Source organism: Kribbella sp. VKM Ac-2568 (genome assembly GCF_004345365.1).
Classification (GTDB): Bacteria; Actinomycetota; Actinomycetes; order Propionibacteriales; family Kribbellaceae; genus Kribbella; species Kribbella orskensis.
This window is the reverse complement of record NZ_SLVF01000006.1, coordinates 109,756-334,029: the sequence shown is the minus strand read 5'-3', so window position 1 is coordinate 334,029 and position 224,274 is coordinate 109,756. Positions and strand designations below refer to the sequence as shown.

Annotated in this window: 223 protein-coding genes, 3 tRNA genes and 2 pseudogenes (2 of these 228 cut by a window edge); 117 read left to right on the top strand and 111 right to left on the bottom strand. The window is 68.5% G+C overall.

Features of this window, described 5'->3' with window-relative positions:
- From EV648_RS19535 to EV648_RS19525, 3 genes are all read left to right on the top strand, one after another.
- On the top strand, positions 1-685 hold the 3' portion of the coding sequence (locus EV648_RS19535) for a LysR family transcriptional regulator (protein ID WP_132293428.1). The gene continues 218 nt to the left of window position 1, outside the view; the window shows 685 of its 903 coding nt (coding positions 219-903); the start codon falls outside the window, past its left edge; its stop codon occupies positions 683-685.
- Between the two features lie 149 nt (positions 686-834).
- Positions 835-1,911, top strand: a complete 1,077-nt coding sequence (locus EV648_RS19530) for an ABC transporter ATP-binding protein (RefSeq protein ID WP_132293425.1) — start codon at positions 835-837, stop codon at positions 1,909-1,911.
- 108 nt (positions 1,912-2,019) lie between these two features.
- A complete protein-coding gene (locus tag EV648_RS19525) occupies positions 2,020-2,448 on the top strand; it encodes a protein phosphatase (protein ID WP_132293422.1) in 429 nt (142 codons plus the stop codon).
- A 157-nt stretch (positions 2,449-2,605) separates the two neighbouring features.
- On the opposite strand, the gene EV648_RS44765 is transcribed toward EV648_RS19525, so the two are convergent.
- Complete coding sequence (locus EV648_RS44765) at positions 2,606-2,734, bottom strand: hypothetical protein (RefSeq protein ID WP_255512853.1); 129 nt, start codon at positions 2,732-2,734, stop codon at positions 2,606-2,608.
- Between the two features lie 39 nt (positions 2,735-2,773).
- On the opposite strand from EV648_RS44765, the gene EV648_RS19515 reads away from it, so the two are divergent.
- The 3 genes from EV648_RS19515 (at position 2,774) to EV648_RS19505 (ending at position 4,910) form a co-directional block, all read left to right on the top strand.
- The gene (locus EV648_RS19515; RefSeq protein WP_132293419.1) at positions 2,774-3,397 is read left to right on the top strand and encodes a TetR/AcrR family transcriptional regulator; all 624 of its coding nucleotides are present in this window, start codon (positions 2,774-2,776) and stop codon (positions 3,395-3,397) included.
- Positions 3,398-3,519: 122 nt separating this feature from the next.
- Positions 3,520-4,449, top strand: coding sequence for an alpha/beta hydrolase (locus EV648_RS19510; RefSeq protein ID WP_132293416.1), 930 nt, complete (start codon positions 3,520-3,522; stop codon positions 4,447-4,449).
- 47 nt (positions 4,450-4,496) lie between these two features.
- Positions 4,497-4,910 carry a RidA family protein gene (locus EV648_RS19505; RefSeq protein WP_241995376.1) on the top strand — a complete coding sequence of 138 codons (414 nt, stop codon included), beginning with the start codon at positions 4,497-4,499 and terminating at the stop codon, positions 4,908-4,910.
- Here EV648_RS19505 and EV648_RS19500 read toward each other — a convergent pair.
- Complete coding sequence (locus EV648_RS19500; protein WP_132293410.1) at positions 4,894-6,222, bottom strand: FAD-binding oxidoreductase; 1,329 nt, start codon at positions 6,220-6,222, stop codon at positions 4,894-4,896. The two genes, EV648_RS19505 and EV648_RS19500, sit on opposite strands and share 17 nt — an antisense overlap.
- Before the next feature lie 63 nt (positions 6,223-6,285).
- Between EV648_RS19500 and EV648_RS19495 the strand changes: the two genes are divergently transcribed.
- Genes EV648_RS19495 through EV648_RS19485 form a run of 3 tightly spaced genes read left to right on the top strand, consistent with a single transcriptional unit; the run spans position 6,286 to position 8,934 of the window.
- Positions 6,286-7,281, top strand: a complete 996-nt coding sequence (locus EV648_RS19495) for a YafY family protein (RefSeq protein ID WP_199234701.1) — start codon at positions 6,286-6,288, stop codon at positions 7,279-7,281.
- Between the two features lie 44 nt (positions 7,282-7,325).
- Complete coding sequence (locus EV648_RS19490; protein ID WP_158294026.1) at positions 7,326-8,165, top strand: NAD(P)-dependent oxidoreductase; 840 nt, start codon at positions 7,326-7,328, stop codon at positions 8,163-8,165.
- Positions 8,166-8,214: 49 nt separating this feature from the next.
- Entirely contained in the window at positions 8,215-8,934 is a 720-nt protein-coding gene (locus EV648_RS19485) for a hypothetical protein (RefSeq protein WP_132293404.1), read from the top strand.
- A gap of 30 nt (positions 8,935-8,964) precedes the next feature.
- Here EV648_RS19485 and EV648_RS19480 read toward each other — a convergent pair whose 3' ends face one another.
- Positions 8,965-9,372 carry a hypothetical protein gene (locus tag EV648_RS19480; protein ID WP_132293401.1) on the bottom strand — a complete coding sequence of 136 codons (408 nt, stop codon included), beginning with the start codon at positions 9,370-9,372 and terminating at the stop codon, positions 8,965-8,967.
- Positions 9,373-9,420: 48 nt separating this feature from the next.
- Positions 9,421-9,957: a hypothetical protein gene (locus tag EV648_RS19475; protein WP_132293398.1), complete on the bottom strand. Its 537-nt coding sequence runs from the start codon at positions 9,955-9,957 to the stop codon at positions 9,421-9,423.
- 85 nt (positions 9,958-10,042) lie between these two features.
- Here EV648_RS19475 and EV648_RS19470 point away from each other — a divergent pair, with 85 nt between their 5' ends.
- On the top strand, positions 10,043-10,684 hold the full coding sequence (locus EV648_RS19470; RefSeq protein WP_132293395.1) for a MerR family transcriptional regulator: 642 nt from the start codon (positions 10,043-10,045) through the stop codon (positions 10,682-10,684).
- 12 nt (positions 10,685-10,696) lie between these two features.
- On the opposite strand, the gene EV648_RS19465 is transcribed toward EV648_RS19470, so the two are convergent.
- Positions 10,697-14,542, bottom strand: a complete 3,846-nt coding sequence (locus EV648_RS19465) for a replicative DNA helicase (RefSeq protein ID WP_199234722.1) — start codon at positions 14,540-14,542, stop codon at positions 10,697-10,699.
- 567 nt (positions 14,543-15,109) lie between these two features.
- Between EV648_RS19465 and EV648_RS19460 the strand changes: the two genes are divergently transcribed.
- Positions 15,110-16,477 carry an MATE family efflux transporter gene (locus EV648_RS19460; protein ID WP_370452730.1) on the top strand — a complete coding sequence of 456 codons (1,368 nt, stop codon included), beginning with the start codon at positions 15,110-15,112 and terminating at the stop codon, positions 16,475-16,477.
- 115 nt (positions 16,478-16,592) lie between these two features.
- The gene (locus tag EV648_RS19455) at positions 16,593-17,318 is read left to right on the top strand and encodes a hypothetical protein (RefSeq protein WP_132293389.1); all 726 of its coding nucleotides are present in this window, start codon (positions 16,593-16,595) and stop codon (positions 17,316-17,318) included.
- Between the two features lie 60 nt (positions 17,319-17,378).
- Here the strand turns inward: EV648_RS19455 and EV648_RS19450 are convergent, their stop codons facing one another.
- The gene (locus EV648_RS19450) at positions 17,379-17,768 is read right to left on the bottom strand and encodes a YrdB family protein (RefSeq protein ID WP_132293386.1); all 390 of its coding nucleotides are present in this window, start codon (positions 17,766-17,768) and stop codon (positions 17,379-17,381) included.
- A gap of 128 nt (positions 17,769-17,896) precedes the next feature.
- On the opposite strand from EV648_RS19450, the gene EV648_RS19445 reads away from it, so the two are divergent.
- Positions 17,897-18,586: a TetR/AcrR family transcriptional regulator gene (locus EV648_RS19445; protein ID WP_132293383.1), complete on the top strand. Its 690-nt coding sequence runs from the start codon at positions 17,897-17,899 to the stop codon at positions 18,584-18,586.
- 64 nt (positions 18,587-18,650) lie between these two features.
- Here the strand turns inward: EV648_RS19445 and EV648_RS19440 are convergent, their stop codons facing one another.
- The 9 genes from EV648_RS19440 to EV648_RS19400 form a co-directional block, all read right to left on the bottom strand.
- Positions 18,651-19,025, bottom strand: coding sequence for a DUF4913 domain-containing protein (locus EV648_RS19440; protein WP_132191759.1), 375 nt, complete (start codon positions 19,023-19,025; stop codon positions 18,651-18,653).
- Positions 19,015-20,874 (bottom strand): type IV secretory system conjugative DNA transfer family protein, encoded by a 1,860-nt coding sequence (locus EV648_RS19435; protein ID WP_132293381.1) that lies wholly within the window; start codon positions 20,872-20,874, stop codon positions 19,015-19,017. The genes EV648_RS19440 and EV648_RS19435 overlap by 11 nt, the downstream gene beginning before the upstream one ends.
- Positions 20,875-21,037: 163 nt before the next feature.
- A complete protein-coding gene (locus EV648_RS19430) occupies positions 21,038-22,648 on the bottom strand; it encodes an ATP/GTP-binding protein (RefSeq protein WP_132293377.1) in 1,611 nt (536 codons plus the stop codon).
- Between the two features lie 16 nt (positions 22,649-22,664).
- The gene (locus EV648_RS19425; RefSeq protein ID WP_241995374.1) at positions 22,665-24,185 is read right to left on the bottom strand and encodes an SCO6880 family protein; all 1,521 of its coding nucleotides are present in this window, start codon (positions 24,183-24,185) and stop codon (positions 22,665-22,667) included.
- Entirely contained in the window at positions 24,160-25,683 is a 1,524-nt protein-coding gene (locus EV648_RS19420; RefSeq protein WP_132293373.1) for a hypothetical protein, read from the bottom strand. Before EV648_RS19420 ends, EV648_RS19425 begins: the two co-directional genes overlap by 26 nt.
- A gap of 1 nt (position 25,684) precedes the next feature.
- Positions 25,685-26,557 carry a hypothetical protein gene (locus tag EV648_RS19415; RefSeq protein WP_132293370.1) on the bottom strand — a complete coding sequence of 291 codons (873 nt, stop codon included), beginning with the start codon at positions 26,555-26,557 and terminating at the stop codon, positions 25,685-25,687.
- Complete coding sequence (locus tag EV648_RS19410) at positions 26,557-27,402, bottom strand: hypothetical protein (RefSeq protein WP_132293367.1); 846 nt, start codon at positions 27,400-27,402, stop codon at positions 26,557-26,559. The genes EV648_RS19415 and EV648_RS19410 overlap by 1 nt, the downstream gene beginning before the upstream one ends.
- A gap of 50 nt (positions 27,403-27,452) precedes the next feature.
- Positions 27,453-27,719 carry a TrbC/VirB2 family protein gene (locus EV648_RS19405; RefSeq protein ID WP_132293364.1) on the bottom strand — a complete coding sequence of 89 codons (267 nt, stop codon included), beginning with the start codon at positions 27,717-27,719 and terminating at the stop codon, positions 27,453-27,455.
- Positions 27,720-27,734: 15 nt separating this feature from the next.
- Positions 27,735-28,370 (bottom strand): DUF6668 family protein, encoded by a 636-nt coding sequence (locus tag EV648_RS19400; protein WP_132293362.1) that lies wholly within the window; start codon positions 28,368-28,370, stop codon positions 27,735-27,737.
- A 246-nt stretch (positions 28,371-28,616) separates the two neighbouring features.
- Between EV648_RS19400 and EV648_RS19395 the strand changes: the two genes are divergently transcribed.
- Entirely contained in the window at positions 28,617-30,023 is a 1,407-nt protein-coding gene (locus EV648_RS19395) for a hypothetical protein (protein WP_199234700.1), read from the top strand.
- A gap of 6 nt (positions 30,024-30,029) precedes the next feature.
- The gene (locus tag EV648_RS19390; RefSeq protein WP_132293357.1) at positions 30,030-30,314 is read left to right on the top strand and encodes a hypothetical protein; all 285 of its coding nucleotides are present in this window, start codon (positions 30,030-30,032) and stop codon (positions 30,312-30,314) included.
- A 119-nt stretch (positions 30,315-30,433) separates the two neighbouring features.
- Here EV648_RS19390 and rplI read toward each other — a convergent pair whose 3' ends face one another.
- From rplI to EV648_RS19360, 6 genes are all read right to left on the bottom strand, one after another.
- Positions 30,434-30,880: a 50S ribosomal protein L9 gene (gene rplI, locus EV648_RS19385; RefSeq protein WP_132293354.1), complete on the bottom strand. Its 447-nt coding sequence runs from the start codon at positions 30,878-30,880 to the stop codon at positions 30,434-30,436.
- Positions 30,881-30,894: 14 nt separating this feature from the next.
- On the bottom strand, positions 30,895-31,128 hold the full coding sequence (gene rpsR, locus EV648_RS19380) for a 30S ribosomal protein S18 (RefSeq protein WP_012924539.1): 234 nt from the start codon (positions 31,126-31,128) through the stop codon (positions 30,895-30,897).
- A 73-nt stretch (positions 31,129-31,201) separates the two neighbouring features.
- Entirely contained in the window at positions 31,202-31,777 is a 576-nt protein-coding gene (locus EV648_RS19375; protein ID WP_132293351.1) for a single-stranded DNA-binding protein, read from the bottom strand.
- Positions 31,778-31,867: 90 nt separating this feature from the next.
- Positions 31,868-32,158: a 30S ribosomal protein S6 gene (rpsF, locus tag EV648_RS19370; RefSeq protein WP_132191772.1), complete on the bottom strand. Its 291-nt coding sequence runs from the start codon at positions 32,156-32,158 to the stop codon at positions 31,868-31,870.
- 198 nt (positions 32,159-32,356) lie between these two features.
- Complete coding sequence (locus EV648_RS19365; RefSeq protein WP_132293348.1) at positions 32,357-33,163, bottom strand: DUF4241 domain-containing protein; 807 nt, start codon at positions 33,161-33,163, stop codon at positions 32,357-32,359.
- 26 nt (positions 33,164-33,189) lie between these two features.
- On the bottom strand, positions 33,190-34,383 hold the full coding sequence (locus EV648_RS19360) for an MFS transporter (protein WP_132293345.1): 1,194 nt from the start codon (positions 34,381-34,383) through the stop codon (positions 33,190-33,192).
- Positions 34,384-34,477: 94 nt separating this feature from the next.
- Between EV648_RS19360 and EV648_RS19355 the strand changes: the two genes are divergently transcribed.
- From EV648_RS19355 to EV648_RS19340, 4 genes are all read left to right on the top strand, one after another.
- A complete protein-coding gene (locus EV648_RS19355) occupies positions 34,478-34,975 on the top strand; it encodes an Lrp/AsnC family transcriptional regulator (protein WP_132191775.1) in 498 nt (165 codons plus the stop codon).
- Between the two features lie 43 nt (positions 34,976-35,018).
- Positions 35,019-35,822, top strand: coding sequence for a deoxyribonuclease IV (locus tag EV648_RS19350; protein WP_132293342.1), 804 nt, complete (start codon positions 35,019-35,021; stop codon positions 35,820-35,822).
- 102 nt (positions 35,823-35,924) lie between these two features.
- Entirely contained in the window at positions 35,925-36,335 is a 411-nt protein-coding gene (locus EV648_RS19345; protein ID WP_132293339.1) for a hypothetical protein, read from the top strand.
- Positions 36,336-36,372: 37 nt separating this feature from the next.
- Positions 36,373-36,906, top strand: coding sequence for an NUDIX domain-containing protein (locus tag EV648_RS19340; RefSeq protein WP_132293336.1), 534 nt, complete (start codon positions 36,373-36,375; stop codon positions 36,904-36,906).
- Here the strand turns inward: EV648_RS19340 and EV648_RS19335 are convergent.
- Positions 36,875-38,083 (bottom strand): MFS transporter, encoded by a 1,209-nt coding sequence (locus tag EV648_RS19335; RefSeq protein ID WP_132293333.1) that lies wholly within the window; start codon positions 38,081-38,083, stop codon positions 36,875-36,877. The two genes, EV648_RS19340 and EV648_RS19335, sit on opposite strands and share 32 nt — an antisense overlap.
- A gap of 35 nt (positions 38,084-38,118) precedes the next feature.
- Complete coding sequence (locus tag EV648_RS19330) at positions 38,119-38,841, bottom strand: SDR family NAD(P)-dependent oxidoreductase (RefSeq protein ID WP_241995372.1); 723 nt, start codon at positions 38,839-38,841, stop codon at positions 38,119-38,121.
- A 56-nt stretch (positions 38,842-38,897) separates the two neighbouring features.
- On the opposite strand from EV648_RS19330, the gene EV648_RS19325 reads away from it, so the two are divergent.
- Positions 38,898-39,647 (top strand): class I SAM-dependent methyltransferase, encoded by a 750-nt coding sequence (locus EV648_RS19325; protein WP_132293327.1) that lies wholly within the window; start codon positions 38,898-38,900, stop codon positions 39,645-39,647.
- A 13-nt stretch (positions 39,648-39,660) separates the two neighbouring features.
- Here EV648_RS19325 and EV648_RS19320 read toward each other — a convergent pair whose 3' ends face one another.
- Positions 39,661-40,227: a TetR/AcrR family transcriptional regulator gene (locus EV648_RS19320; RefSeq protein ID WP_132293324.1), complete on the bottom strand. Its 567-nt coding sequence runs from the start codon at positions 40,225-40,227 to the stop codon at positions 39,661-39,663.
- Between the two features lie 147 nt (positions 40,228-40,374).
- Here EV648_RS19320 and EV648_RS19315 point away from each other — a divergent pair, with 147 nt between their 5' ends.
- The 3 genes from EV648_RS19315 (at position 40,375) to EV648_RS19305 (ending at position 43,553) form a co-directional block, all read left to right on the top strand.
- A complete protein-coding gene (locus EV648_RS19315; protein ID WP_132293321.1) occupies positions 40,375-41,304 on the top strand; it encodes an SDR family NAD(P)-dependent oxidoreductase in 930 nt (309 codons plus the stop codon).
- Positions 41,305-41,413: 109 nt separating this feature from the next.
- Positions 41,414-42,544 (top strand): peptidoglycan bridge formation glycyltransferase FemA/FemB family protein, encoded by a 1,131-nt coding sequence (locus EV648_RS19310; protein ID WP_132293318.1) that lies wholly within the window; start codon positions 41,414-41,416, stop codon positions 42,542-42,544.
- A 7-nt stretch (positions 42,545-42,551) separates the two neighbouring features.
- Positions 42,552-43,553: an alanine racemase gene (locus tag EV648_RS19305; RefSeq protein ID WP_132293315.1), complete on the top strand. Its 1,002-nt coding sequence runs from the start codon at positions 42,552-42,554 to the stop codon at positions 43,551-43,553.
- Positions 43,554-43,616: 63 nt separating this feature from the next.
- On the opposite strand, the gene EV648_RS19300 is transcribed toward EV648_RS19305, so the two are convergent.
- The gene (locus EV648_RS19300) at positions 43,617-44,000 is read right to left on the bottom strand and encodes a VOC family protein (RefSeq protein ID WP_158294025.1); all 384 of its coding nucleotides are present in this window, start codon (positions 43,998-44,000) and stop codon (positions 43,617-43,619) included.
- A 123-nt stretch (positions 44,001-44,123) separates the two neighbouring features.
- Here EV648_RS19300 and EV648_RS19295 point away from each other — a divergent pair, with 123 nt between their 5' ends.
- A complete protein-coding gene (locus tag EV648_RS19295; protein WP_132293309.1) occupies positions 44,124-44,870 on the top strand; it encodes a methyltransferase domain-containing protein in 747 nt (248 codons plus the stop codon).
- Here the strand turns inward: EV648_RS19295 and EV648_RS19290 are convergent.
- A complete protein-coding gene (locus EV648_RS19290) occupies positions 44,847-46,151 on the bottom strand; it encodes an MFS transporter (RefSeq protein ID WP_199234699.1) in 1,305 nt (434 codons plus the stop codon). The genes EV648_RS19295 and EV648_RS19290 overlap by 24 nt on opposite strands.
- 116 nt (positions 46,152-46,267) lie before the next feature.
- On the opposite strand from EV648_RS19290, the gene EV648_RS19285 reads away from it, so the two are divergent.
- Positions 46,268-47,191: a LysR family transcriptional regulator gene (locus EV648_RS19285; RefSeq protein WP_158294024.1), complete on the top strand. Its 924-nt coding sequence runs from the start codon at positions 46,268-46,270 to the stop codon at positions 47,189-47,191.
- A gap of 3 nt (positions 47,192-47,194) precedes the next feature.
- Here EV648_RS19285 and EV648_RS19280 read toward each other — a convergent pair whose 3' ends face one another.
- A complete protein-coding gene (locus EV648_RS19280) occupies positions 47,195-48,352 on the bottom strand; it encodes an NAD-dependent epimerase/dehydratase family protein (RefSeq protein WP_132293303.1) in 1,158 nt (385 codons plus the stop codon).
- Between the two features lie 148 nt (positions 48,353-48,500).
- Between EV648_RS19280 and EV648_RS19275 the strand changes: the two genes are divergently transcribed.
- The gene (locus EV648_RS19275) at positions 48,501-49,220 is read left to right on the top strand and encodes a bifunctional 2-polyprenyl-6-hydroxyphenol methylase/3-demethylubiquinol 3-O-methyltransferase UbiG (RefSeq protein ID WP_241995370.1); all 720 of its coding nucleotides are present in this window, start codon (positions 48,501-48,503) and stop codon (positions 49,218-49,220) included.
- Here EV648_RS19275 and EV648_RS19270 read toward each other — a convergent pair.
- Together EV648_RS19270 and EV648_RS19265 are read right to left on the bottom strand one after the other, a co-directional pair.
- Positions 49,184-51,424 (bottom strand): glycosyltransferase family 2 protein, encoded by a 2,241-nt coding sequence (locus EV648_RS19270; protein ID WP_132293297.1) that lies wholly within the window; start codon positions 51,422-51,424, stop codon positions 49,184-49,186. The two genes, EV648_RS19275 and EV648_RS19270, sit on opposite strands and share 37 nt — an antisense overlap.
- Positions 51,421-52,347, bottom strand: coding sequence for an NAD(P)-dependent oxidoreductase (locus EV648_RS19265; protein WP_132293294.1), 927 nt, complete (start codon positions 52,345-52,347; stop codon positions 51,421-51,423). Before EV648_RS19265 ends, EV648_RS19270 begins: the two co-directional genes overlap by 4 nt.
- Positions 52,348-52,634: 287 nt before the next feature.
- Between EV648_RS19265 and EV648_RS19260 the strand changes: the two genes are divergently transcribed.
- Both EV648_RS19260 and EV648_RS19255 read left to right on the top strand, forming a co-directional pair.
- A complete protein-coding gene (locus EV648_RS19260; protein ID WP_241995369.1) occupies positions 52,635-56,597 on the top strand; it encodes a GH92 family glycosyl hydrolase in 3,963 nt (1,320 codons plus the stop codon).
- A 275-nt stretch (positions 56,598-56,872) separates the two neighbouring features.
- On the top strand, positions 56,873-58,147 hold the full coding sequence (locus EV648_RS19255) for a transglutaminase domain-containing protein (RefSeq protein ID WP_132293288.1): 1,275 nt from the start codon (positions 56,873-56,875) through the stop codon (positions 58,145-58,147).
- Here EV648_RS19255 and EV648_RS19250 read toward each other — a convergent pair.
- Together EV648_RS19250 and EV648_RS19245 are read right to left on the bottom strand one after the other, a co-directional pair.
- Positions 58,125-59,234 (bottom strand): mannosyltransferase family protein, encoded by a 1,110-nt coding sequence (locus EV648_RS19250; protein ID WP_241995368.1) that lies wholly within the window; start codon positions 59,232-59,234, stop codon positions 58,125-58,127. The two genes, EV648_RS19255 and EV648_RS19250, sit on opposite strands and share 23 nt — an antisense overlap.
- A 220-nt stretch (positions 59,235-59,454) precedes the next feature.
- The gene (locus EV648_RS19245) at positions 59,455-61,671 is read right to left on the bottom strand and encodes a transglycosylase domain-containing protein (RefSeq protein ID WP_132293285.1); all 2,217 of its coding nucleotides are present in this window, start codon (positions 61,669-61,671) and stop codon (positions 59,455-59,457) included.
- A 489-nt stretch (positions 61,672-62,160) separates the two neighbouring features.
- On the opposite strand from EV648_RS19245, the gene EV648_RS19240 reads away from it, so the two are divergent.
- The 7 genes from EV648_RS19240 (at position 62,161) to EV648_RS19215 (ending at position 67,579) form a co-directional block, all read left to right on the top strand.
- On the top strand, positions 62,161-62,742 hold the full coding sequence (locus tag EV648_RS19240) for a PadR family transcriptional regulator (protein ID WP_132293282.1): 582 nt from the start codon (positions 62,161-62,163) through the stop codon (positions 62,740-62,742).
- A 10-nt stretch (positions 62,743-62,752) separates the two neighbouring features.
- Positions 62,753-63,832 carry an inositol-3-phosphate synthase gene (locus tag EV648_RS19235; RefSeq protein ID WP_132293279.1) on the top strand — a complete coding sequence of 360 codons (1,080 nt, stop codon included), beginning with the start codon at positions 62,753-62,755 and terminating at the stop codon, positions 63,830-63,832.
- A gap of 120 nt (positions 63,833-63,952) precedes the next feature.
- Positions 63,953-64,804: a DUF72 domain-containing protein gene (locus EV648_RS19230; RefSeq protein ID WP_132293276.1), complete on the top strand. Its 852-nt coding sequence runs from the start codon at positions 63,953-63,955 to the stop codon at positions 64,802-64,804.
- 90 nt (positions 64,805-64,894) lie between these two features.
- On the top strand, positions 64,895-65,071 hold the full coding sequence (locus EV648_RS42660) for a hypothetical protein (RefSeq protein WP_158294023.1): 177 nt from the start codon (positions 64,895-64,897) through the stop codon (positions 65,069-65,071).
- A complete protein-coding gene (locus EV648_RS19225) occupies positions 65,068-66,174 on the top strand; it encodes a hypothetical protein (protein ID WP_199234697.1) in 1,107 nt (368 codons plus the stop codon). Before EV648_RS42660 ends, EV648_RS19225 begins: the two co-directional genes overlap by 4 nt.
- Before the next feature lie 212 nt (positions 66,175-66,386).
- Positions 66,387-66,680, top strand: coding sequence for a transposase (locus tag EV648_RS19220; RefSeq protein WP_132293273.1), 294 nt, complete (start codon positions 66,387-66,389; stop codon positions 66,678-66,680).
- 2 nt (positions 66,681-66,682) lie between these two features.
- Complete coding sequence (locus EV648_RS19215) at positions 66,683-67,579, top strand: IS3 family transposase (RefSeq protein WP_241995367.1); 897 nt, start codon at positions 66,683-66,685, stop codon at positions 67,577-67,579.
- A 171-nt stretch (positions 67,580-67,750) separates the two neighbouring features.
- Here EV648_RS19215 and EV648_RS19210 read toward each other — a convergent pair whose 3' ends face one another.
- Positions 67,751-69,430, bottom strand: coding sequence for a PEP/pyruvate-binding domain-containing protein (locus EV648_RS19210; protein WP_199234696.1), 1,680 nt, complete (start codon positions 69,428-69,430; stop codon positions 67,751-67,753).
- 311 nt (positions 69,431-69,741) lie between these two features.
- Between EV648_RS19210 and EV648_RS19200 the strand changes: the two genes are divergently transcribed.
- Complete coding sequence (locus EV648_RS19200; RefSeq protein WP_241995366.1) at positions 69,742-70,194, top strand: hypothetical protein; 453 nt, start codon at positions 69,742-69,744, stop codon at positions 70,192-70,194.
- A 53-nt stretch (positions 70,195-70,247) separates the two neighbouring features.
- Positions 70,248-70,934 (top strand): transcriptional regulator, encoded by a 687-nt coding sequence (locus tag EV648_RS19195; protein ID WP_241995428.1) that lies wholly within the window; start codon positions 70,248-70,250, stop codon positions 70,932-70,934.
- A gap of 68 nt (positions 70,935-71,002) precedes the next feature.
- Here the strand turns inward: EV648_RS19195 and EV648_RS19190 are convergent, their stop codons facing one another.
- The 4 genes from EV648_RS19190 to EV648_RS19175 all read right to left on the bottom strand — a co-directional run bounded on the left by EV648_RS19190 (position 71,003) and on the right by EV648_RS19175 (position 74,174).
- A complete protein-coding gene (locus EV648_RS19190) occupies positions 71,003-71,368 on the bottom strand; it encodes a hypothetical protein (protein WP_132293264.1) in 366 nt (121 codons plus the stop codon).
- A 65-nt stretch (positions 71,369-71,433) separates the two neighbouring features.
- Positions 71,434-71,847, bottom strand: coding sequence for a hypothetical protein (locus tag EV648_RS19185; RefSeq protein WP_132293261.1), 414 nt, complete (start codon positions 71,845-71,847; stop codon positions 71,434-71,436).
- 229 nt (positions 71,848-72,076) lie between these two features.
- Entirely contained in the window at positions 72,077-72,616 is a 540-nt protein-coding gene (locus tag EV648_RS19180) for a pre-peptidase C-terminal domain-containing protein (protein ID WP_241995365.1), read from the bottom strand.
- Between the two features lie 112 nt (positions 72,617-72,728).
- A complete protein-coding gene (locus tag EV648_RS19175; protein WP_132293255.1) occupies positions 72,729-74,174 on the bottom strand; it encodes a pre-peptidase C-terminal domain-containing protein in 1,446 nt (481 codons plus the stop codon).
- Between the two features lie 316 nt (positions 74,175-74,490).
- On the opposite strand from EV648_RS19175, the gene EV648_RS19170 reads away from it, so the two are divergent.
- On the top strand, positions 74,491-75,126 hold the full coding sequence (locus EV648_RS19170) for a dihydrofolate reductase family protein (RefSeq protein WP_132293252.1): 636 nt from the start codon (positions 74,491-74,493) through the stop codon (positions 75,124-75,126).
- Between the two features lie 101 nt (positions 75,127-75,227).
- On the opposite strand, the gene EV648_RS19165 is transcribed toward EV648_RS19170, so the two are convergent.
- Entirely contained in the window at positions 75,228-76,358 is a 1,131-nt protein-coding gene (locus EV648_RS19165; protein WP_132293249.1) for a zinc-dependent alcohol dehydrogenase family protein, read from the bottom strand.
- Positions 76,355-76,771: a thioesterase family protein gene (locus EV648_RS19160; protein ID WP_132293246.1), complete on the bottom strand. Its 417-nt coding sequence runs from the start codon at positions 76,769-76,771 to the stop codon at positions 76,355-76,357. Before EV648_RS19160 ends, EV648_RS19165 begins: the two co-directional genes overlap by 4 nt.
- Before the next feature lie 272 nt (positions 76,772-77,043).
- On the opposite strand from EV648_RS19160, the gene EV648_RS19155 reads away from it, so the two are divergent.
- On the top strand, positions 77,044-77,976 hold the full coding sequence (locus EV648_RS19155; RefSeq protein WP_132189883.1) for an acyl-ACP desaturase: 933 nt from the start codon (positions 77,044-77,046) through the stop codon (positions 77,974-77,976).
- A 1-nt stretch (position 77,977) separates the two neighbouring features.
- Here the strand turns inward: EV648_RS19155 and EV648_RS19150 are convergent, their stop codons facing one another.
- Positions 77,978-78,607 (bottom strand): MerR family transcriptional regulator, encoded by a 630-nt coding sequence (locus tag EV648_RS19150; RefSeq protein WP_132293243.1) that lies wholly within the window; start codon positions 78,605-78,607, stop codon positions 77,978-77,980.
- A gap of 77 nt (positions 78,608-78,684) precedes the next feature.
- On the opposite strand from EV648_RS19150, the gene EV648_RS19145 reads away from it, so the two are divergent.
- Complete coding sequence (locus EV648_RS19145; RefSeq protein ID WP_132293240.1) at positions 78,685-79,161, top strand: DUF4188 domain-containing protein; 477 nt, start codon at positions 78,685-78,687, stop codon at positions 79,159-79,161.
- Positions 79,162-79,220: 59 nt separating this feature from the next.
- The gene (locus tag EV648_RS19140; protein ID WP_199234695.1) at positions 79,221-80,501 is read left to right on the top strand and encodes an MFS transporter; all 1,281 of its coding nucleotides are present in this window, start codon (positions 79,221-79,223) and stop codon (positions 80,499-80,501) included.
- Between the two features lies 1 nt (position 80,502).
- Here the strand turns inward: EV648_RS19140 and EV648_RS19135 are convergent, their stop codons facing one another.
- The 4 genes from EV648_RS19135 to EV648_RS19120 form a co-directional block, all read right to left on the bottom strand.
- Positions 80,503-81,711, bottom strand: coding sequence for an ABC transporter permease (locus EV648_RS19135; RefSeq protein ID WP_132293237.1), 1,209 nt, complete (start codon positions 81,709-81,711; stop codon positions 80,503-80,505).
- Positions 81,712-81,839: 128 nt separating this feature from the next.
- Positions 81,840-82,532 (bottom strand): ABC transporter ATP-binding protein, encoded by a 693-nt coding sequence (locus EV648_RS19130; protein WP_132293235.1) that lies wholly within the window; start codon positions 82,530-82,532, stop codon positions 81,840-81,842.
- A complete protein-coding gene (locus EV648_RS19125; protein WP_132293232.1) occupies positions 82,529-83,827 on the bottom strand; it encodes a peptidoglycan-binding protein in 1,299 nt (432 codons plus the stop codon). The genes EV648_RS19130 and EV648_RS19125 overlap by 4 nt, the downstream gene beginning before the upstream one ends.
- The gene (locus tag EV648_RS19120; protein ID WP_132293229.1) at positions 83,824-84,939 is read right to left on the bottom strand and encodes a hypothetical protein; all 1,116 of its coding nucleotides are present in this window, start codon (positions 84,937-84,939) and stop codon (positions 83,824-83,826) included. Before EV648_RS19120 ends, EV648_RS19125 begins: the two co-directional genes overlap by 4 nt.
- 111 nt (positions 84,940-85,050) lie before the next feature.
- Here EV648_RS19120 and EV648_RS19115 point away from each other — a divergent pair, with 111 nt between their 5' ends.
- From EV648_RS19115 to EV648_RS19100, 4 genes are all read left to right on the top strand, one after another.
- Entirely contained in the window at positions 85,051-85,764 is a 714-nt protein-coding gene (locus EV648_RS19115) for a response regulator transcription factor (RefSeq protein ID WP_132293226.1), read from the top strand.
- Entirely contained in the window at positions 85,754-87,640 is a 1,887-nt protein-coding gene (locus EV648_RS19110) for a cell wall metabolism sensor histidine kinase WalK (protein WP_132293223.1), read from the top strand. The genes EV648_RS19115 and EV648_RS19110 overlap by 11 nt, the downstream gene beginning before the upstream one ends.
- Positions 87,641-87,674: 34 nt before the next feature.
- Positions 87,675-88,097 (top strand): MmcQ/YjbR family DNA-binding protein, encoded by a 423-nt coding sequence (locus EV648_RS19105; protein ID WP_132293220.1) that lies wholly within the window; start codon positions 87,675-87,677, stop codon positions 88,095-88,097.
- Positions 88,098-88,164: 67 nt separating this feature from the next.
- Positions 88,165-88,860 (top strand): hypothetical protein, encoded by a 696-nt coding sequence (locus EV648_RS19100; protein WP_132293217.1) that lies wholly within the window; start codon positions 88,165-88,167, stop codon positions 88,858-88,860.
- 33 nt (positions 88,861-88,893) lie between these two features.
- Here the strand turns inward: EV648_RS19100 and EV648_RS19095 are convergent, their stop codons facing one another.
- Positions 88,894-89,304 carry a MarR family winged helix-turn-helix transcriptional regulator gene (locus EV648_RS19095; protein ID WP_132293214.1) on the bottom strand — a complete coding sequence of 137 codons (411 nt, stop codon included), beginning with the start codon at positions 89,302-89,304 and terminating at the stop codon, positions 88,894-88,896.
- Between the two features lie 52 nt (positions 89,305-89,356).
- On the opposite strand from EV648_RS19095, the gene EV648_RS19090 reads away from it, so the two are divergent.
- On the top strand, positions 89,357-89,761 hold the full coding sequence (locus tag EV648_RS19090; RefSeq protein ID WP_132293211.1) for an SRPBCC family protein: 405 nt from the start codon (positions 89,357-89,359) through the stop codon (positions 89,759-89,761).
- 4 nt (positions 89,762-89,765) lie between these two features.
- Here the strand turns inward: EV648_RS19090 and EV648_RS19085 are convergent, their stop codons facing one another.
- From EV648_RS19085 to EV648_RS19060, 6 genes are read right to left on the bottom strand one after another with little or no spacing between them, the layout of a single operon-like run.
- On the bottom strand, positions 89,766-90,710 hold the full coding sequence (locus EV648_RS19085) for an LLM class F420-dependent oxidoreductase (protein WP_132293208.1): 945 nt from the start codon (positions 90,708-90,710) through the stop codon (positions 89,766-89,768).
- Positions 90,710-91,459, bottom strand: coding sequence for an SDR family oxidoreductase (locus tag EV648_RS19080; RefSeq protein ID WP_132293205.1), 750 nt, complete (start codon positions 91,457-91,459; stop codon positions 90,710-90,712). The genes EV648_RS19085 and EV648_RS19080 overlap by 1 nt, the downstream gene beginning before the upstream one ends.
- A 9-nt stretch (positions 91,460-91,468) precedes the next feature.
- Positions 91,469-92,152: a histidine phosphatase family protein gene (locus EV648_RS19075; protein WP_132293202.1), complete on the bottom strand. Its 684-nt coding sequence runs from the start codon at positions 92,150-92,152 to the stop codon at positions 91,469-91,471.
- Entirely contained in the window at positions 92,153-93,217 is a 1,065-nt protein-coding gene (locus tag EV648_RS19070) for a phosphotransferase family protein (RefSeq protein WP_132293199.1), read from the bottom strand. It lies immediately after the preceding gene.
- Positions 93,217-94,020, bottom strand: a complete 804-nt coding sequence (locus EV648_RS19065) for an SDR family NAD(P)-dependent oxidoreductase (protein WP_132293196.1) — start codon at positions 94,018-94,020, stop codon at positions 93,217-93,219. The genes EV648_RS19070 and EV648_RS19065 overlap by 1 nt, the downstream gene beginning before the upstream one ends.
- Positions 94,017-95,276: an acyl-CoA dehydrogenase family protein gene (locus EV648_RS19060; RefSeq protein ID WP_132293193.1), complete on the bottom strand. Its 1,260-nt coding sequence runs from the start codon at positions 95,274-95,276 to the stop codon at positions 94,017-94,019. Before EV648_RS19060 ends, EV648_RS19065 begins: the two co-directional genes overlap by 4 nt.
- 62 nt (positions 95,277-95,338) lie before the next feature.
- Between EV648_RS19060 and EV648_RS19055 the strand changes: the two genes are divergently transcribed.
- Positions 95,339-95,974, top strand: coding sequence for a TetR/AcrR family transcriptional regulator (locus EV648_RS19055; protein ID WP_241995364.1), 636 nt, complete (start codon positions 95,339-95,341; stop codon positions 95,972-95,974).
- A gap of 36 nt (positions 95,975-96,010) precedes the next feature.
- On the opposite strand, the gene EV648_RS19050 is transcribed toward EV648_RS19055, so the two are convergent.
- A complete protein-coding gene (locus tag EV648_RS19050; RefSeq protein ID WP_132293076.1) occupies positions 96,011-97,093 on the bottom strand; it encodes a LacI family DNA-binding transcriptional regulator in 1,083 nt (360 codons plus the stop codon).
- Between the two features lie 153 nt (positions 97,094-97,246).
- On the opposite strand from EV648_RS19050, the gene EV648_RS19045 reads away from it, so the two are divergent.
- Entirely contained in the window at positions 97,247-99,205 is a 1,959-nt protein-coding gene (locus tag EV648_RS19045) for a glycoside hydrolase family 30 beta sandwich domain-containing protein (protein WP_132293073.1), read from the top strand.
- Positions 99,206-99,257: 52 nt separating this feature from the next.
- Here the strand turns inward: EV648_RS19045 and EV648_RS19040 are convergent, their stop codons facing one another.
- The 3 genes from EV648_RS19040 to EV648_RS42655 are packed head-to-tail and all read right to left on the bottom strand — an operon-like array spanning position 99,258 to position 101,084.
- Positions 99,258-99,632, bottom strand: coding sequence for a glyoxalase/bleomycin resistance/extradiol dioxygenase family protein (locus tag EV648_RS19040; RefSeq protein WP_132293070.1), 375 nt, complete (start codon positions 99,630-99,632; stop codon positions 99,258-99,260).
- Between the two features lie 17 nt (positions 99,633-99,649).
- Positions 99,650-100,918, bottom strand: coding sequence for an amidase (locus EV648_RS19035; protein ID WP_132293067.1), 1,269 nt, complete (start codon positions 100,916-100,918; stop codon positions 99,650-99,652).
- 10 nt (positions 100,919-100,928) lie between these two features.
- A complete protein-coding gene (locus EV648_RS42655; protein ID WP_158294022.1) occupies positions 100,929-101,084 on the bottom strand; it encodes a hypothetical protein in 156 nt (51 codons plus the stop codon).
- Between the two features lie 68 nt (positions 101,085-101,152).
- On the opposite strand from EV648_RS42655, the gene EV648_RS19030 reads away from it, so the two are divergent.
- Complete coding sequence (locus EV648_RS19030; RefSeq protein ID WP_132293064.1) at positions 101,153-101,602, top strand: GNAT family N-acetyltransferase; 450 nt, start codon at positions 101,153-101,155, stop codon at positions 101,600-101,602.
- On the opposite strand, the gene EV648_RS19025 is transcribed toward EV648_RS19030, so the two are convergent.
- Positions 101,603-102,232: a hypothetical protein gene (locus tag EV648_RS19025; protein WP_132293061.1), complete on the bottom strand. Its 630-nt coding sequence runs from the start codon at positions 102,230-102,232 to the stop codon at positions 101,603-101,605.
- Between the two features lie 54 nt (positions 102,233-102,286).
- On the opposite strand from EV648_RS19025, the gene EV648_RS19020 reads away from it, so the two are divergent.
- Complete coding sequence (locus tag EV648_RS19020) at positions 102,287-103,120, top strand: aminotransferase class IV (protein WP_158294021.1); 834 nt, start codon at positions 102,287-102,289, stop codon at positions 103,118-103,120.
- On the opposite strand, the gene EV648_RS19015 is transcribed toward EV648_RS19020, so the two are convergent.
- Positions 103,117-103,890 (bottom strand): hypothetical protein, encoded by a 774-nt coding sequence (locus EV648_RS19015; RefSeq protein ID WP_132293055.1) that lies wholly within the window; start codon positions 103,888-103,890, stop codon positions 103,117-103,119. The genes EV648_RS19020 and EV648_RS19015 overlap by 4 nt on opposite strands.
- 159 nt (positions 103,891-104,049) lie before the next feature.
- The gene (locus EV648_RS19010) at positions 104,050-105,510 is read right to left on the bottom strand and encodes a CCA tRNA nucleotidyltransferase (RefSeq protein ID WP_132293052.1); all 1,461 of its coding nucleotides are present in this window, start codon (positions 105,508-105,510) and stop codon (positions 104,050-104,052) included.
- A gap of 24 nt (positions 105,511-105,534) precedes the next feature.
- On the opposite strand from EV648_RS19010, the gene EV648_RS19005 reads away from it, so the two are divergent.
- The 8 genes from EV648_RS19005 (at position 105,535) to EV648_RS18970 (ending at position 115,663) form a co-directional block, all read left to right on the top strand.
- The gene (locus EV648_RS19005; RefSeq protein WP_199234693.1) at positions 105,535-107,967 is read left to right on the top strand and encodes a hypothetical protein; all 2,433 of its coding nucleotides are present in this window, start codon (positions 105,535-105,537) and stop codon (positions 107,965-107,967) included.
- Positions 107,960-109,615: a murein biosynthesis integral membrane protein MurJ gene (gene murJ / locus EV648_RS19000; protein ID WP_132293049.1), complete on the top strand. Its 1,656-nt coding sequence runs from the start codon at positions 107,960-107,962 to the stop codon at positions 109,613-109,615. The genes EV648_RS19005 and murJ overlap by 8 nt, the downstream gene beginning before the upstream one ends.
- A 174-nt stretch (positions 109,616-109,789) precedes the next feature.
- Positions 109,790-111,460, top strand: a complete 1,671-nt coding sequence (locus tag EV648_RS18995) for a protein kinase family protein (RefSeq protein ID WP_132293029.1) — start codon at positions 109,790-109,792, stop codon at positions 111,458-111,460.
- Positions 111,457-112,140 (top strand): RNA polymerase sigma factor SigM, encoded by a 684-nt coding sequence (gene sigM / locus EV648_RS18990; RefSeq protein ID WP_241995363.1) that lies wholly within the window; start codon positions 111,457-111,459, stop codon positions 112,138-112,140. The genes EV648_RS18995 and sigM overlap by 4 nt, the downstream gene beginning before the upstream one ends.
- A 112-nt stretch (positions 112,141-112,252) precedes the next feature.
- Positions 112,253-113,014: an anti-sigma factor gene (locus EV648_RS18985; protein WP_132293026.1), complete on the top strand. Its 762-nt coding sequence runs from the start codon at positions 112,253-112,255 to the stop codon at positions 113,012-113,014.
- A gap of 121 nt (positions 113,015-113,135) precedes the next feature.
- A complete protein-coding gene (gene trxB, locus EV648_RS18980) occupies positions 113,136-114,122 on the top strand; it encodes a thioredoxin-disulfide reductase (RefSeq protein WP_132293023.1) in 987 nt (328 codons plus the stop codon).
- 32 nt (positions 114,123-114,154) lie between these two features.
- On the top strand, positions 114,155-114,484 hold the full coding sequence (trxA, locus tag EV648_RS18975) for a thioredoxin (protein WP_132189913.1): 330 nt from the start codon (positions 114,155-114,157) through the stop codon (positions 114,482-114,484).
- Between the two features lie 51 nt (positions 114,485-114,535).
- Positions 114,536-115,663 carry an N-acetylmuramoyl-L-alanine amidase gene (locus EV648_RS18970; protein ID WP_132293020.1) on the top strand — a complete coding sequence of 376 codons (1,128 nt, stop codon included), beginning with the start codon at positions 114,536-114,538 and terminating at the stop codon, positions 115,661-115,663.
- On the opposite strand, the gene EV648_RS18965 is transcribed toward EV648_RS18970, so the two are convergent.
- The gene (locus tag EV648_RS18965; protein WP_132293017.1) at positions 115,653-117,839 is read right to left on the bottom strand and encodes an MMPL family transporter; all 2,187 of its coding nucleotides are present in this window, start codon (positions 117,837-117,839) and stop codon (positions 115,653-115,655) included. The two genes, EV648_RS18970 and EV648_RS18965, sit on opposite strands and share 11 nt — an antisense overlap.
- Before the next feature lie 87 nt (positions 117,840-117,926).
- Here EV648_RS18965 and EV648_RS18960 point away from each other — a divergent pair, with 87 nt between their 5' ends.
- Positions 117,927-118,253 (top strand): PadR family transcriptional regulator, encoded by a 327-nt coding sequence (locus EV648_RS18960; RefSeq protein WP_132189916.1) that lies wholly within the window; start codon positions 117,927-117,929, stop codon positions 118,251-118,253.
- Positions 118,254-118,277: 24 nt separating this feature from the next.
- Here the strand turns inward: EV648_RS18960 and EV648_RS18955 are convergent, their stop codons facing one another.
- From EV648_RS18955 to EV648_RS43305, 4 genes are all read right to left on the bottom strand, one after another.
- Positions 118,278-118,955, bottom strand: coding sequence for a permease prefix domain 1-containing protein (locus tag EV648_RS18955; RefSeq protein ID WP_132293014.1), 678 nt, complete (start codon positions 118,953-118,955; stop codon positions 118,278-118,280).
- Positions 118,956-119,024: 69 nt separating this feature from the next.
- The gene (locus EV648_RS18950; protein ID WP_132293011.1) at positions 119,025-119,402 is read right to left on the bottom strand and encodes a DUF2784 domain-containing protein; all 378 of its coding nucleotides are present in this window, start codon (positions 119,400-119,402) and stop codon (positions 119,025-119,027) included.
- Positions 119,403-119,421: 19 nt separating this feature from the next.
- Entirely contained in the window at positions 119,422-120,078 is a 657-nt protein-coding gene (locus EV648_RS18945) for a GNAT family N-acetyltransferase (RefSeq protein WP_132293008.1), read from the bottom strand.
- Between the two features lie 91 nt (positions 120,079-120,169).
- Positions 120,170-120,346 carry a hypothetical protein gene (locus EV648_RS43305; protein ID WP_199234692.1) on the bottom strand — a complete coding sequence of 59 codons (177 nt, stop codon included), beginning with the start codon at positions 120,344-120,346 and terminating at the stop codon, positions 120,170-120,172.
- Between the two features lie 231 nt (positions 120,347-120,577).
- Between EV648_RS43305 and EV648_RS18940 the strand changes: the two genes are divergently transcribed.
- The 5 genes from EV648_RS18940 to EV648_RS45240 all read left to right on the top strand — a co-directional run bounded on the left by EV648_RS18940 (position 120,578) and on the right by EV648_RS45240 (position 124,712).
- Positions 120,578-121,888 (top strand): PLP-dependent aminotransferase family protein, encoded by a 1,311-nt coding sequence (locus EV648_RS18940; RefSeq protein WP_132293005.1) that lies wholly within the window; start codon positions 120,578-120,580, stop codon positions 121,886-121,888.
- A gap of 120 nt (positions 121,889-122,008) precedes the next feature.
- Positions 122,009-122,956, top strand: a complete 948-nt coding sequence (locus EV648_RS18935; protein ID WP_132293002.1) for a D-alanine--D-alanine ligase — start codon at positions 122,009-122,011, stop codon at positions 122,954-122,956.
- Positions 122,957-122,963: 7 nt separating this feature from the next.
- On the top strand, positions 122,964-123,812 hold the full coding sequence (locus EV648_RS18930; protein WP_132292999.1) for an SURF1 family protein: 849 nt from the start codon (positions 122,964-122,966) through the stop codon (positions 123,810-123,812).
- The gene (locus EV648_RS18925; protein WP_132292996.1) at positions 123,809-124,162 is read left to right on the top strand and encodes a DUF3817 domain-containing protein; all 354 of its coding nucleotides are present in this window, start codon (positions 123,809-123,811) and stop codon (positions 124,160-124,162) included. Before EV648_RS18930 ends, EV648_RS18925 begins: the two co-directional genes overlap by 4 nt.
- Positions 124,163-124,319: 157 nt before the next feature.
- A complete protein-coding gene (locus EV648_RS45240; protein ID WP_132292993.1) occupies positions 124,320-124,712 on the top strand; it encodes a class I SAM-dependent methyltransferase in 393 nt (130 codons plus the stop codon).
- Positions 124,713-125,432: 720 nt separating this feature from the next.
- Here the strand turns inward: EV648_RS45240 and EV648_RS44760 are convergent.
- Positions 125,433-125,558 (bottom strand): hypothetical protein, encoded by a 126-nt coding sequence (locus EV648_RS44760; protein WP_255512852.1) that lies wholly within the window; start codon positions 125,556-125,558, stop codon positions 125,433-125,435.
- 1,807 nt (positions 125,559-127,365) lie between these two features.
- Here EV648_RS44760 and EV648_RS18915 point away from each other — a divergent pair.
- Positions 127,366-127,590, top strand: coding sequence for a hypothetical protein (locus EV648_RS18915; protein WP_199234691.1), 225 nt, complete (start codon positions 127,366-127,368; stop codon positions 127,588-127,590).
- 1,239 nt (positions 127,591-128,829) lie between these two features.
- On the opposite strand, the gene EV648_RS18910 is transcribed toward EV648_RS18915, so the two are convergent.
- The 8 genes and pseudogenes from EV648_RS18910 to rpmH all read right to left on the bottom strand — a co-directional run bounded on the left by EV648_RS18910 (position 128,830) and on the right by rpmH (position 135,287).
- Positions 128,830-129,783 (bottom strand): ParB/RepB/Spo0J family partition protein, encoded by a 954-nt coding sequence (locus EV648_RS18910; RefSeq protein ID WP_132292990.1) that lies wholly within the window; start codon positions 129,781-129,783, stop codon positions 128,830-128,832.
- 364 nt (positions 129,784-130,147) lie between these two features.
- Entirely contained in the window at positions 130,148-131,083 is a 936-nt protein-coding gene (locus tag EV648_RS18905; RefSeq protein ID WP_241995361.1) for a ParA family protein, read from the bottom strand.
- 851 nt (positions 131,084-131,934) lie between these two features.
- A complete protein-coding gene (gene rsmG / locus EV648_RS18900) occupies positions 131,935-132,606 on the bottom strand; it encodes a 16S rRNA (guanine(527)-N(7))-methyltransferase RsmG (RefSeq protein ID WP_241995360.1) in 672 nt (223 codons plus the stop codon).
- A 16-nt stretch (positions 132,607-132,622) separates the two neighbouring features.
- Positions 132,623-133,138 carry a R3H domain-containing nucleic acid-binding protein gene (locus tag EV648_RS18895; RefSeq protein WP_132294068.1) on the bottom strand — a complete coding sequence of 172 codons (516 nt, stop codon included), beginning with the start codon at positions 133,136-133,138 and terminating at the stop codon, positions 132,623-132,625.
- A gap of 339 nt (positions 133,139-133,477) precedes the next feature.
- A pseudogene (gene yidC / locus EV648_RS18890) lies at positions 133,478-134,458 on the bottom strand (membrane protein insertase YidC); the annotation flags it as partial.
- A gap of 9 nt (positions 134,459-134,467) precedes the next feature.
- Positions 134,468-134,779, bottom strand: coding sequence for a membrane protein insertion efficiency factor YidD (gene yidD, locus EV648_RS18885; protein WP_132292984.1), 312 nt, complete (start codon positions 134,777-134,779; stop codon positions 134,468-134,470).
- Positions 134,776-135,120, bottom strand: coding sequence for a ribonuclease P protein component (rnpA, locus tag EV648_RS18880; RefSeq protein ID WP_132292981.1), 345 nt, complete (start codon positions 135,118-135,120; stop codon positions 134,776-134,778). Before rnpA ends, yidD begins: the two co-directional genes overlap by 4 nt.
- 29 nt (positions 135,121-135,149) lie before the next feature.
- Positions 135,150-135,287 (bottom strand): 50S ribosomal protein L34, encoded by a 138-nt coding sequence (gene rpmH / locus EV648_RS18875; RefSeq protein ID WP_077018336.1) that lies wholly within the window; start codon positions 135,285-135,287, stop codon positions 135,150-135,152.
- 688 nt (positions 135,288-135,975) lie between these two features.
- Between rpmH and dnaA the strand changes: the two genes are divergently transcribed.
- The 6 genes from dnaA to EV648_RS18845 all read left to right on the top strand — a co-directional run bounded on the left by dnaA (position 135,976) and on the right by EV648_RS18845 (position 143,388).
- Complete coding sequence (gene dnaA, locus EV648_RS18870) at positions 135,976-137,541, top strand: chromosomal replication initiator protein DnaA (RefSeq protein ID WP_370452733.1); 1,566 nt, start codon at positions 135,976-135,978, stop codon at positions 137,539-137,541.
- A 511-nt stretch (positions 137,542-138,052) separates the two neighbouring features.
- Positions 138,053-139,198 (top strand): DNA polymerase III subunit beta, encoded by a 1,146-nt coding sequence (gene dnaN / locus EV648_RS18865; protein WP_132292975.1) that lies wholly within the window; start codon positions 138,053-138,055, stop codon positions 139,196-139,198.
- Between the two features lie 35 nt (positions 139,199-139,233).
- A complete protein-coding gene (gene gnd, locus EV648_RS18860) occupies positions 139,234-140,151 on the top strand; it encodes a phosphogluconate dehydrogenase (NAD(+)-dependent, decarboxylating) (RefSeq protein WP_132292972.1) in 918 nt (305 codons plus the stop codon).
- Between the two features lies 1 nt (position 140,152).
- Positions 140,153-141,295: a DNA replication/repair protein RecF gene (gene recF / locus EV648_RS18855; RefSeq protein WP_132292969.1), complete on the top strand. Its 1,143-nt coding sequence runs from the start codon at positions 140,153-140,155 to the stop codon at positions 141,293-141,295.
- Complete coding sequence (locus EV648_RS18850) at positions 141,288-141,983, top strand: DUF721 domain-containing protein (protein WP_370452729.1); 696 nt, start codon at positions 141,288-141,290, stop codon at positions 141,981-141,983. Before recF ends, EV648_RS18850 begins: the two co-directional genes overlap by 8 nt.
- Positions 141,984-142,038: 55 nt before the next feature.
- Complete coding sequence (locus tag EV648_RS18845; RefSeq protein ID WP_132292966.1) at positions 142,039-143,388, top strand: hypothetical protein; 1,350 nt, start codon at positions 142,039-142,041, stop codon at positions 143,386-143,388.
- A 42-nt stretch (positions 143,389-143,430) separates the two neighbouring features.
- Here EV648_RS18845 and EV648_RS18840 read toward each other — a convergent pair whose 3' ends face one another.
- The 3 genes from EV648_RS18840 to EV648_RS18830 are packed head-to-tail and all read right to left on the bottom strand — an operon-like array spanning position 143,431 to position 145,195.
- Positions 143,431-143,988 carry a hypothetical protein gene (locus tag EV648_RS18840; protein ID WP_132292963.1) on the bottom strand — a complete coding sequence of 186 codons (558 nt, stop codon included), beginning with the start codon at positions 143,986-143,988 and terminating at the stop codon, positions 143,431-143,433.
- Positions 143,988-144,572: a hypothetical protein gene (locus EV648_RS18835; RefSeq protein ID WP_132292960.1), complete on the bottom strand. Its 585-nt coding sequence runs from the start codon at positions 144,570-144,572 to the stop codon at positions 143,988-143,990. The genes EV648_RS18840 and EV648_RS18835 overlap by 1 nt, the downstream gene beginning before the upstream one ends.
- Entirely contained in the window at positions 144,569-145,195 is a 627-nt protein-coding gene (locus tag EV648_RS18830) for a hypothetical protein (RefSeq protein WP_132292957.1), read from the bottom strand. The genes EV648_RS18835 and EV648_RS18830 overlap by 4 nt, the downstream gene beginning before the upstream one ends.
- Positions 145,196-145,475: 280 nt before the next feature.
- Here EV648_RS18830 and gyrB point away from each other — a divergent pair, with 280 nt between their 5' ends.
- The 6 genes from gyrB (at position 145,476) to EV648_RS18805 (ending at position 151,880) form a co-directional block, all read left to right on the top strand.
- Positions 145,476-147,551 carry a DNA topoisomerase (ATP-hydrolyzing) subunit B gene (gyrB, locus tag EV648_RS18825; protein ID WP_370452728.1) on the top strand — a complete coding sequence of 692 codons (2,076 nt, stop codon included), beginning with the start codon at positions 145,476-145,478 and terminating at the stop codon, positions 147,549-147,551.
- Positions 147,552-147,659: 108 nt separating this feature from the next.
- Positions 147,660-150,305, top strand: coding sequence for a DNA gyrase subunit A (gene gyrA, locus EV648_RS18820; protein WP_132292951.1), 2,646 nt, complete (start codon positions 147,660-147,662; stop codon positions 150,303-150,305).
- Positions 150,305-151,453 (top strand): DUF3566 domain-containing protein, encoded by a 1,149-nt coding sequence (locus EV648_RS44155; protein WP_132292948.1) that lies wholly within the window; start codon positions 150,305-150,307, stop codon positions 151,451-151,453. The genes gyrA and EV648_RS44155 overlap by 1 nt, the downstream gene beginning before the upstream one ends.
- A gap of 105 nt (positions 151,454-151,558) precedes the next feature.
- A tRNA-Ile gene (locus tag EV648_RS18810) sits at positions 151,559-151,632 on the top strand.
- A gap of 33 nt (positions 151,633-151,665) precedes the next feature.
- Positions 151,666-151,797 carry a DLW-39 family protein gene (locus tag EV648_RS44150; RefSeq protein ID WP_241995359.1) on the top strand — a complete coding sequence of 44 codons (132 nt, stop codon included), beginning with the start codon at positions 151,666-151,668 and terminating at the stop codon, positions 151,795-151,797.
- 10 nt (positions 151,798-151,807) lie between these two features.
- Positions 151,808-151,880: transfer RNA gene (locus EV648_RS18805), tRNA-Ala, on the top strand.
- Positions 151,881-152,985: 1,105 nt separating this feature from the next.
- Here EV648_RS18805 and EV648_RS18800 read toward each other — a convergent pair.
- Positions 152,986-153,924, bottom strand: coding sequence for a PrsW family intramembrane metalloprotease (locus tag EV648_RS18800; protein ID WP_158294020.1), 939 nt, complete (start codon positions 153,922-153,924; stop codon positions 152,986-152,988).
- Positions 153,925-154,164: 240 nt separating this feature from the next.
- Between EV648_RS18800 and EV648_RS18795 the strand changes: the two genes are divergently transcribed.
- Positions 154,165-154,638 carry a carboxymuconolactone decarboxylase family protein gene (locus tag EV648_RS18795; RefSeq protein ID WP_132292942.1) on the top strand — a complete coding sequence of 158 codons (474 nt, stop codon included), beginning with the start codon at positions 154,165-154,167 and terminating at the stop codon, positions 154,636-154,638.
- Between the two features lie 181 nt (positions 154,639-154,819).
- Here EV648_RS18795 and EV648_RS18790 read toward each other — a convergent pair whose 3' ends face one another.
- From EV648_RS18790 to EV648_RS18780, 3 genes are all read right to left on the bottom strand, one after another.
- The gene (locus EV648_RS18790) at positions 154,820-155,302 is read right to left on the bottom strand and encodes a GNAT family N-acetyltransferase (RefSeq protein ID WP_132292939.1); all 483 of its coding nucleotides are present in this window, start codon (positions 155,300-155,302) and stop codon (positions 154,820-154,822) included.
- 358 nt (positions 155,303-155,660) lie between these two features.
- Positions 155,661-155,882 carry a hypothetical protein gene (locus EV648_RS18785; protein WP_132292936.1) on the bottom strand — a complete coding sequence of 74 codons (222 nt, stop codon included), beginning with the start codon at positions 155,880-155,882 and terminating at the stop codon, positions 155,661-155,663.
- A gap of 183 nt (positions 155,883-156,065) precedes the next feature.
- On the bottom strand, positions 156,066-156,677 hold the full coding sequence (locus EV648_RS18780) for a pentapeptide repeat-containing protein (RefSeq protein ID WP_132292933.1): 612 nt from the start codon (positions 156,675-156,677) through the stop codon (positions 156,066-156,068).
- Between the two features lie 119 nt (positions 156,678-156,796).
- On the opposite strand from EV648_RS18780, the gene EV648_RS18775 reads away from it, so the two are divergent.
- Positions 156,797-157,516 carry an NAD(P)-dependent oxidoreductase gene (locus EV648_RS18775; protein WP_132292930.1) on the top strand — a complete coding sequence of 240 codons (720 nt, stop codon included), beginning with the start codon at positions 156,797-156,799 and terminating at the stop codon, positions 157,514-157,516.
- Positions 157,517-157,628: 112 nt separating this feature from the next.
- Positions 157,629-158,408 (top strand): protein phosphatase 2C domain-containing protein, encoded by a 780-nt coding sequence (locus tag EV648_RS18770; protein ID WP_132292927.1) that lies wholly within the window; start codon positions 157,629-157,631, stop codon positions 158,406-158,408.
- Here the strand turns inward: EV648_RS18770 and EV648_RS18765 are convergent.
- The 3 genes from EV648_RS18765 to EV648_RS18755 form a co-directional block, all read right to left on the bottom strand.
- A complete protein-coding gene (locus EV648_RS18765; protein ID WP_132292924.1) occupies positions 158,382-159,497 on the bottom strand; it encodes a DUF4328 domain-containing protein in 1,116 nt (371 codons plus the stop codon). The two genes, EV648_RS18770 and EV648_RS18765, sit on opposite strands and share 27 nt — an antisense overlap.
- 108 nt (positions 159,498-159,605) lie before the next feature.
- Entirely contained in the window at positions 159,606-161,147 is a 1,542-nt protein-coding gene (locus tag EV648_RS18760) for a glycerol-3-phosphate dehydrogenase/oxidase (RefSeq protein ID WP_132292921.1), read from the bottom strand.
- On the bottom strand, positions 161,144-161,761 hold the full coding sequence (locus EV648_RS18755; protein WP_132292918.1) for a TetR/AcrR family transcriptional regulator: 618 nt from the start codon (positions 161,759-161,761) through the stop codon (positions 161,144-161,146). The genes EV648_RS18760 and EV648_RS18755 overlap by 4 nt, the downstream gene beginning before the upstream one ends.
- A gap of 13 nt (positions 161,762-161,774) precedes the next feature.
- Between EV648_RS18755 and EV648_RS42650 the strand changes: the two genes are divergently transcribed.
- The 3 genes from EV648_RS42650 to EV648_RS43295 all read left to right on the top strand — a co-directional run bounded on the left by EV648_RS42650 (position 161,775) and on the right by EV648_RS43295 (position 164,058).
- Positions 161,775-161,912, top strand: a complete 138-nt coding sequence (locus tag EV648_RS42650) for a hypothetical protein (RefSeq protein WP_158294019.1) — start codon at positions 161,775-161,777, stop codon at positions 161,910-161,912.
- Between the two features lie 123 nt (positions 161,913-162,035).
- A complete protein-coding gene (locus tag EV648_RS18750; RefSeq protein ID WP_132292915.1) occupies positions 162,036-163,676 on the top strand; it encodes an FAD-binding oxidoreductase in 1,641 nt (546 codons plus the stop codon).
- Between the two features lie 124 nt (positions 163,677-163,800).
- A complete protein-coding gene (locus EV648_RS43295) occupies positions 163,801-164,058 on the top strand; it encodes a hypothetical protein (RefSeq protein WP_199234690.1) in 258 nt (85 codons plus the stop codon).
- Between the two features lie 188 nt (positions 164,059-164,246).
- Here the strand turns inward: EV648_RS43295 and EV648_RS18740 are convergent, their stop codons facing one another.
- A complete protein-coding gene (locus EV648_RS18740) occupies positions 164,247-165,044 on the bottom strand; it encodes an alpha/beta hydrolase (protein WP_132292912.1) in 798 nt (265 codons plus the stop codon).
- Between the two features lie 104 nt (positions 165,045-165,148).
- Between EV648_RS18740 and EV648_RS18735 the strand changes: the two genes are divergently transcribed.
- On the top strand, positions 165,149-165,868 hold the full coding sequence (locus tag EV648_RS18735; protein WP_132292909.1) for an SDR family oxidoreductase: 720 nt from the start codon (positions 165,149-165,151) through the stop codon (positions 165,866-165,868).
- Positions 165,865-166,899, top strand: a complete 1,035-nt coding sequence (locus tag EV648_RS18730) for an S-adenosylmethionine:tRNA ribosyltransferase-isomerase (protein ID WP_132292906.1) — start codon at positions 165,865-165,867, stop codon at positions 166,897-166,899. The genes EV648_RS18735 and EV648_RS18730 overlap by 4 nt, the downstream gene beginning before the upstream one ends.
- A gap of 10 nt (positions 166,900-166,909) precedes the next feature.
- Here the strand turns inward: EV648_RS18730 and EV648_RS18725 are convergent, their stop codons facing one another.
- The 3 genes from EV648_RS18725 to EV648_RS18715 form a co-directional block, all read right to left on the bottom strand.
- Entirely contained in the window at positions 166,910-167,113 is a 204-nt protein-coding gene (locus tag EV648_RS18725) for a hypothetical protein (protein WP_132292903.1), read from the bottom strand.
- Between the two features lie 206 nt (positions 167,114-167,319).
- Positions 167,320-168,255: an aldo/keto reductase gene (locus EV648_RS18720; protein WP_132292900.1), complete on the bottom strand. Its 936-nt coding sequence runs from the start codon at positions 168,253-168,255 to the stop codon at positions 167,320-167,322.
- Positions 168,255-168,485 carry a TetR/AcrR family transcriptional regulator C-terminal domain-containing protein gene (locus EV648_RS18715; protein WP_158294017.1) on the bottom strand — a complete coding sequence of 77 codons (231 nt, stop codon included), beginning with the start codon at positions 168,483-168,485 and terminating at the stop codon, positions 168,255-168,257. The genes EV648_RS18720 and EV648_RS18715 overlap by 1 nt, the downstream gene beginning before the upstream one ends.
- A 40-nt stretch (positions 168,486-168,525) precedes the next feature.
- On the opposite strand from EV648_RS18715, the gene EV648_RS18710 reads away from it, so the two are divergent.
- Positions 168,526-168,726 carry a hypothetical protein gene (locus EV648_RS18710; protein ID WP_241995358.1) on the top strand — a complete coding sequence of 67 codons (201 nt, stop codon included), beginning with the start codon at positions 168,526-168,528 and terminating at the stop codon, positions 168,724-168,726.
- Here EV648_RS18710 and EV648_RS18705 read toward each other — a convergent pair.
- The 6 genes and pseudogenes from EV648_RS18705 to EV648_RS18675 form a co-directional block, all read right to left on the bottom strand.
- Positions 168,689-169,270 (bottom strand): cysteine hydrolase, encoded by a 582-nt coding sequence (locus tag EV648_RS18705; RefSeq protein WP_132292897.1) that lies wholly within the window; start codon positions 169,268-169,270, stop codon positions 168,689-168,691. The two genes, EV648_RS18710 and EV648_RS18705, sit on opposite strands and share 38 nt — an antisense overlap.
- Positions 169,267-169,539: a substrate-binding domain-containing protein gene (locus tag EV648_RS18700; protein WP_132292894.1), complete on the bottom strand. Its 273-nt coding sequence runs from the start codon at positions 169,537-169,539 to the stop codon at positions 169,267-169,269. The genes EV648_RS18705 and EV648_RS18700 overlap by 4 nt, the downstream gene beginning before the upstream one ends.
- Entirely contained in the window at positions 169,539-169,835 is a 297-nt protein-coding gene (locus EV648_RS18695) for a LacI family DNA-binding transcriptional regulator (RefSeq protein WP_132292891.1), read from the bottom strand. The genes EV648_RS18700 and EV648_RS18695 overlap by 1 nt, the downstream gene beginning before the upstream one ends.
- 9 nt (positions 169,836-169,844) lie before the next feature.
- A pseudogene (locus EV648_RS18690) lies at positions 169,845-171,815 on the bottom strand (DUF2264 domain-containing protein).
- 3 nt (positions 171,816-171,818) lie between these two features.
- On the bottom strand, positions 171,819-172,610 hold the full coding sequence (locus EV648_RS18680) for a sugar phosphate isomerase/epimerase (RefSeq protein ID WP_132292882.1): 792 nt from the start codon (positions 172,608-172,610) through the stop codon (positions 171,819-171,821).
- The gene (locus tag EV648_RS18675; RefSeq protein WP_241995357.1) at positions 172,607-173,068 is read right to left on the bottom strand and encodes a carbohydrate ABC transporter permease; all 462 of its coding nucleotides are present in this window, start codon (positions 173,066-173,068) and stop codon (positions 172,607-172,609) included. Before EV648_RS18675 ends, EV648_RS18680 begins: the two co-directional genes overlap by 4 nt.
- Here EV648_RS18675 and EV648_RS45235 point away from each other — a divergent pair.
- A complete protein-coding gene (locus EV648_RS45235) occupies positions 172,956-173,204 on the top strand; it encodes an NAD(P)-dependent oxidoreductase (protein ID WP_370452727.1) in 249 nt (82 codons plus the stop codon). The two genes, EV648_RS18675 and EV648_RS45235, sit on opposite strands and share 113 nt — an antisense overlap.
- A 34-nt stretch (positions 173,205-173,238) precedes the next feature.
- On the opposite strand, the gene EV648_RS18670 is transcribed toward EV648_RS45235, so the two are convergent.
- Positions 173,239-175,314 (bottom strand): DUF4328 domain-containing protein, encoded by a 2,076-nt coding sequence (locus tag EV648_RS18670; RefSeq protein ID WP_241995353.1) that lies wholly within the window; start codon positions 175,312-175,314, stop codon positions 173,239-173,241.
- Between the two features lie 226 nt (positions 175,315-175,540).
- Positions 175,541-176,284, bottom strand: coding sequence for a DUF4328 domain-containing protein (locus EV648_RS18665; RefSeq protein ID WP_132294062.1), 744 nt, complete (start codon positions 176,282-176,284; stop codon positions 175,541-175,543).
- A gap of 271 nt (positions 176,285-176,555) precedes the next feature.
- Here EV648_RS18665 and EV648_RS18660 point away from each other — a divergent pair, with 271 nt between their 5' ends.
- Positions 176,556-177,035, top strand: a complete 480-nt coding sequence (locus EV648_RS18660) for a methylated-DNA--[protein]-cysteine S-methyltransferase (RefSeq protein ID WP_132292873.1) — start codon at positions 176,556-176,558, stop codon at positions 177,033-177,035.
- Positions 177,036-177,379: 344 nt separating this feature from the next.
- On the top strand, positions 177,380-177,700 hold the full coding sequence (locus tag EV648_RS18655; protein WP_132292870.1) for a hypothetical protein: 321 nt from the start codon (positions 177,380-177,382) through the stop codon (positions 177,698-177,700).
- 132 nt (positions 177,701-177,832) lie between these two features.
- Here the strand turns inward: EV648_RS18655 and EV648_RS18650 are convergent, their stop codons facing one another.
- Entirely contained in the window at positions 177,833-178,663 is an 831-nt protein-coding gene (locus EV648_RS18650) for a DUF5324 family protein (RefSeq protein WP_132292868.1), read from the bottom strand.
- Positions 178,664-178,905: 242 nt separating this feature from the next.
- Here EV648_RS18650 and EV648_RS18645 point away from each other — a divergent pair, with 242 nt between their 5' ends.
- Positions 178,906-179,448 carry a peptidylprolyl isomerase gene (locus tag EV648_RS18645; protein ID WP_132292865.1) on the top strand — a complete coding sequence of 181 codons (543 nt, stop codon included), beginning with the start codon at positions 178,906-178,908 and terminating at the stop codon, positions 179,446-179,448.
- A gap of 46 nt (positions 179,449-179,494) precedes the next feature.
- Positions 179,495-180,256: a rhomboid family intramembrane serine protease gene (locus tag EV648_RS18640; protein ID WP_241995351.1), complete on the top strand. Its 762-nt coding sequence runs from the start codon at positions 179,495-179,497 to the stop codon at positions 180,254-180,256.
- A 38-nt stretch (positions 180,257-180,294) separates the two neighbouring features.
- Here the strand turns inward: EV648_RS18640 and EV648_RS18635 are convergent, their stop codons facing one another.
- The gene (locus EV648_RS18635; protein ID WP_132292862.1) at positions 180,295-180,963 is read right to left on the bottom strand and encodes a TetR/AcrR family transcriptional regulator; all 669 of its coding nucleotides are present in this window, start codon (positions 180,961-180,963) and stop codon (positions 180,295-180,297) included.
- Between the two features lie 109 nt (positions 180,964-181,072).
- Here EV648_RS18635 and EV648_RS18630 point away from each other — a divergent pair, with 109 nt between their 5' ends.
- Together EV648_RS18630 and EV648_RS18625 are read left to right on the top strand one after the other, a co-directional pair.
- A complete protein-coding gene (locus EV648_RS18630) occupies positions 181,073-182,224 on the top strand; it encodes an NAD(P)/FAD-dependent oxidoreductase (protein ID WP_132292859.1) in 1,152 nt (383 codons plus the stop codon).
- 16 nt (positions 182,225-182,240) lie between these two features.
- The gene (locus EV648_RS18625) at positions 182,241-182,486 is read left to right on the top strand and encodes a hypothetical protein (RefSeq protein WP_132292856.1); all 246 of its coding nucleotides are present in this window, start codon (positions 182,241-182,243) and stop codon (positions 182,484-182,486) included.
- Here EV648_RS18625 and EV648_RS18620 read toward each other — a convergent pair.
- Positions 182,483-183,484 carry a LacI family DNA-binding transcriptional regulator gene (locus tag EV648_RS18620; RefSeq protein WP_132292853.1) on the bottom strand — a complete coding sequence of 334 codons (1,002 nt, stop codon included), beginning with the start codon at positions 183,482-183,484 and terminating at the stop codon, positions 182,483-182,485. The genes EV648_RS18625 and EV648_RS18620 overlap by 4 nt on opposite strands.
- A 171-nt stretch (positions 183,485-183,655) precedes the next feature.
- On the opposite strand from EV648_RS18620, the gene EV648_RS18615 reads away from it, so the two are divergent.
- The 6 genes from EV648_RS18615 to EV648_RS18590 all read left to right on the top strand — a co-directional run bounded on the left by EV648_RS18615 (position 183,656) and on the right by EV648_RS18590 (position 191,512).
- The gene (locus EV648_RS18615; protein WP_132292850.1) at positions 183,656-185,158 is read left to right on the top strand and encodes an alpha-N-arabinofuranosidase; all 1,503 of its coding nucleotides are present in this window, start codon (positions 183,656-183,658) and stop codon (positions 185,156-185,158) included.
- Positions 185,155-186,492, top strand: a complete 1,338-nt coding sequence (locus EV648_RS18610) for an ABC transporter substrate-binding protein (RefSeq protein ID WP_132292847.1) — start codon at positions 185,155-185,157, stop codon at positions 186,490-186,492. Before EV648_RS18615 ends, EV648_RS18610 begins: the two co-directional genes overlap by 4 nt.
- A gap of 2 nt (positions 186,493-186,494) precedes the next feature.
- A complete protein-coding gene (locus EV648_RS18605; RefSeq protein ID WP_132292844.1) occupies positions 186,495-187,436 on the top strand; it encodes a carbohydrate ABC transporter permease in 942 nt (313 codons plus the stop codon).
- A complete protein-coding gene (locus EV648_RS18600; protein ID WP_132292841.1) occupies positions 187,433-188,260 on the top strand; it encodes a carbohydrate ABC transporter permease in 828 nt (275 codons plus the stop codon). The genes EV648_RS18605 and EV648_RS18600 overlap by 4 nt, the downstream gene beginning before the upstream one ends.
- A 25-nt stretch (positions 188,261-188,285) precedes the next feature.
- Positions 188,286-190,526, top strand: a complete 2,241-nt coding sequence (locus tag EV648_RS18595) for a family 43 glycosylhydrolase (RefSeq protein ID WP_241995350.1) — start codon at positions 188,286-188,288, stop codon at positions 190,524-190,526.
- An 83-nt stretch (positions 190,527-190,609) separates the two neighbouring features.
- Entirely contained in the window at positions 190,610-191,512 is a 903-nt protein-coding gene (locus EV648_RS18590) for a glycoside hydrolase family 43 protein (RefSeq protein WP_241995348.1), read from the top strand.
- Between the two features lie 4 nt (positions 191,513-191,516).
- Here the strand turns inward: EV648_RS18590 and EV648_RS18585 are convergent, their stop codons facing one another.
- Positions 191,517-192,869 carry a PLP-dependent aminotransferase family protein gene (locus EV648_RS18585; protein ID WP_241995345.1) on the bottom strand — a complete coding sequence of 451 codons (1,353 nt, stop codon included), beginning with the start codon at positions 192,867-192,869 and terminating at the stop codon, positions 191,517-191,519.
- Between the two features lie 76 nt (positions 192,870-192,945).
- Here EV648_RS18585 and EV648_RS18580 point away from each other — a divergent pair, with 76 nt between their 5' ends.
- Positions 192,946-193,653, top strand: coding sequence for a pyridoxamine 5'-phosphate oxidase family protein (locus tag EV648_RS18580; RefSeq protein ID WP_241995343.1), 708 nt, complete (start codon positions 192,946-192,948; stop codon positions 193,651-193,653).
- On the opposite strand, the gene EV648_RS18575 is transcribed toward EV648_RS18580, so the two are convergent.
- The 3 genes from EV648_RS18575 to EV648_RS18565 all read right to left on the bottom strand — a co-directional run bounded on the left by EV648_RS18575 (position 193,650) and on the right by EV648_RS18565 (position 196,102).
- Positions 193,650-194,441: an ABC transporter permease gene (locus EV648_RS18575; RefSeq protein WP_132292829.1), complete on the bottom strand. Its 792-nt coding sequence runs from the start codon at positions 194,439-194,441 to the stop codon at positions 193,650-193,652. The two genes, EV648_RS18580 and EV648_RS18575, sit on opposite strands and share 4 nt — an antisense overlap.
- Positions 194,438-195,412, bottom strand: coding sequence for an ATP-binding cassette domain-containing protein (locus EV648_RS18570; protein ID WP_132292826.1), 975 nt, complete (start codon positions 195,410-195,412; stop codon positions 194,438-194,440). The genes EV648_RS18575 and EV648_RS18570 overlap by 4 nt, the downstream gene beginning before the upstream one ends.
- A gap of 156 nt (positions 195,413-195,568) precedes the next feature.
- A complete protein-coding gene (locus EV648_RS18565) occupies positions 195,569-196,102 on the bottom strand; it encodes an EXLDI protein (protein WP_132292823.1) in 534 nt (177 codons plus the stop codon).
- Between the two features lie 97 nt (positions 196,103-196,199).
- Here EV648_RS18565 and EV648_RS18560 point away from each other — a divergent pair, with 97 nt between their 5' ends.
- Complete coding sequence (locus EV648_RS18560) at positions 196,200-197,117, top strand: alpha/beta hydrolase (protein ID WP_132292820.1); 918 nt, start codon at positions 196,200-196,202, stop codon at positions 197,115-197,117.
- On the opposite strand, the gene EV648_RS18555 is transcribed toward EV648_RS18560, so the two are convergent.
- Positions 197,086-197,694 carry a hypothetical protein gene (locus tag EV648_RS18555; RefSeq protein WP_132292817.1) on the bottom strand — a complete coding sequence of 203 codons (609 nt, stop codon included), beginning with the start codon at positions 197,692-197,694 and terminating at the stop codon, positions 197,086-197,088. The genes EV648_RS18560 and EV648_RS18555 overlap by 32 nt on opposite strands.
- Positions 197,695-197,986: 292 nt before the next feature.
- Positions 197,987-198,253 (bottom strand): cell division protein CrgA, encoded by a 267-nt coding sequence (locus EV648_RS18550; protein WP_132292814.1) that lies wholly within the window; start codon positions 198,251-198,253, stop codon positions 197,987-197,989.
- Positions 198,254-198,359: 106 nt separating this feature from the next.
- Here EV648_RS18550 and EV648_RS18545 point away from each other — a divergent pair, with 106 nt between their 5' ends.
- Both EV648_RS18545 and EV648_RS18540 read left to right on the top strand, forming a co-directional pair.
- Positions 198,360-199,130, top strand: coding sequence for a DUF881 domain-containing protein (locus EV648_RS18545; protein WP_132292812.1), 771 nt, complete (start codon positions 198,360-198,362; stop codon positions 199,128-199,130).
- Positions 199,131-199,164: 34 nt separating this feature from the next.
- Positions 199,165-199,782: an aminodeoxychorismate/anthranilate synthase component II gene (locus tag EV648_RS18540; protein WP_132292809.1), complete on the top strand. Its 618-nt coding sequence runs from the start codon at positions 199,165-199,167 to the stop codon at positions 199,780-199,782.
- Between the two features lie 71 nt (positions 199,783-199,853).
- Here the strand turns inward: EV648_RS18540 and pknB are convergent, their stop codons facing one another.
- The 6 genes from pknB to EV648_RS18510 form a co-directional block, all read right to left on the bottom strand.
- Entirely contained in the window at positions 199,854-201,746 is a 1,893-nt protein-coding gene (gene pknB / locus EV648_RS18535) for a Stk1 family PASTA domain-containing Ser/Thr kinase (protein ID WP_132292806.1), read from the bottom strand.
- Between the two features lie 154 nt (positions 201,747-201,900).
- Positions 201,901-203,352, bottom strand: a complete 1,452-nt coding sequence (locus EV648_RS18530; RefSeq protein ID WP_132292803.1) for a penicillin-binding protein 2 — start codon at positions 203,350-203,352, stop codon at positions 201,901-201,903.
- Positions 203,349-204,752 (bottom strand): FtsW/RodA/SpoVE family cell cycle protein, encoded by a 1,404-nt coding sequence (locus EV648_RS18525; RefSeq protein WP_132292800.1) that lies wholly within the window; start codon positions 204,750-204,752, stop codon positions 203,349-203,351. The genes EV648_RS18530 and EV648_RS18525 overlap by 4 nt, the downstream gene beginning before the upstream one ends.
- Positions 204,749-206,155: a PP2C family serine/threonine-protein phosphatase gene (locus EV648_RS18520; RefSeq protein WP_132292797.1), complete on the bottom strand. Its 1,407-nt coding sequence runs from the start codon at positions 206,153-206,155 to the stop codon at positions 204,749-204,751. Before EV648_RS18520 ends, EV648_RS18525 begins: the two co-directional genes overlap by 4 nt.
- Before the next feature lie 10 nt (positions 206,156-206,165).
- Positions 206,166-206,651: an FHA domain-containing protein gene (locus EV648_RS18515; RefSeq protein ID WP_132292794.1), complete on the bottom strand. Its 486-nt coding sequence runs from the start codon at positions 206,649-206,651 to the stop codon at positions 206,166-206,168.
- A 10-nt stretch (positions 206,652-206,661) separates the two neighbouring features.
- Complete coding sequence (locus tag EV648_RS18510; protein WP_132292791.1) at positions 206,662-207,474, bottom strand: DUF3662 and FHA domain-containing protein; 813 nt, start codon at positions 207,472-207,474, stop codon at positions 206,662-206,664.
- 236 nt (positions 207,475-207,710) lie between these two features.
- Between EV648_RS18510 and EV648_RS18505 the strand changes: the two genes are divergently transcribed.
- Positions 207,711-207,794 (top strand) — tRNA-Leu (locus EV648_RS18505).
- Between the two features lie 146 nt (positions 207,795-207,940).
- On the opposite strand, the gene EV648_RS43290 is transcribed toward EV648_RS18505, so the two are convergent.
- Positions 207,941-208,438: a hypothetical protein gene (locus EV648_RS43290; protein WP_199234689.1), complete on the bottom strand. Its 498-nt coding sequence runs from the start codon at positions 208,436-208,438 to the stop codon at positions 207,941-207,943.
- A gap of 112 nt (positions 208,439-208,550) precedes the next feature.
- Here EV648_RS43290 and EV648_RS18495 point away from each other — a divergent pair, with 112 nt between their 5' ends.
- The 5 genes from EV648_RS18495 to EV648_RS18475 are packed head-to-tail and all read left to right on the top strand — an operon-like array spanning position 208,551 to position 212,489.
- Complete coding sequence (locus EV648_RS18495; RefSeq protein ID WP_158294016.1) at positions 208,551-208,991, top strand: SRPBCC domain-containing protein; 441 nt, start codon at positions 208,551-208,553, stop codon at positions 208,989-208,991.
- A 12-nt stretch (positions 208,992-209,003) separates the two neighbouring features.
- Positions 209,004-209,288 carry a carbon-nitrogen hydrolase family protein gene (locus tag EV648_RS43285; RefSeq protein ID WP_199234688.1) on the top strand — a complete coding sequence of 95 codons (285 nt, stop codon included), beginning with the start codon at positions 209,004-209,006 and terminating at the stop codon, positions 209,286-209,288.
- Positions 209,289-209,297: 9 nt separating this feature from the next.
- On the top strand, positions 209,298-209,894 hold the full coding sequence (locus EV648_RS18485; RefSeq protein ID WP_132292785.1) for a TetR/AcrR family transcriptional regulator: 597 nt from the start codon (positions 209,298-209,300) through the stop codon (positions 209,892-209,894).
- Position 209,895: 1 nt separating this feature from the next.
- Positions 209,896-210,648: an ABC transporter ATP-binding protein gene (locus EV648_RS18480; protein WP_132292782.1), complete on the top strand. Its 753-nt coding sequence runs from the start codon at positions 209,896-209,898 to the stop codon at positions 210,646-210,648.
- A complete protein-coding gene (locus EV648_RS18475; RefSeq protein WP_132292779.1) occupies positions 210,633-212,489 on the top strand; it encodes a hypothetical protein in 1,857 nt (618 codons plus the stop codon). The genes EV648_RS18480 and EV648_RS18475 overlap by 16 nt, the downstream gene beginning before the upstream one ends.
- An 11-nt stretch (positions 212,490-212,500) precedes the next feature.
- On the opposite strand, the gene EV648_RS18470 is transcribed toward EV648_RS18475, so the two are convergent.
- Entirely contained in the window at positions 212,501-212,683 is a 183-nt protein-coding gene (locus EV648_RS18470) for a hypothetical protein (RefSeq protein WP_132292776.1), read from the bottom strand.
- A 237-nt stretch (positions 212,684-212,920) separates the two neighbouring features.
- On the opposite strand from EV648_RS18470, the gene EV648_RS18465 reads away from it, so the two are divergent.
- Positions 212,921-213,898 carry a helix-turn-helix domain-containing protein gene (locus tag EV648_RS18465; RefSeq protein WP_132292773.1) on the top strand — a complete coding sequence of 326 codons (978 nt, stop codon included), beginning with the start codon at positions 212,921-212,923 and terminating at the stop codon, positions 213,896-213,898.
- Between the two features lie 55 nt (positions 213,899-213,953).
- Here EV648_RS18465 and EV648_RS18460 read toward each other — a convergent pair whose 3' ends face one another.
- Positions 213,954-217,667: a S8 family serine peptidase gene (locus tag EV648_RS18460; protein ID WP_132292770.1), complete on the bottom strand. Its 3,714-nt coding sequence runs from the start codon at positions 217,665-217,667 to the stop codon at positions 213,954-213,956.
- A gap of 228 nt (positions 217,668-217,895) precedes the next feature.
- On the opposite strand from EV648_RS18460, the gene EV648_RS18455 reads away from it, so the two are divergent.
- The 7 genes from EV648_RS18455 to EV648_RS18425 all read left to right on the top strand — a co-directional run.
- Positions 217,896-218,696, top strand: coding sequence for a PrsW family intramembrane metalloprotease (locus tag EV648_RS18455; RefSeq protein ID WP_132292767.1), 801 nt, complete (start codon positions 217,896-217,898; stop codon positions 218,694-218,696).
- 58 nt (positions 218,697-218,754) lie between these two features.
- Positions 218,755-219,390 carry a transcriptional regulator gene (locus EV648_RS18450; protein ID WP_132292764.1) on the top strand — a complete coding sequence of 212 codons (636 nt, stop codon included), beginning with the start codon at positions 218,755-218,757 and terminating at the stop codon, positions 219,388-219,390.
- The gene (locus EV648_RS18445) at positions 219,374-220,501 is read left to right on the top strand and encodes an aminotransferase class I/II-fold pyridoxal phosphate-dependent enzyme (RefSeq protein WP_132292761.1); all 1,128 of its coding nucleotides are present in this window, start codon (positions 219,374-219,376) and stop codon (positions 220,499-220,501) included. Before EV648_RS18450 ends, EV648_RS18445 begins: the two co-directional genes overlap by 17 nt.
- Complete coding sequence (locus EV648_RS18440; protein ID WP_132292758.1) at positions 220,498-221,412, top strand: ornithine cyclodeaminase family protein; 915 nt, start codon at positions 220,498-220,500, stop codon at positions 221,410-221,412. The genes EV648_RS18445 and EV648_RS18440 overlap by 4 nt, the downstream gene beginning before the upstream one ends.
- A gap of 423 nt (positions 221,413-221,835) precedes the next feature.
- Positions 221,836-222,333 (top strand): sigma-70 family RNA polymerase sigma factor, encoded by a 498-nt coding sequence (locus EV648_RS18435; protein ID WP_132292755.1) that lies wholly within the window; start codon positions 221,836-221,838, stop codon positions 222,331-222,333.
- Positions 222,330-223,016 (top strand): hypothetical protein, encoded by a 687-nt coding sequence (locus EV648_RS18430; protein WP_132292753.1) that lies wholly within the window; start codon positions 222,330-222,332, stop codon positions 223,014-223,016. The genes EV648_RS18435 and EV648_RS18430 overlap by 4 nt, the downstream gene beginning before the upstream one ends.
- Positions 223,017-223,150: 134 nt before the next feature.
- A protein-coding gene (locus EV648_RS18425; protein ID WP_241995341.1) for an endonuclease crosses the window boundary here: on the top strand, positions 223,151-224,274 show its 5' portion. The gene runs 16 nt beyond the window's last position; the window shows 1,124 of its 1,140 coding nt (coding positions 1-1,124); its start codon is at positions 223,151-223,153; its stop codon lies off the right edge, out of view.

The following is a 224,274-nucleotide window of genomic DNA, read 5'->3' as shown; positions in this document are numbered from 1 at the left end:
GGCCATCGACCGGGCTCGCGCGGTGGTCGAGGAGGCCTCCACCGGACTCCGCGGCAACGTCCGGATCGGCACGATGACGAGACTCGGCCTGGTCGATCTGGCCGAACTGCTCGGCGCCTTCTACCAGCGCTATCCGCTCGTCGAGGTGCAGGTGACCACCTCGCCGACCGGTTCCAGCGGACTCGCCGACGACGTCCGGCACGGCCGGCTCGACGTCGCCCTGGTCGGCCTGAACCGCGCGGACCTGCCCGGGCTCGATACACGCGAACTGGCGACCGTGCCGTTCGTCGTACTGGTTCCCTCGAACCACCGGCTGGCTGGGAGGGGGGCGATCCGGTTGGCGGACCTGGCCGGCGAGCGATTCGTGGACATGCTGCGCGGATTCGGCAACCGGACCACGGTCGACCGGGCCTTCGGCAACGCCGGTCTGCCGCGGCGGGTGCAGGTGGAGGTCCCTGACCTGACCACCGTGCCGGACTACGTGCGCGCCGGGCTGGGCGTCGCCGTCATACCGGAGCTCGACCAGGACGAAGCGGCCGGCGTGACGCGGCTGCGGATCACCGACACGGACCTCAGCTGGACGTTGTCCGCGATCACCCTCAGCGGCCGGCGACCGAGCCGAGCGGTGACCGCCCTCCTCGACCTGATGGCGGCCGCGATCCACCCCGGCGGCACCTACCTCTAGGAGTCCCCGGAGCGGTGGGAATGCTGAGGCGGAAGCCTTTGTTGATACATCATCAAAGGGATCTATCATCTCTACGGACACCCATCCTGGGCGCCTTTGCTACGGATCGTCCGGCACGTTCCTGCCGGCGAAGGGAAAGGAAGCGCGACATGGCAACTGTGTCGTTCAAGGGAGCTACCCGGGTCTACCCGGGCACTGAAACCCCGGCCGTCGACAAGCTCGACCTGGACATCTCCGACGGAGAGTTCATGGTCCTGGTCGGACCGTCCGGTTCCGGCAAGTCCACCGCGCTGCGGATGCTGGCCGGCCTGGAAGAGGTCAACGAGGGTTCGATCTACATCGGCGACCGTGACGTCACCAACAGCCCGCCGAAAGAGCGCGACATCGCGATGGTGTTCCAGAACTACGCGCTCTACCCGCACATGTCCGTCGCGGACAACATGGGCTTCGCACTGAAGATGCAGGGTGTCTCCAAGGATGACCGCGCCAAGCGCGTGATGGAGGCCGCCAAGCTCCTCGGCCTGGAGGAGTACCTCGAGCGCAAGCCGAAGGCACTGTCCGGCGGTCAGCGTCAGCGTGTCGCGATGGGCCGCGCAATCGTGCGTGACCCGCAAGTCTTCCTGATGGACGAGCCGCTGTCGAACCTCGACGCGAAGCTCCGGGTCCAGACCCGCACCCAGATCGCCGAACTGCAGCACCGCCTCGGCGTCACCACCGTCTACGTCACCCACGACCAGATCGAGGCCATGACCATGGGCGACCGGGTCGCCGTGCTCAAGGACGGTCTACTCCAGCAGGTCGACACCCCGCTGAACCTCTACGACGCCCCGAAGAACCTCTTCGTGGCCGGCTTCATGGGTTCACCCGCGATGAACCTCATCGAGGCCGAGATCACCGACAGTGGCGCGAAGATTGGCGACTACGTGGTCCCCATCGAGCGCTCGCTGCTCGCCAAGGCCGGCGACGACAAGACGCTGATGCTGGGCGTCCGCCCGGAGGCGTTCCACCTCGCCGACGAGGGTGTGCCGGTCCGGGTCGCCGTGGTCGAGGAGCTCGGCTCCGACGCGTACCTCTACGGCAGCGCAGAGAACACCACCGGCCAGCAGATCATCGCCAGGATCGGCACCCGGATGCACGCCGAGAAGGGCGCGCTGGTCCACCTCGCCCCGCAGCCCGACAAGCTGCACCTGTTCTCCACCTCCACCGAGCAGCGCCTGACCGCCTGACAACGGCCGACGCACGACCCGCAGTACGGCTTCCGGGCTCGACACGTACTGCGTACCCGGCCCCGGGCGGTTCTCCGTCCGGGGCCGTGGTGCGTCTACGGTGATCCGGTGACGCAGAGGTGGGAGGTCGGTGAGCCTGGGATCGTGCGGCTGCCCTCGGGGCGGCTGGTCCGCGGACGTGGGCTGCGAAACCCGTTGCCCACAGGGCAGACACCGACCTTCGCGGTCTACCTGCTGGGCAAGGAGCCGCCTGAGGTCAGCTGGGAGTCGCGCTGGCTCCGCTGGCCGGACCTCCGCCTTCCAGTTGACGATGCCGAGGCTCGGGCAGTCTTCGTGGAAGTACTGGAACGCGCCGACGCCGACCGGGTGGAACTCGCGTGTCGTGGTGGCCGTGGTCGCACCGGCACCGCCCTCGCCTGCCTCGCCGTGCTCGACGGGGTTCCCCCAGCCGAGGCAGTGGAGTTCGTCCGCCGCAACTACGACCCCAAGGCCGTCGAAACTCCCTGGCAGAAGCGCTTCGTCCGCCGCTTCGCTTGATCCCGTACTGCGGGGTCAGGCGGGGGTGGCTCCACCGCCGCGCGGCGTTCCGGCGTACAGGGATCCCAGCAGGGCCAGGGAGTCGGCGTCCTTGCTGCTGGTGGCGCACCACGGCGGCGATTGATGATGTAGGCAACGGACGTCGGGAAGGCGTCCATCAGCTGCAGGAGAGCTGGGTCGACGGTTCCCGCTGCCCCTCCTCCGGCCGCGGGACCAACCCGGCCAGGCGGTAGGCGTGCCAACGGGCATCCATGCTGAGCCGCAGGAACTCGCCCAACTCGGTCACCACCCGAGGGTAGTCGGCGACCTCACGGATACTGGCGCAGTGGAGGTCTCTGAGCAGGGAACGGGCGAGCGGGCGGGCTACCGGCGATCGGCAGGGTCGGCGCGCGGCGAGGCCCGCCGCCGCGAACTGCTCGACCGGGTGACCGACGACCTCGGCGTCAACGGGCTGGTCGACTTCTCGCTCCGGCGCGCGGCCCGCGCGGCCGGCACTACCCACAAGGTGCTGCTTTACCACTTCGACGGACCCGAGGACCTGCTCACCCAGGCTGTACTGCAGCTGCGCGAGCGGCGGATCAGCAGGAGCATGGCGGCTGCCGCCGAAGCTCTGGCCGGCCCGACGCTTGCCGCCCGCGTCCAGGCGATCTGGCCGATCCTCATCGGCGAGGAGTCCTGGGTTCTCGACCAGGCGATCGGCCTCGCCATGTACGACCCTGCTCGGTACGCCGAACTGGCCCGGAACGCCTCGAAGCAGTACATGCCCGCGCTGTTCTCGCTCTGCCCCGAGCATTGGCCCGAGGACCGGCAGCTCGAAGTGGCGGAGATGATCCTCGGCACCCTGCGGGGATTCCTGGTCGAGTGGCGGACCAGCGGCGACGGTCCTGGTATCCAGGCCGGCTTCAACGCACTCCTTCGCGCCCTGGACCGCGAAGAGGCCGCCTCCTAAGGAGCACCGGCGTTCCGCAGTACTGCGGGGGCGTGGCTCGGCGTACGGGCATGGACAGTTTGCGAACCGCGTGGTTCACTTCTGAGCAGAGGTCTAATCCGGACAGAGGATCGGTGGGGCGGATGCGCGAGAAGGTTCAGTTCGTCAGTGGGGACGTCGAGTGCGTCGCCTGGCACTACCCGGGGACGAACGGTGGCTGTGTGGTGATGGCCGGCGGGTTCGCGGTCACGAAGGAGCCCGGCACCGACAAGTTCGCGGAGCGGTTCCACCAGGCCGGGTTCTCCGTGCTGGCCTTCGACTACCGGCATCTCGGCGAGAGCGGCGGTCAACCGCGCCAGGTCGCCCGGGTGCGCGAGCAACTCGCGGACTGGCAGGCCGCCATCGCCTTCGCCGCGACGTTGCCCGAAGTGGACCCGGCGAAGATCGCCATCTGGGCGTTCTCCCTGTCCGGCGGTTACATCTTCCAGGTCGCGGCGCGGAATCCGCACCTCGCGGCGGCGATCGCGCAGACGCCGAACGCGGACGGCCCGGCGGCTTCGCGGAACGCGATCCGGTACCAGAAGCCATTGGCCATGCTCCGCTTCACCGGCCGAGGGATCCTCGACGCGCTCGGCAGTCTGGTTGGCCGCCGCCCGCTGCTCGTGCCGTTGGTCGGTCAGCCAGGCAACGTTGCGCTCCTCACGACACCGGACGCCATCAGTGGCGGCGATCTGGCGCTCAACCCGGACAACAAGTACCCGGACTGGCAGCAGGCGGTCGCCGCCCGCTCGGCGCTCCGCGTCACGCTGTATCGGCCCGGCCGCTTCGCATCTCGGGTGCAGGTGCCGTTGATGGTGCTCGTCTGCGACCAGGACAAGTCAGCCCTCGCCGAGCCCGCCGCGGTCGCCGCGGAGCGCGCTCCCCGAGGAGAGCTGGTCCGCCTGCCCGGTGGTCACTACGAACCTTTCCTCACCGCCCATCAGGAAGCCGTCGAAGCCGAACTCGCCTTCCTTCGCCACCACCTTTTGGAGGACAAGCCCCTGCCGGCAGTTGGCCAAGAGCTGTCTTCCTAGGTCTTGATCACTTATGTGGATGAAATGCCGTTGACGGTGGTCGGCGGGTGACGTTTGCTCGGGACGTGACGATCGAGCGCACCAATCCCCCGGCCCTGCACACGACACCCGGCTATCACCACGTGACCAAGGTGACCGCCGACCAGCTGATCTTCCTGGCCGGCCAGTGCCCGCTGAAGGAGTCGGGTGACCTGGCCGACGGTGGACTCGAAGGCCAGACGGAGCAAGTGATCCAGAACATCCTGGCCGCCCTCGAGTCGGCAGGCGCCGGGCCGGATGACGTAGTACGGACCGTCATCTACGTCGCCAGCCCAGTCCGCGAGCAGCTCAGCGCGGTCTGGACCCAGCTGAACGCCTCCCCTCTCGCTCCCGCCTTCACCTCGGCCAGCACCTTGCTCGGCGTAGCCCAACTCGGCTTCCCCGGCCAACTCGTCGAGGTCGACGTCACCGCTGCCCTGTGACCGGGTGGTTCGGCTGGAGTAGCTGGTGAGGGTCGAAGTGGGTCCTCAGTTTGGTGAGTCGTTCGTAGGTGGGCGTGTCGAAGGCGGCTCGGGTCTCCTCCTGGTCGAGCGGGGCGAAGCTGAAGTTGAGGAACCGGCCGATCACGTGGTCGGTCCAGGGCTCGAGGATCCGTCGGTGCAGAGCGGTCACGTCGCGCTTGCCTGGTGACAGGACGGTCAGCGAGTACGCCGCGTCCCGGTGACTGACGGCATTCGGGACGGCGGGCGGCTGAGCGAGTGCGCCACCGAGATGGCGGATCCCGATCACGCACATCGCTTTCGCGGAAGGGCCGGCCAACTCGGGGATCGTGGCGAGCGCTTCGGGGTCCAAGGTGTTCAGCAGGACGTTGTGGGAGCGGTAGGCGTCCGGGCGTTCCGGCTCGGCGAAGATCCTGCCCGACTCGGTGTAGGGCATTTCGCCGACGGTGTCGAGAAGCGGCTGGCCGATCCCCCTCAACGGCTGGACGAGTTCCTGGCCTGCTCCGAGCACGCAGAGTTGGAGTTGCGCGACGTGCTTGCCGCGGAGGGGTTCGGGGACCGGCGGGATGTCGGGGAACACCAGAACGGCCACGGCCGAGGTCACCTCGTCCGGAACCGTCCGGGTCCACTCGCGCCAGGTGTCGAGCACGCCGGGCGTCTGGTCCAGGTCGTAGTACAGGCTGCCGCCGTAGAGGGTGGTGACGGGGAACAAGTCGATCTCCAGGCGGGTGACGATGCCGAAGTTGCCACCGCCGCCGCGGAGTGCCCAGAACAGGTCGGGGTCGTCCTCTGCGTTGCGGAGTTCGCCGTCGGGCGTGACGACCTCGATGCGGCGTACATGGTCAGCGGCGAAGCCGAAGCGCCTGGCCATCAGGCCGAGGCCGCCGCCCAGCGTGTAGGGGATCGCGCCGACGCCCGGGAAGCTGCCGGACAACGGGGCGAGGCCGTGCGGGGCAGTCGCCTCGATCACATGCTTCCAGGTCGCGCCTGCCTGGATCCAGGCCGTGTGGTTCTCCGGATCGACGGTCACTGATTCCAAGCGGCCGGTGGTGATCAGTAGTCCGCCGTCGAGTGGTCTGGTGTGACCGTGGCCGCTGGCTCGGACTGCCACCTTGAGCCCGTGCTTCAGGGCATAGCGGACTGCCGATTGAACGTCCTGCGGAGTCGTGGCGCCGATGATGCGCTCCGGCTGGTGCGGTGTGAGTCGCTGGAAGCCGAGTCGCTCCTCCTGATAGCCGTCGGTATAGCCGTCGGTCTCCTTCGTCCACACCGGTCCTTTGATTTCCGTAGTCATGGCTCCGACGTTAGGAGCTCTTGCGGACACATCTTGTCCGGAAGGTATGCGAATCTGGATCTCGTGAGTGCCCGCAAGGATCTGCCCGGACGACTGCTGCGACTGCTGTCGCTGTTGCAGAGTCGCCGTGAGTGGTCCGGCCGCGAGCTGGCCGAGCGGCTCGGCGTCACCGACCGCACCGTACGCCGGGACGTCGAGCGACTGCGGTCCCTCGACTACCCGGTGACCGGTACGACGGGGTTGGCCGGCGGGTATCGGCTGGCCGCGGGGAAGAACGTGCCGCCGCTGTTGCTCGACGATGACGAGGCGGTCGCCGTGGCCGTTGGGCTGGCCGGGGCCGCGAACAGTGGGGTGTCCGGGCTGCAGGACAGCTCGATGAGTGCGCTGGCCAAGTTGGAGCAGGTGCTCCCTGCCCGGCTGCGGCCGTCGGTTGCTGCCGTCGGTGCGGCCGAGGTGGTCACCCGGTATGGGATTCCTGAGGTGGATGCCGCGGGACTCGCCGTACTGGCCGCCTGTTGCCGGGATCGGGAGATCGTTGCCTTCAGCTACTCGGGGCGTGGTGGGGCGAGCAGTGACCGGCGGGTGGAGCCGCACCGGCTGGTGACGATCCACGGGCAGTGGTACCTGCTCGCGTACGACCCGGACCGGGCAGACTGGCGGACCTTCCGGGTGGACCGGATCTCGCGGATCGCGCCGACGCGGCATCACTTCTCAGCCCGGGAGTTCCCCGCGGCGGACGCGGCGTCGTACTTGCTGGAGTCGTTCGCGGCGGCGTCCTACCGGCACACGGCGGTACTGCGGGTGCAGTTGCCGGCCGAGGTTGTGCGCGACAGCTTCTTCGGAACGATCCCGGGCACGATCGAACCCGCTACCGGTTCTGGCGGGGAGGTGGCGTGCGTGGTGCGGTTGAGTACGGAGGCGCCGGCGCTGTTGATCCAGTACGTCGCGGGGATCGCCGCGCTCGGCGCGGAGTACACACTGGAGGCGTCGCCGGAAGCAGCCGGCCTGATTCGCGGGGTCGGCCTCAACCTTGCCCGGGCTGCGTCCGACGCAGAGTAGCCATCTGTTCCCGACCACCTGTCCCCGACCACGAAACGGCAACTGTGAACCACGTCCTGATCACCGGAGCGACCGGCTTCGTCGGCTCCCGCCTGGCCCGTCACCTGTCCACCACTCACAAGGTGATCACGCTGTCCCGCGGCCGATCGACCGGCCCATGGACTGCTGTCCAAGGGGACTTCGGGTCCGAGGCCGACCTCGCCCAGCTGGATGCGTATCAGCTCGACGCGGTGGTTCACCTCGCCGCGGAGACCGGCGGGACGACCGAGGAGGCCGGGCTCGCGGTGAACGTCCTCGGCACCCGGCGGCTGCTGCGGTATCTCGCGGATCGAGGGGTACGGCGGTTCGTGGTCGCGAGTTCGATCGCGGCGACTGGTTGCCTGTCGCCCGAGTTCCTGCCGCGGCGGCTCCCGATCCCCGCCGATCACCCGTGCGACGCGCGCGATGCGTACGGGCTGTCGAAGGCGCTGATGGAGGAGGTCTGCGCGTACTTCCAGCGCCTCGATCCCGAGCTCGCCATGACAGTCCTCCGGCTCGGCGTCGTCGTACCGGAGAGCACTGCGCCGGTGGCCCCCGAGTCGCTCGGCGGGATCGACCTGCCGTTCACGAGTCTCGCCACTGTCGCGGTGCAGGACGTGGTCGCGATCATCGCGCGGGCGCTCGAGTTCGAGCCCGGGTTCCACCGGTTCAACGCCGTCGCTCCGTGGCTGCCGACTCCCCTGTCGGTGCGGGACGCGCTCGCCGCGACACTGGGAGCCCGGGGCAATGACCTGGATCTTTCGGGGTACGAGGAGAGCGGACCGACTTCGTTCTACGACACGGCGGAGGTGGTCCGGGCGACGGGATACCCGCGGGTCGACGTACGCAGTACGACTCCTGCTTGAGTGGTGGGACAGAATTCGGCGAGGCGGCAACAGACGGCGAGGACAGCAGATGAACTCGGAGCAGCCGGACCGCAAGCGCCTGGCCGAGCAGTTGCAGGAGGACTGGGAGGCGCTGCGCAGCGTGGGCGACCTCTTCACCGGTACTGCGCTCGGCTACAGCGCTGAGCAGCTCCGGCCGGGCAGCGGCTGGCCCGAGGACCTCCAGGACACGCCGATCATCCTCGCTGTCGACGGCCCCGGTACTGCGCTCACCGTGGCTGCGCGAGCTGCGCGGGACCTGGCACTGGTGCTCACGGACGAGCCGGACGCGGTGCGCGACGTACTGGATGAGGCAGGGCGCCCCGAAGTGTCGGTGTCCGCTGATCCCGAGGCGATCGTCGACCTGGTGACAGCGACCGAGCGACCGAAGCGGTGGATCGGCCTCGGCTCGGCGGACCACCTGACCCAGGTGGTCGACTCGGACCTCGTCGGGCGGCTACGGGTGACCCAGTTGCAGGTGCCGAGCGGAGCCGCCCCGGTACTGGCGGCCGCGGCGGCGGGGCGCCTGGCGCTCGACCTGGTCAGCGCCAACCCGGCCGACGGAGAAGCCGGGCCCGCTGTCGCGATCGCGGCGGCACTGCTGCTGCCGTTCGTCGACTTCCACCAGGTCAATGTGGGGGTCGACGAGACCGGTCGCTTCCAGTTGCAGCACGACGGCTTCCTGCTCTGGTGGGGCATCACCAAGGAGCCCGGAGCCCTTCAGGCGTGGGTTGACAGAGCTCTTTCCTGAGTCGCCGCAGCCGTGATCGACCGGGTCTGGTCATGCGGTGATGAGGCCGATGCCCAGGGTCAGGACGCCCGCGGCCAGGGAGAGCGCGCCGAGGTACAGGACCCAGATGAACTGGTTCGGCTTGGTGCGGTCCTTGCCGGCGGACGAGGCAAAGAACCCGGCGGACATCACGATCGCCGCGACCGGGATGCCCAGCCGACCCACCCACAGCCAGAATCCGTCCAGGCTGGTCGAGTCCACGTAGAGCAGACCGACCAGGCTGAGGATGACCAGTACGCCGGCGTGCCCGTGACCAGCCCGCGCGAACGACTTCTGGAAGTCGGTCATCGGCACGTCACCGCGGACGATCTTCGTCATGAACCAGCCGCCGAACTGGATCGTGACGATGGTGAGCAGGATCGCTCCGGCGATGGTCCGGGAGGCCTCGCTCAGCTCCATGGTTGTTGCTCCTTCACTGCGGTTGCGGGGGTTCTGGTTGGTGGTGTTTCAGTGGTTGACAAGTTCGGGCTGCGGCTTCTGGCGGACCGCGCCGAGCAGCCGGCGGGTCGGCGTACTGTCGGCTGAACGGGCCGCCCACAGCACCACCGCGAGGTAGAGCAGTTGCTCGGGGATCCGCTGCCGCAGCGGGGTCGCCGTCTCGCCGTTGGCGAACGAGATGTCCGCGACAGCCTCATAGATGTTTGCCGGGAGCAACGTAACGAACAGCGCCGCCAGCCCAAGGCCGGCCGCCCACCTTGTTGCCGTCAGCACCAGCCCGATCGCCCCGAGCAGTTCCAGTACTCCGGTCAGGTAGACCAGCGCGTCCGGGAACGGCAGGAACGGCGGCACGATCCGGACCATGTCCGCGTGGTTCGGCATCACCGTGACCGAGGCGGGAACAAAGTGCGCGCTCGCGGTGAGCAGCAGCATCACCGCCATTCCGTGTGCGGCACTCACCGGCCAACTGGCGAACCTCCGGACCCCGAGCGCGCCCAGCGCCCGGAACACCAGCGTCGCCAGCACCAGTACGACATCGACGATCATCAGCTTCCTCCTGTCATGGATAGTCGCACTATCTGTAATGGATACTGCTACTATCCATCAGGAGTCGAGGAAAGGCAAGGGAGATATGCGGATCGCTGAGTTGAGCCGGGTGTCCGGGGTACCGGTGCCGACGATCAAGTACTACCTGCGCGAGGGCCTGCTCCCCGCCGGCGAGCTGACCAGCCCGAACCAGGCGGACTACGGCGACCAGCACCTACACCGGCTCCGGCTGATCCGGGCGCTGGTCGATCTAGGCCAGGTGCCTGTCGCCGGGGTGAAGCGGATCATCGAGGCCCTCGACTCCGACTCCCTGTCCCTGCACGACCAGATCGGCCGCGCCCACCGGGCGATCACCCCGCAACCGCAACTCACCGCGAGCACCGAAGCCCGCGCCGAGGCAGCAGCCCAGGTCGACGAACTGATCAGGTCCCGCGGCTGGACGGTCGACCCCGACGCCCCCGCCCTCACCACCCTGATCGAAACGGTCGCGGCCTTCCGCACCCTCGACCAGGACCAGCTGGCCGGCTTCCTCGACTCCTACGCCGATGCCGTCGAGAAGTTCACCGAACTAGAGGTAGCCGCCGTCACCTCCCGCGCCGACCGAACCACCCCCGACCAGATCGCGGAGTCCGTAGTCATAGGCACCATCCTCGGCGAAACCCTAATCTCCACCCTCCGCCTCCTAGCCCAAGAATCAATCTCAGCCAAGCGCTGGAAGGCCCCCTGACTAGCGAGCGGGTCAGGCGTCGTGGGCCATATCCACGAAGCGGGAGTAGTGCCCCTGGAAGGCCACGACCACGTCGGCAGTGGGCCCATTCCGGTGCTTGGCAACAATGAAGTCGGCTTCGCCCGGGCGGGTCGACTCGCGTTCGTACGCATCCTCGCGGTGCAGCAGGATGACGACGTCCGCGTCCTGCTCGAGCGAGTTGTGCGTCGCGATACCTTCAGCGACGAAGTTGTGGGTGCCCATCACGGTCGCGTCGTAGACCTCCTGCTCACCGAGACTCTCGATCGAGGTGATGGTGTCCCAGAAGATGTCATTGGTGGCTAGCACCTCGAGGTCCGCGTCGTCGAGCACGCCGGCAACCTTGGCAAGGCGCTGACGGCTGGGCGCGTGCTTCCACAGCGTGGACCCGGAGAATTGGGTGCCCATAGCGGCAGCAAAGTCCCGATGCGTCACCTTGCGTTCGCTCAGCACCGCGCGCACCTGCGACCAGACTTCCTTCGGAATCGTGTCGAGGTTGGTGTTGGCACGCACCGCGCGAAGTGCCGTCGCCACCTCCACAGCCTTCAACCCGCGAAGGCCATGGACACCGATCTCGTCACAGAAGCGCAGCTGGTTCTCCGCGCCATAGATGTGAAGGTGGTACGAGTCGCGGTAGCCGTCCTTCTTCGCCACCTTGATCCGGCTGAAGATGTTGTAGCGGAGCAGGAGTCGGGCGAGATCATCGACCAACCGGCGGCTGGTGGAGGCGTAGTAGATCCGTCCCTGGCCTCCCTTGTCGTCCCAGCGGACCGAGCCGTCCGTCGCCCAGAGGTGCCGGATGAAGGCGCCGACCTGTTCCTTGGGAAGTCCGAACACACCTTCGGGAACGAACTTCTCGTGGCTGCGGAGACCGAACAACCCCAGCGTGTCGAGCCAGGCCGCGATCGGGTTTCGCTTGCCCCGGGCCAGACGGTACGGCGCGGGCAGCCGCAGGGTGGTCACGCGGGCGGCCGCGTACTCATCGCGGATCGGGGTGATGCCGAACCGGCGCTGCGCGGCAGAGGCGACCGCCGACAAGTTCTCCTCGTCGATGCTCGCGTAGCGGATCGGCTGGCGCTTCACGAAGGAACCGTCGCCGAGCAGGTGCGCGAGCAGCGTGACCTCATCGTCGTCCCACGGCTTGACGTTCAAGGGCGGCGGCACGTGACGGAGCGAGCCCAGTCGGGCACCCGGCACCAGCTCACTCAGCGGCTTCCATCCGTCGTACGTGAGGAAGGGATGATTCGCCGTTGCCTTGATCTCTCGTCCGGAGGCGAGCTTCAGGCGGAAGACCTCCTTCACGCCACTGGGGAAGACGTGCGTCATCGTGCGCGGCACCAGCTTCAGCCTGTCATCGAGCGACCAGACCGGGACATCCCGGGCGTCCGCCGCCAGCAGATCACCGAGCGAGATCTCCGCGCCGGTGTCGGCCCTCATCAACCGGGTGTCCGCGGTCAGGCAGCCGGATTCGCGGAGGTCGGAGGCCATGGGGCGTTTGTCGGAGCGTTGTTCTGAGCCTCGGTTCAGCTGGCAGATCGCGATCACCGGGATCTCGAGCTCCTTGGCCAGCAGTTTGATCGAGCGGGAGAACTCGGAGACCTCCAACTGGCGAGACTCGACCTTCTTGCCCGAGGTCATCAGCTGCAGGTAGTCGATCACGATCATCTTCAGGTCGTGGCGCTGCTTGAGCCGCCGGGCCTTGGCGCGGATCTCCATCATGGTCAGGTTCGGCGAGTCGTCGATGAACAGCGGCGCCTCGGACACCTCGCCCATCTTGCGCGCGAGCCGGGCCCAGTCCTCATCCGTCATCTTGCCGTTGCGCATGTGGTGCAGCGGCACCTTCGCCTCAGCCGAGAGCAGTCGCATGGTGATCTCGTTGCGGCTCATCTCCAGCGAGAAGATGCACGACGTCAACCCATGCCTGATCGAAGCCGACCGGGCGAAGTCCAGCCCCAGCGTGGAGTTGTGGGTCGGAATCATCGACTTGCCGGCCAGATACAGGTGGTCGTCGTTGGCCACCTCGACACACCGCACCGGCACGGTGTCGATCCGCTTGACCTGCTTGACCAGCCGATTGCCGATCCTGACGGTCGACGCGGGACGCCGCTCCTTGTGGGTGATCATCTTGCGCGACAGCTTGAAGACGTCGTCCACCGTGCTGAAGGTGAGGACATAGCCGATCGACGACTCGGGGGACCTGCCGGCCACCACGCGGGTCCGATGACCGCACTTGTAGCCGAGGCTGACGATCAGCTCATAGACATCGAGCGCCAGCCGCTCGTTGGTCAGCGTGATCTGGCAGCTGCCGGTCGGGTTGACGGTGCCGTCCGTGTCGAGGAGGCCCGCGAGCAGCTCCCGGCGCTGGGATTCCGATGCCCGCAGATACTCACCAGGAATGTGCTTGTTCCCGAGCACACCGATCTTCCGCAGTACTGCCTGCACCGTGCCATGGTCAGCGTGGCACGACTGGCACCGGACCCCGCCTGCGTACGAGTTCCCACAGTCCGGGCAGGTGGGAGCCGCCACGGGCGCCGAGACGAAGCGCGCCTTGCCTCCACAGCTCTGGCCGCACGTGCGAACCTCCTTCGTGCGCGGCAGGAAGGTCTCGCCACAGACCACGCACGTACGCCGTACTCGCTCCTCCCTCGGGAACTGCATCGAGTAGTTCAGGGAACTCTGGTAGCGGACAACCAGGCCGGTCGCCTCGACGAACATCGCGACCTCGGGGTCGGCAGAGGTGAAGCGCGCACTGGCGGAGTGCCCGTCCCCGAGCCAGACCCCCAAGGCATACGGCGGCAGCGGGAGCTCAATCTCCGGCAAGGCGAGTGCGGTCGCGTTGTCGATCGAGTGATTGACCCGCTTCTCGTTTCCGGGGCAGTGAAGAGTGTCGGCGATCTCGGCGGTGGTCCTGATCTCGGCGAACTGCGCCTGGTTCCGGTACCGGTTGTAGTTCTTCTCGGCGGACCACCGGGCCTTGCGGGACGCGCGGGTCTCGGTCCGCCACTGGTGCTCGGCGTCCGCGACGAGGGTGCTGCCGTCGGAGAAGGTGAGTTCGTAGCAGGGGCGGTCGTGCATCGCCTCGGTCGCGGCGACGACCTTCGTCGGTCGGCCGTCTGCGCCGATCAGGTCGTCGCCCACGGCGACGTCACCCATGGTCGTCCAACCGGTCGGCGTCGCCAGCGGGGTGTCGAGCGCCAGTGCTTTCCCCATCGCGGGGCGGGCCGCGATGATGATCATCTGGCCGGGGTGGAGGCCGTTGGTGAGTTCGTCGAGGTCGGTGAAGCCGGTTGGTACGCCGACCATGGCGTCGCCGCGGGAGTCGATCGCCTCGATCTCGTCGAGGGCGCCCTCCATGATGTCCTTCAGCGGCGCGTAGTCCTCGGTGGTGCGCTTCTCGGTGACCGAGTAGATCTCCGCCTGGGCCTGGTCGACGACGTCGTCGACCTCGCCCTCACCTGCGTAGCCGATCTGGACGATCTTGGTGCCGGCCTCGACCAGGCGGCGCAGGATCGCCTTCTCCCGGACGATGTGCGCGTAGTACCCGGCGTTGGCCGCCAGTGGCACGGACGCGACCAGGGTGTGCACGTACGGCGCGCCGCCGATCCGGGCCATCTCGCCGCGCTTGGTCAGCTCGGCCGCGACGGTGATCGCGTCGGCCGGCTCCCCGCGGGCGTAGAGGTCGGTGACCGCGTCGAAGACGATCTCGTGCGCCGGGCGGTAGAAGTCGGTGCCGCGCAACGTCTCGATGACGTCGGCGATCGCGTCCTTGCTGAGCATCATCGCGCCGAGCACGCACTGCTCGGCCGCCAGATCCTGCGGTGGGGTGCGGTCGAAGCCCATCTCCGGGTTGCGTTCCTCGTTCCCGCCGCCCTGACCCCCGCGGAACTCCGCAACGCTCACTCGTCCGACCTCCTCGTCCCCGCACACCCGAACCGCACCTGCACCGCACCAGCCAACTCGAGCCGGCCCCGACCCAAACCGGCCCGACTCGAACACCTGCTCGAACCTTAGCCAATTCCGCCGACACTTTCGCTGGCAGCATCCGCAGGCGGACTCGCCCCGAGACTGCGGGCGGACGGTGTCAGTCACGCGACCGTACGCCCCTTGTCCCGAACCCCGGTAGCCGGTCGTCCACACCCCCTGTGGAAGAGCTGTGGGAAACCCCGGGAACGGGTGTGCACAGGTTGGGTATATCCCTGTGGATATCTGCTCGTAGACTTCCACAAGCCTGCTCTGACCTGCGGTTTTGTCTGCGCACAACTGTGGAGAAGAAAAAGATTCGATACCCACAGGTCCGGTTGTCTGTGCACAGGCGTGGCCAGGCACAATGAGGCCCATGCCCATTACCACCAGGTCGTCCGGGCGCCCCGCCGACAGGCCGTGGCCCGCCCTGGGGACACCTCCCACGTGAGCGACCAGCACCCGGAGCCCGTCGAGCCTTCTGCCGCGCGCCCGACCGACCTTCCCACCGGCCGCGCGCAGGACCGCGAGATCCTCCGCCTGGCCGTGCCGGCGTTCTTCGCCCTCGTGTCCGAGCCACTCATGCTGCTGGCCGACTCGGCAATCGTCGGACATCTCGGTACGCCGCAACTCGCCGCGCTCGGGGTCGCCGGGACGATCCTGCAGACGCTCGTCGGGGTCTGCGTGTTCCTGGCATACGGCACCACCTCCGCAGTGGCCCGGCGGATCGGCGCGGGTGATCACCGCGGAGCACTCTCGCAGGGCATCGACGGACTCTGGCTCGCCCTGCTGCTGGGCGCAGTACTGGCTGTGGCCGGGCTCCTGCTCGCACCGGCGGCCGTCGGGGCGTTCGACCCGTCGCCGGACGTGGCGAACCACGCCGTTACCTACCTGCGGATCTCCTGTTTCGGCATCCCGTCGATGTTGCTCCTGCTGGCGGCGACCGGAGTACTGCGTGGGCTGCAGGACACCAAGACGCCCATGGTGGTCGCGATCTCCGCCAACCTGGCGAACATCGCGCTCAACCTGGTTCTGGTCTACGGGCTCGACCTGGACATCGCCGGCTCCGCCCTCGGTACTGCGCTGGCCCAGACGGCGGCAGGTGTGGCCCTGGTCTGGGTGGTGGTTCGTGGAGCCCGCAGGGACGGCGCCAAGCTCCGCCCGGACCGGCCCGGCATCCTCAGCTCGGCCCACGCCGGCATCCCCCTGGTCATCCGCACGCTGACCTTGCGGGTGGCGATCGTGCTCACCACGTACGTCGCGACCTCCCTCGGTACTACGTCCGTCGCGGCGCACCAGGTCGCCTTCACGCTCTGGTCGTTCCTCGCCCTGGCGCTGGACGCGATCGCCATCGCCGCGCAGGCGTTGACCGGCCGCGCACTTGGCGCCGGGCACGTCGCCGGCACCCGGGCGATCACCCGGCGGATGATGTGGTGGGGCCTGGTCTCGGGGTTCGTCGGCGGGCTGGCGCTCTGGGGTCTAAGGGATGTCTACGTGCGGTGGTTCACCTCCGATCAGGAGGTCCGGCACACGCTGGCCGCGATCCTGCTGGTCGCCGCGATCTGGCAGCCGGTCAACGGCGTCGTCTTCGTGCTGGACGGAGTACTGATCGGCGCGGGCGACGGGCGGTATCTGGCGGTGGCCGGCGTGATCGCGCTCGTGCTGTTCGTGCCGATGGCGCTGAGCGTGCTGTGGTTCGACGGCGGCGTGGTCGCCCTCTGGTGGGCCTTCGGCGGATACATGCTGCTGCGGCTGCTCACGCTGATGATCCGCGAACGCGGTGACGGCTGGCTGGTCACCGGCGCCACCCGCTGACTCCCTCCGGACTGGCAAGCCGAGAGCCGGATAGTCGACAGCTGGACTCGCCGCGGAGGGCTGGGCGGCTGACCTGGTTTTGCGGCATCGTGGGGGCGGGAACGGAAGGAGCCGCATGGCTGACACGGACGACGAGCAGACCGTCGAGCTCGGGCCTGACCACCGCGGAAAGCGGGAGGACGAGCTCGCGCCGGGCGCCGAGGCAGCCGGCGAGGACCGCCGCGCCAAGGAGTGGGAGGCCGGCGGCGACCTGGCCGGCCCCGCCCTGGCAGCCGGTACGTCGGCCGACGAGGAGGCGGCCGAGGACCATGAGGCCGAGCAGCAACGCGTCCACGAGGAGATCGAGCAGGACACCCGCGAGGGACGCGAGCTCCAAGACGCGCGATACCGGCAGGACGTGAACCGGGCAGACGCCGAGATCGCAGAGGCGATGCGGCTCGCCCACATTGCCGAGGGCAACCGCAACGACTACCGGGCCGAGGCGGCCGGTGAGCGGCGACTTGCGCGCAACGACGCGGCCCACTCCGCCCACCTACGAGCCGGAGCCGCTGGCCGGGACGACCCGCAGGCCGACGCGGATCGCGCCGAGGCCGACCGTTTCCAGGCGTCGTCGTACCGCCAGGACAGGCTCGCGAACTACGACGACGCCGTGGCGAGCTCGTACGGCGCCGAGGCCCGCGACCGGCGGAACGAGGCGGCCGAGGTGCGCCGCCCCGAGCAACCACCGGCGGCCGAGGCCGTCCGCAATCCCCCGCAGGCGGCGCCGCGAGCCCGCAAGAACCTCAAGCAGCAACGCCGCCGCAAGACCAAGGAACTCCGCGACTTCGGCCTCGGCGACTGACCCGCGCCCGGCACCGTCGGCGCCGGGCGCGGTACATCCTCAAGCAGCGCCGGCCAGTTCTCAGCGACTGATCGTGGTGGTGGTAGCGGCTTTGGCAACAGGGCTGTCGGGGCTCAGGTTGCCGGTGCGGATGATCAGCAGGTTCGCGGCGACGACCACGACGAAGACGATGCCGAGGATTCGGTGGTCCAGGCTCCAAAGGGCCAGTCCGGCCAGTCCGAAGAAGGCGATCTTCATGATCGCGGTGATCAGCGGGCCGCCGTGGTTCGCGGTCGGGGCGGCGAACAGGCCCCAGAGGACGGCCGCGACCACCGGCAGGCCGATCGCCAGGAGCAGCCGCACGACTGTGGTGTTGCCGGCCTGCCAACCCCACCAGGCGAAGATGCCGAGCCCGGCCAACTCCACCGCGAAGGCCAGTCCCAGGTCGCTCCAGCGCCAGATCTCGTGCATGTCGCCACTCCTCCGATTATCGAGAGCACCGCTCTCTCTTATTGCCAGTGTGCGTGATCGATCGACCAAAAGCAAGAGCACTGCTCTCTGAAGTTGCCGCTGCTCCGGACAGCCGGGATGATGCCCGGATGGAGACCCCGCGGCAGCGCCAGCACCGCCAGACGATGGCGGACATCCTCCGGATCGCGCACGGGCAACTCGTCACCGAGGGCAGCGCGGGTCTGTCGCTGCGCGCGATCGCTCGCGAACTGGGGCTCGTGTCGTCGGCGATCTACCGCTACGTGCCGAGCCGGGACGAGTTGCTCACGCTGTTGATCGAGGAGTCCTACACCGCGTTCGGCGATGCCGTCGAGGCTGCGGAAGCCCGCTGTCGCCGTGAAGACCTGGGTCGCCGCTGGCTCACGGTAGGCCGAGCCGTACGCCGCTGGGCGGTCGCGAACCCGGCCGAGTGGGCGCTGCTCTACGGCAGCCCGGTCCCTGGGTACCACGCGCCTCCTGAGCGGACCACGGCCGCCGGGAGCCGGGTGCCGTTCCTCGTGCTCCAACTGCTGGCCGATGCCGACCTGCAGCCCGCGTCGGACGACCCGCCCATGACGGCTGCGCTTCACCGCGAACTGGACAAGCTCCGTCCTGGTCTGCCGGGCGACCTCAAGCCGGAGGTGCTGGCTCGCGGGCTGCTGGCGTTCTCGTCGCTCTGCGGACTGGTGAGCCTCGAACTCTTCGGCCAGTTCACCAACACCGTCACCCAGTTCCCCGCGCACCTCGACCACCAGCTAACCCGCCTGGGCGCCACCCTCGGCATCCCCGAGCCCACCTGACCCACACGGGCCGCATGACCCGAGTCCGCCGAGCCCCCTGTACGGCGCACCGGAGTACAGGGGGTCAGATGCCGCGGAGGTTCGGCTGGCGCTGGTCGAAGAAGAGCCCGGCGGGTGGCTCGTTGACCGGCAGTGGCGGGATCGGGTAGTCGCTGTGCTGACCACGGCAGGCGGCGAACGGGCCGTCCGGGTCCAGCAGCGCCATCATGTGCGGGTCCGCGTGGTCGCGCCACCAGACCGACATTCCGGTCGCCGGGTCGAGCCGCAGGTGCTCCCAGGCGCGCCAGATCGAGTCGAGCCGGCTCAGCGCCTCGGCGTGCCGGTACCACTCGGGGCACCAGACGAACTGCTGGCCGAGGCGACGACAGTACAGGTAGACGAGCCGGTCCTCGACGAAGGCCGCGACGTGCGGGTAGAAGAGTTCCTGCTCACCATCCACGACGCTGCTCCTCGTTCTGCTCCCAGACCGGCGTCGGCGGGCCGGACGGCGCGGCCGGAGCCGGCGGGGCAGCCTGCGGCGAACCGGCCGCGATCCAGGCGTTCGCGCCGTGCGGGGCGATCGCCTGCGCGGAGGCGCCGGGGTCGTGGCGGGCGAAGGACGCCTTCACCGCACCGGCGTCCGGGCGGACCATCCACGGCACGGTCTTGATCATCGTGGCCGGGATGCCGGACGGGAACACCACGGCCCGGCCGGGCGGCATCGAGGCGAGGTCCGAGACCTCCATGATGTGGTGCCGCTGGGTCTGCTTGCTGGTGCCGCGCTCGCCCTTGTTGTACGAGACCGAGTTCGAGGTGATGTCGTAGTCGCCGATCAGCTTGCTCAGCCGCTCGAGGAAGTTCGCGTCGGACACACCGCCGCCGTACACCCGGATGTTCGCGGCGGACCAGAGCTTCTCCATGCCGCGCTCGCCCCAGCACTCCACGCCCTGGGCCCAGGACTGCAGGATCGTCATCAGCACGATGCCGCGGGAGCCGAAGTGGCTGTAGAGGTCCGGCAGGTCCTTCCAGCGGCAGACGTTCGCCGCCTCGTCCAGGACACCGACCAGCGGGCTCGGCATCCGGCCACCCGGACAGGTCTTGGCGTAGTCCTCGGCGGCCTCGACCACGGCCACCGTCAGCGCGGTGACCAGCGGGCCCGCAGTACCGGCGCCTTCCTTGGACAGGCTGTACAGCGTGCCGCCCTCGCGGACGAACTGGTGCGGGTTGAACTGCGGCCGGTTGTCGTTCGGGCCGGTTGGGATGACCCACCGGGTGACCTTGCGGTTCACCAGGAACTGGGCGCTCTGCTGGGCGGTTCCGTAGACGCCGGCGCGCTGCTTGTCGGGCGCGTTGATGACGCCGGACAGCGCGTCCGCTGACAGTTGCAGGCCGGGCGTGGACCGCAGGATCCGCTCCGGCTCGTCGTTGCGCTGGTCCGCGAGCCACGTGTAGACCTGCGTGATCGGGCGCTTCGCCACCGCGGCGGCGAGCAGCAGGCCGGCCAGCAGATCGGTGCCGGCGGCATCGAAGAAGGCGTCCGTGCGGGCGTTCTCGGAGCGCTGCGACGCGACGAAGTGGTCTGCCAACTGGCGGGCCTTCACCTCGTCGGTGACGTAGCTCAGCGGGTTCCACCACCAGTTGGGCTCCTCGGCGCAGACCTCCTGCGGGTCGAACACCCAGACCGGCCCGTGCTGCGAGCGCGGGTCGCGGGTGGCGTCGACGATGTCGCGCTTGTTGGAGGTCGCGATCACCGCGCCCGGCGCGTCGAGGATCGCCGGTACTGCGCGGGAGGTGGTCTTACCGGTCCGGGGACCCCAGACGTCGACGTGCATGTCTTCCCAGGAACCGAAGACTTCGAGGTTGTCCCGGACGGTCCGGCCGATCAGTACGCCGGGGCCGGCGTGCCCGGCGCCAAGGCGGTTCGCGATCTGCTGCGCGCCCTCGCGAGTGAGCTTGTAGATCTCCTTGCGCTTCGACATCAGCTGGGCAGACTTGTCCACCCGCGAGCCGGCGCCCTGCATCCGGCGGACCAGGAAGAACCCGAGCACCACCAGACCCGCGATCACCGCCAGTTCGAGCAGGAGCATGCCGGTGGCGGCTCCCGACCAGCGCGCCGTGCCGTCGATCAGGTCGAGCAGGGCGTTCACCGGGTTGTTGGAGATCGCGCGGCTGTCGTTGATCGCCGCGGCGACCTTCAGCGACGACCAGATACCGCCGAGCACCAGGACGAACAGCCCGATGCCGATGAACACCAGCACCGACTCGACAGACAGCCCGCCGGGTCCGGTACTTCGCCTGCCCTGTGCCATTAGTGTCCTCCGTTCGGAGTCCGTGCGCTGGCTCCGGTGGTCAGGTGGGTGGATCGCAAGGCGGAGGAAGCGGGCGATGCTTTTCCATCGTTCGCTTTCGACAACGCCGTGAGGCGCCCGCCTGGGCGCCGGAGACAGTGTGCGGAGTTCGGACGGAGGGCACTCACTCCTCAACTCCCGTTCTCGCTACTACCCGGGTGCTCGGGTCCGGTGGTGGCAGTTTGGTGGGGTCGTCGAAGGTGTACTCCTCGACGACCTCCTCGGTGCCATCCTCGGTGATCTCGACCTTCAGCGGACGGCCGTCTTCGCCGGTCTTCCACAGCTTGTTGGTGTCGTTGATCTCGCGCTCGACCGAGGTCAGGCCGACGTGCACCGGGATGCCCGGGCGGCCACCGACCTTGACCAGGAAGTTGCCTCGCCCGGGGGGCGCGGCCTCCTCTCCCGTCGCGGGGTCCCAGGCGGGCGGGTCCTGCCAGCCGATGAGCATGTTCTGCTCCTCGTCGGACAGCGGCACCACCGCGGTCAGGTTCTCCATCTCGGCCCGCGGCAGACCGCCGCAGATGACCATGCCGGACCGCTCGACGAAACCCTTCGCCTTCATCCGGTCCTCGGGGTGCTCCAGGGCCAGCAGGTCGGACATGGTGTGCGAGATCATCGCCATCCCGACACCACGCTGACGGTTCAGCCGGGTCAGCGCGTCGACCCGGTCGACCAGGCCGCGACCGGCCCGCAGTACCCGCCAGAGCTCGTCGAGGATGACGAAGTAGTGCCGTCGTGGCTCCAGGCCCGCATCCGCGAGCGCCTGCGCGACCGCGACCGCGCCGAACCCGTAGGACCAGCAGGCCAGCAGCACCGCGGCCTGCAGGTTGGTCTCGGAGTCGTCGATGTTGGACACGTCGAAGACGACCGGCCGGTCCATCGCCATGGGGTGGTCGGTCTGCTCGGAGAAGATCTCGCCGAGTCGTCCACCACCGACCAGACCGATCAGCGAGGCCTCGAGCCCTTCGGTGACCTGGCGATAGCGGTCCATGCTGCCGCGGTCCAGGGCGACGTTGCGGACCCGGTCCGGCGCCTCCTGGACCACCTTCAGCAGGTCCCGCAGTACCGGCGTGCCCTCGTGGCGCTCGTCGAGCACCTTGAGGGCCTCGTCGATGATGGTCTCCTCGCGGTCCGACGGCGGCGCCGAGCGCATGATCGAGATCAGCGCGGACACCATCGTCTGGCGACGGCCGTGCGCGTCCGCCTGGATCGCCTGCCGGGCGCTGCCGGTCAGCCGCAACGCCGCCCTCCGGGACTCGCCCGGGTCCAGCACGTTCAGGTGGCCACGACCGCGGCCGAGCTCGATCACCTGGCCGCCGAGGGCCAGGATCAGGTCCTTGTAGTCGGGCTTGAGGTCGCCGAGCACGAGCGGCTGGATCCCGTACCCCGCGAGGCCGAGCGCCATCCGCCGGGTGATCGTCGACTTGCCCAGACCCGGCTTGCCGAGCACGAACATCGACGGGTTCGAGATCAGCTTGGCCCGCATGAACCAGCTGATCGGGTCGCAGCACATGGTCGCGCCGGACAGGATGTTGCGGCCGATCGGTACGCCGACCATCGGGCTGCCGGTGCCCGCGGCGAACGGCCACATGCCGCACACCTGCACCGTCGTACCGCGCCACTCGGCCGGGGCCTGCAGGTATGTGGAGTAGCCGCCGCCCATCCCGGGCCAGCCGCGGGGCATCGGGCGCTTGCCACCGCGCAGTGGGTCGACCGGCTTGTTCTTCTTGCTCACAGAGCCTCCCGACGGTTCACAGGGCTTCCCGGAGACCGGCCGGGACGGACAGGTGGCTCTGCACGACGATGCCGAGCGGCAACCCGGCGACGAAGGCGGAGTCCTGAGACCCGTAGGCCGGCCGGAGCAGCACCCGGGCGGTGGCGCCCAGGTTGTCGATCGCGGCGACCATGTCGGGGAGTTGCTCGGCCGTCATGACCGTGCCGGTGACCACCATGCCGAAGTTGACCAGACCCGCACCGCGAGCCTCCTCCTGCGCAGTACGGTCCGCGGCCCGCGCCTCGGCCATCGAGCGGGCCGACGGACGAGCGGAAGCGGTCGCGCGGAACGAGGCGTTGCGCTTGTCGGCCTCCACCATCCGGGCCGCGGTGGCCGCGTCCAGCGGCCGGTAGAGCAGGGTGACGCGCTTGCGGTCGATGTCCGGGTGCGGACCGACCAGCTGGGACAGCACCGAGGAGAAGACCTCACCACGCGGCGCCTGGGTCATCTGCCAGGTGATGGACCACGCGCTGTCGTGCCGGTACTTGTCCCAGAACGCCTGGGCAGCGGCCGGTCCGGCATCGGTCCACTGCAGCTCGGGCGACATGCCCTGGCTCCGAGCCTCATCGATCAGTACTGCGGCCGCCGGGTCGTAGGCGATCCGCACGGTCTCGCAGAGCTCCTGCGCGGTGACCGGGCGGGCGGCACCCGCGCCGGTGGAGTTCAGGCTCTGGGTGAGGGCCGGGAGGCGGGACGCGAGCTCGCGGCCCATGTCCTCTTCCTTGCGGCGCTTGCCGTTGCGGTCGGTGCCTTTGAACGTCAGAGCCACTCGGGCCGACACCAGCGCCGAGCCCTCGGGGTAGGTCTGGATCACCTCGGACAGCATCGCCCGGGCGATCGCCGGCGTGTCGTCCTGCATGTTGTGGGTGACCTCACGGCGGAGCCGGATGCCGGTGTCCGGCGCGGACTCCACCGTCACCGAGGCAGCGATGATGCCCGGCTCGTGACCGAGGGAGGCGAGCCACTGACCCCAGTGCGCCACCCAGACGTCCACCTGGTCCTCGTCGACCAGCGAGGCGCCGTCCGGTTCCGCGTTGATGATGACGGTGAAGTGCCGGGTGCTCGGGTAGTAGAGCAGCGCGAACGGTCGGCCGTACGAGTCCTTGAACTCGCTCAGCTGCGAGGCCGCGGCGAGCCCGGGCAGCTGGAACTTGCCCCACGCCGTACGTCCGAGCGGACCGGACCGGTAGATGTTGTGCTTGGCCATCTTTGCTCGCTGCCATCCAATTCGCGTCGAGAGCCTCTGCAGGGTGGAGTGCCCGTGCTTGTCCTTGGTCATCAGCAACAGCAGGATCGCGCCGACGATCAGCAGGGAGATCAGCGCGCCCGGCAGACCGGCCGCCAGGGTGGCGATCATGGTCACCACCAGGCCGCCCATCATGATCCCGGTGCCGAGCGTGCCCAGACCGGCGATGCCTGCGCTGGCGGGCGCCCGCCAGTTGCCGTAGGTCCTGGGGGCGCTTCGTACGCCGTCAGCCGCTGCCACTTGGTCCCTCATCCATCGAGTCGTTGTCGATCGTCTCGGCGGCGCCGGCCTGAGCCGCTTCCTTGGTCATGTCGACGCCCTTCTTGACCGCCATGGCTGTCGCCACGACCGCGATGCCGACCGGTCCGGCCGCAGCACCCGCTCCTGCCGCCGCGCCACCGGCCGCCGCACCACCACCAGCCGCCGCACCACCGCCGGCTGCCGCGCCGCCGCCGGCCGCGGCACCACCACCGGCTGCCGCACCGCCACCGCCTGCAGCACCACCGGCCGCGCCGCCGCCCGCACCACCACTGGCACCACCGCCGGCTCCACTGGCGCCGCCGCCACCACCACCGCCGCCGCCTCCGCTACCACCGCCGCTGGGCTGGGGACTGGAGTTCTGCGAGCCGCTCGGGCTGGAACTCTGGGAGGACGACTTGCTGCCTCGGCCGACGTTGCGGGCACCGCTCGGCCCGTCACTCTCGCTGTCGGCGGATTTCGACACCTTGTCGGCGATCTGGTCCGCCCCGACCATCTTCGCCGCGAGCGCACCCGCTCCGGCCGAACCCGCGGTGGCGGCGACCATCGGCGTGACGAACCGCATCAGGGCCGGCAACGCGAAGAGGGCGAGCACCAGCATCGTCACGCCGGTGATCGAGTTCATGATCTGGTCGCTGTTGAAGGACAGCGGGCCCTCCTGCTTGCCCTCGCCGAAGGCGGCACCGGTCAGCTTGAGCGCGGTGCCGTAGATCAGGGCGGCCACCGGTTTGTAGAGGATGAAGGCGACCAGCCAGGAGATTATTCGCTTGAACCAGGCCTTGCCCATCTCGGTGTGGGTGGCCGCCGCCGCGATCGGCAGCACGCCCAGCAGCAGGATCAGCATCGCGGTCCGGACCACCATCAAGACGACCTGGAGCATCGACGCGAGCAGCGTGATGATGCCGATGGTGATCATCAGGCCGATGCCGGCACCGCCGGTCGCGGACAGACCCAGCAGGACCAGCATCGCGGCGCCGAAACCGCTCGGGTCGACTTCGCCCGCGTTGCAGGTGAACCCCGCACCGGGAGTCCGGTCCAGGCCGGTCAGCACGACGCAGCGGGAGAACTCGTCGCCGACCTCGATCAGCACCTGGGTGACCGCGATCGCCATCGTCGAGGCGACCGCCAGCGTGAGCAGCGAGCGGAGCAGGTCACGAAGGTTGTCGCCGCGGTGCGACCAGGCCATCTGGGCGCCGGCCACGATCACGCCGATGGTCGCCGCGAAGACGGCGATCCACTGGGTGTGCTGCCAGATCCAGGCGACCGAGTTCGCGGCCGGCGCGCCGGTCGTCGCGCTGCCGACCGCCTGCGTCGGGACGAAGACCCAGAACGTGCCGATCGCGGCCATCATGGCGCCGACGGCTTCGGCCAACGCGGTGAGAATGGGATCGAAGATCAACTTGATCAGCGCCTCAACTGCAGGGGTCAGGGCATCGAGCAGGAAGTCCTTGATGCACTCGAGCCAGCCGTCGTCGCAGAGCAACGGGTTCATGTCAGCCCGCCTTCGGTGAGACGAATCGGAGGATGGCGGGCAGGGCGACGACGGCCAGCACCATCATCGTCACGCCCGTGAGGACGGAGATCGTCACGCCGTCCGCGCCCCGGGGGACGCCGATCAACTTGATCGCGGTGGCATAGATGAGCGCGGCAACCGGTTTGTAGAGGATGAATCCGGCCAGCCAGGACACGGCCCGCTTGAACCAGGTCATCCCGACCTCGGTGTTCGTCGCGGACGCGGTCAGCGGCAGGATGCCGACCAGCAGGATCAGCATGCCGTAGCGGATCACCATCAAGACGAGCTGGACGATCGACGTGATCACCAGCAGGATGCCGATCACGATGACCAGCATCAGGCCGAGGCCGTCGGTCTCCAGCGGATCGACCAACTGGTTGCCGACCCGTTCGGAGAACGAGGAACCGTCCAGGGCGGCGTCGATGATCTCCTGGGAGAACCAGTCCGCGATCTCGATCAGGGTCGCGGCGAAGGCGACGCCCATGCCCGACACGACCACCATGGTGAGCAGGCTCCGGAGGATGTCGCGGACCGGCTCACCGCGCTGGGAGACGGCCATCCGGATGCCGGCGATGATCACCGAGATGGTGGCGGCGATGACCAGGATCCAGAGCGTGTAGTGCTGGATGAAGGTGACGGCGTTGTTGTTCGCGACGTTCGGGGTGTCGATGTCGATCCAGAGCGTGCCGACGGTCTCCATGATCGCCTTGACGGCTGCCACCACGACCGATTTGATCGCGTCGAAGACGAACTTGAAGAGGCTGCCGATGACGCCGTTCAGCGCCTCGCCCAGGTACTTGTGGACGCAGTCGTCCCAGTCCCAGGGCTTCCAGGAGCAACCGAGCGAGATCATCACGCGCCCCCGAACCGGACATAGCCCTGCAGCGACTGCAGCACGTCCGGCGCCACGTCACCGTTGAAGCTGCCGTCGGGCTGCAGCACGACCTTCCAGTCGCCCTTCAGCCAGCGCAGCGTCATCGGCAGGGCGGCCACGCTCTGCGGGTCGATCTGCACCGCGATCGAGATGATGGCCTTGGTCGGCTCGTAGTCGATCACCTTGAACCCGGTGAACTGCGAGGCGTCGCCCTCGCCGCGGGGCGTCGGTGTCGACCTGACCTCGCGGAGCGCCCGGGTGAGTCCGGCGCCCGGCGCGATCCGGGTCCGCAGTACGGCCTCGGTCAGGTGAGGGTTGCGGATCTGGCCCAAGGTCACCATCGCGGCCAGCACGGCGCCGGTCGGTGAGTGGGCGAAGCAGTAGCGCACACCGTTGGTGTACGTCGCGGCCGGGCCGCCCTGCTCCTGCAGGGGGATCAGCATGTTGGTCTCGAACTGCCAGCTCACCGATGCCGGGGCGACCCGGGGGATGCTCTGGTCCGGCGACTTGCTTTTGCAGCCACCACGGCCGTTGTTGAGCGGCGGCGGAGTCGCGGTCGCGGTCGGCTCCCCCGGAGTGGCAGGAGGTTCAGTGGGCTCGTCAGTGGTCTCGTCGGTCGGCTCGACCACGCTCGGCGTGGCTGTCGGCTGCGTCGAGGGCGTGCCCCCGCCACGGCCGCCCAGGAGCAACCAGACCACCAGACAGACGACCACGGCGCCGATGACGATCGCCGACGCGACGAATCCGGTGCTCTCCCAGGGAGAGGTGGATTCCGTGTCGCCGGCGTCGTCGTCGGAGGAGTCGCGACCACTGAACCAGGCCACCAGGGATCAGCTTTCGTCAGGACCGAGCGGGGCGGAGGTGCGGGGCCGGATCAATTGCCGACCAGCGCTTTGACGAACCCGGAGGCGGTACCGATGACGATGCAGCCGGCCAGCACCCAGCCGAGGCGGGCAGCGTGCTCGCCACCTTCACCGCGACGCTGACCGATCGCCATCATCGCGCCCGCGATGATGACACCGAGGATGCAGATCGAGATCGAGATCGTGGTGACCCAGCTGACCACCGTGTCGACCTTGCTCTGCACGCCGTCCGGCAGCGGCTCGAGCGGGACCAGCAGGGGAATGAACTTTGCCAACATGAGCGATGAGGCCTTTCAGTATGGGGCGGGGTAGTCCGCGGGGTTTGACGCGCGAAGAGCGTAGATGGATTCAAGAACTTCGAAAACCTCGTCAGGGGTGTTCTCTGGCGTGGGATCCTCCCCCCTTCGCCACTCCTCGATCCACGGGATGTCCCAGACCCTGGGCACCCCACCGCCGACGATGTCGGCGAAGTCGTCCAACACTCGGGGCAATCGGCCCGGAGCGTCCGCGATCAGTACCAACCCCAGCACCGCGACCCCCTGGACCACACCCGAGGCCCACTCGATCGCGGCCCGCTGCGCAGCCCGCAGCCCCGACCCGTGCGTCCTGGCCACCAGTACTACGGGCGTCGGCACGGGCGGCGGTGGGATCGGCCAGCGATGACCGGCCGCGCGGGTCCCCGGCAGCAGCAGCGACATCGTCGTCTCGCCGGCGCCACCGTGCACCCCGACCCACCAGAGCGTGTCGGCCGCGGGGATGGCAAACTTCGGCAGCCGCTGGTCCTCGGCCGGTGCGGGCACTCCGTGCTGAGGCGCGGAAGGGCCCCGCGGGGTCATGTCGACCTGCGGCGGCACGGGGCCGGGAGGCAGTTGAGATGACCCTTGTCCCGACTGTTGCTGCCGAGTCCACGGGTTCTGCGGTTGCGTCATGGCCCCTCCTCTCGCGGCGTGTCACGGGCTGTCGCCCACAGTATTCTCTCGCTTCCCGGGTGTGCTGATGTGACCCATCCACAGGCGAGGATGTTTCTACCCCCTTGTCGGGGTCAGACGAGCCGGCCGGCTCGCAGAGTGGTATGCCTTCGGGCGGCAGCATGTCTCCGGGCGGACGACATGCTAGAACGAGAGGCCGACAACCCGATGACCGAGGGAGAGCTGTGGCGGGGATGAGGGGTGACCATGGCTGAGAAGGGCATCCCTTCGTGGCCCAAGGTCACGATCCGGCTGTACGACGACCACAACGCCGAGGTGAAGATCGCCGGGCGCAGTCACCCGGTGAACCACCACGATCCACGCCAGGCCGCGATCGCCCTCGTGGCCGAGCGCGCGGGTCAGCTCGGCCGCCCGGTGAAGGCGACCGCGGTCGAGTTCGACGGCGCCTCCTGGCCGCTGGTCATCCACCCCGACGGCCGGGTCGAGGCGATCGAGGCCGCACCCAAGTCGGACAAGCCGATCTGGCCGATCATCGCCGCCGCCGGCCTGGCCATCGTGCTCGTCGGCGGCACCGCCTTCTACCTGCTGATGCCGCGCGACAACAGCCCCAAGGATCCGAATCCCCCGGCGGCCAACAAGCTGCCCGAACTGCCCGCGCCGAAGGTCGTGCCCGACCAGTTCGTGGCCCGGCCGGCGCCGCCCGGCTGGTCGACGAACGCGGCCTGGACCGTCGACATCGCCGAGGACTCGACTCCGGCGGTGTCCCCGGACGGCAGCGAGGTCGCGGTACTGACGCAAGACAACAAGATCGCCGTGTTCGACAGCGCCGGCAAGGTGCTCTGGCAGGACAAGGTGCCGAAGAACGCGGACAATCCGGTCTACACCACCATCGACTCCAAGCCGGTGCTGGCGGTGACCACGCCGAAATCGTTGCTCTACTGGCCCGGTGACGGCATCGAGTCGACCGAGGTGGAACTGCCGGACGCCGCGCGGGTGCAGTTCTTCGGGACGTCCCCGCTGGTGCTGCTGAACGACGGCGACGCGGGTGCGAGTGTTGTCAGTGGCAAGGATCTGCACCCGGTGCAGAACCAGCCGCGGCTGTCGACCATCCTGCTGGCCGAGGGCGACAAGACCTTGCTGGCAAGGTATGCGGGCCCGCTGTACTGGAGCCAGACCGGCAAGGACCTGGTCGTACTGCCGCTCAAGCCGCCGGCCGGTGCCAGCGGCATCAACCACATCGCGATGGCCAGCCCCGGGCGCGCACTGGTGATCTGGAACGTCGCGAAGTCGACCGACGTGATCCCGACGGTGAGCTCGACCGCGGACGGCTCGGTGGTCGCGACCTGCCCGAAGGTGCCGGCGCAGCAGCCGGACGACTGGAAGTGGCTGCCCGACCAAGGCGGCAAGGTCGCCGCCTGGGGTGAGTGCATGATCAACTTCACCAGCCGCAAGACGAACCTGCTACCGGACTTCTCGCCGCAGTCGGTCACCCAGACGACGATCTACGGCACCCTCGACGGCAAGCCGGCCACGATCGTGCCGGGCGGCCGCGCGAACACTCTGGCCGCGCCGACCGCCAGGCCGTGGGGCATCGTCGGCAACCACGCCATCGTCGTCCACGCCTCGGTTCTGTACGCCCTGGACAAGAAGTAGCACGCGATGAAGATCTCGAACGCACTCCGCGTACGCCGGGCGCGGGTGGCCCGGTGGACGGCGGCTATCGCTGCTGCCGGCGCGCTGGTCCTGACACCGATCGCGGCGGTGGCCACCGGGCTGGACGACGACCCGGCGCCTTCCGGTTGGCCCTCGGTCGCCGAGCCGGCCGACTCCAACAGCACGGTGTCGGACCCGCGGCCGACGAACCCGCCGACAGTCGCGAAGCCCCCGGAGGGTGAGGCCTCCGACCCCACGGTGCTTTCCTGGCCGGGCCCTCAGCAGCAGTAGCCGACGGCAACGGCTTGCAGATGGCGGTATCCCCTAGGGGCCAGCGGCAACGAACGGACGAACGAAACGGCCCGCTCTCCGGGGAGAGCGGGCCGTTCGGTGTTCGGGTGAGGGTGCCGTCAGACGGCTACGACCTCGAGGCGGACGGTGGCCGCCACCTCCGGGTGGAGCTGGACCGACACCTGGTGCTTGCCGGTGGTCTTGATCGGCGAGCCGATCGAGATCGACCGCTTCTCCACCAGCGGACCGCCGGACGACTTGATCGCGCCGGCGATGTCCGCCGGGGTGACCGAGCCGAACAGGCGACCGGTCTCGCCGGCCTTCACGTCCAGCTTGACGCCGAGCTGCTCGAGCTGGTTCTTGACCTCGCTCGCGTGCTCCTTGCCCTGGATCGCCCGGGCGTCACGCGCCCGCTTGATCGACTGGATCTGCTTCTCTGCGCCACGGGTCCAGCCGATGGCCAGACCACGCGGGACGAGGTAGTTGCGGCCGTAGCCGTCCTTGACCTCGACGATGTCGCCGGGGGCTCCGAGGCCCTCGACCTCCTGCGCCAGGATGAGCTTCATGTCTCAGACCTCCCTCAGCGAGCGGTGCTCGTGTAAGGCAGCAGAGCCACCTCGCGAGCGTTCTTGATAGCGGTGGCCACGTCGCGCTGGTGCTGCACGCAGTTGCCCGTCACCCGGCGCGCGCGGATCTTGCCGCGGTCGGAGATGAACTTGCGCAGCAGCGCGGTGTCCTTGTAATCGACGTACGTTGCCTTGTCCTTGCAGAAGCCGCAGACCTTCTTCTTCGGCTTCCGAATGATCTTGGCCATTGTGGTGCTCTCTTCCTACTACGAAAGCCCGGCTGGTGCCGGAATGGTCACTCGGATTGTTGTCCTGCTCAGATCAGAACGGAGGCTCTTCCATCGAGCCGCCGCCACCCTGACCTGCCCAGGGGTCGTTCTGCGGCGCGGCCTGGCCGCCACCGCCGCTACCCTGCGGGGTCGCCCAGGGGTCGTTCTGCGGGGCGCCACCCTGGCCGCCACCGAAGCCACCACCACCCTGGTTGCCACCGCCACCACCGAAGCCGCCGCCACCGTCGCCGCCGGGGCCCGAGCGCGTCGCCCGGGTCACCTTGGCGGTGGCGCTGCGCAGGCTGGGACCGACCTCGTCCACGTCGATCTCGAAGACCGTGCGCTTGTTGCCCTCACGGTCGTCGTACGAGCGGGACTTGAGCCGGCCCTGCACGATCACGCGCATGCCGCGCTGCAGCGACTCGGCCACGTTCTCCGCGGCCTGCCGCCAGACGGAACAACTCAGGAACAGCGACTCGCCGTCCTTCCATTCACCTGACTGCCGGTCGTACGTCCGCGGGGTCGACGCGACGCGGAAGTTCGCGACGGCCGCACCGGACGGGGTGAACCGGAGTTCAGGGTCGTCGACAAGATTGCCGACCAGTGTCACGACGGTTTCGCCTGCCATTGCCGTTCCTCCTGCTATCGGGTGTGGCTGTGTCTACAGCTAATCAGTAACGGTCGGCACCGACACTGAAGCTGCTGACGACCCCAGGGATCAGTGCTGGTCCGGCCGGATGACCTTGGTGCGGAGGATCGACTCGTTCAGCGTGAGCTGACGGTCGAGCTCCTTCACCACTGCCGGCTCGGCGGTCAGGTCGATGATGGCGTAAATGCCCTCGGCCTTCTTCTTCACGTCATAGGCCAGCTTGCGACGACCCCAGATGTCGAGCTTCTCGACCGTTCCACCTTCCTTGCGGACGATGTTCAGGTACTGGTCGAGCGAGGGCTCGACGGTGCGCTCTTCGGTCTCCGGGTCGAGGATCACCATGACTTCATAACGACGCATGCGCGAACTCCACCTCCTTCGGACTCAGGCGGCCACGGTCTTTCCGTGGCAGGAGGGCGATGCGGTCTGCTCCACGCCGACAATCGCCGTCGGCGTCAAGCAAGGAGCCCGGTCGAAGGACCGGGCAACACAAACAGAATACCAGCGGCCGGACGTGCTCTTGACCACTATCCACAGGTCTGCTGGACGGCTCCCCCGTCACTTCCGCCCCAACAGTCTCCCCAGCAACCCCGGCCGCCGGTCCTCGCTCCCAGCCGGAGGCGGTCCTGAGCCCGCACCCGCTGGCGCGGTGGCCGGAGCCGATGCGTCCGCGTGCGAAACCGGAGCGTCCTCAGCCGGATCGGCCTCGTCCTCATCGTCGGCTCCCACGACCAGGAGATCGATGTGGATGGCCAACGGACGGCCGGTCGCGTCCAGGGTTCGCAGTACAGGGTACGCGCCGTCGCCCCAGCCAGAGTGGGACAGGACCACGTTCTCGCCGGCCTTCGCCAGCGGCATGACGATGTTCGCGCATCCGCCGCGGAGGTGCTCCGCCGAGTCCATCAAGGCGAACCAACTGTCGCTCTGGTCGTTGTCGAACACGTCCTCGTACCAGTCGCCGGCCGGCATCGCGGTCCCGACGGCCCGGGCATCGGCGAACGCGACCGTGCCCGCGTCCACCGGCACCACCCAGTACTCCCCGTCCGGCAGGTCGTCACCGGACTGCCGCGCTGCTTCCACGGCGGCCGCCTCGCCCTCGGCCAGTACGACGCTGAGGTACGCCTCGCGAAGGTGGCTGCCGTCCTGCTCGTCGGACACGTCCGCGACGGTGACCCGGACCGGGTACGCCCCTGGCGGAACGTCAACGACCAGTCCTCCGCCGAGATTCACGAACGGGTCACTCGCCTCCAGACGACCACTCGGCACCTGCAGCAGGCCGAGATCGTGGATGCTCAGCGCCCAGGTCTGCCCATCGACCAGAACGGGTCCTGGGCGCAGAGCGTGGAAATTCTCTGGAGTCGGCATCGCGCAAGGCTAGTCAGTCCAAGCGATCAGCAGGAGGGTTCGAGGGACTTCTGCTCGACCGGAGTGTCGCGGCGGAGGGCCACCACGAGGAGGAGCGCCAAGGCGAGAGTGACCGAGCACGCGGCCAGGAGAGCGAAGCCGCCGGCCGCGAAGAGCCAGGTGGAAGCGGCAGTGGCCAGTGCGGCGACCGCCCACACCCAGGCTTCCACCTTGCTCTCCAACTTCGCTCGGGCGGCTGGGGAGTTCGCGCCCGCGGTCGTGAGGAGCGCGCTGCCTCCTAGGTAGCAGAGGTTCCAGCCGTAGCCGAGCACGAACAGTGCCGGGGTGAAGGTCATGCCGCTCGGTCCTGCGATGACGAGTGCGGACACTGCGACGGTGGCGAGTCCCGCGAGCATCACCGGACGCGGGCCGGACCTGTCGATCCACCAGCCGGTGACCGGAGCCAACGCGAACATGCCGAAGGTGTGCGCCGACAACATCAGCCCGAGCATGCTCAACCCCTGCCCGTGGTGGTGAGCGTGGACCGGCACCGAGGTCATCAGAGCCACCATCACCAGATGACCGACGAGCATCACGCCCGCCGCCACGAAGATCGTCGTACTGCGTGCCGCCGGCTCGCGCTGCGCGTCGTCGAGTTCCACAGCATTCGGAGTTGCAGGGGCGGCGTGGACGGGCTGGATGCGGCTAGCAGCCAGCAGGGCTGAGAAGGCGGCTGCTATGGCAAGGAGGAAGGGGCCGGCGAGGGGTGGGAGTCCCAGGGAGACCGCAAACGCCTGGGCCGGCTCCAGGAGGAACGGCCCGCCCACCGCACCCGCAGTACTGGCCCAGACGACTGTGCCCATCGCGGCGGCTCGTCTGGACGGGTCGACGGACTCACCGGCGGCGTACCGCGACAGGAGGCTGGCTGCGTTGCCGGCGCCGAGCAGGAGCATGCCGAGGAAGAGCGAAATGACCGGTGCACCGACCGCTGCCAGCACTGTGAGGGCTCCGCCGGCTACTGCGATGGCGTAGCCGGTGCGAAGTGCTTGTGCGCGGCCGAGCCGGGCACTCCACCGGCCGACGGCTACGGCGCCGGCCGCAGTACCGAGGACGCCTGCGGTGTTGGGCAGACCGGCCAGGGCCGGGGAGAGTTCGTCGGCGATCAGGATGGTGCTGACCGCGCTGGCGGCGACCATCGCGGCGTTCATCAGGGCGGCGGCGAGAACGACGGGAATCAGCATGACTTCAACGCTAGGAAGGCCGCTGCTCCCGTTGAATGCCTGAAGTAAGGCGTCAGGGCTTGCGGAGTAGCGATACCAAAGGTGTTCTGGGGAGATGACCTTTCAGGAACGAAACCTGGACGCCACCGACTGGCAGATTCTCGGTGAACTGCAGGCCGACGGACGGCTGTCGTTCAACCAGCTCGGCAAGCGGGTGAACCTGTCGCCACCGGCCGTGGCCGATCGGGTGCGACGGCTCGAGGAGGCGGGCGTGATCGCCGGGTACAAGGCGCAGGTGGATCCGGCCCGGGCGGGACAGCCGCTGTCGGCGTTCGTCCAGATGCGGTGCACGACCGGACGGTGCCTGCTGAAGACGACCCGCTCGGAGGACTTCCCGGAGGTGCTGGAGATCCACAAGCTCAGTGGCAACTCGTGCTCGATGCTCCGCGTCCGGGTCGCCTCGATGCGGCACCTGGAGGGCCTGTTCGAGCGACTCGGCGAGCACGGCGAGATGAACACCCACGTCGTCCTGTCCACCGAATTCGAAGGCCGCCCAGTCCAGCCACCAGTGCCCGACGCCCGCCCGGTGACACGCTCACAAGGCTGGTCCTGACACGGGTTGCGGGACTGTCGGTGGGCGGCCATAAGGTGGCGGCATGAGCTTGAAACTAGGTGCGCACGTCGATCAGGACGACCCGCTGGCCGAGGCGGCCGACCGAGGCGCCGACCTGGTCCAGTTCTTCCTCGGTGACCCGCAGGGGTGGAAGGGGCCGAAGGTCTCGTACTCCGACGGCGCCGAGGCGTTGCGGGTGCGGGCGGAAGCCGAGGGCATCGACCTGTACGTGCACGCGCCGTACGTGCTCAACGTGGCGACGCTGAACAACCGCATCCGGATCCCCAGCCGCAAACTGCTGCAGCAGACGCTCGACAAGGCGGCCGAGGTCGGCGTCAGGGGCGTCATCGTGCACGGCGGACATGTGGGCAAGGGTGACGACCCGGAGACCGGGTTCGACAACTGGCGCAAGTGCATCGAACGCGCGGAGCTCCCGGTGCCGCTGCTGATCGAGAACACCGCTGGTGGCGACAACGCGATGGCGCGGCAGCTGGACCGGATCGCGCGGTTGTGGGAGGCGGTGCAGGACTCGGGCAACGAGAACCTCGACCGCGTCGGGTTCTGCCTCGACACCTGCCACTTCCACGCCGGCGGCGAGGAGCTGTCGACGATCGTGGAGAAGGTCACCGCGATCACCGGCCGGATCGACCTGGTGCACGCCAACGGGTCGCGCGACGCCTTCGGCTCCGGGGCCGACCGGCACAGCAACTTCGAGGAGGGCGAGATCGACCCCGCCGAGATCGTCGCCGTGGTGAAGGCCGCGGGCGCGCCGGTGGTGGTGGAGACGCCGAACGGCGATCACGGCCAGAAGGCGGACATCGACTACCTGCGAGCCCACCTGAAGTAAGCCCGGCGCCCCGGGACGGGTTACTGCGGTAGTGCCGCCCCGGACGGGGTAGTGCGGTAGTGGTGGCGGCCTGGCGTGGAGTACTGCGGTAGCGTCCGGCGCATGGCAGCGGCCGAACCTTCCCCTGAGCGGGCCCAGCGCACCGCCACGCGACTCCTCTGGACCAGCGCGGGACTGACGGTGCTGGTCGGCGTGTTCCTCGTCTCCGACGTGATCCGCACCGCCGACCGGTACACCGCACTCGCCTGGGTCGGCGTCGCCCTGTCCGCACTCGCGATCCTGAGCCTGACGGTCCTGTACGCCGGCTGCGCCTCCGGCCGGCTGAGCCTGAACCAACAAGCCCTCGGCAAGCTCACCCTCTTCCAGCTCTCGGCACTGTGCCTGGTGATCGCCGTGGGCGCCGACATCCTCATCCCCGCCCGCAACACCGGCGGTCTGGCTCTGCTCCTTCCCTGGGGCATCACCTACTGGCTCCACAACCTCCGGCCCACGGCACCCAACACTCCCGCCTGAGCGGAGCGGCGCCTGGTCTGCAGGGGAGAATGTCCGGATGCAGACCTGGGTGGAGCAGTTTCCGGAGCTCTTCGCGCCGGCCTTCTGGGAGTGGGGCGAGCTCGACGTCAGGTTCACCACCGAGCAGCCGCCGGACGAGTTGGTCAGCAACGTCCACGTGGTCGGCCGGACCGAGGGTGGCGTCGTCGTGTGCGCCAACGACCTCGGCTGGCGGTTCCTACCCGGCGGGACCAGAGAGCCGGACGAGCTGATCCACGAGACCGCCCGGCGCGAACTGCTCGAGGAGGCCGGCGCCCGGATCACCGGCCCGCTGACCTGGATCGGCGCGCACCGCGCGGACCACCGTCGCCCCGAGCCCTATCGGCCGCATCTGCCGCACCCGGTCTCGTGCTGGATCAACGTGGTCGCGGACGTCGTGATCGAGGACGCCCCGACCAACCCGCCGGACGGCGAGCAGGTGACCGAAGTACTGGTGCTGCCGCCGGACGCGGCGATCGCCTACCTCGATGAGCACCCGGACGGCGTGATGGGCAACGTGGTCAGACTGGCTCAGGCAATGGGACTGGTTTAGCCGACCGCCACGGCAGTACGAAGGCGCTGGCCAGGCAGCCCATGCCGGCGATCAAGAAAGTGGTCCGCAGACTGGTGAGACCGGCCAGCACACCGCCGGCCGCCATGAAGGCCGGCTGCACGGACCGCGAGGTGATCGACCACGAGGTGAGGACCCGCGCCATGAACCGGTCCTCGGTCACGTCCATCCGGTAGGTGGCGAACGACGGGTTGAAGGCGCCGGCCGCGACCAGCAGCCCGGTGTCGGCGATCGCCAGCAGGGCGAACCCGCCCCAGCCGGGTGGAGCAAGCGGGAACAACAGCAGCCACGGCGTCCGCAGTACGCCGAAGACGAGCAGCATGCGATGCAGCCCGTACCGGCGGGTCAGCCGAGGGGCCAGCCGAGCGCCGAGGACGCCACCCAGGCACGGCAGCCCCAGGAAGAGCCCGTACTGCCAAGGGGCCAGGCCGAGGTCGCGAAGCATGAAGACGGTGAGCAGCGGCGACGTCATCATCACCGGGCCGCCGAACAGTTGCGAGTTCCAGAACAGCGCCCTGAGCCCGCGGTGCCGCCAGATGTAGCGCCAGCCGGCGGTGATGTCGGGCTTTTCGGTGCGCTCGGCCGGACGCGGTTCCGGCTGCCCGATCCGCCGGATGCCGAGCGCCGAGAACAGGAACGAGACCGCGTCGATCCCCAGCGTCACGGTCGCTCCGACCAGGCCGACCAGCGCGCCGCCGATCGGTGGTCCGATGCTCAGCGTCATCCACGTCGTCTGCTCGAACTTGCTGTTCGCCTCGGCTCGGTTCTCCGCGGAGACCAGCGCCTTGAGGTGCGCTCCGCTCGCAGCGGTGAACACGATCAGGGCCGCAGCCTGCAGGACGCCGACCACGCACAACTGCACATAGGTCATCAGGCCGATCGCCGCCGCGAGCGGCACGCTCAGCAGAGATCCGAACCTGACCAGGTCGGCCGCGATCATCACCGGCCGCTTGTAGCGCTGCTCGATGAAATCGCCCGCAGGCAACGCGATCGCGGCGCCCGCCAGCGCCGACAGCGCGGCCAGCATCGACACCTGGAACGTGGTCACATCGAGCACGAGCACCGCGACCAACGGCAGCGCTCCGAACCCGATCGCACTCCCTGCCGCGCTGACGGTGAATGCTGTCCACAACCGGCGGAAGTCCTGACCCAAGGGCATCGGCCGATCGTAGAACCGGCCACCGACATAACCCGTCAGCGTAGGTTGAGCCCGCCGTCGAGCAGGATCACCTCACCCGTCAGATACCTGTTCGCGAGGATCGAGGCGATCAGGTCCGCCACATCCGAAGGCTGCGCCGCACGCCGCATCGGGCTCGCGGTTCTCCACAACTCCTGCGCGTCGGTCCACGAGGCCGTCATCGCCGTGTCGACCAGCCCGGGCGCGACCGCGTTCACCCGCACTTCGGGTCCGAGCGCGGCCGCGAGCAACTTGGTCACGTGGTTCAGCGCGGCCTTGCTCGCGGCGTACGCGATGGAGCTTCCCTTCGGCCGGACCCCGGCATGGCTGGTCACGTTGACGATGGAGCCACCCGACTCGCGCAGCGCGGGCAGCGCCGCAGTACAGAGCAACCAAGGGGCGATCAGGTTGACGTCGAGCAGCCGGCGCCAGTCGGCCGCGGTCAACGCCTCCAGGTCGGCGTGCGGCACCGGCCAACTGATCCCCGCGTTGTTCACCAGTACGTCGAGCCGCCCGTGCGCGGCGATCACCTGCGGCACGAGCCCGGCGGCTTCGTCGTCGTTCGCGAGGTCGGCCTGCAGGTAGGTTCCACCGAGCTCGGCGGCCAGTGCGAGGCCGGTGTCGCGGCTGCTCCGGGAGTGCACCACCACCGTCATTCCGTCGGCGGCGAGCCGCCTCGCCGTCGCTTCACCGATCCCCGAAGTCGACCCTGTCACCAACGCCACCGCACGTGTCTGCACCGACACAGCCTAGGAACTCTGTGTACGCGGCCGCCCATCGTCCCTACTGTGAGCAGATGGGGGCATATGAGGAACTCGTCAAGGAGGCCACGTTGGCCACCTTCAGCGGGTGGGACTTCAGCTGGCTCGGCTACCGTGCGGTGAGCGCAGATCTCTCCTGGTCATACGACCGGCTCGCCCGTGCCGCGCTGCAGCGCGCCACCCGGGTGCTCGACGTCGACACCGGCGGCGGCGAGCTGCTCGCCTCCCTCGCACCATTGCCCGCGGCAACCATTGCCACCGAGGGCTACGAACCGAACGTCCCGCTCGCGCGCTGCCGGCTGTACTCGCTCGGCGTCGACGTCCGGCAGCACCCGACCGGGGACCCGTTCCCGGTCGAGGACGGCACGGTCGACCTGGTACTGAATCGCCATGGCCGCCTCGACGCCGCAGAACTCGCCCGCGTACTGCGAACCGACGGCGTGCTGGTGACCCAGCAGGTCGGCAGCCGCAACGACGCCGACCTGAACGAGGCCCTCGGTGCTCCGCCGGTGATGCTGCCGGACGCCAACACCTGTGAGGGCGCGGTGAACGCCCTTGGCGAGCAGGGGTTCGAGATCCTCGAGGCCGCCGAGGAGTGGCCGGAGTTCGTCTTCCTGGACGTCGGCGCGATCGTCTTCCACCTGCGCGCGATCCCGTGGCAGATCCCGGACTTCGACGTGGACAAGTACGAGCCTGCGCTTCGGGCGCTGGACCAGCGGATGCGCACGGACGGGCCGTTCGTCGCCCACAACCACCGCTACCTGATCCGGGCCAGACTCCGGTAGCTCAGCCGATCTCTCAGCCGCGGTACCGCAGGCCGTCCATCAGGAGGTCGAGCAACCGCCCGGCCTGCTCACGGTTGGACCCGGCGGCCAGTGCGACGCCGCTCAGGCTGATCAGTACGTCGCCCGCCGCGATGTCGGACCGGATCTCGCCCGCGGCCGAGCTGGCCTCGAGCAGCGGCTGGATCGCGCCGACCAGGAGCTCGAAGCTGTGCGCGTACGGGTCGGCGCCGGACGCGATCACCGCGCGCAACGCGTCGGCCATGCCGATCTTGCGGGTCATGTAGTCGATGAAGCGATCCATCCAGGCCCGGGTCGCCTCGGCCGGCGGCATCGAGGCGAGCAGTTCGGGGGCGGCGTCGCAGACCACGGCCAGTTCGTTGCGGTAGGCCGCCTCGACCAGCGCCTCCCGGGTCGGGAAGTGCCGGTAGAGCGTGCCGATCCCGACCCCGGCGTTCTTGGCGATGCCTTCGAGGGTCGCCTCCAGGCCGCACTTGGAGAAGGACTCGACCGCCGCGACGAGCAGCAGGTCGCGGTTCCGCTGGGCGTCCGCGCGCAGCGGACGTTCACCGGTCACCCCCATCCCACTCCCCTTCCACCCGCTGTGCCTACGGACCACGAACCTAGCCGACCCCAGCGCCGGCTTGAGAAACGGAGGTTCCTCCAGTTAACTCTCTCTTACCGGAGGTTCCTCCGTTTAAGCCTAGCTCGGACCAGGACAGGACAGACGATGAGCAGAATCACCACCCCCTTCAACCGGGAGTCCACCGCAGGCGAGGTGCTCGCCGGGGTCGACCTGAGCGGACGGCGGGCCGTCGTCACCGGCGGCGCGTCCGGGATCGGCGTCGAGACCGCCCGGGTGCTGGCAGCCGCCGGCGCCGAGGTCACCCTCGCGGTCCGCAACGTCGAGGCCGGCCGGCGCACAGCAGCCGAGATCACCGCGAAGACCGGCAACCAGGGCGTCCTGGTCGAGCCGATCGAGCTGGCCGACCAGGAATCCGTCCGCGCCTTCGCCGGCCGCTGGCAGGGCCCGCTGCACATCCTGGTCAACAACGCGGGCGTGATGGCCGAGCCGCTGACCCGGACGCCGGAAGGCTGGGAGCACCAGTTCGCGACCAACCACCTCGGCCACTTCGGCCTGGCCCTCGGCCTCCACCCCGCGCTTGCGGCCGCCGGAAACGCCCGGATCGTGTCCGTCAGTTCCAGCGCCCACCTGCGCTCGGGGATCGTGTTCGACGACATCCACTTCGAGAACCGCCCGTACGAGCCGTGGTCGGCGTACGGGCAGTCGAAGACGGCGAACGTGCTCTTCGCGGTCGAGGCGACCAAGCGCTGGGCGCCGGACGGGATCACCGCGAACGCGCTGATGCCGGGCGGGATCCGCACCGCGCTGCAGCGGCACCAGGACCCGGACAACGACCCCGCGCTCAAGAGGATCTTCGACAACTACGCCTGGAAGACGGTCGAGCAGGGCGCCGCCACCTCAGTCCTGCTCGCGGCTTCGCCGCTGCTCGAGGGCGTCGGCGGCCGGTACTTCGAAGACGTCAACGAGGCCGAGCCGCACGTGCCCGGCCGGGAAGGCGGAGTCGCGGACTACGCCCTCGACCCGGAAGCCGCCACCCGGCTCTGGGAGGTGTCGCTCGACCACGTGAACCGCTGATCCACCCCCGGTACGATGCCGTCGCCCATCCCGCCGCGGCGTCGTACCGGGAGGTACAGCCGTCCGCTCGGCTACGGTCTGAGGCTCCGGGCCGGTAACCTGACCGACCGTGAGTGACTTGAGCATCCGGACCATCTCCGCCGAGCAGCACGCCACCTACCTGGCGGCGCAGCCGTCGGCGAGCTTCCTGCAGACCCCTGGCTGGGCGGCGGTGAAGAGCGAGTGGAAGGCCGAGTCGCTCGGCTGGTTCGATCCGGCCGCTCCGGATCAACTGGTCGGGGTCGCGCTGGTGCTCTACCGGCAGATGCCGAAGGTCAAGCGCTACCTGGCCTACCTGCCCGAGGGCCCGGTGATCGACTGGGACGAGATCGACCTCGGCCGGTTCCTGCGGCCGTTGGCGGCGCACACCCAGGAGCAGGGCGCGTTCGGCCTGCGGATGGGTCCGCCGGTGCCGACTCGGCGGTGGACTGCGAAGACGATCAAGGATGCGATCGCCGGCGGGCAGCAGCCCAAGCTCGGCGACGTCCGGCCCGACGTGATCGAGCCGTCGGGCGCCACCGTGATGGCCCAGCTCCGCGCGCTCGGCTGGAAGGCCCCGAAGGTCGGCGAGGGATTCGCCGCGGGCCAGCCGCAGTACGTGTTCCAGGTGCCGCTGGCCGGCAAGAGCGAGGATGACCTGCTCAGGGGCATGAACCAGCTGTGGCGGCGCAACATCAAGAAGGCCGACAAGCTCGGCGTCGAGGTCAGCCTCGGTACGCCGGAGGACCTGAAGGCCTTCCACGCGCTGTACGTCGAGACCGCGGAGCGGGACCACTTCACCCCGCGGCCGCTGCCGTACTTCACCAAGATGCAGGCGGCGATGGCGAACCAGCCGGCCGGCGTCTGCGACTTCCGGCTCTACAACGCCTACCACGAGGGGGACCTGGTCGCCTCGACGATCTGGGTCCGGGTGGGCGGTCACTCCTGGTACTCCTACGGTGCCAGCTCGACCGCCAAGCGAGACGTCCGCGGATCGAACGCGATCCAGTGGCGAATGATGTCGGATGCGCTCGCCGCGGGCGCGTCCGTGTACGACCTACGGGGCATCACCGACACCTTGGACCCCGACGACCCTCACGTCGGGTTGATCCAGTTCAAGGTCGGCACCGGCGGCGAGGCCGTCGAGTATGTCGGTGAGTGGGATCTGCCGTTGAACAAGGCGCTCTACACCGCATTCGACCTCTACATGAGACGGCGATGAACCTGACATGCCCCTGATCCTGCACATCGACTCGGACCGCTGGCGCGATCACCTCCGTTCCACGTGGAACCCCGACATCATCCCGGTCGCCAAGGGCAACGGGTACGGCGTCGGCAACACCCGGCTGCTGGCCGAGTCGCGCGCCCTCGGCGCGAAGACGGTCGCGGTCGGCACCTACAACGAAGTACCGCCGGAGTTCCGCGACGACGTCGTGGTGCTGTCGCCGTGGCGGCCGTTCCTGGAGATCCCGCAGGGCAAGAACGTCATCCACACGGTCAGCCGGCTGGCCGACCTGGTATCGATCCCGGCTGGCAGCCGGGTGCTGATCGAGGTGCAGACCTCGATGCGCCGGCACGGCATCGGCGCCCGCGAGCTGCGGCACACGATGCTGCTGAACGCGCTGGACCGAATCAAGTTCGAGGGCTGGTCGCTGCACTTCCCGATGGGCGCGGGCGGCACGTCGGCGAACCTCCGCGAGGCGCAGGAGCTGGGCAAGGCCGCGCGTGCGGTCCGGCAGGGCCCGCTGTGGGTTTCCCACGTCCCGGCGCAGAAGCTGGCCGACATCGGCGAGGACGTCCGGCTCCGGATGGGCACCGGCCTGTGGCTCGGCGACCGCGGCGCCTTCACCGTCCGGGCCACCGTCCTCGACGTCCACTCGGTACGCCGGGGCGAGCGGGTGGGGTATCGCCAGCGCCGGGTGGCCGGCGACGGCCACATCCTGGTCGTCTCGGGTGGCACCGCGCACGGCGTCGGCCTGGAGGCCCCGACTGCGGCGGCCACCGTGCGGCAGCGGGCGATCGCGATGGCCAAGGGCAGCCTGGACGCCGCCGGGATGGCGTTGTCGCCGTTCACCATCGAGGGCAAGCAGCGCTGGTTCGCCGAGCCCCCGCACATGCAGGCGAGCATGCTTTTCCTGCCGTCCTCGGTGGCTCCGCCGGCGGTCGGCGACGAGGTGGGGGTGGACGTCCGGTTCACCACCACCATCTTCGACAAGGTGTCGATGGACTGACGAGCTGTGCGGCGGTCACCTCCGCGGGTGACCGCCGCAGGTCAGTCAGGTCAGTCAGATCGGTCAGTAGGCGACCGGCGAGGCGAGGTCGACGATGATGCCGTCGGGCAGCCGGAGGAACGACGACACCTGTCCCCACGGCTTCTTCTCCGGCTCCTGTAACGGCTCCGCACCGGCCTCGACGGCCTTCCGGAATGCCTCCTCGACGTCCTCGGTCACCAGCGACAGCTCGAACACCACCTTGTCGGGCGTTCCGACCTGGTACTTCTCCGGCAGGTGGTACTGCCCGACCGGGTAGTTGGCGAACGAGATCTTGGTGTCGCCCCCGGTCTCGATCTCCCCGTATCCCTGGTCGTGGTACGTGCCCGTCAGCCCGAAGGCCTTCTCGAAGAACTCCACCGACGCCTTCGCGTCCTCGACGTACACGATCGTCTTCGCGAACTTCACAGCAGCCTCCGATCTCCAACCGGCGGGCCGTTCCCGCCACCCAGCCTGACGCAAGCGGCCCGAGATGTGTGACAGGGCGGCCGGGGTTGACTTCAGGTCCACCTGAAGTTGCAGCGTGGTGGCATGGGTGAATTGACCAATCCGAGACTGACGCTGCTGGACCGGATCGAGCAGACGACCGGCGCCCTGGCACTACGGGCTGAGTCCTACCGGCTACTCGCACTGAAGCCTGGCGACACCTGCGTCGACGTGGCTTGTGGCGCCGGACATGCGGTCTGCGAACTGACCCGCGCGCAGATCAAGACGATCGGCGTCGACGCCGACCCCGACGCGATCACCGTCGCCCGCTCCCGTACTCCGGACGCGATGTTTCACGTGGCACATTCCGATCAGTTGCCGCTGGAGGACGAGTCGGTCGACGGCTACCGCGCCGCGCGGCTGTTCCACCTGCTCGCGGATCCCCTGCCCACGCTGCGCGAGGCTCATCGGGTACTGCGGCCCGGCGGGCGGGCGGTGCTCGTCGGTCAGGACTACGGGTTCCTGCTGATCGACGGGAGCGACCAGGACCTGACCGACGTGGTGCTGCTCGGACTCGAGTCGCGCTCGGTGGCACCTCGGGCGGCGCGGAGCTACCGCGATCTGCTGCTCGACACGGGCTTCCGCGACGCCGAGGTGCTCGTCCACAACGAGGTGATCACCGACCACCGGCTGATGGCCAAGCAGTTGGAAGGCGCCGCGGCGGCCGCGGTCGAGAAGGCGCTGATCACCCGGGACGACGCGTCCGAGTGGCTCGCCGACCAGGCCGACCGCGACCGCCGCGACCGCTTCCTCGCCATCCTCCCGACGCTACTGGTCGCCGCCACCCGCTGAACTACCGCTGACGACTGATCCGCCGCGCTCGGTTGATCCACCGCGCTGGGCTGATCCACCGCGCTGGGTCGAGCCCCGGCGGAGGGCGATCGCGACCGCGGCGATGGTGCCCACCGACAGGACCGTGGCGAACCCGAACATCGCGGGTTTCAAGGCGATGTGCTGGATCACCAGGCTGAAGGCGATCGACGGTGCGCCCGTCCCGAAGTACGTGATCACGAAGAACGTCGCCAGCACACCCGCACGTGAGCCGGGATCGGCCGCGATCATCGTCTGGGTGACAGCGCTCTTGAAGAGCAGACCCGCACCGGCGCCGGCCAACCCCGCCGCGGTCAGCGCGAGCCACAACGTGGGCCGGTAGAGCGACAAGGCCGTCAACGCCAGGCCGATCGGGAAGAGCACCGTGCCGATCGGCAGCACTTTGGCCAAGCTCACCCGGCCCAGCGCGAGTTGCGCGACCGCGGACGCGGCGAACGCGGTGAACGGCGCGAGCCCGGCGACGAAGTAGGACGTGATGCCGAGTTCACCGCGGACGATGATCGCGCCGAGCGACGAGAACAACCCCATCACGGCGAAGGCGAAGAACCCCACAGCCGCGGCGGCGCCGAACACAGCGCCCTGCCCTGGCCGCAGCGCGAACCGCACCGGCCGGGACTCGTCCGCCGCCTCGGTGTCGACGGTCTCCGGGCTGGACAGCACGAGCCCGAGCAACACCGTCATCAATGCCCCGAACACGAGGTACGACGTGTGGAGTGGCGCGGGGCCCCACTGCGCCAGCGCTCCCGCTACCAGGGGTCCCAGCGCGAGACCGCCGAGGTTCACGGCGGTCGCGACCAGCCCTGGCTTGGGTGACCCGGTCTCGGCTGGACGCGCCTCGGAGTACAGGTCGGTGAGGTAGGCGGTAGCGGTGGACGCCATCAGGCCGACGGCGACGCCGGTCAGCACGCGACCGAGGATCAGCCCGGGCAGGTCCGGCCAGACGGCCAGCACCAGGGCGGACAGGATCCCGACCAGCAGCGCGGGCACGATGATTCGGCGCCGGCCGAGGCGGTCGGAGAGATGGCCGAGCAGACGGAAACTGGCGGCCGCGCCGACCACCATCACGGCGAACGCGACCGTCACTGTGGTCGCACCGAAGTGGTCTCGGGTCTGGTAGATCGACCAGAGCGGCGTCGGCACGGTGCCGAACGCCATCAGCGTCAGGAAGGCGACCGCGACGAACCAGAAGCCGGTCATGTGGCGGCTCGCGGTGGCGGTCCGCGTCGTTGTTGCAGTACTCATCAGAGCCTCTCGGAAAGACGTTGTCCTCAGTGGCAACGGACGGCTCGAGAGGGCTCATACCAGCTTTGCTGGACCTGGATCAGATGGATTCCATCTCCTGGGGAGATACTCGAGCCATGGAGCTGCGGCATCTGAGGCATTTCGTGGCGCTCGCGGAGGAGCGGAGCTTCACCCAGGCCGCCGCGCGCGAGCTGATCGTCCAGTCAGGTCTGTCGACGTCGATCCGGGCGCTGGAGAAGGAGGTCGGCGCCCTGCTGTTCGTGCGCGGCACCCGGCCGGTCCGGCTCACGGCGGAGGGAACGGCGCTGCTGCCCGCCGCCCGGCACACGCTCGACGCGGCGCAGGCCGCTCAGCAGGCGGTCCAGGACGCACACGGAGTTCTCGCCGGCCGGCTGCGGATCGGCGCCCTCCAGACAAGCGGCCACACCCTGCCGTTCTCGTCCTGGCTGGCGGAGTTCGCGCTGGCCCATCCGCGGGTGGACATCTCGGTCCAGCAGTTGCCCGCGCTGCAGATGCTCGACCTGGTCGCGGACGGACGGCTCGACTGCGCGCTCGTCTCGCTCATCCAAGATCGCCCGCCGGGCCTGGAGGTGGTTCCGCTGCTGGCCGAGCCGGTGGTCCTGATCGTCGCGCGGGATCACCCGCTCGCGGCCGCCGGGTCCGTCACGCTCGGGGACCTGGCCGGCGAGCGGTTCGTCGAGCCGCCGGCGCAGTGGGCGATCCGGGTGGTGGTCGACGACGCCTTCCGCGCCGCCGGGATCACCCGCCGGATCGCCTGCGAGGTGAACGAGTGGACGATGGTGCTCGACCTGGTCGCGGCCGGCGTGGGCGTGACCCTGGCGCCGACCGGATTCGACCTGGCACCACGCGTCGCCGCCGCGGTCCGGCTCGTCCCGTTGACCGGGGTCGAGCTGGTCCGCCGCATCGATCTCGTGCTCCCCCAGGGTCACGCCGCCAGCCCGGCAGCGCGCCGCTTCTCGGAGTACGTCACCGCCTGGCAGGCAGCGTCGCTACAAGAGCCCCTTCAAGGGACCCGCTGAGGATCAGCCGTCCTTGAGCCCACCGCGCCAGCGGACCGTGGGCAGCAGAGCACCCAGGTTCACCCGGTCCTTGTTGGCGGCAACGATGTCGAACATCGACTCGATCAGCGTGTCGGACAGCAGGTGCGGCTGCAGGCCGAGGCCGACCAGACCGGTGTGCTTGACGTTGTAGTAGTGCTCCGGCTGCTCGACGCGCGGGTTCTCCAGGTGCTCGACCTGGACCGGGCCGGGGAAGCACTCGGCCACCTTCTCGGCGATCTGGGCGACCGAGTAGCTCTCCGTCATCTGGTTGAAGACGCGGAACTCACCGACCTCGGCCGGGTTCTCCACCGCGAGCCGGATGCACTCGACGGTGTCGCGGACGTCCAGCAACCCGCGGGTCTGACCGCCGGTGCCGTAGACGGTCAGCGGCTCGCCGAGCACGGCCTGGATGACGAAGCGGTTCAGCACGGTGCCGAACACCGCGTCGTAGTCGAACCGGGTGGCCAGCCGCGGGTCGCGCACGGTCTGCGGGGTCTGCTGACCGTAGACGACGCCTTGGTTGAGGTCGGTGACGCGCAGTCCCCAGACCCGGCAGCCGAACTCCAGGTTGTGCGAGTCGTGCACCTTGCTCAGGTGGTAGAACGAGCCCGGCTTCTTCGGGTAGAGCATCCGGTCCTTGCGGCCGTTGTGCTCGACTTCCAGCCAGCCTTCCTCGATGTCGATGTTGGGTGTGCCGTACTCACCCATCGTGCCGAGCTTGACCAGGTGGATGCCCGGGTCGATCTCGGCCATCGCGTACATCAGGTTCAGCGTGCCGATCACGTTGTTCTGCTGCGTGTACACAGCGTGCTGCCGGTCGATCATCGAGTACGGCGCGGCCCGCTGCTCGGCGAAGTGCACGATCGCCTCGGGCCGGAACTCCCGCAGTACGCCGTAGACGAAGTCGGCGTCGAGCAGGTCACCGGTGTACGACGCGATCCGCTGGCCGGAGACTTCCTCCCACGCGGCGATCCGGGTGTCCAGGTCCTCGATCGGGACCAGGCTCTCGACCCCCAGCTCCTGGTCGTAGCCACGCCGGGCGAAGTTGTCCAGCACCGCCGTCTGATGCCCGTTGTCGGACAGATGCAGCGCTGTCGGCCACCCCAGGTAACCGTCACCACCCAGGACGAGAACACGCACGAAGCGACCACCTTCCGGACAGGAATGTTCCTATGTCCTGATCATGTGTACCCAACTCAAGCTTCAAACACCTTGCCGGAAGCTGGGAATCTGCTGTGAATAAGGTCGCACGGACCGCCGTCCGAGCGCACGGTGCAGAATGGGCGGGATGCCTGAACACACCGGAGCCTTCAGCGACGCCACCGGCCGCGACCTCGAGCAGGGCGGCGCCGACCAGCCGCGTTACCGCCGCTACCAACTGGATCTGATCTCGCCGCACTGCGGGAACACGGTCCTGGAGGTGGGTGCCGGCCTCGGCGAGTTCGCCGCCGGTTTTAGCGGTTTGGACCGGTTGGTGGTCACCGACGCGGATCCGGGCGCGGTGGAACTGCTGGCCGAGCGGTTCGCCGACCGGCCGGAGGTCGAGGCGCGGCAGCTCGCGCTGGGTGACGAGCTGAGCCTGGACAAGCCGGTGGACTCGGTGATCGCGATCAACGTCCTGGAGCACATCGAGGACGACGCGGGCGCGCTGCGCTCCCTCGCGGAACTGGTTGTGCCCGGCGGGACCATCGTGCTCTGGGTGCCCGGCTACCAGCAGCTGTACGGCGAGTTCGACCGCCGCGTCGGCCACGTCCGCCGCTACACCCCCGCCACCGTCAGTGACGCCGTACTGCGGGCCGGACTGCAGGTGGAGCTCGCGAAACCGGTGAACCTGCTCGGCGGGATCGCCTGGTGGGCCGCGGTCCGCCGGGGCGGGAGTACCGCGCCGAATCCCAGGCTGGTGGCGATCTACGACCGGTTCGTCGTACCGGTAACCCGTGCGGTGGAGAGCCGCGTCCGGGTCCCGTTCGGTCAGACCGTCCTCTGCGTAGCCCGAGTCCCTTCGTGATCAGCCACTGATTGGTTGCCGTATGCAAGGGGCCGCCGACGCAGTACGTATTCCCGCCACCAGGTAGTGGTCATCACCCGCGCGTAGTTGGCGCCGTACACCAGGCCCGGGCCCTTCTTGCTCGAGCCGTCACCACGCCGCCGCATCGTCATCGGCAGTTCGACCACCCGCGCGCCACTGGCCAGCACGCCGAGCAGCAGCTCCGACGACTGGTACTGCGGCTCCCGCAGCGTCACCGCGCAGGCCAGGCCCGCCCGCATCGCGCGGAACCCGAACGAGGTGTCGGTCAGCTTCCGCCTGGTCAGGAACGACGCCAGCGTGGCGAACACCCGTACGCCGACCCAGCGCAACCGGCTGTCCGCGTCCTCCGCCCCCAGCCGGCGTGATCCGGTGACGAAGTCGGCCTGCCCGTCCAGGATGGGCTTCAGGAGCACGTCGAGCTCCGAGTTGTCGTACTGCCCGTCTGCATCCGTGGTGGCGACGTACTCCGCTCCGCCCTGGGCAGCGAGGTGATACCCGAGCCGGAGCGCGGCACCCTGGCCACGGTTGCGGGGGGCAACACAGACGAACGCCCCTTGCGCGGCGGCGATCTCAGCCGTGTCGTCCTCGGCGCCGTCCACAACCACCAGTACGTCGACCGGCAGCCCCGCGCAGGTCTTCGGCATGTTCGCCAGCACCGAGCCGATCCCGCCGGCCTCGTTGTAGGCGGCAATCACCACGACCAGCGGCGCGAAGGCGGGTTCACCGTGCCGCTCGCGGAAGTCGTCCAGCGCCTCGGAGTCCACCGGGTCCGGGTAGTCGGCCATGGCCGGACGTCCCTGGTCAGCGCCGAGCAACGCGCGCAGCCCGATCGCTCCCGCCAGCGGGAACAACACCAGGCCGGGCAACTGGTACCGCCAGGAGAACTCGAAGGCGGCAGACCCCAGTAGAAGGATCAACCCGGAGGCTACCGGCAGCAACGCGGCAGAACGGAGCCCGGACTTCTTGGCCCGGCCCAACCCCGCAACAGCGGCCAGCGCGACCAGTACTGCGAATCCCAGTGCCAGACCGGAGGTGTAGCCGCCGTTCAGCTGGTAGGCCCGCAGGATCGCGGCCGGCTCGTGGTTCACGTGCGGCGCGGAGCCGCCCCACTTCTCCGCCGCCTCGGTCGTGTTCGGGTCGGACAGGTTCGGGTAGCTGAGCTGGAACTGCCAGCGGTCCAGCGGCACATCGTCGGGCGACGTGGTCCGGGTGGGAGCGAAGCCCTTCAGGAAGTCCTTGAAGGCCGCCCACGCGACGTCGAACGGCTGATGCCGGATCACCAGCGCGCTGAATTCCTCGGCCAACTGCTGTTTGGTGGTCCCCGGCGGCAGCGGCCCCGGCCAGTTCGGGTCGCCGTAGTGGTTGTGCGCGTACTTGTCGACGCCCAGGCGCTGTCCGAGGGGCTCCTTGGGGCAGAACAGCCGGGTGCCCTCGTTCAACGGCAGCTTGGCGCAGTCGGCAACCACTGCGGTCCGCCCGTAGAGCACCTGGTTCTCGGCGCCGGAGATGGCCCACCTGCCGGTCTCCGCGTGGAAGTAGCCGACATAGGCGCCGAACACCAGAGCAAAGCCGGCCACCGCCGCCCCTACCCGCAGTACGAGCTGCGGCCAGGTCCTCCGATGGCGCCAGGCCGAGCCCACCACGACGAGATAGAGGACGGTGGCAACGATCAGGGTCAGGCCGATCGTGCGTACGGCGAAGGCCGCGCCTAGGAGCAACCCTGCCAGCGCGGCACGCTTCCAACCGGGCTTGCCCCAGCCGAGCAGGGTCCAGAGGATCCCCACGAGCAGCACGTCGAAGGTGGTCTCGGCCATGATGTTCTGCTCGATCTGAACCTGGTACGCGTCCAGCAGGAGCGGCGCGGCGGCCAGTGCGGCCAGCCAGCGGTAGACGCCCAGCCTGCGGGCCAGCGAGTAGATGGCGATCCCCAGAGCCAGGCCGACGAGGTGCTGCACGATCACGACCAGTGTCAGACCGCCGAGGTCGACCAACGGGCGCAGTACGAAGTCGTAGCCGATCGGGTTGAGCTGGTCCGGCTTCAGGTGCTCCATGTTGTTCAGGTACTGGACCGAGTCGGTGTAGATGATCGCCGGCCGGTAGGCGACGGTCGCCAGCACCCGGAGGACCAGGCCGGCCGCCAGGAGGATGGCGAGGAGCCAGTGCGTCCTCAGTACCTTCTTCACTGCTGCTGGAAGTACTGCCACGTCCGGGCCAAACCATCCTTCAGCGAGACGGCCGGACTGTAGCCCAGCGTCTCGGCACTCGCGGACACATCCACCACCACGGCCGGCATCTCCCCGGGCGGGGCCTCGATGTGCTCCGCCGGTACCGCGGCACCCGTCACCTCGCGCACGGTCTCGAGCATGTCGAGCACCGAGACGGAGTTCCCCGAGCCGATGATCGCCCGGCCGTCGAACCGGTTGTCGAGCGCCTGCAACACGCCGGCGACCACGTCGTCGATGAAGACCAGGTCCCGCCGCTGCAGCCCGTCGCCGTACACGCGGACGCCCTCGCCGGTGAGCGCGGCGCGCATCATCCGCGGGACGAAGCTGTCCTTGTGCGACATGCCCGGCCCGTACACGTTCGTGAACCGCAGCGCCGCCGTCGCCAGGCCGTAGCTCCCGGAGTACGCCGAGAGCAGCATCTCGCACGCCGCCTTGGTCGCCCCGTACGGCGTGAGCGGGCGCAGGGGCAGGTCCGCGGTGATGGTGGCGGTCCCGACGTCGCCGACCACGGCGTTGGTGGATGCCAGCACGAACTGGTCGACACCACTGCCGCGGGACAGCTCCAGCAGCACCTGAGTGATCGTGACGTTCTCCGCGAACGTCCGCATCGGGGCGTCCACCGAGCGCAGTACCGAGGTGAGCGCGGCCAGGTGGATCACCGCGCGCGGCCGGGTCTCGAAGGCCGAGATGCAGACCTCCTGGTCGGCCAGGTCCCCGGTGATCACGGTCACGCCTTCGTCCCACGACGGGTCGGGCGGCTCGCGGTCCACCACGGTCACCGGCACAGCCCGCTCCCGCAGCGCGGCGACGACGGCCCGGCCGATGAACCCGGCTCCTCCGGTCACCAGCACCCGGTCGAGGCCCGAGTTCGTTTCAGCCATGTCAGCCAACCTACCGCCGGTCGCCCGGAACGACCGTTCGGCGTCTGATCGGGCGCCATGGGCGGACGGTGTGCGACGAGGCCTTGACCGCGGGTGACGATGGTGGGCAGGATCGGCCCCGACGCGTGCTGACAACCTTGTCATCGGGGCCGCGTAAACATCTCGGTGTGGGGGACCCTTCGATCCGGGCTCCTGGCACCGGTCTGTCCTGCTAGGAGCCGTAGATGAACTTCCGCCGCCCCCTGGGGCTCGTCACGTCTCTCGGGCTTGTTGTGACAATGACTGCCATGACGCAGCCAGCAAGCGCCGCCGTACCCGCCGAAGCACCGACGGCCCAGCCCGTCGTCGCCGGGTCCTCCTCCTTCTTCACCTCCTTCGAACCAGGCCAGCCGCAACCCGGCTACACCGACGAGGTCGAGACCGGCCCGGACGGGGAACCGCGGGCCGGCGGCGTCGAAGGCCCGACGCCGACCGGGATCGGCGGCAGCGAGATGGACAAGGTCACCAAGGTGACCGCGAACGACGAGAACATCGGTGGCGGTGAGATCGCGACGAACGTGGCCGACGGCGACAAGTTCACCAAGTGGCTGGTGTTCGAGCCGACCGGCTGGCTGGTCTACGAGACGTCGGCCCCGGTCACGATCAAGAAGTACGCGCTGACCTCGGCGAACGACGCCGACGGCCGCGACCCGAAGAACTGGACGGTGTCCGGCTCGAACGACGGCACCACCTGGACCACCCTGGACACCCGGACGGGTGAGGACTTCGAGAACCGGTTCCAGACGAAGGAATACACCTTCAGCAATGACACTGCGTACAAGTTCTTCAAGCTGGACATCACGCTGAACCACGGCGAGGACATCGTCCAGCTGGCCGACTGGTACCTGTCCAACGGCGACCCGCTGCCGCCTCCCGGCGCGACCGCCGAGTCGCGGCTCGACTCGGGCCCGACCAGCGCGTACAACGCCCGTGCCCGGACCGGCTTCACCGGCGTGAAGTCCTTCCGGTACGCAGGCCACCAGACCGCCGAGGGCCGGGGCTTCACCTGGAACAAGATCGCCGACGTGGACCTGAAGGTCGGCAAGGACACCCGGCTGGCGTACAAGATCTTCCCCGAGCACGTCGAGGGCGACCTGAGCTATCCGAGCACCTTCGCGGCGGTGGACCTGGCGTTCTCCGACGGCACCTACCTGAGCGACCTGAAGGCGACGGACCACCACGGCTTCCCGCTCAGCCCGCGCGGTCAGGGTGACGCGAAGGGCCTGTCCACGAACCAGTGGAACAACATCGAGGCCGACCTGGGCAAGGTGGCCGCCGGCAAGACGGTGAAGCGGATCCTGGTCGGCTACGACAAGCCGTCCGGCCCGGCGGACTTCCGCGGCTGGATCGATGACGTACGGATCAGCAAGGCGACGAACCCGGACGACGCTGCCCGGAAGACCGCCGCCAAGCACCCGTCGGACCTGGCGATCACGACCCGCGGTACGAACTCCACCGGCGGCTTCTCCCGGGGCAACAACTTCCCGGCGACCGCAGTACCGCACGGCTTCAACTTCTGGACGCCCGTCACCAACGCGGGATCGACCTCCTGGCTGTACGACTACGCCAAGGGCAACAACGACCAGAACAAGCCGCAGCTCGAGGCGTTCTCGATCAGCCACGAGCCGAGTCCGTGGATGGGTGACCGGCAGACCTTCCAGGTGATGCCCTCCACGGCGGAGACCCCGACCGCGGACCGCGACGCCCGCGCCTGGGCGTTCAGCCACGACAACGAGATCGCCCGGCCGTACTACTACGGCGTCACGTTCGACAACGGGAACGCGGTCGAGCTGACCCCGACCGACCACGCGGCGATGCTGCGCTTCTCCTTCCCGGCCGGCAAGGCCTCGCTCATCTTCGACAACACCAGCAACCTCGGCGGCCTCACCCTCGACGCCGAGACCGGCGTGGTGACCGGCTTCAGCGACGTGAAGAGCGGCCTGTCCACCGGCGCCGGCCGGCTCTTCGTGTACGGCGTGGTCGACCAGAAGGTGACCGCCAGCGGCAAGCTGGCCGACGGCGGCGGCGCGAACGTGGGCGGCTACTTCTCCTTCGACGCGAAGGTGAAGCAGGTGCAACTGCGGATCGCCACCTCGCTGATCGGCACCGCGCAGGCGAAGAAGAACCTCGAGCTGGAGCTCGCCGAGGGCAGCAAGTTCGACAAGGTGAAGGCGGCCGCCCAGCAGGCGTGGGACGCCAAGCTCACCACGATCGAGGTCGAGGGTGCCACCGCCGACCAGCTGACCACGCTCTACTCGAACCTGTACCGGCTGTTCCTCTACCCGAACAACGGCTCCGAGAACACCGGCACCGCGAAGAAGCCGGTGATCACCTACGCGTCGCCGACGTCGGCGAAGGTGGGGGCGGACACCCCGACGACGACCGGCTCCAAGATCGTGGCCGGGCAGACGTACGTGAACAATGGGTTCTGGGACACCTACCGGACCGTCTGGCCGGCGTACAGCCTGTTCGCGCAGGACGAGGCCGCCGACCTGGTGAACGGGTTCGTCCAGCAGTACAAGGACGGCGGCTGGATCTCCCGCTGGTCCTCCCCGGGCTACGCCAACCTGATGGTCGGCACCAGCTCGGACGTGGCCTTCGCCGACGCCTACCTCAAGGGGATCAAGGGCATCGACGTGCAGGCGGCGTACGACGCGGCCCTCAAGAACGCGGCTGCCCGGCCGCCGACACAGAATGTCGGCCGCAAGGGTCTCGACCTCGGCGTCTTCAACGGCTACACCGCCAACACCACCGGTGAAGGCTTCAGCTGGTCGATGGACGGCTACATCAACGACTTCGGCATCGCGAACATGTCGAAGGCGCTGTACGACGCCGCCAAGAAGGACGACCCGCGCAAGCAGGAGTACCTGGACAACTACGACTACTACCTGAACCGGGCCCGCAACTACGTGACGCTGTTCGACCCCGCGCTGAACTTCTTCCAGGGCAAGGGTCCGGACGGCGTCTGGGGCAACTCCCCCAGCACGTTCGACCCGCGCGACTGGGGTCACGACTACACCGAGACGAACGCCTGGAACATGGCGTTCTCCACCCCGCAGGACGGCGCCGGACTGGCCGCCCTGTACGGCGGTCGCGACGGCCTGGCGAAGAAGCTCGACGAGTTCTTCAGCACTCCGGAGGACGCGTTGCACACCGGCGGGTACGGCGGCACGATCCACGAGATGCTCGAGGCGCGGGACGTCCGGATGGGCCAGTACGGCCACAGCAACCAGCCGTCGCACCACATCGCCTACATGTACAACTTCACCGGTCAGCCGGCGAAGACCCAGGAGAAGGTCCGCGAGGTGCTGGACCGGCTGTACCTGGGCTCGGAGATCGGCCAGGGCTACCCGGGCGACGAGGACAACGGCGAGATGTCGGCGTGGTACCTGTTCAGCATGCTCGGGTTCTACCCGCTGCAGGTCGGTTCGCCGACGTACGCGATCGGTGCTCCGTTGTTCACCAAGGCGACCGTGCGACTGGCGGACGGCAAGAAACTGGTGGTCAGCGCATCGAAGAACAGCGCGAAGAACCTGTACGTCAAGGGTGTCAAGGTGAACGGCAAGAAGTGGTCCTCGACCGCGCTGCCGCACTCGCTGATCGCCGACGGCGGCAAGATCGAGTTCGACATGACCGACAAGCCGTCCAGCTGGGGCACCGGGCGCAACGACGCTCCCCCGTCGCTCACCAAGCCGGGCGAGGACCCGAAGACCTGGCGCGACTCGACGGAGGACGAAGGCGCTGTCACCGCCGCCGGTGGGATGGACGTGTCCGCTCTGACCGACAACGACTCGAAGAAGCAGGTCACGCTGACCGGGGCCACCCCGACGGTGACAGTCCAGCTGCAGCAGGGTCGCCCGGTCGCGATGTACAGCCTGACCAGCGGAAACACCGGTACTGCGCCGTCGGCGTGGGTCCTGGAAGGCTCGAACGACGGGACCACCTGGGCCACGGTTGACCGGCGTACGGGTCAGACCTGGGCCAACACGTCGTACACCCGGTCCTTCAGCGTCGTCGCGCCGAAGCCGTACACGCAGTACCGGCTGGTGATGACTCCGGCGGCGGGCGCGGACGGCGTGACGCTGTCCGAGCTCGAGCTGCTCGGCACCTTGAAGGGAGTCGAGGCGGGCACTCACCCGAGTGACCAGCGGGTGGCCCAGACCAAGCCGAGCCCGACCCCGTCGCAGTCCATCGACCGGAACTACGGCTGATCCTCGTGGCGTCTGCCGGCCGACTCCTCGGCCGGCGGGCGCCGTAGGTCTGTCCGGGCAAAAAATTTCCGGCGGAACCTGCCCCTGAGAGGTTCCGCCGGACATTTGTGGTGTCGTGCAGAGAAGTGGAGGGGTGGCGACCCCGCCCGGCCTGCCACCCCAACACTCCTACTGACGAGCGAGTCCCACGATAGGTTGCCTTCCCAGAAAACTGTCCACATCCCGGACAATCACCGCGTGGGTGGGACGACCCTCACCGGGCTGATGATGGCCGGGTGACCGAGCCTGTGGATGATCTGCCGTCGCGTGAGTTGGCTGAGCTGCGGCTTCGGGCCGAGCAGTTCGCGCGGGATGAGGACGACCAGTCGCTGCTGGACCTGGTGGGCGAGTTGCGAGCCGATGAGCAGTGGTGGGCTCATCTCTGGGGGCCGGCTGCCGCGATCGCCGCGCGGCGTCTCGGGTCGCCCGAGGCGGTCGGGTTGCTGAAGGAGAGCATCGCCGGCGGGTTCAGCCAGCCGGAGCTGTTCGAGGGGGAACTCGAGAAGCTGTTCGGTGTCGACGCCACCTGGCCGGACTTGCAGCGCCGGATCCAGGCGAATGTGCCACTGCCGCTCGTGGAGCTGACCGAGTGGCCGGAGCCTGGTCCGAGCTTGCCGGTCGAGCTCTACCGGATCAGCCCGGAGCGCGAGGCGGCCCTGCTGGAGCGGCTGCCCGAGGCCTCGGGGTCGGCCTGGGAGACGGCCACCCGGCTGCTCGCCTGGGTGCACGACTCCTGGGCCCACGCGAACGACCACGTCGAGGACCCGGACGCGCTGAACGTGCTGGAACGTGTGGATGCCGGCGCGCGATTCGCCTGTGTCGAGTATTCGATCGTGCTCAGCCAGGCGCTCAACGCGGTACGGATTCCGTCGCGGCGGGTCGATCTGCGGCAGCTGAACCACCACGTCGGCGTCGGCCGGGGCCACGTGGTCAGCGAGGCGTGGATCGACGACCTCGACCGGTGGGTGCTGCTGGACGGGCAGAACGGCTCGTACTGGACCGATACCGATGGCAACCCCCTCGGCGTGCAGGAACTGCAGCGACTGGCCGCGGCCGGGTCCGCAGTACCGGCGTTCGTCGGGGCTGGTGCGGTGGAGTCGCTGACGGAGCAGCAGGCGGCGGCCTGGTTCACGTACTTCGCGTCCGCCACGACCACGGGATACACCTGGGCCGAGGGCTCGTTCGCGCCGGTCTTCCAGGCGATGCGAGCCATCCGTACTCCGAGGCTGCTGCGCGACGGCGATCTCGCCTATCCGCGCCTGTCGGCGATCACCACGGGCCTGGACGGCACCGGGACCACGTCGACCGTGCGCTTCAGCCACTCCCATCCCTACGGCACGGGGATCCGGCTGCGCACCGGCACGGAGGTGGTCGACACCGAGGAGCGGACGCTCGACCTCACCCCCGGCGTCCACGAACTCGCCGTCACCATCGTCACGCCGTACGGCGAAACGGCGGCGCGGAGGTTCAGCTACCTGGTGCGCGAGGTCAGCCGGACCAGCGGCCCGTGAAGAAGGCGGCTGCCCAGATCGCACCGAGGGGTATCGCCACCGCCAGATAGAGGCGGCCCAGCCACGGTCTTCGTTCCGCGAGCACCGCCAGGCCGATCCACAGCGGCCACCAGAGCAGCGTCGCGCGGGTCAGCGAGTAGATCCAGAACGAGGTGACGAACGCGGCGACCGTGCTCGCCACCCAGGCCGCCTCGCCCCAGGATCGGCGCCAGAGCAACCAGACGAGCAGCACCAGGCCGACGACCAGCGCGACCAGTTCGGCGCGGAACATCCAGGTCCAGTCACTGCGATCCGCCGAGAAGTGCCCTTTGGTCGCGGCCTCCACCGTGTGGATCAGGGAGATCCAGGGCTCGGTGAACTCGCGCGCCCAGCCCTTCTCCTGCGCCTCCTGCCAGGCGAACCAGGAGCCGTGGATCTGCTTCAGGTACGCCATGAAGCCGAGCACCGGGATGGCCGGCAGCGCGAGCCACGGAATGGAGAGCCAGTCGCGCTTCTTCGAGGTCAGGAACTCGACCACCAGTGCGAAGGCGAGGAAGATCCCGGACACCCGGACGGTCGACGCCAGCGCGACGAAGATCGCCGCGCGCGCCCAGCGGCCCTGTCGCGCGGCGAGCCAGCCGGGGAAAGCGCAGGCGCAGAACAGCGCCTCCGTGTACGGCGCGGCCAGGAACACGCCGACCGGCGCCGCGAACCACATCAGCGCCGCCTTTGGCCCGAGGTTCGCGAGCTGCGGGAACTCGTACTGCGCGAGCCGGGCGAGCGAGACTCCCGCGAAGGCGCTGGCGACCAGTGAGATGACGATGCCGGCCGCGACCGGGCCGATCCCGATCCAGCCGACCCAGCGCATCAGGAACGGCAGACCGGGGAAGAACGCGGCCAGCGGCGCCCCGGAGGGTTCGCCGTTGTTGTAGCCGAAGTCGGCGATCGCCTTGAAGTGCCATACGTCCCACTGCAGCCAGGCGCGCCAGACATTCGGGTAGGTGTCGCCGCGGTTGAACAGCATCGGCGCGGAGATCGACAGGACGAAGATCCCGATCCTGCTGACCAGCCACCAGCCGAGCGTCTCCCGGGCCATCAGGTCAGGCACGAACTCCCGGAACCGACCAGCCTCCCGAGCCCGCCTCGCCCTGCCCGGCCGCTCCTCGTCAGCCGCCCGCTCAACCACCACTAGGCGCTCGTTTCTGCGCACAGGCCCAGCCGCACGCGCCCGACCGCCTCGTCACCCGCCACATCCCCATGGTGCCCCATCCCAAGTCACTCTCCATGAAACGGAGACGGCACCCGGGTCAAGGGTGCCGTCTCCGTGGTCAGCCGTTGTCGGGGTTGGCGCCTGGCTGGTTCGGCGTAGTAACCGGTGGGGTGAACGTCGGCCAGGGCGGCCTCGGTGTCTTGGTCCTCGTCGGCTTGCCGGTGGGCTTGTCGGTGGGCGTGTCCGTCGGCTTGTCCGGAGTGGGCGAGGGCGTCCGGCTCGGCGGGTCGCTCGGGGTGTTCGGCGGCGGCTCGCTCGGCGTGAACGTCGGCGTCGAGGTGTCCTTGATCGAGTCCTCGTCCGGCTCGGGGAACTCGGCTTCCTCCTGTCCGTCGAGCGCCGGCTCCATGAAGGCCAGCCAGGTCTTCACCGGCCAGTTGCCACCGAAGAAGGCCTTGTCCGAGCTGTAGGGGTCGAGGTCGCCCTCACCACTCGCGCCGGCTCTGTAGAGCACGGCTGTCGACAACTGCGGCGTGTAAGCGGCCCACCAGGAGGTCAACGTGTCATCGCCGTCCTTGCAGCCGTCGCACTTGGCGTTCGCCGCGCGGTGCTCGAGGGCGACACCACCGGCCGTACCGGTCTTGCCGGCCACCGGACGATCGAGCTCCTTGGCGTCCTCGCCGGTGCCCTTCTCGACGACGTTCTGCAGCACGTAGTTGACCGTGTTGGCGATCTCGGGCTCGAAGACTTGCTTGCCCAGCTTGTTCAGGGACGTGTCCGACCACTTGGTCTTGTTGTCCAGACCCTTGACCGACTTGATCGTGTGCACCGGCATGAACTTGCCCCCGGCAGCGAATGTCGCGTACGCGTTCGCCATGTCGACAGGCGAGGCGTACGGGTCCGGTCCCAGCACCGTGGACGGGTTGTTGCGCCCACGCTCCAGCGCCGTCGTCTTCGGGATCCCTGCCAATTCGGCGGCGTCGACCAGTTTGTCCGGGCCGTTGTCCATCTGCTTGTCGACCAGGTCGTAGAAGGCGGTGTTGATGGACTCCTGCGTCGCCTTCAGCAGGCTGACGTCGCCGTAGTCCTCGTCGAACTCGTTGTTGAGCTTGAGCCCCTGGACCTCGATCGGGCTGTCGCCCTGGAAGACGTCGTAGATGCTCCTGCCGTCCTGCAGCGCCGCGGCGAGCGCGAACGGCTTGAAGGACGACCCCGGCCGGGCTTTCAGCGTGGCCCAGTTCAGCTGGCTCTTCAGGTAGTCGGGTCCGCCGTACATGGCGACCAGTTCACCGGTGCCGGGCTTGACCGAGGCCATGCCGACGTGGAGGTTCTGCCGCTTCTTCGGCAATCGCTCGGTGCCCGCCTTGACGATGTCGTCCTGCAGCTTCTTGTCGAAGGTGGTGACCACCCGCAGGCCGCCGCCGCTGATCTCGTCCTCGGGGATGCCGACCTTCACCAGTTCCTTGCGGGCCATGTCGAGCAGGAAGCCCTGCGGACCCTTGAAGCGGTCGCTCCGCTTGGCCGTCACGACCTTGGGAATCTGCTTGCTGTACACCTGCGCCTGGGCGTCGGTGATGGTGCCGGTCTGGCGCATTCCGTCGAGCACGTAGCGGTAGCGCTCGAGGATCCGCTTCTTCGTGGTCGGGGACTTGTCGTACGGGTCGAACACCGTCGGGTTGTTGAGCACCGTGGCGAGCAGGGCCGCCTGCGGGACGGTGAGCTTCTGCGGGTTGCCCACCCCGAAGTACGCCTGGCCGGCCGCGGAGATGCCGTACGCGCCCTCACCGAAGTAAATGGTGTTGAGGTAGCCCTCGAGGATGCTCTTCTTGTCCTCCGAGCGGCTCAGCTTGGTGGCGATGAAGAGTTCGGAGAACTTCCGGGAGAAGGTCCGCTCCTGGGTCAGGTACATGATCTTCACGTACTGCTGGGTGATCGTCGAGCCACCCTGCAACTGCTCGCCGCGGGCGATGTTGAACGCCGCGCGGGCCATGCCCGACGGCGAGATGCCCGGGTTGGTCCAGAAGGTCCGGTCCTCGGCCGCGATCACCGCGTCCTGGACGTGCTTCGGGATCTTGGCCAGCGGGAGGGAGCGCCGGTTCTGCTCGTAGAACGTGCCGAGCACCGTCTTGTTGTCGGAGTAGTAGACCGTGGTGGTGTTGGTCGCGAACTCCTTGTTCGGGTCCGGGATGTCCGTGGTCTGGTACCCGATGAAGAAGGTGGCGGCAGCCCCGATCACGCCGAGGAAGAACAGTGCCAGCAGCCAGCCCGCGATCCTCAGTGCCCAATGTTTCTTTGCGCGCGCACGGGAAGGGGCCTTCCTACGAGCTTCACTCACAGTGCAATCCTCGACGATCTCGCTGAAGTCATTGCGACCCAGAGTACGGGCGATGTGGTAGCGCTCCCTATTCCGCCTGGATCGTAGCGGCTAGGGCGGTCACCCGCACCGCTCAGCCGATCACGTATGGCGCAAGGACAGTCACGGCGAGCAACTCGGCCAGGAAACAGGCCAGGACATGGTGAAGGCGTAGCCCATCACTTCTCGGTGAAGCCGGTGAACCGGAGTGCGGTCTGGGTCAGCGGCCCCTCGTCCTCCGCGCATGGGTGTCGGCTATGACCCTCCGCTCTCGCGCCAAGACTCTGTGTCAGCTGGATAACGCAGCACAGCGCCTGATGTAACAGGTTTCGGCCCGACTAGGCGTGACGGACCTGACAAAGTCCACCTTTGTCAGGAGTTGTGGACGGAGATCGCCGTGCTTACAGTGGCGATGCGATGTATCGAACCGATACATCAGGTCATGACAACCTAGGTCGAGGGAGGTGGGTCATGGGAAACCGCACTGGTGTCCTGGAGCTCGCCGTACTCGGCCTGCTGCACGAAGCGCCGATGCACGGTTACGAGCTCCGCAAGCGCGTCAACGCCCAGTTCGGCTGGGGACGCGTGCTGTCGTTCGGGTCGCTCTACCCGTGTCTGAAGGCGATGCTCCGCAACGGACTGATCTCCGCCGACGCCGGGACGCCGGACGCCGGGCGGAGGCAGAAGATCGTCTACACGATCACGGCCGACGGCAAGGACCACTTCGCGAGCGCGATGCACGACGCCGGTCCATCGGCGTGGGAGGACGACACGTTCGGCGTCCGGTTCTCGTTCTTCGGCCGGACCGATCCGGCCACCCGGTTGCGCATCCTCGAGGGTCGCAGGGCCCGGATGGAGGAGCGGCTGGCCAACTTCCGGGCCGCGATGAGCCGGACCGCGGAGCGGGTCGACGCGTACACCCTCGAGCTGCAACGACACGGCCTGGAGTCGGCCGAGCGCGAGGTCCGCTGGCTGAACGAGCTGATCGACGGCGAACGACGCCAGCAGCGGCCCCCTGAACAGCACCAACCGCCTGCAACACCCCCCAATTAAGGAGTTCCAGATGACTTCGATCCGCGTAGCGATCGTCGGTGTCGGCAACTGCGCCAGCTCGCTCGTCCAGGGCGTGCACTACTACCGCGACGCGAAGCCCGAAGAGCGCGTGCCCGGTCTGATGCACGTCCGGTTCGGCGAGTACCACGTCCGCGACGTCGAGTTCGTCGCCGCGTTCGACGTGGACGGCAAGAAGGTCGGCCTCGACCTCGCCGACGCGATCGGCGCCAGCGAGAACAACACGATCAAGATCTGCGACGTGCCGCCGACCGGTGTCACGGTGCAGCGCGGTCACACCCTCGACGGTCTCGGCAAGTACTACCGCGAGACCATCACCGAGTCCGAAGCGTCGCCGGTCGACGTCGTCGCGGCACTGCGTGAGGCCAAGGTCGACGTACTGGTCTGCTACCTGCCCGTCGGTTCGGAGCAGGCCGCGAAGTTCTACGCGCAGTGCGCGATCGACGCGAAGGTCGCCTTCGTCAACGCGCTGCCCGTGTTCATCGCCGGCACCAAGGAGTGGGCGGACAAGTTCACCGAGGCGGGCGTGCCGATCGTCGGCGACGACATCAAGTCGCAGATCGGCGCCACCATCACCCACCGGGTGCTGGCCAAGCTGTTCGAGGACCGCGGCGTCACCGTCGACCGGACCTACCAGCTGAACGTCGGCGGCAACATGGACTTCAAGAACATGCTGGAGCGCGAACGGCTGGAGTCCAAGAAGATCAGCAAGACCCAGTCCGTCACCTCGCAGCTGGTCGACGACATCGACCCGCGCAACGTGCACATCGGCCCGTCGGACTACGTGGCCTGGCTGGACGACCGCAAGTGGGCCTTCATCCGGCTCGAGGGCCGCAACTTCGGCGACGTCCCGCTGTCGCTGGAGTACAAGCTCGAGGTCTGGGACTCGCCGAACTCGGCCGGCATCATCATCGACGCGATCCGCGCCGTGAAGATCGCCAAGGACCGCGGCATCGGCGGCCCGATCCTGTCCGCCTCGTCGTACTTCATGAAGTCCCCGCCGGAGCAGTACGCCGACGACGTCTGCCGCGACCTGGTGGAGAAGTTCATCAAGGGCGAGGTAGACCGCTGACCCAGGCCGCCACCGCAGCCCGAGCAGGACGGGGCCCCCGCAGCCGGACCATCCGGCGGCGGGGGCTCCGCCAATTCCGGCCACTCGTCCAGCAACCTGAAGGCCCACTAGGTTTTCCCCATGCGGCTTCACGTGGGATGCGCGATGTGGACGCACGTACCGTGGCAGGGCCGCTTCCTACCGCATCCACTACCACCCAAAGAACGCCTGTACGCCTACGCGAGCTGGTGCAACGCCGTCGAGGGCAACACCACCTTCTACGCCACGCCCGCCCGAGCAACCGTGGAGATGTGGGCCGGCCAGGTCGCACCGGACTTCCGTTTCGTCCTGAAGCTTCCGAAGGTCATCACCCACGAGCACCGCCTCAACAACGTCGACCAGGAACTGCGGACCTTCCTCACAGCGATGGAGCCGCTTGGTCCGCGGGCCCACGCTTTGTGGATCCAACTCCCGGCCTCGTTCGCTCCAACCGACCTGGGCGCACTGGCTGCCTTCCTGCACCACGCCCCGACCGGCTTCCGCTATGCGGTCGAAGTACGGCATCCGGCATTCTTCGAAGAAGAGCGTCCGGCGTGGCAACTCGAGCAGGTGCTTGCGCGAGCGGGAGCCGAGTGGGTTCCGTTCGACACGGTGACGCTGTTCCAGACTCCGGCGACCAGCTACGGCGAGCGCGAGGCCTGGCTGAACAAACCGCGGGTGCAGCGCCGGACACGCGCGCTCACCGAGTATCCGATCGTGCGCTACATCGGCCGGGACGACGTCGACGTGACGATCAAAGGCTGGCAGTACCTCGCCGACCAGGCCGCTTCGTGGCTGCGGGAAGGTCGCTCACCCACGATCTTCCTCCACACCCCCGACAACGCCGAGTCCCTGGCGCTGGCTCGTCGGTTCCATGACGACGTCCGGGTCCGTGTGCCGGAGCTCGATCCGCTGCCCGAGCCGATCCCGGCCGAACCGCCGACGCTCTTCTAGGGCGTTATCCACAGGCAGGAAATCCGCGGCTGAGCGGCAGATGAATCTCCCTATGTTCTCCGGCGAGGAACAACTCCCGGGAGGACAGCCATGGACCAAGACCCCAGCAAGCCCACCAGCGCGACAGACGACCGCTACGAGCGAACCCAGGTACTGATCGCCGATCTCCGCCGGCGCGCGGAGACCTGCGAAGACCCACGCGAACAAGCCAACCTTCGCCGCTCAGCCGACTCCCTCGTCCGCCTGGCCAAGGCGCTACGCCCATGACCTCGGCTCCGACATCAGCCACTCCGACTTCTTTGGCGGAGCTGCTCGAACAGCACGCCCAGGCAGCTGTCCAGATCAGCGGCGCCGAGCAGACTGCCTGGAGCGGCAAGGTCGTCGAAGCCGGCGAGGGCATCCTCGGCCTGGCTCACTGGGACGGCACCCTCCACCTGGACCGCGAGTGCATCCTGAACCCACTCCAGGAGATGTACGACCGCTCCGGCTATCCACACTCCGACGCAGACCTGACCCGCTACCGCGAAGCGCTGGTCACCCTCCTGCACGAGCAGTCCCACTTCCTCGGCCCGGTCGGCGCCACACAGGAAGCAGCCCGGGCGGCCTTCAAAGTCCCCGGCAGCCGCCACCTGGAGGAGGGCGTCGCCGAAGCCTGGGCCCACGACCACCTGAACGACTACATCCGCCACCTCGGCATCGACAAGGTTGCCCCCGGCATCACCACCGTCCGCAGCGAACCCTCGTACGCCGCCTTCGTCCCAGCCGTCCGCTTACTCACCAACGACATAGACCGCCAGGCCAACCTCCCCCACGGCGAGACCCTCCACCGCCTGAACCGCCAAACCGCCGAACACCAATGGCCGGTCGCAGTAGACCTCATCTACCGCTCGTCCCGCCTCCCCGTCCTGGTCCCTCCAGACCAGCAACCAGGCGTCCGCTTTCACCTGGAGAAGGCCCTCCGCTCCTCCTTCCAGGCCCTGGAAACCTACGAACCCTTCCCCCGAGGCTTCGCCTCCTCCCGCTCCCACTCAGCCGGCACCCGAATCCTCACCCTCCTCCACAACAACCTCACCACCACCGAATCCCACTACACGCCCACCCACCATCGCCCGACTACCAAGGCGGCCACCTCCGAGGCGCCCGCCGCGAAGCCAGCCGTCCCAGTGATCCCCGACCCCGAGCCGGCCACCCTCAAATCGCTTCCCCCCAAGCCCATCCATCAAGACCCCCAAGCCGCCTTCCACCAAGCCCTCTCCGGCCTGACCTCACCAACCCCGTCCACCCACCACCCCACCAACGGATCCCAACCCCAAGCCGCGCCCACCCAACAACCCCCACACCGGCCAACGCCTTCACCCCCAACCCGCTAGCCCACCCAGACACTCCACCCCCGAAACCGCTGCAACCCACCAATCGCCACGTTCGATCCCGGAACAACGTCTCCAACGAGAACTCCCTGACCGACACGGGCGCTGCAACCCCATGCGAGGAGCAACATCTCCCCCTGCGCGCCACCAGATCCCGCTGTGTCTAGTGGGTTTCCCCTCGTAGCGTGGAGACATCCTCTTAGAAGGTGAGGGTGATGGCTGAGGCACGACGGAAGTTTGATCGGGAGTTCCGCGAGGGTGCGGTCCGGATTGTCCGGGAGACCGGTAGGCCGATCGCGCAGGTGGCCCGCGAGCTGGGTGTCAACGCGGGCACGTTGGCGAACTGGGTGGCCGGGGACCGGCGGGCCCACGGTGGTGACGGGCAGTTGAGTGAGGACGAGCGGGCCGAGCTGGCCAGGTTGCGCAGGGAGAACGCGGAGTTGGCGATGGAGCGTGATGTGCTCAAGCGCTCGGTGGCCCTCTGGGTCAAGGATGCGATGGGCCGGTAGCCGTGGCCGCGTTCATCGCTGCCCAGAGGGACACCTACCGGGTGCCGCACGCGCTCAGCTGCCGGGCGCTGGGGGTCAGCCAGGCGTGGTTCTACAAGTGGCGCCACGGCGACGCCTCGCCCCGGCACGCGCGGCGCGAACAGCTGAAGATCGCGATCCGACGGTGGTTCGCCAAGCATCACGGGACCTACGGGTCACCACGGATCACCGCCGACCTGCGCGACGAGGGCTGGCGGGTCAGCCAGAACACCGTCGCCGAACTCATGCGCGAGCTCGGGCTGCAGGCCCGGCGGAAACGGCGCCGCAAGCAGACCACCCGCCCGGGCCGGGGCAAGTGGCGGGCGCCGGACCTGATCAAACGCGACTTCGCCACCGACCGGCTCAACCACAAGTGGTACGGCGACGGCACCGAGATCCCCACCGACGAGGGCAAGCTCCACCTCGACAGCGTCCTGGACATGGCGTCTCGGCGCATCGTCGGGTTCAGCCTGGGTGAACACCACAACGCCGAACTCGCCTACAACGCGCTGGTGATGGCGATCGCGGTCCGCGGCGGCCGCGAAGCCATCACCGCAGTGATCATGCACACCGACCAGGGCAGCGAATACACCGCCGGCACCTTCCGGGCCGCCTGCACCCGGCTCGGCGTCACCCAGTCCATGGGCCGGCCCGGGTCGGCGCTGGACAACGCGGTGATCGAAGCGTGGCACTCCACCGTGGAGTTCGAACTGCGCAGGCTCGAGCACTTCACCACCAAGACACAGGCCCGCACCCGGGTCGCCGCCTGGATCGAGGAGTACAACCACGAGCGGCGACATTCCGCGCTCAGCATGCGCTCCCCGATCGACTACGAACACACCCTTCACACCGGCAACGACCCACAACACCAGGCAGCATGAACGACCGGATCCCCGCGCAGCTCAGCCTGACCTCGTCCTCCCCGGCGTCAAGGCCCAGCCCTCCGGGTGGCCTCCGGCCAGCCATGACCCCGGCTCCGGGCGAGCTCCCAACGCAGCCAGCCGGACACCGGCCAACCAACCGAAAACAACAAAACTGAAGTCTCTACGGTTTCAGGGGATTGCCGCTGGGTGGACTGTGCCGGGGGTGCCGTTGATGGTGACGGGTTGGCCGTCGTGCAGGGTGGTCATGACGGACGGGACGCCGAGGACTGCGGGGATGCGGTGTTCGCGAGCGACGATCGCGGCGTGGGACAGGCGACCGCCGGTTTCGGTGATCACTCCCGACACGATCGTGAACAGTGGGGTCCAGGCGGGGTCTGTGAAACGGCAGACCAGGATGTCGCCGGCCTGCACTCGCCGGAAGTCCTCAGGTCCGTTCACGAGCCGAGCCGGACCCGATACGACCCCCGCACTTCCAGCGGTTCCCTGAAGAGCTGCCGGTGGTTCGACGAGGCCGCGCAGCCTCGAGCCGCCTTCTCCCGAGGTGTTTGGCGGCGAGGCTGCTGTTGAAGTAGCCGACGTACTGACGACGGGGGCGTTCGACGCTGCGGTTCGGGTGGTGTTGGGGACCGGGGTGGTTATGGGGCGGGATTGGAGAAGCCAGAGGTGGGTGGGGGTTAGGGCGAACTCGATGTCTTGGGGCGTGCCTAGGAGCGCGGCCACTTCTCGGCCTAGCTGGTTCAGGTGGTGGAGTTGGGGATCGGTCAGGGAGGGGCGTTCGCGGTTGGCTTGGGCGACGGGGGTGGTGGTGGTTCCGGTTGGAGTGGTCGTTCGCGTTGGAGTGGTCGTTCCGGTCTGGGTGCGGTCGGCTCGGGTGAGCTTGGTTCCTAGGTGGCGTTCGAGGATGGCGGTGGGGGTGACTGTGTAGGCATCGGGGGTTACGAGGCCTTGGACGACGCTTTCGCCGAGGCCCCAGGATGCTTCGATGAGGGAGGCACCGCCGGGGGTGGTCGAGTCGGCGGTGAAGAGGACGCCGGCCACCTCGGCGTCTATGTGGCGTTGGACGATCACCGCCATGGCCGGATCGGGGGACGGTCCGGGTGCCTGGCGGTAGGTGATTGCTCGGTGGGTCCACAGAGATGCCCAGGTTGCGCGGACCGCGTCGGCGACTGCGTCGATCCCCTGCACACCCAGGTAGGAGTCGTACTGTCCGGCGGCTGAGCCTGCGGCACTGTCTTCGGTGGAGGCCGACGAACGCACAGCGACGGGCGCCAGCGCGAGTGGCTGTACAGCGGCTGGCGGCACAGCGACCGGCGGGATTGCGTCCGGCGGGATTGGGTCCGGCGGGATTGCGACTGGCGGCACTGAGGACCCCGGCGAGCGGTGGGGTTCACGCTGCGGTGCAGGGTCCCTGCCGAGCTCGGTCAGGACTTCGGTCGCCTGATCGTGCGGTCTGGATGGGACGGAGAGGTTGGCTTCAGTCAGAGGCTCGGTCGCCTGACCGTGCGGCCCGGACGCGGCGGGGAGGTTGGCCAACTCGGCTAGGGCCTCGGTTGACTGGCCGTGCGGCCAGGATGGGAGGGGGAGGTTGGCTAGGTCGGTTAGTGCCTCGGTCAGCTCTTTGAGCAGCCGGGGTGGGAGGGGGTGGTGCTTGATCAGGCGGCGGGCTTCGGCTGGGCCGTGGGTGGAGAGGGCGGTGGGCAGGTCCAGGTCGCTGACGAAATCGCGGTAGATGTCGGCGGGGATGACGAAGGCCGGTGGGACCGGGAAGCCGGCCTGGGCGAGTCTGCCTAGGGTCGCGGCTTTGGGGCCGGCGTTCTCCGGTGTGGCGTCGGCGAGACGGATGATCAAAGACCCTCCCTGTCCGGTGATCAATGACCCTTTCCTTCCGGTCGATTGCGAGTGCGGGTTTTGCCGGCCGATTTGCCCGTGCGGCGTCTTGCCGGGCCGATTTGGGCGTGTGCCCGTCTTGCCGACCGATTGCGGGTGTGCCGTCTTGCCGGGCCGATTGCGCATGTGGCGTCCTGCCGGGCGATTGCGGGTGGGTCTTGCCGGGCTGATTGCGAGCGCGGACGCTCTTCCTGCTCTCCTGCTGCCTTTCTGCTGGTACCGGGCTTCAACATGATGTTGACAACATTTTGTTGATGATGGACTGTTTGCGGGTGAGAAGCAATGACAAGGGCAGTGGGGCTGACGATCAGGCTCAGGCGCAGCGGGAGCGCGAGGCGCGGGAGTTGTTGTTGGCGGCGGGGGCTGATGGGCTGGAGCGGCGGCCCTGGCAGGCTGGGTCTATGCCGCCCTCGGCTGTTGACTTGATTCAGTTCTTTCTGTCGCGGCCGGGGTCGGCGGGGTTCGGGAGTCCGCCGGATCAGGAGCTGACGGATGCGGCGGTGGCTGCGTTGCAGTTGTTGCCGGCGGCGCGGGCCGAGCTCGATCAGCTCGAGACCGGGTTGTTGTTCGCGGCCCGTGGGCTTGGGCTCACTTGGGCGCAGATGGCCGACGCGCTCGGGTTGAACTCGCCGCAGGCTTGCCAGCAGCGGTTCGACCGGCTCACCGCTCGCAGCGGGCGCCCTGCTGACGACTCTGCCGAGGCGGGCGGCGGTGTGAGGGCGTGAGTCGGGGGTCTGAGGTGGAGTTGTTGGTGCTTCATGCGGTTCGGCTTCGGGGGATGGCTGATGATCGGGCGGTGGCGGCGCGGTTCGGGGTTGAGCAGGCGGTTGCTGCTGAGGTCCTGCTTGACTGCCAGGCATTCGGGTGGGTCACGTGGTCGGAGTTCGCCGGGACAGGCGGGTGGTCGCTCACTGAGGCCGGGCGCGTGGAGAACGAGCGGCAACTGGCGGCAGAGCTGGCGGGACTGGCACAGCCCGAGGACCCGGGAGAGCCGGAGGGGCCGGGAGAGGTCGCCGGCGCGAAGCTGGGAGAGGGCGCCGGCCCGGAGGGGCTGGGAGAGGTAGCCGGTGCCGAGGTGGTTCGCGAGGCGTACCGGGTGTTTCTGTCGCTCAATGAGCGGTTGCAGCGGGCCTGCACCGACTGGCAGATCAGGCCGACAGCCGCGGATTCGCTGGCCTTCAACGACCACCGCGATGCTGCCTGGGACGGCCGGGTGATCGACGAACTCGCGGCGCTGGGCCAGGCACTCGAGGCGGTGTCGGGGCGGCTCACCTCGGTGCTCGATCGCTTCCAGGGGTACGACACCAGGTTCAGTACCGCGCTCGGGCGGGTGATCGCGGGAGACCGTTCGTGGGTCGACCGGACGGGCGCCGACTCCTGCCACACGGTTTGGTTCGAGCTGCACGAAGACCTCATCGCCACTCTCGGACTCGCGCGCGGCGCCGAGCTGCCCGTGGAGAACTGAAGGCCAACGCACGGCTGGGCGCACCGAGGGATATCCCGGAGCGCCCACACGTCAGAGCAGCCCTGAAACTACTGAGCGGTGACGCCAGCGGCATCGAAGTTGTAGGTCTTGCCACCGAACTTCAGGGCGTCGACCGATCCGGGGAAGGCGTAGTCCCGGCCCTTGCTGACGGTCGCGGTCAGCACCTTGGCGTCATCGCCACCGTCGTTCAGGTAGGCGAGCACCTCGGTCCAGGTGCAGCGGTTGGTGTTGATCGAGCACGCCGTGCCGTTGAAGGCAGCGCCCGTCAGGCCCCAGTGCTTGGCCGTGTCGGTGGTCGCGTTGAAGGCCGTCCACTTGTTGGCCTCGCCGTTGGCCGGTACGTAGACCAGCGACGCGTAGTTCGAGGCGACCGCGGTCAGGTTCGGGTCGATCTCGAAGATGATGCTCGGCATGTTGTTGCCCAAGGCGTTGTTCTCGCCGGTCGTCTAGACCGAGAACCCGATCGTGCCGAGAGCCTTCACGTTCTGCCCGGCGAAGTCGACCTCGTTGCCGAAGGCCACCTTGTCGGTCGCGGACGCGGTGTGCAGGTCGAGCGCGCCGTCCCCGAGCAGTGCCTGGGTGGACGTCGCGGCGAGTCCGGCGTCGGCCGACCGATGACGTTTCGGTGCACCGTGCCCCAGTGCTTCAGGTACGTCGGGCCGGCGGCGTTCAGCTTCGCCTTGACTGCGGCGTTGAGGTCGGCCTCGGTGAGCGTGCCGTCCTGGACGGTGCCCGCGTCGACAGAGTTCGCGTTCGGGGTGCGGAGCGACACCACGGTCGACGGCTCGATGTTGTCGAGCGCGATCGATGCGAGGCCGTAGTCGATGTGCGCGGTGCTGCGGTTCACGATCTGGCTGCTGGCCACCGAGTTGGCGATCAGCGGATACGTCAAGTCGCGCTGGCAGCCGAAGCACCGGTGGCCTTGGCATCCGCCGCGCCACCGCCCAGCACCGAGATGCCGACTGCCGTGACCGTCAGTGTTAGCGCTGATCCTGCCGCCACAAGGCGGCTTCTAGACTTGGACATGGTTTCCCCGTCGTTCAGCTTCCGGCCCCAGCGGAGCGGACTGGCGGTGCTGTCAGGACTCGAGCCCGGCTGAATCCCCCCGCACACCTAGCGGTCTATACCGCTGACTGCCAGTCGCGAACGTATACGCCTTTGGCAGCGAACGGAACAGTTATGGACCTCTTGACTTTCGGCGACAAAAGAGGCCTGCGGTTGGTCGACCCGCCAGAGGTCGACCAACCGCAGGGGTTCAGGAAGGATTGATCGCCAGGGCGTAAGCGCCCCGGGCTACCGTACGTCGAGTAACCCTTGTTCAGCGGATCGCGGTAGCCGACGTTGTCGATGCGCAGGTAGTAAGTGCCGGCCTGCAGGTTGCTCGCGACGCTCGCGCCCAGGCCGGTCGGAGTACCGGCGTTGCTCTGGCCGGAGGCGGGGTCGGCGGTGGCCACCACGGTGCCCGCGGAGTCGAGCAGGTCGAGCTTCAGGTCGAGGTCGCCACCGAGCGCGGCCGGGCTGGCCGTGGCGGTGTAGTTGCCGGCGGCACTGACATCCACGCGGTACACGTACGTGTCGGACTCGGCGGCGATGATGCCGTTCGCGGTCGCGCCGACTGCTCTGCATCTGGAATCCTCCTCAAGGATTCCCCCCGACCTCACGGATGTTTCCCCCGAGCCCAGCGCCGCCGCCCTCACCAGAAGGCGGCGACGCGGGCAAACCCTGTGCGACCCCCCCGTACTGCGAACCGACGGGGGCTCCATGCCGGACCTACTACCCGGCGGTGACCTTGACCGAGTAGGCGCCGCGGCTGCCGTAGGTCGAGTAGCCGGTGTTGAGCGGGCTGCCGTAGCCGGTGTTGTCCACCCGGAGGTAGTACCGCCCGGCGGTGACCTGGCGGCTGATGCTCGCGCTCAGGCCGGTCGGCGTACCGGAGTTCGACTGGCCGGAGGCCGGGTCGGCGGTGGCGACGACGGTGCCGGCCGAGTTCAGCAACTGGAGCTTGATGTCCAGGTCGCCGCCGGTGGCCGCCGCGTTGGCCGCGAAGGTGAAGGTGCCGGCCGCGAGGTCGATCCGGAAGGTGTCGACGTCCGAGTCGTTCGCGTAGATGCCGTTCGCGGTGGCGCCGAGAGTCAGCGCGGTGGCGTCCGCCGTACCGTTACCGTGGTCGTCGGCGCGCAGGGCCAGGCCGTTCTGACCGACGACGGCGAAGTCGTCTTCCTTGTTGTTGGCGTTCGAGTACTCGCCCTTGCTCCACTGGCTGATCGCCTTGGAGTAGCCGACGCCCATGATCGGCGCCCAGGCGCCGTGGCCGGCGTAGTACCCGACCGACGAGGTGCCGTCGTGGTTGAGCCCGACGTTGTGGCCGGCCTCGTGCGACGCCGCCTCGGCGATGTTCTTCGCGCCGGTGCCGACACCCTTGGTGAAGACCAGGGCGGGCTGGTAGTAGCTGTGCCGGCTGGTGTTGTCGTAGACACCGACGTACGCGACCCCGCCGCAGCCACAGCCGGACTGGTACCAGGTCGTCGGATCGATCACGACGCGCGTGCCGTACTGCTGGTCCGACGAACCCGAGCGGGTGATCGCGGACTCCGGCGGCGCCTGGGTGGTCACGTCGACGTCGAACGGCGCGTAGTCCTCGGCGACCCGGGCCCACACCTCGCGGACCACGTTCTGCTCGGCGGTGCTCCAGTTGCTCGTGTTGCCGTCGGTGTCGTACGGCGTGATGTTCACGGTGGCGGGTTTGCCGCCGGTGTTCCACGCCGTACCGCTGATCGTGTGGCCGTCGAAGTCCAGGTAGATCACCCGGTTCGAGCCGGCCTTGCTGTGGAGTTCGAACGCCGGGCCGGCGGCGGCCGCGACGGCGCGCTTAGCCCAATTCGGGGACTTCGTGGTCGCGGCCCGCTCCTTGGCGGAGGCGACGGGCTCGCTGTAGAAGAGCTTGCCATCCTTGTCGAGCCAGCTGGTCTTGTCACTGGCCAGGATCCGCTGCAACTGCTGCTCGGCGATCCCGTTGCGCTCAGCCAGCTCGGCGAGTCGCGGCTGGACCTTGCCGAGGGCGGTCCTACCCTGGAGCGGCTGGCCGAGTAGCTGGTCTAACGGGGCCGGGGACGGACCCTGTTGGGCGTCTGCCTGGTTGCCGGCCACGACGGCCAGCGCTCCGAACAGAGCGGCACCGGCGCCTACGAGCGCACCGGTTCGGCGGAACCTGCTGTGCATCTGGGGCCCTCCTCAGGGACTCCGCGGCACCGCCGGCTTTCTGGGGGGACGGCCGGGGCGTGCCGTTGCCTCACTTGTCGTACGCGTGCGCGCACTCTGCGTAGAGTGCCTCAGCGGTTGTCCCGGTGTACACACTTTTCCGCGGAATTTACCTTCCCCAGAGGCTGTCCGAGCGTGGCCACCGCTCGTTGACGGCGCAGCGGACGCCTGTGATACAGGTCACAGAAATCGGAATGTCGAGTACGGCGACCGCCGGCCGACGCCTGGGTGAAAGCACACGACAACCCGATGTCAGGCAGCGAAAGGGAGATCGACCATGAAGCTCACCTTGCACACGTTTCTCAGCGTCGACGGCGTCATGCAGGGCCCAGGCGGACCCGACGAGGACCGAAGTGGCGGCTTCGAGCGGGGTGGCTGGCTGGTCCCGTACTCCGACGAGGGCATGGGCGAGATCGTCAGCGACTGGTTCACCCACGCCGAGGCGATCCTGCTCGGCCGCACCACCTACACGATGATGCAGGCCTTCTGGTCCCAGGTGACCGATCCGGACAACCCGGTGGCGGCCGCGCTCAACAACCTGCCGAAGTACGTCGCGACGTCGACCGCGCTCGAACCGGCCTGGAACAACAGCACGGCGCTGACGGACAACGCGATCGAGCAGATCCGCGACCTCAAGAACAAGCCCGGCGGCGAACTCCAGGTGCATGGCTCGTGCGGGTTGGCCCAGTCGCTGCACCAGGCCGGGCTGATCGACGAGTACCGGCTGCTGACGTTCCCGGTCGCCGTCGGCACCGGCAAGCGCCTCTTCGGCGACGGCGCCCCGGCGTCCGGCTTCACCGTGGTCGACAGCCGCATCACCCGCACCGGTACGACATACGTCGCGCTCCAGCCGAAGCCGTTCCACGTCGGCGACATCGAGGTAGAAGACGGCAAGGAGAAGGAGATTCTCTGAGCCCCTGGTACTGCTGCCAGGAGCTGGCCCGCGCCTTCATCGACAACAACTAGTACTCCGGACGGCGGTGGCCGGGACATCGGTCACCGCCGTCGGGTTCCTCAGAGCACCAGGACCTGGCGGATGGAGGTGCCGGCCGCGAGCATGTCGAAGGCCTCGTTCAGGTTGTCCAGGGAGACCGTCGAGGTGAGCAGCCGGTCGACCTGCAGGCGGCCGGCTTTGTAGAGGGAGATGTAACGAGGAATGTCGCGGCTGGGAATCGCGGAGCCCAGGTAGGAGCCTTTGAGGGTGCGCTCCTCGGCGACCAGGCTGACTGCGGGGATGCTCAGCATTTGTGAGGGATGCGGGAGTCCGACCGTGACGGTGGTGCCGCCTCTGCGAGTGGCTGCGTAGGCCTGGCCGAGGACGGCTGCGCTGCCGACGGTCTCGAAGGCGTAATGCGCGCCACCGGCCGTCGCCTCGCGCACCTGCTCGACCACGTCGTTGCTTCGGGCATCGACCGCGTGGGTGGCGCCGAGTGAGAGTGCGAGCTCGAGCTTCTCCGGTACGACGTCGACCGCGACGAGCGGATGCGCGCCGACCAGTTCAGCCCCGAGCAGGGCCGACAGCCCGACGCCGCCGAGGCCGAAGACGACTGCGCTCTGGCCCGCTTGGACCCGGGCTGTGTTCACCACGGCACCGACGCCCGTCATCACCGCACACCCGAAGAGCGCGGCGATCTCCGGTGGCAGGTCGGGGTCGATCTTCACGGCCGACCGCGCCGAGACCACCGCGTGATCGGCAAAGCCGGAGACGCCGAGGTGGTGGTGCACCTGACCCGGCAGATCTTCACCCAGCTGGCCGAGTCGGTGCGCGCCGGAGAGCAGGGTGCCTGCGGTGTTGGCCGCTGCTCCTGGCTCGCACAGCGCCGCGCGCCCTTCCGCACAAGGGCCGCAGGCGCCGCACGCTGGGACGAACGCGAAGCCGACCGTGTCGCCAGGGGCGAACCCCTCGGCCTCCGACTGGACCACCTCACCGGTCGCCTCGTGGCCGAGCAGCATCGGCATCAGCCGCGGCCGGGAGCCGTCGATCACCGAGAGATCCGAGTGGCACAACCCGGCCGCACGGATCCGGACCAGCAGCTCCCCCGGGCCCGGCGGAGCCAGCTCGACCTCTTCGATCCGTAGCGGCCGCGACTCGGAGTACGGACTGGGTAGTCCCATCTCCCGCAGTACTGCGCCTCGCACGATCATCCGGTGATTCCTTCCAGCGCGGCGCGGAGCCGGTCGGGCAGCGCGACCGGGCGGCGGTTCTCGCGATCTACGAACACGTGCACGAAGCGGCCGGTGGCGGCGGGCTCGTCCGAGCCCGCGCGGAACAGCCCGATCTCGTAGTGGACGCTGGAGTTGCCGAGCTTCGACACCCGCAACCCGGCATCCACCGTCTGCGGGAACGCGAGCGACTGCTTGAAGGTGCAGGCCGACTCGACACACAGCCCGATCACGTCCCCGCGATGGATGTCGAGCTCACCAGCCCGGATCAGGAACTCGTTGATCACCGTGTCGAAGAAGCTGTAGTACTCGACGTTGTTCACGTGCCCGTAGACGTCGTTGTCCTTCCAGCGCGTCGTGATCGCCAGGAAGTGCGCGTAGGAGCTCCGATCCATCCGCCCACCATAAGGTGCAGAAGTTGACGTACCTCCTGATCCCACGCGCGGGTTGCACGCCCTGGCACCGGCACCCGCTGACCGCCGAACTCGAACGCCGCGGCCGGCACGTCATCGCGGTCGACCTCCCCTGCGACGACGACTCCGCGGACCTCGGCACGTACGTCGATACCGTCGTCAGCGGCTGCCGGGATCGACAGGGCGCGCGGAACCTACGGTGGCGTAACTTACGGTGCCGTAGGGTGGGGGGACCCGACGACAAGGAGACCCCGGTGACCGACAAGCTGGTGACGAACCTGCTGCACGAGCTGGAGCCTGTCGTCGAGCAGAATCTCGAGCGGCACCTGGCCATCACCAAGGACTGGAACCCGCACGACTACGTGCCGTGGAGCGAGGGCCGCGACTTCGCCTTCCTCGGCGGCGAGGACTGGGCGCCGGAGCAGTCGCGGCTGGACCCGGTCGCCAAGGTCGCGATGATCACCAACCTGCTGACCGAGGACAACCTGCCCTCGTACCACCGGGAGATCGCCACCCAGTTCGGCCTCGACGGCCCCTGGGGCACCTGGGTCGGCCGGTGGACCGCCGAGGAGGGCCGGCACGGGATCGCGCTGCGCGACTACCTGGTGGTCACCCGCGGAGTGGACCCGGTCGAGCTCGAGAACGCCCGGATGGCGCACATGACCGCCGGTCACGTGGTCGAGAAGAACATGCTCGAGGCGATCGCGTACGTCAGCTTCCAGGAGCTCGCCACCCGCGTCTCGCACCGCAACACCGGCAAGGCCACCGGTTGCCCGATCGCGGACCAGTTGCTGGCCCGGATCGCGACCGACGAGAACCTGCACATGATCTTCTACCGGAACCTGGTCGCGGCTGCCTTCGAGTCCGCTCCGAACGAGACGATGCGAGCCGTCGTCAACGAGGTGCGCGACTTCTCGATGCCGGGCGCCACGATGGAGGGGTTCGCCCGGAACTCGGTGACGATCGCAAAGGCAGGCATCTACGACCTGCGGCTGCATCACGACGAGGTCGTCGCGCCGATCCTTCGGATGTGGAAGGTGTTCGAGCGCGACGACCTGAGCGGCGACGGCGCCAAGGCCCGCGACGAGCTGGCCGAGTTCATGGCCGCCCTCGACGCGCAGGCAAGCCGTTTCGTCGAGCAGCGTGCCCGCCTGCGGGAGCGTCAGGCCGCTCGCGCCGAAGTCTGAGTCAGGGACAGCTTCGCCGTACTGCGTTGTAGCGGTGGGCTGAGGCGTTCTGCTGGGCCAGCCGGCGGAGGGCCAGGAGAACCGGTCCACCTAGGGCGGTGAGCAGCACTGTGGTCTCCACTGTGTGCTGGCGATCGCCCGAGGGTAGGTGGGCAACCTCTGCCTCGGCGGTTTGCTGGGCGGTGGTGGCGTAGGTCTCGAGCAGGTCGTCGTCCAGCTGATACCCGACCTTCTCCAACGCGTCGAGGGCACTGGCGAGGAGTGCACGGTCGCGGGACTCCTGGTCGACCTGCCAGTCGTGGTCCTTGAGGAGTCTGTCCACCCGGGCAAGCGAGTCCGGACTGGCTTCGATGGTGTCGGGGAGCAGGGCATTGTGGGCCGCGCCGAGCACCTCGTGCATCTCGCGCGACTCCTCGTCGACCGCGGTGAGCACGCCGCGGATCCGGGCGAGCGACAGGCCGCCCGCCTCCGCCAACGCGCGGATCAGCCGCAGCCGGCGGACGTGCGACTCGTCGTACCGGGATCTGGTGGCGCCGACCGACTCGCCGGGCGGCAGCAGGCCCTCGCGCAGGTAGTACTTGATCGTCGCCACGGGGACGTCCGTCCGCCGGGACAGCTCCGCGATCCACATCCGGTCCTCCTCTTGACTTTTGGAGAGTATCACTTTCCAATATTAGAGAGCTTGGGTATCCAAAAGAGGAGATCGAGATGTCAGTGGTCGAGGGACGGCAGACGGCGGCGTACGAGGGCGACCTGGTGGTCTTCCTGATCGGGATGCGGGTGAACTCGCTGCGCGCCTGGCGGCAGTGGATCCCGGTCGCGAAGGCGATGGGGCCGATGCTGCGCGAGTTGAGCGCTGACCCGGAGAGCGGGCTGCTCGGCTTCCGGAGCTTCCCCGGGCTGCGGAGCGTCACGATGATCCAGTACTGGGAGTCCGTCGAGAAACTGCAGGCGTTCGCGAATGATGCGCAGCGGACGCATCGGCCGGCGTGGACCGAGTTCTACAAGCACGCGTACAAGGGCAACACGGTCGGCATCTGGCACGAGACGTACGTCGTCCCGGCCGGACACACCGAGACGATCTACGGCAACATGCCCCTGCTCGGCCTCGGGAAGGTCTCGGGCGTCATCCCGGTGAACTCCCGGGGTCGCACTGCCGCCGAACGGCTGAGCACCAAGCACTAGCTCGGAGAAGTGGTTGAGGCGGGCGGGGTTGCGGTGGGGGCTGTGGTTACAGTGCTGGCGTGCAGTTCTTGCGGGATCTTGGGCGGTTGCTGAGGCGGGGTGACTTCCGGCGACTGTTCGCTGTGCGGTTGACCTCGCAGTTCGGCGACGGGGTGTTCCAGGTCGCGCTCGCGTCGTACGTGCTGTTCTCGCCGGAGCGGGCGCCGGACGCTGCCGCCATCGCGGGGCTGTTCGCCGTCGCACTACTGCCGTACTCCGTGCTCGGCCCGTTCACCGGAGTGCTCCTCGACCGGTGGTCCCGCAGGCAGATCCTCTTCGGGGCGAACCTGACCCGGGCGGCGCTGGTCCTGGTGGTCGCCGCGATTGTTGCTGTCGGCAACGCGGGAGTGCCGTTCTACCTGGCCGTGCTGCTGACTCTCGGGGTGAACCGCTTCCTGCTGTCCGGGTTGTCCGCGGGTCTGCCGCACGTGGTCGACACCGACGAACTCGTGATGGCGAACGCCGTCACGCCGACCTCGGGCACCGCGTTGTTCCTGATCGGCGGTGGCGTCGGGGCCGGCGTGAAACTGATCTCCGACTCCGACCTGGTAGTCCTCGCTACGACGTCCGTCGTCTACCTGGCGGCGGCTCTGCTGGCCCTCCGGCTGGGCCGGTACCAACTCGGGCCCGACCTGACCGGCCGGCGGCCCGGAGTGGGCGAGGCGATCCGGGGTATCGCGGCCGGCTTGATCGACGGCGCCCGGCATCTGAAGGAGCGGCGTCAACCGGCCCTCGGGCTGGCTGCGATCGGCTCGCTCCGGTTCTTCTTCGGACTCGTGACCGTCGCGATGATTTTGCTGTACCGCAACCGCTTCTACGGCCCGGACCAACTCGACGAGGCCTTCGGCGCACTCGCGCTGGCGACCGGTGCGGTCGGAGCCGGCCTGTTCCTCGCCGCCCTCGTGACTCCCTGGGCGACCCGGGCGCTGACCTTGCGCCGATGGATCACCGTGCTCTTCGTCGCGGCCGGCGTGGTCACGGCGGTCCCGGGGGGTCTGTACACCCAGCCCGCGATCCTGGTGGCGGGATTCCTCACCGGCTTCTGCGCGCAGGGCGTGAAGATCAGCGTCGACACCCTCGTCCAGACGGGTATCGAGGACGTCTACCGCGGCCGGGTCTTCTCCCTCTACGACATGATCTTCAACGTCGGGCAGGTCTCCGCCGCCGCACTCGGCGCCGTGATCCTGCCCGACGACGGGAAGTCCTACTCGGTCCTCATCTTCGTGGTTCTCGGCTTCCTGCTGACTGCTCTCGCCTATTCACGCCTCTCCGCCAAGGACCCGCTTCCGGCCACGTCCTAGATCAGGTCCCCCGCAAGGCAGTGATCGGCTGGATCGCCGAGGCCTTCCAAGCGGGGTACGTGCCGGCGATCAGGCCGATCACCGCGCCCAGCAGCGGTGCTCCGAGCGACAGCCGACTGTCGAGGATGGGCGTCCAGTCCCGGAACCACGAGACGCCGACCGTCAGCAGTACCCCGACCGCCGTCCCCAGCAGACCACCCAGGAACCCGACGATCACACTCTCCACCAGGAACTGCGCCGCCACGTGTCGACGCGCGGCTCCGAGAGCGCGGCGCAGGCCGATCTCCGAGACGCGTTCCAACACGGACAGCAGGGTGACGTTGGCGATACCCAACCCGCCGACCAGCAGCGCGACCGCCCCGAGCAGCAGGAACAGCGCGTTCAGGTCGGACTCCACACCCTTGCGGACGCCACCCTGCTTCGGCGGCGCGTCCACCTTCAGCGCGCTCGGGTTGTTCGGGTCGATCGCGACCGGCGCCTGCCCGGCGATCAGTTGGGCCGCGCCGACCGCAGTACGGATCTCGACCGCGTCCGGGGACTCCAGGTCGTAGGCCAGCTTGGCCGCGCCGTTCGGCATGATCACCGCGTCGAGCAGTTCGGCCCGGCCGCTGACCGAGTCGAGAATGCCGATCACGGTGTACGCCTGGTCCCCGACGAAGATCGCCGGCTGCGAGTCGACCCGGTTGATGCCGAGCCGCTCCGCCGCATTCTTGCCCAGGACGACGACCCGGTCACCGCGCTTGTCGTGCCCGGCGTCGAAGAACCGGCCCGTCGTCAGGCCGCCGCGGACCGCGTCGAACAGGCCTGGCGAGCCCGCCATCACCTGCAGCGCGTGCCCTTCCTTCTGGCCATCCAGCCCGGCGACGCTGCGGACCAGGTCGTCCCCGACCTCGAGCTGACTCACCGTGCCTGCCGCGTCCACGCCGTTCAGCCGGGCGATCCGCTCCGGCGCGTCCCACGGCAACTGGGTCGCGGCCTCACCTTCCTGCCCACCTTTGTCATCCGGCTGTACTACGACCCGGGTGGCGGCGGCCAGGTCGAAGCGCTGGGTGATCTGGCCGGCCGCGGTCTGCCCGAGCCCGACTGTTCCGACCAGCGCGGCGATGCCGAGCACGGTGCCGAGGGTGGTCAGGATCAACCGCGTAGGCCGAGCGGCGACGCCCGCCAACGCTTCGTCGAGCAGATCCCGTACCGCGGGACCGCGCGTCAACCGTTTCCGCCGTGATCCAGCGCCCCGCCGTACGACGCCCGCGAGCGCGAGGCGGGTACGACGGAGCAATTTGGCGGAGCGGGAAGTGGACGGCCCGCCGGCGGGATCCGGGGGGCCTGCTGGTGGGGTCACCACTGGAGGGTCCCGTCGACGATGCGGACCTGGCGCTGGGCGCGTCGGCTGACGTTGTCGTCGTGGGTGATGACGGCGAGCGTCATGCCCTCGTGGTGCAACTCGTCGAACACTTCGAGGATCGCCTCCGCGTTGGCGCTGTCGAGATTGCCGGTGGGTTCGTCGGCGAGTAGCAGACTCGGCTCGGCCACCAGCGCCCGGGCGATCGCCACCCGTTGGCGCTCACCACCGGAGAGCGTGGTCGGCGCGAAGTCCATCCGATGCGCCAACCCGACCCGTTCGAGGGCCACCCGGGCTCGGGCGATCCGCTCGCGCCGCGGCACTCCGACGTACACCATCGAGAGCGCGACGTTCTCCAGCACCGTGCGGTGATCGAGCAGGTGGAACGACTGGAACACGAATCCGATCCGCTCGCCCCGCAGTACTGCGCGACGTCGTTCGCGCAGGCTGAGGGTGTCGACGCCGTCGAGGCGGTAGACACCGCCGGTCGGGTTGTCGAGCAGCCCGAGCAGATGCAGCAGGGTCGACTTGCCGGAGCCGGACGGGCCGACGATCGAGAGGTACTCCCCCTGCCCGATGGTCAGGTCGACCTCCCGGATCGCCTGCACCTCGGGTGGTCCGGGGAAGAACCGCCGGACGCCGATCATCTCCACCACCGGCGCCGGCAACGCGACCGCCGTGGCGCTCATCGGCCGACCACCACTTGGTCGCCCTCGGTCAGCTTGGCATCGCCCGAGGCGGTGACCTGGGCGTAGCCGTCCGCGGAGAGCCCGACCGTGACCGGGATCAGCTCGACCTTGCCGTCCCGCAGTACTTCGACGCGGGAGCCGCCGTCGGAGCCTGCTGACAACGCGGCGAGCGGGACGGCGAGGACCTTGCCGTTGGTGCTCTTCACCGGGATGGTCACCCGGACATTCGCCTCGCGGAGGCGTTCCAGCTGGGTCGCGGTGAGGGTCTTCGGCGCGACCACCACGTCGAACTGGTCCGCGTTCCGGGTGATCCGGCGGACCGTGGCGGCGATGAGGCTGCCGTCGCCGAGGTCGAAGCTGGCCGGCATCCCGACCTTCAGCCGTTCCTTCGTCGCAGCGTCCACCTTGACGGTGACCACGAGCGAGGCGCCGCTGACCGACATCACCACACCGTTCACGGTGCCACCGCGCTCGACTTTCACGTCGTCCACTCGGCGCGGCAGCGTCTTCACGAAGACGACCTCCGACACGGGCAGCGGAGTACCGGCCTTGAACTCGGCTTCGGCGAGCGCCTCCCGGGCATCGTCAAGGTTCTCCTCCGCGTCGTCGACCGCGCCCTGCTGGACCGAGGTGTCGCCATTGCCCGGGCCGGCCTTGGCCTGCTTGAGCGCCGCCTGCGCCTGGCGGAGCTGGTTCTTCATCGCGTCGACGTTCTTGTCCGCGCCTTCCACCGCCTGCTTGAGCTGCTCGTCCGGCTCGGGCGCCTCGTACCCGGCCGACTCATAGAGCTCCTCGACCGCACGCGCAGTGCTGCTGTCGTACTTCGTGTCAACGGTGCCCGGGTCGAACCCCAGCTTGTCCAGGGTCTGCTCGAGCTGGAGCACGTCCGGCCCCTTGGAGCCCGGGGTGAGCGTGCGATACATCGGCAGGACGCCCGGCAGGCCGATCACCGGACGCCCCGCGATCTCCAGCAGCGCCTTGCCCGCCTGGATGGTGGAGCCGACCTTCGGCACCTTGCCCGTCACCACGGCCGGGGTCTGCAGCCCGCTCGTCTCGACCCGGACGTTCACGGCTCCGTCGAACGAGGTGTCCCCGCGCGCGACGACCTTGCTGGACAGCGCCTTCTTCTCCACCGGCACGGTGATCTGGGAAGCCTTCGGCGGAGCGGTCTTGGCGGCCGCGTCCTCCGGTGACATCAGCCGGCTGCCGGCGGCGACACCCACGCCGAGCGAGAACGTCGCCACCGCGGAGACCCCGACCAGGACGCGCCGGCGCGACTTGGGAGAAGCGGTCACCGTTCCGCCATTCCGTCGCGGTACGCCTCGAGCTCGGCCTTGTGCGAGGCGACGAACTCCGTCTCCTGCTCGTACTGCGCCTTCTTGTACGGCTCGTCGTACACCTTCGCCTTGCAGCCCTGGTCCGCCTTGGCCAGCTCGATCTCGAACTTGCGCAGGTCCGCCAGCTTCTGCGCGTCGACCTTGTCGAAGGACGGCGGGCCGACCGCGGTCACCTTGCCCTTCTTGGGCGTCGCCCCGCCGGTAGGGCCGCCGTTGTCGTTGCCGGTCAGCTCGTCGAGCTTCTGGCTGACCTTCTCGCGCGGCTCGTCGGTCTTGTTGAACCCGGCGTGCCCGGCGTCAGCCAGGCAGTCGGCCCAGGCCGCGGTGGCGTCGACCACGCGCTGGTCGGACTCGATCCGCTTCCGCAGCGCGTCGATATCCTTGAAGAGCGACTCGTACTTGCTGAAGTCGGCCAGCATGTCGCGCTTGCCGTAGACCTCCTCGACCGCCTTGCCCCGGCAGCCCATGTCGGTCGGGCCGGTGCTGCTGCTCTTGCCGTCCGACGGCACCGCGATCACGTTGCCGTCGCCGGTCGCGTTCGGCCCGTTCAGCGCCTTGTCGTAGGCCTTCTTGGCGGTCGCGGACAGCGCGTTGCGGATCTTGGTGTTGGGGTTGGTGTCGTCCTCGCCGCCGGGCTTCGACCAGTCGATCGTGCTGATGCCGTAGCCGTACTGCTCGGCGAACTTGTCCGGCGGCAGGTTGAACGCGTCGTCGAACTTGGACTTGGGGTTCGACTCCGGCGGCACCGCGACGTACTCGAATCCCGCCGCCTTCATACAGGCGGCGGTGCCGTCCTCCACCTTGCGCTGCTTGGCCAGCTCCTCCTCCGACGAGCCCTGCCCGCCGCCGGCCCGGACCGCGATCCGCATCCCGCCGCCGGAGCTGCTCATGAACCCGTCACCCATGTACTCCGCGAGCGGACTCTTCTCGCCCTGGTCCTCGTTGCCCGAGGCACCCGGGTCGTTGGTGCCACCGCAGCCGGCCAGCGCCAGCACGGCGACCAGAGCTAGTGCCGCCCGCGCCGAAGTGTGTCCTACGCGGGGCACTGGTGCTTTCCGTGTGGTTTTCATGGCCTGGAGCCTGGCGGCGGGGCCGTGAAGAACCTGTGAAGGACCGATCAGCACCCGATGCTCTCAGCCGATCTTCATCGAAATCTCATGAAGATCAGTCATGGTCGTTGCATGCCAGCCCGGATCCTCGTCGCCGAAGACGACCGGAAGCAGGCGGAGCTGATCCGGCGCTATCTCGAGCGAGAGGGCCATCTGACCGTCGTGGTGCACGACGGCCGGGCCGCCATCGACGAGGCCCGCCGGCGCAGCCCCGACCTGCTGGTGCTCGACGTGATGATGCCGAAGGTCGACGGCCTCGACGTCTGCCGCGTACTGCGGGCCGACAGCGCGGGTGGCGGGGATGTCCCGATCATCATGCTGACCGCCCGCTCCACCGAGGACGACCTGCTGCTCGGCCTCGACCTGGGCGCGGACGACTACCTGACCAAGCCGTACAACCCGCGCGAGCTCGTCGCCCGGGTCCGCACCGTACTGCGCCGTACCCGGAGCCGCTCCGAGGGCGAGGTGTACCGGGTGGGCGGGCTGGAGATCGACCCGGTCCGGCACGAAGTACGGCTGGACGACGAACTCGTCGAGGTCACGCCGGCGGAGTTCAAGATCCTCGCCTGCCTGGCCGCGTCCCCCGGGCGGGCGTTCTCCCGCCAGCAACTGCTCGAGCATGCCTTCGGGTTCGACCATTACGTGTTCGACCGGACGATCGACGTGCACGTGATGAACCTGCGCAAGAAGATCGAGCCGGAACCCGCCAGCCCGGCGTACCTGAAAACCGTGTACGGGGTGGGCTACAAGCTCGCCGACAAGGTGGTGACCTCGGATGCGTCGTAGTGTCCTGCTCCGGTTCCTCGGGCTGTCCCTCGCGGTCGCCCTGGGCGCCGTCATCGCGACCGCGGTGATCGCCACCTACAGCACCTCGGAGAAGCTCCAGGGCGAGATCGCCGAGAACGCCTCCCAGCTGCAGACCGACGGCGAGATCTACAGCCGGCTGAACGAGTACGCCGGCGAGCACCCGACCTGGTCCGGCGTGGACAAGGTGGTCAAGCAGCTCGCCGACGAGACCGGCCGGCGGATCGCGGTGACCGACCCCGACGGCACGGTGATCGCCGACTCCGCCCGGTTGCTCGGCGCCGGTCCCGAGCTCCCCTCGATGCCGGCCGCAACGATCGACGTGCGCAACGAGGGCAACGCGCTCTTCACCAAGGCGTCCGCGGCGATGGCCACCAACCGTATGCCGCCGGGCAAGGCGGAGGCCAGGGTGATGATGAGCGCGCCGTACCTGATGTCCCCGAGCTGGGGGCTGACCGATCAGGAACGCCGCGAGCGAGACCGGCTGGCGGACCAGGCGGTCGCCTGCTACCAGTCCAAGGGCACCACCGCGACGGTCTCCAAGGGCGGCGGCGAGGGTCCGCAAGTGATCGTCGAGTCCGGGGGGACCGTCGATGGCATGTCCGTCACGCAGGTGATGAAGGTCGGCACCGCCCCGGTCGACGACGAGTGCATGCCGGCCGAGCTGAACGCCCCGAGTGCCAAGGCGTTGATGATCAACCAGGACGAGGTACGGCGTGCCGTCTCCTGCCTGAAGGCAGCCGGGGAGCCCTTCTCCCTCAGCTCCTACAAACCCGCGGGCCTGCAGACGGTGGTGCCGGCGAACACCGACCAACCGTTCTCCCAGACCATGATCGAGTGCACCTCGAAGGCGCGCTCGGACGCGCTCACGCCGTACGTCGCTCCGGAGGCGCGGCTCTACCTCGGGGCCAAGAACGCGTTCAACGTCTTCTCCGGCGAAGGACTCCTCCGTACTGCGGCCACCGCGCTCGGCGTGCTCCTCGTCGCGGCGCTGGTGATGGTGTTCGCGGGGCGCCGCCTGGTCCGGCCGATCCTGGCGCTGACGGGTGCCGCCCAGCGGATGACGAACGGGGACCACGCCACCCGGGTTCCGGTGACCGGCAAGGATGAAGTGGCTCGGCTCGGGCACGCGTTCAACGCGATGGCGGAGTCGATCCAGCACCACGATCACCAGCGCAAGGCGATGGTCAGCGATGTTGCCCATGAGCTGAGGACACCGCTCGCCAACATCAAGGGCTACCTGGTCGCGTCCGAGGACGGGGTGGTCGCCCTCGACCAGGCGCTGGTGAGCTCGCTGCTGGAAGAGGCCGGGCTGCTCGAGCGCCTGGTCGTGGATCTGCAGGATCTGGCTCTCGCCGATGCCGGGAAGCTCCGGGTGCATCCCGAGCTGCGAGATCTCTCCGAGCTGGCGCAGCAGGTGGTCTCGGCTCATCGGCCGGCCGCCGAAGCAGCCGAGGTCACGTTGATCGCCGAGGTGAACGGGCCGGCGCCCGCCGTGGTGGACAACGCCCGCGTCCGCCAGGCGCTGGGGAATCTGGTCTCCAACGCCATCCGGTTCACCCCGTCGGGCGGGAAGGTGGTGGTCGGCGTACGGCGGGCAGGTGACGGCTACAACCTGACGGTCGTGGACAACGGGACCGGGATCGCCACGGAGCATCTCCCGCATCTGTTCGACCGGTTCTACCGGGCCGAGCATTCCCGCAGCCGGACGACCGGTGGCAGCGGGCTGGGCCTTGCCATCACCAAGCACCTGGTCGAGGCGCACCAGGGAACCATCGCCGTCACCAGCAAGCCCTCCCAGGGCTCCACCTTCACCATCCACCTGCCGAGCCGCCCGTTCCCGCCCGACAAGGCTTGACCTGAGCGCGGACCAGCGGCACTAGACTGCGCCAATGGCCGGTCGGACCCGGAAGGCGCGCGTCGCGGACGTGCACGAGGTGGCGCTGGGGATGCCCCACGTCACGGTCGAGCAGGGCGGTTCCGGAAACCCCGTCTACCAGGTCGGCGGCAAGTCCTTCGTCTTCTTCCGTACGCCGCGCCCGGACGCCTTCGACCCCGACACCGGTGAGCGGTACGACGACGTCATCGTGATCTGGGTGCCCTCCGCGGACGACAAGCTAGCCCTCGTGTCGGACCAGTCGAACCCGTTCTTCACCACCCCACACTTCAACGGCCACCCGTCCGTCCTGGTCCGAGCCAGCCATCTCGGCGAACTAACCCGCCAGGAGCTGACCGAAGTGATCCAAGACGCCTGGCTCTCCCGAGCCTCCAAACGCCGAGCCACCACCTGGCTGGAAGAACACCGCCTCAGCTGACCGGCGCGCACTTGCCCACGCGTTTCGACGTAAGGCGGATGAACCTCGCGCTGCGACACTGTCAGCTGTGAGCTACCCACCGCCCGGGCCGGACGCTTCCCGGCCGCAGGATCGCCCTAACCCCGGCTGGGAGCCGCAGCCCTATCAACAGCAGCCGTATCATCCGGGCGGCACCGGCACAGGCGGTCCGAACTGGGGCGCCCCCGGCTACGGCGGCCCGCCGAGGAAGAACCGTGCAGGCCTGATCATCATCCTGACGCTGGTCTTCCTGATCGCGATCCTCGGTATCGGCGGTGTGCTCGCCTTCGGGCTGGTGTCCGGCGACAACGAGGCCTCCTCACCGGATCCAGCGCCGGCGACGTCGGTCGCGCCTCCGGCCGGTACTCCGACGCCGGTGCAGTCCGTGTCTCCGCCGCTGCCGACCAAGACGGTAAAGCTGCCGACGAGCAAGCCGCCGGTGAAGGCCGCGGGTGACCCGGCCGAGCTCGCCAGGCGGTTCGTTGCCCAGCTCAACGCGAACAACCCCGCTGCCGCGACCGCCCTCGCTTGTGCGAACACGAAGGCGCTGCTCCCGACCCTGATCGAGCAGTGGATCGCGCCGCCGACCAAACTCACCGCCGGCGATTCGATCGGTCAGCAGACGACGTTCATCGTTCCCGTCTCGGGCACTACCAAGGGCTCGGCCGTCAGCGGCCTGGTCCTGGTCCAGAAGCTCGGCAACGAACCACTCTGCGTCCGGGTCTTCCAGCTCGCCCCGCGCTGATCCGGTCGATGCCGAGGGCAAGGAACAGCCTGGTCACCCGTTGGCGAGGCGGCCCAGCATGCTGATCAGTGAACGTCGTTCGGCAGCGGTCAGTTCGCCGAGCAGGTCGTCTTCCATCGCGCGGATGTCGGCCTGCACCGCGGTGTGCCGCGCCTGACCCGCGGCGGTCAACCGGACCTGGCGATTCCGGCGGTCCGCCGGGTCGGGCTCGCGGACGATCAAGCCGTCTCGCTCGAGCACGTCGAGCAGCGCGATCAACCGGGACTTGTCGTACCCGATCGCGGTGGCGAGGGTCAGCTGGTTGATCCCAGGTTGCCGAGCCAGTTGTGACAGCACGCTGTAGCCCCACATCGAGAGTCCGTGACCGTCCAGCAGCGGGCCCTCGGCAGCGATGAGCCGCCGGGTGATCCGCCCGAACAGCGATCCCAGCTCTTCACGTTCCATGCCTCGGATGATAGGACTTGAGAAATGGTATGCAGACGCATATCATCGGCAGATGCCTACTAATTCATTGTTGACTGCCCGAACCCGGTCCATCTCGATCGCCGCATCGCCACAAGCCGTCTTCGAACTGGTGACCGATCCCGCCGCCCTGCCGCGCTGGGCTCCAGGGGTCGCCCGTGCCGTTCGCGTGGAGGGTGACGACTGGATCCTCGAGAACGACCAGGGTGAAACCCGCCTCACCGTGCGCACCTCGCGTGACCACGGCACCGTCGACCTGCTGACCGCCGAGAACCAGGGTGTGTTCACCCGCGTGCTGCCGAACGGCGCGGGCAGTGAGTACCAGTTCACGCTGATGTTCCCCGGGGAAGTGGCAGACGACGCGGTCGCGGAGCAGATGGCCATCGTCGAGGGTGAGTTGGAAGCTGTCCGCGCGCTCTGCGAGGAGGAACAGCCCTGATACCTCAGGGAGCGAGAGCCCTGGCGGTGTCCAATAGATCTGTACCAGTTGGAAGCGCGGCGATGATCGGGGTGTCGAGGCCGTTCTCCACGTAGCGATTGATCTGCGCGCGGCAGTCCGCGGCGGTGCCGTGGACGATGAGGTCGTCGATGACGGAGACCGGTACCGCCGCCATCGCCGCGTTGCGATCGCCGGCTGCCCAGGCGTCGCGCATCTCCTTCATCGCCTCGCCGCGCCCGAGCCAGTCGTGGAAGGCCGCGTAGCCCGGGACGGTCAGGTAGGTGGCGATCAGGAAGCGGCCGATGTTGCGGGCCATCTCCGCGTCCTCGGTGACGCAGACGAAGATCCGCGCCGCGAGTTCCTTGTCGGCACCGAGTTCGGCGCGGACCTGCCGCACGTCGTCGGCGGACAGCCAGTTGGTGATCGCGCCGTCCGCCTCCCGCGCCGCCAGTCGCAGCATCTGGGGCCGGAGCGCCGCGAGCATGATCGCGGGTGGGATCTCCGGCGCCTTCTCCAGCCGGAACCGGTTGATCGTGAAGCTGTCGAACTCCCCGTCCACCTTCTCCCCGGCGAACGCCTGCCGCAGGAAGCGCAGTACGTCGCGGGTGCGGGCGAGCGGCGGGTCGTAGGCGATGCCGTTCCAGCCGGTCACGATCGTCTCCGAGGAAGCCCCGATGCCGAGGACGAACCGCCCTGGCGCCAGCTCGGCCAATGCCGCCGCACTCATCGCCAGCGCAGCCGGCCCGCGAGTGTGTACCGGTACTACGGCCGTCCCCAGGCGCAACCGCTCGTCCCATTCGGACGCCAGCACCAACGGCGTGAAGGCATCTGCGCCGGCTACCTCGGCCGACCACACATCGGTGTAGCCCAGCGAAGCCAGCTCGGACACCAGCGGACGGTGGTGCCGCAGCGGTACCCCGGTCAGTGGAACGGTCAGACCCCAGCGCATCAGATCATCCTCTTCAGCAACGGCAACGGCGCGTACTTCAGGAACCTTGCCATCGGCACCCACGGCCACGGCGGTACGTAGGCCTTCGCCTTCTCCGCCTCGATCGCCTTCACGATCGCACGAACGCCCTTGACGGTGTCCACCATGAACGGCGTACTGGTCACCTTCTCGTTCAGCTCCGACCGGATGTAGCCAGGGTAGATCGCGCTTACGGTGATCGGCTTGCCCAGCAGCTCCAGTTGCAGACCCTCCGCCAACGTCGCCACGGCGGCCTTGGTGGCGGCGTACGTGGTCACCGTCTTCGGCAGACCCCGCAGCGCGGCGACCGACGAGATGATCACCAGGTGCCCGGCGTCCTTGGCTCGGAACAGCTCCATCGCCGCCTCGGCCTGCGCCAGCGCGGCGACGAAGTTCGTCATCGCAGTCTCGCGGTTCGCGTCGAACCGGCCGGTGCCGAGCGGCGCGCCCTTGCCGATGCCGGCGTTCACGATGATCCGGTCGAGTCCGCCGTCCAGCTCGGCCTCCGCGGCCCGGAACACCTCGAACACCTGATCGTGGTCGGTCACGTCCAGCCGGTGCAGGATCACGCTGATCCCGGAATGCCTGGCGGTCAGCTCTTCCTGCAGTGTCTTCAGCCGGTCCTCCCGGCGCGCGGTCAGCACCAGGTTGTGGCCGAGAGCCCCGAACTGGCGGGCCATCTCCGCACCGAGTCCCGAGCTCGCCCCGGTGATCAGGATGTTGCGTCGCATCGGACCGCCTTATCGGTAGGAGAGCATGTCGGTGCCGTCGAGGTGCGCGTGCTCGTTGAAGCTGATCAGCGTCAGCCCGCTGCGCCCCGAGACGACCTTGGTGATCGCGGTGTTGACGGTGACCGGGTTCAGCCGCAGCCACAGGCCGTCGGTGCCGGTGAGCAACCGGCTCACCGCCGCCGCGATCGGCCCACCCGAGGTGAACACGACCGCGGTCTCCCCCTTGCCCAGTCGATCCGCAGTACGTCGTACCGCGTCCTCCGAGCGGCGGCAGAACGTCTGGAAGGACTCGGCGTAACCGTCGCCGTCGCTGCGGGTCCAGCGCTCGGTCGCGGCGCCGAACATGTCCTGGAACGCACGCGCCGGCTGACCGGTCCGGGCCAGATCAGCGAGCAGTACTGCGCGGCGTTTGTAGGCCGGCTTGTGCGCGACGATCACCTGGTCGTGGTCGAACTCGTTGAACCCCTCGTCGACGACCACCGGGTTGGTGAGGCCCGCGGTCTGCAGGGCGAGCTCAGCGGTCCGCGTGTGCCGGCGCATCGCCCCGGAGACGACGAGATCGGGCTTCACGCCGCGCGCCGCGAGTGCCTCGCCCAGCCGGACGGACTGCTGCTCGCCCTGCGGCGAGAGCCGGTCGTAGTCGCTGCGCCCGAACGACGCCTGCGCGTGCCGGATCAGGTAGATGGTCGGCACTCAGCGGCCCATGATCCGGCGGCAGCGCCGCTCCAGCAGGTTGACCGGCAGCCACAGGTTCTTGAACCGAGGGTTCCGGGTCTGCTTGTGGTGGTAGCGGTAGTAGATCTGCTGGGCGATCACCGCGAGCCGAAACAGGCCGAACACCTCGTAGAACGCCCAGTTCGCCGGCTCGAGGCCGGACTTCTCGCAGTAGTAGCGGACGATCTCGTCCCGGCTGACCATCCCCGGTACGTCGGACGGCTGCAGGCGGAACCGCCGGAACGCCCAGTCGTCGTCCGCCTGGACCCAGTACGCGAGCGCGCTGCCCAGATCCATCAGGGGATCCCCGAGCGTCGCCAACTCCCAGTCGAGCACACCGACCACCCGCAGCGCGTCGTCCGGTGCGAGCACCACGTTGTCGAGCCGGAAGTCGTTGTGGATCACGCAGATCCGTACGTCGGCCGGGCGGTTCGCCTCGAGCCAGGCCATCACCCGCTCGTAGCTCGGCACGTTCCACGTCTTGGCCTTGCGGTACCGCGCGGACCAGCCGGCCACCTGGCGCTCGACGTACCCCTCGCCGCGCCCGAGATCTGCCAGCCCGGCGGCGGCCGGATCCACCTGGTGCAGATCCACCAACGTGTCGATCAGGGTGTGGCAGAGCTGCCGGATCTGCTCCGGGGTCAGGTCCACGCCGAGCTCCGAGCGCCGCGGGATGGTGCCGGCGATCCGCTCCATCACGTAGAACTCGGACCCGAGCACCGCCTCGTCGTTGCAGTGAGCAACCATCTTCGGTACGTACGGGAACACCGGCGCGAGCCCCTGCTGGATCCGGAACTCCCGCCCCATGTCGTGCGCGCCCTTCGCCTTCGTCCCCACCGGCGGCCGGCGCAGGATCAGGTCATGCCCCGGGTAGCGCAGCAGGTAGGTCAGGTTGGACGCACCGCCAGAAAACTGCCGAACCTCCGGCAATCCCTCGGGCAGCGTTGTCTGCACCCGCAGCCAGGTGTCGACCGCCGCGACGTCGAAGGAGTCCTCGTCCCGGACCTCCCGGGCACCTGGCACCGCGCTGTGCTCTACCGCCATCACCGCTCTCCGGTTGACGGCACCTGGGTCTCCGCACGCTCCCTGGCCCGGGCGGCGATCTTGCGCATCTGGCGGTCGTACAGCGGGCGGGCGAAGCGTTTGGTGCGCCAGGCGAGCAACGCCGGCCGGTCGGGGATGATCAGGAACTGCTTCTTCTTGATCCCGGCGACCACGCCCGCGGCGATGTCGTGCGCGGTACGGGGAGACTTTTCGATCAGCCGGCGAGCGGTCGCGCCCATCTCGGTGTCGTCGCCCTGGATCGAGTCCGCCAGGTTGGTCCGGAAGAACGACGGGCACACGACGGACACGGTCACGCCGTACGGGTGGAGTTCGTGCGAGAGCGTCTCGGACAGCGCGACGACGCCCGCCTTGACCGTGTTGTACGAGCTCATCATCGGCGGGTGCACCAGACCAGCCGCGGAGGCGGTGTTGACGATGTGCCCGGAGCGCTGCTTCTTGAACAGCGGCGTGAACGCCCGGCAGCCGCGGACCACACCCATCAGGTTGATGTCGACGACCCGGTCCCACTCGTCCAGCGACTCGACGTCGATCCGGCCACCGGTGGCGATGCCGGCGTTGTTCACCAGGATGTCGAGCCCACCCCAGTTCTCCTCACACCACGCCACCGCCGCTTGCCAGTCATTCGCGTCCCGCACGTTCAACTGCCGGTACTGCGCTCCGCCGGCCGCGGGTGACTCCGCTGCCAGGTCGGTGCTGAGCACCTGGTGGCCATCAGCAACGAAGCGGGCGACCAGGGCGGCGCCGAGTCCGCTGGCTCCGCCGGTGACGAGAACCCTGCTCACTTCGACTCCTTCGGGTGATCCCCCGGCTGATCTTTCGGCTGGTATTTCGCCAGCTCGATCCTGGCGACCACTCCACGATGCACCTCGTCGGGCCCGTCGGCCAGCCGGAGCGCCCGGGCACTCGTCCAGGCCGCGGCCAGCGGGTAGTCGTCGGACAGCCCGCCACCGCCGTGCAACTGGATCGCCATGTCGATCACGTCCTGCGCCATCCGCGGTACCGCCACCTTGATCTGGCTGACCTCGCTCAGCGCGCCCCTGAGGCCCTGGGTGTCCAGCAGGTGCGCGGTCTGCAGCACCAGCAGGCGGGCCTGGTTGATCGCGATCCGGGCATCGGCGATCCGCTCGCGGTTGCCGCCGAGGTTGACCAGTGGCTTGCCGAACGCGTTCCTGCTGGTGCCGCGCTGGAGAGCGAGCTCGAGTGACTTCTCCGCGAGGCCGATCAGCCGCATGCAGTGGTGCACCCGGCCCGGCCCGAGCCGGCCCTGCGCGATCTCGAAGGCGCGACCCGGCCCGACCAGGATGTTGGCGACAGGCACCCGGACGTCGGTGAAGGACACCTCGCCGTGGCCGTGCGGTTCGTCGTACCTGCTCATCGCGGGGAGGAGGCGCTCGACCTTCACGCCGCGGGTGTCACGCGGTACGAGGACCATCGTGTGGCGGGCGTACCGGTGGGCGTCGGGGTCGGTGAGGCCCATGAAGATCAGCAGTTCACAGTCGGGGTGACCGACCCCGGTGCTCCACCACTTGCGACCGTTGATGACCACCTCGTCGCCCTCCACGATCGCGGTGGCGGCCATGTTGGTGGCGTCGGACGACGCGACGTCGGGCTCGGTCATGCAGAACGCCGAGCGGATCGCGCCGTCGAGGAGCGGCTCGAGCCACTGCTTCTTCTGCTCGGCCGAGCCGTAGCGGAGCAGGACCTCCATGTTGCCGGTGTCGGGGGCGTTGCAATTGAACACGTACGGCGCGAGGAACGATCGGCCGGTGAGCTCGGCGATCGGGGCGTAGTCGAGGTTGCTCAGGCCCTCGCCGTAGCTCTCGTTGCCGGGCTCGGCCGGCGGGAGGAAGAGATTCCAGAGGCCCTGCTTGCGAGCCTTCGCCTGCAGCTCCTTGAAGGCGGGCTGCGGCTGCCAGGGGTCGGCCGCGGCGCGAGTGGCCGCGTGCAGTTCGGGCTCGACAGGTTCGATCTCGGTCCGGATGAACGCCTCGACCTTGCCGATCAACTCCTGCGCCCTGGCGGACGGCTCGAAACCCATCAGCTGCTCCTCACCTCGACTCCTGTTGACGGTAGCGCAGTTACTGAGCAATGCTCAATAGCGTGAAAGCCGGAGACGCACCGCCAGCTGCCGGGGAGGCAGCCGACGGCAGGCGGAGACGACTGAGCGCGGACGATCGTCGCAAGCAACTGGTCGGCATCGGGCTGCAGATGCTCCGCACCCAGCCGATCCACGACCTGTCGATCGACGCCGTCGCGGCCGAGGCGGGCATCTCCCGCGGCCTGCTCTTCCACTACTTCCCGACCAAGCGCGACTTCTACATCGCCGTGATGAGCGCCGCCGGCCGCAGATTGCTACGCGTCACCGCACCGGATCCGGCCCTGCCCCCCGACGAGCAGTTGCGGCAGATGCTGCTCTCCTTCGTCGCCTTCGTCAGCAGGCGCCGCGACTCGTACATCTCCTTCGTCCGCGGCGCCGCCGGCGGGGACGTGTACGTCGTCGAGGTCTACGCCGAGACCCGGGCCGCTCTCACCACCCGCGTCCTCGACCTGCTCGGCGACTCCGCGGCCGCGGCCCGACCCGCCTCACCGGTGCGGCTGACTGTCCACGCCTGGCTCGCCTATGTCGAGGACCTCGCCATCGAATGGTCCGGCCTCCCCGAGTCTTCCCGCTCGTCAACCCCCGACGAGCTCGTCACCCACTTCGTCGACGCCCTCCACCGGCTCCGCACCCTCTGAACCACTGGCAGCAGGTTGTTAGTCCGCTGTAAGGCGCTACAGGTCGAACAACCGGCTATCGGCACCCTCAGCGGGGCGGGGCGGGGCGGTCGAGTCGCGGATGACCAGTTCGGTGGCTAGTTCTATGTGCAGGGCTTCGAGTTCGTGGCGGTCCAGGAGGCGGATGAGGAGGCTGACGGCCATCCGGCCCATCTCCTGGAGGGGTTGGCGGACGGTGGTGAGGGTCGGGAAGGTGGCGCGGCTGAGGTCGATGTCGTCGAAGCCGGCGACGGACAGGTCCGTGGGGACGCTGAGCCCTCGCTCGGCCGCCGCTTGCAGCGCACCGACGGCGGCCTTGTCGTTGAAGGCGACCAGCGCGGTCGGACGCTGGGGAAGGTCGAGCAACTGCCCCGCGGCGCGGCGACCCTGCTCGGTGGTCGGCTCGACCGGCCGGACCAGGTCAGGGTCGGGGAGGATGCCGACGTCGGCCAGCGCGGCAGCGTGACCACTCAGGCGCGCGTCGCTGGCCAGCCACTCCCGCGGCCCGCCGATCACACCGATGCGGGTGTGGCCGAGGCCGACCAGATGTGAGGTCACCTGGCGCGCCCCGGCGAAGTGCGCGGCCGAGACGGATGCGATGTCGCGCGGCAACGCAGTACGGGGGTCGACCACGACGAAGGGGAAGCGCCGGGAGCGGAGGCGGACCAGGTCGTCGGCCGATTCCGGCGGGAGGATCAGGATCGCCCCGGCCAGGCCGTTGTCGGTAAGGAGTCTGGGCAGGACCTGCGCTCCGGCTGCGCCTTGCCCGGCGTTGAGGACGAGTTGGCGGCCGTGGCGGTCGAGAGTCTCGGCGATCGAGGAGACGATCAGGCCGAAGTAGTCGGTGAGGACGTAGGGGCAGCGGACGAACACCGCGCCACCGACGGGCTTCGGCGAACCGCCTCGAGGACTGGGCGCGCGAACGCCAAGGCGCTCGACCGCCTGTTCCACCAGCTCGCGGGTCCGCGGAGCGACGCTGCCGCTCTGGTTGAGCACCCGGGAAACGGTCGCGATCGAGACGCCAGTCTCCGCCGCGATATCCCGCACCGTCGCCCGAACACCTCCCCCGCCCACGCGGCCGACCAGTTCCTGGCTAGGCATTTGTTACATCGCTTTGTTTCACGCTCGCCACTGTAAACCACGCCAGCTCGCGAGTCAGGAAGCCTTGACACCGTCCGACAGCCGTCGTTTGCTGAAGGCCGTGCGTTGCGTGTTTGTTTCATTTGTTTCAACGGGGTTGACCTGAGGAGTGCGATGAGGAGACATGCGATCGGGGCGGCCCTGGCCGGGTCAGCCCTGCTGGTGAGCGGCATGCTGAGCGGTGCCGGCGCCCAGGCGGCGGAGCTGTCCGGTCAGACGCAGCAGGACAGCCAGGCCGACAAGGCGACAGCGACCGCCCGCGTCTGGGTGACCACCCCGGACCGGGCCGAACTGCTGCACGAGCGAGCGCCGGTCGCCTTCCGGAAGGGCCAGAGCGCGGAGACGACGATCACGGTCGACCCGGACACGAAGTACCAGACGATGGACGGCTTCGGTGCCTCCATCACGGACTCGTCGGCGGACATTCTCTACCGGCTGACTCCCGCGGACCGCGACAAGACGATGCGCTCGCTGTTCGACGGCGACAAGGGCATCGGCGTGAGCTTCCTGCGCCAGGTGGTCGGCTCGTCGGACTTCACCGCCGCGCCGCAGCACTACACGTACGACGATGTGCCCGCCGGCCAAACCGACTTCCCGCTGCGGCACTTCAGCATCGCGCACGACCAGACGCAGATCCTGCCGCTGCTGCGCCGGGCGAAGCAGCTCAACCCGTCCCTCAAGGTGATGGCGACCCCGTGGAGTCCGCCCGCCTGGATGAAGACCGGCGACTCGCTGGTCGGTGGGCGCCTCAAGGACGACCCGGCCGTCTACAACGCCTACGCGCGCTACCTGGTGAAGTTCGTGAAGGCGTACGAGGCGGCCGGCGTACCGGTGGACTTCCTCTCGGTGCAGAACGAGCCGCAGAACCGCAAGCCGAGCGCCTACCCCGGCACGGACATGCCGGTACGCCAGCAGGCCGCGGTGATCGAGGCGCTCGGGCCGATGCTCCGTGCGGCCAGTCCGCGGACGAAGATCCTCGGCTACGACCACAACTGGACGACGCACCCCGGCGACATCGAGTCCACCCCGCCCGGCGAGGACCCGGAGACGGACTACCCGTACCAGTTGCTCGACAGCCCGGCCGGCAAGTGGCTCGCCGGTACGGCGTACCACTGCTACTCGGGTGACCCCAGCGCGCAGACCGCCCTGCACCAGACCTTCCCGGACAAGGGCATCTGGTTCACCGAGTGCTCCGGCTCCCACGGGCCGAGCGACACCCCCGAACAGATCTTCCGCGGCACGCTCACCTGGCACGCCCGCACCCTGATGCTCGGTACGACGCGCAACTGGGCCAAGTCCGTCGTGAACTGGAACATCGCGCTCGACTCCACGGGTGGCCCGCACAACGGCGGCTGCGACACGTGCACCGGCCTGGTGACGCTGCAACCCGACGGAACCGTGACCACCGACGCGGAGTACTACACGATCGGTCACCTGTCGAAGTTCGTCCACTCCGGCGCTGTGCGGATCGCGAGTACGTCGTACGGGACGACCGGGTGGAACGGGCAACTGATGAGCTCCGCGTTCCGCAACCCGGACGGCTCCACCGCGCTCCTCGTGCACAACGAGAACGACGACCCCCGGACCTTCGCGGTGGCAGTCGGCGACCAGAGCTTCGAGTACACGCTGCCCGGCGGTTCGGTGGCGACGTTCGCCTGGCCGCGGTCGCAAACGCTGGATCCTGAGCTGTCCCCGCTGTCCCTGGCAGGCGCGACGGCGAGCGCAGTACCGGCTGCTGACGCGGCGTTCGCCTTCGACGCGGACGGGTCGACCGTGTGGCAGTCCAAGGCTGCGCAGGCTGCCGGGCAGTACGTGCAGGTCGACCTCGGTACGGCGAAGCAGTTCCGCCGCATCGCGATCGACAGCGGCGGCAACCTCGGCGACTACGCCCGCGGCTGGCAGGTGTCGACCAGCTTCGACGGCACCCAGTGGCATCCGCTGGCGAGCGGCGCGAGCACCGGCCAGCTCACCAACGTGGATGTCCGCCCGACGCGAGCCCGCTTCATCCGCATCACCTCGACCGGCACCAGCGACCACTGGTGGAGCCTGGCCGACGTCCGCCTCTACAAGTAGCCCCTCGCCTGAAGCCCTCCCACGCAGTCCGCGTGGGAGGGCTTCAGTTTGATCAGCCCCGGGAAGTCAGGCGGAGGTAGTAGCCGTCGGGGTCGTGCAAGCGGAAGTCGCGCAGCCCCCACGGCTGCTCCCGCAGCCCTCCCTCGAGCGGCCAGCCAGTCTCGTGCACCCGGGCGAACTCCGCGTCGATGTCGTCCACCTCGAGCACGATCTCGGTGCCCGCGGGCACCGACCGGACCGCCGGGTCGACCACCTGCCAGGCGGTACCGATCCCGATCCGCGCTGTCCCCCGCCCCATCCACAGGTAGTGGACAACTCCGTCGGTCCGTTGGCGCGAGAGCTCCTCGAATCCCAGCACTCGCCGGTAGAACTCCCCCGATGCCTCGGGGTCGGTCGCGAACACTTCCACGCGCAGGCTCAGCTCCATACCGACAGGCTCGGACCTCAAGCTCCCTCGAAGTCAAGGACGCGTTCGATCCAGGATGCGACCTGCGCGGCAACTTGGTTGCTTCCGGCAATCACTTGGAGACCGATCGGCAGACCTGTGGTTGGCAGCGGGAGGCTGAGGGCGGGGAAGCCGGTGAGGTTGGCGAGGCGAGTGTTGCGCATCAGCCTCGCTCTGACGGCAACCGCGCCGTCGGCGTCTGCCACTGCGTCGATCGGTGGTGCCACCACCGGGACAGTCGGAAGGATGAGGGCGTCCACTTCGCTGAAGCGGTTGGCGACGGTCCTGGTGAGTTCTGCGGCTTCCGCACGGGCCTGCACATAACGCCAAGCCGGTACTTCGGCCGCCTTCCGCAGGCGCTGCTGTACGTCGGGTTGGTAGGCGTCGGTGGATCGACCGGCGTGGTTGGCCACCGCCTCCGGCCCTTGGAGGTCCACCGCTGTCCGGTTGGTCGCCGTCCAGTCGGGCAGTTCCACCTCCTGCATAACCGCCCCGGCGGCCCGGAGCCGGGTGATCGCTGCCGACCACGCCTTGCCTACTTCTTCAGAGTGGTCCTGATGCTCGGGATTCGAGACCAGCCCGAGCCGCGGCGCCTCGATGGCCGCACCCGATTCCGTGCTGGACAGCGAGTTCACGGCGTAGACCGCATCAACAACCGAGGTGGTGAGTACTCCGACGTGGTCCAGGCTCTGCGCCAGCGGGAACACTCCGTCGATCGGCAGAGTCCCCCGGGCGGGCTTGTAGCCGACCACACCGCACAGGGCCGCGGGGATCCTCACCGAGCCCGCTGTATCCGTGCCGATCGCCAGTGGAACCACCCCGGCCGCAACTGCCGCTCCCGCGCCGGCGCTGGAGCCACCGGTCATCCGCGAGTGGTCGTGCGGGTTGCGGCAGGGCCCGACGCGGTTCGAGGTACCGGTGCAGCCGTAGGCGAACTCGTGGCTGTAGCTGAGCCCGATGATGATCGCGCCGACGGCTCGCAACCTGGTGACGATCTCGGCGTCCTTCGTGGCGACCTCGTTCATCGACGCCGACCCGCACCGGAACGGCAGTCCCTCGACCTCGACGATCTCCTTCACCAGCACGGGCACTCCGGCCAGCGCTCCCCGCCTGACCTGCCTGGCGGCCTCCCGGGCTCCATCGGCATCGAGGTGCACGACGGCGTTCAGCCCGGCCGTCTCCTCCGCCCGCCGAAGCGCCTGCTCGACCAGGTCGACCGGATCCAGTTCACCCGCTCGGACCGCCGCGGCGGTCCTCTCCAGAGACATCACCGCCCCATCAGACCACCTCGCCCGCGGAACTGCCCCGCGCAGTACGGACCTGGTAGGTCGTGCTGACGGCCGCGTTCGCGTGCAGTTGTCCAACGCCCGGTGAGGAGTCGGCGTACCGGTGCTCCAGACCTGCGGCGGGGCGGTGACACAGCGTGGACCTCACTGCCTCCGATCCGAGCGGAGAGGAAAGCGAAACAGTGGTGTCACGGCTCGTTGCTACCGTCCGGAGCCATGATCGACGGGGTGGAAGTCAAGCCGGCCGCGCGGACCGACGCGGAGGTGCTCGCACTGACGACAGCCCAGCAGGCCGAGTTGGCCGCGCTGTACGGCGAGGACCAGCCGATCGTCGACCTGCATCCGGACATCGAGTTCATCGTCCTGCGGGTGGACGGCGCCGCGGTCGGCTGCGTCGGCCTGCAACCGATCAGCCCCGGACTCGGCGAGATCAAGCGCATGTACGTCGAACCGTCGTCGCGCGGCTGGGGTCTGTCCCGCCTGCTGCTGGCGGAGGTGGAGTCGCTGGCCCTGGTCCAGGGCCTGACCACGTTGCGACTGGAGACCGGGACACGGCAGCACGAGGCGATCGGCCTCTACACGCGCCACGGCTACCTCCCGACGCCGCCGTACCCGCCGTTCGAGAACGAGACCGTGTCGCGCTGCTTCGCCAAACAGTTGGGTTAGTCAGGCAGTTGGTTGGGACGGCAGGTCGAGGACCAGGTCGGAGCCGTCCGGGTGGAAGCCGACCTTGCTCAGATAGGACGCGGACTCCTGCATCCGGCGCGGCGCCATCACCTGCCGGAACCCGTGATCGGTGAACACGTCGCTGCGCCGGAAGACGAACTCCCCCGGCGTGAAGTCGCGGTACTGCGGCAGCACGTAGTCGAGGTCGATCTGGGCCCGGCCGTCGCCCGCGTCGTGCGCGAGCACCACCCCGACGGTCCGCTCGCCCCGTTGCACCAGGAACGCGTACGAACTGTTCTCCCGCGTGAATCCGGGGTTGAACCGGCTGATGTCTTTCTGGTGCGACGCGAGCACGTGCCCCAGGTAGGCGTCGTCGCTGTTGACCTCGAACACGGTGTACTCCGCTTCGTCGTGCCGGTGCCGGAGCAGCCGCCACAGGTGCACGAGGTTGATGACGGCCAGCACCGCGTTCATACCGACCATCGGCCAGACCTGGATGGCGAGGTTGAAGAAGACCAGGACCACGCAGCCGACCAGGTTCAGCACCCGCAGCCGCAGGATCCGGGCCTGCAGCAGCGACGCCACGACCAGCGCCGATCCACCCCACCCGATGATGCTCAAGACGTCCACGTGGCGAGACTAGACCAGAGGACTGGGTGGACTGGTTCGGTCAGACTCGGGGGTGTGACCGACTATCTGCAGTTGAACGATGCGCCTGTCGAGTCCGTGGAGCCGGGGTTGCTCAGAGCAACCAGCTACGGGCACTTCACGTCCATGCAGGTCCGCGGCGGCCGGGTCCGCGGTCTCGACCTGCACCTGGAACGGCTCGATCGCAGCTCACTCGAACTCTTCGGCGAGGGCGTTCCGGCCGACCGGGTGCTGTCCTACTTGCGACTGGCTCTGGAGCGGGCGGACACGGCCGACCTGTCGATCCGGGTCAACGCCTTCACCCGCGAACGCGCCAAGCTCGACGCCGGGATCCCCGTGTCACCCGAACTGCTGATCACCGTGACCGACCCGCTCGAGCCCACCCCGGATCCGCCCCGGCTGCTCGCCGTCGAGCACGAACGCGTCGTACCGCGTGTCAAGCACACGGGCACCTTCCCGCTCGTGTACTTCGGTCGCCAGGCGCACCTGGCCGGGTACGACGACGCTCTGTTCTACGACCGCGCGGGGAACGTGTCGGAGGCATCGATCTGGAACGTCTGCTTCGCGACGCAGGGCAGGATCGTCTGGCCGGCCGCCGCGGTTCTGCCCGGCATCACCATGCTCACGCTTCAAGCTGGTCTGGCTGCCACCGGCGTCCGCAGCGAGACCGTCCCCGTCCCACTGACGGAGCTGGCTTCGTACGACGCGGCCTACCTCACGAACTCCATCGACCCCGCACTCCCCGTCGCCTCCATCACGACGCCCGCAGGCACCACGGAGTACACAGCCGACCCAGCGTCGGCGAGTCTCATCGCGGCAGCGTTCGAGGCTGTTCCCCCCGCAGGAGATCTAGCGGCCAAGCACCGCTAGCCGTCACCGCCTCCGCCACCATCGCCCCCACCACCGTCGAACCCACCGCCGCCGTCGAACCCACCGCCGCCGAAGTCGATCGGGCCGCCGGTGCTGTTCCAGTCACCCCACGCCATCCCGCCGCTCATGCTGTCGAACGACGCGATGGCGATATAGGATGCCCCGGCTCCGCTCGCGAAGTACCCACTGCCGTACGGCGCGACCGCGGCGCCCGCCTCCCAGTAGGGAACCCGGCGGGAGTGGTACCGGACGTAGCGCACCTCTGGCTGCTGACCTGCCTGCAGGCGGGCGGCGTCCTGCGCGCAGGCCGGCACTTTACGAGTGCCATGGGCAGGCTGGTTCCAGAGCACGTCCGTGGTGGACGGGCCGTGCTGCGGATTGAAGAAGCACGGCACCCGCCGCTCCGGCACCGGCTCGCCAGCCACCCGCGCCCGCACACAGGTGATCGCGTACCGGCCCGTCGCCAGTGTGTCCGTGACCGTGCTGATCGACTCGGCGGACTTGATCCCGCCGACCGACCGTTGCGCCGACTCGTAGGCGTCCAGTGCCCGCTGATAGTCCAGCCGGGTGTCGGCGTCCAACTCCCGGCCGTCCACCGACTCACCGAGCCGGCTCAGCTCCTCACCGAGCAACGTCACGTCCTCGTCGGCGAGCTTCCTGATCCCCTCGAGTTCCTCGGCGTCACCGCGCTTGGCCGCTCGGCGGTCCCACCAGTACCGCCCACCCAACGCGATGCTGCCCCCACCCAGTGCCGCTAGAAGCCACAACATCTACCGACGGTACCGCCGCCTCCAGCCGCTGTGGAGCGCAGAGGAACGATCGGTCCCGGCTCGTTGCGGAACCGGCGACAGACCGCAACAACCCGTCGCCCTGGGTCGAACGCCCCGTCGCCGTCAGTCAGCGTGACGGGTGCCGGCAGACCTCACCGCTCAGGAGCGGGCGTTCCACCAGCTGAGGAGTGCTTCCCGCGCGCGGTCCTCGCCGAGCGGGCCCTCGTCCATCCGGAGCTCCATCAGGAACTTGTAGGCCTCGCCGACCTCGCGGCCCGGCCCGATCCCGAGGATCTCCATGATCTGGTTGCCGTCCAGGTCCGGGCGGATGGAGTCGAGCTCCTCCTGCTCCTGCAGCCGGGCGATGCGCTCCTCCAGATCGTCGTACGCCGACCGGAGGGCGTCCGCCTTGCGCTTGTTCCTGGTGGTGCAGTCGGCCCGGGTGAGCACGTGCAGCCGGCTGAGCAGGTCGCCCGCGTCCCGGACGTACCGGCGTACGGCGGAGTCGGTCCACTCGCCGGTGCCGTAGCCGTGGAAGCGCAGGTGCAGCTCGACGAGCTTGCCGACCTGGTCGATCTGCTCGTTGCTGAACCGCAGCGCCTTCATCCGCTTCTTCGCCAGCTTCGCGCCGACCACGTCGTGGTGGTGGAACGTGACCTTGCCGGCGCCCTCGAACTTCCGCGTCCTCGGCTTGCCGATGTCGTGGATCAGCGCGGCGAACCGGGTCACGAAGTCGGGCAGCTCGACACCGAGCCGCGGCTCCAGGTCGATCGCCTGCTCGAGCACCGTGAGCGAGTGCTCGTACACATCCTTGTGCCGGTGGTGCTCGTCCAACTCCAGCCGCAGCGCGGGCAGCTCGGGCAGCACGTGGTCCGCGAGACCGGTGGACACCAGCAGGTCCAGGCCCTTGCGGGGCTGTGGCGAGATCACCAGCTTGATCAGCTCGTCGCGGACCCGCTCGGCCGAAACGATGGTGATCCGGTCGGCCATCGCCTCCATCGCAGCCACCACGGCCGGGTCCGGGGTGAAGTCGAGCTGCGCCGCGAACCGGGCCGCGCGCATCATCCGCAGCGGGTCGTCGGAGAACGAGTCCTCGGGCGATCCCGGCGTCCGGATCACCTTGTTCGCGACGTCCTCCATCCCGCCGTACGGGTCGACGAACTGGTGGGACGGCAGCAGCACCGCCATCGCGTTCATGGCGAAGTCGCGACGGGACAGGTCACCCTCCAGGCTGTCGCCGTAGGAGACCTCCGGTTTGCGCGAGGTGGGATCGTAGGACTCTGACCGGTAGGTGGTGATCTCCAGGACCCACTCGCCCTTCCGACTACCGATGGTGCCGAAAGCCTTGCCGATATCCCAGACGTGGTTCGCCCAGCCGGCCAGCAACCGCTCGACCACCTCCGGGCGGGCCGAGGTGGCGAAGTCCAGGTCTTTGCTCCCCCGGCCTAGCAGAATGTCCCGTACAGGACCCCCGACCAAGGCGATCTCATGACCGGCGGAGGCGAAGCGGGCACCCAGCTCGTCGACCACCGGCGCGATCTGCAGCAGCGACTGGACAGCTCGCCGCTGTACCGCGGACAACGATCCGGAGGAGGCAGAACGGTCGGGAGTAGGAGACACGGGGAACTAGGTTACGGTGACGGCGTGTTCAGACGGCGACTGAGGCTCCCCGTGGCCGCGGGAGCGAGCCTGCTGATCGCGGCCTCGGCGGCGGTTTCCGCCGTGACGGCGGCGGTCGCGGCGCCTACCGACGACCCTCCGGTCGTCGCCGTCACGATCGACTCGTTCAACCCGATCGCGGTGACACCGGGCCAGCCGGTGACGATCCGCGGTCAGGTCACCAACACCAGCGACGTCAGCCTGAAGGCGCCCCAGGCGATCGCCTGTATCGACAGCAAACGGCTGATCACCCGGGCCGACCTCGCCGCGGTGCCGGCCGAGGACGACATCCCGGTCGACGAGCAGAACAGCTGCCGCCGGCTGGTCGACTCCGAATCCACCTTCCAGGAGCTGGGCGAGCTAGCGCCCAACGCCAAGGTGAACTACCAGTTCACCGTGCCCTGGGCGGAGTGGAACCTCGGCAAGCGAGCGGGTGCCTACACGGTCGGCGTGGTCATCCGCGCCACCCCGGACCAGCCGGAGGACAGCGACCGGCTGACCGTCGGCCGGGTGCGGACCCTGATGCCGGTGATCGACCCTGCGGAGTTGCCGCGCAAGGTGAACGCCGCGATGGTCGTGCCGCTGCGGCACCGGCCGACCCTCTTGAGTGGCAACCAGTTCGCGAACGACTCCCTGGCCGAGGCGATGGCTCCGAACGGCGCGCTCGGCCGCCTGCTCGCGCTCGGCGAGAAGCAGAAGGTCACCTGGCTCGTCGATCCCGCGATGCTCGACGAGGCCGCCCGGATCAAGCAGGGCAACTACAAGGTCGTCGACGGCAACAATCAGACGAGGCCGGGGACCGGGCAGAAGGTCGTCCAGACCTGGCTCGACGCCTTCGAGGCGAGCCGCGCCCGCAACCCCGTGGTGATGCTGCCGTACGGCGATCCGGACGTGGGCAGCCTGATCGACGCCGGGGACCCGCTCCGGAGCCTGGTCGGCCAGTCGCGGGACGCCACCGAGAAGTACAACCTGGGCGGCGAGTACCCGAACTTCGACCGCGGTCTCTGGCTCGAGAACGGCTCCGCGAGCAGCCGGAACCTGGCCGCCGCCTCCACCGGCTACCCCGGTGCACCCAACCCCGACGACGTGAATCTGGTCAGCAGTTCGTCCTGGGCAACCGCCGACCGGCCCAGCCTGCTGCCGACCCCGGTCTACAACGTCACAACGCCCGAGGGCCCGGTGAAATCCGTCCGCACGGTGGTGACGGACTCCAGCCTGACCGCAGGCGGCCCGGACCCGGCCTCCGCCGACCAGCCGCTCCAGGTGCGCCAGCGGTTCGCCGCCGAGACCGCACTGCTGGCGGGCACCGGGACCGGTACTGCGACCGTGGTGGTGCTGCCGCCGCGTGACTGGGAGACCAAGGGCTCCGCCACCTCCGCGTTGGTGCAGCAGGGTTTCTCGCTGCCCTGGATCACCCCGATCTCCATCGACCAGGTGACAGCCGCCAAGGCGCAGCCCGCCAGGCCGCCGAACACGCCTCGGTCGACGCCCGGACTGCCGAGCGGCCAGCTTGACCAGATCAAGCGGCTCAACACCGCGACGACCACCTTCGTCTCGCTCCTCGCCGACCGCGAGCAGGCGCCCGTCGATCTGCAGCGCGCGCTGCTCCGGGTCAGCTCCTACAGCTGGCGCGAGTACCCCGACGAGGCCCAGCGGTTCCTCACCTTCGAGCAGGGCTCAGTGAACAGCTGGCTCGGCAAGGTGCACCTGGTCAACAACGCCGTCGACCGGGGTCAGCACCGCGAGATCAAGGTGAACCTCTCCGGCAGCAAGGGCACCTTCCCGCTCTCGGTGGTGAACGAGCTCGACTGGTCCGTCCGGGTCGGGGTCGCCGTCAAGCCCGCGAACCGGACCGATCTGCGGATCGCCCCGCTGCGGACGCTGGTGCTCCCGGCCGGGCAGAAGGGCACCTTCCAGATCACCGCGAGCGCCGAGCAGAACGGCCTGATCCGGGCCAATGCCCAGGTGATCTCCGCCGAGCAGTTGCCGGTCGGCAAGTCGCAGGAGCTGGTGATCCAGGCCGCGCAGTACGGCAGTGTCGGCTGGATCCTGGTCGGCGCCGCGATCGCGCTGCTGTTCGGTACTTCGGCCGTCCGCATCTACCGCCGGATCCGCTCCGAGCGGCGCAACCCGACGCCGGCCGGGACCGAGGCGGACCCCCTGCACCCGGCCCCGCTGGACCCCCACGACCTGGCCGCGGCCGAGCCGACCGACTCCGTCCAGAGCGGGCGGCTCGACGAGGAGCCGGCCGGGGTGGAGCCGAGCCCGCTGGGGCCCGTCCAGCCGCTGCGGGTCAACCCGAACGGCGGCACCGAAGTACAGGCCGGGGAGGGTGACGGGGCCCCGGGCAACGGAGTACCGGGCGGCATCGAAGCCGACACGAGCCTGAAAGAGGGAGTCGGAACGAAGGATGGCTGACCGCACCCTGCGCTCCGCGGCGGTGATGGCAGCCGGAACTGTGCTGTCCCGCCTGCTCGGATTCGTGAGGATCGCCCTGCTCGCGGCCGCCATCGGCACCGCCCTGCGCAGCGACATCTTCACCGCCGCGAACACGATCCCGAACAGCCTGTACATCCTGCTGGCCGGCGGCGTGTTCAATACGGTGCTGGTGCCGCAACTGGTGCGGGCGATCAAGAACCACGACGACGGTGGCCGGGACTTCACCAACCGGCTGCTCACCTTCGGCTTCGTGGTGCTCGCCGTGGTCACCGTCGGCTGTGTGCTGCTCGCGCCGTTCATCGCCGAGCTGTACATGCCGAGGGAGCTCCAAGATCCGGCGCGAGCGTCCGAGCGTGAGTCGATGATCGTGTTGGTCCGGCTCTGCCTGCCGCAGATCTTCTTCTACGGCGCGTTCGTGCTGGTCGGCCAGGTGCTGAACGCGCGGCGCCGGTTCGGCCCGATGATGTGGGCGCCGATCGCGAACAACATCGTCGCCTGCGCGTCGATCGTCGTGTTCTTGCTGATCTACCGCACCGGCGACACGCCGCCGACCTACAGCCACGGTGAGGAGTTGCTGCTCGGTCTCGGCCACACGTTCGGGATCGCGGTCCAACTGCTGGTGCTGCTGCCGTACCTGAGGGCGAGCGGGCACCTGTATGCGCCCAAGTTCGGTGTGCGCGGCACGGGACTGGGGCACACCGCCCGGCTGGGCATCTGGACCCTGCTGTTCGTCGCGGTCAACCAGGTGACCCTCGTCGTGGTCACCAAGCTCGCCATCGCCGGTAGCGCGTCACTCGACCTCGGCGCCAAGGCGGGTCTGTTCGCCTACAGCACGGCGATGCTGGTGATCCTGGTGCCCCACGGCATCGTCACGGTCTCCCTGGCGACGGCCGCGCTGCCGCAGATGTCGGCGCTCGCCGCGGACGGCGACGTGACCGAGGTGGCCCGGCTGGCGGCCCGGTCCATCCGCCAGACATTGGCGATCGTGGTACCGGCGGCTGCCGCGATGATCGCATTCGCGTACCCGATCATGACGGTGATCGCGGGCTACGGCTCCGGCAAGAACAACCTGAACCTGATGGCGTACACGCTGATGGCGCTGGCGCTCGGGCTGGTGCCGTTCACGGTGCAGTACTTCCAGCTGCGCACCTTCTACGCCTTCGAGGACACCCGGACCCCGTTCTTCCTGCAGTGCGCGATCGCCACGACCAACATCGCGGCCGCGCTGATCGGCGTACGGGTGATCCTGGACCAGGAGCACCTCCGGTTCAGCGGTGTGATGCTCGGCGTCGCCTTCTCGATCTCGTATCTGGTCGCCGTACTGCTCTCCCGCCGGGTGCTGGCCCGCAAGGTGCCGCGGGTCCACGGCGCGGGCATCGGCCTGCCGCTGGTCGCGATGGTCATCGCCGCCCTGCTCGCCGCGGGCATCGGCCGGGGCGCGGTGATGCTGTTGAACTCCGCCCTCGACTGGAAGGGCCCGCTCGCGGCGCTGCTCCAACTGGCGGTCGGCGCGATCGTGATGCTCCCCGTGTACGTCGGAGTGGCCCGAGTACTCCGGATTCACGAGGTCACGGACGTGGTGTCCGTGGTCACATCGAAGCTGCCAGGACGGCGCCGCCGGTCCTGATCGGCCCGCTTGTGCGATCGTGCACCACTTCTCAGGTGACGAGGGCACTAGCATGGGGGCTGCGATCGGACCGCCAACCGCTCGCACCCGCCCGTATCAGTCGGAACCGGCCGCCGACCGGATCCGGAGCGGAGACGCAGGACGACCAGTGCATCGAGGAGGGCGAGAGACACCGTGTCGAACCAGACCGTCAGTCCTGGTGCCCTGCTCGCGGGCCGCTACCGGATCGCCGAGTTACTCGCGGAGATCGACGGTGCGCGCGTCTGGCGAGCAGTGGACGAGGTGCTCAGCCGAGCCGTGGTCGTGGATGTCCTGCCGGTCGGCGACCCGCGGACGAACCTGCTCTTCGACGCCGCCCGCCGTGCGGCGGCCGCGGCCGACCCCCGCTTCCTCCGCGTCCTCGACTGCGACATACACGAGGGCGTCACCTACTGCGTGCGGGAGTGGGCCGGCGGCCGCCCGCTCGAGCGGATGCTCAGCGCCGGGCCGCTGACCGGGCAACAGGCCGGCTGGCTTGCCCGCGAGGTCTCCGAGGCACTGGAGAACCTGCACCGCACTGGCCAGTCGCACGGCTCGATCAGCCCGTCGACCGTCGTGGTGACGGACGCCGGCGCGATCAAGGTCGTCGGCCTCGCCACCGAAGCCGCCCTGCGCTCCACCGGCCCCGGTTCGCCGGAACAGGACGTCCGCGCTCTCGGAGAACTGCTGTACGCCTCCCTCACCGGCAGGTGGCCCGGCCCGGCTCCGGCCTGGGGGCTCCAGCCCGCGCCCGTCGAGCACGGCCGGCTGCTGAGCCCGCGCCAGGTCCGTGCCGGCGTGCCCCGCTCGCTGGACGACATCTCTGACCGGCTGCTCGGTTACCCGCCGCGGCACCACGCCGTGCCGATCACCAGCGCCGCCGGACTGTCGGCCGCTCTGTCGGGGGTCATCGGCAGCTCGCACGAGCCGCCGAACCAGATGGACGAGACCGTCGCCGTGGCGCGGCAGAACGGCAGCATCGATGACGCCACCCAGGTGTCGCCGGTCATTCAGACGCCTCCCGCGCTGGATCCGACGCCGCCGCAGGCCGCCTACAACGGCAATGGTCAGACCCAGCCGCAGGCGGTCTACACCCCTGCACCCCCCGAATCCCGTCCGGTCCGCCGGCAGCCGCCGGCGAGCCACAACGGCAACGGCCGTCGCAAGCCGCCGGCCGACGAGCCACGGCCGCGCGGCAGCTGGGGCGGCCGGATCCTGATCCTGCTCGCCATCCTCGCGCTGCTGTCGGTTATCGGGATCGCGCAGTTCCTGGTGAAGGGCGCGATCAACAACGACCAGGGCTCCGGCACCGACAGCGGCAAGAGCCCGGCCCCGCAGACCAGCGGGCCGCCCGCGGCGACGAACGAGCCGGCGAAGATCGTCGGCGCCAAGGACTTCGACCCGCCGCCGGACGGCAACGGCGAGGAGCACCCCGAGGACGTCAAGAACACCTACGACGGCAAGCAGGACTCCACCTGGACGACGATGTCGTACAAACGGCGTCCCGACCTGGGCGGCACCAAGGAGGGCGTCGGCATCGTCTACGACCTCGGTGCGGTCACCACGGTGTCCCAGGTGACGGTCGACCTGATCGGTGACAAGACCAACCTCGAGCTGATGATCCCGAAGGCCGACTCGAGCAAGTCGGCGAGCACCGTCAGCGGCTGGAAGTCGGTCGCCTCCGCGGAGGACGCCCCCGAAGGGCCTGCCGCGCTGAAGCTGGCGGCGCCGATCGAGACGCGGTACGTGCTCGTCTGGCTGACCAGCCTGCCGAAGGAAGGCAGCGGTTACCGCGGCGAGATCTCGGAGGTCACGATCCAGCAATGACCTCTGATATCACCCGGATCGGCGCCGGCGGCCCCCCGGCCGACGGGCTGGGCGCGCGGCCGGCCGGGTACGAAACGATGGACGACCACGAGCTGCTCCGGCTGCACGTGGCCGGCAACCCGGACACGTTCGGAATCCTGGTCAAGCGGCACCGGGACCGGATGTGGGCGGTCGCGATCCGCACCCTGGGCGAGCCCGAGGAGGCGGCCGACGCGCTGCAGGAGGCGTTCATCTCCGCCTTCCGCCGGGCCGACTCGTTCCGGGGCGACGCCAAGGTGACCACCTGGCTGCACCGGATCGTGGTGAACGCCTGCCTGGACCGGATCCGTCGTCGCCAGGTCCGGGCGGCCGACCCGCTGCCGGAGGACGAGGACCGCGCCGCCGAGCTGGCCGGGCCCGCCAAGGACGACCCGGCCGAGGTGCGCGAGCGCCGGCTCGATGTGCTGAACGCGCTGAAGCAGATCAACTCCGACCAGCGCAGCGCCCTCGTGCTGGTCGACATGGAGGGCTACTCGATCGAGGAGGCGGCCGCCATCCTCGGCTGTGCGCCGGGCACCGTGAAGAGCCGCTGCGCCCGAGGTCGCGCCCGGCTGCTCCCTTTGCTCCGGCACTGGCAGACCACCCGCGGCGGCTCCGACGTACCGGCGAAAACTGCCGCCGAATCCGTGGGAACCGAATGACCGGGCATCCCGTCTCAGCGAGGTCGCTCAGCCGCGACCTCGTTGCGATCGCCTACCGGAGTACTTCACCGATGACCACTCTGCGGACCTCCCGTGAGGAGGCGAGTTCCCGATGACCGATTCCGGTCTGCCGACCAGTGAGCACCTGGAACACCTGGATACGGACACCATCGCCGACCTGATCGAGAACCTGCTCCCCGCGCCCGAGGCGCATCGCGCTCGTGAACACGTGAAGGCCTGTCCGGACTGCCAGCAGACGTACGACGCGCTGGTGCAGCTGACCGAGGACCTCGCCGACGAGGGCCGCGCGGACATCCCGATGCCGACCGACATCGCCGAGCACCTCGACGCCGTGATCGTCTCCGAGTCCGTACTGCGTTCCTCCACCGTCGGCGTGCACTCCCTGGTCCAGCTCCGCGAGGAGCCGCGCCGCCATCTGCCGAAGCTGGTGCTCGCCGCGGCCGGGGTGATCGTGATCGCCGCCGTCGGCGTGGGTGTCGTGGTCAGCACGGCGGACCACAGCAACGAGGGCGCCGCCGGGATCAACCCGACGCTGCCGGCCGGCGAGGTGCCGTCGATGACCACCGACCAGGTGGGTCCCAATGCGCAGAAGTGGCTGGAGAACTCCAACGGCCCGGTCCTGCACGGGAGCAGCGACGAGATCCAGTGCGCGCGCGTGTTCGCGGCCGGGCGTCCCGGTTCGGAGCTCCGGCTCGTCCAGCCGGCCAAGGTGGACGGCAAGCGGGCGACGGTGATCGGGCTGCCAGGCGGCTCCCCACAGGACATCCAGCTCTCCGTGGTCACCGGCTGTAGCGGATCAGGGGGCGTTGCCACCCCGTTCTACGACACCACGGTGACGCTTCGCAATCGCTGACTCCAGCCGGTGAGCCCCCGGTGTGCTCGGCGCGGGCGATGGGTACCGTGGGAATGGTCGGCCTCTAGGATCCGTTGAGTACGACGTAATGATCGTCTCGAGGAGACCGGGGAACACCTGCATGAGCGAGGCAGAAGTCCGCAACGTCATCATCATCGGCTCCGGCCCGGCCGGATACACGGCCGCGGTGTACGCCGCGCGTGCCCAGCTGGCGCCGTTGGTCTTCGAAGGTTCCGTCACCGCGGGTGGTGCGTTGATGACGACCACCGAGGTGGAGAACTACCCCGGCTTCGCGCAGGGCATCATGGGCCCGGCGCTGATGGACGAGATGCGGACTCAGGCCGAGCGGTTCGGCGCCGAGCTGGTCCCCGACGACATCGTCGAGGTCGACCTGACCGGTGACATCAAGGTGGTCACCGACTCCGCGGGCACCCAGCACCGCGCCCACACCGTGATCCTGGCGATGGGTTCGGGCTACCGGAAGCTGGGGCTGCCGCACGAGGAGCGGATGTCCGGGCACGGAGTGTCCTGGTGTGCGACGTGTGACGGGTTCTTCTTCCGTCAGCACGAGATCGCCGTCGTCGGTGGTGGCGACACCGCCATCGAGGAGGCGACCTTCCTGACCCGGTTCGCGGACAAGGTGACCATCGTGCACCGCCGCGACGCGCTGCGCGCGTCGAAGATCATGGCCGAGCGGGCCTTCGCGAACGACAAGATCGAGTTCGCCTGGAACTCCGAGGTGGCCGCGATCCACGGCGAGGAGAAGCTGACCGGGATCACGCTGAACGACACCGTCACCGGTGAGACCCGCGAACTGCCGGTCACCGGGCTGTTCATCGCGATCGGTCACGACCCGCGCTCTGAGCTGGTCAAGGGCCAGGTGCACCTGGACGAGGATGGCTACGTGCTGGTGCAGAGCGGCTCGACCAACACCAACCTGCCGGGTGTCTTCGCCGCCGGCGACCTGGTCGACCACACCTACCGGCAGGCCGTCACGGCCGCCGGGACCGGGTGTTCCGCCGCCCTCGACGCCGAGCGCTACCTGGCGACGCTGGAGTACGGGGCGGGCGCCGCGGCCGCTGCGGCCACCGAGCCTGTCTCTGTCTGACCTCACACAAACCACCTGAAGGAGATACGCCCGTGGGCGAGAAGATGAATGCCGTCACCGACGCCGAGTTCGACACCACCGTGCTGAAGAGCGACAAGCCTGTGCTGGTCGACTTCTGGGCGGAGTGGTGCGGGCCGTGTCGCCAGGTCTCCCCGATCCTGGAGGAGCTCGCGGGTGAGCACAGCGACAAGCTCACCTTCCTGAAGATGAATGTCGACGAGAACCCGGTCACCCCGAGCAACTACCGCGTTACCGGTATCCCTACCATCAACGTCTACGTGAACGGTGAGCTCGCCAAGTCCATCGTCGGCGCCAAGCCCAAGGCCGCGCTGCTGAAGGAACTGGCCGACTTCACCGGCTGAGACTGTTTGACGTCCTGCGAGGGACGATCCGCCGCACGGTAAGGAGCACTGATGGAAGCCGCGCACGGCCTGTATCGAATCGGCGACAGCGGTGAGGCCGTCGCCGAGATCATCGGGAAGCTCCAGCGGCTCGGCCTGCTGGAGCCGGGCGATCTCTACGTCTACGACGAAGCGACCGCCCGCGCCGTGCGGGGGTTCCAGCAGCAACGCGGGCTGATGATCGACGGGATCGTCGGCCCGCAGACATACCGGGCGCTCGACGACGCGCGCTGGCGGCTGGGTGACCGGCTGCTCACGTACGTCGTCTCGCACCCGCTCACCGGCGACGACGTCCAGGCCCTGCAGGCGAAACTGCAGGAACTGGGCTTCGCCGTCGCCCGGGTGGACGGCATCTTCGGAGCGGACACCCAGCGCGCGGTGACCGAGTTCCAGCGCAACATGGGCCTGCCGGCCGACGGCACTTGCGGCCCGTCCACCTTCAAGGCCCTGCAGCGGATCCGCCCGATGGCGACCGGTGGCAGGCCCGACGCGCTGCGCGCCAACGAGGCAGTTCGCGCCGCCGGACCGCGGCTGTCCGGCAAGACCGTGGTGATCGACCCGGGCCACGGCGGGTTCGACTACGGCTGGGAAGGTTTCGGCCTGCGGGAGTCCGACGTGGCCTACGACCTCGCCTCCCGGATCGAAGGCCGCCTGGGCGCGACCGGAGTACGGGCTTATCTTTCGCGGGGGCGTGACCAGGGGCCGGACGAGTTGGCCCGCGCTGCGTTCGCGAACGAGACGGACGCCAATCTCTGCGTGTCCCTGCACACCGACGGGTCGATGAACCCCGAGGCACAGGGCGTCGCGACGTACTACTACGGCACCGATCTGCATGGTGCCTCCTCCAGCGTGGGCGAGCAGTTCGCCGGCCTGGTGCAGCGCGAGATCGTGGCGCGCACGGACCTGCTGAACTGCCGGACCCACCAGAAGACCTGGGACCTGCTGCGGCGTACGAAGATGCCGGCGGTCCGGCTCGAGATCGGCTATGTGACGAACCCCCACGACTCCGCCCGGCTCGCCGACCCGGCCTTCCGCGATGTGATCGCGGAGGCCATCGTGGTCGCGATCCAGCGCGTCTACCTGCCGCCGGAGCAGGACGCCGCCACCGGCATGCTCCGCTTCGGGCAACTCACCGTCTGACCTCCGAGCCGACGAGTTCTGCCTCGCTCGGCTCGTCATCCACCGGTTCCTCGCGTTCGAGGGCGACGGTGGGGAGGATCCGGTCGAGCCAGCGCGGCAACCACCAGGCGCGGGTGCCCATCAGCCGCAGTACGGCGGGCACGATCACGCAGCGGATCAGCAGCGCGTCGAGCAGCACCGCGACCGCCAGCCCGAGACCGAACTGCTTCAGCATCCGGTCCGGACTGAGCAGGAACGCCCCGAAGACCACGATCATGATCGCCGCCGCGGCCGTGATCACGCTGCCGGTGTTGGCCAGCCCTTCCCGGACCGCTTCCCTGGCATCACCTGTACGCCGCCACTCCTCGTGGATCCGGGAGATCAGGAAGACCTCGTAGTCCATCGACAGGCCGAACACGATCGCGAAGATCATCACCGGCACGAACGCCTCGATCGGCCCTTGCTGCGCGCCGAACCAGCCTTGCTGGAAGACCAGGGTGATGACCCCGAGCGATGCGCCGATGCTGAGCAGGTTGAGCACCGCCGCCTTGAGCGGGATCAGGATCGACCGGAACACCGTCATCAGCAGCAGCGCGGACAGGCCGACCACGACGAGCACGAAGATCGGCAGCCGCTTGCTCACCGCTCCGGCGAAGTCGTCGGCCGCTGCGGTGGTGCCGCCGACGAGATAGGTCGCATTGGTCTCAGCCGCCAACTGGGGAAGGGTTTCCTCGCGCAGCCGATGCACCAGGTCGCTGGTCGCCTCGTCCTGGGGCGCGGATTTCGGGAACGCCATCACGGTCGCGACCTTGCCGTCCGCCATCAGTTGCGGCGGAGTGACGGCCGCGATACCTGGATCTGTTGCCAGCTTGCGGCCCAGCGCCTCCGCGGTCGTCTGGTCCCCCTCCGAGACGATGATGAGCGGACCGTTGAAGCCGGGGCCGAATCCCTGCGCCAGCAGGTCGTACGCCTTGCGGCTGGTCTTGGCCGGGTCGTCCGTGCCTGCGTCGGCGAATCCGAGCCGCATGTCCAGTGCGGGCAGACAGAGTGCCACGAGAGCAAGCGTTCCGAGGACGAGCGGCACCCAGGGACCGCGCTGGACGCGAGTCGCGAGCCTCCGCCAGCCGTCCCCCGGCTGACGACGCGACTTGGCCGCGTGCTTGCGGACGCTGCGCTCGATCCTCTTGCCGAACAGGGCCAGCAGGGCCGGAAGCAAGGTCACTGCGGCGAGCATCGTCATCAACACGGTGACCGTCACGCCGAGCGCAAGCCCCTGCAGGGAACCGAGCCCGAGTGCCAGTAGACCGAGCAACGCGATGACGACTGTGCAGCCGGCGAAGAGTACCGATCGGCCCGCGGTGTCGAGGGCGATACGGCCTGCCTTGGGTCGGTCGGCGCCCTTCAGGAGTTCGCTGCGGTAGCGAGAGAAGATCAGCAGCGCGTAGTCGATGCCGACGCCCAGGCCGACCAGCATCATCACCGGGGCTGTGTAGCTGGGAATCGTGAACACGTGGGAGGCGAGTACCAGCAGGCCGAGCGTGCTGCCGACAGCGAACACGGCCGTCAACAGCGGAAGGCTTGCCGCCAGCAACGAGCCGAACAGGAAGACCAGGATCACCAACGCAGCAAGGACTCCTGCGCCTTCGGCCGCGCCACCCGCGCTCTCGGCCGCGCTGCGGGCCAGGTCTCCGCCGACCTCCACCTGCAGGCCGTCCTTGGCGATCCCCTGGGCTTTGTCGATGATCGTTCGCACGTCCGCCAGCGGCATGTCCACGGCTGCCACGTCGAGGTCGACAGTCGCGTACGCCGTACTGCCGTCGGTCGACAGAGAGCCTTTCGCGGTGAAGGGATCCGCGACCGCGGCGACATGCGGGAGTTTGCCGACCTCCGCGAGCATCCCAGTGATCTGGCTCTTGGTAGCGGGCAGCGTCAAGCCGTCCTCGTCGTGCAGGACGATCTGGACCGAGTCCGTCTCGCCTCCCGGCTGGTGCTCGCGGAAGACGTCGATGACGCGTTGCGAGTCCGTGCCGGGCAGGGAGTTCTCGTCCCGGTAGGCGTTCCCGACCAGCGTCGACCCCACGGTCACGCCGACGAGGACGAGAACCCACAGGAACACCGCCACTCCGGCGTGCTGCATCGCCCATCCGGACACCCGATGCAGCAGCCCACCGCGGTGCCTTCCACGGTCGTCGGTCATCTCGTCCCCTCCAGAGTCGCACGCCTACATGTAGCGTCTCTACATGTCGTCTATCGACGATAACACCTCTATGGGTAGACTGCCTACATGAAGGCGGATGCGCTCCGGGGACACCTGGACCCCATGATCCTGGCGGTGGTCGAGCAGGAGCCCCTGCACGGCTACGCGATCATGGAGGCGTTGCTGGAGCGCAGCGGCGGCGAGCTAGACCTGCCGACCGGGACGCTGTACCCGGCTCTGCGGCGTCTGGAGCGCGCCGGCTACCTGGCCAGCGAGTGGAGCACCGTCGGCGGCCGAAAGCGCCGTACGTACCAGCTCACGTCCGCGGGACAGAAGATGCTCGCGGCCGGTCGAGGCGATTGGGAGACCTTCCGGACGGTCATCGAGGGCGTGCTGAAGCCCCGCACCACCTGAATCGCCAGGGCACCGCAGGCTGGCTCAGGCGAGCGTCAGGCGGAGGCAGCGGTGAGCCGAGCGGGTGACCAGGCTCAGCGGAAGCAGTACGAAGGCGCCGACCACCGACAGGCCGCCGAGGGCGGAGCCGTGGAGCTCGTTGCTCGAGGCGCCCAGGCAGATCGAGATCCCGCCGACCAGCACGCAGCTGATCAGCGCGAAGATCGCCGTGATCCGGGTCGCCCGGTCCCGCACCGCCGGATAGCGCAGCCCCAGGGCTGTCGCGACGAGTGCCAGTACGGCGCCGGCGATCGCGAGCACGCCGACCACCATCACGAGCTGGTTCATCAGGGCGACGAAGGCGTTCGCGGACTCGGGATGCTGCGTCCACGCCCACACACCCTCCTGCCAGACGATCGGCTGGGCGAGCATGACGAGGCAGAGCATCACCGCCGTACGCCGTCCCTGCGCGATCCCGAGCTCCGCCCGGTAGCCCGGCACGACCTCACTGAGGTCACCAAAATCCAGTACGGCCCGGCGCTCGGCTTCCGACCTGCTCAGGCCGTCCGCCTCGAACGCCTCGGTGGCGTCCACCAGGTGGTCGTGTGCCTCCGCCATCAGGTCGGCCTTGCGGCGGCGCGGTCCACTGAGCGCACGACTCAGCTCGGCGAGATAGCTCTCGACCGGTGTTGGCGCGGCGACGACGGCTCTGGTGCGGGGCACGCCTTCAAGTATGGGGATCACCCGGCCCAGCCACGTCGGGGTCTCCACTGAACCTCCCCTGGTTGTCCGTCAGGGAGCGGCAGTCACGCGCGCCTTGCGGCGATGCCTGATCACGAAGAAGCCGACATACGACACCACTAGGAGGGCGAAGCCGATCTTCTCCGCCGTCGGGGTGGCGCCCTCCGGCCAGATCCTGCCGTCCAGGTAGTGCTCGATGAAGCCGGCCTGGTACGGCTGCTCGCCCCCCATGCGGCGGAAGTACTTCTCCAACGCCGTCACCGGGCAGCCGAAGTCCAGGATCACGATGGCCAGGTTCCACACCGCGACGAACAGAACCGCCCAGATCAGCCGCGGCCACCGCCAGGCCAGGAACCCGCCGATGACGAAGAACACGAGCAGGGCGCCATGGATCACCATCACCAGATCCGCGAGAACGCGGTACACCATCACGTTCTCCTTGTCCGGGCTATCGGTGGGACTCGCGGATGACGGCGTCCCGCACGGTGACCGGCCTGGGCGGGGACGGTTCGGGCCTGATCGCGCCCATCAGACGCTCCACAGCCGCCTCCATCTCACTGCGCCAGGTGACTGTCGAGCGAAGGTCGAGCCGCAGCCGCGGATTGCGAGGATGGTCCCGTACTACGCCGAAACCGACCGCCTGCAAGAAATCGGTAGGCCAGACACAGCCCGGGCCGTTCCAGCGTGAGTCGCCGAATGCCTCCACCGCCCGGAAGCCCCGCTTCAACACGTCCTTCGCGACGGCTTGCACGAGGATCTTGCCCAGGCCCAACCCGAGGTACCGCGGCAGGATCCGCCCCGTCGCCAGTACTACGGCGTCCGGGCTGACCGGCGCGGTCGGGAACGCCTGGATCCTCGGGAGGTAGGACGCCGGCGCGTAGATCGCGAATCCCGCCGGCTCGTCGTCGATGGTCAGCACCACCCCCGCAGTACCCCAGTCGAGCAGCAGTTGGGACAGCCACGCCTCTTTCTCGAGGCCGGTGTCGCCGTTGCGGCCGGCATGGCCCGCTGCGACCGGATCGAGCTCCCAGAAGACGCAAGAACGGCATGGCACCGGTAGCTCGTCGAGATTGGCGAGCGTGAGCGGTTCCAGCCGTCGCGCCATCAGTGCATCCGTTGCCCGTAGATCCGCTGCCAGGTTGATCGCAGCCCGGTGAGCTGCTGCCGAGCCATCCGCTGTCGGAGCATTGCCCGGCTCACCGGGCGGCTGGCGCCGGAGTCCGCGCGCCGGGAGTCTCCGCCGCCTCGGGGGCGACGTACCGCTGCTGGATCTTGGCCGCGGGTTGCCGTCGGAACAGCTCGCCCGCGAACCCGGCGAGCACGCCGAGGAGTAGTCCACCGAGCGTCCACCCGAACGCCTTGCCCACGCTCATCGCGTCCCCTGCCTTCCGCAGCACTCCAGGTCGTGCCGGGGCGCCGGCCCGTCACCGGCCGTCTCAACTGCCAGTCAGCAGCATGGTCGAACGTGCCCCTATAAGGCATGGTAGTGAGAGGTTGCGCCGATCGGCAGTCCGGGCACGCGAACACGCTCGGCTACTTCGGCGTAGCCTGGTGCCTTCCCCGGTGAAAGCTAGCCCCTCATCACCTTGCTTTGGAGCCGCTCCGTGAGTGCTGACCTGCCCGACGTCCGGCAGACCCGTCTCGACAACTATGTCGACCGGTACGCAGCACGGACCAAGGGCATGACCGCATCGGAGATCAGGGCGCTCTTCTCGGTCGCCAGCAGGCCTGAGGTGGTCTCCCTGGCGGGCGGAATGCCCAATATCGCGGGGCTTCCGCTCGACGTGGTCGGCAGCGCCGTACGCGATCTGGTGGTCGACAACGGCGCGGTCGCGATGCAGTACGGCTCCGGCCAGGGCGATCCGACGTTGCGCGAACAGATCTGCGACGTGATGCGGCTGGAGGGTATCGACGCCCATCCGGACGACGTCGTGGTGACGGTCGGTAGCCAGCAGGCGGTCGACCTGGTCACCCGGGTGTTCTGTGATCCGGGCGACGTGGTGATCTGCGAAGCCCCCTCGTACGTCGGTGCGCTGGGCGTTTTCCGCGCTTACCAGTGTGAGGTTGTACACGTCGCGATGGACGACGACGGGGTGCAGCCGGAGGCGCTGGAGCAGGCGATCGCCGCGGTTCGGGCGGCCGGCAAGAAGATCAAGTTCTTCTACACGATCCCGAACTTCCACAACCCGGCCGGTGTCTCGCTGTCGTCCGAGCGCCGCCGCAAGGTGCTCGAGATCTGCGCGCGGGCCGATCTGCTGGTGCTCGAGGACAACCCGTACGGCCTGCTCGGCTTCGAGGGAGACCCGTACCGCGCGCTGCGGGCGGACAATCGCGAAGGGGTCATCTACCTCGGCTCGTTCTCGAAGACGTTTGCCCCGGGGTTCCGGGTCGGCTGGGCGGTCGCGCCGCACGCAGTACGCGAGAAACTCGTGCTGGCACAGGAGTCGGCCACCCTGTGTCCGCCGGTGTTCAGCCAGTTGGCGATCTCGTCGTACCTGACCCGCCACGACTGGCTCGGCCAGGTGAAGCAGTTCCAGGAGATGTACCGCGAGCGCCGGGACGCGATGCTCGCGGCGCTGACCGAGAAGATGCCTGCGGCAACGACCTGGACCCGTCCTGGTGGCGGGTTCTACGTGTGGCTGACCCTGCCGGGGGGCCTCGACGCGAAGGCGATGCTCCCCCGCGCTGTCACCGCCCGCGTGGCCTATGTGCCCGGAACCGCGTTCTTTGCGGACGGTTTCGGCTCCCAGTGCATGCGGTTGTCGTACTGTCACCCGACCCCGGAGCGGATCACCGAAGGTGTCGCCCGGCTGGCCGCGGTGATCAACGAGGAGCTCGAGCTCCGTCAGACCTTCGGACCGCTGAAGCCGGGTGCCGGCCGCAACTACGACGCTCCGGGCCCGGAGCTGAGCTAGTGATGTGGAAGCAGTTGGACCGGGCTCCGGCTCGGTCGGCCGGGCAGTAGCGGTACCGTTCGAATGGGCCTCGGGACCGGCGCCCTGCCGGAGTCGCCCACGAGTGATCAGGAAGTTTCTATGAGTGATCTGGGTCGAGTGCTGGTATTGGCCGGCGGTCTGTCGCACGAGCGTGATGTGTCGCTGCGCTCCGGCCGCCGAGTCGCCGATGCGCTGCGCAGCGTGGGTGTCGAGGTCGAGCAGCGCGACGTCGACGCGAGCCTGGTCGAACGACTCCGCAACGATCCACCCGATGCGGTCTTCCCGGTCCTGCATGGCGTCACCGGCGAGGACGGCGCACTCCGCCAGGTCCTCGACCTTTACGGCGTCCCGTACGTCGGCGCCGATGCGGCCGCCTGCCGGACTGCCTTCGACAAGCCGGTGGCCGCCACCATGGTCGGCTCGGCCGGTCTGAACACGCCGCCCTCGGTCGTTCTCGGCCACGACACGTTCCGCGAACTCGGGGCTGCCGCGCTGATGGAGTCCGTGATCTCCCAGATCGGTCTGCCGCTCGTGGTGAAGCCCGCTCGTGGCGGCTCTGCCCTGGGCGCCTCGATCGTGCGCTCGGCCGACGAACTGCCTTCGGCGATGGTCAACTGCTACGCCTACGGCCCGGTCGCGCTGATCGAGCGGTACGTGGACGGCACTGAGGTCGCCGTCACCGTGGTGGACACCGGCGACGGACCACGCGCGCTTCCTGCGGTGGAGATCCGGCCGGACTCGGGGTTCTACGACTACGAGGCCCGGTACACCGCCGGAGCCACCCAGTTCGTCGTACCGGCTCGGCTCGAGGAGTCGGTGGCCAAGGCTTGCGCGGAGGCCGCCGTCACGGCGCACCAGGCGTTGGGGCTGCGGGATCTGTCGCGGTCGGACCTGGTTGTCGACGCCGATGGAGTGCCGTGGTTCCTCGAGGTGAACGTCGCGCCAGGGATGACCGAGACGTCCTTGGTGCCGCTCGCGGCTGAGGCTGCTGGTATCGAGCTCGGTGTGCTGTGCCGCGATCTGCTGGCCGCTGCCGCCGCTCGTTGAGGTTCTGATGCCTGTCGCGCCGACCACCGATCCCGTGGCTACTGACCCGCAGCCGCCGGCGCGACCTTTGTGGCGGACGATTCTGACTCCGAGATGGACCGGACTCTTCCTCCTGGCTGCGGCGATCGCTGCGGTCATGTCTGTGCTCGGTGTGTGGCAATTGGACGTCTACCAGTCGAAGACTGCGGCGGCGACCGCCAAGCGGGCTGAGGGTGCACCTGTGCCACTGGAGTCGTTGTTCTCGGTGAACGACGGACTTCCCTCCAAGGCTGTCGGCCGACAGGTGACTGTCGCCGGCACGTGGGGACCGGCCGCGGATCAGCTGTACATCTCCGATCGGCGGAACGGCGACCGCGACGGGTTCTGGGTGGTGTCACCCGTGATGCTCGGCTCTTCTGGCACCGAGGCTGGCGCGGTGATGGTCGTGCGCGGGTGGGTGGCGACTGTCGACGATGTGGCGGCCAAGGCGCCTACCGGGCCTGTTTCATTGACCGGTGCAATTGCCGCTTCTGAAGCTCAGGACGCGTCGGGTGATGCCGCGAAGGGACGAGTCCTGCAGTCCCTGCGGATTCCGACGATCGTGCACCTGGTCGACTACCGCATCTACGACGCCTTCGTCGTACAGACCTCGCTCGACAGTGCTGCAGGCTCCGGGCAGGCGCCGGCGAGCGTGACGCCGCCGAGCCCGCCGACCGACCACGCGGGTCTCCGCAACGTCGCGTATGCCTTCCAGTGGTGGATCTTCGCCGCCTTCACGCTGTGGATGTGGGGACGGATGGTCCTCGACGCGCACCGCTCGGACGAGGACGACCAGGCTGAGGGCGACGTGGAGCCAAGCGGTACCGTTTCAGCGTGACCTCCCCCGTAGACCCCGCCACGTCCGCCGCAAGCCCGACCATCACGCCGGCCGTCCGGGGCGCCCTCACCCGCTATCGCATCATCGCCTACATCGTCGGCGTGATGCTGCTCGTGCTGCTCTTCGTGGCGATGCCGCTCAAGTACCTCGGCGACAACCCCGCCGCCATGAACGTCGTGGGCCCTCTGCACGGCTTCCTGTACGTCGTGTACCTGCTCGGCGCCTTCGACCTGGCCCGCCGGGTCCGCTGGAACCTCGGCCGCATGATCCTCGTAGCCCTGGCCGGCACGATCCCCTTCCTCAGCTTCTACGCCGAGCGCAAGGTCACCCACGAGCTCACCCAGCACTGACCCTTCCGCCGTGGGGCCGGTGAACGGACCTGGTCCGACATCGACGTCTTGCGCCGCGTCGCCCACTCGTTCCTGGTCGGCCAGCGCGACCATGCGGGTGCGCTTTTCGCTGCTTTGATGCAGGTCCACTGCTCGCGTAGATGCAGTCGTTCGGGCGATTCTCCTCACCTACCGTGCTGCGCATGGACGCGACCATCCACACCACAACCGCGGCCAGCCGCGCCAACTGGAACATCATCGCTCCCTCCCGCCCCGGCCAGCCGGCCGAGTTCTTCAGCTCCGGAGGCGTCGTCCTCGAGGACTACGAGCAGGAACTGGCCGGCGATGTCCACGGCAACGCATCCTGCAACTGGCCTGCTCATGCGGCGACCAGGTTCTTTCCTGGACCAACCTCGGTGCGATCGCGACCGGCATCGACATCTCCGACGTCGCCATCCAGGTGGCCAGACGCAAGGCCTCCGACGCCGGCATCGAAGCCGACTTCCGGCAGGCCGACATCTTCGACCTCCCAGCCGACCTGGTCAACCTCGACCTCATCTACCTCAGCTGAGGCGCCATCTGCTGGGTACCGGACCTCTCGACCTTCGCCCAGATCGTCGCCACTCGCCTCCGCCCCGGCGGCTCCTCCCTCCTTGCCGGCCACCACCCCCTCTGGGACGTCCTAGCCGTAGAAGGCGACAACCACCTCTCGGTAGCCGGCAACTACTTCGCCCGCACCACCCCTCGCCAGACCCCCGAAACCAACAACGCCAAACTCCCCACCGGCACCCGCAACCACCCGACCCCCACGCCCGTTCTCCACCTTCATCCTGGCCCACCAGCGACGTAATCACCGCCCTCCTCACCGCCAACCTCCGCCTCACTACCTTCACCGAATCCCCCACCCCGACCCCCTATTCCTCCCTAGGCCCCACCGCCACCCACCTCGCCGCCTGCTACTACCTCAAAGCCACCAAGCCCCACCCCCATGTTTCACGTGAAACCCCCCGCCGACACATCTCCAAATCCCTTTGTCGACAAATCCCACTCCACCGCTCCCCGGAAGCCCGGCCAAGGATGCACCCCCCGGCGAGCACGCTCAGGCCTGCCAGGAGAAGCGCCGACAGCGACCACCACGCATCGCCAAGATCGCTTAGAACGCCGCCCACAGAACAATCCGCACCCACAGCGCCGCCCTCACCCTCAGCAGTCCACCACCAGCCGACACGCACCCTCGATCAGCCGGCACCCTGGGTCTGTCTAGTTTTCGGTGTAACTGTTGATCTCTGGGTTACTTGCGTCCGGCGGACAGTCGCCCGTCGAAGGTGATCTCGAAGGCGTTCAACGCTTTCTTCCATCGGTTGGACCAGCCAGCCGCCTCGGCACTCGACTTCTTTGCAGCGTTCACATCAGTCACAGGTGTCTCCTACGTCTCAGGAGTTACACCGAATAACTTACAGTCCCGGCACCCTCAAGTGGTCGGCTCTGGAACCCAGATCAAGAGTCGGGGATAGGGGCCCGGGACGGGAACTGCCAACCGTCGATCGGGAGTCAGGAATCTCAGGAATCGCGGTCGGATGACCGGGGTCGGATGGCCGGATCGATGACCGGGGTCGGATGGCCGGATCGATGACCGGGGTCGGATGGCCGGGTCGGATGACCGGGGTCGCGTGGCCGGGATGGGGAGGCCGAAGAACGTAGGTCGGGAACGCGGGTCGCGAGGCGAGTGCAGGAGACGCGACCGGGAGGCCGGTGCGGTGGGCCGGGGGGCCAGGGTGCAGGGGCCGGCGCGGGAGGTCAGTGGGTCAGATGCCTCGGCGAAGGTCGGGGTCAGGAACCTTCGAGGCCGAGGACTGGAGACCGCGGCCGGGAGCATAGGTCGGGTGTCGTGCGCGCCGCCGGAGGCAGGACTGGGCCCCCAGTCGAAGGCACGGGGTGGCTGGCAGCAAGCGGACCGCGACCTGTCAGAGCCAATCGCCAACCCCAGGAATGGCGGCGCGCCACACGCTTCCAATCACGCAACACCGAGCCACCACCAACACGCGACCCGTTCCGCCGCCGCCCGCCAGGCCAGCCGGACGTCAGACTTGTCCGCCAATACATCGCACCTCCCCCAGCACAGGAGACGCGACTGCAGAACACGCCCTCCGGCCACGGGTCCGCCGCAACGGGCTCGCCGCAAAGTTCGATGGCCACGACGTCCGCCGCCGCCGACCGAGTCCGCCAACCCGCACGCGCCCAATAGCAGCCGCACCGACAGATGACCCGCGCCGCCGCGAGCCGACATCGCCTTGGCCACGACCCTTCGCACAGCGACCACGTCACGGACACCATCACGGGCTCGGGCGCCGCGGATCCCGCCACCACAGACCTCTGCCCGGTATCCAGCGCCGGGCTGCCAGCGACTCCACCAAACCGAGGGCCGCTTGAGTCGAGCCCGCGCGGCCGGTACGCATCCAGCTCAGCCAGCCAAGCCCGACTACCGAACTCATACTGGCGTGCCCACGGAAACTGGGGAGTCCCATCGCCCAGGCGATGCGGCTGAGCCGACGCTCCGCCCGTCACTGATCCAGGGGTGTGTCCCAGGACTTTCAGGCCTGAGGTGTGGGTGCAGGGACGCGGGTGCCTGCGTGCGGCAGGACCCGCGCAGGCAGACAACATGGGGCCAGGAGCGCGGAGGCACGAGCGTGAAGGCGGAGGGGGTGGGCAGAGGCGCGGGATTCAGGCGGCGTCGATCCACGGATACGAAGGGCAGCGGGTTGTGCTGGTCAGGGTCGGGTAGGGAGGGCTACGCGTTGTCGTGGTCAGGGCGGACTGCCGAGGTCTGGTGCCTAGGCGCTGGTGCGCCCGCTCCGCTCGCGGGTACCCGTCTTGGGGGTGCGCGACGGGGAATCCGGCGTCCGTGGTCCGACGATGGGATGTCCGGCGTCGACGCGCCCGACCGGATCTCGGGCGTTCGATGTGCCGGACGGGATCTCCGGCGTCCGACTCTTCCGACGGGGGGTCCACAGTTGGCTGACGCGCGTGCAGCGTGGCACATGTGCTCCGCGCGCCCGCCGGGTTTTGTGTGTCGTCGGAAGGGGCTGGCCGATGCCTGCATCGCGGACTCGCGCCGAAAGGAACCCCGAGCGATCCGATGCCGGCGGCCTTGGCCTTGCCTCCAAGACCCAGGATCCCCTCTGCGGCGTTGTACGTCCCCGGCGTTGAGTGACCCTGGCGGACCGGTGACAGCGAACTCGCTAGCCCCGACAGGAGCCTCGCCTCGCCGACCGATCCCTCGCATCTCGCCGTCGCATCTCGCCGTCGCCGTCGCATCTCGCCGTCGCCGTCGCATCTCGCCGTCGCCGTCGCATCTCGCCGTCGCCCTCGCCCTCGCCCTCGCCCTCGCCCTCGCCCTCGCCCTCGCCCTCGCCCTCGCCCTCGCCCTCGCCCTCGCCGACAGACTTTAGCTGCGCGCTGCTTCTCCCTGCTCCGTCCGCTGCCGCGCCGTCCTTGGTGAGGAGGTGTGAGCGCTCGGGCGATCACGGGGACGCGTAGACCGGCGAGGATTCGGGCGGCGTGCTGCACGAACGGGCCGCGGACCGCAATGGGCCGGGCCCTGATCTGAGCCGCCTGGGTGTCGCGGCCGGCCGGCCGCCAGCCAGGCGTTCGGAGCCTCATCCCCGGCATGGTCTAGCGGTGTCATGCGAAACCCGCCCAGCACTCGGCCCGGCCGTTGGTTGGTTCGGGCGCACATTCCAACTCGACCCTGGCGCTGCACGGAGGTGGCTGGCTGACGAAGTACCAGTAGCCGGGCCTCGACCTTCGAGATCTGCCTCGAGACTTTGAGCCCCGCCCAAGTCCGCGGCGTAGACCGACGGCCTTCCTCGCGCCTGCCGCACGGCCCCCATCTCCCTGGCGTCGACTGCGTGGCAGTCGCCGCGCCTTGCTCTCGAACAATTTCGTCGGCGTCGACCTGTTCAGGGTCGGACACGGGTTCGGTCGAGAGGACTTCCATGGGGTGGAGCGGCGGGAGCGCGCTGGTGGCGATTGGGTGGCCCTATGAGCATGTTTCACGTGGAACGCCGCGGTCGGAGCCTGCGAGGGTGACGAGCCTCTGTCGCAGTCGCGCCTGCTTAGCGGAAATGCCGGGAATGCTGGGTGGTCGTACGCCAATCCGAACGAGAGTCCTGCCCGGGTGCGCTGGTCTTGGTCTGCCCGACGGCGCGCGTCCTGGCTCGTTTCACGTGAAACGAGCAACGCCCTCCGGCGACACTGCCAGGCTGGCCGTGGGCACGAGCCTGTCCGGGTGCCGCCTTGGTCCCTGGCCTGGTCGCTCGTGTTTGCACGTGCCTTGAGCGCGGCTGCGTCGGGCGGAGGTCGGGCTTGAGACGGTGGTGCTTGGAGTTGGTCGATGCTCGCGGGCGGCCTGCTTCTCGCCAGCGTCGCGATCCGGGACAGGTGCGCCGGTCTGGGCTTGGGCAGGCCAGTCACGTCGGGCGCCCTGCCGGCTTGGCGGCGTCCCGGGTGGTGCAACGGATGCTCGGACGATCTGCTGCTGGTGGTGTTTCACGTGGAACGGCGCCCCGGTTCGGCTGGAGAGTTGGCCGGGGCCCGGGCGCCGTTGCGACGTTCGAGGGGTTATGCGGTTGAGAATTCGCCGGAGGGTGGCGGGAGTCAGGCGGGGCGGGGCGGAGCGGAGCGGAGGGCTAGGGCTGTTGGGGCTTGTTGGGGTCCATCAGGGTGACGATTCGTTCTAGGTCGTCTAGGGACGCGAACTCGACGGTGATCTTGCCCTTGGTTTTGCCAAGGTCGACCTTGACGCGGGTTTCGAAGCGGTCGGAGAGGCGGTCGGCCAGGTCGACGAGGCGCGGGGCTACCGGCTTGTTGCGGCGGCGGGCGGGGGTGGGGTCGTCGGCGGACATGTCGCCCATGGCGACGATCTCTTCGACGGTGCGGACCGAGAGGCCTTCGGCGACGATGCGCTGGGCGAGGCGCTCGATCGCGTCGCCGCTGGGGAGGCCCAGGAGCGCGCGGGCGTGGCCGGCTGAGAGGACGCCTGCTGCGACTCGGCGCTGCACAGAGGCCGGGAGCTTCAGGAGGCGGAGCGTGTTCGAGATCTGCGGGCGGGACCGGCCGATGCGGGTGGCGAGGACTTCCTGGGTGCAGCCGAAGTCGTCGAGCATTTGCTGGTAGGCGGCTGCTTCTTCGAGCGGGTTCAGCTGGCTGCGGTGCAGGTTCTCCAGCAGGGCGTCGCGCAGCATCACGTCGTCGGCCGTGTCGCGGACGATGGCTGGGATGGTGGTGAGGCCGGCCTGCTGGGTCGCGCGCCAGCGGCGTTCACCCATCACCAGCTCGTATTTGTCGCCGCTGAGCCGGCGGACGACGATCGGCTGGAGCAGGCCGATCTCCTTGACCGAGTGGACGAGCTCCTCCATCGCGTCCTCGTCGAAGACGCTGCGGGGCTGCTTCGGGTTCGGCGTGATCTTGTCGACGTCGATCTCGGCGAACTCGGCGCCCGGTACGGCAGCCAGCTCGGGCGCCGCCGGTGCGGGCGGTGCGCCCGGGATGGAGTTGGACTTGCTGCCCAGGGTGGTGCTGGTCCCGGCAGCCGGTGTGCTGGGGATCAGCGCACCAAGTCCGCGTCCGAGTCGGGTGTTCATCGCCGCTCCCTCGAGGTTCGACTGCCTAGTACTGACGACAACTGTTCACTGCTCCCAGCCGACAGACCTCACGACCCGCCGCCTGCATTCGACCTACCCTGTACTGCGCCGCCGCGTTCTCCGTGCGGACCTTTGCACGAAGCACCACCTCAGCGAGGTGGTGCTCCAAAAGCTCCCGGGATACTCATCGCCGGCGAAGACAACCTCGCAACGGTAACCGGTCGGCCCCGATGGCACGACATCCGGTCCAAGTTCGTAGAGCCCGACACCGTGCGTCGTACGCGTCGGGGACCGTACCTCCAAAAGAAGAACGCTCGCCGGCCCGGTGGAAGCGTGGGCGGCGAGCGTTCTGGGGGGTACTGCGTCAGGCGTTGTTGCGCATGGCGATTTCGCGGGACGCTTCCAGGTACGAGAGGGCGCCGGCGGAGGCCGGGTCGTACGCCAGGACGGTCTGGCCGTGGCTCGGGGCCTCGGAGATGCGGACCGAGCGGGGTACGGCAGTTCGGAGTACGGCGTCCTGGAAGTGGCCGCGGACCTCGGCGGCGACTTCGCCCGCCAGCTTCGTACGGGCGTCGTACATGGTGAGCAGGATCGTGGAGACGTCCAGCGTCGGGTTCAGGTGCGACTTCACCATGTCGATGTGGCGGAGGAGCTGGGACAGACCCTCGAGTGCGTAGTACTCGCTCTGGATCGGAACCAGTACCTCGCGGGCTGCGGTCAGCGCGTTGACGGTGAGGAGGCCGAGCGACGGCGGGCAGTCGATGAAGACGTAGTCGTACTTCTCGCCTGCGGCCTCGGTCTCGGCCAGGTGAGCGTCGAGCGCCTTCTTCAGGCGGCTCTCCCGCGCCACGATGCTGACGAGTTCGATCTCGGCGCCGGCCAGGTCGATGGTGGCCGGTACGACGACGATGCCGGGGTGCTCGGCGCAGGGAGCCAGCAGTTTGCTCAGCGGCTCCCCCTCGATGATTGCCTCGTAGACACCGGGGGTGCCTTCCTGATGGTCGATCCCCAGCGCCGTCGACGCGTTGCCCTGGGGGTCCAGATCGATCACCAGGATCCGGGCGCCGTACAGCGCGAGGCCGGCGGCGACGTTGACAGTCGTCGTGGTTTTGCCGACGCCACCCTTCTGGTTGGCGACGACGAAGACCCGGGTTTCTGCGGGCAGCGGGAACTCGCGGCCCATCGTGCGTCCTTCATTCACCAGCAGGGTCCGTTCGGTGGCGGCGGCGATCGGAGTTTCGAGAAGTCGTCGCTGAAGCTCGTCCGACGTGGCCCGCGCGGCGATCTGTGCGGCAGTCATAGCGCCCATTCCAATAGGTGCGGTACTTGGCCCGAAGAGGATGTCCGTGGGGGTCGGGGCGGGTTTGCCCCCAGGTTCATCCACAGGCTTCTGTGGATGAATTCCCGCGTGAGGAGGCGTTTCCAGGGGGTAGTCATCCACAGGCGGTGGGGATTCGGGGTAGTCCTCGTCCGATCCCTCGGCGGTGGCGGTTTCACGTGAAACGACGTCCGCGAGTGCCCCAGCTTCCGCGGCCTCGGTTCCACGTGAATCAGGTTCTGGTGAAGCAGAAAGTGGCTCGGCATCGAGCCCGATCGAGGCGGCCGCGCGCAACGGAGAGGGGTGCTCCTGGCCGGCGGTCTGCTCCGCCCGAAGACCGCTGGCCGACTCTGGCGCGACGTCGGTGGTCTGTCCCAGCGCGACCTCGGCGGTCTGCCCTAGCGCGACCTCGGCGGTCGGCGGCACGTCCGCCGGTGCGGTTGTGCAGGCGGCCACTTGCGCGACGTCGCCGGCCAGATCGTCCAAGCCGTCCGCAAAGGGTGCGCCGGCAGCCCTGTCGCCGACAACAGCAGTGCTGGTGCTGGGCGATGCCGCTGAGGTCGGCGATGCCGTTGCCGTCAGCGGGGCAGCCGTGCCACTGGGCGACGCGGCTGCCGTGGACGAGGATGCGGCTGCCGGGGAAGAAAAAATGGGAGCCTCTGAGGTAGAGGCTGAGGAGGTTGAAGGGGACGCATCTTCAGTGGGAGCGTCCGTGGTTGGCGGGACTTGGCGGATGGTGGCCTGGTCTGCGGCCGGCCAGCCGATTCCTTGTGACACCCGAGGTTCACCGGTGCTCTTCTCAGGCCATCCGAGGGCACGACTCACGAACCCGATCACCTCCCGCGTCTTCTGTGCTGGGATCCCCGCGCAGCACGTCCGGCCACAATACTCACGACTGTCGTCGGCTGGGCCAGTTCATCCACGCCGAGTTCGTGGACGTGCCATTCCTCTGCACCGAGGGCCTGCAATTCACGTTCGGAGGCAGCCAGTTCCTCCTCGACGGAGGCACCCTTCATCGCCAGCATCAGGCCGCCTTCGACGACCAGTGGCAGGCACCAGGCCGCCAGTTTGCCCAGCGGCGCCACGGCCCGGGAAGTGACCACGTCGTACGACGCGGCCGGTAGATCCTCGGCGCGCGAGCGGACGACTTCGGCGTTGGTGCAACCCAGCATCTCCACGGCTTCCTGCAGGAAGGTGGTGCGCCGGAGCAACGGCTCGACGAGCGCGACCTGGAGATCGGGACGGACAAGGGCAAGCACGATCCCCGGCAGACCGGCACCGGTGCCGATATCGGCGACGGTGGATTCCTCGGGGATCAAGCGCTCCAGCACAGCACAGTTCAGCAGGTGGCGGTCCCACAGCCGCGGCACCTCGCGCGGACCGATCAGGCCCCGCAGTGTTCCTTCTGTGGCCAGCAGGTCGGCGTACGCCGCAAGCCGGTCCGCCGCTCGTGGAAAGAGTTCCTCCACGAGCGGCGGGGTTTCACGTGAAACGTCTTCCGTCACGAGCAGAACACGGCGATCACGCGGGCTGGACGACGACCCGGCGACGCGGCTCCTCGCCCTCGGACTCGCTGGTCAGACCGGCGGCCGCGACGACGTCGTGCACGACCTTGCGCTCGAACGGGGTCATCGGGTCCAGCCGCACCGACGCGCCGCTCGCTTTCACCTCTTCGACTGCCTTCCGGCCGACCTCTTCGAGCTCGGACTTCCGGTTGGCGCGGTAGTTCGACACGTCGAGCATCAGCCGCGACCGCTCACCGGTCTCCCGGTAGACGGCCAGCCGGGTCAGCTCCTGCAGCGCCTCGAGCACCTTGCCGTTCTCGCCGACCAGGTTGCTCAGGTCGGCCCCGACGATCGACACCGCGGCACGGTCGCCGTCGATGTCCATGTCGATGTCGCCGTCCAGGTCGGCGATGTCCAGCAATTCCTCCAGGTAGTCGGCCGCGATGTCGCTCTCGGCCTCCAGTGCCTTGAGGCGGTCGGCCGCCTGGTTCGTCGCCGGAGCGGACTTCTCCGCCGCCTCGGTGTTCTGCATGCCGTCGCTCACGGCCACTCCTTCACGGTTCGAGATCCGCCCCACGGGGACCCACGTAGTACAGAGCAGAGAAATCAGGGGATGCCGGCGTCTGCCGGTCAGCCGTCGGTCCTAGGAGCGGCCGGACGAGCCACCGCCGGGCTTCTTCTGCGCGGCCTTCTTCTGGGCTGCCTGCCGAGCGGCCCGCGACTTCGCGGCTGGCTGACGCTTCCCGGCCGAGGAGGTCTGCTTGGCAGCAGCAGCCTTCTTGGCGGGTTGCTGCTGGCCGTTGCTCGAAGGCTTCGGCGCATCCTGCACGGGCGAGCTGTCATCCGAGGCAGCCGACGCGGGCGAACCCGTCTTGCGCGTACTGCGCGACTGGCGCTTCGGCTGCTGGCGGTTGGCCGGACGGCGGTCGGTGGCAACCGAGCCTTCGCCCTCACCATCGGCCCCGGCCAGACCCGCGTCGGCAGGCTTGCCGGCACGCAGGTTGTGCTCGCGCTTACGCGCTTCCATCGCGTCGTACGCCGGGGTGCCGGGCGCCGGATTGCGCCGGATCACGTAGAACTGCTGGCCCATCGTCCACAGGTTCGAGACGAACCAGTAGATGAGCACACCGATCGGGAAGTTGAAGCCACCGATCAGGAAGAACACCGGGAAGACGTAGAGCATGATCTTCTGCATCTGCGCCGCCTGGCCCTCGAGGGCCTCCTTCGGCATGTTCTTGCGCATCAGCTGGAGCTGGGTGATGAACATCGTGGAGGTCATCAGGATGATCAGCACGACGGCGACGATCTTGACGTTGAGCGCACCCGGGCCGCTCGCCCGCAGGAACGTCTGCGAGATCTCCGCACCGAAGATCTTCGCGTGCTGCAGCGACTCGACGTACGGGTCCATGATGCTGCTGTGCGTCTTGCCCTTGGACGCGTAGTCGAGCACGCGGAACAGGGCCAGGAAGATCGGCGACTGGAGCAGCAGCGGCAGGCACGAGGAGAACGGGTTGGTGCCCGTCTCCTTGTACAACTTCATCATTTCCTGACCGAGCTTCTCCCGGTCATGGCCGTACTTCTTCTGCAGCTCCTTCATCTTCGGCTGCAGCAGCTGCATGTTCCGGCTGGATCGGATCTGCCGGACGAAGAGCGGGATCAGCAGGGTCCGGATGACGATGGTCAGACCGGCGATGGACAGCGCCCAGGCCCAGCCGCCGTTCGGGTCGAGCACCAGACTCCACAGCCAGTGCCACCCGACGAGCAGCGCGGACACGGCCCAGTAGAGCGGGGTCATGACCGCGTTGAAAACGTCTACGATCCCGTCCCACAGGGCGAGCTGGGGGATGGCCAGAAGAGTCACTCAAGCACCTCGCTGCGCGGGCCCGGCGTCGACGGACGGACCGGGCTGGTTGGCGGAGTCGGAATCTCCGCGCTGGTCGACATCTGTAGGTGGAACGGGGTCGTAGCCGCCGGGGTTCCACGGGTGGCAGCGGGCGAGTCTCCTCGCCGCCAGCCAGCTACCGCGCACCGCGCCGTGCCGCTCGACCGCTTCCAAAGCATAGGCAGAACAACTGGGGTAGAACCGGCAGACCTGCCCGTACATCGGGCTGACGAACTTCCGGTACAACTTCAGAAAACCGATGATCCCGTACTTGACGGGCGCGATCTTCATCGCGTGTCCAGACGCCGCAGGGCGCCCTGTACATCGTCGGCCAGCTCGTCGTACGACGAGGAGGCAGACGCGGGGAGTGCACGTACCACCGTCAGGCTGCCGGTCGGCAGGTTCGGGAGTTGCGCCGCCATCACGGCACGCAGACGGCGGTGGACGCGGTTCCGCAGAACCGCATTACCCACCGCCTTGTTCACCACGAATCCGACGCGAGCGGGCTCGGCCTCAGGGCCGGCCCGCAGCAACTGGTGGACCACCACGGCACGCCGACCAGCCCGCCGTCCGGACCGGACAGCGCGGCGGAATTCGTCGGACCGGCGGAGCCGGTTCGACGCGGGTAACACGAGGTGGTCACCGTCGCCAGCTCACCGGCTCAGGCCGCCAGGCGCTGGCGACCCTTGCTACGACGCGAGGCGAGGATCGCACGGCCCGCGCGGGTGCGCATCCGAAGACGGAAGCCGTGCTTCTTGTGCCGACGACGGTTGTTCGGCTGGAACGTCCGCTTGCTCACTGGAATGACTCCGGTTACTCGAGATCACGTGTGTCGACAAATCCACTGATAGATCTGTCCCTGGTGCAGGTCCTGCCCACCGCTCGAGAACCTTGACAATCCACAATGGTCCCGCTGGGAGCGCAGCACGAAACGGCCGGCTCAACACCGACTGATCCACGGTACGTGGCGGCCTGTGGACAGGTCAAACCAGTCATCCCCATACTTTTCCACAGGCCTGTGGATGGAACGCGCCGTCAAGGGCTCGTCACACACTGGTCAGATTGGCTACAGACGGCGACAGTAACTCCGTGGCCTCATCATGACTACGCTCCGGCGTCTACCCGACACGCCGGAGGTCGCCCACATTTTGGGTCCCGTAGCCTGTGGATGACGGCTTGAAGCGGTGTACGCGGACTTGTTAGCGTCAGCCCCTCACACCAGAGGTCCCGTACCCCGAGATCGGTAACCAAGTAGTTCCGCGCTTCGTTCACAACTGTGGACAACGGTGTGGACAATGAGGAAAACCGGCTGAGGAGAACAGCAACTGCGACGTGCGGCCGACCGGCTGCCGGAGTAGTGGCCGGGTGACGGGTCAAGGTCGCGTTGTACCGGGGACGAACCCGGGAGCGCCGGCCACCGCAGCGAAGGATTCGGGGAGCAACGCGTGGTCGAGGACCAGTCCGCCAGTGCGGAACGCAAGGCGGAAGTGAAGGATCTGGACGAGGCCTGGACCCGGGTACTCGCGGGACTACCACCGAACCAGCGGGCCTGGCTGACGAACTCCCGGCCAGTGACCCTGCACGAGAGCACCGCGATCGTCGCCGTCCCGGACGACTTCACCCGCGGTCAATTGGAGACGCGACTCCGGCCTGACCTGGAGCGCATCCTCACCGAGAGCTTCGGTCGGGACATCCGGATCGCCGTCACGGTCGACCCGTCACTCGACCCTGAGCTACGCGAGCCGACCGCGGCGCAGCCCGTAGTACAGGACTCGGCGCCGGCGATCCACTCGCCGCTGCACCAGCCGATGCACCAACCGCTCCAACAGCCGGGCGTTCATCAGTCGGGCGTTCAGCAATCCGGACTCCAGCAGCCGGCCCAGCCGATGCACGGACAGCCGGTCAACCGGCAGTCCCTCCAGCCGGGGCTCCAGCAGCCGAGCGAGCCGATCGGTTCGGTCGCGCCGCCGCCGAACGGATCCGCCCCGATCCAGCCGGCGACCGAGGCCCAGGGCGAGGCCCGCCTCAACCCGAAGTACACGTTCGAGACCTTCGTCATCGGTAGCTCGAACCGGTTCGCGCACGCCGCCGCGGTCGCGGTCGCCGAGGCGCCGGGGAAGGCGTACAACCCGCAGTTGATCTACGGCGACTCTGGTCTGGGCAAGACGCACCTGCTGCACGCGATCGGGCACTACGTCCGCAGCCTCTACACCGGCGCGCGGGTCCGGTACGTGTCCAGCGAAGAGTTCACCAACGACTTCATCAACGCGATCCGCGACGACAAGGCCGCGCAGTTCCAGCGCCGGTACCGCGACGTCGACGTGCTGCTGATCGACGACATCCAGTTCCTGGAAGGCAAGATCCAGACCCAGGAAGAGTTCTTCCACACGTTCAACACGCTGCACAACGCGAACAAGCAGATCGTGATCAGCTCGGACCGGGCGCCGAAACGCCTGGAGGCGCTGGAGGACCGGCTGCGGAACCGGTTCGAGTGGGGCCTGATCACCGACATCCAGCCGCCCGACCTCGAGACCCGGATCGCGATCCTGCGGAAGAAGGCCGCCACCGAGCGGCTGACCGCACCGCCCGAGGTGCTGGAGTTCATCGCCAGCAAGGTGCAGACGAACATCCGTGAGCTCGAGGGCGCGCTGATCCGGGTGACCGCGTTCGCCAGCCTGAACCGGCAGCCGGTCGACCTGTCCCTCGCCGAGATCGTGCTGAAGGACCTGATCCCCGAAGGCAGCAAGCCCGAGGTGACGGCCAGCATGATCATGGGTCAGACCGCCTCGTACTTCGGGCTGTCGATCGACGATCTGTGTGGATCGAGCCGGAGCCGAGTGCTGGTGACCGCGCGCCAGATCGCCATGTACCTGTGCCGCGAGCTGACCGATCTGTCGCTGCCGAAGATCGGCCAGCAGTTCGGCGGCCGGGACCACACCACCGTGATGCACGCCGAGCGGAAGATCCGTCAGCTGATGTCGGAGCGGCGCAGCGTCTTCAACCAGGTCACCGAGCTGACCAACCGGATCAAGCATCAGGCCAAGCAGCAATGACGTGCCGTGTGACCGTGCCCGAAGCCCTGTACGCCGAGCGCTACGACACGGTCACACGAACCACACAGGCTGGGGAAAGTCCTGTGGATAACTGTGGGTATCCCGGTGGACACTCTCGTCTTGCCTGTGGATTGGCTGTGTGGATCGCGCATGTCGTCACCAGCCGTCCAGAGAAGACCCCGATTTCATCCACAACCGGTCCCCAGCCACATTCGGCCTCTGACCTGCGAACTCGTCACTTGTCCACAGTTTCCACCGGTGCGAACAACCCTATGGAATCTGTAAGGAAGTCCCAGTCCACAAAAGGGTCTGGGCGCCCAACCTGGGGAAAACCCCGATTTCGTACCTGCTGCCGGCCCCTCTTGCACGACCTGTCAGGCTGTCCTCACAAGCCCCGAAAAGCTCGGGTCGCGACCCGCCCGAACGGCCACGTCAAGCCCGGTTGGCGCACATCACATCTGTCCGTGGCAGGATCTGCCTGGCACACAGCCGAATCAGGAGGCACCCAGCGGTGAAGTTTCGCGTCGAGCGCGACGTACTGGCCGAGTCGGTGGCCTGGGCCGCGCGCAGTTTGCCCAGTCGTCCCAGCGTCCCGATCCTTGCGGGACTTCTCGTCGAAGCCGAGGAAGGGCAGATCACCCTGTCCGGCTTCGACTACGAGACCTCCGTGCGTGTGACCGTGCCCGCCCAGGTGGCGGACACCGGCAAGTGCCTGATCTCCGGCCGGCTTGTCGCCGACATCTCGAAGAGTCTCCCGAACCAGCCCGTGGACATCGCTGTGGATGGCGCGAAGGCGCAAGTCACCTGCGGCACCTCGCGCTTCACGCTCCAGACGCTTCCCACAGAGGAATATCCGGCTCTACCGGACCTGCCGGCAGCCAGCGGCACCGTGCGGAGCGACGTTTTCGCCCAGGCCGTCGCTCAGGTGGTCACCGCCGCGGGCCGGGAGGACACCCTTCCGGTGCTGACCGGCGTACGGGTCGAGATCGAGGGATCCACCATCTCGCTGCTCGCAACCGACCGGTACCGGTTGGCGATCCGCGAACTCGAGTGGAACCCGCAGAGCCCGGATGCCTCTGCTGCAGCCCTTATCCCGGCCCGGGTGCTGTCGGAAACCGCGAAAGCGATGACCGGAACCGACATCATCGTCTCTCTGGCCACCCCTGGCAGCGGTGACGGCATCGTCGGCTTCGAGGGTCAGGTGTCCGGCGGCAACCGGCGCGCCACCACCCGTCTGCTCGATGGCGAGTTCCCCAAGGTTCGCGGCATCATCCCGACCGACGCGGCGATCGCGACCCGGGTGCGGATCGACACCGCCACCCTGATCGAGGCCGTGAAGCGTGTCGCCCTGGTGGCCGAGCGCAACGCGCCCGTCCGGCTGACCTTCTCCGAGGACACCGTGACGCTCGACGCCGGCAGCGGCGACGAGGCGCAGGCATCGGAGTCGATTGAAGCGCGGGTCGTCGGGGAACCGGTGACCGTCGGCTTCAACCCGACCTACCTGCTCGACGGCCTGAACGCGATCGGAACATCGGTCGCCCATCTGGCGTTCACCCAGGCGACGAAGCCGGCCGAGCTGACCGGCGTGAAGGACTTCGAAGGCGACCCGATCAGCGAGTTCCGGTACGTGCTGATGCCGGTCCGCCTGAACAGCTGAACCAGGGAAAAGCCAACAGAACAAGGGGATTCACGATGGAGCTCGGCCTTGTCGGTCTCGGCAAGATGGGCGGCAACATGCGCGAGCGGATGCGTGCCGCGGGCCTGAAGGTGGTCGGCGTCGACCACAACGCGAGCATCTCCGACGCGACGGATCTGGCCGACATGGTCGGCAAGCTGACGGCAGCGGACCAGCCGAAGGTGGTCTGGGTGATGGTGCCGGTGAAGGCCATCGACCCGGTGCTCACCGAGCTCGCCGAGCTGCTGTCCGAGGGTGACATCGTGATCGACGGCGGCAACAGCCGCTGGACCGACGACATCCGCCGGGCCGAGCAGCTCGCCACCAAGGGCATCAAGTTCGTCGACTGCGGTGTCTCCGGCGGGGTCTGGGGTCTGGAGAACGGCTACGCGCTGATGTGCGGTGGAGACACCGAGACGGTCGCGACGGTGATGCCCATCTTCGAGGCGCTCAAGCCCGAGGGTGAGTTCGGTTTCGTGCACGCCGGCAAGGTCGGCGCCGGCCACTTCGCCAAGATGGTCCACAACGGCATCGAGTACGCGATCATGCAGGCGTACGCCGAGGGCTTCGAGCTGCTCGAGGCCGCGGACATCGTCGAGAACGTGCCGGAGACGTTCGACTCCTGGCGCGAGGGCACCGTGATCCGGTCCTGGCTGCTCGACCTGATGGTGAACGCGCTCAACGAAGACACCCACCTGGACAAGATCCGCGGCTACGCCGAAGACTCCGGCGAAGGCCGGTGGACCGTCGAGGCCGCGATCGACCACGCCGTACCGGTGCCGGCGATCGCCGCGTCGTTGTTCGCGCGGTTTGCCTCGCGGCAGGACGACTCCCCCGCGATGAAGGCGATCGCGGCGATGCGGAACCAGTTCGGCGGCCACGCGGTGAAGGGCGCCGAAGACCCGTCGTACGCGACACCGCCGATCAAGCACTGAGGTGTACGTCACCGCCCTGGGTCTGGTCGATTTCCGGTCGTACCAGCAGGCGGAGGTCCAGCTCGCTCCGGGCGTGACCGCCTTCGTCGGACCGAACGGTCAGGGCAAGACCAACCTGGTCGAGGCGATCCACTACACCGCGACGCTCGGCTCCCACCGGGTGGCGAGCGATGCTCCCCTGGTTCGAGCCGGCGCGGCTCGGGCGATCGTGCGCACCGAGGTCCGTTCCGACCACGAACGCGATCTGGTGATCGAGCTGGAAATCAATCCTGGGAGGGCAAATCGGGCTCGGGTCAACCGCGCACCGGTCCCCCGGCCCCGGGAAGTGCTCGGATTGCTGCGTACGGTGCTCTTCGCGCCCGAGGATCTCGCCCTGGTGAAGGGCGACCCGTCCGAGAGGCGACGGTTCCTGGACGAGTTGCTCACCCTGCGGACACCCCGGATGGCAGGTGTCCGGCAGGACTACGACCGCATCCTCAAGCAGCGGAACTCCCTGCTGAAGAGCGCCTCGGTCGCCCGCCGGCAGAACCGCTCGGGCGGTGCCGTCGAGGGCCAGCTACGCACTCTCGAGGTGTGGGACTCGCACCTCGCGCGAGCCGGCTCCGAGCTCCTCGCGACCAGGCTCGAACTGCTGGAATCCCTGCGCCCGTTGGTCTCCGGCTCGTACGACGCTGTTGCCCGAGGCAAGGGTGATGCCCGGCTCGAGTACAAGTCGTCGGTGCCGTTGGAGCCAGGAGTGACCTCGCGCGAAGAGCTCGCGGAGGTGATCCTCAGCGCAGTACACGAGCGGCGGTCGGACGAGCTCGATCGCGGGGTGTCGCTGGTCGGGCCGCACCGCGACGACATGGTGCTCGGGCTCGGGGACTTGCCTGCGAAGGGGTACGCGAGTCACGGTGAGTCCTGGTCGTTCGCGCTCGCGCTGCGGCTGGCGTCGTACGAGTTGCTCAGGTCGGACGGGGGTGAGCCGGTGTTGATCCTGGACGACGTGTTCGCCGAGCTCGACACCCAGCGCCGCGATCGCCTGGCAGAACTGGTCGCGCCCGCGGAACAGGTGCTCGTCACGGCCGCGGTCGGGGCCGACGTGCCGGCGGAGCTGAGCGGAGTTCGGTTCGACGTCGGCGACGGGACGGTCCGCCGTGCCTGAGGACGGGGACCTCCGTCCGGACGCGGACCTGCTCGGCGGGTTCGGAGCGCAGCCTCTGCCCGATCGACCCGAACCGAAACCGCGCGCAGAACCGATCCGGAGCGAGCCGAAACCCCGGAATTCCTCTGAGAGCGGCTTCGAGAGCGAGGTCGACGACTCCCCCGAAACGCCGGAGAAGGGCTCCGAGCACGACAAGAAGGGCCTCGAGCTGGCCAAGTCGCTGGCCGGCCGGCTGAAGGGGATGGCGGCGAATGGCCCGGTCAAACCGGTCAAGCGGACCCGTCGGCGGCGGGCCACCGGCTCGCAGGTCAGCGGATCCCGACCGGACGAGCGCGATCCCCAGCTGCTGACGAACACCCTCGGCCGGCTGATGCGGGAGCAGGGCTGGGAGGTCGACGTCGCGGTGCACGGCGTGATGGCGCGCTGGCCGTCGATCGTCGGACCCGAGATGGCCTCGCACTGCAAGCCCGAGAGCTACCAGGACACCGAGCTCACCGTGCGGACCGACTCGACCGCCTGGGCCACGCAGCTGAAGATGCTGGCGCCCGATCTGGTCCGCCGGCTGAACGCCGAACTCGGCGACGGCACCGTCACCAGGGTCAACGTGCAAGGCCCGCACGCGCCCAGTTGGCGCAAGGGCCCCCGCACTGTCCGAGGCGGTCGCGGCCCTCGTGATACCTACGGCTGACGGACGCCCCTGAGCGAGTCCCAGGAGACCCACCCGATCCCCTAGGATCGGCCCGATGCGCACGATCGTTGACGGTTTCCGCGAGATGGTCCACCTGATCGGCGACACGTTCCGGCTGTGGTGGCGGAACCTGTTGCCCCTGGTGACCTGGTTCCTGGCCGGCTATATCGGCTTCCGGGCCTCCATCAGTGCTGCCATCTGGTTGTCGGAGCACCAGCACTCGAGCCTCGGCGTCGGAGTCTTCTCGGCCGGCGTACTGATCCAGATCGCCGCCACTGTCGGCATGATCCGGACCTGCGCCAACTCGCTCTACCGCTGGCGCGACGCCGCCACCAACAAGGCCGAGGAGACGTCGGACCCGACCCAGCGCGGGCTGTTGGAGTTGCTGTCCATCACCCTGCTGCCGCTGGTCGCCGTCTGGTCGGCCTGGGGATTCCTCGATGACCAGGTCCAGGAGTTGACCACCAGCAACCTCGTGCAGCGTGGTCTGCAGCCGGGTGGACAGTTCTTCGAGCTGGGTGGGACGGCCTATCGCGCCTACCTGCCGGCGATCGTCATCCTGCTGGTCCTGCGCCGGGTGATCGAGGCCATCGACGACCGGTGGCCGAGCAGGCCGGCCAAGTTCACCCAGGTCTGGGCCGAGTCGTTCTTCCTGCTGCTGACCGTGGTGGTCACACCGTTCGCGATCGCGGACTTCAAGTCGTGGTTCAAGGAACGGAACTTCTGGTACCTCTCGGTCGACTGGTGGGACGGCGCGAAGGAGTTCTTCGCCGGCATCCACATCCCGGTCCCGGCCGGCCTCGAGTTCCTCTGGGGCTTCTTCTGGGAGTCCCTCTGGCCGCTGTTCAAGCTCGGCGTCGCCGAACCGCTGACCTGGCTCGCGATCACGACCGTCGTCTTCGGGCACCGGGTGCTGTCCAGCGGTGCGGTCTTCCGAGGCACCCGGCTCGAACGCCGCCTCGGTCATCGGGTCGATCCGGACGCGCCGAAGCAGAACCGGATCGTGGCGCTCACCAACCAGGCGCCGAACCTGCTGTTGGGCGGTCTGCGGGAGAAGTTCTACCCGGCCCTGAACGCGTTCCGGCTGCTGGTCCGGGTCGGCCCGGTCTTCCTTGGCGTGGTCTGCATGGTCTACACCTTCTGGCTGCTCGGCAGCGACTGGGCGTTCGTCGCGCTGCAGCGCGGGATCGGCGTGCACGGGCAGCAGTGGGGCCTGATGAACCACGAGATCGCGGCCGCGATCCGGGACATCGTGTTCGAGACGCTGCGGATCGCCTTGCTGGCCGCCGCTTTCGACCTGTGCATCTCGGTCGGCGCGGAACGCCGGGCAGAGGCAGCGGAGGCAGCGGAGGCCGCTGCGACCGCCGACGAGAAGAAGAGAGAGCCCGAACCCGTCACGGTCTGAGCCGGCCGGCGGCCAATAGGAAGTTGTTCAGGCCCAGGGAGATCAGCGCGTCAGCAGGATGCGCCGGCGCTCTTTGAGGTTCTCGACCTGGATGCCAGTGAGGTGCGGTACGGCGGACTCGGGCACCACGTAGATCTGCGCGAGCTTCCCCGCCTTGTTCCGGGTGAACGGGTGGTCGTCGTCCCCGCAGTACGTCGGCAGCGGGAATCCGTACGCACTCTGGCTCTTCCACAGGTTGCCCCGGTCGTCGCGCAGTTTCGCCTCGCAGGTGAACCCGTCGGAGTCCATCTTCAGCCCGTCCTTCGGCGTGATGGATGCGGTCGCCACGATCACCACCGAACCGGCCGGCTGGTCGAGGTCGATCACCTTCTCGGCGTCGTCCACCAGCTTCGTGTACGGCTGCAGCGAATCGAGCTTCCACTCGACCAGGCCGATCGTGGCCGGTCCGGGACCTACCACCTCGGTGACGGCGCCGTTGTCGTAGACGTTCTCCTCATCGTCCAGATAGACCCGGAGGAGCAGGAAGGCGCTGACGCCGAGCAGCGCGATCAGCAGAGAGATCCGCGCGGTGAGCCGCAGCAGGCGGTTCGAGGGATTCATCAGGCCACCCTGGTGACGGACTTGGGGATCACGTACTCCGGTGCCGCGGTGTCGACGAGTTGCTGGGCGACCTTCTCGTCGGGCACCCCGAGATCGACGGAGACGTCCTGGGTGAGCACCGTCCAGAACTGGACTGTGACGAAGTTGAGGGTGAGCCCGTTGAGGTCCGCGGTGTTCACCTCGAAGACGAGACTGCCGGACCGGGCGAAACCAGGCTCGGCGAAGTCGGCGCCGTTGACGATCGTCGCGGCGACCGGCCGGTACTCCGTGCCGTCGTCGGTGGTCAGGGTGGCGTCGTTGCTGCCGACCTCCTCGGTGCCTCGGACCGTCTCGTACTCGACCGCGACGAAGGCGCCGTTGGTCTCGACCGGCTTGTCGTCGTTGTAGACGTAGGCCTTGGCGACCTTCATCCGGTGCACGGTGATGGTCGAGTCGCGGTACTTCAGCGTCTCGCCGATGGTGCCGTGCACGATCTCCCGGTTCTCCGAGTCGTACACCTTTTCCGGCGTCGCCAGCCGGGTCAGTCCGCCGAGCAGCACGAAGAGGACGCCGACGAGCACCGTGCTGGTGCGATACAGCTTCACTTGGTCTCCGTCGTGGTCGTCGTGGGCACCCGGACCACCATGGCGGCCTTCTCGTTGTGCCAGTACGGGTCCTCGGACGCGCCGAGCAAACCGATGTCGGAGTCGTAGCTCTCCGCCAGGAAGCCGAACTCGAGCTTGTCCCCGGTGAAGTTGGCCGGTACCTCGAACTTCGTGGTACAGGACTCGGCCGGCAGGCCGTAGACGAAGACCCAGTTGATCGCGCCGCGGCAGGTCGCGCCGTTCGACTCGATCGGGTCCTCGCCGCCGCCGACGACCAGAAGAACCATCTTGCCCGACAGCGAGTTGCTCTTGTGCTCCTCGTCGTCGATGTTCTTCACGTCGAACGACAGTTCCACCCGCGCCTTCGCCGGGTCGTACTTCGTCTTCGGCGTCCGGATGATCTGCGCCGAGGTGACGCCGAACTCGTACCGGCCGGCCTCGAAGGTGGTGGGCGCGTCGACGGTGTCGACCGTGCGGCCCTTCTTCTCCTTCCAGCCTCCGGTGAACAGGATGACGACGACCAGGACGACGACCAGGGCGAGGGCGATCAGCCATTTGCGCCGGTGCCGGTGGATCACCCGGTCGGCGATCATGGCGTCGATGACGTCGTCGAGACTTTCCACGGCAGCGATCCTAAGGGGCGTGAGGGGCGGTCGGCCCGGTCCGTCGGGTCTCGCCCGGCAGACAGTCAGCCGTGATCCGGCCAGAAGCCACTGAGCGCCGTGAGCGCTTTCGGAGCCCCCACCCCGCGTGGGGGGACATGGACAGGAGTCCGAAAACACGCCCTGTCCACAGTTAGAGCCGCCTCATGGCAGGTTCTGCTTCGGTCGACGGGTAAGATGGAGCTGTTGAGAAAGCCGCACCGCTGATGAACACAGTAGGGGCGGCTTCTACTGTGCATCAATGCCCCGCGCGCGCGGGGTCCGAGGAGGACAACAGCCGGTGACCGACGAGCCGACCGAGATCGACGTAACCCCGTCCGCCGACAGCACCGGCACCGAAATACCGCTCAGCGTGATCCCCTCCAGCATCGTGGAGCAGGAGTACGACGCGAGCGCGATCCAGGTCCTCGAGGGCCTCGACGCGGTCCGTAAACGGCCGGGCATGTACATCGGGTCCACCGGTGAACGCGGTCTGCACCACCTGGTCTACGAGGTGGTCGACAACGCGGTGGACGAGGCGCTCGCCGGGTACTGCGACAAGATCGTGGTCACGCTGCTGGCCGACGGCGGTGTGAGCGTCGTCGACAACGGCCGCGGTATCCCGGTCGGCATCGTCGAGTCCGAGGGCAAGCCGGCCGTCACGGTCGTACTCACCGTGCTGCACGCCGGCGGCAAGTTCGGCGGCGGCGGTTACAAGGTGTCCGGTGGTCTGCACGGCGTCGGCGTCTCCGTGGTGAACGCGCTGTCCAGCCGCCTGCGGGTGGACGTCAAGACGAACGGCAAGGCCTACACCCAGTCCTTCACCGTCGGCGTGCCTGATGCGGACCTGGCCGAGGTCGGGACGTCGGACTCGAACGGCACCACGATCACCTTCTGGCCCAGCCCGGACGTCTTCGAGACGACGGTCTTCTCCTTCGAGACGCTGTCCACCCGCTTCCGCGAGTACGCGTTCCTGAACAAGGGCCTCGAGCTGGTGATCCGGGACGAGCGCCCGGACCACACCGCCGACGGCGAGCCGGTCGAGCAGTCCTTCAAGTACGACGACGGCCTGGTCGACTACGTCAAGTACCTGACCGGCATCCGCGAGACCGTGCACCGCGACGTGATCGCCTTCGAGGCGGCCCAGGGTGACGACAGCCTCAGCCTCGAGGTGGCGATGCAGTGGAGCGGCTCGTTCCAGGAGTCGGTGCACACCTTCGCGAACACGATCAACACGCATGAGGGCGGCACCCACGAAGAGGGCTTCCGGGCCGCGCTCACCTCACTGGTCAACTCCTTCGGCGAGGACCAGGGCATGATCAAGAAGAAGGAGGACAGGCTCACCGGCGACGACGTGCGCGAGGGCCTGACCGCGATCATCTCGGTCAAGCTGGGCAACCCGCAGTTCGAGGGCCAGACCAAGACCAAGCTCGGCAACACCGAGGTGAAGGGCTTCGTCCAGCGGGTCGTGAACGACCGGCTCGGTGCCTGGTTCGAGCAGAACCCGGCCGAGGGCCGCGAGATCATCCGCAAGGCCACCGCGGCCGCGAGTGCCCGGATCGCCGCCCGCAAAGCGCGCGACCTGGCCCGCAACCGCAAGGGTCTGCTGGGTGGCGGCGGGCTGCCGGGCAAGCTGTCCGACTGCCAGTCGACGAACCCGGAGGAGTGCGAGGTCTACATCGTCGAGGGTGACTCGGCCGGTGGCTCCGCCAAGGGTGGTCGCGATCCGAAGTTCCAGGCCATCCTGCCGATCCGGGGCAAGATCCTGAACGTCGAGAAGGCGCGGATCGACAAGGTCCTGCAGAACAACGAGGTCCAAGCGATCATCTCCGCCCTCGGCACCGGGATCCACGAGGACTTCGACGAGGAGAAGCTCCGGTACCACAAGATCGTGATCATGGCCGACGCCGACGTCGACGGCCAGCACATCCGGACGCTGCTGCTCACCCTGCTGTTCCGGTTCATGCGGCCGCTGATCGAGCGCGGTCACGTGTACGCCGCGCAGCCGCCGCTGTACAAGATCCGGTGGAGCAACTCGCCGCACGAGCTGGCCTACACCGAGCGCGAGAAGGACGGCCTGATGGCGGCGGGCGCCGAGGCCGGCAAGAAGTTGCCGAAGGAGAACGGCACGCAGCGGTACAAGGGCCTGGGTGAGATGAACGCGCAGGAGCTGTGGGAGACCACGATGGACCCGGCCAACCGGGTGCTGCTGCAGATCACCCTGGACGACGCCGCCCGTGCCGACGAGACCTTCGCGACGCTGATGGGCGACGACATCGAGGCTCGCCGGAACTTCATCCAGCGCAACGCCAAGGACGTCCGCTTCCTTGATATCTAGGCCCGCCGCGTCCGCCGGAGCCGAGGCAGCCCACGGTTGCCCGGGCCTGGCGGACCACTCGCAGCGCCGACCTCACCGACGTACTGAAACGAACGGGACGAGCACCAGATGACCGAGACCCCCATTTCTCCGGGACACGACCGGATCGAGCCCCTCGATCTGCAGACGGAGATGCAGCAGTCGTACCTCGACTACGCGATGGCCGTCATCGTCGGCCGCGCGCTGCCGGAGGTGCGCGACGGCCTCAAGCCGGTGCACCGTCGCATCCTCTATGCGATGTACGACGGTGGCTACCGGCCGGACCGGGGCTTCTCCAAGTGCTCGCGCGTCGTCGGTGACGTGATGGGTCAGTACCACCCGCACGGTGACTCGGCGATCTACGACACCCTGGTACGGCTGGCGCAGCCGTGGGTGATGCGCGCGCCGATGATCCAGGGACAGGGCAACTTCGGCTCGCCGGGTAACGACCCGGCCGCCGCGATGCGGTACACCGAGTGCCGGCTGGCCCCGCTGGCGATGGAGATGGTGCGCGACATCGACCAGGACACGGTCGACTTCCGCCCCAACTACGACGGCCGCTCGCAGGAGCCGGTGATCCTGCCCAGCCGCTTCCCGAACCTGCTGGTGAACGGCTCCGCCGGCATCGCGGTCGGGATGGCGACGCAGATTCCGCCGCACAACCTGCGCGAGGTCGCTGCTGCCGCGAACTGGTGCCTGGAGAACCCGGACGCCACCCAGGAAGAGGTCCTGGCGGCGTGCATGGAGCACATCAAGGGCCCGGACTTCCCGAACGGCGCGCTGATCGTCGGCTACAAGGGCATCGACGACGCCTACCGCACCGGTCGTGGCTCGGTCACGATGCGCGCGGTGGTCGACATCGAGGAGGACGCCAAGGGCCGGACCAGCCTGGTCGTCTCCGAGCTGCCCTACATGGTCAACCCGGACAACCTGGCGCAGAAGATCGCCGAGCTGGTCAACACCGGCAAGATGAACGGCATCGCCGACATCCGCGACGACACGTCGTCCCGGACCGGCCAGCGCCTGGTGATCGTGCTGAAGCGCGACGCCCAGCCGCGCGTAGTACTGAACAACCTCTACAAGCACACACAGCTGCAGGACACCTTCGGCTGCAACATGCTCGCGCTGGTCGACGGCGTACCGCGCACGCTCAGCGTGGACCTGTTCATCACGCACTGGATCGACCACCAGATCGAGGTCATCCAGCGCCGGACCCGCTACCGCCTCCGCGAGGCCGAGAAGCAGGCCCACATCTACCGCGGCTACGTGAAGGCGCTCGACGCGCTGGACGAGGTCATCGCGCTGATCCGGCGCAGCCCGGACGTCGACGAGGCCCGCCAGGGCCTGATCAGCCTGCTGGACATCGACGAGGTGCAGGCCCAGGCGATCCTGGACATGCAGCTGCGCCGGCTGGCCGCCCTGGAGCGGCAGAAGATCATCGACCGGCTGAACGAGCTCGAGGCCGTCATCGCCGACCTCGAGGACATCCTGGCCGACCCGGTGCGGCAGCGGAACATCGTCCGCGACGAGCTGGCCGAGATCGTCGAGAAGTTCGGCGACGAGCGGCGGACCGAGATCATCGCGGCCGACGGCGACCTGTCCGTCCAGGACCTCGTCCCGGACGAGGAAGTGGTCGTCACGATCACCCGCGGCGGCTACGCGAAGCGCACCAAGACCGACCTGTACCGCACGCAGAACCGCGGCGGCAAGGGCGTTCGGGGCGCGACGATGCGGGCCGAGGATGAGATCGGGCACTTCTTCGCCACCACGAACCACCACTGGATGCTGTTCTTCACCACCAAGGGCCGGGTCTACCGGGCCAAGGTGTGGCAGCTGCCCGAGTCCGCGCGCGACGCCAAGGGCTCGCACGTGGCAGGTCTGCTCTCGTTCCAGCCGGACGAGGAGATCGCCCAGGTCCTGACGCTGCGCGACTACGAGCAGGAGCCGTACCTGTTGCTGGCCACCAAGCGTGGTCTGGTGAAGAAGACGGCGCTGACCGACTACGACTCGGCCCGGCAGAGCGGCATCATCGCGGTCAACTTCCGCGACGAGGACGACGAGCTGATCGGTGCGGAGCTCGCCTCGGCCGAGGACGACCTGATGCTGGTCTCCAGGAAGGGCCAGTCGATCCGCTTCACCGCGAACGACGAGCAACTGCGCCCGATGGGCCGGGCCACCTCCGGCGTCACCGGGATGAAGTTCCGCAACGGCGACGAGCTGCTCTCGATGGCCGTGATCCGGGCCGGCTCGGAGGAGGACACGCAGTACGTCTTCACCGTGACGGACGCCGGCTACGCCAAGCGCAGCCGCGTCTCGGAGTACCGCCAGCAGGGTCGTGGCGGTCTCGGCATCAAGGCGGTCAAGCTGAACGACGAGCGTGGCTCGCTGGTCGGCGCGCTGATCGTCGTCGACTCCGACCAGGTGCTCGCGATCAAGTCCAGCGGGCAGGTCGTGCGCAGCCGGGTGGACAGCGTTCCGGTCAAGGGCCGCGACACCATGGGGGTTAAGTTCGCGGGCGTCGGGGAATCTGATGCTGTGGTCGCGATCGCCCGCAATACCGATCTCACCGTCGAGATCGAGGGTGTCGAAGGCGCCGGTGAAGTTGCTGCCCAGGATGTGGACGGACTGCCAACCGAACAGGCCCCTCAGAGCGTCCAGGATGATGACCAGCATTCGACGGACGTCGACGGCGCGGCTACCGTCGAAGGAGACGAAGCCGGCCAGGAGGGCACCTGATGACCAACCGCGCGAGGCCGACATGGCCTGACGGGGCGGACAGCGGCAAATCCGAGCGGCCCTCGCAAGGCGGCAACGGGAAGTCCCGGTCCACCCCCACGGCCACACCGACCTCCAACGGTCGTACCACACCCAGCGCCAACGGCAAGAGTTCCGCCAACGGCAACGGCACCCCCGGCAACGGCCAGCCAAGACCCAGTACTCCGAACGGGCAGTCCGGCGAGATCCGCCAGCAGCCCCGTCCGGGTGCTCCGGCGAACCAGCCGGGGCAGGCGAGCGAGGCCAAGCCGTCGCGGCCGCCGCAGCAGCCATCGGTCCGGCCAGTCGTCAAGCAGAACCCGCCAGTGGTTCCGCCGTCGTCTCACGGGTCTTCGCAGGCTCCTTCGGGACAGCGACCGCCGCTGGCTACCCCGAGCACGCCGGGTCGTCCGGAGCCGCGGTTCCCAGCTCCCGCTGGTCAGCCTGGGGGCGGCCAGCCCGCGACTCCGTCGTACGGACAGACCGGCAAGGCGTCCACCGGCGAGTCCTTCGGGGACCGGGTGAACGCAGCCAAGCAGGCGGTGATGGACAAGGCCGGCGCGCTCAAGGAGGCGGCGACCTCGGGCGCTGACACGAAGGCCCGGAACGGCACCGAGAGCAAGCCGAACCGGTTCGGCATCAAGACGGACGCGAAGGCCGAGGCGCCTGGTGTGGGCACCGGCGCGGCGGTCGCCGCCAAGTCGACCACTGGGACCCGCACGACGACCTCGCCGAGCGTGAAGACGTCGACGAGGCATCAGACCCGCAAGGCCCGGCTGCGGCTGTCGCGGCTGGACCCGTGGTCGGTGATGAAGACCTCGTTCCTGCTGTCGATCGCCTTCGGCATCGTCGTCTGGGTCGCGGTGTTCATCGTCTGGTCCGCGATCGGCGCGGCCGGCGTCTTCGACAACATCAACAACACGGTGACGGAGGTCCTGGGTACTCCGGCGGCCGAGCCGTTCCGGATCGAGAACTACATCAACACCGGCAAGGTGATGGGATTCACCACCCTGCTGGCCTGCGCGGATGTGCTGATCATCACCGCGCTGGCGACGCTCGGATCCTTCCTCTACAACATCGCGGCCACCCTGCTGGGCGGCCTCGAAGTGACGCTCGCGTCCGAAGACTGACGGCTGGAACCGGGTTCGATCGGGCCGCGGCCCGGCCCGATCGGAACCGGTTTGGGAGACAGGCGTTCAGTGCGGTAATCTCTCCCGGGTTCGACCCCGCAACGCGGGCCTATAGCTCAGACGGTTAGAGCGCTGCCCTGATAAGGCAGAGGTCACTGGTTCAAGTCCAGTTAGGCCCACCCCCAGATCGACAAGCGATCCAAGGAGTCCCGGTGCTGAAGAAGGTTCTGCTGGTCCTGCTGGCCAGCATCGGTGGATACTTCGCTTACAAGAAGACCCAGCAGGCCCGCGCCGAGCAGGACCTTTGGGCCGAGGCTGTCGACCCGGTCACCCCGGGCCGCTGACCACCCCCACGGGGGCGTAGCTCAACTGGCAGAGCACTGCCTTTGCAAGGCAGGGGTTAGGGGTTCGAGTCCCCTCGTCTCCACAACCTTCTTCCCCTAAGTCAGAGCCTGATTCCTGGCTCCCTCCCCCACCGAGGTTGACCGCCAGATCCATCCGTGCCACACGCGTGCCACATCAGCCTTGCACCTCGTCGTCGCCCTGGTCCTCACGTGCGGCGTCGATCTGGGCGCTGAGCCCGTCTGCGATGTGGGTCGCGACCTGGGCCCCTCTGGTGGCTCCTGATCGCGCTTACGCGTGGGCCGAACGGCAGACGGGAAGACACAGGCATCCTCGATGGCTGGGGGCAGTGCCGGGCAGCCTCGCAACCAGGCTAGGTTCTGATCGATCAGGTGGCCGGAATGCGGCCCGTGCGCGATCAGTGGAGGTCGTAATGGTGCGGAGCTGGCTGAGGCAGCGGATGCGGTCGCTGGATGTGGCAATGGGAACGAGGTATCCCGATCGTCCGGACGGCAGCGAAGCTGGTAAGTCTCGCTACGCATTCGGGGCTTACACAACTGTTTCAGATGTCCTCGACCACGACCTAGACGAGCTCCGCCGACGAGTTGAGCGGCTGGAACAGCGCCTCGATCCCGACGCCCGCTGATGTAGCGGGTCCGGCCGGTCAGCAACGGTCACTGGCCAGCCGGACACGACACTCATCGCTTCACTGCTCAGCCAGGCGGAGCTGCCCGGTTCGCCTCTGCACGGCAGAGGTTAGGGGTTCGAGTCCCCTCCTCTCCACAAACCTCTTTCCCCATGTCAGAGTGCCGGGAACTGCTTGAGGCAGGCCTGTGCACGTGGGTGCGGGTCTGACCAGTAGCTCTCGGGCGGTCTGCACCGATGGGTCTCGCAATAGCTGTGGAGATTGTCCTCCGCTACCGGCAGAGTCTGGATCGGCTCGCATTCAAATTCCTCGCTCATGCGGACGAGCTCGTCCAGGGTCGTCCAACCAACCGGCGTGGTCGAAGGCCTCGGTTCCGTTGCTCACGACGTGGAACGCATCCCGCTCGCCAGCCATGCGAAGGTCCACGAGTTGGAAGCCGGCGTCCGGATATGTCTCCAGAAACGTCCAGGCCAGGATGTGGCACGCATTCGCTGAGACCGGTAGCCGCTCGGCCAGGCAGGCTGGTTGGTGGCTGGCGGGGATTTCAGGGGCGAGGATGTTTGGCGGGTCTTGCGCCGTGGCGCCAGCTGCGGACTACCCAGATGATTCCGACGAGGGCGTTGAGTGCCAGGGCGGCGTCGTACATCACATGGAAGACCCAGAGCTCCCTTGGTGTCGGAACCTCCTCCCAGTAGCTACCGTCCGGCCAGTCCGCGACCCAGCCGCTTCCGGTGATTCCTTGGGTCATCCAGATCGCCCAGCCGTACGTCGCGTCCCATATTCCGTGGAGTGCGGCGACGCCGGCGAGCGTCCAACCCACCCGCATGGTGAAGCGGAACCCGCCGTTGGCTCGAGCGGTGGCTGCGAAAAGGGCTCCACCGAGCAGCGCGGTCCAGGTCAGGTGGCCGAAGGGGGCGAGCATGGCTCGCGTCACCTCGGTCTGCAGGATGTTCAGCTCGGGGTGGTCATCGGTGTGCTGGACATACGCGTAGAAGGCGTAGCCCGTGCTTTCGAAGGCGGAGAAGCCGGCGCCTACAGTGGCGCCCAGGACCATCCCTCCATGTACCGTGCGCTCGCGTAGTCGCCAGGCGACCGCCACCAGCACTGCACCCTTGGAGACCTCCTCGATCAAGCCGACGCCGAAGAACCCGAGCGCGTTGCCCACCGGCCCAGCCCCGGTCGGCAGCAGGTAGATCTCCGTCACGGCGGATACGACGACCCCGATCGTCCCCGCCGCGAGAAACCCCGTGAGGACAACACTGGTGGTCAGGTTGCAGTCGTCCAGCCGAGCCAGCGCGAACGTCACGACCGTGATCGGCACCAGAAAGCTGCCGATCAGGAACAGGGTCGGTATCAGGATCTCGTCGTCAGTGACCGCTGTCACCCCAGCCGCCAGCACCCAGACCAGCAGGCCGACGAGGAGAACCGCGCGCCACGCGCGCTTCCCAGCGACAACGGGGATCTCCACAGGTTGATTCGCCACGCCCGGACTCTGACAGCCAAACGGCCACGGAACATCGTCCCCCGAGGGTGAGATCGCGTACGGCCACCTCGCCGGTCAGGGAGTCACCGACCTGCAGCACCCGATCAGGTGGAAGACCCAGTAGGTCGAGGGCCAGTCGGAATTGCCCGGGGGACGTAGGTCACATTCGTGCTGCCTGACATCGTGGGGGGCCGTTTCGTCGGAGTTGTGTAGCCAACGAGAACGGTAGAGGAGTTCGGCATGGATGCTCGTTTGAACCTTTTCGACGACCCGATTGCGGGCAAGGTGCTCAAGTACGTCGCCTCCGCGGGGCGGGTGACTGCGGACTCGACGCTGCCCGCCGCGACGCAGGAGTTGGTGAGGCTCCGCGCGAGTCAGATCAACGGGTGCGGGTTCTGCACCGACATGCACACCAAGGACGCCGCCGCGGCCGGTGAGTCGACGCAGCGCCTCAACCTGGTGGCGGCGTGGCGGGAGGCCACGGTGTTCACCGAGGCTGAGCGTGCTGCGCTGGAGCTGGCGGAGCAGGGCACCCGCATCGCGGATGCGGCCGGTGGAGTCACGGACGAGGCCTGGGCGAATGCGGCCAAGCACTACGACGAGGAGCAGCTCGCCGCACTGGTGTCGGTGATCGCCATCATCAACGCCTTCAACCGGGTGAACGTGATGGTCCAGCAGCCCGCCGGCGACTACCAGCCCGGCCAGTTCGGCTAGCAGGCAGCGCCTGGGCCGCGAACTGGCGTGCCCGGCGCATAACCCGAGGTTGACCGCCAGATCCGTGCGGCGATGGCGCCGTCGCCGCACGATCACGACCGAGGGCCGGCGGCGAAACAGCGCCGCGGAGCACGGCAAGGTCGGACGGCGCTGGTTCAGCTGTCCAGGGGCTGGCTCAGCCTCAGGGCAGAGGTGTGGTTTCGAAGATCTGGAAGCCGCGGTGCTTGTAGTTCCTTAGGGCGTGTGGGTGGTCTGCGGAGGATGTTTGTAGCCAGACGCGGCTGGTGGGCATGCCGGACGGGGATTTGAGGTTCCACGCGGTCTTAGTTGCGAGGGTTAGGAAAGGGCCGCCGAAGCCCTTGGACTGGAACTCGGGGAGTAGGCCGAAGATCACGATGCCCACGTTGCCGTTTGCAGCTGCCTCCAGTTCCACGAAGCCGGCGACGGCGCCCTCGACCCGGGCGAGCCACGTGTGGACTGCCGGCTGGGACAGCTCGTCCGCCCACCGTTCGTTGGTCCAGATACTCCGACCGCCTGAGCCCAGTGGCTCCCAGATGCGGACATAAACCGCGCGAATCAGAGGCGCGGACTCTGGACCGACCTCTTCCAGGTCCAACGGAGCCGGTGCCGGTCGCCCAGGAATCAGTTGCTCTGGAGCTGTCATCTCGAGACACGTGACAATCATTTCCCCAACCCTCGGTGCCCGCCTCCGCAGTACGTGGACTGCCGGACCAGCGTAAGCATTGTTGCCGGGGGCTACGAGGTTGTTGCCTGATGCATCGAGTTTGAAACCTTGGGATGATTGCGGATCGTGACGATCGTCTCACGGATTGTCACGAGAGTCTCATCGTTTCCTTGCGGGTGCGTGCAGATGTCCTGACTGGGGTGGCGGTCGGTGGAGCCGACGGCTGAGTCTCTGTTGAGGAAGAGACATCGGGCTGACCACTGACGACGTGATCATGCGGGACCGATCGGGCCTGCGTGAGTCGCGACTACGGAGGATCCGGACGCGTGCTCGAGACCTATCGCGGTATCCCGCACCTGTTGGACACGTGGCTCGTGCTGACCGGCATGGCGGTGCCGATCGCCATCTCGGCGGTCCGTCGGCCAGGCGACCTGGCACCCCGGCTGGCGTCGCGGGTGTTGCCGACGACGCTCGCGCTGATCTTCGCGGCGACGCTCAGCCCGACCGTCCCACACCGGATGCCGGGGATCGGCAGTTGTGGCACCCATCTGACGACCATGGGTGGGCTCACCTCGATGCAGGGGCTCGGGCCGAGCTGGCACCCGCGATGGCGAAGAGCTCGAGCCGCCTCCGACCAGTGGCCAGAGCCCGATGAGGGGGTGTGGATGGTTTTCCACAGGTTGTGGATGAATCGGGGGATGACTGGTCAGAACGCTGAAGATATCCACAGGTGGAATCATGGTCAGGGTCGGACCTCGAGGCCCAGCGACGTGGTGATCACCATCGCCTGGGTGAGATCGACGATGGCGTTCTTGAGCTCCACGGTCAGCGGGTCCAGGGTGGACAGATCCGAGCCGCGGAGGTCGGCCCCGGAGAAGTCGGCCTGGTGCATCCAGGCGCCGGACAGGTCCACATCCCGCAATGAAGCCTTGCTCGCCCTGAGCCCGGTCAGGTCGGCCTCCCGCAGTCGCACGCCGGTGAGTTCGACGCCGCGCAGATCCGCGCCGGGCAGGCCGACGAACGACCAGTCGCCGCCCTCGACCTTCATCAGGTTGTAGGAGCAGTCGTCGAACATGCTGCCCATCACCTTGCATCGCTTGAACGTGGTGTCGAAGAACGAGCACCGCACGAAGGTGCAGTTCACGAACGCGGCGTCGGTGTGGGTGGACGCGTTGAATCGCACGCCGCGGAAGGTGCACTCCTCGAAGACTCCGCCCTGGTTCGTCACCTCGGTCAGGTCGGAGTCGATGAACAGCACCCGGGTATACGTCTGGCCTGACGGATCGGCGTCGTCCCAGTCCCGGATCGTGGTCTCGGTCTTCGGTGCGGGTCGTCCGTGTTTGCGGTCAGCCACGGCACTCCTCTCGGGTCACCTGCAGTGTGACGCCTCGGACCGACAGAGTTCAGCCGCCCGACAGAATTCAGCTGGCCGACAGGTTCAGCTGAAAGACCAACCCCAGGAGAGTGATCAGCGTGACCGGATCTGAGCGGGTGATGGTCTTCGGCGCCGGTGGCTTCCTAGGCAGCGCGATCTGCCGGCTGCTCGTGGACCGCGGCATCGAGCACCGCGGCATGACCAGGAGCACGGGCGGTCCGCACCGGCGGTTCGACCTCGCCACCGGGCACTGCTACGCGCTGGACACGCAGGTGTGCATGTGCAAGCCGACTGTCGTGATCAACGCCGCCGCCACGACCCAGGGCGACGCCCTCGCGCTCACCCGAGGCAACGTCGTCGCCGTCGGGGCCCTGCTCGCCTCCGTGAACGGCTACGCGAGCAACGCGCAGATCGTCCACATCGGCAGCTCAGCCGAGTACGGCGACGCGCCGCGGGGCACGAGCCATGACGAGCAGGCGGACCTGCGCCCACGGACGGCGTACGGGTTCAGCAAGCTGGCCGGCTCGGAGCTGGTACTGCGTGCGCAGCGGAACGGCGCAGACGCCGTCGTCCTCCGCTCCTTCAACATCAGCGGCCCGGGTTCGCCCCCGAGCTCGTTGCTCGGCAAGGCGGTCCAGCAGTTGGCGAGCACGTCCGCTGTGGAGGAGGCGCCGGCCGACGAGTGGCGCGACTACACCGACGTGCGACAGCCGTCGCCTCCCCGGTGCCGGTCGATCGGACCGCCGCCGTGGTCGATCACAGCACGTTCGACGGACCTTCAGCTGAGTCGTCGTGGCAGCAGGCCGACACGACTTTGATGCAGAAGCAGCTCGGGTGGTCGCCCAGGATTCTGTTGGAGCAGTCGCTGCTGGACACCTGGACCGCCTGCCCGTCCGGATGACGGCTTCTGCTCACCGGGAGAATGGCGGGGTGGAGATTCGCTCAGCGTGTCAGCCGGCGCCCGACCGTCGCCCTCCCGCGGTCAACGAGGACCTGGTGTTGAGCGGGCCCGGGTTCGTGGTCGTGCTGGACGGCGCGACCGCGCCGGTGGAGCTGAACTCCGGGTGCCGGCATTCGGTGGCGTGGCTGGTCGGCCGGCTGGGCGGGCAGTTGGTGGTGCCGTTGCTCGCTGGATCCGCTGCCCCGCTGGCGGATCTGTTGGCTGACGCGATCGCCGCCGTGATGGCCGAGCACGGGGACAGCTGCGATCTGGCGAATCCGGACAGCCCGTCGTCGACGGTGTCGATCGTGCGAGCCTCTGCCGACCAGGTCGATCATCTGGTGCTGGCGGACTCGCCGGTGGTACTGCGTTCGCCCGATCAGCGGGTGACGGTGGTGGCGGATGACCGGATCGACCTCTTGCCGGAGTACACGTTCGAGGCCGTGCGGCGACTGCGGAACCAGCCTGGTGGTTTCTGGGTGGCGAGCACCGAGCCGAAGGCGGCGTACGAAGCAGTGGCCGGTACTACGGACCGCGCGGACGTCGAGGTGGTCGCGATGCTCACCGACGGGGCATCGCGCTACGCGGAGCGCTACGGGCACACCTGGGGAGACCTGGTCGAGGTACTCGACACGACCGGGCCTCAGGAACTGATCGACAGAGTCCGCGCATACGACACGAAAGCCGCCGAGGGCACATTCCGCGGCAAGCGCCACGACGACGCCAGCGCAGTCCTCTGGCGGCTAGCCCGGCGGCGTCCAGCTCCCTGAGCCAGGCGGCTGCTCCCTGCCTCCAGACGTCGACTCCCCAGGATTCGTGGGCTGGCCAGGCGATGGCTGCCCTCCGGGGTGCGGCTGTGCGCCGTAGGACGGGAACGAGCGGGGCGCGTTCCAAGGCTGCTGGCTCGGTGGAGGTCCGAAGCCGGGCTGGCTGGTGGATGTCGGGCGCGGCGCGTACTGCGGTGGCTGGGGGTAGGCAACCGGGGTGGCGGGAGGCTGGCCCGGGTGGAGTAGGCCGAGCTCGGTGCCTCGGGCGTCCTGCCAGGTGCTGACTCGGAGGAGGAGCAGGGAGACAGTGACAGCGGCGACGATCAGGAGGGCGGTGGCGACCGTGAAGCCGATGTTCACCCCGAGGGCGACCCGGACCATGTCGTCCTGCAGGTCGTAGATGTCCACGTAGTCACCCGTTGCGCCGGCCGCATCCGCACGATCGACCAGTTGCACGATCCAGACGATGAAGCTGATCAGCACCGTCGCGCCGCCCGCGACCAGGATCACCCAGAAGCCGGCCCACGCGGCCCACCACCCGTACAGCAGAGCGCGGATCTCGCCCGACTTGGCCGCGCCCGGTTGCGCGGGTGGCTCGCTCGCCTGGACGACGTCCTCGACCACCTGCAGCGGATACCAGAACTGGACGATCGGGCAGATCCAGCTGCCCACCACCCAGCCCTGCGTGTGCCGGTGCGAGTCGAACCCGCCCGGCGGGACCGGACGGAACACCTGGGTGTTCTCCCGGGCCTGCCAGAGCCAGATCAGGAAGGCGATTGCCGTGCCGACGAACAGGTACCCGACCAGGTCCAGCAGTGGCCCGCTGTTGGTGATCGACTCCATCCCGCTGTCGAACTCGTCCTCGGAGACCAGCCCGTAGACGAAGCGCTTGACGTCGTCGTACGAGCTCCACATCAGCACGACCTGGACCACGGCGGCGACCGCCGTCACTCCCATCAGGCCGATGCTGACGAGCGCTATCCGCCGCAACGGCCGGTATTTCGGCGCCGCGACCACCGCCGGATAGGGCGGATACTGCCCCGCCGGATACCCCGGATAAGGCCCCTGCGGCCTCGGATAAGGCTGACTCACCTTCCCCACCTCCCCGTGGGACAAGTTATCCCAGCCCAGGGAGCCCTCACCCAGTTATCCACAGCCCAGCGCACCACCGGCCGGCAAAGCGGGGTGCAGACGCGCAGCTCAGACGGACGCGAAGGCCTCTTGGGCTGCTGGCAGGGCAAGAGCCCTGTCGGAGGCGGAGAGGCCGATCCGGGTGCGGCGGTCAAGGAGGTCGTCTTCGGTCATGGCGCCTTCGTGGCGTACTGCGAAGCGGAGCTCGGCGTGGGTCGTCGCCAGCCCGGGCGCGATCGGCAGCAGTAGTGAGGGGTCTCCCGCGATGACGTCAGGCGCCTCGATGCCGTAGCGCTGGACGAAGCGGGCAGGTGCCCGGACGGCGGCCAGGTGGCCCCGGGAGGCGGCACCGACGAGAGGGATGCGGTGGGTCAGGCAGGGGCGGCGGACCTCGACCGACGACTGCGCGAGGGCGGTGTCGAGAACGTCCTGCGCCATCCGCCGGTAGGTGGTGAGCTTCCCGCCCACGATCGTCACGACACCTTCGGGACTCGTGATCACCGCATGCCGCCGTGAGATGTCGGCGGTCTTGGACCCGCCGTGGTGATGGCCGGTGTCGAGCAGCGGCCGCAACCCCGCGTAGGTGCCGAGCAGGTCGTCCCTGGTCAGCGGCACGCGCAGGGCCCCGCTGATCGTGTTGAGCAGGAAATCGATCTCGGACTCAGTGGCGTGCGGTGCGTCGCTCACCGGCCCCGGCGCATCCTCGTCGGTCAGCCCCACGTACACCCGGTCGTCCGGAGCGGGAATGGCCATCACCACCCGGCGCAACTCCCCCGGCACCGGCACGGTCAACACGGCCGACAACCCACCGAAGGCCGACTGCGGCAGCACCAGGTGAGACCCCCGGCTGGGCCGCAGCTTGATGCCGGAGGCCACCTGATCCGCCCAGATCCCGGCCGCGTTGATGACGATCCGGGCATCCACGCTCAACCGCCGGCCAGACAACTGATCCACCAGTACCGCGCCGGCACCGGTCACCTGCTCCGCCGAGCACCGCGTGATCACCCGCGCTCCGTACGACGCAGCGGTGCGCGCGATCGCGACGACCAGCCGCGCATCGTCGTACAGCTGGCCGTCCCAGGTGAGGAAGCCGCCGCGCAGTCCCTCGGGGCGCAGCGTCGGGGCGTAGCGGAGGATCTCGGCCGAGCTGATCCGGCGGGAGTGCGGCAGGTAGTCGTCACTGGTCCGCGCGAAGGTGCGGAGCACGTCGCCGCCGAGGAAGGCGCCGCGCAGCATCGCCGCCTGCGCGATCCTTGCCTGCGGCAACCATGGCGCGACCTGCGGGACCGGGTGGACGAGATGTGGCGCGGTGGTCTTCATCAGGATGCCGCGCTCGACCGCGCTCTCGTACGCGATCCCGACATGCCCCGAAGCCAGGTAGCGCAGGCCGCCATGCACCAGCTTCGAGCTCCAGCGGCTGGTCCCGAAGGCCAGATCGTGCTTCTCCACCAGGGCAACGGTCAGCCCGCGCGCGGCCGCGTCGAGGGCGACCCCGACCCCGGTGACGCCGCCGCCGATCACCAGCACGTCGACCTTGCCGGTCGTCTCGAGCCAGTCCAGCTCGCGCGTCCGCCGGGCCGCGTTCAAACTGGCGTTGCCCACCGCGATCATGGCGTCAGGTACCTCGTCAGCATCACCCGCAGCTCCTCGTCCAGCTCCGGGTACTCCTTCGGCTCGGCGAGCACCGGTCCCGACACCGCCGACGCCAGCGAGACCAGGATGATCTGCCGCGACAGCCAATCCGGGTCGCCGTCGCGGATCGACCCGTCCGCCTGACCCGCCTCGATCCCCGCCTTGACCAGTGCGAGGTGTGCGACCGTGCTGCTGCCTCGCCGCTCGAGCAGGTACGGCGTGAGGAACTCCGGGTCGAGCTCGATGATCTTGCGCATCAGCGGGTGGGTCCGGGTCTTCGCGACCACCTCGACGACCCCTTCGACCAGGCGGGAGCGCCCGTCCACGGAGTCGGGCTGGAAGGCCGAGACCAGCGCGGTGGTCCACTCCCGGGTCATCAGCGCGGCGACCACGGCCTGCACATTCGGCCAACGACGGTAGAGCGTCGCCCGGGAGACCTCCGCGTGCCGGGCGATGTCGGCCATCGTCATCCGGCGCATCCCGATCGCGAGCAGCAGTTCGTACGCCGCGTCGAGGATCCGCTCCTCGCCGATCGCGTTCGCCGGCGTGGGCCGGGTGGAGGCCGGAGCCCCCTCACCGTTGCCTGGGTCCACCGAGGTCGCGCCCGTGGAGCCGCTGCCCGTGGAGCTGCTGGCTGTCGAGCTGCTGGCTGTCGAGCTGCTGGCTGTCGAGCTGCTGCCTGTCGAGCTGCTGTCAGGAGAACCGGGGCTGCTGGAGCCGTTGGCGATTTCGCTGCTACGCTGAGACATCACACGTCAGAGTGTATCAGCGACTCCGGCGTGTGGGGAACGTCCGGAAGAGGTGGAGACCAGGGGGTTTCACCTCTTCCGGACGGTACCGCCGAAGCCGACCAATGGGGAGCCCCGAATGACCGAGTCCGACCTGCCGGTGGTGCAACTCACGCCCGGCCGCTGGGGCGACCCGGCCCACCCGGTCGAACTCCCCGCCGCAGCCGTCGAAGCCCTCAAGCACCTCGGCGTACGCCGCCCGGCCGCTCCCGTGGTGGACCCAGCCGTACGACGTACTGCGGGTGAGGGTGAGGCGGCAGGCGACGCGGCTCCGGGTGGTTCGACGGACGACCCGGAGCTCACCCTCGCCGCCCGGGAGGTGCTGGAGAAGGTGCTCGGCGCGGAGCACGTGAAGACCGACTTCGAGACGCGCTGGGGTCATACCCGCGGCTACTCGACGCCCGACCTGCTCCGCCACCGCGCGGGCGACACCTCGGACCTGCCGGCCGCCGTCGTCTACCCGGGCTCGCACGACGAAGTACTGGCGCTCCTCACCGCGTGCGACGAGCACCGGATCGCGATCTCCCCTTATGCGGGCGGAACCTCGGTCGTCGGCGGACTCGCCCCGCAGCGCGCCACGTTCATCGCCGTAGACCTGCGCCGCCTGAACAGACTCGTCAGCATCGACGAGATCTCCCGCACGGCGACCCTCGAGGCCGGCGTACGCGGTACTGCCGCCGAGGCGATACTCACCGAGCACGGGTACACGCTCGGCCACTTCCCGCAGTCGTACGAAGGCGCGAGCATCGGCGGGTATGCCGCGACGCGCTCGAGTGGTCAGTCCTCGGCCGGCTACGGGCGGTTCGACCAGATGGTGGTCGGGCTGACCCTGGCGACTCCGCGCGGCACGGTGGAACTCGGTCGCGCGCCGATGTCCGCGGCCGGCCCGGACCTCCGCCAACTCGTGCTCGGTTCCGAAGGCGCCTTCGGCATCATCACCTCGGTCGTACTCCGGATCCGCCCCCGCCCCACGGAGCGGTCCTTCGAGGGCTGGAAGTTCGCGTCGTTCGACGAAGGCCTGACCGCGATCCGCCGCCTCGCCCAGGACGGCCCGCTCCCGACCGTGCTGCGGTTGTCCGACGAGGCCGAGACCGCGATCAACCTCGCTGACCCGGATGTCCTCGGCGGCGGCACCGGCGGAGTACTGGCGATTGTCGGCTTCGAAGGCACCCATACTGCGGTACGCCGGGCCGAGGTGGCCGAAGTCCTCACAGCCGCAGGCGGCGAATCCCTCGGCAAAGGTCCGGGCGAGACCTGGCGCCAGGGTCGCTACCGCGCTCCCTATCTCCGCGATCCCCTGCTCGACGAGGGCGCCTTGGTGGAGACGCTCGAGACCGCAGGGTTCTGGTCGACCCTGCCGGCGCTGAAGGCGAAGGTCACCGAGGCACTGGTCGCCGCGTTGGCAGAGCAGGGCACTCCTCCGCTGGTGCTCTGCCACGTCTCCCATGTCTACGAGACCGGCGCCTCGCTCTACTTCACGGTGATCTCCGCCCAGACCGACGACGCCGTCGCCCAGTGGCGCAAGGCGAAGGCTGCCGCGAGCCAGGCGATCGCCGAGGCAGGTGGAACGATCACGCACCACCACGCAGTCGGCACCGACCACCGCGACGCCTACGTAACCGAGATCGGCCCGCTCGCGGTCGAAGCCCTGCAGGCCGTCAAGCACGTGCTGGACCCGAACGGCATCCTCAATCCTGGGATCCTGCTCCCCGAGGACTGACCTGCGTCCACAGTGATATGCACAGCTGTTGATAACTTGCGTTAGGTAGTCGAACTATTGCGTCAAGTTAGTACCTTCCTTAAGGTGTGGCGACCCCTTCGCTCCTCCATCCGCCCCCAGGAAGGTGCAAATTCATGTCCACGCCCTGAACTGCGGCGCGGGCAACAGTGGCTGGGACTCCACCTGGAGCGGTTGCAACTGGCTGGAGCCGGGCACGGGCGGTGGTGACCCGACTCCGCCCGCGGGCAACCTGGCCGCAGGTCGCCCGGTCACCGCGAGCAGCTCCGTCCAGAACTACGTGCCCCGCAACACCGTCGACGGAAACGCCAACAGTTACTGGGAAAGCGCGAGCAACTCGTGGCCGCAGTCCCCTGACCGTTGACCTGGGCAACAGCCTCGCGGTGAAGCGGCTGGTGCTGAAGCTACCCCCGAGCTCTGCCTGGGTCCTGGATCCGGGAACACGGCGACGATCACGCTGCCGGGGGCGAACACTCGCTATGTGCGGTTGACCTTCACATCCAACACAGGATGGCCTGCGGGTCAACTGTCCGAGTACGAGGTCTACAGCAGCTAGCTGTGCTTGAGCGCCCAGTCCAGGGCGTAGTCGGCCACCTCTTCCCAGCCCGGTACGCCGCCGGTGAAGTGGGGGCGGCCGGGGAACTCGTAGTAGTCGGTGACCGCGTTGCTCTTGTAACGCTGGTAGTTCTCCTTGGTCATCGCCGGTGGGACGGTGTGGTCCGCGCCGCCGGCGATGATCAGGAGCGGGGCCCTGGTGTCGTTCTTGAAGTTCACCTTTGTGGCCGCGTTCGGGTTGAAGTTCGCGGTCGCCGCCTGGAAGAGCGGGCGTGCGGTCGACGGCACGTGGTACTCGTCGTAGAGAGCGTCCGAGTCCGCCTTGCTCAACGTGTTCGTGAAGGCGAAGTGCCACTGCTCCTTGGTCAGGCCGACGGTCTTGTTGCGGTTCAGGGGGTTCGTCAGCGCCGGGGCCGAGGCCTTGAGCGCCGACAGCGGCAGCCGGAGTACTCCCTTGATCGGCGCCGGGTCGATCGCCACCCCGGCCGCGCCGAGACCCCGGTCGAGCAGCAACTGGACGATCGCGCCACCGAACGAGTGGCCCATCAGGATCGGTGGGGTGTCGAGGTCGCGGATCTTGCGGTCGTAGCTGTCCACGATCTCGGTCAGGCCGAGCCCGTTCATCACCGACGGGTCCCGGCGCAGGGTCTCCAGGTCCGCGTTCATCCGCGGCCATTCGGGAGCAATGACAGTCTCGCCGCGCTCGGTGTAACGAGTGATCCAGTGCTGCCAGGACAGTGAGGTCAGCCAGAGACCGTGGATCAGGACGATGGTTCGCGGAGTGCCTTCAGTCATACGTGCTCCTCGGGTCGCCTCATGCTCGCAGGCGGTACTGGCCGAAGCAATGGATTCACGGATCTCTTGACCTCAAGTTCTCTTGAGGTATGAGAGTGACGGACATGACTCCTGATTCCCTGACCCGTCCCGTTGCTCTCGTCACCGGCGCCTCCGCCGGTCTCGGCCTCGCGCTCGCGCACGGTCTGGCCGACCGTGGCTGGGCGCTGATCATCGACGCCCGGGGCGCCGACGCACTGAAGGACGCGGCCGACGCGCTGGCCGGCCGCACCGACGTCGTACCGCTCGCCGGTGACGTCACCGACCCCGACCACCGGGCCGATCTCGCCGACGCCGTGGGTGAGCTCGGCCGCCTCGATCTGCTGGTGAACAACGCCAGCTACCTCGGCCCGAGCCCGCTGCAACCGTTGGCCGTCGCCGACATCGACGAACTCCGGCGCGTTTACGAGGTCGACGTGATCGCGCCGATCGCCCTGACCCAGGCGCTGGTGCCGGCGCTGACCGCGAACTCCGGCATCGTGCTCAACATCAGCTCCGATGCCGCAGTGGAGGCATACGAGGGTTGGGGTGGCTACGGTTCGGCCAAGGCTGCTCTGGACCACGCGAGTGCAGTACTGGCGGCAGAACACCCCGCGCTGGCCGTCTACGCGGTCGACCCGGGTGATCTGCGGACAGCCATGCACCAGGCGGCCTTCCCGGGCGAGGACATCTCGGACCGCCCGGAGCCGGCCACCGCAGTACCGGCGTTCCTGCAGTTGCTCGACAGCCGGCCGGCGAGTGGTCGCTACCGGGCGGCGGAGTTCGCCCCGGCGGTGACCTCGTGAGAGTTCATCCCCACACCAGATTCACCCTGCCCGACGAGCTGAACGCGGCGGAGCCACCGGAAGCGCGAGGGCTGGCCCGGGACCGGGTGAGGCTGCTGGTCGCGGAGGGGTCGACCGTCACGCATACCCGGTTCGACCGGATCGGGGAGCACCTGCGGCCGGGAGACCTGTTGCTCGTGAACACCTCTGGCACGCTGCCCGCGGCGGTGGACGGCTCGTGGATCACCGGCGGAGGAGTTGCTCCGGTTGTCGTCCACTTCTCCACAGCGCTCGACGACGGCACCTGGGTGGTCGAGTTGCGCAGTGGTGGGATGCCGATGTTCGGTGGCGCGGCCGGCGACCGGGTGGAGCTCCCCGAGGGCACGCTGACTCTGCTGGAGCCATACGACCCCGGGAGCACCAGGCTCTGGCGAGCCAAGCCGCCAGTTGCGGACGTGGTCGCCTACCTGGGTCGCCACGGTCGCGCGATCACCTACAAGTACGTCGACCGGCAGTGGCCGCTCGCGCTCTACCAGACGGTGTTCGCGAACCAGCCGGGTTCGGCGGAGATGCCGAGCGCTGGAAGGCCGTTCAGCTTCGAGCTGGTGAGTCAGTTGGCCGCGTCCGGAGTACTGATCGCGCCGATCCTGCTGCACTGCGGGGTGTCGTCGCTGGAGAGCTACGAGCCACCGCTGCCCGAGCGGTACGACGTATCGGAGCACACCGCGCGGCTGGTGAACTGGGTGAAGGCCAACGGCGGCAGGGTGATCGCTGTCGGGACCACGGCGGTGCGGGCGATCGAGTCGGCCGCACAGCCTGACGGATCAGTCGCGGCCGCGGGTGGTTGGACGGACCTCGTGCTCGGGCCGGATCATCCCGCTGCCGTCGTGGACGGGCTGATCACGGGCATGCACGCGCCGGAGGCTTCCCACCTGCTCCTGCTGGAGTCGGTGGTCGGAGGCGACGTCGTACAGCACGCCTACGACGCCGCCCTCCAACGTGGCTACCTGTGGCACGAGTTCGGCGACAGCTGCCTGATGTTGCGGAGCTGACCGCAGCCGGTCAGACCTTCTCCTTCTCGGTCGCCGGCTCCTGCTCGGCGACGACCTCGGGGATGACGGCCTCAGGGACGTCGACCTCGGGGGCCGCCGGCTCCCCCAAGGAGGTCACTGCGCTGAAGTCGGTCGGCGGTCCGATCAGCGGCGGTCCACCCTCGTTCCCGGGCCGGGCCCGCTTGTCGACCGCCCGCGGGCTCACGGCTGCCACCACCGATCCAGTCGGCGGCCGCCGACGGCCTGTGGATGAATCCGCAGCACCTTCGAAGTCAAAGCTCTGGTCATCGTGAATGTCCTTACCTGCAAGAGGTCCCCCGTTGGGACTTCCATCCGGTAGGACTATCGACAGGTGCGTAACGTCATGCCCCCGCGCCAGACCGAAGCAGAATTGTGGCCTAGGCCGAAATAGTTCGGTTTTCAACGGCCGTCGAGCTGATGTGGTCCGAGGAAGTCGTCGGTGCGGAGGTCCCGCGGGAAACCGAGCTCGAACTCAGTCGCGGCCTCCAGCCGTCCGACAGCCTCGCCGGGCAGTTCCAGCTCGAGCGCGGCGAGGTTGTCGGCCAGCTGAGCAGGCGAGCTCGCCCCCGCGAGTGGGTGAACCGCTCGCGAGTGCGCCCGAGTCCAAGCAAGCGCCACCTGAGCCGGTGTCGCGCCCAACTCCCGAGCCACCTCCTGTACTGCGGCCAGCACCTTGCGCTCGCGTTCATCCAGAGCGGTGTCGGCGGATCGGCCCAGCTTCCCGTGCGCGAGCGGAGCCCAGGCCGCCACGGTCAGGCCGAACGCCTCGGCCATCGGCAGGAGTTCCCGCTCGATATCTCGCTGCAGGAGGCTGTACGGTACCTGCAGCCCGGCGAACTCCGTCCAGTCGTGCCACTGCGCCAGGGTGTTCGCCCGGGCGACGATCCACGACGGCGCCTCGGAGATCCCGGCGTACAGGATCTTGCCCGTCCGGACCGCGTCGTCGAGGGCGCGCAGGGTCTCCTCGACCGGCGTGTGCCGGTCCCAGAAGTGCACCCAGTAGATGTCCAGGTGATCCGTCCGCAGCCGGCGTAGGCTGGACTCGAGGGCGAGCCGGAGGTTCTTCCGATGGTTGCCTGCGGCATTGATGTCCGAGGGGTCGCGGGGCAGCGAGTACTTCGAGGCGACCACGAACCGGTCGCGCCGCCCGGCGAGCACCTCGCCGACGATCTCCTCGCTGCCGCCGTACGCGTCGGCCGTGTCGATCACGTTGCCGCCGGACCCGGCGTACAGGTCGATGATCGGGCGGGCCTGGTCCACCGAGCCGAACCGCATGGCGCCGAGGAACAACTCGGAGTCCCGCAGGCCGGTGCGGCCGAACAACCGGTAGCGCATCAGCGGGCGTACCCGTGCAGGAAGGCGTGCACGCCGGTGGTGACGGACTCGGTGATCTCGTCGGTGGTCAAGGACTCTCCTCGGTAGGACGGGTTGGCGCCGGAGATGAGCAGGGAGAAGCGCAGCGCCGCCCGGAGCGGGTCGACCACCTCGAGCAACCCGTCGGCGGCGAAGGCAGCGAGCCGGTCGGCCAGCGTCCAGGCGGGGCACGACCAGGTCGCCCTCGTCATCGACGACCTCGTCTCCACCGACCCGTGGTCACCGCGGTTCGTGCGGGTCTACGGCACCGCCGAGGTCGTCGAACGCACCGGCATGTTCGGCCCGAGCGTCTACCTCCGGATCACCCCGACGACCAGTTGGAGCTGGCACCTCGACGGCCGGGCTGCCGACCACTCCGACGAGGACTTCGCGCCTCGCCGTACGGTTCACACCGTCAGCGGCCGAGCAGACCAGGCAGCGTCGCAGCAGTGATGACCTCGGCTTGACGTGGAAAGACCTGCTCGGTCAGCACCCGATGGACTTCGGCGTTGGGATCAGCACAGCAGTCGGCAAGCACGTAGAGGCGGTAGTCCCGGTCCGCGGCGTCGCGCACGGTGGACAGCACCACGCCGCTGGTGGAGACGCCGGCCAGGATCAGGTTGTCGGTGGTGCGCGGGTTGAGCAGCTTCGCCAGGTTCGTGGTGCTGAAGGCGCCGACCCGGGTCTTGGTGACCACGATGTCGCCCGGCTCGGGGGCCAGTTCGGGGATGATCGCAGCCTCCGCGGACCCGTCGGCCAGGCGACCTGATCCGGCCAGTACGGCGAACGACTTGTTCAGCGGGGAGACCGCGTCGTAGTCCTGGGCACCGAACGCGACCCGGACGTAGGCGATCCGCACGCCGGCCGACCTCGCTCGCCGAAGGGCCTGCGCGGTACGCCGGACCAGCTCGTCCGGGTCGGCGAGGTTGCTCACGATGCCCGTCTGGAAGTCCATCACCAGCAAGGCGGTCCGGGTCGGGTCGAGGGGCATGGTCATGCCTGGCTTCCTCCCGTGAGCGGGCGAACTGAGGTACGGATGACGATGTGGGTGCCCAGGAGTTGACGTTCCCGGCCGGAGCCGGGGGCTGGGCGTTCCACCGCGAGGCGGACTGCGGCCTTGCCCATCTCCTCGTGCGGCATGTAGACGGTGGTCAGCGGTGGCGAGAGTTCCTGCGCCACCGGGATGTTGTCGTAGCCGACCAGGGAGATGTCGTCGGGCACGCTGAGGCCCTTCTCCCGCAAGGCGGCCAGAGCACCCGAGGCCATCACGTCTCCCCCGCGGCCTCGGCGACGCCGGTGGCGACCAGGCTGCGCAGTGGCGACACCACGCCCGAGACGATCATCGCGATCGACGTCGCCGGGGCGGACCGCTTCGGCGCCCGGGTGGTGACGACGTACTGGAGCTCCTCGACGGCCTGGAGCACCTTCGCGCGCGTCGGCTCGGCGACCGGATAGTCGCTGGTCAGCGCGCGCGACGCGGTGGCGACCGAGACCTGGGCGCGCCGGGCGACGTCGCGCAGCGTCGGCCCGCGTCGTGTCGGTGCCCCCTCGATCTCAGCCATCAGTACTTCTTACCTGATCCCGGTGAAAATTGCGTCGAGGTCGAACTCCTGCTCGCGCCCGTCCGGCCACACCACCGTCACGACCACGCCGTCCACGCTCGCGCTGACGGTGTCCTCCACCTCGACACCGCTCAGCGAAGCACTCGCCACATAGACGGTGTTCTCCTTCGACGTCGTGCCGAGCAGCTCGGGCACGACCGCCCATTCGCCGTACGCGGTCCCGTACGACGCGGACGCCGAGCCCGCCGATTCCCAACCGTGCAAGCCGGATACACTCGATCGGAGCTCACCGGCCCGTACGCCGACCGTCGTACCGGCGACGGCTTGTTCGAAGTCGGACGGGTGTGAGCCCGCCACCGCCCAGCCCGCCAACCGCACCGGCAATTCAGGCGGAACCCAGACCAGCCGGTGGATCCGCACCTCGAGCGCACCCCGCACTGCGGTGATGCTGTCGATCCGCGCCGACGGCAGCACGGGCCCACCGTCGGCCGTATCGCTCCCCTCCCACGGCGAGAACAGGGGGAACCGCGGCGCATGCCAGGACGCGAGCCAGTTGTCCCCCGCCGCGGTGTTGTGGATCCGACGTCGCGCACTCCACACTCGGCGGATCTTCACCTGCAGGTCGTTGTCCGACGGATCGTGCAGCGAGGTCGGCCCGGTCCGGGTCGAGTAGCCGAAGCGGGAGTAGAGCGGATCAGGCGCCCCTGCGTCCGCAGCATCCGGCTTCAGGTGGTCGTTGCCGTGGTTGTGCACCCGGACAAGTCCGTCAGCCGCGGTGTTCTGGATCAACAGCCCCGCCGGCGCCACCGCGCGCACGTAGTCGGCCTGGTCCGCGGGCAACTCCTCCTCGGCCGCCGTCCAGACAGGATGATCCGCCGGCAGCATCAGTGCCAGGAACCCCTTCGACGCCCAGTACGGCGAACTTGGGCCGGAGTACCGCTGGACGGTCGGCAGGTGCTCGCCGTGCCAGCCGAGGGAGAGAACCCCGTGGTCCGTGATCGAGCCGCGTTCGACGAAGTAGCGCAGTCCCGCGGACAGGATGCGCCGCGACTGCCCGGGATTCAGCGGGGTTTGGCCGGCCAGTTCGCCGAGAGCCACCGCCGCCAGGGTCGCCGTGCGGTAGGTCATGCTGCGGCCGTAGTACAGCGGTGAGCCGTCGCGGTCGAAGGTCTTCCCGAACATCTCCAGGAACTCCTTCAGCCGCGGCCCGAGCTTCTCCTCCAGCGTCGTCAGGCCTCGGAGGTGCGCGTGCAGCACCGGGTAGAGGTGCATCGCCCAGCCGACGTAGTGGTCGAACGCGTCGCCCGCGCCGTCGCTGTACCAGCCCTCGTCGCGATACCAGCCCTCGATCAGCCCGAGCGCCCGCTCGATCACGTACGCCGTCTGCTCGTCCGCGCGGCCGACTCCTTCGAGGAAGCTCGCGATCGTGGCCGGGAAGAGGTACCAGTTGTTCGGCGAGGGCTCCTGCTCGATCGTCGCGCGGAATCAGGCGGCCAGGCGGTCCTGCTCGTCGGGCGCGAGCCGTCCCCAGGTGTCGTCCTTGGTGAGGTGCAGGCTGAGCGCGATGCCGGCGGCCTCGACGTGCGGCTGCCCGGTCCGGCCGACGTGTCCGACCACCGGCCAGGATTCGTCGTCATCGGCTCCGACCGTGCGGGTGCCCGCGACCAGGCCGTCGACGTACCCCTGCAGGTGGCCGTTCTTGTCCGAGCCACCCGCGTGCAGGAAGGCCGCCAGCAGGAAGGTGCGGGCGAAACCCTCGAGCCCGTCGGTCGCCGGTCCCTGCTGGGACGGCCGGCCCGGGAAGTTGATCCGTGCACCCTGCGGGGACCGGTACGCGTCGGCCGACTGCAGCAGGTGGTCGGCGACGGCGACCCAGTGGTCGCGGGTCAGTCCGGTGTACGGGCTCAGACCGCGGTCCTCTTCGGGGAGCAACGAGCCCAGCAGTCCGGAAACCTGCAGCGGGGGCAGCACGGGTTGCATGGATTACCTTTCTTCGGCGGCGGAGATCCAGTTCCAGGTGGCGGGCAGGGCCTCGTCCAGCGGCGGCAGGTGCGGGTGCCACTTGAGCTCCCACTCCAACGACAGCCAGTACTCCGTGCCCCGCAAGGCCTGCAGCAGTTGGTCGATCGGGTAGTCGCCGGCGCCGCTCGGCACCGGCCGGTAGTCCTTGGTGGAGTCCTCGTCCTTGATCTGGACGAAGTCGATCCACCGCTTCAGCAGGTCGAGCGCCTCGGCCGGGGTCTCGCCGTGGCTCCAGGTGTGCGCGCTGTCCCAGATGACCTTGGCGTTGTGCCCGGGGACCTCGGTGTCGAGCAACCCGCACAGCGCGGCCATCCTCCGTCCGGCCGAGTGGGAGTCGTGCGTCTCCAGCAGGATGGCGACTTCCCGCGGAGCCGTCGTGACCCGGTCCAGCGCGCGGATCTCACCCGGCGTGGGCGAATCACCCGCCTCGGACGCAGTACTGGGGTTGTCGCCCGGGAAGACGCGGACGCCGCGAGCGCCCAGGTCGGCGGCGAGTTCGAGATGCGCGTCGAGGGGTTGCTCCTCGACCGCGCACAGCTTGACGTAGCTGTTGATCGCGAGGATCTCCAGTCCGGCGTCCTCGATCCGGCTCCGCAGGTCGCGACGTTCCGTGGCGGTCAGACCGGTGTGGGTGAACTCGTCGTCCGCGGTCCGGAGTTCGAGGCCGGAGATATTGTTGCCTTCAGCAAGTTTCAGGACGTGGTCGAGTGGTGCGCCGGGGCAACCCAGCGTGGAGAAGGCGAGTTTTGTCATCCCTTGATCCCTGAGGTAGCCATGCCCGCGATGAAATACCGCCGGCCGAAGATGAACAGCAAGATCATCGGCAGCGTAGCGAGTGCGGACATCGCCAGCAGGAACGGCCACTGCACGCTGCCCGAGCCCTGCGCGAAGGTCGCGAGGCCGAACTGCAGCGGCCGCAGATTCTCCGAGCTGGTCGCCACCAGCGGCCAGATGAAGCCGTTCCAGGCGGACTCGACGTTGAACAGCGTGATCGTGACGAAGGCAGGTGCGGCCAGCGGCGCCATGATCCGGAAGAAGATCCCGATCTCGGAGACGCCGTCGACCCGGGCCGCGTCGGCCAGCTCGGCCGGCAGCGAGATGAAGAACTGCCGGGCCAGGAAGGTGAACAGCGGCGCCGAGACGGACGTGTTCGACTCCGAGCCGCTAGCGGCCGACTCGGAGTGGTGGCAGCTCCCGAACGTGCTGCTCACCCCGCACCTCGGCGCGCAGACCTGGCACTCGCGACGGACCCAGGGTTCGATCGTGATCACGGAGATCCGCAGGTACTGCGCGGGGTTGGACCTGCAGCACGAGGTCTACCCCTCGACGTACGACCTGATGGCCTGACGCCTTGCAGGACTGACGTCTCGAGGGTCTGGGGTCAGACCCAGCGGCGGCGGGGGTGGGTCCTCGGTGCCGTGATCTCGGAGTCGTCCTTCTCCGGCTCCGGGGCGGCCGGCTGCTGGGCCGGCGCCTCGTAGGAGTACGGCGAGTTCTGCTGGTAATCCGTGGCCGGCTGGTCCGAGTAGCTGCTGCCGTACTCCGGGGTGGAGTAGTCGGTGCTGTAGGACTCCTGCGTGTAGTTCGGGCTGTACGACGTGTCGTAGCTCTCGTTGCTGTAGTCCGACTCGGTGTACGAGTTCTGCTGCGACGAGTACGAGGAGTCGTAGGTCGAGCCGTAGTTGTCGTACGAAGGCTCCGAGGAGTACGACTCGTACGAGGACGGGCTGTAGGTGCTCTCCGGGGTGTACGTCGACTCGGGTGCCTGCGGCGTTTCCGGCTCGGAGTACTGGTACGACGTCGAGTAGTCCGAGGTGTACGACGACTCGTAGGTCGACGGGACCGCGGGGGCGTCGTACGCGGGGTACGTCGGCTCCGGGGCGTAGGTGGGCTCCGGCGTGTAGGACGGCTCGGGGCCGAACGACGGGACCGGCGGGAGCGGCTTCGACGGGGTGAGGAAGTCGTCCGGCTCGGAGACGGCCGGCGCCTGCTCGTAGTAGCTCGTGGAAGCCGGCACCGCGGCCTGGACCGTCGACGGGCTGTCCACCGCGACCCGAGCGGCCCTGCGACCGGCGCGCGCAACGGGTGCGGGCTCAGGCTCGGGTGCGGGCTGCGGGGCCGGCGCCACCGGTTCGGAGGAGGTCAGGTAGTCCGAGGAGTTGCTGTAGGACGACGAGTAGGACTCGGAGTACGAGGTGGCCCAGGACGGCTCCGATGGCTCGGCCGGGCGAGCCGCAGGCTGATAGGGGTCAGCAGTTCGGGCTGCGGGCTGGTACGCGTACGGGTCGGGCTGAACGGGCGGCGGCGGTGCGACGGTCTCGGCCTGCCAGCTCGGCAGCGGCGCGGACAGCAGGTCGTCGTTCGCCGGGGTGTACGGGTTGGCCGGGGTCGACCAGCTCGGGGTCTCGAGGCCGGCGGACGACTGCCGGTAGGAGGGAGTCGCCTCCTTGACCTGGCCGGTGTCCTCGCGCCAGCTCTCGACCGGGCTGAACTGCTGCGTCGCCGGGCCGGCGTCCTGCCAGGTCTCCACGACCGGAGCGAACGGGCTCCACTTCGGCGCTTCCTCGGCCGGCTGGTTCGCGGGCCCACCGAGCGACGAGCCGCCGGCGAGTTGCAGCTGACGCTCCCGTACGGGCGGCGCCGCGATCGGCTCGGAGATGATCTGCTGCTCGGAGGTGTCGTCGTCGGCCATCACCCGGGAGACGTGGTAGCTCGGCACCGCGGCGATCCTCGGCTCGCGCTGGTCCCACCACGGGATCCACTCGCGGGTGGTCTGCATGGTGGTGATCTTGCGGATCACCAGCGTCGCGCCGACCGCGGAGATCGCGGTCAGCACGAGGGACGCGGTACCGGCCAGGGCGATGCCGCGGAGTGACCCGACGGTCGCCTCCATCCACATCAGCGCCCGGCGGATGACCACGTCGAACACGAGAGCGCCGACCCAGGCCACCCACCACACGTTCGTGAGGAGGGGTTTCCTGAGCCGGCGGAGGTCGTCGGCGTAGACCGGGGTCTTCGGATCGCTGGCTAGCCAGACGTCGTCGACTATCTGCTTGGGGTACCAGAGGTTCGGTCCCGGGCAGAACCAGCTGGCCAGCACCCAGCCGTGGCTGCGGCGGTGGTCGGCCTGGCAGAAGACCTCGGAGTTGACCCGGGCCCGCCACAACCAGATCACGAAGACCACGGCGGCGGCGACGGAGATGATGACGTTCGGGATCGAGGTGATCCGGGCGATGCTGTCGGCGCGGTTCAGATCCGCGTCGTCGACGTTCGGTCCACCGGTCAGGTACGTGTGGACGACGCCGTAGGTGTTCCAGTCCGACCAGGTACAGAGCAGGTGCGTGAGGGTCGAGGCTCCGAGCAGTCCGATCGCGATCCGGCCGACCGTGCCGACCTCCTGAAATTCTTCAGGCGCGTGTGGCTGCCACTCATCGTTTTCTTCAACAGCAGAAAGCACTGCTCGTTGCGGGTGGCTCACGTCGTGCGTCCCTCGCGTTGCTGGAACTCCGTCTGTTCGGCGTTTCGGTCGAATCCTGCCCCCGCGTGACCGAGCCACATTGATACCACGAAGTAAGTACTCGTGTGGAGTCGATGCCAGCACGGAGGGTATCGACTTAACGCGGTCTTTTCGTACGCCCATCACCACTTGTAACGAGCCACTTGACGGTCCGTGACGGGTTGGTTTACCGCGCAGGAGGTTGCCACGGTCCGTTGAGCGGATGCTGAGCGGGCTCGCGGGCCCACCACGGTGTCCACGGCCGGCGCATCTGCAGGTCGTTGATCCGCTGGACGAGGATCACTGCGAGTACAGCCGCGGCTGTCGTGCTGAGGGCGGAAATGCTGGACATCACAGCGTTCGTCCGGAGTTCGGATAATTGGGGCAACCCGTCTAGCACGCTGCGCTGGGCGATGTTATCGAGCACCAGCCCGACCACCCAGGTCAGCCACCACGCCCACACCAGCCGGGTGCCTGGGATGACTCGCAGGGTCGGCGTCAACGGCGGCGTCCGGGGGTCGCTGGCGGCGACGATGTCGTCTACCACCCACTTCGGGTACCAGAGGTTCACCACCGGGCAGATCCAGCTACCGAGCACCCAGCCCCGGGTGAAGCGGTGCTCGCCCTTGCAGAACATCTCCGCGTTCCAGCGGACCCGCCACAGCCAGACGATGAAGACCACCGCGGCGGCGAAGAGCGCGAGCGCCGCGACGATCCCGAGCGAGCCGGAGATCAGGTCGGCCTGGTTGAGCAGCCGTTCGTTCCGGGTCTCCTCGTAGGTCTTCAGCGCGGCGTACGAGTGCCAGTCGGACCAGGCTGTTGCCCAGCCCATCACCGTGACCAGGCCGATCAGGATCGAGGCGGCCAGGCCCATCGCCTGCTCGGAACTGAACCAGCGGTCCAGCGGCGGCTGGGGTGGCCGGCTAGGCATCCGGTGGAAACCGCCTGTCTGATGACCGGTCACGTATACCCCTCGTTACCAGGCCCGGTGCCAGGGATGAGCGACCGGACGAAATCCACCGTGGTGAGGCGGGGAAATCAGAAATAGCACAACCCGGTGTGATCAGGCGAGAACCTTGCGTGCCCGTCGCGGCGAGTGTCCTGCGCCCTACCCCATTCTGCCGCGCCCGGCGCGGTCCGTGGAGGCGGAAAGGCTGGTGGTGGGGCAGAAAAGTGTCGGTGCCGGGGCGGACAATCGATCCATGCGCTGGTCTGTGATCGATTCGCCCATCGGTGACCTCTCCCTTGCCGTCGACGACGACGGTCTCTGCCGCCTGCACTTCGGCGCGGTCGACGTCGGCCCGCAGGTCGAGCGGGACGACCTGCTGCTGTCCGCGCAAGAGCAGTTGAAGGCGTACTTCGCCGGTGAGTTGACCGAGTTCGACCTGCCGCTGTCGGTGCGCGGTGGGTCGGAGTTCGAGCGCTCGGTCTGGGCCCAGCTGCGCCGGATCCCCTACGGCGAGATGCAGACGTACGGCGAGGTCGCGAAAGCGGTCGGCGATCCGGGCGCGGCCAGGGCGGTCGGAGTGGCGTGCAACCACAACCCGATCGCGGTGATCGTGCCCTGTCACCGGGTCGTCGGCGCCGGCGGCAAGATGGTCGGCTTCGGCGGCGGCATCCCCACCAAACGCCACCTCCTCGAACTGGAAGCCAGGATCACCCTGGAAACCGTCTGGCTCTGACCGCGCCATCAGCCGCGGAACACCTCCAGAGATCCATCGCCCAGGCCGGTTGGGTAAGGGGTGGATGAAGGTTTGGGGGCGGGGGGACCCGGGTGCTGGGAGTGGGCCCTCGGAGGACTAATGTCGCGGTGTGCGATCACGCTGACACGGTTTGATCACACGTTTGATCGATAGCCGCCCTATCCGCCCGACCTCCCCCTCCGACTCCTCGATCAGCGCCGCCAGCTTCCAAGGGTTCGTCTCCGCGGCCCCCGCCAGGTGGTCCGGCAACAGCGGTCCGTCCGCCGCTGCCGTAGCCGCGCTGAACTCCGTACCGCCCCGAACCCTGCCCGGAGACGAACGAGATGACCCAGCCCCCGTCCAGCTCAGTGCCGAACCCGGACCTGAGCGAGTTGATGGACAAGAGTGCCGAGGAATGGTCGGCACCGGAGATCCAGAGCGCGGCCCGCTCGGCCCTGCAGGCGCACGCGCCCGACCGCGAGCCGCTGACCTGGATCAAGCGCTTCGGCGTGCTCCCCTGGCTGCACCGCAACGACGCCGTCTGCCGCGAGTGTGGCGGCACCTACCCGTGCATCACCCACCGCTACGCCACCCAGCTTCTCTCCGCGGGCCGAATCCCCAACACCCGTCCGGAGAAAGACGCCCCCGACTCCCCAGAAGCCTGACGGCTCCGGCTGCGGCGACCGCGTGATGCCGCAGCTGCAGTGGTGAATGACGAAGGCCGCGAACCCTGGATGGGTCGCGGCCTTCGCCGTTGCGGGTCTTGCGGGACTGCCGGTCAGGCTGCCGGCCCGGGATCAGGAGTCGGTGGGCTTGGAGTTGGTCGAGCCGGTGGAGCGACGCTGGGTGGAGGTGGCCTTCTTCGCGGTGCCGTCGGACGGGGACTTGGTGGTGTCGTCCTCCTTGGCCTCCGGCTTCGCGTCCGGCTTGGCCTCCGGTTTCGCCTCCTCGGTCTTGCCGTTGGGCGAAACGGTCTCGTCCTTGGCCTCCGGCTTCGGCGCCGTGTCGGTCGCGGTGCCGGCCGGCTTCTCGGCGGCGGGGCGCGACGTCGTACCGGCGGGGGCCGAGCTGTAGTCGCGGCCGCTGGTCGGGGTCGACTGCCAGGCCGGCTCCGGCGGGGTCAGCAGCTTCTTGACGGCCGCGGCGGCCAGCGCGCCGAAGCCGAGGAAGAGCACGAAGTTGCGGAACTTGTGGCCCTTCTTGGGTACGTCGATCTCGCCCTTGAGCGCGGCCTTGGTGGCCTTGCCCCGGCGCGAGGTCTCCTCGATGACCGGCTCGGCGGCGGCTGCCAGCGCGGCGAGCGCGGCGGTCACCTTCGGCACCAGGTCGTCGTTGAGCCGCTCACGCGCCTTCTCGGCGGCGTGCTCGGTGGCGGGACCGACCTTGCTCAGCGCGTCGTCGATCACCGGCTGGGCCTTCTCGACCGCGGTCTGGGCGACGGCGGCGCCGCGCTCGACGGCCTTCTCCGCGTACGGCGACACCTTCTCCCGTGCGGTGCCCACTGCCGGCCCCAGGTGGTCACGCACCTGGCCGGCCACTGGTCCGACCTTCTGCGATGCCGACTCGGCGTATGGCCGGACCCGATCCTTCGCGGTCTCGACCCTGCCCTTGGACTTCGACGAACCCACGGTTCCTCCTCGGTGCCGCCCGCGTCGATGGGCGACTCTCGAGCCCATCGGCGGCCTGGACGATCTGGTACGGCTCTGGACAAATCCGGCTGTCTCTGCATCGTACGACGTACCCAGCCGATAAACGGCGGCGACCGACCCTGAGATCACCCTGTGCTGTCGGCCGGGCCGGTCGATGACGGTCCTCCTTGAGGCCCATGACAGGATCGATGTCGTAAGCCGTAACCGATGAGGAGTATCTCGTGGCCGAAGAACTGTTCGCGACGCTGGAGACGACGAAGGGTGATGTCGTCATCAAGCTGTTCCCCGATCATGCGCCGAAGACCGTGCAGAACTTCGTCGGCCTGGCCGAGGGCACCAAGGAGTGGACCGACCCGACCACCGGTCAGCCCAGCACGGCGCGCTTCTACGACGGCCTCGGCTTCCACCGGGTGATCGACGGCTTCATGATCCAGGGCGGCTGCCCGCTCGGCACCGGCACCGGTTCGCCGGGCTACGCCTTCGACGACGAGATCCACCCGGAACTGCAGTTCGACCGCCCGTACCTGCTGGCGATGGCGAACGCGGGGATCCAGTTCGGCCGGGGCACCAACGGGTCGCAGTTCTTCGTCACCGTGGTCCCGACGCCGCACCTGAACCGCAAGCACACCATCTTCGGCGAGGTCGCCGACGAGGAGTCGAAGAAGGTCGTCGACGCGATCGCGACCGCGAAGACCGCGCCGGGCGACCGGCCGATCGAGCCGATCCTGATCAACAGCGTCAAGATCGAGCGCAAGACCGTCTGATCCAACTGCGCGGGCCGGCCGCCGAGGCGGCCGGCCCGTACCTTTCATGACTGGAGAGGGCCACGGCGTGACCGAGACCGTCTGCTACCGGCATCCGGATCGGCCGGCCGGCGTTCGCTGCCAGCGCTGCGACAAGCCCATCTGCCCGGCTTGTATGAACAGCGCGGCCGTCGGCTTCCAGTGCCCGTCGTGTTTCAACGAGGGCGTGAAGTCGATCCCCCGCACCCGTACGTCGCTGGGTGGCGTGGCGCGCGGGAACACGCCGATCGTCACGCTCACCATGCTCGCCCTGAACGTGCTGGTGTTCATCGTGGTGCGGACCGGCAGCCCCCAGGTCGCCAACGACCTCGTGCTGGTCCCGGTGCTGGTGGACACCGAGCCGTGGCGGCTGCTCACGTCGGCCTACACCCACGTGCAGATCTTCCACATCTTCTCGAACCTCTTCATGCTCTACGTGGTCGGTCCGCCGCTCGAGCAGATGCTCGGCCGGCTCCGGTTCACAGTGCTCTACCTGCTGTCCGCACTCGGCGGCAGCGTCGCGGTCTGGCTCCTCGGCTCGCCCATCAGCGCCACGCTCGGCGCGTCCGGCGCGGTACTCGGCCTGGTCGGCGCGCTGCTGGTGATCAGCCGGGCTCGCGGTCTCGACGTCACCTGGATCATCGCCTACGTGGCGATCACCGCGGTGATCTCGTTCACCATCCCGAACATCTCCTGGGAAGGTCACCTCGGCGGCTTCGTCACCGGCGCGGCCGTCGCCTGGATCTTCCTCCAGGACACCAAACGCCGCCGCAGCAAAGCCCGCACCTGATTTCACGGCGTTGGCCGCGGCTGCGTGCTGGACTGGTACTAAGAGGTGTTGGCCTGTCGGGTGCCGGTACTAGGGGTGCCGGTCAGGTAGCGGGTGATGGTGGGGCCGAGCCAGGCGACTGCTTCTTCGCGGGAGAGGTTCGCGACGGGCGGTAGCGCGAGGACGTACCGGCAGAGCGCGAAGCCGAGTGCCTGGGTCGCGACCAGGCCGGCCCTCGTCGCCACGTCGACCGAGCTCGCCGCGTCGACAGTGTTCGCGCCGCCCGCGGTTGCCGAAGAGGCGGCCGACGCGGTCGAGGCAGACAGTTTTGCGATCATCGGGCCCAACTGGGCCGCGAAGAGTTCGCGCATTCGGTCGGCTGCGACCTCGTTGGTGACGCTGGCCCGGAGTAGTGCCTTCAGGGATTCGTCGCCCTCCCACCGGTCCAGGAAATGGCTGGTCAGCGCCGCGCCGAGCTCTTCGCGCGGCAGCGCACTGAGATCAGGTAGCCGCAGGTCGAACTCGGCGGCCGCGGCGAAGAGCTTCTCCTTGTTGCCGAAGTAGCGCATCACCATCGCCGGGTCGATCGTCGCGTCCGCCGCGATCGCCCGGATCGTCGCGCGCTCGTACCCGTCGGCCGCGAACCGCTCCCGGGCCGCCGTCAGGATCGCCGCCCGGGTCCGGTCCGAACGCCGCCCCCCGGCGGTCTCCGCTGCTGTCTCGGTCATGCCCCCACCGTAGGTCAACAGGTGTTGACTTGGCCAGCAAGGCGACCTACAGTCGAAGTCAACAAGCGTTGGCCAACAGGTGTTGACCTGACAGGTAGAGGAGATTCTGATGAGCGGGATTCCGGAACGGGCCGAGGTCGTCGTCGTGGGAGCCGGACCGGTGGGGCTGACGGTGGCTGCCTCGCTGGTGGGCCGCGGGCACGAGGTCGTGGTCGTCGACCGGCTGGCGGCGGGAGCGAACACCTCGCGGGCATGCGTCATCCACCCGAGGACGCTGGAGATGCTCGAGGAGGTCGGCGTCGCCCAGCGGCTCACCGAGCTCGGCATCCACGCCGAGCGGTTCGACATCCGCGACGGCGACCGCACGCTGATTCCCGTGCGGTTCGACCAGCTGCCGACCGACTACCGCTACGTCCTGATGGTCCCGCAGTACCTGACCGAGCAGGTGTTGCTCGAGCGCCTCGAGGAGCTCGGCGGCTCGGTGCACCGGCCGTACTCCGCGGTCGGGGTGACCCAGACTGCCGACGGAGCCGAGGTCACTCTCGACAGCGGTGACACCATCAAGGCCCAGTACGTCGTGGCCGCCGACGGGATGAACAGCAAGATCCGCGATCTGGCCGGCCTCGGGTACGACCACAAGGATGCGCTCGCGCTGAACTTCACGCTGGTCGACGTCAGGGTGGACAGTGGCCTGCCGACAGACCAGGTACTGCTGTACTTCTCCAAGCCCGGCATGCTCGTGGTCGCTCCGCTGCCCGACGGGTCCTTCCGGCTCGTCGCGGAGGTCGACGAGGCGCCGGAACACCCGGACCTCGCGTACGCCCAGCAGCTCCTCGATGTCCGCGGTCCGCAGAGCAAGCGCGCGCCGGTCACCGAGGTGGTCTGGGGATCGCGATTCCGGATCCACGAGCGGGTCGCCGATCGCTACCGGGACCGACGGATCGTGCTGGCCGGGGACGCGGCGCACACGCACAGCCCGGCGGGCGGCCAGGGCATGAACCTCGGCCTGCGCGATGCGGTCGCACTCGGCGACGCGCTCTCCGAGGCGCTGAAGAACGGTGACGAGAAGCTGCTCGACGAGTACGCGACCGTCAGCCGCGCCGAGGCCGTCCGGGTGGTCACCTTCGCCCACCGGCTGACCCGGCTGGCCACTGCGCCCGCGGGCGTCCGGCGGATCCGCAACCTCGGCCTCCACCTGCTGTCGCACCTGCCGGCGTTCCGTCGCGGGCTCTCCAAGCAGCTCTCAGCCATTCACCGCTGACGGCCACCGCTGAGGGTTGACCCGCCCCCACCCGCCGAACCGCTACCACCGGGTCACCACGATGGTGGTCGCGGCGGGTGGCGGCTACATCTGGCACACCAAGCCGTCGACCCGCCCGATCGTCGTCCAGCAAGGCGGAACCGAGTCGTGGACGATGACGTGTGACCGCCCGACGGGTCAGGTGCTGGAGACCCGCCAGGTCACGGTGGCCCGCGGCGCGAGCGTCACCGCCAACTTCACCACCTGCGCGGCGGCCTTCTAGCCGTTGGTCGATTCCCTGATCTGCAAGGTGTAGGGGACGGTGAGGTCGCGGCGGTCGGCCGCACCGTTGCCGGCGATCCGGTCGAGCAGTACGCCGACCGCGTTCTCTGCCAGCCATTCCTTGTCGGGCGAGATCGTCGTCAGCGACGGCGAGTGATACCGGCCGTCCTCGATGTCGTCGAACCCCACCACCGCCACGTCGCCCGGCACTGACAATCCTGCGTCCGCGAGAGTCCGCAATGCGCCGAGCGCGAGCAGATCGTTGAAGCAGAACACGGCATCCGGTGGCTCCGGCAACGCCAGCAACTCCCGCATCGAGGCGGCGCCATCGTCGCGGTGGTACCCCGTGCCGGCCAGCTCCAGCGCGGGGTCGTGCTCGAGCCCCGCGGCCTTCAGCGCCTTCCGGTAGCCCTTGCGCCGAACGGTTCCCGTGCCCGCGCCGCCGCCGACACCGATCGCGGCGATCCGGCGCCGGCCGATCGAGATCAGGTGCGTGGTCGCGTCGAACGAGGCCTGCACCGAGTCGACGGCTACGTGGTCGAAGTGACCGCCCGGGTGCCGTTCGCCCAGCAGGACCAGGGGTTTCGCGGTGTCGGCCAGGCCGATCTTCGCGGGTGCGGTGGTGATCGGCGAGAAGATGATGCCGTCGATCAACTGGCCGCGCATGCCGTCCAGGACGAGCTTCTCGGCCGCGGCCTCACCCTCGGTCTGGTCGATCAGCACGGTGATGCCGCGCCGTTTGGCGGCCCGGCTGATCGCCGCGCCCAGCTCCGCGAAGTACGGCGAGGCCATCTCCGGGATGGCCAGCGCGATGAAGTCGGAGCGGCCCTTGCGCAGTGAGCGGGCGCTGACGTTCGGCTTGTAGTCGAGTGCAGCGATCGCCGCCTCGACCTTGGCCCGGGTCTGCGAGGTGATGTGCGGGTAGTCGTTGATGACGTTGGACACCGTCTTCACCGAGACGCCGGCCCGCGCCGCCACGTCGCTCAGTCTGGTCGTCATCCGAACTCCCTCCACCCGTGCTGCGCCGAGTGTGTCATGCCGATCCGGGCGGGTGGCCGGGTCACAGCACGGCGACAAGACCACCTGAGTCAATGGTCACCCCTTTACAAGCGATGTCAATCGTTGTAGAAATCCGGGTTAATCGTTGTAAAGATCTCCTGGAGGATCTCAGTGGCACGTCTCGCGGTCGATCCCGCCTTCGTGGTCGGTGCACTGGACCGGCGCCTGTTCGGCTCGTTCGTCGAGCACATGGGCCGCTGCGTCTACACCGGCATCTACGAGCCGGGGCACGCGTCGGCCGACCCGGACGGCTTCCGCCAGGACGTGCTCGACCTGGTCCGGGAGCTGGGCGTCACCGCGGTCCGCTATCCCGGCGGCAACTTCGTCTCGAACTACGACTGGGAGGACGGCGTCGGCCCGAAGGAGGGCCGGCCCCGCAAGCTCGACCTGGCCTGGCGCGCGATCGAGCCCAACCAGTTCGGCACCGACGAGTTCGTCGCCTGGTCGCGCAAGGCCGGCGTCGAGCCGATCTGGGCGGTCAACCTCGGCACCCGTGGCATCCGGGAGGCCGTCGAGCTGCTCGAGTACTGCAACCTGCCGGGCGGCACCGAACTGCCCGACCGCCGCGTCGCCAACGGCGCGACCGAGCCGCACGCGATCAAGGTGTGGTGCCTGGGCAACGAGATGGACGGTCCCTGGCAGATCGGCCACAAGACCGCCGAGGAGTACGCCCGGCTCGCCGAGGAGACCGCGAACGCGATGCGCCGGGTCGACCCCGGCATCGAGTTCGTCGCCTGCGGGTCGAGCAACCGGCACATGCCGACCTTCGCCGACTGGGAGCGCACTGTCCTCGAGCGCACCTACGACCTGGTCGACCACATCTCGCTGCACGCGTACTACGAGCCGATGGGCGGCGACCAGGCCAGCTTCCTCGCGGCCGCCGAGGAGATGGACCGCTTCATCAGCTCGGTGGTGGCCACCGCGGACCACGTCAAGGCGCTCAAGCGCAGCGACAAGGAGATCACCTTGTCGTTCGACGAGTGGAACGTCTGGTACCAGCAGCGCTTCCCTGGTGAGCTCGGCCTCGACATCCGCGAGGTGAGCCCGCTGATCGAGGACACCTACACCGTCGACGACGCGGTAGTGGTCGGCAGCCTGCTGATCACCCTGCTCCGGCACGCCGACCGGGTGAAGATCGCCTGCCTGGCGCAACTGGTGAACGTGATCGGCCCGATCCGCACCGACCCCGGCGGCTCCGCCTGGCGGCAGACGATCTTCCATCCGTTCGCGCTGACCGCGAAGCACGCCGGCTCGACCGTACTGCGGACCGAGATCACCGGCCCCGACGTGGACACGGCGGCTTACGGGCGGGTACCGGCCCTCTGGAGCACCGCGACGTACGAGGAGGGCACCGGCGAGGTGGTGATCTTCGTGGTCAACCGGAGCGAGACCGACAAGGTCGACCTGGAGGTCCCCGTACAGCCGGGTCTCCAGGTGATCGAGCACGTCGCGTTGTACGACGACGACCGCAGCGCGGTGAACACCGCCGAAGACCCCGACCGGGTGGTCCCTCGCGGGATCGACGGCACCGAGGTCACCAATGACATCTGCACGGCCACGTTGCCCCCTGCTTCGTGGCACATGATCAGGCTCTCCCCTGGAGGTACACGGTGAACACCATCAACCGGCGACTAGTGCTGGGCGGTATCGGCGCACTTGGAATAGGTGCTAGCGCGGCAGTCCTCTCCGGTTGCGGCGAGGGCTCGGCCGGCAAGCCAGGCGCGGCGCCCGCGACCGGCGACGGCGGCGCGAAGGGCTACGACGGTCCGAACGTCGAGCTCGACTTCTGGAACGGCTTCACCGGCGGCGACGGCCCGTACATGCGCAAGATCGTCGACCAGTTCAACTCCGAGCACTCGAACATCAAGGTCAAGATGACCGTGATGCAGTGGGCCGACTACTACACCAAGCTGCCCACCGCGGTGAGCAGCGGACGCGGTCCCGCGGTCGCGATCATGCACGTCGACTCGCTCGCCACCAACGCCGCGCGCAACGTGATCGAGCCGCTGGACGACGTGGCGAAGGCGCTCGAGCTCAAGCAGGAAGACTTCTCCGACGTCGTCTGGAAGGCCGGCGAGTACAACGGCAAGCGATACGGCATCCCGCTGGACGTGCACCCGCTGGGCTTCTTCTACAACAAGGCGGTCATGACGAAGGCCGGCCTCGACCCGGCGAAGCCCCCGACGAACGCCGACGAGTACGCCGCCGCTCTGGACGCTTTCAAGAGCAAGGGCATTCAGGGCCACTGGGCGACGCCGTTCCCGTTCACGGGCGTGCTCAGCGTGCAGGCGCTGCTCTGGCAGTTCGGCGGCGAGCTGTTCAACTCCGACTCCTCCAAGGCGACCTGGCACGAGGAGGGCGGCGTCAAGGCGCTCTCCTGGTTCAGCGACTTGGTGAAGAACGGCCACAGCCCGAAGAACGTCGCCCAGGACGCGGACAACATCGCCGTGATGAACGGCAAGAATGCGTTCGTCTGGAACGGCATCTGGAACATCAACACCTTCAAGGAGAAGAAGGGCCTGGAGTGGGGCGTCGCCCCGCTGCCGAACATCGGTGGCACCAAGGCGGCCTGGGCGGGCTCGCACCAGTTCGTGCTGCCGAAGCTGAAGACGCCGGACCAGAACAAGTCCAGCGCCGCCCGGGTGTTCGTGAACTACGTCAGCCAGAAGTCGCTGGAGTGGGCGAAGGGCGGTCAGGTGCCGGCCCGCAAGCAGGTCCGGGAGTCCGCCGAGTTCAAGGCGCTGCCGGAGCAGGCCGCGCTGGCCACCCAGATCGACGACCTGCACTTCCCGCCGCCGGTGCCCGGCATCGGTGACGCGCTGGCCGAGCTGAACAAGGCCGTGAACGAATCGGTGCTGCTGAAGGCGGAACCGGGCAAGGCGCTGGCCGACGCGGCGGCTCGGGCAGACAAGATCCTGGAGGCCAACCGCAAGAAGTACGGCGCGTAGGGATGACGGTCCAGGCCAGTGCGGGTGCGGTGCGCAGGCGCCGCACCCGCACTTCCACCGCGGTCCGCGGGTATGGGCGGGCGACGCCGTACCTCTTCCTGGCGCCGTATCTGGTGCTGTTCCTACTGTTCGTGATCGGACCGGCGATCTTCGGCTTCTGGATGAGTCTGCACGACTGGGACTTCCAGTTGCCGGGCAAGCCGTTCGTCGGACTGCAGAACTACAAGGACCTGTTCGACCCGCTGTCGGCGACGGCCGAGCCGTTCTGGCACAGCATGCGGGCGACCGGGATCTTCACGGTCGCCTCGGTGCCCTTCCTGGTGGGGTTGCCGCTCGGTCTCGCCGTGCTGCTGAACCGGAAGTTCCCCGGCCGGACGTTCTTCCGGGCGGTGTACTTCGCGCCGTTCGTGCTGGGCGTGGCCGTCATCGGCCTGATGTTCCGGTACATCCTGGACACCAGTTTCGGCATCCTGAACGCGTTCCTCGGGCTGTTCGGCATCTCCGAGATCGGCTGGACCACAGAACAGCCTTGGGCGTTCGTCGCGCTGGTGGCGGTGACCGTGTGGTGGACGGCCGGCTTCAACTCGATCATCTACCTCGCGGGCCTGCAGGACATCCCGCCCGAGCAGTACGAGGCGGCCGAGCTGGACGGGGCGAACGGGTGGCAGAAGTTCCGCAACGTGACCCTGCCGGGGCTGCGGCCGGTCACCGTCTTCATCGTCATCATCACCCTGCTGGCCAGCGCGAACATGTTCGGCCAGTCGGTGTTGATCACCCAGGGTGGTCCGGGTGACACGACCACGACGGCGTTGATGGTGATCACCGACACCGGCTTCAGCCAGTTCCGGATGGGCCAGGCGACGGCGATGAGCTACCTGCTGGCACTCTGCCTGGCGGTCGTCGCGCTGGTCGTCTTCGCCGTGGTCAGGGAGCGCAAGTCATGAGGCGCCGTCCGTCGGCAGCGTTCTGGGTGATGGTGATCCTGCTGACCCTGCTGGTGATCCTCCCGCTGCTGTGGATGGTGATCACCTCGTTCAAGACCGTCGGTGAGTCGCAGGCCGATCCGCCGACGCTGATCCCCCAGGACCCGACCGGCCGTGCCTATGGCGAGATCCTCACCACCGGCGGTCAGAACCCGGTGCTGCGCTGGGCGTTGAACAGCTTCGCCGCGGCCGCGTTGCACTCGCTCCTGGTGGTCACGGTGGCCTCGATGGCCGGCTACGCGCTGGCCCGGATGAACTTCCGGTTCAAGAACGCCATCTTCAGCTTCATCCTGCTGACGCTGTTCGTGCCCGGGTTCGTCTTCCTGATGCCGAACTACCTGCTGATGGACAACCTCGGCTGGCTGGACACGCTGGCGGCGCTGATCGTCCCCGGCGCGGCCGGTGCCTTCGGGGTGTTCTTCATGCGGCAGTTCTTCCTGGCCATCCCGAAGGAACTCGAGGAGGTCGCGCTGATCGACGGCGCGAACGCCTGGACCGTCTTCAGCCGGATCATCCTGCCCAACGCCAAGCCGGCGCTGGCCACCCTGACGGTGCTGTCGTTCCTGACGAACTGGAACGACTTCGTCTGGCCGCTGTTCGTGCTGTTCAGCCCTGAGCGGCTCACCCTGCCCGCCGGTCTGACGCTGCTCCAGGGCGCCTACACGACGGACTACCCGGTGATCATGGCGGGCGCGACCGTGGCCGCCGTACCGGTGCTGATCCTCTACGTCTTCGTCCAGCGCTATGTGATCGAAGGTGTCGCGAACAGCGGCATCAAAGGCTGACCAATTATCTGAGAGGAACCCGCCCGTGCCTCGAAACCGCCAGCGACTACTGGCCGCGGCAGTCGCCGTGGCGACGGTGGCAGCCGGTACTACGGCCGCTGCCGCCACGCCGCCGAACCCGCAACCCGTCACGACCCAGAACGCGATCTCGTCCTCGTTCGCCGACACCTTCGCGGACCCGGCGATCATCCAGGGCCGCGACGGCTACTGGTACGCCTACGCCACCTCCGACCCGCTCGTCGCCAATGGCCCGTTCGGGCTGATGCACATGGCCCGGACCAAGGACTTCGGCTCCTGGGAGTACCTGGGTACGGTCTTCAACGACAACACCAAGCCTTCGTGGGCCGCGCCGGGCTCGTTCTTCTGGGCGCCCGACATCCGCTATTTCGGCGGCCGGTACGTCATGTACTTCACCGTCACCGACACCGCCGCCAACCCTGGCGGCGATCCCGCGATCGGCGTGGCGACGGCACCGACCCCGGCAGGCCCGTGGACCGCGACCGACGGCCCGGTGGTCGCACCGAAGCCCGACGGCAACGGCGGCTACTTCGGCACGATCGACCCGGCCATGCTCACCGCCGCCGACGGCAAGCGCTACCTCTACACCGGCGGCTTCTACGGCGGCATCTCCGTCACCGAACTCTCGCCGGACGGCCTGCACTCGGTCGGCACCCCGACCCAGGTGACGATCGGCGACCGCTACGAGGGTTCGTACGTCGTCTACCGAGACGGCTGGTACTACCTGATGGGCTCGTCGATGAACTGCTGCGCGGGCCCGACCACCGGGTACTCCGTCTTCGCCGGCCGGTCGAAGTCGCCACGCGGGCCGTTCCTGGACAAGGACGGCGCGGACCTGAACGAGTCCCGCGTCGGCGGCACCACGGTGATCACCCAGAACGGCAACAAGTGGATCGGCCCGGGCCACCACGCGTTCATCACCGACGCCGCCGGGCAGGACCACATCGTCTACCACGCGATCGACCGCGGGTCGCCCTGGCTGACCGACCCGTTCGGGATCAACCGGCGGCCGATGCTGATCGACCGGATCGACTGGATCGACGGCTGGCCGCGGACCCGCGCCGGGCTCGGCCCGTCCGACAGCCCGCAGCCCGCGCCGACCACCGGTTCCGCGGCAGGGATCACCTCGACCGACCCCGCCGGAGGCCTCTGGGGTGCGACCAGGCTGGCTGGTGACTCGCTTGGTGGTCCTACTGCGTCCATCCGAGGTGCGGCGACGACCAAGCAGGCTGCGCCTGACGGCTCGGTCCGGGTCGAGGCGAACGTGAAACTGGGAAACAGCCTCACCACTGTTCTCGGTGCCGGCACAGTGGCTGCCACTGTCAGCGGCAGCAAGATCACCATTGTGGCTGGTGGGCGTACCGCCACTGCGGCGTTGCCCGCCGACTTCGACCGCTCGCAGTGGAACAACTTCAGCGTTCAGGTCGCCGGGACAACTGTCACCGCCCGCCTGAACGATGCCGGGCTCGGTGATCTCTACGCCGAGGCGCGACTCGCAGTACCGGGGTTGAAGGTGCGGTCGGCGCCGGTGAGCTGGCTGGGCTCGGCCGAGCTGGACAACCTCACCGTCCGCCCCGTGGCAGACCCCGTACGCCGTGAGGCCGCCGTACCGGAAGCGGGCAAGCTCCTGGCAGGTGACGAGTTCTCCGACGGCGGGCTCGGCGCCGGGTGGTCCTGGGTACGCCCCGACGCCAACGCGGTTGTTGCTGACGGCAAGTTGTCGTGGCCGCTGCAGAACACCGACCTGGTCGGGTCCGGCAACAACGCCGGGCTGCTCTTCCACCAGGTCCCCGCCGGGGACAAGTGGATCGCGGAGACCAAGCTGCACCTCGATCTCGGCGAGAACGACATCCGCAACTACCAGCAGGCCGGGATGATCGCTTACCTGAACGACGACGACTTCGCCCGGCTTGGTGACGTGGCTATCTGGCGGACCCGGCAGACAGAGTTCGGCCGTGAACTGGTGGCTCGGCCGTCTGATGGAGCGACCAGCTACGGCGGCGCGGCGATCGGGCGTCCGGCGCCGACCATGTGGATGCGGCTCGCCTACCACCGCAATGCGGCCGGTGAGCACGTGTACCGGGCCGGGACGAGCATCGACGGCAAGAAGTGGACCTGGGGTGCGTCCTGGGTGCTGCCGGCCGGGGTGACTCCCAAGCTCGGGCTCTACGCGCACGGCGACCAGACCGGGTCCAACCCGCCGCCGGTGGCTACTTTCGACTACCTGCGGTTCTACGCGAGCAAGTGATGACGCGCTGGCCGGGGTTGCTACTGCTACTGGCTGTTCTCGGTGGCTGTAGCGACTCCGGCAGCGCCGCTGAAGGAGCAACCATGGGCTTCACGAACCCTGTCTATGACAGCAACTTCGCCGACCCCCATGTGATCGCGGTGGACGACGGCTACTACGCCTTCGCCACGAACGGCCCGCTGGGCAACATCCAGACGCTGCGGTCGACGGACCTGGTGGCGTGGGACCAGGTGGGTGATGCGTTGCCGTCGCTGCCCGACTGGACCACAGCGGGCAAGGTGTGGGCGCCCGAGGTCGCAGTACACGCTGATGATCGCTACGTCATGTACTACACGACCGACGACAACGAGTCGCACCGGCAGTGTGTGGGCGTCGCCGTCGCCTCGCAGCCACAAGGTCCCTATGTCGACAAGTCGAGCAAACCCCTGATCTGTCAGCCAGCTGAGGGTGGTTCGATCGACGCGAGCCCGTTCCAGGACTCGAGCGGGCAGCGCTGGCTCTACTGGAAGAACGACGGCAATGCGATCGGCGTCGACACCTGGATCTACGTCTCGCGGCTGTCCGCCGACGGGCTCTCCCTGGTCGGCGAGACCACCCGGCTGATCAAGCAGACCCTGCCGTGGGAGGGCAACCTGGTCGAGGCGCCGTACCTGGTCGAGCGGGAGGGGAAGTTCCACCTCTTCTACTCGGCGAACGCCTACGACAAGGAGACCTACGCCGTCGGTCACGCGCTCTGCGAGACTCCAGCCGGTCCTTGCGCCAAGTCCGGCGACCCCATCCTGACCACCTCGGCCGACGCCGCCGGGCCGGGCCACAACATGGTGCTAGTCAAGGACGACCGGTACTGGTTCGTGTACCACGCCTGGGATCCCGCGCTGGTCGGCGTTGATCCACCCGGCCGCACCATGTGGCTCTCCGAGCTCACCTGGGACGGCGACACCCCGAAGGTCCAGCCGCCCCTGCGGGACAACCCGTCGAAGCCTTGAGTCCTCAGCTCTCGAGAACTCCACCGAGGATCTGCAGCGCACGGTTGAGATCCTCGGTGGACGGGGTGGCGTAGCCGATCACCAGGCCTGGCGGACCTGGGATCGACCGGCGGTACTCGGACAGCGGGGCCACCACGACGCCAGCTGCCCGGGCCTTCGCCGCAACAACCCGGTCGTCGAAGGAGTCGGGCAGAACCAGCGTGATGTGGAGCCCGGCGTCCTGACCGACGATCTGCCCGTACGGCGCCAGTACCGAGCAGGTGTGGTTGCGGCGTTCGGCGTACAGGCGGCGGGAGCGGCGGACGACCTGGTCCAGGTAGCCGTCGCGGAGCATGGCGAGCAGGGCGGTCTGCATCGGCCAGCCCGGCCAGTCCCCCGACTCGGCGCGATGGTCCGCGAGCCGGTCGACCACGGACGGCGAGGCGACGAGCCAGCCGAGCCGGAGCGAGGGGCTCAGCATCTTCGACAGCGTGCCGAGGTGGACCACCCGGTCGAGGTCGAGCTGGGCCAGCGCGGGCAGCGGCGCGACGTCGTACCGGAACTCGCTGTCGTAGTCGTCCTCGATCAACGTCGCCCCGGTACGGCGTGCCCACCGGATCAGCTCGTTGCGTCGGGCAACGGGTAGCCGGCCGCCGAGCGGGTACTGGTGCGACGGCGTGACATAGACCGCGGCGAGGTCCGGGCCGAGCTCGCTGACCCGCAGACCGTCTTCATCCACAGGGATGTCCACAACCTGGAGTCCGTGGTCGTGTGCCGCGGTGGCGGCGTTCAGGTAGCCCGGATCCTCGATCGCAATCCGGTCGCCCGCGGCCCGGGTCACCGCCAGCAGCAGCCGCAGCCCGTGCGTGGTGCCGTTGGTGATCAGCAGGTTCTCCGGTCCGCACGGGATTCCACGGACGCGACCCACGTGCTCGGCCAAAGCCGCTCGCAACGCGGGCAGCCCGGCCGGATGGTCGTAACCCCGCGCCGGGACCTGGGTCGACACCTCGCGCCAGGCCCGGCGCCACCCCGAATCGGCCTCGGCCCCGATGTACGGGATCCCCGGCCGCAACGACAGCAGTTCCTCAGCCTCCGGTTGCGGTGGGCGCGCCACCCGCTGAGCCGGTTGCAGCGGTACTACGTCCGCGACGTAGGTGCCCGAGCCGGTCTTCCCCGCGATCCAGCCCTCGGCGTGCAGTTGGTCGTAGGCCGCCTGCGCCACCGAGCGCGACACCGACAACTCCTTCGCCAGGTCGCGGGTGGACGGCAGCCGGTGCCCGGCCTGGAGCCGCCCGTCCCGGATGGCCGCGCGGAACTGCTCGGCCAACTGCAGGTGGAGCGGGCCGGCGCCGTCGCGGCTGAGGATCAGTGGCAGCAAGCTGTCCAAAGTGGACTACCTGATTCGTCGGTGAATGGACCGTGCCAGCATGCCATTGAGTCGCCACGCTGGGACCATGACCACCTTGACCGACGCAACAGCCGCCACCGCCACTCCGCTCCAGCCGACGGACCGGACCTCGCTGCGCCGGTCGAAGGAGCGCGCCGCCTCCGATCGCGCGGCGCTGACCGAGGTCCTGACCGACGGGATGTTCTGCCACCTCGGCGTGGTCGTCGACGGATACCCCCTGGTCCTGCCGACGGCGTACGGGGTGGATCTGGACGCGGGGCCGGACGGGACGCTCTATCTGCATGGTTCGGTCGCCGCGCGGAGCGTGGTCGCGGCCCCGGAGCAGACGATCTGCGTGACCATCACGCACACCGACGGGCTGGTGCTCGCCCGGTCGGCGTTCCACCACTCGGTGAACTACCGGTCCGCGGTCATCTTCGGAGTCCCGCGACTCGTCACGGATCCGGACGAGAAGCTGCACGGCTTGAACCGGATCGTGGACCACCTGGTGCCCGGACGATCCACCGCGGTCCGGCCGCCGAACCGGAAGGAACTCGCCAAGACCTCGGTCCTGGCGCTGTCGCTCACCGAGGCCTCGGTGAAGACCCGGGCCGGTGCCGCCAACGACGAGGAGCAGGATCTCGACCTGCCCTACTGGACTGGTGTGATCCCGCTCCGCGTCGTGGCCGGCGAACCCGTCACCAACGACGATTGCGATCTGCTCGTCCCGGCCCACGTCCGGACCAGAGCGAACCTGCTCGGCGCACCTTCTTAGGCCGCTGTCCCCTTGTTGTAGCTCTTCTGGGCCCAGGCGTAGCCGACGATCGCGATGGCCACGCACCAGGCGATGGAGAGCCAGCCGTTGCCGCTGTCCATCGGCATTCCCAGCAGCAGGTGGCGCAGGGTGTCGATGATCACGGTGAACGGCTGGTACTCGGCGAACCAGCGGATGCCGCTCGGCATCGACGCCAGCGGGATGAAGGTGGTGCTCAGGAAGGGCAGCAGCAGGCTGATCGGCAGGACGATGTTGCTCGCCCCCTCCGCGGTCTTGCTCTTCAGGCCCAGCGCGATCGCGAACCAGGTGAGGGCGAAGGTCAGTGCGACCAGCAACCCGCTCGCCAGCAGCCAGTCCCCGAGCGACGCGGTCGGGCGGAACCCGAGCAGCATGGCGAAGCCGACCACCAGGGCCAGGCTGACGGTCGTCACGATCACGTTGCCCAGCACGTGCCCGGCCAGCACGGCCGGCCGGAAGATCGCCATCGTCCGGAACCTGGCCACGATCCCCTCGCTCATGTCCATCGCGGCACCGACCGCGGGCGACATCGTCCCGGACGCGATGGACATCAGCAGGATGCCGGGGGTGAGGAAGTCGATGTAGTCGAAGCCACTCCCTCCGCCGATACCGGCCGAGAAGGTGTCCCCGAAGACCAGGCCGAACAGCAGCAGCATGATGACCGGCATCCCTAGGGCGCCGAGCGACAGGCCGGGGTAGCGCTGGGCGTGTCGCAGGTTGCGGCGCAGCATCGTGGCGGTGTCGGCCATCGGGTAGGAAACGGTGCTCATTTGCTCGTCGCTTTCTCGTCGGTGTCGGTGGTGGCGTTGGTGGTGGGCTGACCGGTGACGGCGAAGAACACGTCGTCGAGGTCAGGGGTGTGGACGGTGAGTTCGTCCACTTCGAGGGAGGCGTCGTCGATCCGGGCCAGCAGGGCGCGCAGCGAGTGCACGCTGCCGTCGTTCGGCACCTGGAGCACCAGTGCGTCGTCATCCCGGCCGGCCGTCGGCAGCACCTGGCCGGCCAGGGCGAACTCCTCCGGCGCGTTGAACCGGAGCCGGATGTGTCCACCCGGTGCCAGCCGCTTCAGCTGCTCCGGGGTGCCCTGGGCAACCAGCTTGCCGTGGTCCAGTACGGCGATCTGGTCGGCGAGCTGGTCCGCTTCGTCCAGGTACTGCGTGGTCAGCAGGACCGTGACACCACCGGCGACCAACTCACGGATGAGCTGCCACATGCTGTGCCGGCTGCGCGGGTCGAGTCCGGTCGTCGGCTCGTCCAGGAAGATGATCCGTGGGCTCCCGACCAGCGTCATCGCGAGGTCGAGCCGGCGCTTCATGCCGCCGGAGTACGTCATGGCCAGCTTCTTGCCGGCCTCGGCCAGGTCGAACTGCGCCAGCAGCTCGGCTGCCCGGCGGCGTCCTTCGCCGCGGCCGAGGTGGTACAGGTCGGCCATCATGATCAGGTTCTCCTCGCCGGTCAGCAGACCGTCGACCGCGGAGAACTGGCCGGTGACGCCGATCGCGGCGCGAACCGCTTCGGGGTCGCTGTGCAGATCGTGCCCCGCGACCCGGATCTCGCCGGCGTCGGCGGTGATCAGGGTGGACAGGATCTGGACGGCCGTGGTCTTGCCGGCGCCGTTCGGGCCGAGCAGGGCAAAGATGGTGCCTTCGGCAACGTTCAGGTCGATGCCGTCGAGCACGAGCTTGTCGCCGTAGGACTTGTGCAGCCCGCGGACGTCGATCGCCGGGATTGAGCTGTTCATGGTTCCTCGCTTGTTTTCGGGCAGGGCGAACCTGACCCAGGTGGCCTAAGGGGGTTCGGAGGAGGAGATTCAGGGCGTGCTGAACCAGCCGGCCGGCTCGTGCTGCGAGCCGCCGTCGGTGGGATCAGCGGTGTTCAGTTGGTGGGTGGTGGAAGGTCAGATGTCGAGGTCCTCCACGGTGGGATGGTCAGCCGCCTCCTCGACCATCGCGTAGAGGTCGGCCGGGATCAGCTCGCGCAGTTCCTCGACCGTCTCGACGACGTGCAGCGTGGCCTCGCCCTGCGCCATGCTCCAGGTCTGGTTGGTGGCAAGGCTGCCGATCCAGCTCCGCCAGCCGGTGAAGTTCTGCTCCTCACCGTCGACGGTGGTGACACTGCTGTACTGCTGGCGTCGGTCGGCGTGCAGGACGAACTTCCCGGTCCGGCTGCGGTAGACCTTGAAGGCTTCGTAACCGTTCTTGTTCGAGCGGCCGCCCTCGGCGATCAGGACGCCGGAGAACCGCTGTTGGCGGCCTGTTCCGCGCCCGACCCGGACGGTGATCTCCTCGAAGCCCTCGAGCCGGCCTTCCTCCATCTCCACGTACCGCCGCAGCGCCATGGAGATCGCTTGGGACAGGTTGCCGGCGAGTTCCTGGGCCCGCTTGTACAGCGCCAGGTCGTCGTCGGAAACGTAGATCGTCTTGTTCGGCATGGTCTCTCTCCTCCTACGTAGAACTATACGTAGGCCACTACGTAGATGTCTACATATATTTGCGACGAACCTCGTCCAAGCCTGCCAGGATCGTCGGATGGATACTCCCGAGGCCCGCTACGACCGGCTGACCGACCGCGTTGCCGCCCTGTACGAGGAGGGCCTGCAGCCGGTTGCGCTGGACCTGCTGGAGAACGTGGATCCCGAGCTCCGCCCATGGTCGGCCGAGTTGGCCCACCTCAGGGCGTGCGTTCTCGGGTCGATCGGAGAAGCGGCCGAGGCGCTCCGGGTCCTTCAAGAGGCGAGCGACGACGGCGGCTGGTGGGAGGAGTCGATCCTCACCGAGGACGACGATCTGGCTCCCCTCCAGGCCCTCCCCGGCTTCCAGAAACTGGTGGAGCTTTCCCGCGACCGCCGGATCACCGTCGAAGACCCACCTCTGGTCGCCCTCCCGCAGGAGGGTGGCGGCGTACGGGGTGTCGTGGTGGCGTTGCACGGCGCCGGCCAGCGGGCTTCGCATGCGATGAAGGACTGGGCCGCGGTGCTCGAGCTCGGCTTTACGCTGGTCGGGGTGGAGTCGTCGCGGTTGATGTCTCCGATGTACCGGACCTGGCCTGACAAGGAAGCGGCCGAGCGGGACCTGGCCCGGGCGCTCGAGCAGCTTCCCGGGGAACTCCGCGGGCTGCCGTTGATCGCAGCCGGATTCTCGGCCGGCGGGCGGGTGGCACTCGACTGGGCCCTGACAGGACGACCCGCGCCCGCGGCAGGCGTCGTAGTACTGGCTCCGGCATTGCGGGAGCTGCCGGCGGAAGCTCAGGGCCCGTTGTCCCCGGCGAGCGTCGTGATCGGTACCGACGACGAGCTGCTGCAGGTTGTGGACGAGGCCGGCGAACGGCTGTCAGAGTTCGGACTCAGCATCGAGCGCGTTCCCGGCCTGACCCACGAGTTCCCCGCGGACTTCGCGGCCCGCCTGACCACCCTCCTCAGCGGGGTGAGTACAGCCAGGGGTGCTTGAGATCGTAGAAGGTCGGCATGCCGGTGGACATCGCGTTGAGCTCGTCCATCTGCGCCTTCAGCTCCGGCGGTGGTTCCTTCTGCTCGCCTACGCGGGCCTCGGCCTCGGAGGTGAAGTACATCGCCATCGTGTACTCGCCGTCCCCGTACATCGCCGCCATCGTGCCGACGATGTCCGGCCGGAAGGCCGCCCACTTGTCCTGGTCGGTGTTCATCAGCTCACGGGCCCGGTCCGGATTGTTGCCCTGGCCCTGCATCACCTGGACGAAGCCGGCCGAGTTCGGCTCGCCGACGACATCGGTGACCACGTCGTCGCTGTCGTGGAAGGTGGCCGCGCCGCTCAGTTGCGACGACATCTCGCCCCACCACTTGTCCTGGTCCGGCTGTTCGCTGTTGCGCCGGGCCGCCGCTTCCGACTCGAAGCGGGCCAGCATGATCAGCTGGCCGTCGTCGGTGACACCTGCCGTGGTGCCGAGCCAGCCGGCCGCGTTGGGAGCCAGCTCCTCGGCCCACCGGTCGAGCGCGGCATGCGCCTGCTCGGCATCTGCTACCTGCCCCTGAATGACCTGAACGAACATCGTGAGACCCTCCCCGTCTCCGTTGCCGGGGATCCGGCTCTGCCGACGTTACGCCTCGCAGTACTCCCCAGCTGTGGATAAAGCGGTGATCAAACCACCTTTATCCACAGATTTGGCCGGTCTTCGCGGCCAGCCGTTCAGAACCTTGGGACAACCTGGGGACAACACCCCCGAAAACTGTGCACAGCTGGGGATACCCATGTGGATAACCACAGGCCTGTAATTCACCACGGACCTGCGCCGGTTGCGCCCGATCGCCGGCGAGGTCCGAGGGTCAGAGGTACCGGAAGGGTCAGACCCACTGGGTGGAGACGACGAAACCGGCGGCGATCAGGCCCATGCCGATCAGCAGGTTCCAGTTGTTCAGGTCGCGCATCACCGGGATGTCCTGGCCGGCGACGTAGAAGACGACCAGCCAGGCGAGTCCGAGCAGCCAGCAGGCCAGCATCAGCGGCGCGACCCACACGCGGCTGGTGGTGCGCGGCTTCTTCGGAGTCTTCTCCACCTTCACCTTGTCAGATGAAGACTTCTTCTTGTTGCGACTGCTCGACTCGGGCACGACTCGACTCCTCGTAACGGACACTTGGCAGTGGACTTTTCAGTGGACACGTAAGCTGGCTCTGGCCTCGGTTAGCGTAGTGCAGGCCAGAACAAGGGGAGCACGGGTGAGCAGGCTGAGGCGTTTTTCGCTCTGGCGCGCGGGTGCGCCGGTGGCACTGCTGTGCGCCGGGCTCCTCTTCGCGACCAGTGCGACCAACGCTCGGGGTACTGACCTGAGGCCCAGTCGTAACACTACGCTTGCCGGCCTGGTCGAGGAGCAGAGCAGACGCAGCGCTCTGCTGACCCGCCAGCACGCCGCACTGACCCAGGACATCGAGAAGCTGCAGACCCAGCAGGGCTCGATCGAACCGCAGCTGGCCAAGCAGCTCAAGGACCTGTCCGAGCAGGTCGGGACGACGCCGGTCACCGGCCCGGGTCTCACCGTCACCCTCAAGGACGCCCCGCCCGAGGTGGTCAAGGACAACCCGGACGTCGACGCCGACTGGCTGGTGATCCACCAGCAGGACATCCAGGCCGTGGTGAACGCGCTCTGGGCCGGCGGTGCGGACGCCCTGTCGATCCAGAACCACCGGGTGATCTCCACCACCGGGATCAAGTGCGTCGGCAACTCCGTGGTGCTGCACGGCGTGCCCTACCTGCCGCCGTACAAGATCACCGCGATCGGGGACCGGCGGAAGTTGCAGCAGGCCCTCGACGACTCGCAGTACATCGACAATCTGCAGGACTACGTGGTCAAGTTCCAGCTCGGCTACGAGGTGAAGAACGAGTCCTCTATCGCGATGCCGGCTTACGAGGGCACCCTGGACCTGCAGAGCGCGACCGTGCCGGGGTTCGAGAAGACGCCGAGCGCGAGTCCGTCCAGCAGCGGTCGCTGACCACAGCGTCTCCGGCTCTGTGACAATGGACCGCATGCCGCGGATCCTTGTCGTCGACAACTACGACTCCTTCGTCTACAACCTGGTGCAGTACCTCCAGCAACTCCAGGCCGAGACCGTCGTGCTGCGTAACGACGAGGTCACCCCGGACGACGTCTCGCAGTACGACGGGGTGCTGCTCTCCCCGGGCCCCGGTACGCCGGAAGAAGCCGGCGCGTGCGTGGACATCGTCAGGGAGAAGGGCGGCGAGGTCCCGATCTTCGGCGTCTGCCTGGGACTGCAGGCGATCGGCGTCGCGTACGGCGGGGTGGTCGGCCGCGCGGATGAGCTCCTGCACGGCAAGACCAGCCAGGTCTTCCACGAGGGCGCCGGGGTGCTCGCCGGACTGCCGTCGCCGTTCACCGCGACCCGGTACCACTCGCTCGCGATCGCCGAGGACAGCGTGCCGGACGTGCTGCAGGTGACCGCCCGGACCGAGGCAGGCGTGATCATGGCCGCGCGGCACCGGGACCTCCGGGTCGAGGGCGTCCAGTTCCACCCGGAGTCCGTGCTCACCGAGGGCGGCCACCGGATGCTGGCGAACTGGCTCGAGATCTGCGGCGACCCGGACGCTGTCGCCCGCTCGGCCGGCATGGCCCCCGTCGTCAGCTAGTCACAGCAGGGCAAAGAGAAAGGCCGCGGGACACGTCCCGCGGCCTCTCTCCTCATGGTCCGTCCCGATGGTCAGGGATTGCCGCTTCCACTGCCGGTTCCGTTCGGGTTGCCGCTGCCCTGGCCACCGCCTTCGCCGCCGGACCCGCCGCCACCGATCGTGATCGGCGGCGTGTTCGGGTCAGTCGGAGTGGACGTCGGCGGGGTGCTCGGCGGCGTGCTCGGCTGCTCGGGCTTGAGCGCGATCGTCAGGGTGATCAGGGTGCCCTTCTCGACCTTCGTGCCCGGCTTGATGCTCTGCGCGAGCACCGTCTCCTCGACCGCGTTCGGGTCTTCCTGCTGCCTGTAGCCCACCCTCAGCCCAAGGTCCTTCAGCGTCTTCGTCGCATCGTCCTGCTGAGCGGTCGTGACGTCCGGCACCTCGACCTGCACCTTGCCGGTCGAGAGCGTCAGGGTGAACGTGGTGCCCGGCGCGTACTGACCGCCTGGGTCCGGGCTGACCGCGAGCACCGTGCCGGCCTTGGCCTCGTTGGCCTGCTCGACCGTCTTGCTCGCCACTTCGAACTTGCCCGGCGAATCCTCGATCAGCGTCCGGGCCTCCGACTCCGACTTGCCGATCACGTCCGGCACCGGGAAGGTGTTCGGTCCGGCCGAGACCACCACGGCCACCGTGGTGTCCTTGTCGACCATCGTCGACGCGCCCGGGCTCTGGGTGATGATCAGGCCTTTGCCCACCGTGTTGCTGGCCGCCGACGTGGCGGAGATCTTCAGCCCCTGGTCGGCCAGTGTCTGGGTGGCCGCGGGCAGCGAGGCGCCGACGACCCTGGGCACGGCGACCTGCTGCGGCTGGTTGTTCCCGCCGTTGCCGTCGTTGCCCATGTTGGTGATCAGCGCGTACGCGCCGACCGCCACGGCCACGATCGCCAGGCCGAGCAGGAAGTACGCAAGGCCACGGTTGCGCCGCGCCCGAGCCTCCTGGGCCTCGTCGAGCCCGTCGTCCGGCGGCAGCATGTCGCCGCCCTGGCCTTGCCCGTACGCCTGGGTGGCAGGGGAGACCGCGGTGGCCGGGATCGCGCGGGTCTCGGCGACCGCGGCCATCGGCGCGGTCACCTGCTGCCCGGCCAGCACCCGGTGGATGTCCTGGCGCATCTCGGAAGCGCTCTGGTAGCGGTGCTCACGGTTCTTGGTCAGCGCCTTCAGCACGACCGCGTCGACCTCCGGCGGGATGTCCGGGTCGAAGGAGGACGGCGGGGCCGGCTCCTCCCGGACGTGCTGGTAGGCCACCGACACCGGCGACTCGCCGACGAACGGCGGCCGCCCGACGAGCAGTTCGTACAGCAGGCAGCCGGTCGAGTACAGGTCGGACCGCGCGTCCACGGTCTCGCCGCGGGCCTGCTCGGGCGACAGGTACTGCGCGGTGCCGATCACGGCCGCCGTCTGGGTCATCGTGGACGAGGTGTCCGCGACGGCCCGGGCGATGCCGAAGTCCATCACCTTGACCTGGCCCTGCGGGGTCAGCATCACGTTGCCGGGCTTGATGTCGCGGTGCACGATGCCGGCCCGGTGGCTGTAGTCGAGCGCCTCGAGCACGCCGGAGGTGATCTCCAGGGCCCGCTCGGGCATGATCTTGCGGCCCTCGCGGATCAGGTCGCGCAGGGTCTTGCCGGCGACATACTCCATCACGATGTAGGGGATGGTGACGCCGGAGCCGTTCGGGTCCGGCTCCTCGCCGGTGTCGTAGACCGACACGATGGTCGGGTGGTTGAGGGACGCGGCCGACTGCGCCTCACGCCGGAATCTGGCCTGGAAGGTCGAGTCGCTGGCCAGGTCGACCCGCAGTCGCTTGATCGCAACCGTGCGGCCCAGTCGGTTGTCGACGCCCTTGCGGACATCGGCCATGCCCCCTCGGCCCAGCGGTTCGCCCTCTTCGTAGCGCCCGCCGACGAGACGTGCCTGCGATGTCATTCCTCTGCCTTCCAACCTGCGCGGATCCAGCTCGGCCAAAACACACTCAGTTTGCCCACGGTAGCGGTGGCCACCCCTGGGCGCTCGTCCGGTCGACACTCTGTCACCCGGTGACGTCCCATCGTCATCCTCGGCCCAATCCTCGGCCCCATCGTCACTGGCCCAGCACCGCCTCCATCACGCTCTTCGCGATCGGCGCGGCCAGCGCGCCGCCGGAGATGTCGTCGCGGGCCACGTTCGCGTCCTCGATCATCACCGCGACGGCGACCTTCGGGTCGTTCGCCGGCGCGAAGGAGGTGAACCACGCGAACGGCGGCTTCTCCTTGGAGGTCTGCGCGGTACCGGTCTTGCCGGCCACCTGGACGCCGTCGATCCGGCCGGGCTTGCCGGTGCCGTTCTCCACCACGTCCACCATCATCGCGGTCAGCTGGCTCGCGACCTCCGGCGTGATCGCCTGGTGCAGCGACTCCGGCTTGGTCTCGGACACCGTCTTCAGGTCGGCGGTCCGGACGCTCTGCACCAGGTACGGCTTCATCACGTCGCCCTGGTTGGCGATCCCGGCCGCCACCATCGCCATCTGCAGCGGGGTGGCCCGGACGTCGAACTGGCCGATCGCGGACTGCGCGGTCTGCGGCTGGTTCGGGTCGGTCGGGAACTGGCTGGCGACCGCGCCCAGCTCGGGCAGTTGCCGCTCGCCGAAGCCGAACTTCTCGGCCTGCTCGCGGAGTGCGTCCGGACCGAGGTCGAGGCCGATCGTGCCGAAGGCGGTGTTGCACGAGTTCCGCAGCGCCACGGTGAGCGTCGCGTTGTCGCTGCCGCCGCAGTTGCGGCCGTTCTCGTTCACCAGCGGCACCGTGGTCTGCGGCAGCGGCAACTCGGCCGGCGAGTGGACCTTGGTCTCCGGGGTGTACTTGCCGCTCGACAGCGCGGCGGCCGAGGTGACCAGCTTGAAGGTCGAGCCCGGCGGGTAGAGCTCCTTGATCGCCCGGTTCGACATCGGCTTGTCCGGGTCCTCGGTGAGCCGCTTCCAGGCCGCGCTGACCTTGGTTAGGTCGTGGCCGGCGAGCTCGTTCGGGTCGTAGGAGGGCCGGGAGACGAGCGCGAGCACCTTGCCGGTCTTCGGCTCGATCGCGACCACGGCGCCCTTCTTGCCTGCCAGCCCTTTGTACGCCGCCTGCTGGGCCGCCGCGTTCAGCGTCAGGGAGACGCTGGCCCCTTGCTGGCGCCGGTCGGTGACCACGTCGACCACCCGGCGGAACACCATCGACGGGTCAGAGCCGTTCAGCTGGCTGTTCTGGGTGAGCTCGATGGCGGACCGGCCGTAGAGATAGGAGTAGTACCCCGTGACCGGAGCGAAGACCGGGCCCGACGGGTAGGAGCGCTGGAACTCGAAGCGGTCGTCGGACGGCTTGCTCTGCGCGATCGGGGTGCTGCCGATCAGGATCGGGCCGCGGTTCACCGAGAACTGGTCGTCGCGGACGCGGCGGTTGTCGTTGCGTCCGTTCAGTTCGCCGGCCCGGAACGCCTGCAGATAGGTCGAGTTGGCCATCAGCGCGAGCATCAGGATGATCGCGGCCACGGCCAGTCGTCGGATGGCTGAGTTCACTGCTTCTGCACCGCCATGGCGATCGTTTCGTCGGAGACCGGCGCCGCGGGGGTCTGCGGCCGCCGGGCCTGGTCACTGATTCGCAGCAGCAGTGCGACGATCGCCCAGTTGGCGACCAGGGACGTACCACCCAAGGCCATGAACGGCGTAGCCAGACCGGTCAGCGGGATCAGCCCGGTGACTCCGCCGACGATCACGAACACCTGCAGCGCGAACGACATCGCCAGACCGGTGGCCAGCAGCTTGCCGAAGATGTCCCGGCAGCCGAGCGCCGTACGCAGACCCCGCTCCACCAGCAGCGTGTAGACCAGGATGATCGCGATCAGCCCGGTCAGGCCCAGCTCCTCGCCGAACGAGGAGATGATGAAGTCGCTCTGGCCGTAGAAACCGAGCAGTTCCGGCCGGCCCTGACCGAGACCGCGGCCGAGGACACCGCCCCAGGCCTGGCCCATCAGCGCGTTCGCGACCTGGCCGACGCCCTGCTCGTTGAACGGGTTCAGCCAGTCCTCCACCCGCTTGTGCACGTGGCCGAAGGTGCCGTACGCGAACCAGGCGCCGCCGGCGAAGAGCAGGAAACCGATCAGCAGCCACCCGGCGCGCTCGGTCGCGACGTACAGCAGGAAGAGGAACAGGCCGAAGAACAGCAGCGACGATCCGAGGTCCTTCTCGAAGACCAGCACGCCGAGGCTGACGCCCCAGGCGATCAGGATCGGACCGAGGTCCCGGGCGCGCGGCAGGTCCAGGCCGAGGAAGCGGTGGCCGGCCAGCGTCAGCACGTCGCGCTTCACCACCAGGTAACCCGCGAAGAAGACGACCAGACAGAGTTTCGCGAACTCACCGGGCTGGAAGGACATGCCGAGCAGGCGGACCCAGATCTTCGCGCCGTTGATGTCCGCGCCGAGGCCCGGCACCAACGGCAGGATCAGCAGCACCAGACCGGCCAGTCCGGCGGTGTACGTCAGAGCCTGCAGGCGGCGGTGGTCCCGGATCACCAGGATGACCACCAGGAACAAGACGATGCCGACCGCGGTCCAGGTGATCTGCTGCGGGGCGGCCGGCGCCCGCGGGGTGGCTCCCCGCGCCTCGGCCGCGATCGCCAGACCCAGGTCGACCCGGTGGATCATCGCCACACCCAGGCCGTTGAGGAGCACCGCGCAAGGCAGGATCACCGGGTCGGCGTACGGGGCGCGGTAGCGCAGGGCCATGTGCGCGATGAAGGCGAGCAGGCCGATGCCGGCCGCGTAGTACCCGGTGCTGGCCGGCACCTTGTCCTGCACGGTGATGCCGATGTTGACGTAGGCCCCGACCGAGACGCCGATCGCGATCAGGAGCAGCATCAGCTCCACCCCGCGCCGGGAGCGCGGGATGATCTGGATGACGGAGGTCGACGCGATACTCATCGGACCCCGTCGCAGTCGTCGGGGTTCACCGATCCGTCCGGCGTGGACGGGGTCGTCGATGGTGCGGACGATGGGGCGGTCGACGCGGGAACGGTGACAGGGGGCTTGGGTGGGGTGGTGACCGGCTTGCCGGACGCCGGCGGAGTGCTCGGCTTCGGGGTCGTCGTCGGCGGCTTCGGGGTCTGCTTGGCGGCACACTCCTCGGCGGTCCGCTGCAGTTCGCTGACGATCGACCGCGCGGCGCTCAGGTCGTCGGCCTGGATCGTGCCCTCCACCTGCTCACGGCTGTACGTCGGCAGCTTGTCCACCTGCAGGGTCTGCTTCTCGTACATGCTCGACAGGGTGAGCCCGGGGATCTGCTGGTCCACGCCCTTGAAGATCGCCACGTAGTCGCCGTCGGTGCCCACGTAGTACTGCTTCTGCGTCCAGCTGTAGGCGAACCAGCCGCCACCGACGACAAGCCCCAGCAGAACAGCCAGTACTGCGAGTCGCCGCAGCCAGAGGAACCGCTTCGGGGCGCGTGGGGCGTAGCGAAGCTCCTCGGGATCGAGGTCACCCGCACCGCCGCCGGACGCCTCGCCACTGCCCTGCGCGCGCAGGGTCGACGTGGCCGGGCCGGTCCCGCCCTGCGCCAGTTCGGCGGCTGCTCCAACCAGCTGGGGCTGGGTGCCACTCGTCGGCTCGGTCTCGATCACGTCCGCGACGACGCACGTGACGTTGTCGTTCGACCCCGCCTCGAGCGCGTGCGTGATCAGGTCGACCACGACGGAGTCCGGCGTACCCTCCGCCATCGAGGTGGCGATCACCTGGTCGCTCACGTAGTCGGGCAGGCCGTCGCTGCACAGCATCAAGCGGTCGCCGGCCCGGACGTCTAGCATCTCCAGGTCCGGATCGGAGTCCGGCCGGCCGTCGAGCACCCGGAGGATCAGGTTGCGGTGCGGATGGGTGAAGGCCTCTTCCTTGGAGATCCGGCCCTCGTCCACCAGCGACTGGACGAACGTGTGATCGTGGCTCAGCTGCTGGAGCTGACCGTCCCGCATCCGGTAGGCGCGGGAGTCACCGAGATGCGCGAGCCCCAGCTCCTGTCCGTCGAACAGCAGGGCGGTCACGGTGGACCCCATGCCCTCGCGCTCGGGGTCCTCCTCGACCAGCTCGGAGAGCCGTTCGTTCGCGCGGTGCACGGCGCCCGCGAGCGCCTCCATCATGTCCGGGCCGGTGATGCCGGGCTTGTCCAGCCGGCGGATCACCTGGACGGCGGCGGCACTGGCCACCTCGCCTGCGGCGGCTCCGCCCATGCCGTCGGCGAGCAGCAGCAGGTACGGACCGGCGTACGCGGAGTCCTCGTTGTTGCGGCGCACCCGTCCGACATCGGACAGTGCTGCGTAGTCGAGCGACAAGGTCATGGACGGCGCCCTACTTCGCGATGTTCAGCGTCGTGCGACCGATCCGGATGGAACCGCCGATCTCGGCAGGCACCGGGCGGGTCACCCGCTGGCCGTCCAGGTAGGTGCCGTTGGTGGAGCCGAGGTCCTCGACCCACCACTCGCCCTCGGACTGGAACACCCGCGCGTGCCGGGTGGAGGAGTAGTCGTCGTCCAGCCGGATCTGGCAGTCCGAGCCGCGGCCGATCACGACGGGCTGCTCGCCCAGGGTCGCGCCGACACCGGCCTGCGGACCGTCGGCGATCGTCACCGAGCCCGGCTGGCCTTTCTTCTTCTTGCTGGGCTTCACCGGCTTCGGGGTACGGCCGTTGGGCTGCGCCACTGGCGCGGCTGCCACGCGGGCGTCCACCTTGGCGCCGAACAGGTCGGACCTGATCACGGACAGGACCGCCAGCACGAACATCCACAACAGGGCCAGGAACCCCAGTTTGATCAGGGTGAGCGTCAGTTCCGACATGGAAGGCCAGTCACCACCCGCTGCTCGGCGGCTGGGCGATCGGCTCGTCCGCAAGGCGCAGCGTCATCGTGGTGTTCCCGATCCTCACGGTCGATCCGTCGGTCAGTTCGGCCTCGGCCGACCGGCGCCCGTTCACGAGCGTGCCGTTGGTGGAGCCCAGGTCGACCAGCACCACCCTGACACCTCCCGGTCCTTCTGGCATCAACCGGATCTCCGCATGCCGCCTGGAGACCCCCGGATCGTTGATCTGGATGTCCGCGTCCGTCCCCCGGCCGAGCACCACGCCGGGCGGGTTGATCGGACGGCGCCGGCCGTTCACCTCGAGCATCACCTGCGGGTGGCCGCGGCGTACGGGTGGTGGGCCGGGGGGCGGTTGCACCGGAGCGCTCTGCAGCACGGTCGCTCCTTCGTCGGGCAGGATCGGGGCCGGCTGCCGCGGCTGTGGCCGCTGGTTGCCGACGGTGGCGCTGACGACGCGGAACTTCCCGGTCGGCAGGTCGTCTTGCTGGGTCAACTCGATCTCGATCGGTCCGGAGAAGGTGTAGCGCTGGATGTCGGCGTGGTCACGCAACTCGTTGGCCAGTTCGTGGTTCAGCGTGCGACCGTAGGCGTTCAGCCGCTCGAAGTCACCCGGGCCGAGCTCGATGGTGAAGTGGTTCGGCACCAGCCGCCGGTCCCTGGACAGGATCCTTGCGGTGTTGTCGATCTCACGCTTGAGGGCCGCGGCCAGCTCGATCGGCTCCACGTCACCCTTGAACGCGCGCGCGAAGACACCGCTCACGATGCCCTCCAGGCGTCGCTCGAAGCGCTGCAGCGGTCGCACGCGTCCTCCTCCACGGTCGGTCGTCGGGTGGCCCCAACGATCGTGCTTGCCGTCCGGCGCTGCCGAGAGGCTCGCCGGACAACCGCGTCCACCGGTGCGCGGTGGACACACTGGTACGACGATCGATCGTATCGGGGAGTTCGACCGAACCCGCAATGTCAGTGTCTGCCGCAGGCCGTGCTAATGTTTCTCCTCGGTCGCAGATGGTGCTCCTGGGAGCCCCGGAAGCGACCAGCGCGCGGGTGGCGGAATAGGCAGACGCGCACGGTTCAGGTCCGTGTGCCCGAAAGGGCGTGGGGGTTCAACTCCCCCCTCGCGCACAGCGTCTCGAACTCCCGGTCAGTTCTCTGGCCGGGAGTTTTTCATGTCCTTCTTACGTGCCCTCAGCCACCAAATGTGGCGCTCGCCTCAGTACGCTCAGCCCGGCGCCGCAGTACCCCGCGTCCTCTTTCCGGTGGCGGCCGGGTCAGCGGTTCCAGAGGCCGTGGGTTTGTAGCCGGGTGAGGATCTGGGTCTCCAGATAGCGGGCGTCGGCGCCGTCCGGGGTCACGGACCAGCTCACCTCCAGGCCGAGTCGCACCACGGCCTCCCGGGCCCAGTCCTTGGCGCGCTTCGGACCGTTCTGCCGTAGGTCCTTGAGTTGTTGCTCGATCCACTCGGGGTCGGCCAGGGCCCGGTCGAGGGCAGCTTCTCCGAATCCGCTGACCGCGCCCTTGCCACTCCGGTACACCGTCAGCCGTCCGTACAGCCCTTGCGGGCGACCACTGCCGGCCCGCTCGCCCGCCATCCCGACGTACCGGATGACGCCATTCAGTGGTTCGCGCAGGAGGTACACCCCGGGTTCCCGGGGCGCCGACCGGATGGCGTCCTCGAAGGGCATCCACGGACACCACTCCGCCAGGTCGCGAACGTCTGCGTAGCTCTGGCGAAGGGCGTGGTCGTGGACCGGTTCGAACCAGTTCATGCACTGATCCTGCCGCCGGGTGCCGACATTCCTTGACGCTGTACTGCGAGCCGCTCGTCCGGCTCCGGGTGAGACGTTGCGAGTTGGTGGTGGCGGCCCCAGGATGACGGGCATGAGTTTCGAGGCGATAGTGCGGGACTATGACCTGTGCTGCGGGGTGGAGCGGGCTTTCAACACGTACGTCGGTTCGCACGGGACCTGGTGGCATCCGGACTACACGCCGGATGCGGGGACCTTCCAGAAGTTGACGATCGAGTCGGGCGTGGGTGGGCAGGTGGTCCTGTCGCACCAGGGGCTGGGTGAATTCGTGATCGGGCAGGTGACGGTGTGGGAGCCGTCGGAGCGGCTCGCGTACTCGACCTCGCTGGCTCAGACGCCGGAGTACCCGAGTGAGATCAGCGTGACGTTCACCCCGACCGCGGACGGGTGCCACTTCCACTTCGAGCACGGTGGGTGGAACGAGGGCAACGAGAAGGACCGGGAGAAGTTCAGGGACTGGGGACTCATCCTGCCGCGCTTCGTGGCATTGGCCGAATCTGTCGGAGGGTCCTGAGACCGTTGGGCGATGACGGGGATTCGCATCGCCATCGCACAACCTGAAGTGACGAACGACGCAAGGAAGAACGGGGCGCTGGTCCGCAAGCTGATGCGGCAGGCCGCCGCCGGGAAGGCCCGGCTGGTGCAGTTCCCCGAGGGCCTGCTGTCTGGGTACCCGAAGGAGCAGCTCGCCGACTGGTCCGAGGTCGACTGCGGCTGGGGTGTCGGGTCGGGCTGGTGGGTGGGCTGCGGCGGTCGCATCTGTACGTCGATCTCCGGGAAACCCGTGGTGCGCTCTGAAGACGCGTGTTAATTTCTGAACGTGCGTTCAGAGGGTGCGTCGTTCATCGAGGCGGCCAGGCGGGAGCAGCTGGCCGGGTGTGCCGTGGACGTGATCGCCGAGGTGGGCATCGCGAAGGCGTCGATGGCGCGGATCGCGGAGCGCGCCGGGGTGAGCGTCGGGGTGATCTCGTACCACTTCGGGAACAAGGCCGGGCTGATCTCGGCGGTCGTGGGCCAGGTCGTGCGGACGGCCGTCGCGATGATGGAGCCGCGGATCGTGGCGCAGCCGAACGCGACCCTCGGCCTGCGGATGCTCATCACCAGCAACCTCGAGTTCATGCGGCAGCATCCCAACCAACTGCGCGCGCTGCTCGAGATCGTCCGCAACGACAGTGGGGTGTACGCCGCTCAGGGCGCACAGGCGGTCGTCGAGGTGGAGAAGGTGCTGCACTGGGGCCGGCAGACCGGGGAGTTCGGCGACTTCGACCCCCGGGTGATGGCGATCTCGATCCGCGCCGCGATCGACGCCGTACCGCCGATGCTCTCCGCCGACCTCAGCCCCGAGCTCGACCTGACCGCGTACGGCGAGGAGCTCGCCGACCTCTTCGAACGAGCCACCCGGAAGGAACCCGTCTGAGATGGAAGCACTCGAACTGATCGGGCTCGGCAAGACCTTCGGCGAGGAGAAGGCGGTCGACGACTTGAGCTTGTCCGTGCCGCAGGGCTCCTTCTTCGGCATGCTCGGTCCCAACGGCGCCGGCAAGACCACCTCGCTCTCGATGGCGGTCGGGCTGCTCCGTCCCGACTCGGGTACGGCCAAGATCTTCGGTGTCGACGTCTGGGACGAGCCGGTCCAGGCGAAGGCGCTGGTCGGAGTACTGCCGGACGGCCTCGGCATGCCGGAGCGACTGACCGGCCGCGAGGTCCTCACGTACCTCGGCCTGCTCCGCGGACTCCCCGCCGCCGAGGTCGACGCCCGTACGACGGAGCTCCTCGAAGTACTGGAGCTCGGCCACGAGGACGACAAGCAAGTGATCGGCTATTCCACCGGGATGCGGAAGAAGCTCGGGCTCGCGGTCGCCCTGCTGCACGCGCCGCGGCTGCTGGTGCTCGACGAACCCTTCGAGGCGGTCGATCCGGTCTCGGCGGCGACCATCCGCACCATCCTGAACAGGTTCATCGCCGGTGGCGGTTCGGTGGTGATGTCGAGCCATGTGATGGCGCTGGTCGAGCAGCTGTGCGACCGGGTGGCCGTCGTCTCCGGTGGCAAGGTGGTTGCCGCCGGCACCGTTTCCGAAGTACAGGCGGGTGGCAGTCTGGAGGACGCGTTCGTGTCGCTGGTGGGCGCGTCGACGCGGGGTGCGGAAGGGCTGGCATGGCTGTCGGCCTGACCTACGCCACCTCGCACACGCTGGTCAGGATGCGGCTGGCCGCGCTGCGGCATGCGTTGCGCGACTCGAACCGGGTCGCCTGGATCGGCACTGGCGCGTTCCTCGGTCTGGTGCTCGCCGCCGGGACCGTCTGGGCCGCGACGAAAGGCGATACCGATCTCGTCGCGGTGGCTATAGCCGTCTGGATGCTCGGCTGGGTTGTCGGGCCGTTGTTCGCGGGCGGCGGCGACGAGACTCTCAAACCCGAGTACTTCACCATGCTGCCGTTGCCGCCTCGCGCGCTGTCCGGCGGGCTGATCGCGGCCGCGCTGGCAGGTGTGGCTCCGCTGGTGAGTCTCGTGGCGTTGCTGTGTCTGGTGGTGGTCGGCGGTCAACTGTCGGTCGGCGCGCTGCTGATCTCTGTGCCTGCTGTGCTTCTGCAGTTGCTGTGCTTCGTGCTGGCCTCTCGGCTCGCCGTGGCGGTCTATGCCGTCCTGCTGCAGGTCCGCTCGGGTGCGGTGCTCGCCGCTCTCGTGAACGCCTTCATCCTCGCCTTTACCGCGCAGGGGTGGGCGCTGATCGCCGCGTTCATCAGTACCGACGTGCAGGGCACTATTGCTCGCGGTGCCCGGATCGCGCCGTCTGGTTGGGGTTTGGTCGCCGTCGAGGCCGCCGGCCGTGATGACTGGCTGCGCGTGCTGCTCGCTGTGGCCGGGCTGGTTGTGCTCTGCGCGGCTATGTTCGTCGCTTGGTCGGCATTGCTCGTCCGGCGGACCACCGCCACCCGCGCAGGGGTTCGGGTGCGCCGGCAACTGACCGCCTCTGATTCTCGCGGCGCCGCAGCGGCGAAGGAGCTGCGCACGTGGGCCCGCGACCTTCTTTACGGACACCGGGCAGTGTTCGCGATCGCCTACGGGCTGTTCTTCTGCATGATGCCTCTGGCCGTCGGCTGGAAGGGCATGCTCCCGTGGGCCGGAGCGACCGCTGTCGTCATGGGCGGCGCGATGTTCTCCAACCTGTACGGCGCTGACGGCACCGCGTTCTGGTCGACCCTGATGACGCCGCGCTCGGCACAACTCGACGTCCGCGCCCGGCAGCGGGCCTTCCTGCTCGTGTTCGGGCCGCCGGCTTTGGTGATCACCCTGCTACTCACCTGGTGGTCCCAGGCTGGGGTGTGGTCGCTGGTGCTCAGCATCCTGCCCGCACTCCTGGGCGGCGCCACCGGGCTGATCGTGCTCGCGTCGGTCTACGCGGCCGTGCCGACCACCGACGCGCACAAACGCTCCGGCAATCCCCTGAACGCCGGTGAGAACGAGGGCGAGACCATCGGCCTCGTCTACGTGATGCTCGTGCTCGTCTCGCTCACCGCCATACCTGCACTCGGCGCAGCACTCGCCTGGTCCTGGTGGGGAGTCCCCGTCGGCCTCGCCTCCGGAGTACTGGCTTGGTGGTACTTCGGACGGCTGGCTGCTGGTCGGCTGGAGCAGCGTGGTCCCGAGTTGCTCACACTCCTGCGGCACGGCCGGACCACCGTGGAGCACGCAGACAAGGCGTCCCTGTCCAGCAAGATGGCCTTGCTGCCGCGGTGGAGGCGCTATCTGGCCGGATTCTGCCTGGGCTTCGGGGCGATCCCCCTGTTCCCGCAGGCCGTAGTACCGGCGATCTTCCTGCTCAACGAGGTCGACGCGAGGGCTTGGTTCCTCGCGCTCTACGTGGAATCCCGCTGGCAGTGGCCGGTGATCATCGGCATGGCGCTGCTCGGCCTCGGCATGTACGCCTACGGCGGCTGGACCTACTGGCAGGCAAGCAAACTCCGGCCCGAGGCACCGCCCCACCTAGAGCCAGAGACACAGACGCCCTGAAGCCACCCGCCTCACCGGAGGCGGAGGGGGTTGGAACTCGGGGCTCGGTGGCGCGCCGGGCGCGGGGCTCCGAGGGCTAAGTGGCGGGGGTCGCTGCGGTGCGGAGTGATGGGCGCGGCGCCCAGCAGCATCCAGGCGGCGACGGCAGCGGCGGCGAGCAGGCCGGCGATGCCCGCGTAGTCGGTCCAGTTCATCAGCGTCTCTTTCAGTGGTGGTGCGTACGGGTAGTGACGGAGTGGTTGCAACTTCGTGATGGCACTCCGGTGCCAGGAGTGCCAGGCGGTCGCGTGGCCCAGCTGTGCCGCTGTAAGAGTGGGGTTTTCCCCGCCCGGGAAAGGGGTGCGGGACTTAGGCCAGATGATGGACAAAATGCTCGCCACCGCGTCAGGGAGCCTGGTTAGGTGGAGCCTCGAGCGCGGGAGGTTGCCACGATGCAGGACGAATCGGTGCTGGATGCCCGGGAGGAACGGGCCTACCGACTGCTGGTCGGACTCTCCATCGCCCGGCTGGCGGACCTTGCCGAGGTCGCGGAGCTGTCGCACCAGGAGGCGGACGAGATCCTCCAGCGGCTGCAGGCCAAAGGCCTGGTCGCGGTGATGCCGGGCGACGAGCCGATGTTCCGGCCGCTCCCTCCCGACGTCGCCCTCGGTACGACGCTGCTCCGGCGGCAGGAGTCCCTCGAGTCGGCGCGGAAGACCGTAGCCTCGCTGAGCGAGGAGTTCCGCGCCAGCGCGAGCCGCCGGGACGCGCACCACCTGGTCGAGGTGATCGTCGGCGCGGCCGGACTGCGGGACCGGCTCCGCGATCTGCAGGAGTCCGCCCGCGAGGAGATCCTCTGGTTCTGCCGGGCCAATCCGCTCGCGATGCAAGGCGCGGAGAACACCGAGGAGTACGGCGCACTCAGCCGCGGCGTACGCTATCGCGCCATCTACGAGCGGGCTCTGCTCGAGACGCCCGGCGAGCTCGACACGATCGCCGAGGGGATCAGCTGGGGCGAGGAGGCCCGGACGCTCCCGACGCTCCCGGTGCGGCTCGCGATCGTGGACCGGGCCACTGCCGTCTGCCCGTTGGTCCGCGACGACGAAGCGGGCATCGGCGAGCCAACAGCCGCGATCATCGGCCGCGGCCAGTTGCTGGACGCGCTGCTGTCGCTGTTCGAGACCCACTGGGAGCAGGCGACTCCGGTGAAGCTGCAGTCCGACGAGGCGGCGGACCCGGAGGGCTTGGACGACTCCGAGCGCTTCCTGCTGTCACTGGTCGTCGCTGGAGTGCCGGACAAGTCCGTCGCCTCCCAGCTAGGTATCAGCCGCCGCACCGTCCAGCGACGCCTCGACCGCATGATGGCCCTCGCCGGCGTCGACACCCGTACTGGTCTCGCGTTCCAGGCCGCCAAGCGCAAGTGGCTCTGACGAGCTCTGGCCGGTCCGAGGGTTCTCGGACCGGCCAGAGCCAACTACTGGAGTATTACTTCAGGCCGTAAGCCCGGATCACTGTTTGGCTGACCTTGTTGCCGATGTTGTCGGCGGCGGCAACTCGCAGCGATACGGAACCCTTGCCGGCCGGCACCACTGCCACGTAGTGCCCCAGGGCACCGACGGTGGTGACCTTGCGCCAGCTCTTGCCCTCGTCGAAGGACACCTCTGCCTTCAGCGAGGTGGACCGCGGTGCGGCCACCCCGGCCTGCTGGTGGACGTTGAACCCGATCACGTGCGACCGAGCGGCCACCCGCCCGGTCAGGTCCGCCGGCACGTCGTAGTCCACCTGCAGCAGCGGCAGCGCCACAGCCTTGTCGGTGGCGGCCGTCTTGGAGCGGAAGTCCCAGACCGTGCGGGTGCTGGTCCCCCAGTTCCACTCGCCCTCCTGGTCGACGCGCGCCGTCGAGAGATCCAGCTTGTACGCCGCGTCGCCGCCTTCGGTGATCACGTCCTCCCAGGCATCGGGCAGTTCCGCGACCTGCTGGCCGTTCCGCGAGAGCACCGCCGACGCCGAGGTGGTCTCACCGACCGTGTAGTGCCCGGCGGCATCCACGAAGGCCGGGATCCGCAGGGACAACCGGTCACCCGTCCGGGTGGACACGACACCAGGTGCGGCGGCCGGACGGACCACCGGGCCGAACCAGGTCTCGGTGGAGACCCCGGCCTTGTAGCTGCGCGGCAGCGTGGTGAGCCCACCGTTCAGCGGGTTCATCGTGTCCCAGGTGTAGAGGTGGTGCACGCGGTGCTGCCAGAGCGAGTCGCCCGACGTCACCCACTCCTCGCGGACCTTGGGGGTCTGGACGAAGCGCTGCGAGTCGTTCCAGGAGTACTCCTGCCACGGACGCCAGCCGAACCGCTGCTCCTTGGCCCAGTTGAAGCCGCCGTTGTCGGAGTACGAGGTGTTCACCCGAGCGCTGTTCGCGGTGGTCACCTTGTAGTTGATCTTGCTGGGGATCGACCCGGCCGAGACCTGCTGCACGTCGTACAGGTAGGGGCTCGACGTGGTGAGGATGAGGTCGATCGTGGCGCGGGGCTGCTTGGCCCGGGCGATCAGCTTCTCGCCGTCCTTGGTGGTCGTGACCATCGCGGGGATGGGTTCACGGTCACCGGTCGGAACCCAGACCGTCCACGCCGACCAGGTCGCCGGCCGGACGATGATGACGCCGGCCGCACCGGCCTTGGCTGCCGCGGCGATCTGCTCCTGCTCACTGCCCGCTCCGGTGCCGTCCTCGTCGGACTTCATCAGGGCGATGGCGCCACGCACCCCGCGGAGGTCTGCCGGAGCACCGTTGCCGGCGTCCACCAGCGGGAACCGCTTCTTGCCCTCGAACGACGGCGACTGGTGCAGCAGGTTGATGTCCAGCGGTCCGGAGACCCCGGCGACAGTGGCCTGCACCAGCGGTGCCACCAACTGCCAGCGGGAGGAGAACTCGAAGCTGCCCTCGGTCACCGGCTTGGTCCCGGTGACGAGCACCTGCTTCACCGTGCTGAAGTGCATCACGCCGTGGCTGATGCTGCGCCCGTTGCCGTACACCCGGTGCACGTAGTAGCTCAGGATGGCCTGCTGCTCGGACGGCTTGGGTGTCTCGATCGTGATCGGGGCCGCCTTGCGAGCGTCGATCACCACCTCGATGTCCTTGTCCACCTTGATGTTCGGGTCGGTGAACAGGCTGACCTTCTCGTCCTGCGGGTCATAGTTCTCGACCAGCGAGTGCAGCAGGTACGTGCCCTCCTCGACCTCCGCGGTGTAGGCCTCACCGTCCGGGATCCAGGCGAGCTGGTCCGACCGTGAGTTGTCGCCGTACAGGGAGACGACCGGCGCGCCGGTGGGCTGGCCGTCGAGTCCGATCGCGCGCAGCCGGACGGAGTGCTTCGGTCCCTGTCGCAGCGCGCCGACCGCGGTGTGCGTGACGACCCCATCGGGGCCGGTGGCAACGATCCAGCCGCTGTGCAGACCGCGCTCCAGCTTCGCCGCGTCGAGAGCCACCTGTACGTCGGTGCTGCCGCCCGCGGGCACGGTGACACTGCTCGGCACGCTGATCGCGTCCGTCTCGGGCTTGTGCACGTCGAGGTTGTCGACGTCGACCGCGAGTTGCAGGGTCACGGGTGCGGTGCCGTCGTTCTTGTAGGTGATGGTCCGCGCCGAAGAGCCGGTGGTGGTCTGCAGGCCGAAGTCCGCGGTGGCGGACGCGTAGACCTTCTGCGCGACGGCCCGGCTCAGGTCGACCCGGCCGCCACCCTGCGCGTAGACGCTCAGGTCGGCGTTGGTCTTGGCCGTGCTGACCAGCGCGTTCTTGATCCGGTCGGCCTTCCAGTCCGGGTGCGCCTGCGCCATCAGGGCCGCCGCGCCGGCCACGTGCGGCGCGGCCATCGACGTACCGGAGGCCGCCGTGTAGAGGTTGTCGACCGGCTGGCCCATCGCCGTACCGGCCGCGCGGGCGGCGACGATGTCGACGCCGGGCGCGGTGATCTCCGGCTTCAGGCCGTCGTCGCCGAGGCGGGGTCCACGGCTGGAGAAGTCGGCCAGCGCCTCATTGCGGTCGATCGCGCCGACGGTCAGCGCGGACGGCGCCGTACCGGGGGTGCCGATCGACTCGTCGGCGCCGTCGTTGCCCGCGGACACGACGAACAGCGTGCCGCTGTCGGCGGTGATCCGGTCGACCGCCTGGCTGAGCGGGTCGGAGCCGTCGGTGGGGCCGCCACCGAGGCTCATGTTGACCACGCGCGCGCCTTCGGCCGCGGCCCACTCCATCCCGGCGATGATCGAGGACTCGTAGCCGAAGCCGTCGTCGCCGAGCACCTTGCCGATGAGCAGGTCGGCCTTCGGCGCGACACCCTTGCGGGTGCCGTTCGCGCCGGCGCCGGTGCCCGCGATGGTCGCCGCGACGTGCGTGCCGTGGCCGAAGTGGTCCGTGACTCCGCTCGGGCTCCCGGAGAAGTCCTGGGACTGCTTCACCTTGCCCTGGAGGTCCGGGTGGGAGGCATCGATCCCGGTGTCCAGGACGGCCACGTCCACACCGGTGCCTTCGTACCCGGCCTGCCAGGCGGCGGGTGCGCCGATCTGCGGCACGCTCTTGTCGAGCACCGCGCGGACCTTGCCGTCGAGCCAGATCTTGGCGATTCCACGGTTCAGCGCGCGGGCGTTCTGGTCCGGCCCGAGGGATTTCCACAGTGCGGGCAACTCGTCCTTGGTGGCGCTGACCGCGGCGCCGCCGATCGAGTCGAGTTGGCGAGTGGTCGTCGTCCCGGTCAGCGCCGGGGCGCGGAAGCCGGCCGCCGGGTCGGAGTACCGGACGATCAGCGGCAGGCTGGTGGCCGACGAGTCACCGAAGCCGTCGGCGATCAACTCGTCCACGTCGAACAGGTCGGCGTCGAGTACGCCGGTCGAGATGTAGGGGACGGCGTCGCTGGGCAGCACCCGCAGCCCGCCGTCCACCTCGATCGTGTGGAAGGCGATCCGCTCGCGGCCCGGGCCGGGCCGCACGCTGGCAGCCTTCTTGCCGGCGCCGGCGTCGGTCACCTCGACCACGTCACCCGTGATCAGGGTGACCTTGGCGGACTTGCCCGGTACGCCGGACGGCGCCGAGGTGGTCCCGGGAGGCGGCGCGGCGCCCGGTGGGGCGGCGGTCGCCGAGGTGGCGGTGGTGCTTCCGAGGGCTAGGACAGCCGCGAGGATGGCGGCTCGTTTCACCGGGGAGGACATGGGTCTGGTCTCCTTCGAGAGGCTAGGGGCAGGCACCTCTTTCCGAGGAGTGTGCAGGTGCGTGCACGCTCTGTGCCCTGTCCAGCACTGCCGTCCCTGCGACATGTCGCAACCGCGCCACCGCGATCCCCGACGACCTTCGGCACCACGCCGACCCGGATCGTCTGCACTTCACGCCCACGCGGCCTGGTTCTGTTCGGGCGGCGGAAGCAGGACCAGAATCGGACCATGACGGCACAGCAGGTGGTGCGCAGGTGGGCTTGGGTAGGCACGTTCGTCATCGGGGCGGGGCTCTATCTCCTGGTTATGGCAGTGCTCACCGACACCGGCAATCCGAACCTCTTCCCGACGTTGATCCTGCTCGGTGCCATGGTGGTGCCGCTGACCTTTGTCACCTTCGCGGCCGGCCGCTCGGGCCGCTGGTTGATCGACGGCCCGACTCTCGGCATCTCGCTGCTGTTCGGCGGAGTCATCGGCGTGGTGGTGGCGGGCCTGCTCGAGTACGACGCGATGCGCCGGCTGGGCGCGTTGCCGATGCTCGGGGTCGGGCTGATCGAGGAGGCGGCCAAGCTGATCGTCCCGGTGATCCTGCTGGTGTTCTTCGGACACCGGTACCGCCACTCGATCGGCGGCGGGATCGTCATCGGGGTCGCGGTCGGCACCGGGTTCGCAGTACTGGAGACGATGGGCTACGCGTTCGTCGCGCTGCTGCAGTCGGACGGCAACGTCGGAGCGGCCGAGCAGACGCTCTTCATCCGCGGACTGCTCGCACCGGCCGGGCACGCGGCGTGGACCGGGCTGACCTGCTGGGGGCTCTGGCGTTTCGCGGTCGAGCCGACCGGCAAGCGATTCCTCGGCTTCCTCGGCCTGTACGCCGTCGCGGTCGCGCTGCACACCACCTGGGACGGCATCGGCGGCAAGGTCACCTACGCCATCGTCGGCGCGATCAGCATCGGCCTGCTGCTCTTCGGCCTGAAGAAGTCCCAGGCCATCGACGCGGCCGCTACTCCCGCGGCGCTGCCTTCCTGACCTATGTCTCCTTGACCGCTCTGGACTGATTGTCCATCGTGGATGTAATGTCCACTGCATGGAGGAGCCAGGACACCGGCTGGGACCGGTGTGCGACGCGATCGCCCGGTTGCTGTCGCCGCACGCGGAGGTCGTCCTGCACGACCCGGCGACGGACGAGATCGTCGGCATCTGGAACCCGCTCTCGGAACGCTCGGTCGGCGATCCCTCGCTGCTCGGTGAGCTGAACGAGCTGACCGCGACCGGTCAGGACGTCTACGGCCCCTACCCGAAATCGCTGCCCGACGGCCGGCGGCTGTCCAGCGTGAGCGCCGTGATCCGCGACGAGAGCGGCAAGGCCGAGGTGGTGCTCTGCGTGAACGTCGACCGGACAGCGTTCGAGGACGCGAGCCGGATCCTGGCCGCGTTCGCCGCTCCGGTCACCGGCCAGCCGCGGGTGCTCTTCGAGCACGACTGGAGCGAGACCCTGAACGACATCGTCGCCGTCTTCGTCCGCGAGCGCGGTGTCGCGGTGGAGCGGCTGACCAGGACTGACCGGCTGGAAGTTCTCGCTCGGCTGGACTCCGCAGGCGTGCTCAGCCAGCGGCGGTCCGTCCCCGTGGTGGCCCGGGCGCTGCGGATCTCTCGCTCAGCCCTCTACCAACTGCTCGGCGAGGCACGGAAGGACCTGATCACCGATGCCGACACTCCCTGACTTCCGGCTGGAGACCTACTTCTCGCGCTGGGAGTTCAGCGCCCGCTTCCACCTCACCGCCTCGGACGCGCAGTCGATGCCGGTGGCGGAACTGCTCGCGCTGGCCGACGACGACGGCCGCGAGCGGTGGGAGTCCCTGACGCTGGGTTACACCGAGACCCGCGGCCTGCCCGCGCTGCGGGAGGAGATCGCCCGCACCTACGACTCCGTCGTACCGGAGGAGGTGCTGTGCTTCGCGGGCGCCGAGGAGGCGATCCTGCTTGCGATGCAGGTGTTGCTGGAGCCCGATGATCACGCTGTTGTACTGACGCCGAACTACCAGGCGGCCGAGACGATCCCGCTCTCGATCTGCGAGGTCACCGGGGTCGCGTTGCGGGCCGAGGACGACTGGGCGCTCGACCTGGACGCGGTGGAGAAGGCGTTGCGGCCCAACACCCGCGTGGTTTCAGTGAACTTCCCCAACAACCCGACCGGCGCCGTACCGGACCTCGAGACCTGGCAGTCGCTGGTGCGGCTGTGCGACGACCGCGGGATCACGCTCTTCAGCGACGAGGTCTATCGCGGGCTCGAGCTCGACCGGCCGTCCCTGCCGCAGGCCGCAGACCTGTCTCCCAAGGCGTTGTCGCTCAACGTCATGTCGAAGGCGTACGGCCTGCCAGGGTTGCGGATCGGCTGGATCGCCTGCCGGGACCGCTCGGTGCTCGACCGGTTGGAGCGGGCCAAGCACTACACATCGATCTGCAACTCCGCGCCCAGCGAGATCCTCGCGCTGATCGGCCTGCGGGCCAGGGATCGCCTGCTGGAGCGCAACCGCGGCATCGTCGCCGCGAACCTGCCGGTCTTCGACGAGTTCTTCGCGCGGTACCCCGACCTCTTCGAGTGGCGGCACCCGCAGGGCGGCTGCGTCTGCTTCCCGCGGTACCTCGGCCTGGACGGTGTGGAGGCGATGTGCGCGGACCTCGTCGACCAGGCCGGCGTGCTGTTGCTGCCGTCGAGCATCTACAGCTCCGAGCTCACCGAGACGCCGACGGACCGGTTCCGCGTCGGCGTCGGGCGGTACGGACCGGCCGAAGCGTTGGAAAACTGGACCACCTGGTTGGAGAAGCGATGAGCCTGGCCGTGATCGACCTGCCCCGGATCGGCGCCGCCGCGTCGCGCGACGTGGTCTTCGACGCCGTGCGCGAGTCGTTGATCGCGCACGCCGAAGGCCGTACCGCGGTGCCGCCGCCGATGGTGCTGAAGTTCCCGGACCACGACGGGGACTGCCACGTGAAGGCCGGCTACCTCAGTGGATCACCGCACTTCACGGTGAAGATCGCCAGCACGTTCGCCTCGGTCAACAGCGGCCTGATGCTCGTCGTCGACGCGACCACCGGTATTCCGGCCGCCCTGCTCGCCGATGAAGGCAAGCTGACGGCCTGGCGGACCGCTGCCGCCGGCGCGCTGATCACCGACGCGATGACGCCGGCCGGCATAGACGAGATCGCCGTGCTCGGGACCGGCGAACAGGCGCTGTTGCAGGTGATCTGGCTGAACCTGTTGCGCCCGCTGTCCCGCGTCCGCGTCTGGGGCCGTCGCCCCGAGGCGGTGGAGAAGCTCTGCGCTGCATTGGCAGCTGAGGGATTCGACGCCCGCCCGGACTCCGCGGGTGGCGCGCCCTGTGTCATCGCGACCACCTCGTCCACCGTTCCGTTGCCCTCGGCCCTTTTCTCGGGCGCCGTGCACGTGACCGGAATCGGCACCGACATGCCGGGCAAGGGCGAGCTGCCGACCGAGGTGTTCGCCGGCGCGCTGGTCGCCACCGACGACCACGAGCAGTGTCTGGACCACGGCGACTTCGGCAACGCGGTACGGGCCGGGGTGATCGCGGCCGACGCGGACATCTCGATCGGCGGGGTACTGCGGGACGGGCTCGGTGATCGTGGTGATCGCCGGACGATCGCGGATCTCACCGGCCTCGGAGTCACCGACGCCGCGGTCGCCTCGGCGGTCGTGCAGGCCCTCTCGGCCACCCGCGCCTAGACCAGCTCACCTCAGCACTCGTCTGACTTGACCACATGGTTAGACCACTCACGCGGACACGATCAGCTGCTGAAACAGTGACCCGTCAGTAGCGTGAGACGGCCCTCGCAACCCATGGACAATCGGTTCCGGACTCAGTACGGTCCGTAACGGCGTCCGCATCACGTCAGACCCGGAGGAGGACCTAGCGTCCTTCCCCCACCCAGTCGGTGAGGTGCTGCCCGCCAGTAGCGCCTCACTGGTGGATGGGCTAGCAGCTCGTGGCGGCTGTCACGAGCTGATGGGGGCCCGTACACCTAGGTGGGGCGGCACCAGCGCAGAGCGCTCGCCGCCCCACCGACTCAATTTCTCCCGCCCCACCCCAACGCCGCGCCGTCCCTGTTCGTCTTGCTACCTGACAGGGAACCGAACAGGACGGTGTTGATGGCTGACTGGGAGCGCGCATTCAAGGAACTGCTGGTAGTCCGCGGCGCCTCGTTACGTGCATACGCCTATCTCCTGACCGGTGAATCAGCTGCGGCCGCCGACCTGGTTCAGGACGCGCTGTTGCGGGTGTTCAGCCGGCTACGGGTGAGAGGCGACGTCGAACAGCTCGAGGGGTACGTCCGGCGCGCGATGCTCAACCAGTACGTCGACGGCCGCCGCCGCGCCAGCCTGTGGAACGCCAGACGCCACCTGCTGGTGGATCCGGTCGCGCACCACGACGAGGACCATGCCCTGGCAGACGAGGTTCGACAGGCCTTGTCCACCTTGTCCCCCAAGCAGCGCGCCTGCATCGTCCTCCGGTACTACGAGGACCTCTCCGTTCTCGAGATCGCAGACCAGCTCGACTGCGCCGAAGGCACGGTGAAACGTCACCTGGCCGATGCCCGGACCCGACTCGCCACCCAGCTCGCCATCCCCGAGGAGACGATGAGATGACCTCCGACGACCTGAAACAGCTCCTCCAATCCGTGGCCACCCATGGCACCGACACCGTCGAACTCGACGAGCACGCCCTGGTACCCCGGATCCGGCGGCGCCGCCACCGGCGTACCGCGGCCGTCGGTGTCGCCGGCTTCGCAGGCGCGGCCGCGATCGCAGTCAGCGCTTATGCGGTACTGCCAGGCGCCGGCACCGAGAGCACCGTGGCGAACCGCGGCGGAGGCACTCAGTCGGCTATCAGAGAGAGTCCCCTCCCGCCGTACAAGTGTGGGGTGACCTTTCCGGCGCCCTCCTCCATCGGCACCCGGGGGGAGAAGGTGACACAGAAGACCATGGCCAGAAGCGCCGACGGCTGGACCGGTACCGTGGAGGACGAGTTCACCAGCCACCTCCCGAAGCCGCTGGTCAATGCTTCGCCCACGAGCCTCTTCGCCGTTGTCCAGAAGAACATGGTGGTTGGCCACGCGGTCCTGACGGTGAGTGGGAAGCCGGTGGTCCTGCAACCGGAGCAGTCCCACACCTTCCGCGCCCGGATCGACATCCGGAGTTGCGACCGGACGTCAGGCGCCCGCTTGCCGGTGGGCTCCTACCTGATCTACCGAGACCTTCCCGCCGACAGCAAGCCGCAGGGCGGGACGCTGAAGGAGGTCCTGCCCACGGCTCAGCTCCAGCTGAAGTGACTGCTGGGTGAGCTGTCGCCTGGGGTTTGCCGGATCGTCGGACAACTTTTGGCCGATCAGACGTTCCATCCGGGCTGAGGACGGGCAGACTGGCCTGCGACGCATTGGTTCCCAACCGCCCCTGGGAGATCGCCGTGCCCGCTCTTCGCGCATCCCGTCCGGTCCTGGTCCTCGGTGTCCTGCTGGCGTTGCTCGCCTTCGGGATCAGACCCTCCGCCGCGGCGACCACCGCCGCCATCACCGTCAGTACGGCGCTGTCGCGGCAGGACGGATCCGTCGCCACCGTCGAGGGATTCGTGGTGGGGCAGCCGACCGCCGCGAACACGGTGATCCGGAGCAACTTCACCGGCGATACCGCGATCGCACTGGCCGACTCGAGTTCACAGACGAGCACGTCGGCCATGCTCTATGTGCAAGTCACGGCGACCTTCCGGGCGCAGTACGGGTTGCAGTCGAACCCGGGACTGCTCGGTACCAAGATCAGCGTGACCGGCACGCTCACGCCGTACTTCACGCCGCATGCAGGGCTGAAGAACCCGACTGCCTTCAGCGGTGCCGGCGGGTCGGACCCGGGCGATCCGCCGGAGCCGGGTGACTACTACGCGAACGCAATCGGCAAGACCGGGCCGGCGCTCAAGTCCGCGCTGCACACGATCATCTCGAACCAGACCAAGCTGACCTACGACCAAGTCTGGAACGCGCTGGAGGACACCGACCAGGACCCGGCCAACGCGAACAACGTGATCCTGCTGTACTCCGGCCGGTCGCAGAGCAAGGGCACCAACGGCGGCGGCGTGAACGACTGGAACCGCGAGCACGTCTGGGCGAAGTCCCACGGCGACTTCGGCACCGCGACCGGCCCGGGCACCGACGTGCACCACCTGCGGCCCGAGGACGTCTCGGTGAACGGTGCCCGTGGCAACCTCGACTTCGACAACGGCGGTACGACGGTCGCCGAGTGCCCGGGCTGCACCGCGGACGGGGACTCGTTCGCACCGCGGGCGGCGGTCCGCGGTGATGTCGCGCGGATGATCTTCTACATGGCCGTGCGGTACGAGGGCGGCGACGGGTTCGCGAACCTGGAGCCGAACAACTCGGTCAACAACGGCACCGCCCCGTACATCGGCAAGCTCTCCGTGCTGAAGGCCTGGAGCGCGGCCGACCCGCCGGACACCTTCGAGAAGCGCCGCAACCAGGTCATCTTCGACACCTGGCAGCACAACCGGAACCCGTTCATCGACCACCCCGAGTGGGTCTC

Coding starts and splice junctions, on each gene's coding strand:
- EV648_RS19530 (WP_132293425.1), top strand. CDS start 835: ATGGCAACTGTGTCGTTCAAGGGAGCTACCCGGGTCTACCCGGGCACT.
- EV648_RS19510 (WP_132293416.1), top strand. CDS start 3,520: ATGCGCGAGAAGGTTCAGTTCGTCAGTGGGGACGTCGAGTGCGTCGCC.
- EV648_RS19500 (WP_132293410.1), bottom strand. CDS start 6,222: ATGACTACGGAAATCAAAGGACCGGTGTGGACGAAGGAGACCGACGGC.
- EV648_RS19485 (WP_132293404.1), top strand. CDS start 8,215: ATGAACTCGGAGCAGCCGGACCGCAAGCGCCTGGCCGAGCAGTTGCAG.
- EV648_RS19480 (WP_132293401.1), bottom strand. CDS start 9,372: ATGGAGCTGAGCGAGGCCTCCCGGACCATCGCCGGAGCGATCCTGCTC.
- EV648_RS19475 (WP_132293398.1), bottom strand. CDS start 9,957: ATGATCGTCGATGTCGTACTGGTGCTGGCGACGCTGGTGTTCCGGGCG.
- EV648_RS19470 (WP_132293395.1), top strand. CDS start 10,043: ATGCGGATCGCTGAGTTGAGCCGGGTGTCCGGGGTACCGGTGCCGACG.
- EV648_RS19465 (WP_199234722.1), bottom strand. CDS start 14,542: ATGGGCTTCGACCGCACCCCACCGCAGGATCTGGCGGCCGAGCAGTGC.
- EV648_RS19455 (WP_132293389.1), top strand. CDS start 16,593: ATGGCTGACACGGACGACGAGCAGACCGTCGAGCTCGGGCCTGACCAC.
- EV648_RS19450 (WP_132293386.1), bottom strand. CDS start 17,768: ATGCACGAGATCTGGCGCTGGAGCGACCTGGGACTGGCCTTCGCGGTG.
- EV648_RS19445 (WP_132293383.1), top strand. CDS start 17,897: ATGGAGACCCCGCGGCAGCGCCAGCACCGCCAGACGATGGCGGACATC.
- EV648_RS19435 (WP_132293381.1), bottom strand. CDS start 20,874: ATGGCACAGGGCAGGCGAAGTACCGGACCCGGCGGGCTGTCTGTCGAG.
- EV648_RS19425 (WP_241995374.1), bottom strand. CDS start 24,185: ATGAGGGACCAAGTGGCAGCGGCTGACGGCGTACGAAGCGCCCCCAGG.
- EV648_RS19420 (WP_132293373.1), bottom strand. CDS start 25,683: ATGAACCCGTTGCTCTGCGACGACGGCTGGCTCGAGTGCATCAAGGAC.
- EV648_RS19415 (WP_132293370.1), bottom strand. CDS start 26,557: ATGATCTCGCTCGGTTGCTCCTGGAAGCCCTGGGACTGGGACGACTGC.
- EV648_RS19405 (WP_132293364.1), bottom strand. CDS start 27,719: ATGTTGGCAAAGTTCATTCCCCTGCTGGTCCCGCTCGAGCCGCTGCCG.
- EV648_RS19400 (WP_132293362.1), bottom strand. CDS start 28,370: ATGACGCAACCGCAGAACCCGTGGACTCGGCAGCAACAGTCGGGACAA.
- EV648_RS19395 (WP_199234700.1), top strand. CDS start 28,617: ATGGCTGAGAAGGGCATCCCTTCGTGGCCCAAGGTCACGATCCGGCTG.
- EV648_RS19390 (WP_132293357.1), top strand. CDS start 30,030: ATGAAGATCTCGAACGCACTCCGCGTACGCCGGGCGCGGGTGGCCCGG.
- rplI (WP_132293354.1), bottom strand. CDS start 30,880: ATGAAGCTCATCCTGGCGCAGGAGGTCGAGGGCCTCGGAGCCCCCGGC.
- rpsR (WP_012924539.1), bottom strand. CDS start 31,128: ATGGCCAAGATCATTCGGAAGCCGAAGAAGAAGGTCTGCGGCTTCTGC.
- EV648_RS19375 (WP_132293351.1), bottom strand. CDS start 31,777: ATGGCAGGCGAAACCGTCGTGACACTGGTCGGCAATCTTGTCGACGAC.
- rpsF (WP_132191772.1), bottom strand. CDS start 32,158: ATGCGTCGTTATGAAGTCATGGTGATCCTCGACCCGGAGACCGAAGAG.
- EV648_RS19365 (WP_132293348.1), bottom strand. CDS start 33,163: ATGCCGACTCCAGAGAATTTCCACGCTCTGCGCCCAGGACCCGTTCTG.
- EV648_RS19360 (WP_132293345.1), bottom strand. CDS start 34,383: ATGCTGATTCCCGTCGTTCTCGCCGCCGCCCTGATGAACGCCGCGATG.
- EV648_RS19355 (WP_132191775.1), top strand. CDS start 34,478: ATGACCTTTCAGGAACGAAACCTGGACGCCACCGACTGGCAGATTCTC.
- EV648_RS19350 (WP_132293342.1), top strand. CDS start 35,019: ATGAGCTTGAAACTAGGTGCGCACGTCGATCAGGACGACCCGCTGGCC.
- EV648_RS19345 (WP_132293339.1), top strand. CDS start 35,925: ATGGCAGCGGCCGAACCTTCCCCTGAGCGGGCCCAGCGCACCGCCACG.
- EV648_RS19340 (WP_132293336.1), top strand. CDS start 36,373: ATGCAGACCTGGGTGGAGCAGTTTCCGGAGCTCTTCGCGCCGGCCTTC.
- EV648_RS19335 (WP_132293333.1), bottom strand. CDS start 38,083: ATGCCCTTGGGTCAGGACTTCCGCCGGTTGTGGACAGCATTCACCGTC.
- EV648_RS19325 (WP_132293327.1), top strand. CDS start 38,898: ATGGGGGCATATGAGGAACTCGTCAAGGAGGCCACGTTGGCCACCTTC.
- EV648_RS19320 (WP_132293324.1), bottom strand. CDS start 40,227: ATGGGGGTGACCGGTGAACGTCCGCTGCGCGCGGACGCCCAGCGGAAC.
- EV648_RS19315 (WP_132293321.1), top strand. CDS start 40,375: ATGAGCAGAATCACCACCCCCTTCAACCGGGAGTCCACCGCAGGCGAG.
- EV648_RS19305 (WP_132293315.1), top strand. CDS start 42,552: ATGCCCCTGATCCTGCACATCGACTCGGACCGCTGGCGCGATCACCTC.
- EV648_RS19295 (WP_132293309.1), top strand. CDS start 44,124: ATGGGTGAATTGACCAATCCGAGACTGACGCTGCTGGACCGGATCGAG.
- EV648_RS19290 (WP_199234699.1), bottom strand. CDS start 46,151: ATGAGTACTGCAACAACGACGCGGACCGCCACCGCGAGCCGCCACATG.
- EV648_RS19285 (WP_158294024.1), top strand. CDS start 46,268: ATGGAGCTGCGGCATCTGAGGCATTTCGTGGCGCTCGCGGAGGAGCGG.
- EV648_RS19275 (WP_241995370.1), top strand. CDS start 48,501: ATGCCTGAACACACCGGAGCCTTCAGCGACGCCACCGGCCGCGACCTC.
- EV648_RS19265 (WP_132293294.1), bottom strand. CDS start 52,347: ATGGCTGAAACGAACTCGGGCCTCGACCGGGTGCTGGTGACCGGAGGA.
- EV648_RS19260 (WP_241995369.1), top strand. CDS start 52,635: ATGACGCAGCCAGCAAGCGCCGCCGTACCCGCCGAAGCACCGACGGCC.
- EV648_RS19240 (WP_132293282.1), top strand. CDS start 62,161: ATGGGAAACCGCACTGGTGTCCTGGAGCTCGCCGTACTCGGCCTGCTG.
- EV648_RS19235 (WP_132293279.1), top strand. CDS start 62,753: ATGACTTCGATCCGCGTAGCGATCGTCGGTGTCGGCAACTGCGCCAGC.
- EV648_RS19230 (WP_132293276.1), top strand. CDS start 63,953: ATGCGGCTTCACGTGGGATGCGCGATGTGGACGCACGTACCGTGGCAG.
- EV648_RS42660 (WP_158294023.1), top strand. CDS start 64,895: ATGGACCAAGACCCCAGCAAGCCCACCAGCGCGACAGACGACCGCTAC.
- EV648_RS19225 (WP_199234697.1), top strand. CDS start 65,068: ATGACCTCGGCTCCGACATCAGCCACTCCGACTTCTTTGGCGGAGCTG.
- EV648_RS19220 (WP_132293273.1), top strand. CDS start 66,387: ATGGCTGAGGCACGACGGAAGTTTGATCGGGAGTTCCGCGAGGGTGCG.
- EV648_RS19195 (WP_241995428.1), top strand. CDS start 70,248: ATGGCTGATGATCGGGCGGTGGCGGCGCGGTTCGGGGTTGAGCAGGCG.
- EV648_RS19190 (WP_132293264.1), bottom strand. CDS start 71,368: ATGCCGAGCATCATCTTCGAGATCGACCCGAACCTGACCGCGGTCGCC.
- EV648_RS19175 (WP_132293255.1), bottom strand. CDS start 74,174: ATGCACAGCAGGTTCCGCCGAACCGGTGCGCTCGTAGGCGCCGGTGCC.
- EV648_RS19170 (WP_132293252.1), top strand. CDS start 74,491: ATGAAGCTCACCTTGCACACGTTTCTCAGCGTCGACGGCGTCATGCAG.
- EV648_RS19165 (WP_132293249.1), bottom strand. CDS start 76,358: ATGATCGTGCGAGGCGCAGTACTGCGGGAGATGGGACTACCCAGTCCG.
- EV648_RS19160 (WP_132293246.1), bottom strand. CDS start 76,771: ATGGATCGGAGCTCCTACGCGCACTTCCTGGCGATCACGACGCGCTGG.
- EV648_RS19150 (WP_132293243.1), bottom strand. CDS start 78,607: ATGTGGATCGCGGAGCTGTCCCGGCGGACGGACGTCCCCGTGGCGACG.
- EV648_RS19145 (WP_132293240.1), top strand. CDS start 78,685: ATGTCAGTGGTCGAGGGACGGCAGACGGCGGCGTACGAGGGCGACCTG.
- EV648_RS19130 (WP_132293235.1), bottom strand. CDS start 82,532: ATGAGCGCCACGGCGGTCGCGTTGCCGGCGCCGGTGGTGGAGATGATC.
- EV648_RS19120 (WP_132293229.1), bottom strand. CDS start 84,939: ATGAAAACCACACGGAAAGCACCAGTGCCCCGCGTAGGACACACTTCG.
- EV648_RS19115 (WP_132293226.1), top strand. CDS start 85,051: ATGCCAGCCCGGATCCTCGTCGCCGAAGACGACCGGAAGCAGGCGGAG.
- EV648_RS19110 (WP_132293223.1), top strand. CDS start 85,754: ATGCGTCGTAGTGTCCTGCTCCGGTTCCTCGGGCTGTCCCTCGCGGTC.
- EV648_RS19105 (WP_132293220.1), top strand. CDS start 87,675: ATGGCCGGTCGGACCCGGAAGGCGCGCGTCGCGGACGTGCACGAGGTG.
- EV648_RS19095 (WP_132293214.1), bottom strand. CDS start 89,304: ATGGAACGTGAAGAGCTGGGATCGCTGTTCGGGCGGATCACCCGGCGG.
- EV648_RS19090 (WP_132293211.1), top strand. CDS start 89,357: ATGCCTACTAATTCATTGTTGACTGCCCGAACCCGGTCCATCTCGATC.
- EV648_RS19085 (WP_132293208.1), bottom strand. CDS start 90,710: ATGCGCTGGGGTCTGACCGTTCCACTGACCGGGGTACCGCTGCGGCAC.
- EV648_RS19080 (WP_132293205.1), bottom strand. CDS start 91,459: ATGCGACGCAACATCCTGATCACCGGGGCGAGCTCGGGACTCGGTGCG.
- EV648_RS19070 (WP_132293199.1), bottom strand. CDS start 93,217: ATGGCGGTAGAGCACAGCGCGGTGCCAGGTGCCCGGGAGGTCCGGGAC.
- EV648_RS19060 (WP_132293193.1), bottom strand. CDS start 95,276: ATGGGTTTCGAGCCGTCCGCCAGGGCGCAGGAGTTGATCGGCAAGGTC.
- EV648_RS19050 (WP_132293076.1), bottom strand. CDS start 97,093: ATGCCTAGCCAGGAACTGGTCGGCCGCGTGGGCGGGGGAGGTGTTCGG.
- EV648_RS19045 (WP_132293073.1), top strand. CDS start 97,247: ATGAGGAGACATGCGATCGGGGCGGCCCTGGCCGGGTCAGCCCTGCTG.
- EV648_RS19040 (WP_132293070.1), bottom strand. CDS start 99,632: ATGGAGCTGAGCCTGCGCGTGGAAGTGTTCGCGACCGACCCCGAGGCA.
- EV648_RS19035 (WP_132293067.1), bottom strand. CDS start 100,918: ATGTCTCTGGAGAGGACCGCCGCGGCGGTCCGAGCGGGTGAACTGGAT.
- EV648_RS19030 (WP_132293064.1), top strand. CDS start 101,153: ATGATCGACGGGGTGGAAGTCAAGCCGGCCGCGCGGACCGACGCGGAG.
- EV648_RS19015 (WP_132293055.1), bottom strand. CDS start 103,890: ATGTTGTGGCTTCTAGCGGCACTGGGTGGGGGCAGCATCGCGTTGGGT.
- murJ (WP_132293049.1), top strand. CDS start 107,960: ATGGCTGACCGCACCCTGCGCTCCGCGGCGGTGATGGCAGCCGGAACT.
- sigM (WP_241995363.1), top strand. CDS start 111,457: ATGACCTCTGATATCACCCGGATCGGCGCCGGCGGCCCCCCGGCCGAC.
- EV648_RS18985 (WP_132293026.1), top strand. CDS start 112,253: ATGACCGATTCCGGTCTGCCGACCAGTGAGCACCTGGAACACCTGGAT.
- trxB (WP_132293023.1), top strand. CDS start 113,136: ATGAGCGAGGCAGAAGTCCGCAACGTCATCATCATCGGCTCCGGCCCG.
- EV648_RS18970 (WP_132293020.1), top strand. CDS start 114,536: ATGGAAGCCGCGCACGGCCTGTATCGAATCGGCGACAGCGGTGAGGCC.
- EV648_RS18965 (WP_132293017.1), bottom strand. CDS start 117,839: ATGACCGACGACCGTGGAAGGCACCGCGGTGGGCTGCTGCATCGGGTG.
- EV648_RS18960 (WP_132189916.1), top strand. CDS start 117,927: ATGAAGGCGGATGCGCTCCGGGGACACCTGGACCCCATGATCCTGGCG.
- EV648_RS18950 (WP_132293011.1), bottom strand. CDS start 119,402: ATGGTGTACCGCGTTCTCGCGGATCTGGTGATGGTGATCCATGGCGCC.
- EV648_RS18945 (WP_132293008.1), bottom strand. CDS start 120,078: ATGGCGCGACGGCTGGAACCGCTCACGCTCGCCAATCTCGACGAGCTA.
- EV648_RS43305 (WP_199234692.1), bottom strand. CDS start 120,346: ATGAGCGTGGGCAAGGCGTTCGGGTGGACGCTCGGTGGACTACTCCTC.
- EV648_RS18935 (WP_132293002.1), top strand. CDS start 122,009: ATGAGTGATCTGGGTCGAGTGCTGGTATTGGCCGGCGGTCTGTCGCAC.
- EV648_RS18930 (WP_132292999.1), top strand. CDS start 122,964: ATGCCTGTCGCGCCGACCACCGATCCCGTGGCTACTGACCCGCAGCCG.
- EV648_RS18910 (WP_132292990.1), bottom strand. CDS start 129,783: ATGAACACCCGACTCGGACGCGGACTTGGTGCGCTGATCCCCAGCACA.
- EV648_RS18905 (WP_241995361.1), bottom strand. CDS start 131,083: ATGACTGCCGCACAGATCGCCGCGCGGGCCACGTCGGACGAGCTTCAG.
- EV648_RS18895 (WP_132294068.1), bottom strand. CDS start 133,138: ATGCAGAACACCGAGGCGGCGGAGAAGTCCGCTCCGGCGACGAACCAG.
- yidD (WP_132292984.1), bottom strand. CDS start 134,779: ATGAAGATCGCGCCCGTCAAGTACGGGATCATCGGTTTTCTGAAGTTG.
- gnd (WP_132292972.1), top strand. CDS start 139,234: ATGGAGCTCGGCCTTGTCGGTCTCGGCAAGATGGGCGGCAACATGCGC.
- EV648_RS18845 (WP_132292966.1), top strand. CDS start 142,039: ATGCGCACGATCGTTGACGGTTTCCGCGAGATGGTCCACCTGATCGGC.
- EV648_RS18840 (WP_132292963.1), bottom strand. CDS start 143,988: ATGAATCCCTCGAACCGCCTGCTGCGGCTCACCGCGCGGATCTCTCTG.
- gyrB (WP_370452728.1), top strand. CDS start 145,476: ATGCCCCGCGCGCGCGGGGTCCGAGGAGGACAACAGCCGGTGACCGAC.
- gyrA (WP_132292951.1), top strand. CDS start 147,660: ATGACCGAGACCCCCATTTCTCCGGGACACGACCGGATCGAGCCCCTC.
- EV648_RS44155 (WP_132292948.1), top strand. CDS start 150,305: ATGACCAACCGCGCGAGGCCGACATGGCCTGACGGGGCGGACAGCGGC.
- EV648_RS18795 (WP_132292942.1), top strand. CDS start 154,165: ATGGATGCTCGTTTGAACCTTTTCGACGACCCGATTGCGGGCAAGGTG.
- EV648_RS18790 (WP_132292939.1), bottom strand. CDS start 155,302: ATGACAGCTCCAGAGCAACTGATTCCTGGGCGACCGGCACCGGCTCCG.
- EV648_RS18785 (WP_132292936.1), bottom strand. CDS start 155,882: ATGGTCGTCAGATGGGTGCCACAACTGCCGATCCCCGGCATCCGGTGT.
- EV648_RS18760 (WP_132292921.1), bottom strand. CDS start 161,147: ATGATCGCGGTGGGCAACGCCAGTTTGAACGCGGCCCGGCGGACGCGC.
- EV648_RS18750 (WP_132292915.1), top strand. CDS start 162,036: ATGACCGAGTCCGACCTGCCGGTGGTGCAACTCACGCCCGGCCGCTGG.
- EV648_RS18740 (WP_132292912.1), bottom strand. CDS start 165,044: ATGACTGAAGGCACTCCGCGAACCATCGTCCTGATCCACGGTCTCTGG.
- EV648_RS18735 (WP_132292909.1), top strand. CDS start 165,149: ATGACTCCTGATTCCCTGACCCGTCCCGTTGCTCTCGTCACCGGCGCC.
- EV648_RS18720 (WP_132292900.1), bottom strand. CDS start 168,255: ATGCGCTACCGGTTGTTCGGCCGCACCGGCCTGCGGGACTCCGAGTTG.
- EV648_RS18715 (WP_158294017.1), bottom strand. CDS start 168,485: ATGACGAGGGCGACCTGGTCGTGCCCCGCCTGGACGCTGGCCGACCGG.
- EV648_RS18705 (WP_132292897.1), bottom strand. CDS start 169,270: ATGACCATGCCCCTCGACCCGACCCGGACCGCCTTGCTGGTGATGGAC.
- EV648_RS18700 (WP_132292894.1), bottom strand. CDS start 169,539: ATGGCCTCGGGTGCTCTGGCCGCCTTGCGGGAGAAGGGCCTCAGCGTG.
- EV648_RS18695 (WP_132292891.1), bottom strand. CDS start 169,835: ATGGCTGAGATCGAGGGGGCACCGACACGACGCGGGCCGACGCTGCGC.
- EV648_RS18680 (WP_132292882.1), bottom strand. CDS start 172,610: ATGACAAAACTCGCCTTCTCCACGCTGGGTTGCCCCGGCGCACCACTC.
- EV648_RS45235 (WP_370452727.1), top strand. CDS start 172,956: ATGAAGAACTGCCGGGCCAGGAAGGTGAACAGCGGCGCCGAGACGGAC.
- EV648_RS18665 (WP_132294062.1), bottom strand. CDS start 176,284: ATGCCTAGCCGGCCACCCCAGCCGCCGCTGGACCGCTGGTTCAGTTCC.
- EV648_RS18660 (WP_132292873.1), top strand. CDS start 176,556: ATGCGCTGGTCTGTGATCGATTCGCCCATCGGTGACCTCTCCCTTGCC.
- EV648_RS18655 (WP_132292870.1), top strand. CDS start 177,380: ATGACCCAGCCCCCGTCCAGCTCAGTGCCGAACCCGGACCTGAGCGAG.
- EV648_RS18640 (WP_241995351.1), top strand. CDS start 179,495: ATGACTGGAGAGGGCCACGGCGTGACCGAGACCGTCTGCTACCGGCAT.
- EV648_RS18635 (WP_132292862.1), bottom strand. CDS start 180,963: ATGACCGAGACAGCAGCGGAGACCGCCGGGGGGCGGCGTTCGGACCGG.
- EV648_RS18630 (WP_132292859.1), top strand. CDS start 181,073: ATGAGCGGGATTCCGGAACGGGCCGAGGTCGTCGTCGTGGGAGCCGGA.
- EV648_RS18620 (WP_132292853.1), bottom strand. CDS start 183,484: ATGACGACCAGACTGAGCGACGTGGCGGCGCGGGCCGGCGTCTCGGTG.
- EV648_RS18605 (WP_132292844.1), top strand. CDS start 186,495: ATGACGGTCCAGGCCAGTGCGGGTGCGGTGCGCAGGCGCCGCACCCGC.
- EV648_RS18600 (WP_132292841.1), top strand. CDS start 187,433: ATGAGGCGCCGTCCGTCGGCAGCGTTCTGGGTGATGGTGATCCTGCTG.
- EV648_RS18590 (WP_241995348.1), top strand. CDS start 190,610: ATGGGCTTCACGAACCCTGTCTATGACAGCAACTTCGCCGACCCCCAT.
- EV648_RS18580 (WP_241995343.1), top strand. CDS start 192,946: ATGACCACCTTGACCGACGCAACAGCCGCCACCGCCACTCCGCTCCAG.
- EV648_RS18575 (WP_132292829.1), bottom strand. CDS start 194,441: ATGAGCACCGTTTCCTACCCGATGGCCGACACCGCCACGATGCTGCGC.
- EV648_RS18570 (WP_132292826.1), bottom strand. CDS start 195,412: ATGAACAGCTCAATCCCGGCGATCGACGTCCGCGGGCTGCACAAGTCC.
- EV648_RS18565 (WP_132292823.1), bottom strand. CDS start 196,102: ATGCCGAACAAGACGATCTACGTTTCCGACGACGACCTGGCGCTGTAC.
- EV648_RS18560 (WP_132292820.1), top strand. CDS start 196,200: ATGGATACTCCCGAGGCCCGCTACGACCGGCTGACCGACCGCGTTGCC.
- EV648_RS18555 (WP_132292817.1), bottom strand. CDS start 197,694: ATGTTCGTTCAGGTCATTCAGGGGCAGGTAGCAGATGCCGAGCAGGCG.
- EV648_RS18540 (WP_132292809.1), top strand. CDS start 199,165: ATGCCGCGGATCCTTGTCGTCGACAACTACGACTCCTTCGTCTACAAC.
- pknB (WP_132292806.1), bottom strand. CDS start 201,746: ATGACATCGCAGGCACGTCTCGTCGGCGGGCGCTACGAAGAGGGCGAA.
- EV648_RS18525 (WP_132292800.1), bottom strand. CDS start 204,752: ATGAGTATCGCGTCGACCTCCGTCATCCAGATCATCCCGCGCTCCCGG.
- EV648_RS18520 (WP_132292797.1), bottom strand. CDS start 206,155: ATGACCTTGTCGCTCGACTACGCAGCACTGTCCGATGTCGGACGGGTG.
- EV648_RS18515 (WP_132292794.1), bottom strand. CDS start 206,651: ATGTCGGAACTGACGCTCACCCTGATCAAACTGGGGTTCCTGGCCCTG.
- EV648_RS43290 (WP_199234689.1), bottom strand. CDS start 208,438: ATGAACTGGTTCGAACCGGTCCACGACCACGCCCTTCGCCAGAGCTAC.
- EV648_RS18495 (WP_158294016.1), top strand. CDS start 208,551: ATGAGTTTCGAGGCGATAGTGCGGGACTATGACCTGTGCTGCGGGGTG.
- EV648_RS43285 (WP_199234688.1), top strand. CDS start 209,004: ATGACGGGGATTCGCATCGCCATCGCACAACCTGAAGTGACGAACGAC.
- EV648_RS18480 (WP_132292782.1), top strand. CDS start 209,896: ATGGAAGCACTCGAACTGATCGGGCTCGGCAAGACCTTCGGCGAGGAG.
- EV648_RS18475 (WP_132292779.1), top strand. CDS start 210,633: ATGGCTGTCGGCCTGACCTACGCCACCTCGCACACGCTGGTCAGGATG.
- EV648_RS18470 (WP_132292776.1), bottom strand. CDS start 212,683: ATGAACTGGACCGACTACGCGGGCATCGCCGGCCTGCTCGCCGCCGCT.
- EV648_RS18465 (WP_132292773.1), top strand. CDS start 212,921: ATGCAGGACGAATCGGTGCTGGATGCCCGGGAGGAACGGGCCTACCGA.
- EV648_RS18460 (WP_132292770.1), bottom strand. CDS start 217,667: ATGTCCTCCCCGGTGAAACGAGCCGCCATCCTCGCGGCTGTCCTAGCC.
- EV648_RS18455 (WP_132292767.1), top strand. CDS start 217,896: ATGACGGCACAGCAGGTGGTGCGCAGGTGGGCTTGGGTAGGCACGTTC.
- EV648_RS18450 (WP_132292764.1), top strand. CDS start 218,755: ATGGAGGAGCCAGGACACCGGCTGGGACCGGTGTGCGACGCGATCGCC.
- EV648_RS18445 (WP_132292761.1), top strand. CDS start 219,374: ATGCCGACACTCCCTGACTTCCGGCTGGAGACCTACTTCTCGCGCTGG.
- EV648_RS18440 (WP_132292758.1), top strand. CDS start 220,498: ATGAGCCTGGCCGTGATCGACCTGCCCCGGATCGGCGCCGCCGCGTCG.
- EV648_RS18435 (WP_132292755.1), top strand. CDS start 221,836: ATGGCTGACTGGGAGCGCGCATTCAAGGAACTGCTGGTAGTCCGCGGC.
- EV648_RS18430 (WP_132292753.1), top strand. CDS start 222,330: ATGACCTCCGACGACCTGAAACAGCTCCTCCAATCCGTGGCCACCCAT.